This window comes from Sphingomonas trueperi, assembly GCF_011927635.1.
Taxonomy (GTDB): domain Bacteria; phylum Pseudomonadota; class Alphaproteobacteria; order Sphingomonadales; family Sphingomonadaceae; genus Sphingomonas; species Sphingomonas trueperi.
The window spans coordinates 1-169,861 of the sequence record NZ_JAATJB010000009.1; the positions used below are offsets into that span (position 1 = coordinate 1).

Annotated in this window: 135 protein-coding genes, 4 tRNA genes, 4 pseudogenes and 1 riboswitch; of the genes and pseudogenes, 75 read left to right on the plus strand and 68 right to left on the minus strand. The window is 67.9% G+C overall.

Translation table 11 applies throughout. The annotated features are described in order from the left end of the window. From GGR89_RS14060 to GGR89_RS14085, 6 genes and pseudogenes are all read left to right on the plus strand, one after another. A pseudogene (locus GGR89_RS14060) lies at positions 1–189 on the plus strand (chemotaxis protein CheW); the annotation flags it as partial. 157 nt (positions 190–346) lie between these two features. Continuing rightward, positions 347–2,389, plus strand: a complete 2,043-nt coding sequence (locus GGR89_RS14065) for a methyl-accepting chemotaxis protein (protein ID WP_241213440.1) — start codon at positions 347–349, stop codon at positions 2,387–2,389. Beyond that, positions 2,386–2,868: a chemotaxis protein CheW gene (locus GGR89_RS14070; protein WP_125978187.1), complete on the plus strand. Its 483-nt coding sequence runs from the start codon at positions 2,386–2,388 to the stop codon at positions 2,866–2,868. The genes GGR89_RS14065 and GGR89_RS14070 overlap by 4 nt, the downstream gene beginning before the upstream one ends. Positions 2,869–2,887: 19 nt before the next feature. Continuing rightward, a complete protein-coding gene (locus GGR89_RS14075) occupies positions 2,888–3,748 on the plus strand; it encodes a CheR family methyltransferase (RefSeq protein ID WP_125978189.1) in 861 nt (286 codons plus the stop codon). Continuing rightward, positions 3,745–4,830 carry a protein-glutamate methylesterase/protein-glutamine glutaminase gene (locus tag GGR89_RS14080; RefSeq protein ID WP_125978191.1) on the plus strand — a complete coding sequence of 362 codons (1,086 nt, stop codon included), beginning with the start codon at positions 3,745–3,747 and terminating at the stop codon, positions 4,828–4,830. The genes GGR89_RS14075 and GGR89_RS14080 overlap by 4 nt, the downstream gene beginning before the upstream one ends. A 21-nt stretch (positions 4,831–4,851) precedes the next feature. Continuing rightward, on the plus strand, positions 4,852–6,585 hold the full coding sequence (locus tag GGR89_RS14085) for a hypothetical protein (protein WP_241218082.1): 1,734 nt from the start codon (positions 4,852–4,854) through the stop codon (positions 6,583–6,585). Between the two features lie 59 nt (positions 6,586–6,644). Here GGR89_RS14085 and GGR89_RS22330 read toward each other — a convergent pair. The 3 genes and pseudogenes from GGR89_RS22330 to GGR89_RS14095 all read right to left on the minus strand — a co-directional run. Next, positions 6,645–6,878 (minus strand): annotated as a pseudogene (locus GGR89_RS22330) (Hpt domain-containing protein); the annotation flags it as partial. Positions 6,879–7,003: 125 nt separating this feature from the next. Further along, a complete protein-coding gene (locus GGR89_RS14090) occupies positions 7,004–9,892 on the minus strand; it encodes a TonB-dependent receptor (protein WP_164521780.1) in 2,889 nt (962 codons plus the stop codon). A 389-nt stretch (positions 9,893–10,281) separates the two neighbouring features. Further along, positions 10,282–11,874 (minus strand): hypothetical protein, encoded by a 1,593-nt coding sequence (locus GGR89_RS14095; RefSeq protein WP_125978197.1) that lies wholly within the window; start codon positions 11,872–11,874, stop codon positions 10,282–10,284. A gap of 644 nt (positions 11,875–12,518) precedes the next feature. Between GGR89_RS14095 and GGR89_RS14100 the strand changes: the two genes are divergently transcribed. The 10 genes from GGR89_RS14100 (at position 12,519) to GGR89_RS14145 (ending at position 26,772) form a co-directional block, all read left to right on the plus strand. Continuing rightward, a complete protein-coding gene (locus GGR89_RS14100) occupies positions 12,519–14,165 on the plus strand; it encodes an MFS transporter (protein WP_209092266.1) in 1,647 nt (548 codons plus the stop codon). Then, the gene (locus GGR89_RS14105) at positions 14,162–15,262 is read left to right on the plus strand and encodes an HlyD family secretion protein (protein ID WP_125978199.1); all 1,101 of its coding nucleotides are present in this window, start codon (positions 14,162–14,164) and stop codon (positions 15,260–15,262) included. Before GGR89_RS14100 ends, GGR89_RS14105 begins: the two co-directional genes overlap by 4 nt. Further along, positions 15,259–16,722 carry an efflux transporter outer membrane subunit gene (locus GGR89_RS14110; RefSeq protein WP_167712984.1) on the plus strand — a complete coding sequence of 488 codons (1,464 nt, stop codon included), beginning with the start codon at positions 15,259–15,261 and terminating at the stop codon, positions 16,720–16,722. Before GGR89_RS14105 ends, GGR89_RS14110 begins: the two co-directional genes overlap by 4 nt. 12 nt (positions 16,723–16,734) lie before the next feature. Next, on the plus strand, positions 16,735–18,444 hold the full coding sequence (locus tag GGR89_RS14115; protein WP_206434330.1) for a glutamate--tRNA ligase: 1,710 nt from the start codon (positions 16,735–16,737) through the stop codon (positions 18,442–18,444). Positions 18,445–18,521: 77 nt separating this feature from the next. After that, a complete protein-coding gene (locus GGR89_RS14120; RefSeq protein ID WP_241213442.1) occupies positions 18,522–18,926 on the plus strand; it encodes a DUF2946 family protein in 405 nt (134 codons plus the stop codon). A 63-nt stretch (positions 18,927–18,989) separates the two neighbouring features. Continuing rightward, positions 18,990–21,344: a TonB-dependent receptor family protein gene (locus GGR89_RS14125; protein WP_125977575.1), complete on the plus strand. Its 2,355-nt coding sequence runs from the start codon at positions 18,990–18,992 to the stop codon at positions 21,342–21,344. 13 nt (positions 21,345–21,357) lie between these two features. Then, positions 21,358–22,737, plus strand: coding sequence for a PepSY-associated TM helix domain-containing protein (locus GGR89_RS14130; RefSeq protein WP_125977577.1), 1,380 nt, complete (start codon positions 21,358–21,360; stop codon positions 22,735–22,737). A 288-nt stretch (positions 22,738–23,025) separates the two neighbouring features. Further along, entirely contained in the window at positions 23,026–26,175 is a 3,150-nt protein-coding gene (locus GGR89_RS22805) for an intermembrane phospholipid transport protein YdbH family protein (protein ID WP_125977579.1), read from the plus strand. Positions 26,176–26,200: 25 nt separating this feature from the next. After that, positions 26,201–26,395, plus strand: coding sequence for a YnbE family lipoprotein (locus GGR89_RS14140; protein WP_125977581.1), 195 nt, complete (start codon positions 26,201–26,203; stop codon positions 26,393–26,395). Next, entirely contained in the window at positions 26,395–26,772 is a 378-nt protein-coding gene (locus GGR89_RS14145) for a YdbL family probable chaperone protein (RefSeq protein ID WP_125977583.1), read from the plus strand. Before GGR89_RS14140 ends, GGR89_RS14145 begins: the two co-directional genes overlap by 1 nt. Positions 26,773–26,796: 24 nt before the next feature. On the opposite strand, the gene GGR89_RS14150 is transcribed toward GGR89_RS14145, so the two are convergent. The 4 genes from GGR89_RS14150 to GGR89_RS14165 all read right to left on the minus strand — a co-directional run bounded on the left by GGR89_RS14150 (position 26,797) and on the right by GGR89_RS14165 (position 32,661). After that, positions 26,797–28,320, minus strand: coding sequence for an ABC transporter permease/substrate-binding protein (locus GGR89_RS14150; RefSeq protein ID WP_125977585.1), 1,524 nt, complete (start codon positions 28,318–28,320; stop codon positions 26,797–26,799). Continuing rightward, positions 28,317–29,084, minus strand: a complete 768-nt coding sequence (locus GGR89_RS14155) for an ATP-binding cassette domain-containing protein (RefSeq protein ID WP_125977587.1) — start codon at positions 29,082–29,084, stop codon at positions 28,317–28,319. The genes GGR89_RS14150 and GGR89_RS14155 overlap by 4 nt, the downstream gene beginning before the upstream one ends. A 46-nt stretch (positions 29,085–29,130) precedes the next feature. Continuing rightward, the gene (locus tag GGR89_RS14160; RefSeq protein ID WP_245201687.1) at positions 29,131–31,764 is read right to left on the minus strand and encodes a glycoside hydrolase family 2 TIM barrel-domain containing protein; all 2,634 of its coding nucleotides are present in this window, start codon (positions 31,762–31,764) and stop codon (positions 29,131–29,133) included. Between the two features lie 144 nt (positions 31,765–31,908). Beyond that, complete coding sequence (locus tag GGR89_RS14165) at positions 31,909–32,661, minus strand: dienelactone hydrolase family protein (RefSeq protein WP_125977591.1); 753 nt, start codon at positions 32,659–32,661, stop codon at positions 31,909–31,911. Between the two features lie 296 nt (positions 32,662–32,957). Between GGR89_RS14165 and GGR89_RS14170 the strand changes: the two genes are divergently transcribed. Further along, a complete protein-coding gene (locus GGR89_RS14170) occupies positions 32,958–33,155 on the plus strand; it encodes a hypothetical protein (RefSeq protein ID WP_241213443.1) in 198 nt (65 codons plus the stop codon). Between the two features lie 12 nt (positions 33,156–33,167). Here the strand turns inward: GGR89_RS14170 and GGR89_RS14175 are convergent, their stop codons facing one another. From GGR89_RS14175 to GGR89_RS14185, 3 genes are all read right to left on the minus strand, one after another. Further along, a complete protein-coding gene (locus GGR89_RS14175) occupies positions 33,168–34,586 on the minus strand; it encodes a glucoamylase family protein (protein WP_125977595.1) in 1,419 nt (472 codons plus the stop codon). Between the two features lie 63 nt (positions 34,587–34,649). Next, entirely contained in the window at positions 34,650–37,700 is a 3,051-nt protein-coding gene (locus GGR89_RS14180; RefSeq protein WP_241218063.1) for a TonB-dependent receptor, read from the minus strand. Between the two features lie 2 nt (positions 37,701–37,702). After that, a complete protein-coding gene (locus tag GGR89_RS14185) occupies positions 37,703–38,737 on the minus strand; it encodes a LacI family DNA-binding transcriptional regulator (protein WP_126001668.1) in 1,035 nt (344 codons plus the stop codon). 238 nt (positions 38,738–38,975) lie between these two features. Between GGR89_RS14185 and GGR89_RS14190 the strand changes: the two genes are divergently transcribed. Next, entirely contained in the window at positions 38,976–41,180 is a 2,205-nt protein-coding gene (locus GGR89_RS14190) for a glycoside hydrolase family 3 N-terminal domain-containing protein (protein WP_209092269.1), read from the plus strand. Between the two features lie 353 nt (positions 41,181–41,533). Here GGR89_RS14190 and GGR89_RS14195 read toward each other — a convergent pair whose 3' ends face one another. Beyond that, positions 41,534–42,217, minus strand: a complete 684-nt coding sequence (locus GGR89_RS14195; RefSeq protein ID WP_125977601.1) for a Fe2+-dependent dioxygenase — start codon at positions 42,215–42,217, stop codon at positions 41,534–41,536. Positions 42,218–42,360: 143 nt separating this feature from the next. Continuing rightward, positions 42,361–44,757 carry a TonB-dependent siderophore receptor gene (locus GGR89_RS14200; protein ID WP_241218064.1) on the minus strand — a complete coding sequence of 799 codons (2,397 nt, stop codon included), beginning with the start codon at positions 44,755–44,757 and terminating at the stop codon, positions 42,361–42,363. Positions 44,758–45,140: 383 nt separating this feature from the next. Here GGR89_RS14200 and GGR89_RS14205 point away from each other — a divergent pair, with 383 nt between their 5' ends. Then, complete coding sequence (locus tag GGR89_RS14205; RefSeq protein ID WP_125977603.1) at positions 45,141–46,052, plus strand: alpha/beta hydrolase; 912 nt, start codon at positions 45,141–45,143, stop codon at positions 46,050–46,052. A gap of 36 nt (positions 46,053–46,088) precedes the next feature. Here GGR89_RS14205 and GGR89_RS14210 read toward each other — a convergent pair whose 3' ends face one another. The 3 genes from GGR89_RS14210 to GGR89_RS14220 all read right to left on the minus strand — a co-directional run bounded on the left by GGR89_RS14210 (position 46,089) and on the right by GGR89_RS14220 (position 48,283). After that, on the minus strand, positions 46,089–47,363 hold the full coding sequence (locus tag GGR89_RS14210; RefSeq protein WP_125977605.1) for an MFS transporter: 1,275 nt from the start codon (positions 47,361–47,363) through the stop codon (positions 46,089–46,091). A 68-nt stretch (positions 47,364–47,431) separates the two neighbouring features. Next, the gene (locus tag GGR89_RS14215; RefSeq protein ID WP_125977607.1) at positions 47,432–47,740 is read right to left on the minus strand and encodes a UBP-type zinc finger domain-containing protein; all 309 of its coding nucleotides are present in this window, start codon (positions 47,738–47,740) and stop codon (positions 47,432–47,434) included. A 123-nt stretch (positions 47,741–47,863) separates the two neighbouring features. Continuing rightward, positions 47,864–48,283 (minus strand): DoxX family protein, encoded by a 420-nt coding sequence (locus GGR89_RS14220; RefSeq protein WP_125977609.1) that lies wholly within the window; start codon positions 48,281–48,283, stop codon positions 47,864–47,866. A gap of 216 nt (positions 48,284–48,499) precedes the next feature. Between GGR89_RS14220 and GGR89_RS14225 the strand changes: the two genes are divergently transcribed. From GGR89_RS14225 to GGR89_RS14240, 4 genes are all read left to right on the plus strand, one after another. Next, the gene (locus GGR89_RS14225) at positions 48,500–48,814 is read left to right on the plus strand and encodes a hypothetical protein (RefSeq protein WP_125977611.1); all 315 of its coding nucleotides are present in this window, start codon (positions 48,500–48,502) and stop codon (positions 48,812–48,814) included. A gap of 11 nt (positions 48,815–48,825) precedes the next feature. Then, complete coding sequence (locus tag GGR89_RS14230) at positions 48,826–49,221, plus strand: OsmC family protein (protein ID WP_125977613.1); 396 nt, start codon at positions 48,826–48,828, stop codon at positions 49,219–49,221. Next, a complete protein-coding gene (locus GGR89_RS14235; protein WP_125977615.1) occupies positions 49,218–49,700 on the plus strand; it encodes an OsmC family protein in 483 nt (160 codons plus the stop codon). Before GGR89_RS14230 ends, GGR89_RS14235 begins: the two co-directional genes overlap by 4 nt. A gap of 64 nt (positions 49,701–49,764) precedes the next feature. Continuing rightward, positions 49,765–50,568 carry a transporter gene (locus GGR89_RS14240; protein ID WP_164521781.1) on the plus strand — a complete coding sequence of 268 codons (804 nt, stop codon included), beginning with the start codon at positions 49,765–49,767 and terminating at the stop codon, positions 50,566–50,568. A gap of 24 nt (positions 50,569–50,592) precedes the next feature. Here GGR89_RS14240 and GGR89_RS14245 read toward each other — a convergent pair whose 3' ends face one another. Next, positions 50,593–50,892, minus strand: coding sequence for a hypothetical protein (locus tag GGR89_RS14245; RefSeq protein WP_167712986.1), 300 nt, complete (start codon positions 50,890–50,892; stop codon positions 50,593–50,595). Positions 50,893–50,970: 78 nt separating this feature from the next. Beyond that, complete coding sequence (locus GGR89_RS14250; RefSeq protein WP_125976667.1) at positions 50,971–51,900, minus strand: LysR family transcriptional regulator; 930 nt, start codon at positions 51,898–51,900, stop codon at positions 50,971–50,973. Positions 51,901–52,020: 120 nt separating this feature from the next. Between GGR89_RS14250 and GGR89_RS14255 the strand changes: the two genes are divergently transcribed. Further along, positions 52,021–52,719 (plus strand): pirin family protein, encoded by a 699-nt coding sequence (locus GGR89_RS14255; protein ID WP_125976668.1) that lies wholly within the window; start codon positions 52,021–52,023, stop codon positions 52,717–52,719. Positions 52,720–52,982: 263 nt separating this feature from the next. Further along, entirely contained in the window at positions 52,983–55,187 is a 2,205-nt protein-coding gene (glf, locus tag GGR89_RS14260; protein WP_125976714.1) for a UDP-galactopyranose mutase, read from the plus strand. A 17-nt stretch (positions 55,188–55,204) separates the two neighbouring features. On the opposite strand, the gene GGR89_RS14265 is transcribed toward glf, so the two are convergent. After that, positions 55,205–56,344, minus strand: coding sequence for a cellulase family glycosylhydrolase (locus tag GGR89_RS14265; RefSeq protein WP_125976715.1), 1,140 nt, complete (start codon positions 56,342–56,344; stop codon positions 55,205–55,207). Positions 56,345–56,568: 224 nt separating this feature from the next. Here GGR89_RS14265 and GGR89_RS14270 point away from each other — a divergent pair, with 224 nt between their 5' ends. From GGR89_RS14270 to clpX, 3 genes are all read left to right on the plus strand, one after another. Continuing rightward, the gene (locus GGR89_RS14270) at positions 56,569–58,770 is read left to right on the plus strand and encodes an SDR family oxidoreductase (RefSeq protein ID WP_125976669.1); all 2,202 of its coding nucleotides are present in this window, start codon (positions 56,569–56,571) and stop codon (positions 58,768–58,770) included. A 90-nt stretch (positions 58,771–58,860) separates the two neighbouring features. Continuing rightward, a complete protein-coding gene (locus tag GGR89_RS14275; RefSeq protein WP_084579678.1) occupies positions 58,861–59,517 on the plus strand; it encodes an ATP-dependent Clp protease proteolytic subunit in 657 nt (218 codons plus the stop codon). Between the two features lie 145 nt (positions 59,518–59,662). Further along, complete coding sequence (gene clpX, locus GGR89_RS14280) at positions 59,663–60,928, plus strand: ATP-dependent Clp protease ATP-binding subunit ClpX (RefSeq protein WP_064311561.1); 1,266 nt, start codon at positions 59,663–59,665, stop codon at positions 60,926–60,928. A gap of 107 nt (positions 60,929–61,035) precedes the next feature. Here the strand turns inward: clpX and GGR89_RS14285 are convergent, their stop codons facing one another. The 4 genes and pseudogenes from GGR89_RS14285 to GGR89_RS14295 all read right to left on the minus strand — a co-directional run bounded on the left by GGR89_RS14285 (position 61,036) and on the right by GGR89_RS14295 (position 64,030). Then, entirely contained in the window at positions 61,036–61,641 is a 606-nt protein-coding gene (locus tag GGR89_RS14285) for a hypothetical protein (RefSeq protein WP_125976670.1), read from the minus strand. A 104-nt stretch (positions 61,642–61,745) separates the two neighbouring features. Further along, positions 61,746–61,991 (minus strand): annotated as a pseudogene (locus tag GGR89_RS22340) (methyltransferase family protein); the annotation flags it as partial. Between the two features lie 30 nt (positions 61,992–62,021). Next, the gene (locus GGR89_RS22345; RefSeq protein ID WP_241217995.1) at positions 62,022–62,348 is read right to left on the minus strand and encodes a hypothetical protein; all 327 of its coding nucleotides are present in this window, start codon (positions 62,346–62,348) and stop codon (positions 62,022–62,024) included. Continuing rightward, positions 62,345–64,030, minus strand: coding sequence for a M1 family metallopeptidase (locus GGR89_RS14295; protein ID WP_125976716.1), 1,686 nt, complete (start codon positions 64,028–64,030; stop codon positions 62,345–62,347). Before GGR89_RS14295 ends, GGR89_RS22345 begins: the two co-directional genes overlap by 4 nt. A 250-nt stretch (positions 64,031–64,280) precedes the next feature. Between GGR89_RS14295 and lon the strand changes: the two genes are divergently transcribed. The 6 genes from lon (at position 64,281) to GGR89_RS14325 (ending at position 73,055) form a co-directional block, all read left to right on the plus strand. Beyond that, the gene (lon, locus tag GGR89_RS14300; protein WP_125976671.1) at positions 64,281–66,701 is read left to right on the plus strand and encodes an endopeptidase La; all 2,421 of its coding nucleotides are present in this window, start codon (positions 64,281–64,283) and stop codon (positions 66,699–66,701) included. 157 nt (positions 66,702–66,858) lie between these two features. Continuing rightward, on the plus strand, positions 66,859–67,131 hold the full coding sequence (locus tag GGR89_RS14305) for an HU family DNA-binding protein (protein WP_064311555.1): 273 nt from the start codon (positions 66,859–66,861) through the stop codon (positions 67,129–67,131). A 109-nt stretch (positions 67,132–67,240) separates the two neighbouring features. Beyond that, positions 67,241–67,315 (plus strand) — tRNA-Val (locus GGR89_RS14310). A gap of 137 nt (positions 67,316–67,452) precedes the next feature. Continuing rightward, the gene (locus GGR89_RS14315) at positions 67,453–68,343 is read left to right on the plus strand and encodes a DMT family transporter (protein WP_125976672.1); all 891 of its coding nucleotides are present in this window, start codon (positions 67,453–67,455) and stop codon (positions 68,341–68,343) included. A 242-nt stretch (positions 68,344–68,585) separates the two neighbouring features. After that, entirely contained in the window at positions 68,586–70,187 is a 1,602-nt protein-coding gene (locus GGR89_RS14320; RefSeq protein ID WP_125976673.1) for a hypothetical protein, read from the plus strand. 87 nt (positions 70,188–70,274) lie between these two features. Continuing rightward, a complete protein-coding gene (locus tag GGR89_RS14325) occupies positions 70,275–73,055 on the plus strand; it encodes a TonB-dependent receptor domain-containing protein (RefSeq protein WP_125976674.1) in 2,781 nt (926 codons plus the stop codon). Positions 73,056–73,119: 64 nt separating this feature from the next. On the opposite strand, the gene GGR89_RS14330 is transcribed toward GGR89_RS14325, so the two are convergent. Further along, entirely contained in the window at positions 73,120–73,785 is a 666-nt protein-coding gene (locus GGR89_RS14330) for a prolyl hydroxylase family protein (RefSeq protein WP_125976675.1), read from the minus strand. A gap of 113 nt (positions 73,786–73,898) precedes the next feature. Here GGR89_RS14330 and GGR89_RS14335 point away from each other — a divergent pair, with 113 nt between their 5' ends. The 3 genes from GGR89_RS14335 (at position 73,899) to GGR89_RS14345 (ending at position 76,278) form a co-directional block, all read left to right on the plus strand. Next, entirely contained in the window at positions 73,899–75,071 is a 1,173-nt protein-coding gene (locus tag GGR89_RS14335; RefSeq protein WP_125976676.1) for an ATPase, T2SS/T4P/T4SS family, read from the plus strand. Positions 75,072–75,119: 48 nt separating this feature from the next. After that, a tRNA-His gene (locus tag GGR89_RS14340) sits at positions 75,120–75,196 on the plus strand. A 32-nt stretch (positions 75,197–75,228) separates the two neighbouring features. After that, positions 75,229–76,278 carry a Glu/Leu/Phe/Val family dehydrogenase gene (locus tag GGR89_RS14345; protein ID WP_125976677.1) on the plus strand — a complete coding sequence of 350 codons (1,050 nt, stop codon included), beginning with the start codon at positions 75,229–75,231 and terminating at the stop codon, positions 76,276–76,278. A gap of 179 nt (positions 76,279–76,457) precedes the next feature. Here GGR89_RS14345 and GGR89_RS14350 read toward each other — a convergent pair whose 3' ends face one another. Next, the gene (locus GGR89_RS14350; RefSeq protein ID WP_125976678.1) at positions 76,458–77,030 is read right to left on the minus strand and encodes a TMEM165/GDT1 family protein; all 573 of its coding nucleotides are present in this window, start codon (positions 77,028–77,030) and stop codon (positions 76,458–76,460) included. 10 nt (positions 77,031–77,040) lie between these two features. Beyond that, positions 77,041–77,224, minus strand: a riboswitch (yybP-ykoY riboswitch). A gap of 104 nt (positions 77,225–77,328) precedes the next feature. On the opposite strand from GGR89_RS14350, the gene ccmC reads away from it, so the two are divergent. The 9 genes from ccmC (at position 77,329) to GGR89_RS14390 (ending at position 83,169) form a co-directional block, all read left to right on the plus strand. Beyond that, on the plus strand, positions 77,329–78,054 hold the full coding sequence (gene ccmC / locus GGR89_RS14355; protein WP_125976679.1) for a heme ABC transporter permease CcmC: 726 nt from the start codon (positions 77,329–77,331) through the stop codon (positions 78,052–78,054). Next, the gene (locus GGR89_RS22700; protein WP_277600111.1) at positions 78,051–78,182 is read left to right on the plus strand and encodes a hypothetical protein; all 132 of its coding nucleotides are present in this window, start codon (positions 78,051–78,053) and stop codon (positions 78,180–78,182) included. Before ccmC ends, GGR89_RS22700 begins: the two co-directional genes overlap by 4 nt. Then, a complete protein-coding gene (gene ccmE / locus GGR89_RS14360; protein WP_125976680.1) occupies positions 78,179–78,613 on the plus strand; it encodes a cytochrome c maturation protein CcmE in 435 nt (144 codons plus the stop codon). The genes GGR89_RS22700 and ccmE overlap by 4 nt, the downstream gene beginning before the upstream one ends. Further along, the gene (locus tag GGR89_RS14365; protein ID WP_125976681.1) at positions 78,610–80,538 is read left to right on the plus strand and encodes a heme lyase CcmF/NrfE family subunit; all 1,929 of its coding nucleotides are present in this window, start codon (positions 78,610–78,612) and stop codon (positions 80,536–80,538) included. Before ccmE ends, GGR89_RS14365 begins: the two co-directional genes overlap by 4 nt. After that, positions 80,535–81,062 (plus strand): redoxin family protein, encoded by a 528-nt coding sequence (locus GGR89_RS14370; protein WP_125976682.1) that lies wholly within the window; start codon positions 80,535–80,537, stop codon positions 81,060–81,062. Before GGR89_RS14365 ends, GGR89_RS14370 begins: the two co-directional genes overlap by 4 nt. After that, positions 81,059–81,466, plus strand: coding sequence for a cytochrome c-type biogenesis protein (locus tag GGR89_RS14375; protein ID WP_125976683.1), 408 nt, complete (start codon positions 81,059–81,061; stop codon positions 81,464–81,466). Before GGR89_RS14370 ends, GGR89_RS14375 begins: the two co-directional genes overlap by 4 nt. Further along, a complete protein-coding gene (locus tag GGR89_RS14380) occupies positions 81,463–82,125 on the plus strand; it encodes a tetratricopeptide repeat protein (RefSeq protein ID WP_164521784.1) in 663 nt (220 codons plus the stop codon). The genes GGR89_RS14375 and GGR89_RS14380 overlap by 4 nt, the downstream gene beginning before the upstream one ends. Before the next feature lie 81 nt (positions 82,126–82,206). After that, the gene (locus GGR89_RS14385; protein ID WP_164521785.1) at positions 82,207–82,350 is read left to right on the plus strand and encodes a hypothetical protein; all 144 of its coding nucleotides are present in this window, start codon (positions 82,207–82,209) and stop codon (positions 82,348–82,350) included. 33 nt (positions 82,351–82,383) lie between these two features. Beyond that, positions 82,384–83,169: a hypothetical protein gene (locus GGR89_RS14390; RefSeq protein WP_125976684.1), complete on the plus strand. Its 786-nt coding sequence runs from the start codon at positions 82,384–82,386 to the stop codon at positions 83,167–83,169. Between the two features lie 46 nt (positions 83,170–83,215). On the opposite strand, the gene ald is transcribed toward GGR89_RS14390, so the two are convergent. After that, the gene (gene ald, locus GGR89_RS14395) at positions 83,216–84,322 is read right to left on the minus strand and encodes an alanine dehydrogenase (RefSeq protein ID WP_125976685.1); all 1,107 of its coding nucleotides are present in this window, start codon (positions 84,320–84,322) and stop codon (positions 83,216–83,218) included. A 135-nt stretch (positions 84,323–84,457) separates the two neighbouring features. Here ald and GGR89_RS14400 point away from each other — a divergent pair, with 135 nt between their 5' ends. The 4 genes from GGR89_RS14400 to GGR89_RS14415 all read left to right on the plus strand — a co-directional run bounded on the left by GGR89_RS14400 (position 84,458) and on the right by GGR89_RS14415 (position 87,658). Next, complete coding sequence (locus tag GGR89_RS14400; protein WP_125976686.1) at positions 84,458–84,928, plus strand: Lrp/AsnC family transcriptional regulator; 471 nt, start codon at positions 84,458–84,460, stop codon at positions 84,926–84,928. 168 nt (positions 84,929–85,096) lie between these two features. Further along, positions 85,097–87,031: a potassium transporter Kup gene (locus GGR89_RS14405; protein ID WP_125976687.1), complete on the plus strand. Its 1,935-nt coding sequence runs from the start codon at positions 85,097–85,099 to the stop codon at positions 87,029–87,031. Next, positions 87,028–87,540 (plus strand): 2'-5' RNA ligase family protein, encoded by a 513-nt coding sequence (locus tag GGR89_RS14410; RefSeq protein WP_125976688.1) that lies wholly within the window; start codon positions 87,028–87,030, stop codon positions 87,538–87,540. The genes GGR89_RS14405 and GGR89_RS14410 overlap by 4 nt, the downstream gene beginning before the upstream one ends. A gap of 41 nt (positions 87,541–87,581) precedes the next feature. Then, positions 87,582–87,658: transfer RNA gene (locus GGR89_RS14415), tRNA-Met, on the plus strand. A 92-nt stretch (positions 87,659–87,750) separates the two neighbouring features. Here the strand turns inward: GGR89_RS14415 and GGR89_RS22350 are convergent. The 13 genes from GGR89_RS22350 to moaA all read right to left on the minus strand — a co-directional run bounded on the left by GGR89_RS22350 (position 87,751) and on the right by moaA (position 97,453). After that, on the minus strand, positions 87,751–88,155 hold the full coding sequence (locus tag GGR89_RS22350; protein WP_241213448.1) for a tyrosine-type recombinase/integrase: 405 nt from the start codon (positions 88,153–88,155) through the stop codon (positions 87,751–87,753). Positions 88,156–88,182: 27 nt separating this feature from the next. After that, complete coding sequence (locus GGR89_RS22355; protein ID WP_241217996.1) at positions 88,183–88,803, minus strand: hypothetical protein; 621 nt, start codon at positions 88,801–88,803, stop codon at positions 88,183–88,185. Next, complete coding sequence (locus GGR89_RS14425; protein WP_125976689.1) at positions 88,793–88,987, minus strand: hypothetical protein; 195 nt, start codon at positions 88,985–88,987, stop codon at positions 88,793–88,795. The genes GGR89_RS22355 and GGR89_RS14425 overlap by 11 nt, the downstream gene beginning before the upstream one ends. A 444-nt stretch (positions 88,988–89,431) precedes the next feature. Beyond that, positions 89,432–90,001, minus strand: a complete 570-nt coding sequence (locus tag GGR89_RS14430) for a PEPxxWA-CTERM sorting domain-containing protein (RefSeq protein ID WP_241217997.1) — start codon at positions 89,999–90,001, stop codon at positions 89,432–89,434. Positions 90,002–90,278: 277 nt separating this feature from the next. Further along, entirely contained in the window at positions 90,279–90,596 is a 318-nt protein-coding gene (locus GGR89_RS14435; RefSeq protein ID WP_125976690.1) for a phage virion morphogenesis family protein, read from the minus strand. A gap of 46 nt (positions 90,597–90,642) precedes the next feature. Then, positions 90,643–91,803 (minus strand): eCIS core domain-containing protein, encoded by a 1,161-nt coding sequence (locus tag GGR89_RS14440; protein WP_206434310.1) that lies wholly within the window; start codon positions 91,801–91,803, stop codon positions 90,643–90,645. 50 nt (positions 91,804–91,853) lie between these two features. Next, entirely contained in the window at positions 91,854–92,003 is a 150-nt protein-coding gene (locus tag GGR89_RS14445) for a hypothetical protein (RefSeq protein WP_164542674.1), read from the minus strand. Positions 92,004–92,053: 50 nt separating this feature from the next. Continuing rightward, positions 92,054–92,725, minus strand: a complete 672-nt coding sequence (locus GGR89_RS14450) for a DUF2589 domain-containing protein (protein WP_125976691.1) — start codon at positions 92,723–92,725, stop codon at positions 92,054–92,056. Between the two features lie 38 nt (positions 92,726–92,763). Then, entirely contained in the window at positions 92,764–93,357 is a 594-nt protein-coding gene (locus GGR89_RS14455) for a DUF2589 domain-containing protein (RefSeq protein WP_164521786.1), read from the minus strand. Positions 93,358–93,589: 232 nt separating this feature from the next. After that, positions 93,590–94,324 carry a helix-turn-helix transcriptional regulator gene (locus tag GGR89_RS14460; protein ID WP_125976693.1) on the minus strand — a complete coding sequence of 245 codons (735 nt, stop codon included), beginning with the start codon at positions 94,322–94,324 and terminating at the stop codon, positions 93,590–93,592. 1,180 nt (positions 94,325–95,504) lie between these two features. Further along, a tRNA-Asn gene (locus tag GGR89_RS14465) sits at positions 95,505–95,579 on the minus strand. Between the two features lie 84 nt (positions 95,580–95,663). Beyond that, a complete protein-coding gene (locus GGR89_RS14470; protein ID WP_125976694.1) occupies positions 95,664–96,440 on the minus strand; it encodes an NAD kinase in 777 nt (258 codons plus the stop codon). After that, the gene (gene moaA, locus GGR89_RS14475) at positions 96,437–97,453 is read right to left on the minus strand and encodes a GTP 3',8-cyclase MoaA (protein WP_125976695.1); all 1,017 of its coding nucleotides are present in this window, start codon (positions 97,451–97,453) and stop codon (positions 96,437–96,439) included. Before moaA ends, GGR89_RS14470 begins: the two co-directional genes overlap by 4 nt. Before the next feature lie 79 nt (positions 97,454–97,532). Between moaA and GGR89_RS14480 the strand changes: the two genes are divergently transcribed. Next, the gene (locus tag GGR89_RS14480) at positions 97,533–99,518 is read left to right on the plus strand and encodes a putative bifunctional diguanylate cyclase/phosphodiesterase (RefSeq protein ID WP_125976696.1); all 1,986 of its coding nucleotides are present in this window, start codon (positions 97,533–97,535) and stop codon (positions 99,516–99,518) included. Between the two features lie 15 nt (positions 99,519–99,533). Here GGR89_RS14480 and GGR89_RS14485 read toward each other — a convergent pair whose 3' ends face one another. Further along, positions 99,534–101,000: a methyl-accepting chemotaxis protein gene (locus GGR89_RS14485; protein WP_126001700.1), complete on the minus strand. Its 1,467-nt coding sequence runs from the start codon at positions 100,998–101,000 to the stop codon at positions 99,534–99,536. Between the two features lie 253 nt (positions 101,001–101,253). On the opposite strand from GGR89_RS14485, the gene GGR89_RS14490 reads away from it, so the two are divergent. Continuing rightward, positions 101,254–101,658 (plus strand): YybH family protein, encoded by a 405-nt coding sequence (locus GGR89_RS14490; RefSeq protein ID WP_241213451.1) that lies wholly within the window; start codon positions 101,254–101,256, stop codon positions 101,656–101,658. A gap of 6 nt (positions 101,659–101,664) precedes the next feature. Here GGR89_RS14490 and mfd read toward each other — a convergent pair whose 3' ends face one another. Together mfd and GGR89_RS14500 are read right to left on the minus strand one after the other, a co-directional pair. After that, the gene (gene mfd, locus GGR89_RS14495; RefSeq protein ID WP_125976698.1) at positions 101,665–105,138 is read right to left on the minus strand and encodes a transcription-repair coupling factor; all 3,474 of its coding nucleotides are present in this window, start codon (positions 105,136–105,138) and stop codon (positions 101,665–101,667) included. A 166-nt stretch (positions 105,139–105,304) separates the two neighbouring features. After that, positions 105,305–105,571, minus strand: a complete 267-nt coding sequence (locus GGR89_RS14500; protein ID WP_125976699.1) for an FAD assembly factor SdhE — start codon at positions 105,569–105,571, stop codon at positions 105,305–105,307. A gap of 190 nt (positions 105,572–105,761) precedes the next feature. On the opposite strand from GGR89_RS14500, the gene GGR89_RS14505 reads away from it, so the two are divergent. Further along, positions 105,762–106,004 (plus strand): hypothetical protein, encoded by a 243-nt coding sequence (locus GGR89_RS14505; protein ID WP_125976700.1) that lies wholly within the window; start codon positions 105,762–105,764, stop codon positions 106,002–106,004. Positions 106,005–106,075: 71 nt separating this feature from the next. Next, positions 106,076–108,139, plus strand: a complete 2,064-nt coding sequence (gene recG, locus GGR89_RS14510) for an ATP-dependent DNA helicase RecG (RefSeq protein WP_125976701.1) — start codon at positions 106,076–106,078, stop codon at positions 108,137–108,139. Here the strand turns inward: recG and GGR89_RS14515 are convergent, their stop codons facing one another. The 3 genes from GGR89_RS14515 to GGR89_RS14525 all read right to left on the minus strand — a co-directional run bounded on the left by GGR89_RS14515 (position 108,140) and on the right by GGR89_RS14525 (position 110,648). After that, positions 108,140–108,454 carry a PilZ domain-containing protein gene (locus tag GGR89_RS14515; protein WP_241213452.1) on the minus strand — a complete coding sequence of 105 codons (315 nt, stop codon included), beginning with the start codon at positions 108,452–108,454 and terminating at the stop codon, positions 108,140–108,142. Positions 108,455–108,652: 198 nt separating this feature from the next. Further along, positions 108,653–109,882 (minus strand): tyrosine--tRNA ligase, encoded by a 1,230-nt coding sequence (gene tyrS, locus GGR89_RS14520; RefSeq protein WP_125976703.1) that lies wholly within the window; start codon positions 109,880–109,882, stop codon positions 108,653–108,655. Positions 109,883–109,931: 49 nt separating this feature from the next. Beyond that, on the minus strand, positions 109,932–110,648 hold the full coding sequence (locus tag GGR89_RS14525; protein ID WP_125976704.1) for an MgtC/SapB family protein: 717 nt from the start codon (positions 110,646–110,648) through the stop codon (positions 109,932–109,934). A gap of 188 nt (positions 110,649–110,836) precedes the next feature. Here GGR89_RS14525 and GGR89_RS14530 point away from each other — a divergent pair, with 188 nt between their 5' ends. Genes GGR89_RS14530 through GGR89_RS14550 form a run of 5 tightly spaced genes read left to right on the plus strand, consistent with a single transcriptional unit; the run spans position 110,837 to position 116,202 of the window. After that, positions 110,837–111,277, plus strand: a complete 441-nt coding sequence (locus GGR89_RS14530) for a DOMON-like domain-containing protein (RefSeq protein WP_125976705.1) — start codon at positions 110,837–110,839, stop codon at positions 111,275–111,277. 1 nt (position 111,278) lies between these two features. After that, positions 111,279–112,475, plus strand: a complete 1,197-nt coding sequence (locus GGR89_RS14535; protein WP_125976706.1) for an exo-beta-N-acetylmuramidase NamZ family protein — start codon at positions 111,279–111,281, stop codon at positions 112,473–112,475. Positions 112,476–112,486: 11 nt separating this feature from the next. Further along, positions 112,487–113,680 (plus strand): hypothetical protein, encoded by a 1,194-nt coding sequence (locus GGR89_RS14540; protein ID WP_125976707.1) that lies wholly within the window; start codon positions 112,487–112,489, stop codon positions 113,678–113,680. A gap of 36 nt (positions 113,681–113,716) precedes the next feature. Next, positions 113,717–114,781, plus strand: a complete 1,065-nt coding sequence (locus tag GGR89_RS14545) for a DUF2336 domain-containing protein (RefSeq protein ID WP_125976708.1) — start codon at positions 113,717–113,719, stop codon at positions 114,779–114,781. Then, positions 114,778–116,202: a PAS domain-containing sensor histidine kinase gene (locus GGR89_RS14550; RefSeq protein ID WP_125976709.1), complete on the plus strand. Its 1,425-nt coding sequence runs from the start codon at positions 114,778–114,780 to the stop codon at positions 116,200–116,202. The genes GGR89_RS14545 and GGR89_RS14550 overlap by 4 nt, the downstream gene beginning before the upstream one ends. A gap of 4 nt (positions 116,203–116,206) precedes the next feature. On the opposite strand, the gene GGR89_RS14555 is transcribed toward GGR89_RS14550, so the two are convergent. Then, a complete protein-coding gene (locus tag GGR89_RS14555; RefSeq protein ID WP_125976710.1) occupies positions 116,207–116,488 on the minus strand; it encodes a hypothetical protein in 282 nt (93 codons plus the stop codon). Positions 116,489–116,910: 422 nt separating this feature from the next. On the opposite strand from GGR89_RS14555, the gene GGR89_RS14560 reads away from it, so the two are divergent. After that, on the plus strand, positions 116,911–117,285 hold the full coding sequence (locus tag GGR89_RS14560) for a hypothetical protein (protein ID WP_125976711.1): 375 nt from the start codon (positions 116,911–116,913) through the stop codon (positions 117,283–117,285). A 24-nt stretch (positions 117,286–117,309) separates the two neighbouring features. Here GGR89_RS14560 and GGR89_RS14565 read toward each other — a convergent pair whose 3' ends face one another. After that, positions 117,310–117,636 carry a hypothetical protein gene (locus GGR89_RS14565; protein ID WP_125976712.1) on the minus strand — a complete coding sequence of 109 codons (327 nt, stop codon included), beginning with the start codon at positions 117,634–117,636 and terminating at the stop codon, positions 117,310–117,312. A gap of 23 nt (positions 117,637–117,659) precedes the next feature. Further along, positions 117,660–119,228 carry a L,D-transpeptidase family protein gene (locus GGR89_RS14570; RefSeq protein ID WP_209092273.1) on the minus strand — a complete coding sequence of 523 codons (1,569 nt, stop codon included), beginning with the start codon at positions 119,226–119,228 and terminating at the stop codon, positions 117,660–117,662. A gap of 256 nt (positions 119,229–119,484) precedes the next feature. Here GGR89_RS14570 and GGR89_RS14575 point away from each other — a divergent pair, with 256 nt between their 5' ends. The 5 genes from GGR89_RS14575 to GGR89_RS14595 all read left to right on the plus strand — a co-directional run bounded on the left by GGR89_RS14575 (position 119,485) and on the right by GGR89_RS14595 (position 128,100). Further along, positions 119,485–120,813, plus strand: coding sequence for an MFS transporter (locus GGR89_RS14575; RefSeq protein WP_125975289.1), 1,329 nt, complete (start codon positions 119,485–119,487; stop codon positions 120,811–120,813). A gap of 89 nt (positions 120,814–120,902) precedes the next feature. Then, a complete protein-coding gene (locus tag GGR89_RS14580; protein ID WP_125975291.1) occupies positions 120,903–121,622 on the plus strand; it encodes a GDSL-type esterase/lipase family protein in 720 nt (239 codons plus the stop codon). After that, positions 121,619–123,571, plus strand: a complete 1,953-nt coding sequence (locus GGR89_RS14585) for a glycoside hydrolase family 97 protein (RefSeq protein WP_125975293.1) — start codon at positions 121,619–121,621, stop codon at positions 123,569–123,571. Before GGR89_RS14580 ends, GGR89_RS14585 begins: the two co-directional genes overlap by 4 nt. Before the next feature lie 160 nt (positions 123,572–123,731). After that, positions 123,732–125,585 (plus strand): ABC transporter ATP-binding protein, encoded by a 1,854-nt coding sequence (locus GGR89_RS14590; RefSeq protein WP_125975295.1) that lies wholly within the window; start codon positions 123,732–123,734, stop codon positions 125,583–125,585. Positions 125,586–125,703: 118 nt separating this feature from the next. Then, positions 125,704–128,100 carry a TonB-dependent receptor gene (locus tag GGR89_RS14595; protein WP_164542651.1) on the plus strand — a complete coding sequence of 799 codons (2,397 nt, stop codon included), beginning with the start codon at positions 125,704–125,706 and terminating at the stop codon, positions 128,098–128,100. Between the two features lie 39 nt (positions 128,101–128,139). Here the strand turns inward: GGR89_RS14595 and GGR89_RS14600 are convergent, their stop codons facing one another. From GGR89_RS14600 to GGR89_RS22360, 4 genes are all read right to left on the minus strand, one after another. Continuing rightward, positions 128,140–128,607 (minus strand): MarR family winged helix-turn-helix transcriptional regulator, encoded by a 468-nt coding sequence (locus GGR89_RS14600; RefSeq protein ID WP_125975297.1) that lies wholly within the window; start codon positions 128,605–128,607, stop codon positions 128,140–128,142. A gap of 50 nt (positions 128,608–128,657) precedes the next feature. Further along, a complete protein-coding gene (locus tag GGR89_RS14605) occupies positions 128,658–128,843 on the minus strand; it encodes a hypothetical protein (RefSeq protein WP_125975299.1) in 186 nt (61 codons plus the stop codon). A 280-nt stretch (positions 128,844–129,123) separates the two neighbouring features. Next, on the minus strand, positions 129,124–130,407 hold the full coding sequence (locus GGR89_RS14610) for a citrate synthase (protein ID WP_125975301.1): 1,284 nt from the start codon (positions 130,405–130,407) through the stop codon (positions 129,124–129,126). Positions 130,408–130,434: 27 nt separating this feature from the next. Beyond that, a complete protein-coding gene (locus GGR89_RS22360; protein ID WP_241217930.1) occupies positions 130,435–130,734 on the minus strand; it encodes a hypothetical protein in 300 nt (99 codons plus the stop codon). On the opposite strand from GGR89_RS22360, the gene GGR89_RS14615 reads away from it, so the two are divergent. The 3 genes from GGR89_RS14615 to bla all read left to right on the plus strand — a co-directional run bounded on the left by GGR89_RS14615 (position 130,719) and on the right by bla (position 134,085). After that, complete coding sequence (locus GGR89_RS14615) at positions 130,719–130,898, plus strand: hypothetical protein (protein ID WP_125975303.1); 180 nt, start codon at positions 130,719–130,721, stop codon at positions 130,896–130,898. The genes GGR89_RS22360 and GGR89_RS14615 overlap by 16 nt on opposite strands. A 251-nt stretch (positions 130,899–131,149) precedes the next feature. After that, positions 131,150–133,228 (plus strand): ComEC/Rec2 family competence protein, encoded by a 2,079-nt coding sequence (locus GGR89_RS14620; RefSeq protein ID WP_125975305.1) that lies wholly within the window; start codon positions 131,150–131,152, stop codon positions 133,226–133,228. Further along, a complete protein-coding gene (bla, locus tag GGR89_RS14625; RefSeq protein ID WP_125975307.1) occupies positions 133,225–134,085 on the plus strand; it encodes a subclass B3 metallo-beta-lactamase in 861 nt (286 codons plus the stop codon). The genes GGR89_RS14620 and bla overlap by 4 nt, the downstream gene beginning before the upstream one ends. Positions 134,086–134,260: 175 nt before the next feature. On the opposite strand, the gene GGR89_RS14630 is transcribed toward bla, so the two are convergent. From GGR89_RS14630 to GGR89_RS14655, 6 genes are all read right to left on the minus strand, one after another. After that, positions 134,261–135,178, minus strand: coding sequence for a hypothetical protein (locus tag GGR89_RS14630; RefSeq protein WP_167712991.1), 918 nt, complete (start codon positions 135,176–135,178; stop codon positions 134,261–134,263). 226 nt (positions 135,179–135,404) lie between these two features. Beyond that, positions 135,405–136,082, minus strand: coding sequence for a transcriptional repressor LexA (gene lexA, locus GGR89_RS14635; RefSeq protein WP_125975311.1), 678 nt, complete (start codon positions 136,080–136,082; stop codon positions 135,405–135,407). A gap of 58 nt (positions 136,083–136,140) precedes the next feature. Further along, entirely contained in the window at positions 136,141–137,322 is a 1,182-nt protein-coding gene (locus GGR89_RS14640) for a molybdopterin molybdotransferase MoeA (RefSeq protein WP_125975313.1), read from the minus strand. A 41-nt stretch (positions 137,323–137,363) separates the two neighbouring features. After that, positions 137,364–138,305, minus strand: a complete 942-nt coding sequence (locus tag GGR89_RS14645; protein ID WP_241213572.1) for a PilZ domain-containing protein — start codon at positions 138,303–138,305, stop codon at positions 137,364–137,366. A gap of 91 nt (positions 138,306–138,396) precedes the next feature. Next, positions 138,397–139,812: a succinylglutamate-semialdehyde dehydrogenase gene (astD, locus tag GGR89_RS14650; RefSeq protein WP_125975317.1), complete on the minus strand. Its 1,416-nt coding sequence runs from the start codon at positions 139,810–139,812 to the stop codon at positions 138,397–138,399. Between the two features lie 62 nt (positions 139,813–139,874). After that, entirely contained in the window at positions 139,875–141,224 is a 1,350-nt protein-coding gene (locus GGR89_RS14655) for a protein adenylyltransferase SelO family protein (RefSeq protein ID WP_125975319.1), read from the minus strand. A gap of 18 nt (positions 141,225–141,242) precedes the next feature. On the opposite strand from GGR89_RS14655, the gene GGR89_RS14660 reads away from it, so the two are divergent. Then, on the plus strand, positions 141,243–142,112 hold the full coding sequence (locus GGR89_RS14660) for an alpha/beta fold hydrolase (RefSeq protein WP_125975321.1): 870 nt from the start codon (positions 141,243–141,245) through the stop codon (positions 142,110–142,112). Positions 142,113–142,194: 82 nt separating this feature from the next. On the opposite strand, the gene GGR89_RS14665 is transcribed toward GGR89_RS14660, so the two are convergent. The 7 genes from GGR89_RS14665 to GGR89_RS14695 all read right to left on the minus strand — a co-directional run bounded on the left by GGR89_RS14665 (position 142,195) and on the right by GGR89_RS14695 (position 152,582). Next, positions 142,195–144,921, minus strand: a complete 2,727-nt coding sequence (locus tag GGR89_RS14665) for a TonB-dependent receptor (RefSeq protein ID WP_125975323.1) — start codon at positions 144,919–144,921, stop codon at positions 142,195–142,197. Positions 144,922–145,056: 135 nt separating this feature from the next. Next, positions 145,057–146,181 (minus strand): hypothetical protein, encoded by a 1,125-nt coding sequence (locus tag GGR89_RS14670; RefSeq protein ID WP_125975325.1) that lies wholly within the window; start codon positions 146,179–146,181, stop codon positions 145,057–145,059. A 338-nt stretch (positions 146,182–146,519) separates the two neighbouring features. Beyond that, complete coding sequence (locus tag GGR89_RS14675; RefSeq protein WP_126002405.1) at positions 146,520–147,701, minus strand: Gfo/Idh/MocA family protein; 1,182 nt, start codon at positions 147,699–147,701, stop codon at positions 146,520–146,522. Positions 147,702–147,724: 23 nt separating this feature from the next. Next, positions 147,725–148,987 (minus strand): Gfo/Idh/MocA family protein, encoded by a 1,263-nt coding sequence (locus GGR89_RS14680; protein WP_125975329.1) that lies wholly within the window; start codon positions 148,985–148,987, stop codon positions 147,725–147,727. Beyond that, positions 148,984–149,817, minus strand: coding sequence for an FAD:protein FMN transferase (locus GGR89_RS14685; RefSeq protein ID WP_125975331.1), 834 nt, complete (start codon positions 149,815–149,817; stop codon positions 148,984–148,986). The genes GGR89_RS14680 and GGR89_RS14685 overlap by 4 nt, the downstream gene beginning before the upstream one ends. A gap of 1 nt (position 149,818) precedes the next feature. Beyond that, on the minus strand, positions 149,819–151,132 hold the full coding sequence (locus GGR89_RS14690; protein WP_125975333.1) for a Gfo/Idh/MocA family protein: 1,314 nt from the start codon (positions 151,130–151,132) through the stop codon (positions 149,819–149,821). A gap of 58 nt (positions 151,133–151,190) precedes the next feature. Then, a complete protein-coding gene (locus tag GGR89_RS14695) occupies positions 151,191–152,582 on the minus strand; it encodes a 3-keto-disaccharide hydrolase (protein ID WP_241213573.1) in 1,392 nt (463 codons plus the stop codon). Between the two features lie 281 nt (positions 152,583–152,863). On the opposite strand from GGR89_RS14695, the gene GGR89_RS14700 reads away from it, so the two are divergent. The 5 genes from GGR89_RS14700 (at position 152,864) to GGR89_RS14720 (ending at position 161,936) form a co-directional block, all read left to right on the plus strand. Then, complete coding sequence (locus GGR89_RS14700; protein ID WP_125975335.1) at positions 152,864–155,851, plus strand: TonB-dependent receptor; 2,988 nt, start codon at positions 152,864–152,866, stop codon at positions 155,849–155,851. A 109-nt stretch (positions 155,852–155,960) separates the two neighbouring features. Further along, entirely contained in the window at positions 155,961–159,407 is a 3,447-nt protein-coding gene (locus GGR89_RS14705) for a response regulator (RefSeq protein ID WP_125975337.1), read from the plus strand. Continuing rightward, the gene (locus tag GGR89_RS14710; protein WP_125975339.1) at positions 159,404–160,243 is read left to right on the plus strand and encodes a CheR family methyltransferase; all 840 of its coding nucleotides are present in this window, start codon (positions 159,404–159,406) and stop codon (positions 160,241–160,243) included. Before GGR89_RS14705 ends, GGR89_RS14710 begins: the two co-directional genes overlap by 4 nt. After that, positions 160,240–160,797 carry a chemotaxis protein CheB gene (locus tag GGR89_RS14715; RefSeq protein ID WP_125975341.1) on the plus strand — a complete coding sequence of 186 codons (558 nt, stop codon included), beginning with the start codon at positions 160,240–160,242 and terminating at the stop codon, positions 160,795–160,797. Before GGR89_RS14710 ends, GGR89_RS14715 begins: the two co-directional genes overlap by 4 nt. 5 nt (positions 160,798–160,802) lie before the next feature. Then, complete coding sequence (locus GGR89_RS14720; protein ID WP_125975343.1) at positions 160,803–161,936, plus strand: hybrid sensor histidine kinase/response regulator; 1,134 nt, start codon at positions 160,803–160,805, stop codon at positions 161,934–161,936. Between the two features lie 327 nt (positions 161,937–162,263). Here GGR89_RS14720 and GGR89_RS14725 read toward each other — a convergent pair whose 3' ends face one another. From GGR89_RS14725 to GGR89_RS14740, 4 genes are read right to left on the minus strand one after another with little or no spacing between them, the layout of a single operon-like run. Continuing rightward, on the minus strand, positions 162,264–163,445 hold the full coding sequence (locus GGR89_RS14725) for a DUF885 family protein (protein ID WP_125975347.1): 1,182 nt from the start codon (positions 163,443–163,445) through the stop codon (positions 162,264–162,266). After that, the gene (locus GGR89_RS14730) at positions 163,442–167,239 is read right to left on the minus strand and encodes a LamG-like jellyroll fold domain-containing protein (RefSeq protein ID WP_125975349.1); all 3,798 of its coding nucleotides are present in this window, start codon (positions 167,237–167,239) and stop codon (positions 163,442–163,444) included. The genes GGR89_RS14725 and GGR89_RS14730 overlap by 4 nt, the downstream gene beginning before the upstream one ends. 26 nt (positions 167,240–167,265) lie before the next feature. Beyond that, positions 167,266–168,552, minus strand: a complete 1,287-nt coding sequence (locus tag GGR89_RS14735; RefSeq protein ID WP_125975351.1) for an MFS transporter — start codon at positions 168,550–168,552, stop codon at positions 167,266–167,268. Positions 168,553–168,588: 36 nt separating this feature from the next. Further along, entirely contained in the window at positions 168,589–169,368 is a 780-nt protein-coding gene (locus GGR89_RS14740; RefSeq protein WP_125975353.1) for a 2-keto-4-pentenoate hydratase, read from the minus strand. Between the two features lie 386 nt (positions 169,369–169,754). On the opposite strand from GGR89_RS14740, the pseudogene GGR89_RS22365 reads away from it, so the two are divergent. Then, positions 169,755–169,861: pseudogene (locus GGR89_RS22365) on the plus strand (5-dehydro-4-deoxy-D-glucuronate isomerase); the annotation flags it as partial.

Here is a 169,861-nt window from a genome sequence, read left to right on the forward strand (position 1 = left end):
GACAAGGTCCACGAGGTCGCGACGCTTGCCGAGAGCGCGAGCGAGGAGCCCCCCGCCGTCGGCATGCGCTGGCGCCGCCAGTTCGTCCGCACCCTGGTCCGCCGCGACGACGGCGTCGTCGTCCTCCCCGACCTCCACGCCATCTTCGCCGCGTTCATCGGCAAGGCAACCGCTGGAGTCGGCGCATGAGCCGCAGTCGCATTCCGCTGCCGATGCCGTGTTCGGCCCACGGCGCCGATGTCGTGCGTCCGGCTGCAGCTCGCCTGAGAATTCACGCCGAAGCTGGATGATCCGCGTTCGCGATGATCCAAAATTTACGTCGAACAGCAGTGACGAGAGGATGTTTATGTCGATCAATATTCTTGGCGGCGTGGCGGGCAACACCGTTTTGGCGGAGCTCGCGCGCGTGGAAAGCGCGATGGCGCGCGGCGATATCAGCGAGCGGGCCGATCCCTCGCTCACGAAAGGCCAGACGCGCGAGATCCTCGTCGCGATCAACGGCCTGCTCGACAGGGCCGTGCGGCCGGTGAGTGCGTTCAACGAACGTGTCGCGGAGATGCAGGCCGAGCACGACCGCGGCGATATCGACGTGATGCTGCCCATTGACGAGTTTCACGGCAGCTTCGCCACGATCGCAAAGCGCGTAAATGCGCTGGTCGCCAGTCACATCGCCGTGAAGAAGAAGGCTATGGCCTGTGTCGAGGCGTTCGGGCGGGGCGATTTCGAAGCGAAGCTGGAGCAGTTGCCAGGCAAGAAGGCGTTCATCAACGATACCATCGAGACGCTGCGCTCCAATCTCAAGGGCATCCTCAGCGAGATGCAGCAGATGTACTCGGAGCACGAGAAGGGCGACATCGACGTCATCCTTTCCGTGAACAAGTTCCCGGGTGACTTCGCCGCGATGGCGAAGGGCGTGAACGAGATGGTCGCCGCCCACATTGCCGTGAAGAAGAAGGCGATGGCGTGCATCAAGGAATTCGGCGAAGGCAATTTCGACGCGCCGCTCGATCAGTTTCCGGGCAAGAAGGCCTTCATCAACGACACGGTCGAGACGCTCCGGAAGAACCTGCGCGAGATCACCGCGGAAGTACAGCGGCTGATCGCTGCCTCCACCGCCGGCCAGCTCAATGAGCGCGGCAACGAGAAGCGCTTCGTCGGCGACTTCGCGTCGCTGATTTCGGGCATCAACGGCATGCTCGACGCGATCATGATCCCGATCACCGAAGGTAATCGCGTACTCGGCCTGGTCAGTTCGGGCGACTTGCGCGAGCGGGTCGACATGGCCTGCGAGGGCGACCACCGCCGTATGCGCGACGCGATCAACTTGCTGATCGACAATCTCCGGCTCACCGCCGACCTGGCCAACAAGATCGCGGAGGGCAACCTCACGATCACGCACAAGCCGCTGTGCGACAACGACATGCTCGGCACCTCGCTGGTCCGCATGATCGACCGGCTGCGCGTGATTATCGCCGATACCCGCACTTCGGCCGAACAGGTCGCCTCCGGCAGCCAGGAACTCTCGGCCAGCTCCGAACAGCTGTCGCAGGGCGCCACCGAACAGGCCGCGGCGACCGAGGAAGTCTCCGCCTCGATGGAGCAAATGGCGGCGAACATCCGCCAGAACACCGAAAATGCCGCGCAGACCGAGAAGATGGCTCGCCAGTCGGCGCTCTCCGCCGAAAGCAGCGGCGAGGCAGTCGAACGCGCGGTCGGCGCCATGCGCACGATTGCCGAGAAGATCGGCATCGTCCAGGAAATCGCCCGGCAGACGGATCTGCTCGCGCTCAACGCCGCGGTGGAAGCCGCCCGTGCCGGCGAACATGGTCGTGGCTTTGCGGTGGTTGCCTCGGAGGTGCGCAAGCTGGCCGAGCGCAGCCAGGGTGCCGCCGCCGAGATCAGCTCGGTCTCGTCCGAAACGGTCAAGGCCGCGGTCGAAGCCGGCGAGATGCTGCGCAAGCTGGTGCCGGACATCCGCCGCACCGCCGAACTGGTCAGCGAGATCAGCGCCGCCTGCCGCGAGCAGGACATCGGTGCGGTGCAGATCAACAAGGCGATCCAGCAGCTCGACCAAGTGACCCAGCAGAATGCCGGCGCCTCGGAGGAAATCTCGGCGACCTCGGTCGAGCTCGCCGCCCAGGCGGACGAGTTGCAGGCCAGCATTGCCTATTTCCAGCTGCAGGGCGGCAGCCACCGCGACGTGCCCAAGGCAGCGCGCAGCCGCGCCGCCGAAGCGCCGCGCAGCCGGGCCGCCGCCAAGGCGCCCAAGGCCGCGCCACGCGGCCCGTCGGTCGCGGAGCAGCAGGCGCGCGCGCACGGGTTCGCACTCGACCTCCACAGCGGCGGCCCCGATGCGGACGACTCCGATTTCGGAGTGCAGGCAGCATGAGCAGCGGCGGCGAGCTGCAGATCGTCACCTTTGGCCTGGGGGCGGAAGTGTTCGCGGTGCCGGTCTCGCTCGTCCGCGAGATCCTCGACTATCGCGAAACCTTCCGCCTGCCCAACGGCCCCGATTATCTGCTGGGCCTCACCGACATGCGCGGGCAGGGCGTGACCACGGTGGACCTGCGCCTCCGCCTCGGCCTGCCCGCCAGCGCGCCGACGCCCAGCACGCGGATCCTCGTGGTCGACGTGCCGATCGGCGACCGGGTACTGATGCTCGGGCTGGTCGTCGACCGGGTGCTCGAAGTGTGCAGCGTCGCTACCGATCAGCTGGAGGCGGCCCCTGATATCGGAGTCCACTGGCCGTCCGACTATATCGGCGGCGTCTTCCGGCGCGCCGAAGGCTTCGTCGTGCTGGTCGAAATGGGCCGGATCTTCTCGCCCGACGAAGCCGGAGTGCTCGATCGCCCGGCCGCGGCGGCCTGATCCCGCCGGTGCTCGCTGCATGACCGCCGCCCAGGCCCTTGTCGCCGCCCGCGCCGACACGCTGAGCGCGCGCAACTTCGCGCGGCTGGCCCAGTATGTCTATGAGGTCACCGGGATCAAGCTGGCCGACCCCAAGAAGACGATGGTGGAGGGGCGGCTGCGGCGGCGGCTGCACGCAGTGGGGATCGATACGCTCGACGCCTATTGCGACGCGCTGTTCGCGGGCGCGCTCACCGCGACGGAAACTCCGCTGCTGATCAACGCCGTCACCACCAACAAGACCGACTTCTTCCGCGAGCCCGCCCATTTCGATTTTCTGCTGGAGACGGCGCTGCCGGCGCTGTTGGAGCAGGGCGTTCGCTCGCTGCGGGGTTGGAGTGCCGCTTGCTCGGTCGGGGCCGAGCCCTATACGCTGGCAATGGTGCTCGACGATCATGCCGCGCGCTATGGCGGCTTCGACTTCGGCATCCTGGCGACCGACATAGACACCGACGTGCTCGCCACCGCGCGCAAGGGCATCTATCCGGCGGACATGCTGGCGCCGGTGCCGGCGGCGCTGCAACGCGCTTATGTTCGCCTTCCCAAGGATCGCCGTCGCCGCGAGGTGCGGATCGCCCCGGAGCTGCGCAGCGCGGTTGGCTTCGCCCGCTTGAACCTGATGGACCAAAGCTATCCGGTCGGCGAGCCGATGCACCTGATTTTCTGTCGTAACGTATTGATCTATTTTGACAAGCCAACGCAGCGCGCCGTCCTGACCCGGCTGCTCGATTGCCTGGCGCCGAACGGATACCTGTTCCTCGGCCATTCGGAATCCATCCACGGCATGGGCCTGCCGCTCACGCCGGTGGGCAGCACCGTGTTTCAGAGGAAGCAGGCATGACCGGCGGCAAGATCCGCGTGCTGATCGTCGACGATTCGGCGAGTGTACGCCAGACCATGGCTTCGATCCTGAGCGAGGATCCGGCGATCGAGGTGATCGGCACCGCGGCGGATCCGTTCAGCGCGGCGCGGCGCATCCAGGAAGCGGTGCCCGACGTCATCACGCTCGACGTCGAAATGCCGCGGATGGACGGCATCACCTTCCTCAAGAAGCTGATGTCGCAATGCCCCATCCCGGTGGTAATGTGCTCGTCGCTGACCGAGGAGGGCTCGGAAACGCTGCTCCAGGCAATGGAGGCGGGTGCGGTCGACGTGATCCTCAAGCCGCGCTACGGCGTGGCCGATCACCTGGCCGAGCATCATCTCCAGATCCGCGACGTGGTGAAGGCGGCGGCGCGCGCCAGGGTGCGCGGTCGCGCCGCGGTGCCGACGTTGCGCAGCGAGGCGCCGCCCAAGAAGCTCACCGCCGACGCCATGCTGCCGCCGCCCGACAACCGGCCGATGAGCCGCACGACCGAGATGGTGGTGTGCATCGGCGCGTCGACCGGCGGCACCGAGGCGTTGCGCGAGGTGCTGGAGGCGCTGCCCTCCAACTCGCCCGGCATCGTCATCGTCCAGCACATGCCCGAACATTTCACCCGCGCCTTCTCGCAGCGGCTGGACAGCCTCTGTGAGGTCGACGTCAAGGAGGCGGCGAACGGCGATCCGGTGTTGCGCGGCCAGGTGCTGATCGCGCCGGGCGGCAAGCATCTGATGCTCGATCGCCAGGGCTCGCGCTACTATGTCTCTGTCCGCGACGGGCCGCTGGTCTCGCGACACCGCCCCTCGGTCGACGTACTGTTCCGCTCGGCGGCGCGCGCGGCGGGATCGAACGCGGTCGGCATCATCATGACCGGCATGGGCGACGACGGTGCGCGCGGGCTGCTCGAGATGCGCCAGGCCGGCGCCCGCACCTTCGCGCAGGACGAGGCGACCTCAGTCGTGTTCGGCATGCCCAAGGAAGCGATCGCACGCGATGCGGCCGAGCGGGTCATCCCGCTCGGTAACATCGCCAGCGAACTGCTCGCGGTGGCCAATCGATAAGCGTCGGGAAAGGAGCCTAACGTGTACGTCGGCGACACTCCCGAACCCGATCCCGGCGCCGAGCTGTCGCTGCCCGCGATCGAGGCGAGCATCACCCGCATCGCTGCGGGGCTCGATGCCCGGTTCGTCACGGCCGGCGAAGCGCTGGCCCAGGCGCATGTCATCGTCGAGCAGCTGGTGGCGGAGCTGGAGAGCGTCCTCAACGCGCTGGGCCGTGACGCCGCAGAAGCCGCAATCGCCAACATGCAGGCGACGGCCGACCGGCTGGAACGGCTACCGCAAGTCCAGGCAGCGCGGCGCGAGGGGCTGGAGCGGATCGCCAAGGGCGCGCAGCCGCTCCGCCATCAACTCGGCCAGGTGATGCGCACGCTCGACTTCCTGCGCATCTGCGGGCTGAATATCCGCGTTGCCGCCGCCGGTCAGAACGGCTTTTCCGCCTTCGCCGATACAATGTCCGAGAGACTCGATCTGGGCGAACGCGAGATCGCGGGCATCGGCGACGACATCGAGCAACTGACCGCCAGCATCCCGGCGTTGCTCGAGGTCGACAGCCAGCTGGGCGAGGAGTGTGCGCGGGTGATCCCGCAGGTGCCGCGCAAGCTCGCCGCCGATGCCGCCGCGCTCCAGCGCCACCAGGTGGAGGATGCCGGCCGCGCGGCGCGGATCGCCGACGTCGCGCGCGACATCCGCACCAAGGTAGGCGGCGCGATCGGTGCCATGCAGATCGGGGACATCACCCGCCAGCGGCTCGAACATATCGCCCTGGGCCTGCGCGCGGTGATCGACCTGCGCCAGCAGGGGGATCCCGCCGATCCAGCCCCGGTGCTGCTCGCCAGCGGCCATGTCCTTGCCCTTCTCGCGGCGCAGGCGGCCGATGCGATTGCCGATTTCCACCGCGATTCGCTGCGGCTTGCGGAAAATCTGACCGGCATCGCGCCCAGCACCGCCGCGCTGCTCGAGATCAAGGCGGAAGGCGCGAAGGCGCAGGCCGGCGACGACAAGGCTGCCTTTCTCGCCGCGCTCGAGCAGAGTGTGGCAGACGTGCGCGCGGTGACCACCAAGCTGCGCGACGCCGATGCCCGCGCCCAGCGCCTCGGCGCGTCCACTTCGGCGAGTGCGGAGCGGCTGGCGGCGCGCCTGCGGATCGTCCACCGCGTCAACGAAGACGTGCATCTCATGGCATGGAACACCGATCTGCGCTGCTATCGCCTGGGCGACGAGGGTAAGGCGCTGGCGATGGTCGCGTCCGAGATTCGCGGTTTCGCGACCACCCTGGCGACCGTGTCGGGCGGGATCCGCGCGTCGGTCGAGACGCTGGTCGCAGCGGTATCCGCCCTGCGTGACCCGGATGCGGTGCCGGGGGTGGATCCTGCGGAAGCGCTCGCCGCGTCGCTCGCCTGCATCCACGACGGTGCCGTTCGGATGCGCGCGGGCATGGATGGGCTGGAGGCGCACGCGGCTTCGGTCACCGGCATCATCGACACGACGAGCCGCACGATCGACTGCGAAGCCGACTTTGGCGCACTTCTGCGCCAGGCTGCCGAGCAGCTCGCCCTGCTGGGCGTGCCGTGCGACATGCCCGACGAAGCGACGGCGGCGCTGCTTGCTCCGCTGCTCGACCAACTCGCCCGCGCCTACACGATGGCGAGCGAGCGACAGGTGCACCAGCGCTTCGCCATCACGCCGCCGGACGGCGTGCCGCCGTCGCCAGACAAGGATGGCCGGGACGATGACGATGACGATGGACTATTTTGACCAGGCGGGGAGCCGGGGAGGTAGCGCACTGACATCGTCACGTACCCACCCGTCCGCAGCCGGGTTTCCAACGCTTCCGCCGGGGCACCGAGGCGGGTGACGCCCACGATCCGGCCTGCGCTCTTGATCGTGTGCGCCGGCAGGATGGCCGCCTCGAACTCCCCGGCGATCGGCGCGTCGCCCAGCGACTTCAGATGTTTCGTGCGGTCGCTGCGGCAAATCTCCAGCAGCGCCTCGAAGCCGCTGACGGCGTTCCGGGTCTCGTCGAAGATGTTCTGGTCGAACGGCAACACGCGTGGGAGGCATTCGCGTCCGGCCGTCGCGGCGGGGCAGCCAAGGGTTTAAACTTGGGTTCCGGCCGGGCCACGGCCGGTACCGGGGGCGGACATGCGCGGCGGCGGGTGCCGCCGCCGCCGTCTCAAAGCTTGATGCGCACGCCGAAATTGTAGCGCGCGCCGGTCTCCTGCTGGAGCAGATAGCGCTCCTCGATGGCCGACCATTCGTCGATCAACGTGTTCGTCACGTTCACGCCCTGGAGATAGACCTGGAAGTTGGGCGTGAGATCGTAGGACAGGTTGAAATCGAGCTGCCCGTAGGACGAGCGGTTGCGCGGGCGGGACTGGCTGTCGCGGCAATTGCGCAGATAGTCCGAGCGCCAATTGTACGAGACCCGCGCCGAGATGCCGTATTTTTCGTAGAACACGCTGCCGTTCGCCGAATGCGGCGACAGGCCGTTATAGCCGCAGGAGAAATCGCTCAGCGTCTGGTCGCGCTTGGCGCTGCTGGCGACATAGGTGTAGTTGCCGGTCACCCCGAAGCCGCCGACGAAGCCGCCCAGCGCATCCAGCGAATATTGCGCGCCGACCTCGATGCCCTTGATCGTCCCGGTCTGGCCATTGCGCGTGCGGGTGTCCTGATAGGTCCTGCCGAAACGCGAAACCGGCAGCGTTTGCAGTTCGAGGAAGTCGGACAGGTCCTTGTAGAAGCCGCCGACGCTGATGTAGCTGACCCGCGACAGATACCATTCGAGCGACAGATCATAGTTGGTCGAGCGGAACGGCAGCAGATTGGGATTGCCGCCCGACGACAGCGGCACCGCGATGCGGCCGCCATAGTCGTTGTTGACGCCCAGGTCGGTCAGCGTCGGCCGGGTGATCGTCTGCGAGAAGGCGGCGCGTGCGATCAGCTTCTCGGTCAGGCTGTACTTGATGTTGGCGGAGGGGAGGGCGTTGACGTAGCTGCTGCGCACCGCGATCGCGGTCGCGGGGCCATAGGTATATTGCAGCGTGTCGTCGCCGGGCGTGTTGTTGATGCTCGTCACCGGCGTGTCGAAGCCTGAGGACAGCACCTGGGTGCGGATCACGCGCACGCCGGCATTGCCGGTCCAGCGATCGTTGCCGAACTGCATGCTGATATAGCCGGCAGTGAGCCGCTCGCGCACGTTGACGGTGCCGCGCAACTGCTCGCGCACGCCGAAGGGGCCGCCGTCGAGCGCCTGCACCTGCGCTGCGAACGCCGCCTGCTGCGCCGGAGTGCGGCCGTTGGACGGGATGGCGAGCGTGGCGGGATCGTTCAGATAGGCGAGGAAAGCCTGCGGATCGACCTCGAACATCGATGGCGGGATATTCTGTCCGCCGCCGAGCAGGTCGCTCCACTGGTAGGGCTTCAGCAGACCCTGCGCGATCGGCACCTGATAGCCGCAATAGGTGCAGCTCGTATCGCTGTTGTTGAACGAGCGGTTGATCTTGCGCCGCTCGGTATAGGACAGGCCGACCATGACGTTGCGCAGGATCGAGTCGTCGACGTCGAACTTCGTGTCGAAATGATATTCCGATCCGCGATCGCGCGAGCGGTTGGCGTCGATGCCCATATAGTGCAGGCGCATCAAATCGGCATTGTTGATGATGTTGTTGTCGTACGAGATCGACGGGATGCCGTTGCCGCCGTCCAGCTTGAAATCGTAATTGTACGGCAGCAGCGCGCCATAGACGAGATAGGCGTTGGGCGAGCGCCGATTGGCGCCGGTGGTGGAGGCATCGAAGCGCAGTTCGATGTTGTCCGCCGGGTTCCACTTGAGGTTGGCGCCGATCTGATAGCTGTCCGATTTGCGGTTGGTCGTGTTGTAGACGTGGTCGACCTTGGCGTTGACGCCGTTGTTGGTCAGGTCCGGGTTCGCGGCCAGGAACTGCGGATTCTGGGCGATGAAGTCGCGCCCCAGCATGGTCAGGCTGGTGGCGGTGTTGGTGCCGTCGAAGGTCGGCTGGAAATAGGGCGCGGCCATGAAGTTGTCGAGGCGACGCGTTACGCCGGAGATGTTGAAGCGCGAGTAGATGCCGTCGACGGTGATCTCGAGGGTGTCGCTGGGCTTGAACTGGACTGCGCCGGAGACGTTGATCCGCTCGCGTTCCTCCTGCGCGCGCTGATAGTAGAGGCTCTGCGGCAGGTTGGCGTTGCCGGTGACCGGGTAGCGCGGGTCGCTGCCGGTGATCATCGTCGGCACGCCGCCGATCGACTGCACGATGTTCGGGCGACCGTTGATCCAGCCGTCGATGGCGATCGTGTCCGTCTGGCTCTTGCGCTTGGTGTACGAGCCCGCGAGCAGTACGCCGAAGGTCTTGTCCGGGTTGGCGTAGGAGACGGTCGCAGCAAGGTCCGGCGAGACATTCTTGCGCGAGCGATCATAGATGCCGCCGATCTGCGCGGCGGCCTGGAAGCCGCCGGGGCCCTTGAGCGGTCGGGCCGTCACGATATTGACCGTCGCGCCGATGCCGCCTTCCTGCAGCTCGGGCACGCTCGATTTGAAGACATCGGTGCGCTGGATCATGTTCGACGAGAGGACGTCGAACGAGAATTCCCGGCCGGCATTGTCGGTCGCCATGACGCGACCATTGACCAGTACGGTATTGAACTCGGGGCCGAGGCCGCGAACCGTGATGAACTGGCCTTCGCCGCCCGAACGGTCGATCGCCACGCCGGTAATGCGCTGGAGCGATTCGGCAATATTTGCATCCGGGAACTTGCCGACATCCACCGCACTGATGGAGTCGACGATCTGGTTGGCCTCCCGCTTCACCTGCGCGGAGGAACTGAGGCTGGCGCGGATGCCGGTGACGACGATCTCGTCGCGAGTGTCGGTGGTGCCATCCGGGGCGGAGGCGGCGCTATCCTGTCCCACCGCGGCCGACGGCGGCGTCTGGTTCTGCGCCCCCCGTGCGGCGAGAATCGGGGCCGATCCGGTCTGCGCGAACGCGGGGGCCCCCGACAGCACGCTGCCGAGCAGCAGGCATAGTTTTAGCGACGTTGACATGACGCGTTCCTCTCCCATTTGAAACATCACCGCTCGTTGGCGGAAATTATTTTGCTTTTTCAAACTATGAGAAAAACAAGTTGAGATATCAAGGCGAGAATGTAACCGGTTAAATTGTGAGCGCTAACATGAAGCGGTGGCCGATCAGGGGCTTCTGTTCTGGCGGAGAACCTGTGGGCGTGGCGCGTCAACGATGAATTGCCACGGTACGACCGAGATCCCATCCTGCCGCTGCACCGCGCGATGCACCGCGCGATGCACCGCGCGATCCAGCCCGGCCGTCTACTTCCAATAGCGGCGGACGCGACCTGCGAAATCGGAACAGCTTCCGCCACCAAGGTACCGATCCCCCGCTACGCGGCTCCGGCGATCCGCGCGCCTGGCAGGGCTCACCGCCGTGGTCGGGGCGGTAAAGGCCGATCGATAGGCGAGGAGGTCGCGTTGAGCCGCGGCGGATAGGTGTGTGCCGGCGGCTGCAACGACGAAGCCGAATGGGAACTGGTCATCGTCGGAAGCGGGGGCAGGGCCTTGTCCCGTCCGAGAGGCGGCGGCGGCAAGGGCCGTCGTGCACGGCTGGCCTCCGCCAGTGTCGCCGACGGCAGTCGCGGTTCCGGTGGCTGCGCCAGCAATCCGTTGAAGCTCGCCTCGATGGCCTTCGCTTCGGCACTGATGTCCGTCGATGCGGCGTTCACGATCCCAAGCTCCTTGGCGAGCGCATGCGCATCCTTGAACAGGCTCATGAACTGCCGCATGAAACCCAGCGAAAATGCGGCGATGCCGCCACCGGATGGCTGGCCGCTCTGTGTCAGGCGAAGCGCGTCTTCCACCGCTCCGCTGCCGGCCGCGTGGGGAAGCGCCATTGCCGCATTATAGCTCGCCGCGCCTACACCCGCATTGGTCAACAGCGTGAGCGCGCGGTCCGCCAGGAGCACGGCTTTCTCGCGGGAATCCAGCGCCTTCAAGTCGCTGAACGCGCGTTCGACCGCCGCGATCTGCGCCATCTCGCGCTGACATTTCTGCCACGCCTCGGTGATGGTGAACGTGCCGCGCAACCCGTGCCTGCGGCCGGTGACGCCGAACTCGAGCAGCGCAGTGACCTTGTTGCGGAGCGCTACCAGCCGCGCGCCGGACGCCGTCTCTTCGCCATGGGCGTCGATATGGGCGTCGATTTCCTCGATCATGTCGTACAGCTTGCGCGCGAGACGTTCCGAATGCTCGCCGAGATGACCGACTTTGCCCTTATAGGCATTCAGCTCGGTCTTGATTCGGGCAAAGCCCGGTAGAAAGTCGTGCTGCCCCAGCGCCAGCATCTTGCCGATGGTGAGCGCGTGGGCGACCGCGCCCCCCAGCTGCACCGTTCGGCCGAGCGCAGGACTCTTCTGGTACATCTCGCGAAGCTTGCGGATCTCGAGGAGAACCCGCTCGCGACTCTCCTCGGCGGACCGGTAGGTCTCGGTGAACTTCTTGACGGCGTCGGTGAGGCCGCGAACGGTGCTGATCACCGCCAGCACGAGCGACGCGCCCCCGGTGGGCGGTGCGGCAGCAACGCCGGCCGCCAGGAAGATCAGCGTCAGGCCGACGCGCGCGACTTCCTTCTTGCTGTCGACCCGATATGCGTCCCATGCCGCAGATGTTTTGAGGCTTGCGGCGATCACGTCGTTCACGCGCCGTTGCAGGACGGGAAGCTCCGCGAGCATCAGGCGCTCGACCGCATTGCGTATGTTACCGCTCTCGACGGTGTGCGGGCCGACCATCGGCCCGATGCGCGTCAGCACGATCCGCCGAACTTCCTCCGCCAGAAGCAACTGCACCTGGTTGTTGAGTACCGGCCGCTGCAACAGTGCTTCGCGGACCGGGTCTGGCATGTTCGCGGACCATGTAAGCGGGATTGCGTCGAGCGAATCGTGGACAGCGCCGCCCCTCGCGGATCGCAGCATGCGGCCCAATGTGCTCTCGAACAGAATGACGGACTTGGTGGGCATGATCGTTCCTCGCCGAGCGAAAGGGAAGTACTGCGCGAATTGATCCCGCGCTATCAAATGTACGCGTTTCAACTCCGCGAAGCGTAATGCCGCGCTGGGAGGAAATTTGGTTACGGATGACATGGAGGATGCGTGCAAACGGCTCAGTTATACATTGCCGTAACCCGGTGTCGTGCATTGCATGCTATGCGTTACTTCGGACGGGCGGGGTTTCGGTTTCGCTTCCTGTGCGTTTCGGGGGCATTCAGCAAAATCCGCCAGCCTTTGCGGCGTGGGTTGGGGGGGGCTCTGCCGTCAGCGCCCGCCACAATCGCCCGGCGTTGAGGAAGGCCGCCAGGGTGCGCGTCGCCGGTCCGGCGCCCGTCGCGGCCGTGCCGGGACGACACCTCGTCTTCGGCCGAAGCCGGCGCGTCCGCAACGTGGCCCTCCGATGAAACCTTCTCCCGCCGCGCAGCCTTCGGTCGCGATGCAAACCCGGCGCTTTCCAAAGATTTGAGCGGCAACGCTGGCGTCGCCTTTTCCGGTTGGGGGGCGCTTCGGAACCACAGGGCAAACCCAGGGATAGCTTGGATCGCATGAGCGTCTCGCGGAGAGTGGCGGGGACGTGCTGACCGACCGTACCGGCGGCGCCATATGGGAGGGCCGTGCACATCATGGCGGAGCGCCGCTACATCTTCGCGCCGGAGGAGCGGCCGCTCTTTCCCGGCGCGCCCTATTCGCCGCGCCTGTCGAGCGGCGACCGCGTCGTCTATGCGATCTCGGGCGCGGTGCTGGCGCTGGCGAGCGGGCTCGGCAATGCGCTGATCACCACCAATCTCTACGTGATGGCCGGGAACATGGGCCTGTACGTGGCGGAGGCCAATCTGCTCCTCGCGGTGTTCGTCGCGTTCAACGCCACGGCCAATCTGCTGCTGGTCCGGGCGCGGATGCAGTTCGGCATCCCGGCCTGCCTGCACGCGATCCTCGGCACGCTGATCCTCGGCGAACTGATCGCGCTGTGTTTCCCCTCTACCGGCACGACGGTGCTCGCGCGGGCGATCAGCGGCGTCGCCTCGGGCGGGCTGACGACGATGGGGCTCTACAGCGTCTTCCAAGTTTTTCCCATCCGGATGCGGCCGATGGCAGTGGTCGTCGGCTTCAGCCTGCCGCAGCTCGCCATCCCGATCGCGCGGATGGTGCCGCTCGACCGCGTCGCGTCCGATCACTGGGCCGGCGTGCACGGGATCGAACTCGCGCTCGCGCTCGCCGCCTGGGCGCTGACGACGCTGCGGCCGCTGCCGCCCACCGATCGCAGCAAAGTATTCCAGCCGCTCGACGCCCTCACCATCACGCTGGCCATGGCCGGCATGCTGCTCGGCTGCACGGGCCTCGCCTTCGGCCGCTTCTATTGGTGGAGCGACGCGCCCTGGCTCGGCTGGATGTTCGCGGGCGCGCTGCTGCTGCTCGGGCTCGTCCTGCTGATCGAGGATCGCCGCGCACAGCCGCTGCTCCAGGTCCGCTGGTTTGGCACCGCCGACATCCTGCTGATCGCCGGCATTTCGCTCGTCGTGCGGATCGCGCTGACCGAGCAGACCTATGCGGCGGTGGGCCTGCTGGCGCTGGGCGGGCTGACCAACGACCAGATGCACGGGCTCTTCGCCGTGGTGCTGCTGGCGATGATCGGCGGCATCGCGCTGGCGGCGTGGCTGGCCCGGCCGGATCGGGCGCTGCCGATGATGCTGTGCTCGGCCCTGGTCATCGCGCTGGGAGCGTGGCTCGACACCCATTCGACCTCGGATACCCGCGCGACCCAGCTGATGGTGAGCCAGTCTCTGCTCGGCCTCGGCACCGTCCTCTTCCTCGGCCCGGCATTGCTGTTCGGCATCGGCCGCGTGCTCGAGCGCGGGCCGACGCACCTGGTGAGCTTCGTCGTGCTGTTCAGCACCACCCAGAATCTGGGCGGACTGGCCGGCGCGGCCTTGCTCGGCAGCCTCCAGATGATTCGGGCGCGGGTGCATGCCGAGATCCTGGCGGATGCCATGCCGCAGGGCGATCCGCTCGCCGCCCAGCGGATCGCGGCCGGGGCGGGGCAGCTCGCGCCGCTCCTTGCCGATCCCGGTGCCGCCGCCACGCAAGCGCGCGCGCGTCTCGGCACCGCGTTGCAGAACCAGGCGAACATCCTCGCCTTCAACGACACCTTCTGGGTGGTCACGCTGCTCGCGCTCGGGCTGGCGGCGTTCCTCGCCCTCGTCATCCTCCAACAGGAAATGCGGCGGCTGCGCGCCACGCCGCCCGCCGGAGGCGCCGCATGACCCAGCCGACTTCGCCGCCCGCCGCGCCCGCCGCCGCAGCCGAGACGGTGTGGCATCCGCCACGCCCGCGGCCGATCGTCACCGCGCTGTGTGCCCTCGCGCTGCTCGTCGCGATCGCTGCGATCCTGCAGATCTGGGGCATCGGGCCGCTGTCGGGCAGCGCGCAGAAGACCGACAATGCGCTGGTCCGCGGCCGCACCACGGTGATCGCGCCGCAGGTGAGCGGCTATGTCGCGCAGGTGCTGGTCCGCGACTATCAGCCCGTGAAGGCGGGGCAGGTGCTCGTCCTGATCGACGACGCGATCTACCGCGCGCGGGTGGCGCAGGCGCAGGCCAATCTCGACGCGCAGTTCGCCGCGCTCGCGAACAGCCGGCAGGCGCGATCGGCGCGTGCGGCGGACATCGCCGGGCAGGATGCCGCTGCAGCCGAGGCGGTGGCGCAGCTGGTCCGCGCCAAGGCGGACATGGCGCGCGCGCGCGATCTCGCGGTCGACGGCTCGATCTCGCTGCGCGAGCGCGACCAGGCGGCGGCGGCGCTTGCCCAGGCGGAAGCGGCGGTGCGCCGGGCGACCGCGGGCGGCCGGGTGGCGCTGGAGGATCTGCGCACCGTGGAGGTCGGGCGCGACGGCCTCGCCGCGCAGGTCGAAGCGGCGCGCGCCCAGCTCCGCCTCGCCGAGATAGACCTGCTCCACACCGTGATCCGCGCGCCCGAGGACGGGCAGCTCGGCGAGATCCATGTCCGCCGCGGCCAATATGTCACCAACGGCACCGCGCTGATGGAGCTGGTGCCCCCCGATCGCTGGATCATCGCGCTGTACAAGGAGGCGCAGACCAGCCGCATGCGCCCCGGTCAGCCGGTGCGCTTCCGGGTGGACGCGCTCGGGGGCGCGCATCTCACCGGGCATGTCGCCCGGATCGCCCCGGCCACCGGCTGGGAGTTCGCCGTGCTCAAGCCCGACAATGCGACCGGCAATTTCGTCAAGGTGCCGCAGCGGATCGGCATTCTGATCACGATCGATCCCGGCCAGGCGCTGGCGGCGCGGCTGCGGCCCGGCCTGTCGGTGGAAACGCGCGTCGAAACGGGAAGCGGCCGATGAAGCGCGCGGACGGCCTGGCAGCGCTGCTGTTGCTCCACGCCTGCGCGGGCCCGCAGCACCCGGCGCCCAGCGATGCGGCCGTCACGATCCCTGCGGGCTGGCGCGGCGGAGGCGGCGCGGGACCGGTTGCTGCGGATTGGTGGCGCGGCTTTCACGATCCCGCCCTCGACGCGCTGGTGGCGCGGGCGCTGGCCGGAAACCTGGACCTGCGGATCGCGGTCACGCGGATCGAGCGGGCCCGCGCGCAACTGCGCGGCACCGCCGCCGTCGCCCAGCCGAGCGCTGCGCTCGGCGCGACGGGGGGCACTTCGCGCAGCCTCAATCCGTTCGGGATCGGGGTCGATCAGCAGCGCGGGCAGGGCGAACTCGACCTGGCCTATGAGGTGGATCTGTTCGGCAGGCTCCGCCAGTCGACCCAGGCGGCGCGCGACGCGTGGCTCGCCAGCCAGGATGCCCGCGATGCGCTGCGCATCGTGCTGATCGCGACGGTGGTGGAAGCCTATCTCAACCTGCGTGCCGCCGATGCCCGGCTGGCGATCGTGCGGCAGACCGTCGAGGAGCGGCGCCAGGAGCGCGACCTGATCGGCCGTCGCTTCCATGCGGGCTATGCCTCCAGGCTGGAGGATCAGCAGGCGGAAGCGGCGCTGGAGGCGGCGGCGCGGCTGGTGCCCTCGACCTTGCTCGCGCGCACGGTGCAGGAAGATGCGCTGGCGCAACTGCTGGGCATCCCGCCGACCGACATCGTGTCTGCCGGCGAGGCGGTGGCGGGCGTCCCCGACGTACCGGCGGCGCTGCCTTCCGAGGTGGTCCGGCAGCGCCCGGACATCGCCGCGGCGGAGCGCCGGCTGGCGGCGGCGGACCATCGCCTCGCCGCGGCCCGCGCCGCGTTCCTGCCCCGGCTGCAGCTGGCGGGGAGCGCCGGCGGCGTGGCATCGACGGTGCTCGCCGATCCGGTGTCGCTGTTCGCGCTGGGCGGATCGGTGCTCGCCCCGCTTTTCCAGGGCGGTGCCTTGCGTGCGGGCCGCGACGCGGCGGCGGCGCGACGCGACGCGGCGGCCTATGCCTACAAGGCAGCGGTGCTCCAGGCGTTCCGCGAGGTGGAGGACGCGATGGCCTCGGTCCGCTACGTCACGGAGGAGACGGCGGCCGCGCAGCAGCAGGTGGCGGCGCTGGAGCAGGCCTATCGCGCCGCGCGTCGCCGCTATCAGGCGGGCTATGCCTCGTATCTCGAGCAGCTCGATGCCGAGCGTGCGCTGCTGGCGGGGCGGCTGGACGCATCGGATCTCCGGTTCCGGCGGCTGGCGGCGATCGCCGGGCTCAACCGAAGTATCGGCGGCGGATGGACGGAGGCGGGCGCGGGCGGGGAAGGGGGTACTTCCCGTCCGGCGGAGAAGGCGATAGGAGGCGTGTCGACGCCAGCCGCCCAGGCGATCGATCTGGCGACCCCACCGAATTCTTGAAAGTCTCCGCGCGTGTCATCGACCACCGATCCAACTTCCGAAACTGCGCTTCCCCTCGCGGTGCTGACCCCGTCGGCCACGCTGTCGATGGATGAGATCCACCAGCGCTATCCGGCGCGGTCGCTGCCCGAGGGCGCGCGCGTTACGCGATTCGGCCCGAGCCCGACCGGTTTCATTCATATCGGCGGCCTCTATGTGTCGCTGATCTCGGAGCGCACCGCGCACCAGTCGGGCGGGCTGTTTTACCTGCGCATCGAGGATACCGATCGCAAGCGCGAGGTGCCCGGCGCGGTCGAGCTGATCCTCGGTGCATTGAACGACTTCGGCATCGCGTTCGACGAGGGCCCCTCGCTGGCCGGCACCGAGACCGGCGCCTATGGCCCGTACCGCCAGAGCGAGCGCCAGGAACTCTACCAGAGCGTGGTGCGCGAGCTGCTCGTGCGCGGCCATGCCTATGCCTGCTTCGCCACGCCCGAGGAACTGGAGGCGATGCGCACCGAGCAGAATCTGCGCAAGATCCCGCCCGGCTATTATGGCAGCTGGGCGATCTGGCGGAACCGCAGCCTCGCGGACGTGCAGGCGGCGCTGGCCGAGGGCCGCAGCTTCGTCATTCGGCTCAAGGCCCCGGCGGCCGAGGGCAACGGCCGCGTCGAGCTGCCCGACCTGATCCGCGGCAAGCTCAACGTGCCGGCGAACAACCAGGACATCGTGCTGCTCAAGGCGGACGGGCTACCGACCTATCACCTCGCGCATGTGGTCGATGACCACCTGATGGGCACCACCGACGTCATCCGCGGCGACGAGTGGCTGTCGTCTTACCCGGTCCATGCCCAGCTGTTCGATCTGCTCGGCTGGCAGCGGCCGCGCTATGCGCATATCGCGCCGATCGAGAAGAATGTCGGGTCGTCGCGTCGCAAGCTCAGCAAGCGGCATGATCCGGAAGCTGCGGTCGAATGGTATTCGGTCGAAGGCTATCCGCGCCAGGCGGTAATCGAATATCTGCTCAACCTCGCCGACGGCAAGTTCGAGGACTGGCGCAAGGCCAACCCGACCGCGGATTCGGAGAGCTTCCCGCTGCAGGTGGAGCGCTTGAACCGCAGCGGCGCGCTGTTCGATCTGGTCAAGCTGTCGAGCATCAGCCGCGAGGTGATCGGTGCGATGACCGCGGCGCAGGTCTATGACGCGGCGCTGGCCTGGGCGCAGGTCCACGACCAGCCCTTCGCGGAGCGGCTCGCCGCGCATGCCGACTATGTCCGGGCGATCCTGAGCATTGAGCGCGGCGCGGCGCGGGCGCGCAAGGACATCGTCAAATGGTCCGACGTGCCGAGCGACACGGCCTATTTCTTCGATGATCTCTTCGTGCCGCGCGATGAGGCCAACCAGGCGCTTTGGGATGCGCTCGCGCCCGGCTTGGCGGCGATCCTGCGCGAAGTGGCGGAGGGCTTTGACCCGACGATCGATCGCGATGCGTGGCTGGAATGGGTCCGCGGCATCGGCGAGAAGCATGGCTATGCTGCCAACGGCAAGGCGTACAAGGCCGAGCCGGAGCGCTATCAGGGCCAGTTCAGCGCCATCGCGGGCGTGCTGCGCCTGGCGCTGGCCGGCAAGCCCAACACGCCCGATCTGTTCGAGGTGATGACGGTGATGGGGCCGGAGCGCGTGCGGGCACGCCTCTCCGCCGCTGCGGCATGGATCGAGGCCAGGGCGAGCGACCGGGGCTGACGCCCGTTCCCGCACGGACCACCAGGCCCATCTGGAAGCGTTCGACAAATCGTTCGCTACCGGATAGCTCGAGCCTCGTGTCCGTCCTGCGCCGCCTCCTGCTTGAGCATCGCCTGCTGTGCGGCTGCCTGATCGCGGCCGCGCTGCTGATGAAGGCGGTGCTGCCGGCCGGGTTCATGCCGATGCAGTCGGGCGGCACGATCGTGCTCGGTTTCTGCTCGGGATACGGGCCGAAGACGATGGCGGTGGCGATCCCGATGCGGGAAGATCGCTCGAGCCCCGACGAGCACCAGCCCAAGACCGAGATGCCGTGCGCCTTTGCCGGGCTCGCGATGCCGGGCCTCGCCGCGGTCGACCCGGCGCTGCTCGCGCTGGCGATCGCCTTCGTCCTCGAACGCGCGATCCGCACCGCGAGGGTCCTCCCTGCGATCGTCCGCGTCTATCTGCGTCCACCGCTGCGCGGGCCACCGCGCGCCGCCTGATCCCCCGTTGCCCTTTGATGCGTTCGCGCTGTCGCGCGGGCGCACCCGGATCAGGAAGATTTCATGTCCAAGCTCTTGTTTTCGGCGGCCGTCTCGGCCGTCCTGTGCGCGTCTGCAGCGTCCGCGCAGACCTCCGATGACGCACGCCGTGCCGAACTGCTCCGCCAGCGCGCGGCGATCGATGCCGAACTGGCCAGGCTCGATGCTGCCCCCCCGAAGCCGCAAGCCGCACCGCCGGCCATCGCCCCGCCCGGTACCGACGAGATCTTCGTCACCGGCAAGGCGCTGCCGCTCACCACAGGGGTGAGCGGCCAGACGGTGACGACGGTCGCCGCCGCCGCCTTCCGCAACACGCCCGCGACGACCATCGCCGACATCGTCCGGCTCTCGCCCGGCATCGCGGTCACCCAAGGCAACGGCCCGCGCGATGTGGGCGTCTCAGTGCGCGGCTCGAATGCGCGCAACGGTTTCGGCGCGCGCAACCTGCAGGTGTTCGAGGATGATTTCCCCGTCACCCAGCCCGATGGCCTCGCCCGCTTCGACCTCACCGACCCGCATGCCTATGGCGCGGTCGACGTGGTGCGCGGGCCCTCCTCGGCGCGCTACGGCAACTACGCGCTGGGCGGCGCGGTCAACTTCCGCACCCGTTCGGGCCGCGAGATCCAGGGCGTCGAGGCCGGGTTCGACGCGGGCGGCGACGGCTATGCCAATCTCTATGCGACGATCGGGCATGCGACCTCCGGCCACGATATCGCGGTGTTCGGCAGCTATGTCCGCGGCGACGGCGCCACGGGGCATACCGGCTACGAGACCGGGACGCTCAACGCGCTGGCCAGGTTCGAACTCGGCAGCGGCGATCGTGTCGCGGTAAAGCTGATCTACAACGAAGGCGATTTCCGCCTTTCGACCCGGCTTTCGTACAACCAGTATCTGACCAATCCCTATCAGCAGGGCTGCCAGGCGGCGGCGACCGCAGCGCCCGGCTGCGGCACCATCTCGGTGCTGGTCAACGGCATCAACGGCGCGCGTATCTCCCAGACGGCGGACGAGGGCAATCTTGCCCGCAACGATCGCCGGACGATCATCGGCACCCGCTACGAGCATGATCTGGGCCCCAACACCACCTGGCGCACTCAGGCGACCTTCGACAGCCGCGTGGTCAACCAGCCGACCAGCGCGACCCCGTTCAAGGGCACGCTCGACAGCTATAACATCACCTCGGACGTGACCCATCACGGCCGGATCGCCGGGATGGAAACCACCAGTTTTGTGGGCGTCTTCTACAACTATCTCGACAACCAGAGCTACAGCTTCAACAAGACCCCCGCCGGCCGCAACGGCTTCGGCGCGCTGACCCAGACGGTGTTCGGCGACGTGCGGAACGTGGGAGTGCGCGCGCGCGAGGAACTGCAGCTTACCGGCCGGCTGCAGGCGATCGCCGGGATCGGAGCCGAGCGCTCGATCCTCGACGTCCGCCAGACTGCCTATAGCTACCCGGTCGGCGCGAACCCGGTGCTCGCCTTCATTCCCGCCGATCGCCACTTCACCAACGTCGCCCCCGAGGCGGCGCTGTTCTGGCAGGCGGTCGACGCGGTGCGGCTGCATGCGCGGGTAGGGACGGGCTACGGCATCCCCCAGGCCGGCAACCTGTTCGTCACGCCGGCGGGCGTCGCGGGCAACAACGCCAGCCTCAAGGCGCCGCGCAACACTGGCGTCGATCTCGGCGCGAAGGTGGCACTGGGCAGCACCTTCAAGGCCGAGCTGACCGGCTATTACGAATGGTTTACCAACGAGCTGGTCAGCCAATCGGCCGGCGTGAACCTGCTCGCCTACACCTCGAACGTGCCGCGCTCGGTGCATCGCGGCATCGAGCTGGGGGTGAGCTGGAAGCCGCTGCCGGGCCTGCTGCCGGGTGCCAAGCTCGACGCGAGCTACAGCTATAACGACCAATATTATACCGACTTCCAGGAGCGGCTGACCGCCGGCACCGTGTCGAAGCTGCTCGATCGCAACGGCAAGGCGATTCCGGGGGTGATCCCCAATTTCCTCAATGTCCGCGCCGGCTATGACCAGCCGGCAGGGCCGCTGCAGGGCCTGGGCGGCTTTGCCGAGCTCGGCTATCGCGACCGCTTCTTCGTCGACAACAGCAACCTGTTGGCGATGCCGTCGGCGACCTTGGTCAACCTGAACCTGCATTACGCCCCCCCCAATGGAAGCGGACCGCTGTCGCGGCTGAGCTTCTACGCCTCGGTGCAGAACCTGTTCGACGCCACCTATGTGGGCGCCGCCTCGGTCATTTCGAACAGCCTCGCGGCCTCAGGCGCAGAGAACCCGGCATCGGTGCTCGCCAACACCACCGGCTCGGTCTACGCCGGGCAGCCGCGGACGGTCTATGCCGGCGTGAAGGCCCGGTTCTGAGGGGGAGGGACAGATGCAACACTCCCGTCGTCGGCGCTGGCCGAACACCGCAACCGTGTGGCGCTGGCATTTCTATGCCGGCCTGTTCTGCATTCCCTTCGTGCTGTGGCTGGCGGTCACCGGCTCGATCTACCTGTTCCGCCCGCAGGTCGAGGCGCTGATCGACGCGCCCTATGCCAATCTCGCCATCACCGGCCCGCGTGCTTCGGCGGCGGAACAGGCGGCGGCGGCAGTGCGGGCGGTGCCGGGATCGGTGCTCCACCGCTATCAGCTGCCCGAGACCGACCGTCAGGGGGTGCAGATCATCGTCGGCAAGGGGCAGGACGAGACACGCGTCTATGTCCATCCCCAGACGCTGGCGGTGCTCAAGACCGTCGACGAGGACCAGCGGCTGATGCGGGTGGTGTTCCGGCTGCACGGCGAGTTGCTCGCCGGGACGCCGGGCTCGTATCTGGTCGAGCTGGCGGCCTCCTGGACGATCGTGATGCTGCTCTCCGGCCTGTTCCTGTGGTGGCCGCGCCGCGGGGGCCTGGGCGGCATCGTCTATCCGCGGCTGACCGCCGGCGGGCGGCGCTTCTGGCGCGATCTCCATGCGGTGACCGGCTTCTGGGTCTCGGCCTTCGCGCTGTTCCTGCTAATTTCCGGGCTGCCCTGGGCGAAGAGCTGGGGCGGCTATCTCAAGGCGGTGCGCGGGGTGGTGGAGGGCCACCCCGTCAAGCAGGACTGGACCACCGGCCGCGCCGACGAGCTCCGCCAGCGCGCCGCCGCCGATGCCGGCACCCGCGCGATGATGGGCGAGCATGCCGAGCATCACGGCATGGCGATGGCGCACCCGGCGGTCTCCTATGTCCCGCTCGACCGGCTGATCGCGACGCTCGGCCCGCTGCGGCTGGCGACGCCGGTGCTGGTCTCGCCGCCGGCCGGCCCCGGCCAGCCCTGGACCGCCAAGTCCGATGCCGCCAATCGCCCGCTGCGCACCGACCTGACGCTCGACGGCGACACCGGCAAGCTCCTCTCGCGCAAGGATTTCGCGCAGCGGCGGCTGGTCGATCGGCTGGTCGGCTATGGCGTTGCGATCCATGAGGGGCAGGCGTTCGGCTGGCTCAACCAGCTGCTCAACCTGCTGACCGCGCTGGGGCTGATCCTGCTCGCGGTGAGCAGCGTGGTGCTATGGTGGCGCCGGCGACCCGAGGGCGTGCTCGGCGCGCCGCGCGCGGGCGAGCCGCGGCCGGCGGCGCTCGCCTTCTTCGCGCTCTTGATCGCCCTGGGCCTGTTCCTGCCGCTGATGGGGATCAGCCTGCTCGCGGTGCTGGCGGTCGAGCGGCTGGTGCTGGTGCACCTGCCGGGGGCGCGGCACTGGCTGGGGCTGCGCGGGGTGCGTGCAGCAGCCTAGACGGCGTCAGGGTGCAGCGGCTAGCCTCGTTACCGGAGCCTATCGCCGCGCCGTGCCTGCAGCGCAAGTCCGCGATGCGGACCGCAGGGGGAGACGATGCATCCGGTCGATACGTTGGAGCTGTCCTCGTGCTGTTCGCGGCGGCGATCGCGCTGCATTGGGTCGCCGAGCGGCTGTCGTTCCTGCCTTGCACGGACCCGCGATCTCGCCTGATCGGCGTCTAAAGGAACCTTTGCAGGATCGGAGAGCTATGGCTAGGGGCCGCACGGTCAGGCGGCTGGAGCGGGCGTGAACCGAAGCGAAGATGACACCGACGCCGAGGCGCGGCGGAGCAGTGCAGTAGCGCGGGCGAAGCGACGGCGTCGCGTCGCGGTGGCGCTGCTCGTTCTGGTGTCGGCGAGCGTGGCGACGGTATGGCTGCAGCGGCGGACGATCGCGCAGGGCTTTGTCGACCGCGAACTGGCGCAGCGCGGGGTGCCTGCGCGCTATGCGATCGAGCAGCTTTCCCCCTGGCGCCAGCGGCTGACCAACGTCTCGATCGGCGATCCGCGCAACCCCGACCTTACCGCCGACTGGATCGAGTTGCGCACGGCGCTCACTCCGTGGCGCGCCGAGCTGCTGGTCGCGAAGGCGGGGAGGGTGCGCGTGCAGGGACGCATCGTGCATGGCGCGCTGTCGCTCGGGGCGCTCGACCGGCTGATGCCGCCGTCTTCGGGCAAGACCTTTTCCCTGCCGCGGCTCAGCGTGGAGGTGGCGGACGCACAGCTGCGGCTGAACAGCGATGCGGGGCTGATGGTGCTCGGCCTGCGCGGCAAGGGGCTGCTGACCGACGGGTTTGTCGGCACGGTGCGCGCGCAGTCCGGGCAGCTGCATTTCGGAAGCTGCGATCTGGTCGGCCTCGGCGCCGAGATGCAGGTCCGCATCCGCAAGGGGGCTCCCAGCCTCACCGGGCCGCTGGCGGCGCAGCGGCTGGCGTGCGGGGATATCCAGGCCCTGCAGCCGAGCGGGAATGTACGCGTGACGCTCGATGCGGCACTGGCTGGCTGGAACGGCGATGCCCGCCTGGGTCTGGCGTCGCTGCGCGCGGCCTATGGCAGGCTAGGCCGCAGCAATGCCCGGCTTGATTTTGCAGGAGACCTAAGTCGAACGACGGGCGCGGTCGCAGTCCAAGGCACCGATGTGCGGACCGACGCGGTGAGCGCCCGGATCGTCGACGCTTCCGGCCGCTATGCTATCGGCACGGTCATGGCCTTCGATGGCCGCATTCGCGTGCGAGACGCAGCTGTTTCTACGTCAACACGCGCGCAGATTGGTGGCTATCGCAAAGCAGTAGCAGCGACGCCGGTGGCGCCGCTTGCCGCCAAGTTCGCCTCGGCAGTGGATGCCGCGGGGCGGCGTTTCGATGGTTCCGCCACGCTCGGGATCGCCACCCGCGGGCGCGGCGCCACGCTCCGCCTGAACGCCGTCGACCTCGCCGCGCGCTCCGGTGCGCGCATCCGCTTTGCGGGCGAGCAGGGCGCGGTGCTGGATTTCCCCAAGGGCGCGGTCGCGCTTGCCGGGCAGCTGTCGCTCGGCGGCGGCGGGATGCCGGACCTCGCGCTCGATCTCCTGCAGCGCCCCGGCAGCGACCAGCTCCAGGGCACCGGTACGCTGCGGCCCTATGCGGCCGGGCGCGCGCGGCTGGCGCTGTCGAACCTCTTTTTCACCACCCGGGGCGGGGCGGGGTCGGCGCGCACCGTCGCGACTCTTTCCGGCCCGGTCGGCAGTGGGCGGATCGAAGACCTCTCGATGCCGCTGGTCGCGCGCTGGAACGGCTCCAGCGTGCTGGTCAACCCCGGGTGCGAGACGCTCGGCTTCGCGCGGATCGCCGCCTCCGGCATGGTGCTGCGCGGCCATCGCCAACGGCTGTGCCCGCTGGGGTCGGCGATGGTCGCCTGGAACGGCAAGCGGCTGACCGGCGGTGTTCGCACCGGCGCGATCGCGCTGACCGGCAGCATGGGCAGCAACCGGCTGAGCCTCGCCGCCGGCGAAGCGCGACTGGACTTGGCGCGGCAGGCTTTCGACTTCAACGGCGTCGCGGTGCGGATGGGGGCGGACCGGCCGACGCGGCTCGATATCGGCCAACTGGGCGGCACGTTCGGCGCCACGCTCGGCGGCAGCTTCGATACGCTGGGCGGACAGATCGGCGCGGTGCCGCTGGTGCTTTCGCAGGGCAAGGGGACCTGGCAGGTCGCCGATGACGGGCTGGCGCTGCTCGGCAGCTTCCGCCTCGCCGATGCCGAGCCGAGCCCGCGCTTCGAGCCGCTGCTCGCCCCCGCGGGCCGGCTGACGCTGCAGGGCAACCGGATCGAGGCGCAGGCCGATCTGATCGGCACCAAGCGACCGGTGGAAGTCGCCAAGGTGTCGATCACCCATGATCTCGGCCAAAGCGCGGGGCAGGCGGTGCTCGAGGTGCCGGGCATCCGCTTCAAGACCGGCGGACTCCAGCCGATCGACCTCACGCCGCTCACCCTGGGCGTGATCGCCGATGTCGACGGCACGGTCGCCGGCTCGGGCAAGATCGCATGGGACAGCGAGACAGTCACCAGCAGCGGCCGCTTCACCGCCACCAACGTCGCGCTGGCGGCAGCCTTCGGCCCGGTGCAGGGGCTCACCACCGAGCTCAACTTCACCGATCTGCTGGGCGTGCAGACCGCGTCGGGGCAGGTGGCGACGGTCACCGAGATCAATCCCGGCGTGCCGGTGCGCGCAGGCGAGTTCCGCTACCAGCTGCTCGACAGCCGCCGCGTGCGGGTCGAGGGGGCGCGCTGGCCGTTCGCGGGGGGGGAACTCGTCCTCGAGCCGACCACGCTGGACTTCAACGAAGCCGGCAAGCGCCGCATGACCTTCCAGGTGAAGGGCGTCGACGCCGCCCTGTTCCTCAAGGAAATGGCTTTCGACAATCTCGATGCCACCGGCACCTTCGACGGCACGCTGCCGATGATCTTCGACGAGAGCGGCGGGCGTATCGAAGGCGGCGAGCTGCGCGCCCGCAAGGGCGGGCACATCGCCTATGTGGGTGAGGTCTCGCGCGAGAATCTCGGCACCTGGGGCAACATGGCGTTCCAGGCGCTCAAGTCGCTCGACTATCGCAACCTGTCGATCCGGATGAACGGGCCGCTGGCGGGCGAGATGATCACCGACATCAGCTTCTCCGGGCTCAGCCAGGGGCAGGGCACCAGGTCCAACTTCCTCCTCCGCCGGCTGGCGCGGCTGCCGCTCGTCTTCAACGTGCGGATCAACGCGCCCTTCCGCCAGCTGATGGATTCGGTGCAATCCTGGTACGATCCACGCCGCCTGATCGAGCGCAACCTGCCGGCGTTGATCGAGGAGCAGAAACGTGCGCAGGAAGCGGGCCAGCGCTCCGTTCAGCCCGCCGACAGCACAACCCGTCCATGAAAGGCATGTCTATGAGCTTGGAAGCATGAAACATGGTTCGTCTCTTCGGCTGGGGGCATGCGGGATCGCCCCGCTGGCGCTGCTCGGCGGCTGCGTGACGGTGAACGCGCCCGACAAGCCGATCGTGATCAACCTCAATATTTCGATCACCCAGGAAGTGGTCTATCGCCTCGACAACAAGGCGAAGGCCATCATCCAGGACAATCCGGGGATTTTCTGATGCGACAGTTGCTCTCGACCTTCGGCATGGCAGCCGCGATCGCGGCGGGCGGGATCGCCCCGGCCTTCGCCCAGCGCGACCCCGCCTATCAGGCGGCGCGCCAGCAGGGCCTCGTTGGCGAACAGCCCGACGGCTATCTCGGCATTGTCGGCACGGCGACGCCCGAGCTGCAGGCGATCGTCAACAACATCAACATCCAGCGCAAACGTCAGTACACCCAGCAGGCGGCAGCGAGCTCGACCGTCGAGCAGATGGCGTTCGTCACCGGCTGCAACCTGATCCTGCGCACCGCGCCGGGCGAGAAGTATCGCGCGCCCGACGGCCGCTGGCTGACCCGCGGTGCGGACGCGCCGGTGCGCGACGCGCGTTGCCTCTGATCCGCCAGGTCGTGCGGCGTTAGGCTAGCGGTCGAGTTGCGTCGCCAGCCAGCGCGCGGCGGCATCGGGGCTTTGCTTGTCGGTGTCACGGTCGACGCGGTAATTGGCCTGCCGCATCCGCTCGACCGGCACCGCGCCGATCAGCGGGCGGAGTGCGGCCTGGAAGCGGGCATCTTTCGCGTGACGGGGCGCGATCAGCAGCACCGCGTCATAGCCGGGGATCGCGCCCTTGGGGTCCTTGAGCACCGTGAGCCCCTGCGCGGCGATCCGGCCGTCGGAGGAGAAGGCGGGGATCACGTCGGCGGTGCCGCTGGTCAGTGCGCGGTACATGAAGGTCGGCTGATAGGGATTGGCCGCGGCGAAGCGCAGGCCATAGGCGCGCTGCACCGCCTTCCATTCGGAGCGTTCGAGAAACTCGATGTCGGTGGCGAGCTTGAGCGACGGCGCGACCTTGGCGAGATCGGCGATCGTCGCGATGCCGCGCCGCCGGGCATCGTCGCCCCGCATCACGAAGGCATAGGCGTTCTCGAAGCCGAGGCTTCCCAGTAGCGTGACGTTGCTGGTGCGCTTCGCCCAGTTGGCGACGCCGCGGACGATTGCGGCGCGGGGCGGCACGTCGGTGCGGTGCATCTGGTTGGTCCAGATCGTGCCCGAATAATCGACATAGACGTCGATCGCGTCGCTCGCCAGCGCACCATAGGCGACGCCCGAGCCCAGCCCCTCGCGGTAGCGCACGCTATAGCCCGCCGCCTCCAGCCGGGTGCCGATCAGCCGTGCGAGGATGTATTGCTCGGAAAAGCCCTTGGCGCCGATCGTCACCACGCCGCGGCGCGCCGGCCAGGCGGGGGCGAGGGCGGCGAGGGCGCCGACGGCTAGGAGGCCGAGGCTCAGCCAGACAAGCGCGCGGCGGCGATGGGCGATGCCCCATTCGGCCAGCCCGAGCAGTGCGTCGACCGCCAGCGCGAGCCCGGCGGCGGCGATGCAGCCGGCGAGCACCAGCGCCCAGTTCTGCGTCTGCAACCCGGCGAAGATCAGGTCGCCCAGGCTGGGCTGGCCGACGGTGGTGGAGAGCGTCGCCGCGCCGATCGTCCAGACGGCGGCGGTGCGGATGCCGGCCATCACCACCGGCGCGACCAGCGGCGCCTCGACCAGCCGGAGCTTCTGCCAGCGGGTCATGCCGACTCCGTCCGCCGCCTCGCGCACCGCCGGGTCGAGTGTGACCAGCCCGGTCACTGCATTCCGCAGGATCGGCAGCAGCGCATAGAGGGTGAGCGCGAGCAGCGAGGGCAGGAAGCCCAATGCCGGAATGCCGCCGCCGACCAGTGCCGACAGCGACAGCAGCAACGGATAGAAAAGCGCGAGCAGCGCGAGGCTGGGGATGGTCTGGATCAGGCTCGCCAGCCCCAGCGCTGCCCGGGCGACGCCCCGATGCCGGGCGGAGAGCACTGCCAAGGGCAGGCTGATCGCGATGCCGAGCAGCAATGCGGCAAAGGCCAGCAGCAGATGCTGCGCCAGCAATTCGGGCACGCGGGCGAAGGCGCTGGTCATCGGGCGAGCGCCGCCAGTCGCTCGGCCTGCTCGCGCGGCACCGCGACCAGCGCATCGGCCGCGGCGCCACCCTTGCCGGCGAGCAGGTCGCGTGGGGAAGCGTCGCCGACGACGCGGCCGGCTTCCATCACCAGGATCCGATCGGCGAGCAGCAGCGCCTCGGCCATGTCGTGGGTCACCAGGATGGTGGTGAGCCCCATGGTTTCGTGCAGCGCGCGGATCGCCTTGCCGAGCGCGTCGCGGGTAACGGGATCGAGCGCGCCGAACGGCTCGTCCATCAGCAGCAGCTTGGGCGACGTGGCGAGCGCGCGGGCGACGCCGACCCGCTGGCGCTGGCCGCCGGAAAGCGCGTCCGGCAATCGCGCGGCCATCGCCTCGGGGAGATCGACCAGCCGCAGCAGCTCGGCGACGCGTGCCTGTCGATCCGTCGTGCCCGCCAGCTTCAGCCCGATCGCGACATTTTCGCCGACGGTGAGGTGCGGGAACAGGCCGACATTCTGGAAGACATAGCCGATCCGCCGGCGCAGCAGGTGCGGGGGCTCGGCATCGACCGGCTCGCCGTCGATCAGGACGCGACCTTCGCTCGGCGCGATCAGCCGATTGACCATCTTGAGCAGGGTCGACTTGCCCGAGCCCGAGGCGCCGACCAGCGCGACAAAGCTGCCGCCGGCGATCTTCAGCGACACCCCGTCGACCGCCCGCGCGCCCTTCGCATAGGTTTTGCTGACGCCTTCAAGGGCAACGCTGCGCAACGGGTCCGGCATCGCCCATGCTTGTGGGCAATGTCGCGGCAAAGGTCAAAGCTGCCGCTCAGTTCGGCCGGATCGCGATCCCCGCCACCACCGCATCGCCGCCGACAGGCTCGAACGCCAGCACCAGGCGCCCGCCACTGCTCTTCACCTGAAAACTGCGCGTGACGGCCTTGTTGACGCCGCCGGCTGCCTGCAGCGGCGAGAAGGCCTCGATCACCCGCTTGCCATCGGCCAGCACCGCGAAGCTGCGCGCCGCGCCCTTGGCCGCATCGGGCTCGAAGCTGGCGATGTTCACCGTCCAGCTGCCGTCGGGCAGGGGGATGTCGTAGCCGAACTTGCCCTCGCGGTAGCTGCCGAACAGCGCGGGGCTGTCGGTGCCCTCCACCTTGGGCGGCGGGGCGAAAGGCGAGCGGCCGGCGAGCACCTTCGCCGTGCCGCCCCGGAAGAAGTCGTCCGAGCCATAGCGGTCGCCGCCCATCGTGCCGCCGACCAGCGCGCCGCTGTCGATGAACACGCCCTTGCGCGGATTGGGCGCGTTCCAGTCGAGCGCATCGGTGACCTGCTTGCCGCCGATGTTGGCGGTAGCGACGAGATGGTTGGCACCCGGTGCCAGCGCCACGCCCGGCCACACGCAGATTCGATCGGGGCAGGCGACCTCACCCACGGGCTTGCCGTTGACCGACAGCGACACCCGATCGGCATTGGAATAGCCGCGCACGTCGGTCACCGCATAGGCGCGGTCGACATAGCGGCGGCCGTTGAGGTGCAGCACCGGCGCGTCCGACCAGCTGGCCTGGAGGAAATAAAAGGCGTCCTTTCGGGTCTTGCGGTCGTAGGAAACCAGGCCCTTGGTGTTGATGTCGGTGGCGTCGCCTTCGTTGCGCATCGTCGTGGCGAAATCGAACAGGTTCCACAGCCAGCTCGCCGACAGATAGGGCCGCGCGCGGATCTGCTTCCAATTCTCCTCGATCGCGAGGCTCTGATATTCCTCGGGCTGGGGGCGACCATAGGCGGCGACCGGGCCGCCGCGCGGATTGTCGCTATGCTGGGTCATCGCGCCCCCGGCACCCCATTCGCTGAGGCCGATCGGCAGCGCCGGATGCTTGGCATGGAGCGCATCGAGCGCGGGGCCGACGCCGTCCAGATCGCCATAATACCAGCCATAATAGCGGTTGAGCCCCATCACCTGGGTGACGCCGTTGAGGCTGGGTGCCCCCTGCATCGACAGGATCGAGGGCGTGTCCTCGCAGCAATCGGCATAGACGGTCAGCCGGCTCGGGTCTTCGGCGCGCGCCAGCCGATCGAGCCGCTCCAGCATCGAGCGGGACTGGGCAGGCTTGCCGCTGCCCTTCCGCATCGCATCGATCGCCGCGCCGATATCGGCCTCGTTGCCCACCGACCAGAGCAGGATCGAGGGATGGTTGTAGTTCTGGTGGATCAGCTCGCGCAGCTGTTCCTCGGCATTGGCGATCGTCTCCGGCGCGGGCGGCAGGCTGGGCTCGACATTGGCCTCGTGCACGAAGGGGAGTTCGGCCCACACCACCATGCCCGCCTTGTCGGCCTCGTCGGTCCATTCCTGGGCGTGCTGGTAATGCGCGTGCCGGATGGTGTTGGCGCCGAGCTCAAGCGCGAGGGCCATGTCGCGGGCATGGTCCTCGGGGGTGAGCGCCCAGCCCTTGCCGCCGACGTCCTGGTGTCGCGAGACGCCGTGCAGCGGGGTGGGCTTGCCGTTGAGGATCAGGCCCCGATTGGGATCGAAGGCGAAGCTGCGGATGCCGAGCGGCTGGACCTGCCGGTCGATCACCCGAGCGCCGTCGCGCAGCTCGCTGACGACGCGGTAGAGATAGGGATCCGCGCGGCCCTGCCAGAGGTGGGGGCTCGCGAGGGTAAGGCCACGTTCCACCGCCAGCGCCTGGCCGGGCGCGAGCGCAGCCGGCACGCGATCGGTGGCGACGGGCTTGCCGGTTGCGTCCTGAATGGTGGTGGTGAGCGTTAGCGTGCGGGCGCGAGTGCCGAGGTTGCGCAGCAGCGTCTTCGCGGCGACCTCGGCTCGCTCCGCGGAGACCTTCGGCGTGTGCAGATACACGCCCGGCCCGCCATGATCGGCGAGATCGATATGCGCATCCTCCACCGCCACTAGCCGCACGCCGCGATAGATGCCGCCCTGTACGAAGAAATCGCCGCCAAGCGGGATCACATGCTCCGTGCTGCTGCCCGGCGCCGAAGCGCTGTTGTCGGCGCGGACCGCAAGGCTGTTGGCGCCGGGCTTGAGCGCCCCGGTCACGTCGATCCGGAAGCGAGCGAAGGCGCCGGCATGGCGGCCGACATGCGTTCCGTTCACCCATACATCGGCGATCTTCGAGACGCCGTCGAATTCGAGGAACAGCCGCCGTCCGTTCAGCGCGGCGGGGACGGTAAGGCTGCGGCGATACCAGCCCAGGCCCTGCCGCATATCGGCATCCGCCGCGCGGGTGACGGCATAGGTGCCGACCTTGTTCCAGGTGTGCGGCACCGATACCGGCTGCCAGGCCGCATCGTCGAAGCTGGGAGCGGCCGGGCCGGCATCGGCGTCGCCGGAGTGGAAGCGCCAGCCGGTAGAGAGATCGATCGTCGCGCGCGGCTCGGCGGTGGTCTGGCGCGTAGACTGCGGTTGTGCACAAGCCGGTGCCACGATCGCGGCGGAGGACAGCAAGAGGGCGGCCAAAGCCGAATTCGTGCGCATTGCGATGTCTCTCCCATGGCGATCGCTTGCTGCGCCGCCTTATTGGTCATACCACTCGAAGAGAGGTGGTCTGTCAATAAAGAGCATCACAGGGCTGCAAATGCAGCCCCCGGATTATACCGAGCCGCCGAGCGTGCGGCGGTAGAAGTCGACGGTCAGCGCCATTGCCTGGAGGAACAGCGCGGGATCGTAGCGCGGGCCCTCGTCACGCAGGAAAGCGTGCTGGGCGTTGAGCTCGTGCCAGGCATAGGAGGCGCCAACTTCTTCCAGCCGCGCCCGGATCGCCTCGCGGCCTGCGAAGGGAATGTGCGGGTCCTGCCGCCCCCAGACGAGCAGCAGTTCGGCCTTCAGCTCGGCCATCCTCGGCAGGCTGTCGTCGCTGCGGCCTTCGCCGAGCGTGCCCGAGTGGATGTCGGTGGGATAGAAGCAGGCGGCCGCCGAGACGCGCGGGTCGAGCGCCGCGCGATAGGCGAGGTGCCCACCCAGGCACACGCCGAAGGTGCCGAGCTTGCCCGAGCAGGCGGTGTGCGCCGCGAGCGCGGTCAGCGCCGCGGTGGCGTCCGCATCGAAGGCGGCAACCGGCTTGGTGATCTTGAGCGCATTGCCGCGATCGGTGCCCGCCTGATCATAGGCGAGCACCGTGCCCGCCGGCTCGTACTCGTGATACACCTCGGGCACCGCGACGAGCAGGCCATTGCCCGCGAGCATCGCCGCCAGCCGCCGGATCGGCGCGGTGACCTGGTAGATCTCCGAGAACAGCAGCACGCCCGGGAAGCGACCCTCCACCGCCGGGCGGAACAGATGCATCCGCATCGTGCCGCCGCCGGGGACCTCGATGTCCTGGGTCTCGTCGCTGCGGATGATCATGGGCTGCTCCCTTATGCCGGTTCGACGGCGGCTTTACACGAGAGCGGCCGCAGAGGAACCCACACCTCGCCGCCAGCCGTCATCCCGGCGAAAGCCGGGATCCATTGGCGCTCCTTCGCGGCTCTTGCAGGCACCGAGGAGCGACTGGATCCCGGTTTTCACCGGGATGACGATGGCTGGGGAGTGGATCGCGCCCGACGGGCATGAGGGCTATCCACAGATTCGTCGGCGCCCCCGCTGGACAGCCCGGCGCCTGCCCGAATAGCGGCAGGCGCATGCCTGTCATTGCTACCATCATGAATTCGAACACCGGCGAACCCATCCAGAAGATGACGTTCAACCGCATGCCCAAGCCCTGGGCGTCCTTTACTCTTTCGAACGGCGAACTGGTCCAGGCCAGCCGCGTCGACATCGGCAAGCCTGCGCCGGGCAAGGTCGTCGTGCCGGTCCATGTCTGGGTCGCGCCCAAGAAGACCGACCGGCAGGACGATTAAAGCCGGCCGGCCCTAGAGCCACCCGCCCTTGAAGCCAGCGCGCTGCAGCCCGCGACGGATATGCGGGTTGCGGCGCATCACCTCCCAGACGAGGCCGCTGCGCAGGTTCTCGATCATCAGCAGGATCGGCCCCTGGTCGATCCCCAGATGGTCGCCATCGACCCAGCCGATGCCGGGCACGATCTTGCCGTGCTTGAGCGGCGCGGTCGCGCGGGTCAGCGTGGGGTTGAAGCTGTCGAGAAAGCCGTAGCGGCCATAGATGCCGCGGCCATAGCGCGCGTGCATCGTCGCCACCGCGCGGCCGGCCAGTTCCGGCTCGAACGCGATCGAGGCGGCAGCGGCCGTCGGCGCCAGCGTGCCGTCGTCGCGATCGTCGGGCCCGCGTGCGGAGTAGCTGAAGAACTGGCGCTCGCGGCCGCCGATCCGCTGCCTGAAGTCGCCAGGCCCGTCGCAGGCGGTCAGGCCCCAAACATCCGCGCCATAGCCGGTCCAGCCGCCCGGATTGGCGATCGCATAGGCGCGCTGCGCCCGCACCGCGCGGCGGCTGTTCTCGAAATAGTCGATGCCCTTGGCCGCCATATAGGGATCGCGGATGCCGCGGAAATCGATCCAGCAATGGCTGTACTGGTGGATGAAGAGCGGCGCGAAATGGAGGTGCGGCTCGCCCCATTTGTCGCTCCACTGCGCGTCGAAGCGCGCCGTCCACGCAGTCCAGGTCTCGGGCGGCAGCGGATGGCTCGGCGAGCCGAGCGCCAGCACATAGAGCAGCAGTCCCTCGTTATAGATGTTCCAGTCCGAGGGGATGAAGCCGCTCTCGGGATGCCAGCCCATCGACACGAAGGGCGGGCGCGGGGTGATCCAGGTCCAGTCGACCGCGGCATAAAGCTGGTCGGCGAGGGCGCGGATCTCGGCCTCTTGGGACTCGTCGGCATCGAACCAGCTCTGCGCGAACAGCACGCCGCCCAGCAGCAGCGCGGTGTCGATCGTCGACAGCTCGGCGCGGGCGAAGCGGCGGCCCTTGGTGGTGCCGAGGAAATGGTAGAAGAAGCCCTTGTAACCGCTGGCGTCGCTCTGGCCGTCGCCCTGCGGCGCGGTGGCGAAGAAGCGCAGCGTGGCGAGCGTGCGGGTGCGCGCCTGTTCGCGGGTGATCCAGCCATTGGTGACGCCGATCGGATAGGCGGTGAGCGCGAAGCCCACCGCGGCGATCGAGGCGAAGGAGGGGGTGGGCCAGCGATCGGGCGCAAGGCCGGTCTCGGGATCGGTGGTGTCCCAGAAATAGCGGAAGGTGCGTTCCTGCAGGTCGCGGATGAGCGGGTCTGCCGCCGGCGCGGGGCCGGTCCCGCCGAGGCGGGTGCCGGGTTGCGAGCATGCGCCCGCGAGGCCCGCCAGCGCCACCGCGCCGGAGCCGAGCAGTTGCCTGCGATCGATCATGAAACTTGGGTCCTCAAAAAGATGGGGCGCCGCACGGGAGATGCGCCGCCCCAGTAGGAGGGATCAGAAGGAATAGCCGACCGACAGCTTGAAGGTGCGCGGCGGGTTGCCGCCGACGTCATAGCTGCTGCGCGCGCCCCAGTTCGACGAGGCGGGGTCGTTGTTGAAGGTGACGAAGTTATAGTCGTTGAACACGTTCAGCACGTCGACGCGGAAGCGCAGGCGGGTCTGGTCGCTGATGAACTTGATCGGCACGTACTTGGTGAGCGCCATGTCGATCTGGCGCCGACCCCAGCCGCCGCCCGAACCATCGGTCTCACGCCCGACGATCACGCGCTGGAACGGGTTGGACTGGTTCAGGATCGCCTTCTGATAGGCGGCCGATTCGACCTGAAGCTTGGACGAGAAGGAGAAGCCCAGTGGCAGATCGACGCTGCCCGCCATGACGAGGCGATGCCGCGGCACGCCCGACGAGCGCAGCATCGGATAGTCGCTGATCGACGGGAAATCGAGCAGATAGGTCTCGCCGAGCTGGTTCTCGGTGGCTTCGGTGTAGGTGTAGGTGGCATCCAGGCTCCAGGGCGAGGCCTGGGTGTAGGTCTTGGTGACCTTGAAATAGACCGAGTCCGCGTTGGTCTTCAGTCCGTTGGTGCCGAGGATGATGCTGCGATAGCCCGGGGGCGAGAAGCCGAACGGCGGCGCCGGAGTGTCGGTCGGATTGGCGGGATCGTTGAAGAAGAAGCTGCCGTCCGGCCGCCGATTGCCGAGCAGAAAGGCGAAGCCGTTCCTGCTGGCGATATGGCTGTAGCCGAGCTCGAGCCCGAGCTGTTGGAAACGGCCGCGGATGCCCAGGCTGAACTGGTCCGAATAGGGGACCTTCAGGTCGTTCTTGAGGAAGCGGAACTCGCGTCCGCCGCCGACGGCACCGGTGAGCAACTGCTGGCGGCCTTCGGGCGTCAGGTAGATCGGGTTCCAGGTGACGCAGGTGGTTGCATCCGCGCCCTGGCAGGCGTTGTTCGGATTGGAGTCGGCGCCGATGAAGTTGAAGTTGCGAACGGCGTAGGCGCTCTGGTTCACTTCCTGCTGGAGGAAGTCGAACTGGTTGCGGTCATAGGAGCGGCCATAGCCGCCGAACACCGCGAACCGTCCGGCTTCGTCGATGCGATAGGTGAAGCCGAGGCGCGGCTGGAAGGCGCCGGTGAAGGTCTTGCGGTTGCGGCCGTTCGAAATGAAATCGTTGATGTTGTAGTCGGCGTTGACGAGGTTGGGATAATTGGTGGGCGCGATCGCCGCGAGATTTTCCTGCGAGGTCACGAAATTGACGAACGCCGGGGTCCGTTCGTAATCCCAGCGCAGGCCGAGGTTCAGCGTCAGGTGCGAGGTGACGTCCCAGTCGTCCTGCGCATAGACGCCGAACTGGAAGTTGCTGGAGCGCACGTCGACCGGGCCGGTGCCCGTCGGTACGCCGAAGTCGAGCCGATACGGGATCTGGTCGTTGAAGCCGGTCGGGCTGAACGCGTTGATGTCATAGGTGAACTGCGGGTTGGCGCGGTTCTGCTCGATCGAGCGCAGGCGAATGAAGCTCGCCTTGGTGCCGACCTTGATGGTGTGCCCGCTGAACCCGGTCCAGGTGAAGTCGTCCTGGAAGGTCCAGCCCTTCTGGCCCTTGTTCTGCTGGCTGCCGCCGCCGCCATAGCGCAGCAGATCGGTGCGGGTGAAGTTGCCGTTGTTCAGCGTCGAGGCCTGGAAGAAGAAGGCGTTCCCGCTCGTCTCGGGCGTCGGCGCCCATTTCGTGTCCTGGTAGGAGACGCGGGCGTCGTTGATCCAATTGTCCTCGCTGTGCTGCCAGCGGAGCATGAAGCGCTTCTCGTCGACCTTGTTGAGCGTCGCGGTGCTCGGCGCGTTGATGCCGGTCTGGATCTGCGAGCCCGATTCCTTGCGATACTTGCCGGTCAGTTCGACCAGGTCCCTGTCGGTCGGCTCGATATCGATCTTGCCGAAATACAGGTCCTCGTTGAATCGCTGCGAGAAGGTGCCGAAATACTGCTGGTACTGTGACGGGAAGATGCTGGTCGAGACGCCGTTCTCCGGCCGCACGTCATACGGGCTGTCGATCCGCTTGCCTTCGTACGTCACGAAGAAATGTGCGCGGTCCTGGATGATCGGACCACCCAGCGCGACGCCGAACTGCTTGTTGTTGGAGTTCACCTTGTCGCGCTTGACCGGGAAAAGCTCGGTCGGCCGGCGCGTGCGCAGGTCTTGGTTGGTGTAGTCGATGAAGCCTTCGCCGTGGAACTCGTTGGTGCCCGACTTGGTCGCGGCGGTGATCGCCACCGAGCTGACCTGGTCGAACTCGGCCTTGTAGTTGGACGACAGCACCTGATACTCGCCGATCGCGAGCTGGGGGAACGGGTTGCCTGCCGAGCTGTCCTGGCCGGTGATGCCGTTCTTGAGGACATAGTCCTTCTGGCTGACGCCATCGATGAACACGTTGACGGTGTTGCTGGCCTGGGCGCCGCCCTGGATGCGCGACTCCCCATTGGCGCCCTCGATGAAGCGCACGCCCGGCGCGAGGTCTGCGAAGGCGAGGAAGTTGCGGTTGTTCTGCGGCAGCTGCTCGATCAGCCGCTGGGTGATGTTGATGCCCACCTGGCCGCCGTCCAGCGAGCGGATGCGGTTGCCGGTGACGACGATCTCGTCGCCCGTCGCGGGCGCCGCGGTGTCGTCGCCTGCGGGCGCCGCGCCGGCGTCGGCGGTCGGCGCGCTGGTGATGGTCGTCAGGTCGAGGTCGAGGCCGGCATTCTGGCCGACGCGCAGCGTGAACGCGTCCGAATTGCGCACGCCGTTCTGCAGCTTGATCTCGAGGCGATAGGTGCCCGGACGCAGCGAAGCGAAGTTGTAGCTGCCGTCGGCGCCGACGGTCGCGCTACGGCGGATGCCGGTCGACACTTCGATCGCGGTCACTTCGGTGACCGGGTTGTCGGCGGGCGTGGTGATCGTGCCGCGCAGCGAGGCTTGGCCGACCTGGGCCATGGCAGGGGCGGGGGCGAGCAGGGCACCGGTGCCCAGCGCGGTCATCGTCAGCAATGCAGAACGCAAAACGAGCTTGTTCATGGTTACTCTCTATCTCCCCGGCGGATCGGGTTTCCTGTTGTGTTTTTGGGGTGTTGGCGGGTCGATTCCCGCGCGATGACGATCGGCGCACGCCATTCGAGCGTGTCGTCCGAGGCGCCATCGATCAGTCCGGCGAGGCGCACCACGGCGCGCGCGCCGAATTCGGCAATGTCGATGCTGGCGGTGGTGAGCGCCGGCGAAATCAGGCGGGTCAGCGGGATGTTGTCGAACCCGGCCACCGCCACCTGCTCGGGCACGGAGACGCCCGCGCGCTTGAGCGCCATCAGCGCGCCCACCGCCATCATGTCGTTGGCGGCGAACACCGCGTCATAGTCGGCGCACTCTGCCTGGAGCGTGGCGATGGCGGCGGTGCCGCTGTCCTCGTTGAAGTCGCCCTGCACCACGCGCAGTTCTGCGCCCAGCCGGGCGCAGGCCTCGCGGGTGCCGCGCAGGCGCTCCTGCGCGTCGATATTGGCTGCGGGGCCGGCGATATGGACGATCCGGCGGCAGCCCCCGGCGACGAGATGCTCGACCACCGCGACGGCTCCGGCAACGTTGTCGACGCGCAGTTCGGCGCGAACGCCGTCGTGCGGCGCGCAGTTGACGAGCACCGAGGGCATGGTGCGGGGCAGGTGCTGGAACAGCTCGTCCGAAGTGATCTGCGGCGCCATCACCACCAGCCCGTCCACCCGGCCGCGCATCGCGTGGAGCGCGGTGATGCCGCGATCGGCCTCGCCGTGCATCACCATCAGCAGCAGGTGGAGGCCGAGTTCGGACGCCTGGCGGTCCATGCCGCGCAGCAATTCGGAGAAGAACTCGCCGTGGAGATCGGGAACGACGACACCGATCGTCGAGGAGCGGGCGAGGCTCAGGTTGCGCGCACCGGCATGCGGCACATAACCGAGTCGATTGGCGACATCGCGGATGTGATCGCGCAGTTCGGGACGAATGTTGGTCGCGCCATTGAGCGCGCGCGACACCGACGCGACCGACACCGACGCTTCACGCGCGACATCGCGGATCGTGGCGTTCGGCATGGCGGTCTTCGTCCCCTCCTGGGTCTGGGTTGTGACGGCTTGTTTGCCGGTCTTGGCGTCAAGCTCTTGATGTAACCGGTTACATGAAGCAATAGCGGGTTGCAAGATTGTTGATGCAGCGGCCGATGTAGGGTCGCGCTGTGGGAGGAAACGCGTGAAGGACGGCCAGATTTCGAGGCGTGCGGTGTTGATCGGGGCGAGCGCGGCGGCGGCCTGGGCGGCGAGCCCGGCACGCGCGATGCTGCTCCAGGCGGGGGGGAAGAAACTGCCCGCCGCGGTCGAGTCGCTGCTCGCCCAGATGACCGTCGAGGAGAAGGCCGGGCAGCTCACGCTGATGGCGGCCGCCTGGTCGGGTGGGGCGGCGGTGACGCTCAATCCTGCGGGTGCCTCGTCGAACTTCGACGGGCAGCTGGCCGAGGTGCGCGCGGGACGCCTGACCGGCGTGTTCAACGGCAATGGTGCTGCAATGGCCAAGCGGATGCAGACGGTCGCCACGCGCGACTCGCGGCTCAGGATCCCGCTGCTCTTCGCCGCCGACGTGATTCACGGATTTCGTACCGTCTTCCCCGTGCCGATGGGCGAGGCGGCGAGCTTCGATCCCGATCTCGCCGAGCGCACCGCGCGTGTCGCGGCGGTGGAGGCGGCGGCCGCCGGAATCGACTGGACCTTCGCGCCGATGGTCGACATCGCCCGCGACGCGCGGTGGGGCCGCGGCGTCGAGGGCGCCGGCGAAGACGTGCTGCTCGGCAAGCTGATCGCTGCGGCGCGGGTGCGCGGCTTCCAGGGCGCCAAGGGACTCGAAGCGGCGGATGCCGTCGCCGCCTGCGCCAAGCATTTCGCCGCCTATGGCGCGGTGGAGGCGGGGCTCGACTATAATACCGTCGACATTTCCGAGCGGACGCTGCGCGAAACCTATTTCCCGCCCTTCCAGGCGGCGCTGGCGGCAGGTGCGCCGACGGTGATGGCGTCGTTCAACGAGCTGTCGGGCATCCCGGCCACCGCCAACGAATGGCTGCTCACCGAAGTGCTGCGCCGCGAATGGGGCTTCGACGGGCTGGTCGTCTCCGACTATACCGCCGACGAGGAACTGATCGCCCACGGCTTCGCGGCGGACGCGCGCGAGGCGACCAAGCTCGCCTTCATGGCCGGCGTCGACATGAGCATGCAGAGCGGCTTCTACATCAAGCACCTGCCGGACCTGGTCGCGAGGGGGGAGGTCCCGATGGCGCGGCTCGACGAGGCGGTGCGGCGGGTGCTGGCGCTGAAGGTGCAACTCGGCCTGTTCGATGATCCGTTCCGCCGCATCGATCCGGCACGCGAGAAGGCGCGGGTGCGCACGCGTGCCAACCTCGCGCTCGCCCGCGAGGCGGGGTCGCGCTCGATCGTGATGCTCAAGAACGAAGGCGGGCTGCTGCCGCTGCCGCGCGCGGGCAAGAAGATCGCGCTGATCGGGCCGTTCGCGAGCGGGCTGCACGATCTGATCGGCCCGTGGAACGTCTATGGCACCGATGCCGAGGCGGTGGATCTGGCCACCGGCGTCAAGGCGCTGGTCCAGGATCCGGCGCTGGTGAGCGTCACCGCGGGCGCCGGGCTCGACGGCCCGATCCCCGGTGGGATCGAGGCGGCGGTGGTTGCGGCGCGCGCCGCCGATGTGGTCGTGCTGGCGGTGGGCGAGCATGCCCGCATGTCGGGCGAGGCGCAGTCGCGCTCGGCGATCGTCGTGCCCCCGGCGCAGATGGCGCTGGCCGAGGCGGTGGCGGCGACCGGCAAGCCGGTGGTGGTGCTGCTCCGCAACGGCCGCGCGCTGGCGCTGGAGGGCGCGGTCCTAAAGGCACCGGCGATCCTCGTCACCTGGTTCCTTGGCTCCGAGGACGGGCCGGCCATCGCCGACGTGCTGTTCGGGGTGGTGAGCCCCTCCGGGCGGCTGCCGGTCTCCTTCCCGCAGGCGACGGGGCAGGAGCCCTATCACTATGACCACAAGCCGACCGGCCGCCCCAATCCGGCCGGCCCGCTGCAGGAATACAAGACGCATTTTCGCGAGTTCCCGAACCAGGCGCTGTTCCCGTTCGGCCACGGCCTGACCTATGGCGAGATCGCGTATAGCGACCTCGATCTCGGCGGCGGCCAGCTGTCGGCAGACGGCAAGCTCGTGGTGTCGGCGACCATTGCCAACAGCGGGTCGCGCGCCGCGGAGGAAGTGGTGCAGCTCTATATCCGCGACGTGGCGGCGAGCGTCACCCGTCCGGTGCGCGAATTGAAGGCGTTCCGCCGCGTCGCGCTCAAGCCCGGAGAGCGCAAGCAGGTGCAGTTCACGCTGAGCCGTGCCGACCTGCTGTTCATCGGCCAGACGCTCAAGCCCACGGTGGAACCGGGCAAGTTCCAGCTCTGGATCGCGCCTTCGGCCGAAGCGGAAGGCGTGTCGGGCAGCTTCGAACTGGTGTGACCCTCTAATCCTCCCCCTGGCGGGGGAGGACACGCTTGCGGCCAGGGTGGCGCTCCGCCCGCCCGTGCAGTGCGCGCGGGATTGGTTCGGAACCGCTTACCCAACGCTCCGATAGTGGTTGCTTTGTGCTTGGCCGTTTTTTGCGAACAGGGGCAATTAGCTGCCCTCCGGTTGGCACATTAACTTCGCCACATCTCCAGAACGGCCGCAATCGGAAGAGGCAAGTGCGTGGCCGAATGACCGCAACTGATGTCGTGGACGGCTCTCAACCACAGCGCCGCCCGTCGATCGATCCCGATAAGCGAGGGGCCTAGCCAGGAATCAACGCCGCCCCCACAGCGGCAACAACCGCCTTACGCGTCTGCCCAGCGGCGCAGCAGATTGTGGTACACCCCCGTCAGCGCCACCACCTCGGCATGGCCCTGCCCGACTTCGCCGACCAGCCCCTGGATCGAGCGATCGAGGTCGAACAGGATCCGCCGCGCGCCGTCGTCGCGGACCATCGATTGGAGCCAGAAGAAGCTGGCGACCCGCGCGCCGCTGGTCACCGGCGTCACCCGGTGCAGACTCGACGAAGGATAGAGGATCGCGTGCCCCGCGGGCAATTTCACCGACTGCGCGCCGAACAGCCCCTCGATCAGCAGTTCGCCGCCGGCATAGGCCTGCGGATCTTCGAGGAACACGGTCATCGACAGGTCCGAACGCACGCGGAACTCGCTGCCGCGCTGGATGCGCACGGCATTGTCGACGTGCAGCCCGAAATTCTGGCCGCCGGCATAGCGGTTGAACAAGGGCGGGAAGATCTTGAGCGGCAGCGCCGCGGCGATGAACAAGGGCGAGCGCGCCAGTGCGTCGAGGATGATCGCCCCCGCCTCGCGCGCCGCCGGGTGCGTCTCGGGCAGCTGCTCGTTGCGCTTGGCGAGCGCCGCCTGCGGGCCGGAGGTGACGTTGCCGTCCACCCATTCCGCCGCATCCACCAGCGCACGCACCCGCGCCAGCTCGGCGGGCGACAGCAGGTCGGGGATCGGGATCAGCATGCACACACTCCTGCGCGGGAAAACATCCTGCCCTGTGATCATCCCGCGCCCTGCGGGACATGCGCCAGATCAAGGGCGGAGAAAAGAAGCGGCCCCTCCCGGCATGGGAGCCGGAAGGGGCCTAGGCGTCGCGGCCTTCGCGATCAGAAGCGATAGTTGAGCGTCAGCACCGCCGCGCGGCCATCACCCGGGGTCGCCCAGCCATTGTTGCGGATGCGCGTGTAGTAGAGCGAGTCGGTCACGTTCTTCACGTTGACCTGCGCCGACAGGGCACGGGTGATCTCGTAGGAGAGGAACGCGTTGTGGACCCAGTAATCGGGGCTGTAGAGCACCTGCGGCGCGGTCGCCGTCGGCAGGTTGAACGCGGCCTTGCCCTGATAGGTCACGCCGTAGCCGAGCGTGAGCCCGAACGGCAGGCGGTAGGTGCTGAACAGGCTGCCCGAATGATTGGGCGTGTTCTGTAGTTCGGCATCCTTGCCATAGTCGATCGTGCCCGCCGGGCTGTTCTGCGCGATGCTGCGCAGTACCTTGCCGTCGAGATAGGTGTAGTTGGCGGTGATCGACCAGGCCTTGGTGATCTGGCCGACCGCGCCCAGCGCGACGCCGTTGACCCGCGACTTGCCGTCCAGCTGCTGCTCGGGGACCAGCGGGTCGCCGGTCGCCACCTTGTAGTTGGTGCGCTCGTTGCGGAAGAGCGCCGCGGTGAGCAGCAGGCGCCCGCCGAACACTTCGGCCTTGCCGCCCACTTCATAGTTGCGCGCGGTTTCCGGATCGACGTTGCAGGTCGCCGCGGTGCACGAACCGTTGACCGAGGTCTTGGACGGCGTCTTGGAGTTGCCATAGGCGACGTAGAGGCTGATCGCCTTGATCGGCTTGTAGACCAGGCCCGCGCGGTAGGAGAACAGCTTGTCCTTGTTGTAGAACACGGTGCCCGGCGTCACCTGGCCCAGCGTCGCCGTGGTGGTGGAGACGGTATCGGCGCGGTAGCTGCCGTCGTTCGACTCCCAGCGTAGGCCGCCGTTGATCTCGAAATGCTCGCCGAGCTTCATCGTGTCGAACAGATAGACGGCATAGTTGGTCAGCTCGCCGGTCTGCCGCGCGCTTTCGATATAGTTGATCGGGCCGGTATAGACGTTGCTGCCATAGACGCGCGCGATCCCGCTGGCCGCCGCCGGGCCTGTCACCACCGCGTTGGGATTGGCGATGCTGATCAGCGGGTAATAGAGCAGCGGGTTGGTGCCGTTGGCATTGCGCAGCACGTTGCCGGTGGAAAGATAGAATTTCTCCCAGCTCGCCGCGGCACCCAGCGTCACCGAATGCTCGATGAAACCGGTGTTGAACCGCGCCATCAGGTCGACCTGGTCATAGGCGAGCTGGTTGCGCGTGTTGCGGGTGTTCCCGCGCGGGCCCGAGGCATAGTAATAGCCGGCCGGCACCGTGAGCGTGCCCGTGGTCGCGCCGGTGAAGGCGACTGTGCACGGCGTGCCTGTGGGGGTGAGGCCGTTCGCCAGGCACCAGGTGCCCTGGGGCGGATCGACGATGCTGTGCTGGGTCACGTCCTGCCAGCGCGTGACGTTACGGATCGTCACCCGGTCGTTGAAGTGATGCTCGAAGGTTGCGGTCGCCTGGTCGACATTGCTCTGCTGCGTGTCGACGTTGCGGAAGCCGAAATAGCTGGCGCGGCTGACACCCGGCAGCGCGCCGCCGGCGACCTGATAATAGGGCACGCCATATTGCGGCGTGTTGTCGTCCTCCTGGTGGAGATATTGCAGCGTCAGCTTGGTCGGGCTGTCGATGCCGATCGTCACCGCCGGCGCCACGCCCCAGCGCTTCATCGTCTCGACATCGCGGCCGGGCACGTCGTTGTCGTGCTTCATCGCGTTGAGGCGGAAGGCGATCAGCTCGTTGACGCGCACATTGGCATCGACCGTGCCGCGATAGTAATTGTCGGTGCCGATGCCGCCCGAGGCGAGGATGCGGGTGTTCGCCTGCGGCTTCTTGGTCACCATGTTGATCGAGCCGCCGACCGAGCCCGCGCCGTTCTGCACCGAGTTGGGGCCGTTGACGACTTCGAGCTGTTCGAGATTGAACGGATCGGTGCGGGTATACTGGGCGCTGTCGCGGATGCCGTCGACGGTTATGTCAGTATTGGCCGAATAGCCGCGCAGGTTGATCGAATCGCCATAGCCGCCGCCGCCTTCGCCGGCACCGAAGGTGATGCCCGGAACGGTCGACAGCATGTCGCGCAGGGTGAGCAGATTCTGCTGCTCGATCACCTCGTTGGTGAGAATGGTGATGGTCTGCGGCGTGTCCCGCACGGGCCGCGTCGCCTTGGGCGACTGCTGGTGCGGCGAATAGGGTTGGCCGTTGACGATGATCGTATCGCGATCCTGCAAGTCCCCATCGGATGCCGCGCTGGTCGTAGTGCCGTCGTTCGCGTGCTTGTCCTCGGCCTGGGCGGGTGCCGAGACGAGAAAGCCTACACAGGCGAGTGCAACGAAAGCCGGCGCGCTGGCCAGCGTCGCGGAAGTGCGATTCACGTAATTCCCCTTTGAACGTCGTTACGGGAGCGCCTATTGCGAGCAATTCGCATTGTCAATGCGATTGCGAGCGATTTGCATAAACTCCGGCATGGGGTGGCGGTACGCTGGGATTCTGGGGAAGTGCCCGGCGTCGGCCCCTCTAGACCGAGTAATCCACCGAAGTGCCGCCCGCGACGCCAAAACCCACGATACTAACTTTCGAGAACTAATCAGTATTTATATGATTTATTCCCTTTGATCCGAACGCTTCGATCGATCAACAGGCCGATTTAATTGTTGGACAAACGTGATGCGGGTGCTGATACTCGGCCAAAGCAATTAACGGGGAGGATTGGATGCGTTCACATTCGTTGAAACGTCGGCCCGCACTTGCGCTGTGCATGGGCTTCACCCTGGCGACGCTATTCGCCGCGCCGCTGCCCGCGCTGGCACAGAACGACAAGATGACGGCGATCGCCACGCCCGCGCAGCCGAGCGCGATCGAACTCGGCACCGGCTCGCTGCCCGGTGCTACCGCGACCGAGAGCTGGCACAGTCAATATGGCAGCGTATTCGCCCGCAACGTGACGGTGGCGACGCTCACCCCGTTCCTGCCCGATCCCGCCAAGGCGAACGGCACCGCGGTGATCGTCGCACCGGGCGGTGGCTTCACCTCGCTGTCGATGCAGAACGAAGGCTGGGACGTCGCCAAGGCGCTCGCCGCGCACGGCGTCGCCGCCTTCGTGCTCAAGTACCGGCTCAACCAGACGCCGCAGGACCTCGCTGCCTATGAAGCCGCGATGAAGGCGCGCTTCGCCGGCGGCGGGGGCGGGCCCCCGCGCGGTGCCGATCCCAAGGCGATGATGGCGGGCATCGCCACCCAGGTGACCGACGCGCGCGCCGCCTTCGCGCTGGTGCGCAAGCGCGCGGCCGAATGGCACGTCCAGCCGGACAAGATCGGCATGGTCGGCTTTTCGGCGGGCGCGATGCTCACCCTGGCGACGGCGCTCGACGGGCAGGACGCCAAGCCCGCCTTTATCGGCACGATCTACGGCCCGCTGACCACCTTCCAGGTCCCCGCCGACGCGCCGCCGCTGTTCGTGGCGCTCGCGGCCGACGATCCGCTGTTCGGCAATACCGGCTTTGGGCTGATCGATAGCTGGCGCGGCGCCAAGCGGCCGGTGGAGTTCCATTTGTTCGAACAGGGCGGCCACGGCTTCGGCATGTATCCCAAGAAGACGACGAGCACCGGATGGTTTGGCGAATTCGTCAGCTGGATGACGATGCACGACTGGATCAGGGCGGGCGCGTGATCTCCCCATATCCTCCCCCGTCAGGGGGAGGATGGGTCAGGCCAGCGTATCCCGCCGCAGCGGCAGCGCCAGCACCGCCGCCAGCGCGCCGAGCAGCAGCGCCGCCGGTCCCGCGAGCATCAGCCAGCGGATCGCCGCCAGGCTGCTCGCCCCCTGCGGCGCCCCGGCGACGAAGCCGCTCGCCTGGTAGATCGCGCCGATCGCGAACCCCGACGCCGCCAGCGCCGCCTTTTGCGCGAGCGCGAAGGTGCCGAACGCGATCGCCTCCACCCGCACGCCGCTGCGCGCCGCGCCCCAGTCGACGCTGTCGGGCAGCAAGGTCCAGGCGGCGAGCCCGAAGCCTGCGAACGCGACCTGCATGCCCAGCAGGAACAGCGTCGCCGCGCCGACGCCGGGCGCCGGCAGCAGCACGAAGCCGGCGGGCAGGGCCAGTGCGAGCCCGCACGCCGCCAGCCACGCGGCCCGCGCCCCGGCCCGTCGCGCCGCGATCGTCCAGAGCGGCGTCGCGACGAGGCTGGCGAAGGCCATCGCCGCCAGCGCCTGCGGCCCGGCGGGATCGTCGGCGAGCACATAGCGGAAGAAATAGAGCACCGACTGCGTCGTCAGCGCCGCCGCGGCCGCGCCCGCCGCCGCCGCGAGGTTGAGCGCGACGAACGCACGATTGCGCGCGAGCAGCATCAGCGCCGGGCCGATCGCCGGGCGGGTCGCCGCGTCCCCCGATGGCCGCCGCTCGGGCACCATCCACGCGATCGCCAGGAGCAACGGCACGCCGAGCGCAGCGAGGAGCGCGCTCGCCGCGCCGTAGCTCCCCAGCGCCCGCACCAGCCCCGGCAGCGTCCCCGCGACCAGCGTCGCGGCGACGGCGCCGAAGATCATCCGCAACCCCGCGAGCAGCGACCGCTCGGCGCTGGTACCCGCCAGTCGGGTCGTCCAGGCCGAATAGGGGATGTTGGTGAAGGCGTAGAGCGTGCGGAAGCCGAGCTGTGCCGCCAGCGCCGCGCCCCAGCCGCCCACCGGCACCGCGAACATCGCGACAAAGGCGAGCCCCAGCGGCACGGCGCCCCAGCCGATCAGCCAGCGATAGGGCCGCCGCATCCGTTCGGCGATCACGCCCGCGACGAAGTCCGCCGCGCCGTCCCAGGCCGCGCCCACCAGGAACAGCGTGCCGGCCAGCGCGGGGGCCAGCCGCAGCGTGTCGATATAGAAGAACAGCAGGTAGAGATTGACCGCCTGCCAGTAGAGATTGAACGCGAAATCGCCCGCGCCGAACAAGAGGAGTGCGGCGCGGGACGCCGGGGCGGGCGGGGTCATCGAAGCGGCGGATGCGCGATCATCGGCACCGTCTTAGCGCCCGGCCCGCGCCTGTCCACGGCGCGGGTTCAGAAGAAGCGCGGGATCGGGCCCTGCTGCGGCGTCTGGTCGGGCAGGTCTACCTCGATCCCGTCGGCATAGCACCAGCCCCAGCCTTCGGGCGGGTCATAGCCTTCCATGATCGGATGACCGGTTTCCTGGAAATGGGCGGTGGCGTGGCGGTTGGGGGACTGGTCGCAGCAGCCGACATGGCCGCATTCGCGGCACAGCCGCAGATGGACCCACCAGCTGCCGGTCTTAAGGCACTCCTCGCAGCCCTTGGCGCTGGGGGTAACCTCGCGGACCGTGTCCGAATTCATGTGCGTGCAGCGGGTCATGGCGATCTCCTTGCAGGCGGGTCTAGCGGAGACCGGATGCCGGATCGCCTGTACGCATGGATGGGGACGCGAAAAGGGGCCGCACCCCTGGTGCGACCCCTTTCAACGCGGTTTCAGATCGTCTTAGCGGCGGGCGTCGAGGCTCCAGCCGCCGGCGCCGAACGCGACGACCTGCAGCAGGCCGCCCGCCATCGCGATGTTCTTGAAGAAGTCGATGAACTGGTTCTGGTCGCCCAGCGCCGAATGGAAGGCGAGCGCGGTCGCGACCGAGAAGGCGGCGAGGATCCCCGCCACGATGCGGGTGCGATAGCCGAGGATCAGCGCGATGCTGCCGCCCAGTTCGACGAGCAGCGCAATCGCGAAGCCCAGCTGCGGCAGGGGCAGGCCTGAAGACGCGATATAGCCGATCGTCGCGCCCGGTGCGGCGAGCTTCGACAGGCCGCTGAGCAGGAAGATCGCGGCGATGCCGATGCGGCCGACCAGCGGCAGGGCCGACTGAACGTTGGTAGGGGTGGCGGTGTGAGAATAAGGTGCGGTAGCCATGATGTGTCTCCGAAAGAGGGCGGGGACCGATCTGCCTCGCCTGGTGACCGGAAGATGGCCCCGCCGAGATGGCCTGAGAACTGGAATAAAGTCGTCCCATATGTTCGACTATATCGAACAGTAGCTGTTCAACTCCCTCGAACGATAGCGTCGAAACTATCCGGCTGATCGGAAGTGCGTCGCCGGGCTAGAAACGGCCCAACACAGGAGGTTTCGATGGACCGATACACAGCACCCGAACTCAGCCAGACCGAATGGGCCGCCGTCTCGGTGGCCTTCCAGGACGCGGCGGCCTGCGGCTGCAGCGCCGTTGCGGCAACCGAAAAGCCCTCGCTCCTCGGCCGCGTGGCGGACACGCTGTTCGGCGCCCGCCGCCCGACGCCGCTGGCCAACCCGCGGCTGGAGGCGATCCGCCAGTTCGTCTGCACGACGCGCCGCCAGCGCCGGCCCGCCGCGCATCTGGTGCCGGTGCTCGCCGACCATGGCTTAAACCCCGCGCAGATCGAAGCGATCGCGCTGCTGGCGATCTGAGGGCCACGACCATGCTGCACACCACCGCCCATATCGGCCCCGAGGCGATGGAGACCCGGATCCAGGCCGGCAGCCACGCGCTCCTCGCCGACGAGCCGCCGAGCAATGGCGGCCGCGACGCTGGCCCGGCGCCCTACGAACTGCTGCTCGCCGCGCTCGGCGCATGCACCGCGATGACGCTGCGCATGTACGCCGACCGCAAGGGCTGGCGGATCGATTCGCTCGATGTCGACCTGCGGATCCTCGGCAGGCCCGAGGAACGGCACATCCGGCGCGTGCTGACGATCACGGGCCCCGATGCGGCCGCCAAGGCACGGCTCGCCGAGATCGCCGAACGCACGCCGGTGACGCTGACGCTCAAGCAGGGTATCGCGATCGAGACCAACTTGGCGGAGCAGACGGCATGAGCAGCGAAGTGGCCCTGGACGCGATCGCGCGCGATACCGGCGCGGGCAAGTTCCAGGTGGCGGTGCAGGTCGCGGGCGTGGCGCTGATGCTCGACGAGCCGGTGTCGGTCGGCGGCATGGGATCGGGGCCGACGCCCTATCAGATGCTCGCCTCGGCGCTCGCCGCCTGCACGACGATGACGCTGCGCGTCTATGCGCTGCAGAAGGGCTGGCCGGTCACCGGCATCCGCACGCTCGCCGGGCACCAGCGCCAGGCAGGCGTGCAGCCGGCGGACCTTTTTACCCGGCGGATCGAGATCGAGGGCGCCCTCGACGACACCCAGCGCGCCCGGCTCCTCGAGATCGCCGATCGCTGCCCGGTACACCGCACGCTCACCGGCGGTGCACGCGTCGAGACCGAACTCGCCGATGCCGCCGCGCCGACCGAACCCGCCGCCGCCCATGCCGCCGATCTGGAGCATGCGATCCGCGACGCCTGAGGCTTCTGTTTCGAAACATTTCCGACATGGCATCGTTGGGCCCTCCACACGCTCGGGGGATGACATGGTACGCGCTGCACGGATATTGGGTCTTACGACGGCGCTGCTGGCGGAGGGCAATGCCTTTGCCGACGATGATCCCCGCTTCTGCCCGACCCGCCCGAGCATCGGCGCATCGAGCTGCACCACCGAGCCGGGCCGCGTCCATGTCGAGGCCTCGTTCGTCGACTGGGAGCGCGACGACGCCGCCGACCAGCGCGGGGACCGGATCGTCACCGCCGACCTGCTGGTGCGTGCGGGCGTAGGCCCCAAGACCGAGGTGCAGCTGGGCTGGACCGGCTATGGCCAGGACCGCACCCGCGACAAGGCCGGCGCGATCCACCGGGTGACCGGCACCGGCGACCTGCGCTTCGCGATGCGTCAGCATCTCGCGGGCGAGAAGGGCAAGCCTTTTTCCGCCGGCGTCGAGGGCTTCTTCACTGCGCCCACCGGCAAGTCACCGATCGGCGACGGCACCTGGTCCGCGGGCGCCATCGTGCCGGTACAATATGACCTGACCGAGAAGCTCGCTGTGGCCTTCACCGGCGAGGCCGATGCCGCCGCCAACGAGAGCGGGCAGGGGCGGCACTTCGCGGTCAGCGGGATCACCAGCCTGCGCTACAAGCTCAGCGAAAAGGTGACGACGACTGCGGAATTCTCGCTGGAGCGGGACAATGATCCAGAGGGGCACGAGACCCATGCCCTCGCCGCGCTGTCGACGGCATGGAGGCCGACCAAGGTGCTGCAGCTCGATCTGCTGGCGGTGGCGGGGCTGAACCACAACGCGCCGGACGTGCGGCTGGTCGCGGGCGGGGCGGTGCTGTTCTAGCGAGGAGGTCAAACACCAGCGAGATCAATCGCGTGTGTTCATCTTGAAATGGACGATGTATAAGCGAAGAAGCTCAGCGAGTATAAGCTGCGCCTCCGCCGTGTTCAGTGCACGATATCCGCTTTTCTCGATCGCTATGCATACGCCAGCGTCCCCGCTTCGCGCGAACTCGATGCTTCTGCGCAACGCTCCGCGAAAACCTTCGTCTAGATCTGGATATGCCTGGCCGAGACCTGCCATTTCAGCTGCGGCCGTATCCAGAGTGTCTTGGCGAACATAGGCGCCAAAGATTTGCTGAAGCTGTTCGCTCAGATGTGCATCCATGCGCCTCAGATAGGAAATGCGCGCTACTCAGACTATCGTCTCATAGCAAAGACGGCGGCTGCGCAATGCGATTGCGTTCTACGCCTCGCCAAGCCCCTCCAGATCCACATCCTCGCGCCCCACCTCAACGAACCGCGCGCGCAGCCACGACGCCGCCGGTCCGGGCGGCACATCCCGTCGCCAGATCGCGCCGAAGCGATACATGCCGCCGGGGCTCTCCGGCATCGCCAGCCGCACCAGCGTGCCGGCGACCAGGTCCGGCTCGATCAACGGCAGCGGCATGTTGCCCCAGCCGATGCCTTCGCGGAGCAGCGCGTGCTTCGCGCCCAGGTCCGCCAATCGCCAGGTGCGCGGGCTCATCACCGCGAAGTCGCGGCCGGCGGTGAGCGGCGAGCGGTCGGAGAGCACGAGCTGGACATGGTCGCGCCCCGCGCCGGGCGGGATCGGGTCCATCCGGCCGAGCGGATGGTCGGGCGCCGCCACCGGCACCATCGCCACCGATCCCGCCGCCTCGCACTCGATCCCGTTCATGCCCTGTGCCAGCGGCCCCGAGATGCCGAGCACCGCCTTGCCGTCCAGCACCAGACTGGTGATCGCGCCCAGCGCCTCGACATGCAGCCGCAGCGTCACCGTGGGGAATTCGGCGCGGAAGGCACGCAGCACTTCGCCCAGCCGGCGGGTGGGAAGCATCACGTCGACGGCGAGGTTCACCTCTGCCTCCAGCCCGTCGAGCAGGCCCTTCACCTTGGCGCGCAACCCGTCGATGCCCTGCGCCACCGTCCGCGCCTCGGCCAGCACCGCTTCGCCGGCGGTGGTGAGGCGCGGCTTCTTGGTGCCCTCGCGGTCGAACAGCAGCACGCCCAGCTGCGCCTCGAGATTGGCGATGCCGTAGCTGATCACCGACACGGCGCGGTTGAGCTGGCGTCCCGCGCCCGCAAAGCTGCCGCTGTCCACCACGGCGAGGAAGATGCGGAGCTGGTCGAAGGTGGGCGTGCCCGGGTTTGACATTTCTATTTCCTGGAACGTTTGCGTCAAACTTATCCGACTGACTGGAGAAGTCGAGCCCGCCTATATCCCGGTCATCGAAACGGCGCCGCGGCCCGGCGCACCCCCAAAGGGAGACCCACAATGATCGAACTTCGCCCCTTTTCCAGCCTCGGCGGTGCCAACCATGGCTGGCTCGACGCCAAGCACCATTTCTCCTTCGCCAACTATTATGATCCGGCCCGCACCAGCTGGGGCAATCTGCGCGTGTGGAACGACGACACGATCGCGCCGCAGACCGGCTTCCCGCCGCACCCGCACCGCGACATGGAGATCATCACCTATGTCCGCGACGGCGCGATCACCCACCAGGACAATCTGGGCAATCACGGCCGCACCGTCGCCGGCGACGTGCAGGTGATGTCGGCAGGCACGGGCATCGCGCACTCGGAATATAATCGCGAGGACGAGACCACCCGCATCTTCCAGATCTGGATCCAGCCGACCCGCGGCGGCGAGAAGCCGAGCTGGGGCACGCGCCCCTTTCCGAAGACCGACCGCGCCGGCCAGTTCGTGGTGTTGGCGAGCGGTTTCGAGGGCGATGGCGACGCGCTGCCGATCCGCACCGATGCCCGGGTCGTGGGTGCGACCCTGCGCGCCGGCGAGACAGCCGAATATACGCTCGGCAGCGATCGCCGCGCCTATCTGGTGCCCGCCACCGGCGCGGTGGAAATCGACGGCACGCGGGTCAACGCCCGTGACGGTGCCGCGATCAAGGATGTCGAGGTGGTCAAGATCACCGCGATCGAAGACAGCGAGATCGTGATGGTCGACGCGGCCTGAGCAACAGGCGGGCGGTACTTCGGTGCGGCCCGCACTGCCTGCGTGAGACTAAATTGCATTAACTTGTATCATGCTGATTTAAAAAGAATTGTTGCTATCGTCTTGGAACGGCAACAAGCTTGGGTGGGTTCTCTCTGTTGACCGCAACAGGGAAACCGTCCTTGACCAACCATGCCGCAAGCACCCGACCGAGCAGCAACTTCGCGCTGATCTGCTTTTCGCATCTTCGCTGGAACTTCGTCTTCCAGCGCCCCCAGCACCTCATGACCCGCTTCGCGCGCAACATGGATGTGCTGTTCTGGGAAGAGCCGATCGACAACGACAGCCCCACGCCCTGGCTGGAGCTTCGCGACGAAGGGAATGGGGTCACCGTGGCAGTGCCGCATCTGCCCGGCAGCATGGGCGGCGATGCGCGCACGGCGGCGCTCCGCGCGCTGCTCGACGATCACGTCGCAGGCATCGGCGCACAGCTGATCCGCTGGTACTACACGCCGATGATGCTGCCCTTCTCGCGGCATCTGGCGGCCGCCTGCACCGTCTATGACTGCATGGACGAACTGAAGAACTTCCGCTTCGCCCCGCCCGAGCTGATGCCGCTGGAGCAAGAGCTGTTCGGACTTGCGGACTTGGTCTTCACCGGCGGCTACAGCCTCTACGAAGCCAAGCGCGAAAGCCATGCTTCGGTCCACCCGTTTCCCTCAAGCGTGGATGCCGCGCATTTCGCGCAGGGCCGCGCGCTGGTGCAGGACGTTGCCGATCAGGCCGGGCTGCCGCGCCCGCGCCTCGGCTTCTACGGCGTCATCGACGAGCGGATGGACCTCGGGCTGATCGCCGCGCTTGCCGATGCGCGTCCCGACTGGACGATCGTGATGGTCGGTCCGGTGGTGAAGATCGATCCTGCCGAGCTGCCGCAGCGTGCGAACATCGCCTGGCTCGGCTCCAAGAGCTATGCCGAGCTGCCGCTCTATGCCGGCGGCTGGGACGTGGCGCTGATGCCGTTCGCGATCAACGAGGCGACGCGCTTCATCAGCCCGACCAAAACGCCCGAATATCTCGCCGCCGGCCTGCCGGTGGTGTCCACGCCGATCGTCGACGTCATCCGCCATTATGGTGACGTCGCGGGCGTGTTCGTGGCGGATGGCGCGACTGCGTTTGTCGACGCGTGCGACCAGGCGCTGGCCCTGCGCCGCACCGGTGATGCCTGGCGGATCGAGGCGGACACGCTGCTCGCCGAGCAGAGCTGGGACCAGGTTGCGGCGCGCATGCTCGGGCTGATCCTGCAGGTGGCGGAACCCGATCAGCCGCTGCTCAAGCCGGTGCGCAGCGACCACTATGACTATCTGATCGTCGGCGCGGGCTTCGCCGGATCGGTGATGGCCGAGCGGCTGGCAGCCGATGCCGGCAAGCGCGTGCTGGTGATCGACAAGCGGCCGCACATCGCGGGCAACGCCTTCGACCACAAGGACGAGGCGGGCATCCTGATCCACCAATACGGCCCGCACATCTTCCACACGAACAGCGCGGATATCTTCGAGTATCTCTCGCGCTTCACCGCGTGGCGGCCGTACGAGCATCGCGTGCTCGCCGAGGTGCGCGGGCAGCTGGTGCCGATCCCGATCAACCGGACGACGCTGAACGCGCTGTTCGGCCTGTCGCTGGAGACCGAGGAGCAAGCGGCCGAGTTCCTCGCCGCGCGCGCCGAGCCGGTAACCGTGATCCGCAGTTCCGAGGACGTGGTGATCTCGGCAGTGGGCCGCGAACTCTACGAGACCTTCTTCCAGGGCTATACCCGCAAGCAATGGGGGATCGACCCCTCCGAGCTCGACAAGAGCGTCACCGCGCGGGTGCCGACGCGGACCAACACCGACGACCGCTACTTCACCGACCGCTTCCAGGCGATGCCGCGCGACGGCTTCACCGCGATGTTCGCGAAGATGCTCGATCATCCGAACATCGACCTGGAGCTCGGCGTCACCTTCGAGGAGGCGAAGCGGCGGTTCAGCTTCGACCAGATCGTCTATACCGGGCCGATCGACGAGTATTTCGACTTCCGCTTCGGCAAGCTGCCCTATCGGTCGCTGCGCTTCGAGCATGTCCATGAGGATCGCGAATGGGCGCAGCCGGTGGCGGTGGTGAACTATCCGGACGAGAAGGTGCCATACACGCGCGTGACCGAGTACAAGCACCTCACCGGGCAGCAGGCGCCGAACACCAGCCTGACCTATGAGTTTCCGAGTGCGGAGGGGGACCCCTATTACCCGATCCCGCGGCCGGAAAACCAGGCGCTGTTCAAGCAGTACGAGGCGTTGGCCGAGGCGACCAAGGGCGTGCTGTTCGTCGGCCGGCTGGCGACCTACCGCTACTACAATATGGACCAGGTGGTCGGGCAGGCGCTCGCCACGTACCGCCGCCACATCGCCGAGGAACGCGAGACCCCGCCGCTCAAGGCTGCGGCGCTGGCGGAGTGAGGCAGGGAAGGCGGCGATCAGGCCGCCTTCGCCTCGTCGTTCGGCCGGTTCGGATTTGCCTTGCCGTCGTCTACTTCGATCAGCGGCCAGTGCGGCGCCTTGTCGTCGAGCGTGCGCAACAGACGGAGGAACTCGACCTCGGTGGCGTCATAGGGGACGCCGCCGACGTCGAAGATGTCATGGAACCACTTGTCCTTGAGCCCGGCCAGATTCGGGTTTTCCCAGGCCGCCCAGGGCAGGTGGGTCTGCGTCTTGCCGCGCACCAGGCCCCAGCAGAAGGCGCCGACATGGCGCGCCTTGGCGACCGGCAGGATCGCCTCGAAGGTGCTGCCGGCCGGGCGCGCCATGAACTCGGTGCACCAGATCGGCCGCTCGAACACGCTCAGCCAGTCGATCCGCTGGGCGAAATCCTCGGCGGTGCCGTAATTGTGAAACGAGATCACGTCGGACAGGCCGGTCTGCGCCTGCTGGAGAGGCGTGAGCAGCGCGGGCGAGGACCAGTCGCCCAGCCAGATGCCGCTGGTAAGCGGCTGGACCGGGCGCATGCTGCGCGCCCAGCCGAACGCGTCGACCAGCAACGGCAGGACGAGGTCGGCCTTGGCGCCGAGCTCGACCGCGTCGCACAGCGACACCTCCGGGCCGTTGTCCGGCTCGTTCCAGATATCCCAGGCGAGCACCCGGCGATCGGTGCGGAAGCGGCCAACCACGCCCGTGATATAGGCTTCCAGCCGCGGCCGCTGGGCGGGATCGCGCAGCGCCGGGATGCCGGGCGACTGCACCCAGCCCGAATTGTGCACGCCGGGCTTGGGCGCCGGCTGCGGCCCGAGCGCGGGATCGGGGTGCCAGCAGGAATCGAACAGCACCAGCATCACCCGGATGCCATAGCCGTCGGCCACCGCGAGCAGCGTGTCGATGCGCGCGAGAAAGCCCTCCGGATCCTCTGCCCAGAGCAGGTCGTGCAGGTAGACGCGCACCGCGTTCATGCCGACGTCCGCGGCCAGCGCCAGCTCGGCGCGGATCGCCGCGATGTCGAAGGTGGCCGCCTGCCACATTTCCAGCTGGTTGATCGCGTTCGAGGGCGTGAAGTTGCAGCCCATCACCCAGGGCTGTTGCGCGTACCACGCCTTGGCTTCTGCTTCCGTCCAACGCCCAACCATCGTCTCACACTCCGCCGCCGGCATCGCCGGGATCTGCCCATAACCGTTGCTAACCATGTTGTTTTTATAGGCGGAGAAGTGAATTGGGGATGTACCCGCTACGCGCTTCTGCGGAGGGTTTCCGGGTGCTTTTGCGACGAACCGAGCGCGCGGCCTAACCCAGGTTCGCGGCGAACCGCGGCGGGAAATGCATCTTCTCCGCCGTGCAGTCTTTGAGAGGGCCGATGTCACCACTCGAACTCTGGGGCGGTGCCGAATGCACGGTGAATCGCGTCGGCGACCGGTATCGCGATCAGACCATCGAGACCGGGCATCACGACCGGCTGGAGGATCTGGATCGTATCGCCGCGCTGGGCGTGACTGCATTGCGCTTCCCGGTGCTGTGGGAGCGGGTCTGCCCCGACGATCGTGAAGACTGCGACTGGGGCTGGAGCGACACCCGGCTGGCGCGGATGCGCGCGCTCGGCATGCGGCCGATCGCCGGGCTGGTCCATCACGGCAGCGGCCCGCGGCGCACCGATCTGCTCGATCCCGAGTTCGGCGGGAAGCTCGGCGACTATGCGGCGCGGGTTGCCGAGCGCTATCCCTGGATCGCGGACTGGACGCCGGTCAACGAGCCGCTGACGACCGCCAGGTTCGCGGCGCTTTACGGGCATTGGTATCCGCACGCCCGCGACGAGGGCAGCTTCTGGCGCGCGCTGGTGCATCAGGTCGAGGGCGTGGTCTGCGCGATGGCAGCGGTGCGGGCGGTGCGGCCGGATGCACGGCTGATCCAGACCGATGATCTCGGCAAGACTTATGGCACGCCTGGCACGCAGGCGCAGGTCGCCTATGATAATGACCGGCGCTGGATGTGCTGGGACCTGCTGTGCGGCCGCGTCGTCCCCGGCCATGCCCTGTGGGAGCGCCTGGCCGGCTTCGGGCTGGCCGGGAAGCTGGAGGTGCTTGCCGACGCGCCCTGTCCGCCGGACGTGATCGGCATCAACCACTATCTGACAAGCGATCGGTTCCTCGACGAGAATGTCGCAGCCTATCCGCCGGCGATGCGCGGCGGCAACGGCAGCATCGCCTATGTCGATACCGAGGCGGTGCGCGTTCTAGATCCCGCGCCGGACGGGCTGGCCAACGCACTGGCCGAGGCTTGGGCGCGCTACCGTATCCCGATCGCGATCACCGAGGTCCATAACGGCTGCACGCGCGAGGAGCAGATGCGCTGGATGCGGGATGCCTGGGAGGATGCCGAGGCGGCCCGGGCCGCGGGTGTCGCGGTGCAGGCGGTCACGGCCTGGTCGCTGTTCGGCGCCTCGGGCTGGAACACGCTGCTGACGGAACCGGGCATCTACGAGCCCGGCGTGTTCGACGTCCGCGGCGGCGAACCCCGGCCCACGGCGATGGTGCCGCTGCTACGGGCATTGGCTCGAGGCGAACGGCTCGCCCATCCCGCGCTCCACGGGGAGGGCTGGTGGCGGCGCGACCTGCGCGTTACGCATCATCCCAGGCCGCATCCCAATCCTGGCACGCGCTTCGAGAAGACGGGCGAGGTTCGGCGCACGGTGCTGATCGCAGGCGCCACCGGCACGCTGGGGCAGGCGCTGGCCCGCAGCTGCGAGGTGCGCGGGCTCGCTTATGTTCTTGCCAGCCGGGCAATGCTCGACCTCAAGGACGGCGCCTCGATCGCCGCCGCGCTCGGTACGCATCAGCCCTGGGCGGTGATCAACGCGGCTGGCTGGGTCCGCGTCGACGATGCAGAGGACGAGGAAGCGGCATGCTTCGCCGGCAACTGCCTCGGGGCGACCGAGCTCGCGATGGCCGCCGCCGAGCGCCACATCGCGACCGTAAGCTTCTCTAGCGACCTGGTGTTCGATGGCGCACTCGACCGGCCCTACACCGAGGCCGATCCCTGCGCGCCGCTCGGCGCCTATGGCCGCAGCAAGGCCGCGTTGGAGGCGGCGATCGGTGGTCTGCCTGGACGCCATCTGGTCGTTCGGACGGCGGCGTTCTTCTCGCCTTGGGACCAGCACAATTTCGCGGTGCATGTCGTCGAGGCGCTGGCGGCCGGGCGGCGGTTTGCTGCTGCGGACGACCAGGTCGTGTCGCCCGCCTATGTGCCCGACCTGTGCAACGCGGTGCTCGACGAACTGATCGACGGAACGAGCGGCATCCTGCACCTCGCCAACCGGGGGGCGGTACACTGGGCGGACTTCGCTACGTCAGTAGCCGAAGCCTGCGGGCTGCCGGCCCGATTGGTCGATGCGGTTCCCGGCAGAACGCTCGGCTGGAAGGCGCCGCGCCCGCGCCATGTCCCGCTCGCCAGTCAGCGGATGCCGTCCCTCGAGACCGCGCTGCAGGCCTTCGCCACCGCGCCGGAGGTGCTGGAGCGCATCGAGCGAGCCGGGCAGGGGGCTGGCGCGCTGCAATCGGCCTGAGCCCGGCCCCTCCGGCAATGCCCCTCTTGCGCTGGGCAGCCGGAGCGCCGATGTAGTCGCGGGCAATAAACAACCACGAGATCATCCCACATGCATCCGCTTTCCGGTCAGATGACCATCGATCCCGTCACCGGCGCACTCGTTCCTATCGTCATCGAGCAGTCGAGCCGCGGCGAGCGCAGCTTCGACATCTATTCCCGCCTGCTGCGGGAGCGGATCGTGTTCGTCACCGGCCAGGTCGAGGACCATATGGCCTCGCTGATCACCGCCCAGCTGCTGTTCCTCGAATCGGAAAACCCGAAGAAGGACATCTGGATGTACATCAATTCGCCGGGCGGCGTCGTCACGGCGGGCATGGCGATCCACGACACGATGCAGTATATCCGTCCGCGCGTCGGCACGGTGTGCATCGGCCAGGCGGCGTCGATGGGCTCGTTCCTGCTGGCCTCGGGCGAGCCGGGCCTGCGCGTGGCGCTGACCAACGCCCGCATCATGCTCCACCAGCCCTCGGGCGGTGCGCAGGGCATGGCGTCGGACATCGAGATCCAGGCCAAGGAAATCCTGCGGATCCGCGCGCGCATGAACGCGCTGTATTCGAAGTATACCGGCCAGCCGATCGAGAAGATCGAGACGACGATGGACCGCGATTCGTTTTTCGAAGCCGAAGAAGCCAAGGCCTTCGGCATCGTCGACGAGGTCTACGAGAAGCGCCCGGTGCCGAGCGAGGATGCGGCAGCGGCAAATTAACACTATATCCCTATCCTCGGCCGCCTGGCGATTCCCGGTGCATGGAACGTCGGGCGGGCGGGGCGATTTATGGATTGCCGGAATTTCGCCTGCGTGTAGGATGGCAGGCGAGCGTTACGCGCCCGAGGCGCGAAGGATGGATTGAATGACCAAGCTCAGCGGCGGTGACTCGAAGAGCACGCTCTATTGCTCCTTCTGCGGCAAGAGCCAGCACGAGGTGCGCAAGCTCATCGCCGGCCCGACCGTGTTCATCTGCGATGAGTGCGTCGAGCTGTGCAACGACATTATCCGCGAGGAAACCAAGTCCTCGCTGGTGTCCAAGAAGGACGGGGGCGTCCCCTCGCCGCAGGAAATCTGCGACGTGCTGGACGATTACGTCATCGGCCAGAAGAAGGCGAAGCGCGTCCTCTCGGTCGCGGTGCACAACCACTACAAGCGGCTGAACCACGGCGCCAAGGGTGCCGATGTCGAACTCGCCAAGTCGAACATCCTGCTGGTCGGCCCCACCGGCTGCGGCAAGACGCTGCTGGCGCAGACGCTGGCGCGCATCCTCGACGTGCCGTTCACCATGGCCGATGCCACCACGCTCACCGAAGCCGGCTATGTCGGCGAGGACGTGGAGAACATCATCCTCAAGCTGCTCCAGGCCTCGGATTATAATGTCGAACGCGCGCAGCGCGGCATCGTCTACATCGACGAGATCGACAAGATCAGCCGCAAGGCCGAGAACCCGTCGATCACCCGCGACGTGTCGGGCGAGGGCGTGCAGCAGGCCCTGCTCAAGCTGATGGAAGGCACCACCGCGAGCGTTCCGCCGCAGGGCGGCCGCAAGCACCCGCAGCAGGAATTCCTGCAGGTGGACACGACCAACATCCTGTTCATCTGCGGCGGTGCCTTCTCGGGCCTCGAGAAGATCATCGGTGATCGTCTGCAGGGCAAGTCGATCGGCTTCGGCGCGCATGTCGCCGCGCCCGACGAGCGCCGCACCGGCGAGCTGCTCCGCCAGACCGAGCCGGAGGATCTGCTCAAGTTCGGCCTGATCCCCGAATTCGTCGGCCGTCTGCCGGTGATCGCGACGCTGGAAGACCTCGACGTCGAGGCGCTGATCAAGATCCTGACCGAGCCGAAGAACGCCTTGGTCAAGCAGTATCAGAAGCTGTTCGACATGGAGGCGGTCAAGCTCGGCTTCACCGACGACGCGCTTACCGCCGTCTCGAAGAAGGCGATCGAGCGCAAGACCGGCGCCCGCGGCCTCCGCTCGATCCTCGAAGGCATCCTGCTCGACACGATGTTCGACCTTCCCAGCATGGACGGCGTCGATGAAGTGGTGGTCGACAAGGACGTGGTCGAGGGCCGCAAGGAGCCGGTCCGCATCTATGCGAAGAAGGAAAAGGCCGGCAGCGCCGCCTGATCCCGAACGGCAGCATCGAATAAAGGGCGCGTGGGTCCCTCGGCCTGCGCGCCTTCTTGTTTTATGTGGCGCCGCCAGCGCTCCGCCTTTGGCGACCGATGGATGGCTCAGTTTTTGCCGGTGCTTTCCTCTGCCTCGTCCAGTTCGAGCGGCCAGTCGAGGCCGTGCAGCAGCTCGGCGAATGCGGATTCGAGCTTTGCCGCGCGCGACCAGCTTCCGCGCGCCGCCACCAGCCAGGTCCCCCCCGCCGGGCAGAACAGATAGCTTTCGGAGGTGAGCGGCTGCTCCCTGCCGTCAAGCACGCCCTTCATGGTGAAACGTGCGTGATAGCCGACGTCGGGCGTGCGGCCGGACGGGGAGGGCCAGCGGTCTTCCGCCACCAGTTTCACATCGGCATTGCCCTGCGTGACGTTGCGTTCGATCTCGGCGAACGACGCCGCACAGTCCTGGTCCGGCGTCGCCGGGTAGACGTAGAGCGTGACGAAGCCGAGCTCGCCGCCGCGCCGCAGCGAATAGCCGGCGCTGACGTCGAGTTGCTCGGCGTCATAGGCGTGGATCCGGGTGCGCAGCGCGTTGCCCAGCCGCTCGGGGAAGGTCATGCCGCTGGCGCTGTGCGTCCAGTCGCCCTCGACCCGGAGGTCTTCCTGCGCGCCGGCGGGCACCGCCGCGAGCATCAGGGCGGGCCCCAGGATCAGGCCGCGAAACAGTGTCATTCGTCACCCCAGCAGATCGTGCGCGTCTCGTGGCGCGCGCCCAAAGGTCGCAGAGCGTTGCCGACGATGCAAGCCGGGCCCTGCCGGTACGCCCTGCGTGCGGGTCAGAAGAGGCGGGGCACGAAGCGCTTCACGCGCGCGGCATAGGCCGCATATTGCCGGCCGAACCGCGCCTGCAGAAGTGCTTCTTCTTTGATGACGCGGATCCAGGTGCCCCAGGCGAACAGCGGCAGCCCGAGGATCAGCCCGCGCCAATGGCCGAACGCCGTGGCCATCGCCAGCAGCAGGGCGAACAGCCCGGTATAGATCGGATGCCGGATCGTTGCGAACGGGTCCCAGGTGACGAGATCATGGTCGCGGCGGGTGCGCGCGGCGAAGCTCTAGTTGCTGCTCATCGCCGTTGCCGCCGAAAGGAACAGACCGATACAGGTGCCGACGAGGACCGCCACCATGACCGCCTGGCCGAGCGATGCCGCCGATGCCGCCTGCAGTGTCGGCCGCAGCGGGCCGAAGGCAACGCAGAAGAAGCCTGCGCCCTGCAGCCAGATCCCGCGGCCCGATCGGCTGCTGACCTCCGCCCCGGCCTCGCCGCGCCGTAAGCGGCGGAAGCGCACGAACAGCAGCGCCGCGACGAAACCCGCCAGCCCGATCAGCAGCGCGACGAGTGCCGGCACGCCGATCGGCGCGGGTGCGATGATCGCGATCATCGTTCTTTCGCCCAATGCTGGAAGGCATCCACCGCATCCGAACGGCGCAGGATATGCGCGTTCGGATCGAGTACGACATGCGCGGTGGCCGGAATGGTCAGCGTCGCGGTGCCGCCGGGCATCGCCACCTTCTGCAGCTTGCCGTCGATCAGGACGTCCACGGGAAGCGGGAACGGCCTGTCTTCGCGTGTCTTCCAGCGCAGCGTCAGCCGGTCACCGGCGCGCTCGCTGACCAGCTCGGGCAGGTCGGCCTGATAAAGGTAGACGTCGAAGAACCATTGCAGGTCCTGTCCGGTCACCTGGCGGACGATGCCGATATATTCTGGCGTGGTGCCGAAGCGCGGCGTGAAGTTGCCCGGCTTGGGGTCCGGCCGGCCATAGACGATCCGCCGGGTTACTTCGAAGAACTGGTCGTCGCCGATCAGGTAGCGCAGCGTGTGGAGGACCCAGGCACCCTTGTAATAGATGTCTTGGCCTGGGCCGCCCTTGCCTTCCTCATACACCTCTTCCTCGGTGCGGATCTTGCCTGCGACGATCGGCGCCTTGTTGCGGATGGCGAGGCGATACTGGTCCATCATCGCGGCGTAGCGGGCGTCGCCCTCCCGCCACTGACCGTAGAGCGGCTGCATATACTGGGTATAGCCCTCGTGCAGCCAGTAATCGTCCCAGTTTGCCGCGGTCAGCTGGTTGCCGAACCATTCATGGCCGAGCTCGTGTTGGAAGATCTCGTCGAATCCCGATGGCGTCCTGCGGTAGTTGTTGCCGTACGCGTTGATCGTCTGGTGCTCCATGCCCATGTGCGGCGTCTCGACCACGCCGAGCTTCTCGTCGCCCCAGGGGAAGGGGCCGATCATGCTTTCGTAGAAATCGACCGTCGGCGCGAACTCGGCGAACAGCGCCTCGGCCTTGGCCTCGCGGCCGGGCAGGTACCAATAGTGCAGCGGGAAGCTGTTGCCGAAGCGGCTCTTATAGCCGGCGGTCAGCTCCCGATAGGGGCCGATGTTGAGCGCCACGTCATACGGGTTGGGGCTCTTCGCGCGCCAGTGCCAGGTGGTGCGGCCGTCGGCGAGCGTTTCCACCCGCAGCAGCTTGCCGTTGGAGGGCGCCTTGAGCCCGGCGGGCACGGTGATGTGCAGGTCGACCAGCGCGGGCTCGCCCTGCGGGAAATCGAGGCACGGCCAGAACAGGTCGCAGCCATAGCCTTCCGCGGTGGTGGCGATCCAGGGCTTCTTGTCGCCGGGCGTGGTCGCCCAGACGAGGCCGTCGTCCCAGGGCGCGCGCACCGCGACATGCGGGGTTCCGCCATAGGCGATCTTGGCGACCACCGTGTCGCCGGCCTTGAGCGGGCGGGGCAGGGTGATGAACAGCCGGCCTTCGGGGTTGCGCCACTGCGCGGGCGTCAGCGGCTTGCCGTCGATCTTGATCGCGCTGACCGGCAGATTGCGGTCGAGGTCGATCTGCAGTTCGCGCTGCGGGGCGCTGGTGCGCAGGGTGAGCGTGGCGGTGCCATGCAGCGCGTAGCTGGCCGGCAGCACCTCGATCGCGAGATCGGCATGTTCGAGCCGCAGCGCGGTGCGCTCCGGCGCGATCGGGCCGCCCGAGGCCTGGGTCGTCGGCGTGATCGGCGGTTCCCCACGCTTCTGTGCCTGTGCCTGCCCCATGGTTGCCGCGAGTGCGGCCATGGTCATCGCGATCCTCGAAATCTTCAATGCGTCCCCCAAATGACCCTGCGGCCCCGTTCCGTCGGCGAATCGACAGGGTGCGGGCATGATAGCGCTGCCGTTCGGCGAGGCGAGAGGCGTAAGAATGCGGGGTAGGGCTGGAGTTTTCCACCGCAATCTGGGTTAATGCGGCGACGCGATTGATGCGCTCGTTCCAGGCCCCATATATAAGGTCTATGGTGCCCCTCCTCGGGGCAGACCCGGAGTTTTCATGAAGCAGTCCTATCCCGTCCTGCCGCTTCGCGACATCGTCGTCTTCCCGCACATGATCGTGCCGCTGTTCGTCGGCCGTGATAAGTCGGTCGCGGCGCTGGAAGCGGCGATGGCTGCCGACAAGGAGATCTTCCTCGTCGCGCAGCTCGATCCGGCCGAGGACGATCCCGGCCGCGAGGATCTCTACGATACCGGCGTTTCCGCCGAAGTGCTGCAGTTGCTCAAGCTGCCCGACGGCACCGTGCGCGTGCTCGTCGCCGGCAAGGAGCGCGGCAGCCTGACCGGGATCGAGGAGACCGGCGCCTATCTCACCGCGCATGTCGAGCCCGTCACCGAGGCGGACGAGTCGCTCGAGGATGCCGCTGTCGAGCTGAGCGCCGAGCTCAAGGCGCTGATGCGCTCGGTCGTCGAGCAGTTCGAGAACTATGCCAAGCTCAACCGCAAGCTGCCGGCCGAGACCGCCGTGCAGCTGGGCGAGCTGGAGGATCCGTCGCGCCTGGCCGATGCGGTCGCCGCCAACATTTCGGTGAAGGTCGCCGACAAGCAGTCGCTGCTGGTCGAGAATGATCCCCAGAAGCGTCTTGAGATGGTGTTCGCCTTCATGGAAGGCGAGCTGGGCGTGCTGCAGGTCGAGAAGAAGATCCGCAGCCGCGTCAAGCGCCAGATGGAGAAGACGCAGCGCGAATATTACCTCAATGAGCAGCTCAAGGCGATCCAGCGCGAGCTGGGCAATGAGGGCGAAGAGGGCGAGGGCGACGAGGTCGCCGAACTCACCCAGAAGATCGCCACGCTCAAGCTCTCCAAGGAAGCGCGCGCCAAGGCGCAGGGCGAGCTGAAGAAGCTCAAGACGATGGCGCCGATGTCGGCCGAGGCCACCGTCGTGCGCAATTATCTCGACGTGCTGCTGGGCCTGCCCTGGGGCAAGAAGTCCAAGCTGAAGAAGGACATCGCCGAGGCGCAGGGCGTGCTCGACCAGGACCACTATGCCCTGGAGAAGGTGAAGGACCGGATCGTCGAATATCTCGCGGTCCAGGCGCGCACCAACAAGCTGAAGGGGCCGATCCTGTGCCTCGTCGGGCCGCCGGGCGTGGGCAAGACCTCGCTGGGCAAGAGCATCGCCAAGGCCACGGGCCGCGAGTTCATCCGCCAGTCGCTGGGCGGCGTGCGCGACGAGGCCGAGATCCGCGGCCATCGCCGGACTTATATCGGCTCGCTGCCGGGCAAGATCGTGTCGAACCTGAAGAAGGCCGGCACCTCGAACCCGTTGTTCCTGCTCGACGAGATCGACAAGCTCGGCCAGGACTTCCGCGGCGATCCGGCCTCGGCGCTGCTCGAGGTGCTGGATCCGGAGCAGAACAGCAAGTTCAACGACCATTATCTGGAGATCGACATCGATCTTTCGGATGTGATGTTCGTGTGCACGGCCAACTCGCTCAACCTGCCGCAGCCGCTGCTCGACCGCATGGAGATCATCCGGCTGGAGGGCTATACCGAGGACGAGAAGGTCGAGATCGCCGAGCGCCACCTGGTCGCCAAGCAGATCGACGCGCATGGCCTGAAGGACGGCGAGTTCGTCCTCACCAACGAGGGCCTGCGCGACCTGATCCGCTACTACACCCGCGAGGCGGGCGTGCGGACGCTGGAGCGCGAGATCGCCAAGCTCGCGCGCAAGAGCCTGCGCAAGATCCTCGAGGGCAAGGAGACCCAGGTCACCATCACGCCCGAGAACCTTGCCGACTATGCCGGTGTCAGGAAGTACCGCTTCGGGGTGGGCGAGGAGGAGCACCAGATCGGTGCGGTCACCGGCCTCGCCTGGACCGAGGTGGGCGGCGAGCTGCTGACCATCGAGAGCGTCACCGTGCCCGGCAAGGGCGCGATCAAGACGACCGGAAAGCTGGGCGACGTGATGAAGGAATCGGTGGAAGCCGCGTTCAGCTTCGTCCGCGCGCGCAGCCCGAGCTACGGCATCAAGCCGAGCCTGTTCGCGCGCAAGGACATCCACGTCCACCTGCCGGAAGGCGCGGTGCCGAAGGACGGTCCGTCGGCGGGTATCGGTCTGGTCACTTCGATCGTCTCGACCCTCACCGGCGTGGCGGTGCGCAAGGATGTGGCGATGACCGGCGAAGTGACGCTGCGTGGCCGCGTGCTGCCGATCGGCGGGCTCAAGGAGAAGCTGCTCGCGGCGCTCCGCGGCGGCATCAAGATGGTGCTGATCCCCGAGGAGAATGAGAAGGACCTCGCCGAAATCCCTGCGAATATTCGTGAAGGCCTGGAGATTGTCCCAGTTTCGCACGTCGACGAGGTTTTGCGCCTCGCGCTGACCGAGCCGCTCACCGCAATCGACTGGTCCGATGCGGACGAACTCGCTACGCAGCCGCCCGCCGGCGTGCCGGCGATCGGAGATGCTTTGCATCATTGACATGACGTAACTTTTCTGACGCAATTCGCGCCGAAAGACTTTGACTCCGGCGGCTCGCCCGTGCTGACTCGCACGCCAGCGCAGCCGCCGCGACTCATTCGGCTATCCAATCCAATCAACGCGGTATCCCGCACAATATCAGGGGGTTTGCACCAGCATGAACAAGCAAGAGCTGATCGGTCAGGTCGCGGACGTATCGGGCCTGGCCAAGGGCGACGCGGTGAAGGCCGTCGAAGCGGTGTTCGACGTGATCACCGGCGCGCTCAAGAAGGGCGACGAAGTCCGCCTCGTCGGCTTCGGCACCTTCTCGGTCAGCAAGCGCAAGGCCTCCACCGGCCGCAACCCGCGCACCGGCGAGGAGATGACCATCAAGGCGTCGAACCAGCCAAAGTTCAAGCCGGGCAAGGTGCTGAAGGATTCGGTCAACTAAGCACCGAAAAATTTGCGGGCAGGGTGCGAAACGGGGCTGGACAGACCGCCAACCGCACCGTAAAGGCCCGCTTCCCGTTTCGGCCGCAGGGTTCCACCCACAGGCCAATGGGCGCGTAGCTCAGTGGTAGAGCACTGTGTTCACACCGCAGGGGTCGCTGGTTCAATCCCAGCCGCGCCCACCAGGTAGAGAAGCCCGCCGGACCCCAGGTCCGGCGGGCTTTTTCGTTGCTCGCCCCATCAGCCCGCGATAGGCGCGGCAGCATAGCCCATTGGCCGGTTCGTCGATTGCCGCGCGCGGGCGCGGAAGGAGGCGAGATCAATGTTGTGGGCAGGGGCGACGGTCGCGGCGGCGGCCTTCCAGGTGGCGCGCAACGCCTTCCAGCGCGGGATGATGGCCTCCAGCGGCCCTTGGGGCGCGACGCTGGTGCGCTTCCTGTTCGGGCTGCCCTTCTCGACCGCGCTGATGCTGGGTGCCATCGCCGTGGCGGGTCCGGGCAATCTCCACCCGCATCTCGGCTGGGCCTTCTGGTGGCCGGCGCTGCTCGGCGCGCTGGCGCAGGTGCTGGCCACCGCGGCGCTGCTCCAGGCGATGCACCATGCCGGCTTCGCGGTCGGTACCGCGCTCCAGCAGAGTTCGGTCCCGCTGGCGGCGCTGGCGGGGCTGCTTGTCTTCGGGGACACGCTGAGCCCGCTCGGCTGGCTGGGCGTGGCAGTGACGACCGCGGGGCTGGCAGTGCTGGTCTGGCCGCGCAAGGTGGGCGGGGAGGGGCGGCTGCTGCCGGGCGTGGTGTTCGGCACGCTTTCCGGCCTTTTGTTCGGGCTCGCGCTCAACGGCTTCCGCCATGCGGGGCTGGCGCTGGAGCCGGCGCATCCCTTCTTCGCGGCGATGACCAGCGTCACGCTGGTGCAGGCGGTGCAGACCGTCGGCCTGGTCGCCTTCCTGCTGTGGCGCGATTCGGCTGCGCTGCGGGCGGTGATCGCCGGTTGGCGGGGATCGCTCGGCGCGGGGCTGTTCGGCGCGCTCGCCTCGTCGGGCTGGTTCTTCGCGCTCAACCTAGCGCCGGCGGCGGCGGTGCGCTCGCTCGGCGTCGTCGAGATGCCGATCGCCGCGGTAGCCGGGCACCGGTTGTTCCGGGAGGCGCTGAGCGTTCGCCAGGCGCTCGCGGGGCTGGCGGTGTGCGTCGGCGTAGTGCTCACCGCCGGGCTTTGATAGCGTGATGGGGGAGCGCGTCCGCCAAAGTCGTTGCGATTGAACGATTGTGTCGTGCCCCTACCCGTTTGCATCAGCGTGCCGAGGCGTGTCTTCAAACTGTAATTTTATCGTCTTTAATTTGTCTTTGTAACCGCATCATCGAGTCATTTGCCCCGTCTAGTGCCCCGCTTGGGCGCAAGAGGGGCATCGCACGCATCGCCGCGCGCCCGGTTCACAACGAAGACGGGAGAAATTGCGCGATGGCGAGCTTCAAGCGCTACGGCCTAATGTTCATGACGACAGCCGCCACTGCGGCGCTCTCTGCCTGCAACGGCGCGGACAATGTGGCATCGCCGGGGGCAGGCAGCGTCGTGATCGTCGCGCCGACCCCGACGCCGACGCCCACGCCGACTCCGGCGCCGGTTGCGGATATCACCGCCGCGCAGTTCGCGGCAGTGACCACCGTCAACAGCATTTCCATCACCGCCGACGAGCAGCTCGCGCTGGTGAAGGCTGGCACCAATAATAACGTCAATGGCCTGAGCACGGCCATTTCCGGACTGTTCCCGGCGACTGCCACGTCGCTGACGGCCGCGCTCGATCCGTCGTCGCTTGGCAGCTTCTTCACCAGCACCAACTATGTTGGCGCGCTGAATGGTCCGAGCGACACGGCGTTCCAGCAGTGGACCTGCAACTCGACGAGCGCCAACTTCGGCGGCACCGGCGCGAACTGCACGGCGGTTCCTGCGGTAGGCACCGGCGGTTCGGCTGCTGCCTGCCCGGCGGGCACCACCGATGACGGCCTGGTCCAGACCTTCCGTGCCTGCCGCCTGCCCGCGGCGATCACCACCAGCCTGACGCTGCCGAAGATCGCGGGCGTGTTCTACCGCCTGCGCGGCCAGACCGAAGTCGGCACCGATCTGGGCGCAAGCGGCGCCGCCGGTGTCACGCTGACGATCGAGCCAGGCGTCGTCATTGCCGCGGATTCGAGCGAGTCCACCAACGACCTTCTGCTCGTCAACCGCGGCTCGAAGATCCAGGCGGTCGGCACCCGTGAGGCGCCGATCATCTTCACCTCGCAGCAGAACCTCACCAGCAACGGCGTCAGCGACGCGACCCAGGGCCAGTGGGGCGGCATCATTCTGCTCGGCCGCGCGCGTACCGCGGTCTGCGCCTCTGGCACCGGCGGCAGCAACCCGACTCCCTGTCAGCTCGCGATCGAAGGCGTGACCGGCCGCTTCTACGGCGGCACCGACGATGCCGACAACAGCGGCCAGATGTCCTATGTTCAGATCCGCTATTCGGGCATCGCCATCTCGGACGGCAACGAACTGCAGGGCCTCACCCTGGGCGGCGTCGGCTCGGGTACCGTGCTCGACCACATTCAGAGCCACAACTCGGCCGATGACGGCATCGAGATCTTCGGCGGCGCCGCGAACATCAAGTACATCGCGGTCACCGGCGCGGACGACGACGGCTTCGACGTCGACAATGGCTGGCGCGGTTTCATGCAGTTCATGATCGCGGCGCAGAAAATTTCTGGCGCCACCGCCGACTCCTTCTCGACCGAGATCGACTCGAACAACGCCGAGGACCTGCTGCCCCGGACCTGGGGTCGCTACGCCAACTTCACCTTCATCCAGACGGCGCTTGCGCCGGCGGCGATCCGTCTGCGCGGCGGTGCCGACATGACCTTCGTCAACGGCATCGTGAAGACGCCGTCGAACGTCGCCTGCGTCAACCTCGTCGCCGGCGAGACCAGCGCGACCGATCGCTCGACGATCCGCGCCAAGAACGACGCGCTGCAGGACCAGGGCCCGCCGGTGTTCAACTCGGTGTTCTTCGCCTGCAACGGCCGCTGAGGCCGCACGCCCACGCGAACCCGAGCCGGGGTGGTGCTCGCCGCCACCCCGGCATCGCACGTACTTCTAAGACTGGATGACACGGCCATGCAGCGACGCCACGCCTATGCCACGCTTCTTCTTCTGACGTCCCAGCTCGTGCCGGCGGCGGCGCTCGCCCAGAGCGCTGCTGCGCCCGCACCGACGCCGGCAGCCCCTGCGGCCAACCCGCAGGACACGGCCGAGCCGCAGGATGCGCAGCCCCCCGTCGAGGTCTCCGCGCCGGGCTTCGACGGATCGGTGCCGCAGGAGATCGTCGTCACCGGTCGCTACATTCCCAACGTCGTCCGCGCGACGCCGCAGGTCGTGTCGGTCCTCTCGTCCGAGGACATCGCCCGCACCGGCGAGGGCGACATCGCCGGCGCACTCAGCCGCGTCACCGGCCTCAGCGTGGTCGGCGGCGGCTTCGTCTATGTCCGCGGCCTCGGCGACCGCTATTCCTCGTCGCTGCTCAACGGCTCGCCCCTGCCGAGCCCCGAGCCGCTGCGCCGTTCGGTGCCGCTCGACATTTTCCCGACCACGATCGTCGGCTCGGCGCTCGTGCAGAAGACCTATTCGGTCAACTATCCGGGCGAATTCGGCGGCGGCGTGATCAACCTCACCACCAAGGCGATCCCGAAGAAGGACTTCCTGACCTTCGGCGGTTCGCTCGCCGCCGACGACGCGACCACCAGCGAGCTCGGCTACACCTATTATGGCGGCAAGCACGACTGGCTGGGCTTTGACGACGGCACCCGTTCGGTGCCCGATTTCATCCGCAATGCGCCCAAGGGCACGGGCATCATCCCGGCCGAGCAGGTGCTGCAGCTCTCCAACGCGTCGACCACGCTGCTCCAGCGCAACGCGCAGCTGCCGGCGAACTGGTCGGCGGAGATCAGCGGCGGCGGCGCGCTCGACCTGGGGTCGGACCAGCTCGGCATCGTCGCCTCGCTCGGCTACAGCAACACCTGGCGCACGCGGCTGATCACCCAGCAGGACAGCGTCAACACCAATGGCGACCTGCGCAACGATTTCCGCACGCTGCTGACCGATAACCGCGTGATCGCCAACGGGCTGCTCGGCCTGGGCTATGCCTTTGGCGAGAACACCATCCGACTGACCAACGTCTATATCCGCGACGTGCTCAAGCAGGGCCGCGGCTCGGCGGCGGAAGTGTACAATAACGCCAGCGGCCTGCGTTTCCAGCAGAACACCAACTGGTTCCAGCGCGAGCTGTTCGAGACGCAGGGCGTGGCGGAGCTCCGCCCGTTCACCGGCGTGAAGCTCGATCTGCGCGGCGCCTATGCCAATTCGAAGCGCAATGCGCCGTATGAGCGCCAGTTCGACTATCTCTGCTCGGCGACGACCACCACCGGCCAGACTATTTCCTATGACGGCGGCAATGGTGCGACCGGTTTCCAGTGCAACGGCGCCTATCAGGTGACCCAGCGCTTCTCGCCCTTCGCCTCGATCATCTTCTCGGACCTCAACGAGAATCTGTGGACGGGCCAAGGCGACCTTTCCTACAGGCCCGATGCGGTTCCGCTGACGCTGTCGACCGGCTATTACTATTCGGACACCCAGCGCTTCTCGCGCCGCCTGCAGTTCAATTACCAGACCAGCGTCGGCGGCGGCACTGCGCCCGGCTATCCGTACAATCTGCTGCGCCCCGACTATCTGCTGAGCCCGGACGTGGTGAACAACGCCTGCCCGCAGCAGGGCACCGGCGCGTGCACGATCCAGCTGCAGTTCAACACGCCGCTGGGCGCCTATGCCTATGACGCAGGCTTGCGCATCCATGCCGGCTATCTCCAGGCCGAAACCGATGCGATCGACGGCCTCCGGGTGGTCGGCGGCGTCCGCTACGAGAAGGGCAAGCAGTTCGTCACGCCGGTCGACAGCCCGTCGACGCGGCTGGACAACGACTATTGGCTGCCGGCGGTGACGCTCACCTGGAACTTCGCGCCCGACATGCAGCTGCGCGGCAGCTATGCGAAGACGATCTCGCGCCCGCAGTTCCGCGAGCTGGCGCCGCAGCAGTTCCGCGACCCGGACTCGGATCGCCTGTTCTTCGGCAACCCGCTGCTACGTGACTCGACGCTCCAGAATTTTGAGGCGCGCTACGAGTGGTTCTTCGCACGCGAGCAGCGCTTCACGCTGGCCGGCTTCTACAAGCGGATCCGCAACCCGATCGAGCAGGTCGGCTTCTACACCGGCTCGGACGACCGGCTGCAGACCGGCTTCACCAACCTGCCCAAGGCGACGCTGTACGGCGGCGAAGTCGAGGTGCAGAAGTACATCCCGCTCGACGGCCTGAACGGCGCCTTCTTCGCGACGCGCCGGCTCACCGCGATCGCCAACTACACCTATACGCATTCAGAGATCACCGCGGACGACAGCTGCGCGCCCAACGTTCTCAATCAAACGATCGGCACCTGCCAGGCCGGGTTCGGTCCCGCGTCGCTGCAGTTCCGCGACGGTGCACCGCTGACCGGCCAGTCCGATCACCTGGTGAACCTGCAGCTGAGCCTGGAGGATACAAGCCGGCTGTCGCAGCTGACCTTCCTGTTCAACTATGCGAGCGACCGCGTGACCAATCGCGGTCCGTCCAACCTGTCCGGCACCGGCTTCCAGCCGGACGTGATCGAGCGGCCGGGCGTGCGCTTCGACATCGTCGGGCGGCAGGGCTTCGAGATTCGCGGGGCACAGTTCGAACTGAAGCTGGAGGCGCGCAACCTCACTCGCACGCGCTTCAACGAGCGCCAGACCTTCGACAGCGGCAAGATCGTTTACGCCAACCGCTATATCCAGGGGCGCATCTTCAGCATCGGCCTCAGCACGACCTTCTGATCGCGGCCATGCTCAGTATCGAAGCGCCCGGAGGATTTTCCTCCGGGCGTTTCGCATCGCGCGTTCACCAGGCCCAGGGCCGCTCGCGGAACCACTGGGTGATCACATACTTGGTGCCCGCGCGGACCTTCATCGCATGGTGGATGGTCGCCGGATTGACGCTGCCGTCCGGGCGCAGATTGTTCCAGGCGAGCAGCTTGCCGGGCTCGGGCTGGACGATCTTGTCGATCGCCTTGAAGCGGGTGGCACCGCCGGCCTCGACATGGTTGAGGTACAGCATCACCGTCCAGGTCCGCTGGCCGGAGACGGCGCAGAATTTGTGGAAATCGGCGGTACCCGGATCGAAGTAATCGGTGTGCGCCTTGAATTCCTGGCCGATCGCATAGCGCTGGCCCTGCATCGGCTCGGCATGCGCGCCATCGAGCCCGATGAAATCGAGGATGCGCGCCTTGAGGTCGATCGCCAGCGGGTCCTCGGCGGCAAGGTCGCAGGTCTCGCTGGTGCGGAAGGCATAATCGTCGCCGGCATTGGCGAGGGTGGAGGGGCGGCGCTTCTCGTCGATCCGGGCCACCAGCGCGGCACAATCTGCGGGGTCGAGGAAGTTGCGCACCATGAACAGCGTCACCTTCGGGCTCGGCACCTTCTGGACGCCCGGATAGGAAAGGATGCGCGCGACGACCGGTTCGGACGGATGGCCGCTGCCGAGCGTGGGAAGAGAGGACATCTGCATGATCGCGCTTTTGCCAAAGCGGGTGCTTTCATGCCAGCCGGACGCGTGATTGTCATAAAAGTGCAGGTCGATTGTCACAAAGCCTGCGTAGCCGGGCCTCGTCCAGCAGGGGGATGACAGTGCATATCGACGTCGAACGGCATCCCGCGGCGGGCGGAGCAGCGCCCGCCGCACCGCAACTGGAGGCGCTGCTTGCCGAGGCGGCGCGGCTCGAGGCTTCCCATCTCCATGTCGAGCCCGGTGCCAGGGGTGTCGAAATCGCGTTTCGCGTCTCTGGGCTGCTGCACCCCTTTCGCGAACTGGCGCGTGCCGACGGCGATGCGCTGATCGGGCAGATCGCCGCCGCAGCCCGACTCTCGCCGGAACAAGGGCGGCCGCAGCGCGGCGAGATGCGGTGGGAAGGGGAGGTGCTCGACATCTTCGTGCTGCCGGTGGTGCACGGGCAACGGGTGGTGGTGCAGCGTGCACCCCGCCAGGCCGGGCACCGCGAGCTCGAGGCGTTGGGGATGAGCGCGGCGCTGGCCAACCATGCACGCACGGTCCTGGCGCGGGCGGGCCTGGTGCTGGTGGCGGCGCCGACGGGGCATGGCCGCAGCACGACGTTGCAGGCGCTGCTGGGGCTCGCTGCCTCGCGCACCCGTCCTGCGCTGGCGGTGGCGAGCGGCGCGATGCCCGACATGCTGGGCGTGACCCGAGCGGACGCGTCGACCGTCGTCCCGGCGGAGACGCTGCGTGCGGGCATCGAGCAGGATCTCGACATCCTCATGGTCGACTCGCTGGAGGATCGCGCTGCAGCGGCGGCGGCGATGCAGGCCACCCAGGCGGGGCGCCTGGTGCTGGCGGGCATCGACGCGCAGGATTCGGTGGCGGCGATCCAGCAGATGCGCAGCTGGCGCGTGGAGGCCTTCCATCTCGCCTCGGCGCTCAGCCTGGTGATGGCGCAGCGGCTGGTGCGGCGGCTGTGTCCCGAATGCCGCGAGCCGGTGCAGGCGACCGGTTCGGTCTCTGCGCTGCTCGGCTTCGATCCCGGCTCGATCGTCTATACCGCGGGCGGGTGCGTGGTGTGCGGGGGCACCGGCTTCGCCGGGCAGACCGGCGTCTTCGAATCGATTCGTGGCGACGCGACGATCCGGCGCTTGGTCAATGACGGTGGCGATGCGGCAATTCTCGCGCGCCATGCGTTTATCAGCACGCCCAATTTGGGCTCTGCCGCACGCCATCTCGCCCGCACCGGGGTAACGACGCCGGAGGAGGCAGTGAAAATTTCCCGGGGGCAGGGTGCGTAATCATCTTGCGCTCCGCTTCGGAGCCCGCTAAGCGCGCACTCCTTCACGGCGACCATAGCTCAATCGGTTAGAGCGCTGGTTTGTGGTACCAGAGGTTGCGGGTTCGATCCCCGTTGGTCGCCCCATTTTCCCCCTTCATCACAGCGCGGATCCATCCATGATCACCGACTGGGGCTTTCCCGATTTCGACGACCACGAGGGCGTTCACCTCTTCTCGGATCGGGCTTCCGGCCTCAGTGCGATCATCGCGGTCCACTCGACCGCGCTGGGCGCCGCCGCGGGCGGCGTGCGCTTCTGGCATTATGCCGATCACCGCGCCGCGATCACCGATGCGCTCCGCCTCTCGCGGGGGATGAGCTACAAGAACGCGATGGCCGACCTCCCCATGGGCGGCGGCAAGGGCGTGATCCTGGCGGACAAGCCGGGTGCGGAAGTGACCCAGGCGCAGCTGGAAGCGTTCGGCCGCGCGGTCGAGTCGCTCCATGGCCGCTATGTGACCGCCGAGGACGTCGGCATGTCCGAGGCCCGCATGAAGGTCGTCGCGACCCAGACCAAGCATGTCTCCGGCCTGCCGGTGGCGGCGGGCAGCGCGGGCGGCGATCCGGGGCCGGTCACGGCGCGCGGCGTCTATCTCGGTGTCAAGGCGGCGGCGAAGCGTGGCCTGGGCGTCGACTCGATGGCCGGCGTGCGCGTCGCGATCCAGGGCGTCGGCTCGGTCGGCGGCGGGCTGGCCCGGCTGCTGGCGGCGGACGGCGCCAAGCTGACCCTGGCCGACGTGCACGGCGACCGCGCCAAGGCGCTGGCCGCGGAGCTGGGCGCAGAGGCGATCGATGCCGATGCGATCCTGACGCACGAAGCCGACATTCTCAGCCCCTGTGCGCTGGGGGCGATCCTCACCGAACCGTCGATCGAAGCGCTGAAGGTGCGCGTCGTCGCGGGCGGCGCAAACAATCAGCTCGCCACGCGCGAGGACGGGCATCGCCTGCACGCGCGCGGTATCGTCTACGCGCCGGATTATGTGATCAACGCGGGCGGCATCATCAACGTTGCGCTCGAGTATCTGGGGCAGGGCGACCGTTCGGAGGTCGATGCCCGGGTCGAGAAGATCCCGGTGCGCCTGAACCAGGTGTGGGACGAAAGCGAATCGACCGGCGATCCGTCGAGTGAGGTCGCCGACCGAATCGCCCAGCGCCTGATCGGGCGGTAATCCCTTTGAGATCCTCCCTGGCCGGGGAGGCGGACCATGCGCAGCATGGTGGAGGGCCGCGCCGCGAGGCGCGGTCTTTTGCGTTCCGGGCAACCGCCGCGTGCCGCGGCGGCCCCTCCACCACGCGGCTTGCGCCGCGCGGTCCCCCTCCCCTGCATGCGCAGAGGAGGATTACGCTCTCACAACCACCCCGCCGTCTGCGCCGCGAGCCACAGGCCGATCGCGACGAACAGCAGCGCGGCGATGCGATGCACGGTGGTCAGCGGCACGCGGTCGATCACTGCCTTGCCGAGGAACACTGCCGGCACATTGGCGAGCATCATCCCCAGCGTCGTCCCCGCCGTCACCGGCAGCACCGCATGGAAGCGCGCGCCGAGCGCCACCGTGGCGACCTGGGTCTTGTCGCCCATTTCGACCAGGAAGAACGCGATCGCGGTGGTGACGAACGCGCCGAACCGCGCGGGCTTGGGCGCCTCGTCTTCGTCGAGCTTGTCCGGGATCAGCGTCCACAGGCCCATCGCGACGAACGAGGCGGCGATCGCATAGCGGAACCAGATGCTGTCCAGCAGTCCTGCGACCTCGGCACCCACCAGCGCGGCAAGAAAGTGGTTGGCGATGGTCGCGCCGAAGATGCCGCAGATGATCGGCACCGGCTTCTTGAAGCGGGTCGCGAGCAGGATCGCCAGCAGTTGGGTCTTGTCACCGATTTCGGCGAGCGCGACCACCGCGGTGGAGGTGAGCAGGGCTTCCAAGAAAGTCTCCGGGGCCGGGCGGATGCGAATCCAACGACATCGCATCTCCCCGCCCGGCACGAGCGGAGATGCGACGCCATTGGTCTCGCCCGAGCCTTGCGGCTCCGCCTGCGCCATGGCCTCTCGACCAAGTATGTTGACGCAAGCGCCCGGTGCGCGCGGCACCGGCTGGCTACTCCCCAGATGACGCGGCTCGGGTAGCGGAACCTGCACGGCGTTGCAACCCTATGCGCAAGGAGGGGCGGGGACGTGCAATCGCTGCTTGGAATCGGGGGAGAAACCCGGCTACTCCAGCGCCGTGCCGACGCTACACGCCCTCGCCAACCCGGCGCGCTTCCTCAAGATCGCCCGCCCGCTCACGCCCGCCCTGTTCGGGGTCGGGCTGGCGCTGACGCTGTTCGGCGCCTGGGCCGGCCTTACCCAGACGCCCGCCGACTATCTGCAGAAGGACAGCGTCCGCATCCTCTACATCCATGTGCCGACCGCCTGGCTCGGCATGGGCGGGTGGAGCAGCCTGGCGCTGGCGTGCCTGAGCTATCTGATCTGGCGGCACCCGCTGGCGATCGTCGCCGCGCGCGCGATCGCGCCGGTCGGGGCGGTGTTCGCCGCGCTCTGCCTGATCACCGGCTCGATCTGGGGACGCCCGACCTGGGGCACCTGGTGGGAATGGGACGGCCGCCTGACCAGCATGCTCTTGCTTTTCTTCGTCTATATCGCCTGGATCGCGCTCGCCCGCGCCGATGCCGAGCGGAGCGGCGACGGGCGCATTGCGGCGCTGTTCGGCGTCGCGGGGACGGTGCTATTGCCTATTATTCGCTATTCGGTGGTGTGGTGGAACACGCTGCACCAGGGGGAGAGCATCGGGCTCACCCGCAGCAGCATCGATGCGTCGATGCTCTGGCCGCTGTGGTTCACGCTGTCCGGCTTCAGCCTGTTGTTCGGCGCCATCGTGCTGATGCGGATGCGCGCGCTGCTCGCCCGGCAAAAGGTCGAGGCCCGGCTGCGGCGGAGGGCGGCGCAATGAACCATTGGTGGTTCGTGACCGTCGCCTATCTGGTGGTGGCGCTCGGCACCGGCGGTCTCGCTGCCGTGAGCTGGTGGGCGATGCGGCGTGCGGAAGCGACCGCGGACGCGCTCGGGAAACGCGCGTGAAGGCAAAGCATCAACGACTGACGCTGGCACTGCTGGCGGTCGCCGCCATCATCGGCGCGGCGCTGCTGGCGCTCTCCGCGCTCAAGGACCAGGCGGCGTTCTTCTATGCCCCCGGCGACGTGGCGGACAAGCCGCTGCCGCTTGGCAAGGCGGTGCGGCTGGGCGGCATGGTCGAGAAGGGCTCGCTGGTTCGCGCGAAGGACGGCGTGTCGATCGCCTTCAAGGTCACCGACGGCAAGAATGTGGTGCCGGTGCGCTTCCGCGGCGTGACCCCGGACCTGTTCCGCGAAGGATCGGGGGTGGTCGCCGAGGGCCGGTTCCAGCCCGACGGCAGCTTCACGGCCGACAATCTGCTCGCCAAGCATGACGAGCGCTACATGCCGCCGCAGATGGCGGGGAAGATGCACAAGAGCGAGTCGCTGGAGCCATGATCGCCGAAGCGGGACTTGCGGCGCTGTGGCTCGCCACCGCCTTTGCCATTGCGCAGCTGCTGCTCGGCGCCGCCGCTGCGCGCGCGACCGATCCGGCGGCAATGCTGCCGGGCGTCCGCAAGATCGCGCTGGTCCAGGCGCTGTTCGCGCTCTTGGCCTTCCTGATCCTGATCTGGCTGTTCGTCACCTCGGACATGTCGGTGCTGCTGGTGGCGGAGAACAGCCACTCGCTGAAGCCGATGCTGTACAAGATCGCCGGTGCCTGGGGGAACCATGAAGGCTCGATGCTGCTCTGGGTGACCGTGCTCGCGGTCGCCGGGGCGGGCGTCGCGCTGTTCGAGCGGCGGCTGGTGGCCGAGACCCTTTCCGCGACGCTTGCCGCACAGGCGGCGATCGCGATCGGCTTCTACGCCTTCCTCGCCTTCGCCTCGAACCCCTTTGCGCGGTTGAACCCCGCGCCGGCGGACGGGCAGGGGCTCAACCCGCTGCTGCAGGACCCCGGTCTCGCTTTCCACCCGCCGACGCTCTATCTCGGCTATGTCGGGCTCTCGGTCGCGTTCAGCTTCGCGGTCGCCGCGCTGCTGATGCGCGATGTCGGCCCGGCCTTTGCCAAGGCGATGCGGCCCTGGGTGCTCGCCGCGTGGATCTTCCTGACGATTGGCATCACCGCGGGCAGCTACTGGGCCTATTATGAACTCGGCTGGGGCGGCTGGTGGTTCTGGGATCCGGTGGAGAATGCCTCGCTGATGCCGTGGCTAGCGGCGACGGCGCTGCTCCACTCGGTCAACGTGCTGGCGACTCGCGATGGCCTGCGCGCCTGGACGCTGATGCTCGCCGTCGTCGCTTTCTCGATGTCGATGGTCGGGACCTTCCTGGTCCGCTCGGGCATCCTGGTGAGCGTCCATTCCTTTGCCGTCGATCCGACGCGGGGCACTTTCCTGCTCGCCCTGCTCGGCCTGTATATCGGCGGCGCGCTGGCGCTGTTCGGTGCGCGGGTGGGCACCGTTACGCAGGGCGCGACCTTCCAGCTGGTCAGCCGCGAGGCGGCGCTGGTGCTGAACAATCTTCTGCTCAGCGTGATCCTAGGCGTGGTGCTGATCGGCACGCTCTACCCGCTGGTCGCGCAGGCGATGGGCGTCCAGCTGTCGATCGGTGCGCCCTTTTTCGAGAAGACCGCGGTGCCGATCGCGCTGTTCCTGGTCGCGGGCACGGCGGCGGGGCCGTTGCTGCGCTGGCGGAAGGACTCGGCGCAGGCACTACTCTCCCGCGTCACCATTCCGCTGGCGATCACCGGCGTTGCCTTTGCGCTGTTCTTCGCGATGACGGGCTTCGCCTCGCCGATCGCGGTGCTGGTGCTGGCGCTCGCCTTCGGGCTGGCCGCCGCGAGTATCGCGCCGCTGTGGAAGCGCAACCTGCGCCGCACGCCGCTGCCGATCTACGGCATGGTCGTCGCGCATCTCGGCATCGCGGTGAGCCTGGCCGGCATGGCGGCGGATACCCTCTTCAAGCAGGAGCGGCTGGCCGCCGTGGCGGTCGGCGATAACCTCACCGTCGGCCCGTTCAAGGTGACCCTGACGGAGGTACGGCCCACCGTCGGCCCCAACTGGTCGGCGCTGGAGGCGCGGCTGCAGGTGCAGCGGGGCGCCGCCGAGCCGTTCGAGCTCGTGCCCCAGCAGCGCTTCTTTCCCAATCCGCCGACCAACACCAGCGAAGCCGCGATCGCCACGCTGTGGGACGGGCAGGTCTACACCGTGCTCGGCGCGGCCGACGGGGCGGGGCGGTGGCAGCTCCGCCTCTGGTGGAAGCCCTTCGTCACGCTGATCTGGGCAGGCGGGGGGCTGATCGCACTGGGCGGCATCCTGTCGCTGCTCGGCCGGGTGCTCCGCGCCCGGCGAGAAGCACGCGAGCGGGAGGAATGGGCATGAAGAAACTGCTGATCTGGCTGCCGCTCGCCTTGTTCGCTTTGGTCTTCGCGCTGGTGGTGAACGGGCTGATCGAGCCGAGCGACCGCATCGTCCGCTCCGCGATGGTCGGAAAGCCGTTGCCGACGCTCCAGCTACCCGCGATCGTGCAGGGCAAGCCCGGCATCGACACCGCCGCCTGGCCCAAGGGCACGCCGCGGCTGCTCAACGTCTTCGCCAGCTGGTGCATTCCATGTGTTGCCGAGGCGCCGCAACTGCTCAAGCTCAAGCAGGCGGGCGTACAGATCGATGCGATCGCGGTGCGCGACAGCCCCGCCGAGGTGCAGGCCTTCCTCGCACGCAATGGTGACCCCTATGCGCGGATCGGGGACGATGCCGCGATGCGCGCGCAATTGTCGCTCGGCTCCTCGGGCGTGCCGGAGACCTTCGTGATCGACTCGCGCGGCGTGATCGTCGACCAGCATATCGGGGACGTCCGGGCGGAAGACGTGCCCAAGCTGCTCGCCGCACTGGAGAAGGCCAAGTGAAGCGGTGGCTGCTGCCCGTCGCGCTGTTGCTCGCCGGCGCGGCGCAGGCGGACTCGACGCTGCCCGTCTCGCCGCTCGCCTATACGCAGCTGCCCGATCCCGACCAGGAAGCCCAGGCCAAGGCGCTGATGGAAACGCTGCGCTGCCTCGTCTGCCAAGGGCAGAGCATCGCCGATAGCGACGCCGATATGGCGGGCGAGATGCGCGCGCTGGTCCGCCAGCGGATCGCGGCGGGCGAGCGGCCGGCGCAGGTCCGCACATGGCTGATGGAACGCTATGGCGACTATGTCACCTACGACCCGCCGCTCAGCTGGATCACCGCGCCGCTGTGGATCGCCCCGCTGGCGTTGCTCGCCCTCGGGCTGCTGATCGCACGCCGGCTGTTCAAGGGGAAGGCGGCATGATCGGCTGGCTGGTCTTCGGCGGCTTCGCGCTGCTTGCAATCGCGCTATTGCTACTCATTCGCTTTCCGAAGCGCTTCTGGACGGTGCCCGCGATGGCGGTGATGCTGGCGGGCGCCGGCTATGCCTGGCAGGGGCAGCCGAGCCTGCCCGATCATCCGGTGGAGGGCGTCGCCAGCGTGCGCCCGCTCGACCCCGACCTGATTGCGGCGCGCGAGGGGCTCTTCGGCCGGTTCAACTTCGATTACAGCTATTTCATGGCCGCCGATGCGATGACGCGTGCCGGCGCGCCGCAGCTCGCCGCGACGGTGATGCTCGGGGCGGTGCGCAAGGCGCCCAACGACCTCGGGCTATGGGCCGGGCTCGGCCTGGCCCTTTCCGAGCATGATGGCGACCAGCTCTCCCCGGCGGCGCGCTACGCTTTCGACAAGGCCGAGACGCTTGCGCCGAACCATCCTGGTCCGCCCTTCTATCGCGGCGTCGCGCTCGCGCGTGCCGGGGATCTGGAAGCCGCCCGCCAGGCCTGGGGCAAGGCGCTTCGCCTCCTCCCGCCAACCGCAAGCTATCGCGACGATATGGTCGGAGTGATGCTGAAGCTTGACCCCGGTCTTGCGGCGGCAGCGCGATCTGCGCTGCCGGCAAATCCGCCGCCCGCCCGCTAGCCAGTCGTTACCTCTCTCTATTGGAACTGGCATCGCTCGTCGGCGGTGCTTCGAGTTCCAGCGGATACAGGGGCCTGACTAATGCACCTCCAGCGCGGCAAGCCCGCCGACTTCATGCAAGACGGCCTAAACGAAGCGGATCATGCCGCATACGTACAGGCCGAAGACATGCTGTGGGTCATGCTGGAGGACCTCCTCAAGCCGGACGACCGCCCGGAAACCTGAGCTGCCTTTCCGCAGTTTCTGTCAGCCCTGCCGATGTTCTCGCGCGTGGTCCGCAACAGCCATGCCAAGGCGGCCGGCGGCGGCGTGCAGCTCGACATGCGCGTGGCGATTGCCTTGGAAGTGCCGCTGGCGATGCGCGAAGCGCATGAAGGCCAATTGAAACTCGCGATCTCCCGCCTGACGCGCATCGCGACGCTGCAGAACAATTCGATCCTCGCGCAGGGCGCGCTGTTCCTCGTCCACGGCATGGCCGACCCGGAGAATCCCAGGTACAAGCTGGAAGGGCGTTTCTGCGCCAAGTCGTTCCTTGAGCTGCATGTGCTGGGACGCTCCACGCACCAGTGCTGCGCCAGCATACGCGACGGCAGCTGTCGGCACTGCAACAAGATGGCGTGCCCGGCGCTCCACAAGCGCGTGTTCTCGCTGCAGATCAGCATCGACGGCGCCTCCGCCGCCGCGCACGAGCTGCTTCGCCGCGGCGCGCGCTGGGAGGTGATGCAGCAGAATCTCCGCTTCGCGGCGGGCCTGCTCGAGCAGGGCCTGATCGAGCGGCTGTCGCTGAGCTTCACCGTCCAGGCCGAGAATTTCCACGAGATGGGTGAGGGGTCGCTGAACGCGACCAGCATCTATTTCGGCAAGGTGGCCAATTGGGGCACCTTCTCGCCGGCGGAATACGCGGCCAAGGCCGTGTTCCTGCCGGACCATCCGCAGCACCAGGCCTTCCTCGCGGCCATGGCCGATCCGCGCCTGCGCTCGCCGCGCGTGCAGCGGGGCAATCTGCTCGAGTTCCTGCCCGAGAACAGCGCCGTCGCCGCCTGAAGGCCGGTCCCCGCTCGAACGCAGGTCCGAGCGGGGATCTCATCGATCAGCCCGCCCAGGCCTCGAACGGCAGGTCGAGCGCGTCGGCCACCGCCTGGTGGCGGATCTTGCCGCCCGAGACGTTGAGGCCGTTGGCAAGGTGGCGGTCGGCCTTCATGGCGGCTTCGGCACCCTGGTTGGCCAGCTTCAGCACGAAGGGCAAAGTCGCGTTGTTGAGCGCGAAGGCCGAGGTGCGGGCTACCGCGCCCGGCATGTTCGCCACGCAATAATGGATCACGCCGTCGATCTCGAACACGGGATCGTCGTGCGTGGTCGCTCGGCTGGTCTCGAAGCAGCCGCCCTGGTCGATAGCGATGTCGACCAGCACCGAGCCGCGCATCATCGTCTTGAGCATATCGCGGGTGACGAGCTTCGGCGCTGCCGCACCCGGCACCAGCACCGCGCCGATCACCACTTGCGAGGTGCGGACTGCCTCGGCGATCGCGGCCTTGCTGGCATAGGCGGTCTTGATCTGGCTGCCGAAGTGCATGTCGAGCTCGGCGAGGCGCTCGTTGTTGATGTCGTAGATCGTCACGTCGGCGCGCTGGCCGGTCGCCATCTGCGCGGCGTTGATGCCGGAGACGCCGCCGCCGAGGATTGCGACCTTGCACGGTGCCACGCCAGGCACGCCGCCGAGCAGCTCGCCGCGGCCGCCCTGTTCCTTCTCGAGATAGTGCGAGGCGACCTGGACCGACATGCGGCCTGCGACTTCGCTCATCGGCTTGAGCAGGGGGAGGGCCCCCGAGTTCGAGGTCACCGTCTCATAGGCGATGCAGGTGGCACCCGACGCCATCAGGCCTTCGGCCTGCGGCTTGTCGGCGGCGAGGTGGAGATAGGTGAACAGCAGGTGGCGCGGCTCGAGCAGCGCGATTTCCTGCGGTTGCGGCTCCTTCACCTTCACGATCATGTCCGACTGGGCGAACACGGTCTTCGCGTCGGGCGCGATCTGGGCGCCGACCGAAGTGTAGGCGGCATCGTCGAAATCGATGCCCATGCCGGCCTTGGTCTCGACCAGCACGCTGTGGCCGGCATGGACCAGCTCTGCCACCGAGGCGGGGGTCAGGCCGACGCGATATTCGTGATTCTTGATTTCCTTGGGAACGCCGATGCGCATGGAAACTCTCCTAAGTTCAGGTGGCGCTTTATATCGCGACGCCCGACCGCAAGTCCCTGCAAAACGCGTCTGCCAAATCCCCTGATTGCGCATGAAAGTTGCGTATTTTCGATTTTTTCGCGTAATCCATGCGCAATGGATCGAATCGATACGGCAATCCTCAAGCTGCTGGCCGCAGATGCACGCGCGCCCGTCAGCCAGGTCGCGGCGGCGGTGGGGCTGTCGCAATCCGCCTGCACGCGGCGCATCCAGGGGCTGGAGGCGGACGGCCTGATTCGCGGCTACGGTGCCCGGCTCGGCCACCGCCGGCTCGGCTTTCGCGTGACTGCGCTGGTCGACATCACCCTCGGCACGCAGGTCAAGGAAGACCTTGCCCAGTTCGAGCTGGCGGTGGGGCGGATCGACGGCGTGGTGGAATGCGCGCTGGTCTCCGGCAACCAGGACTATCGTCTCAAGATCCTGTGCCGCGACCTCGACGATTACGAGCGGCTGCACCGCGAGCATCTCGGCCGATTGCCGGGGGTGGTGACGATCAACAGCAGCTTCGTGCTGCGCGACGTGCCGACTCGCGGCGAGGGCGACGCCTTGTTCGGCGCGGCGCGTTGACTATCTTGGGGCGTCTTGGAACGGGCAGGGCGCTGATGCGTCTAGCCGCCCTGGACACGCTTGTTGATAGGGCATGTTGCACATGCTAACTGCCCGCATCCTGATGATGATGAGAACACAGGTCTCTATGGCCAGGTCGGTTCGCTACTCTCAGCGTCTGTCGCACCGGTGAATACCGAAGCGACCGGAGACGCTGCCGCGCTCCTCCCCGATTCGGAACCGCATGGCGGGCATGGTCACCACGGCCAGGACCGGACATGGAAACTCGCGCTCGGTGCCATCGGCATCGTGTTCGGCGACATCGGTACCAGCCCGCTCTACGCGTTTCGCGAGACCTTCGCGAACGAGCATCACGAGCTGCCGCTCGACACCCCGCATGTGCTGGGTGCGATCAGCCTGATGTTCTGGTCGATGATGGTGGTGGTGACGCTGAAATACGTCACGATCATCATGCGGGCGGACAACAAGGGCGAGGGCGGCAGCCTGGCGCTGCTCGCGCTGATCTCGGGCCGCGGCGGCCAGCGCCGCTGGACCCAGGGCATCGTGCTGCTCGGCGTGTTCGCCACCGCGCTGTTCTACGGCGATTCGATGATCACCCCGGCAGTCTCCGTGCTGTCGGCGGTGGAGGGCCTTGCCGTCGCCGCGCCGGGCTTCCACCGACTGGTGGTGCCGATCGCGGTTGTCATCCTCGTCATGCTGTTCTCGATCCAGCGGACCGGCACCGCGCGCGTCGGCGCGTTCTTCGGGCCGGTGATGATCTTCTACTTCCTCGTCATCGCGACGCTGGGCGTGGTCAGCACGGTCCAGACCCCGCATGTGCTGCAGGCGCTGTCGCCGCATCACGCGGTGCATTTCTTCATGCTCGACCCGCTACGTGCCTTCCTGGCGCTCGGCTCAGTCGTGCTGGCGGTGACCGGCGCCGAGGCGCTCTATGCCGATATGGGTCATTTCGGCCGCAACCCGATCCGCATCTCCTGGCTGTGGTTCGTGCTGCCGGCGTTGATGATGAATTACATGGGGCAGGGCGCGCTGCTGATCCGCGATGCGGAGGCGCTGCGCAGCCCCTTCTACCTGCTCGCACCGGAGGCGCTGCGGCTGCCCCTGGTGTTCGTCGCCACCGCCGCCGCGATCATCGCCTCGCAGGCGGTGATCTCGGGCGCCTTCTCGGTGACCCAGCAGGCGATTCAACTCGGCTTCGTACCGCGACTGCGTATCGACCATACCAGCGCCGCGACGGCCGGGCAGATCTACATCCCGGTGATCAACTGGGCGCTGATGGTCATGGTGATCCTGCTGGTGCTGAGCTTCCAGACCTCGTCGAACCTGACCGCCGCCTATGGCATCGCCGTCACCGGCGCCATGCTGATCGATAACTGCCTGCTCGCGGTGGTGCTGTTCAACCTGTGGCATTGGAAGAAGCGCTACGCGATCCCGCTGCTGGCGGTCTTCTTCACCGTCGACCTCGCCTATTTCGCGGCCAACCTCACCAAGGTGCCCGATGGCGGCTGGTTCCCGCTGATGGTGGGCTTCATCATCTTCACGCTGCTCACCACCTGGGCCAAGGGCCGCAAGCTGATGATCGCCCGGCTGCGCGAGAGCGCGATGCCGATCCAGATCTTCATCGAATCGGCCGCCAATGCCGCGACGCGCGTGCGCGGTACCGCGGTGTTCATGACCTCGACCCCGGACGGCGTGCCCCACGCGCTTCTCCATAACCTCAAGCACAACAAGGTGCTGCACGACCGGGTAATCCTGCTGACCGTCAAGATCAGCGACGTGCCCTATGTGGCGGAGGACAAGCGCTTGGTGGTGGAGGATCTGGGCAAGGGCTTCCACCGCATGATCCTGTACTATGGCTTCATGCAGGAGGCCGACGTGCCAGCGGCGCTCAAGTCGGTCGACGCCTGCGGGGCCGAGTTCAAGATGATGGAGACCAGCTTCTTCCTGGCCCGCCAGACCCTGCTGCCCTCGTCGCGGCCGGGCATGATGATCTGGCGGGAGAAGCTGTTCGCCTGGATGCTGCGCAACGCCGAAAGCGCGATGGAGTTCTTCCGTCTGCCCACCAACCGCGTCGTCGAGTTGGGCAGCCAGGTGGAGATTTGAGCGGGGCGCCCGCCCCGCTGATCGTCACGGCGCTGTTCGGCAGGCAGGACCAGGCCTGGTTCGATTCGCTCCGCCGCGCGCACTTCCCGCCCGAGCGGAACCAGCTCGACGCGCACCTTACGCTGTTCCACCATCTGCCGCCCTCGGTGGCCGAGGAGCTCAAGCATCGCCTCGCCCGGGAGACCCGCGGGGTGCGGGCCCCGCGCGCGCGGGTGAGCGGGCTGATGTCGCTGGGGCAGGGGGTTGCCTATCGAATCGAGGCGCCCGAACTCGAGGCGATTCGGGCCGGGTTGCTGGAAGCCTTTGCAGGGCTGCTCACCCCGCAGGATGCGGGCCGCTGGCGGCCGCACGTAACGGTGCAGAACAAGGTCCGCCCGGTGCTGGCCAAGGCGCTGCTGCGTGCGCTGGCGGCGGATTTCGCGCCGAAAGTCGTGGAAATATCAGGGCTTGCGAGCTGGTGGTACCGCGGCGGCCCTTGGGAATTGCATTCTCGTCACATGTTCGCTTGACGGATCGCGTCCACCGACATAGATGGCCGCTCTCGCTTCGGGGCGGAGTAGCTCAGTTGGTTAGAGCAGCGGAATCATAATCCGCGTGTCGGGGGTTCAAGTCCCTCCTCCGCTACCATCCCCAAGTGTCTGATATACCGAATAATCTGCGCAGTAGGTTGTTTGGATCGGGCGGACGCTCAGAGCGTTTTTGGGAAGATTTTTGGCAAATCAGCCGGAATCCAGCTTCCGGATCGCGGACTCTGCAAGGCGCTGATCGCGGTTCAGATAGTGCGCATCGAGGATGTCGTTGACGTCGCGCAGCGAGTGGCCTGTGATCGTCGCGATCTCCGGAGGCGTTGCGCCGGCAAGGGGGAGGCGCGTGACAGCCGTGCCGCGCAGATCATGGAAGGTCACACCCTCCACCCCCGCAGCGATACATGCTTTGCGCCACGATGCGCGGAAGCCGCCTTCTTTCCACGGCGTCCCGCGCTCGGTCAGCAGGATCGTCTCGCGCGCGGAAGGGCGGCTCTCCGCAAGCGCGTCCAGGCGCGCCTTTAGCGGCTTCCCAACCGGGATCACGATTCGCTTGCCCGCCTGGCCTTGCTTCTTCCGGATCGTCTTGTGCTGAACCAAGCGCAGATTGGCGCCGCCATAGGCGCCTCAGGTCAGTGCCAGCAGGTCGCCCTGTCGCTGCCCCGTCCAGAGTGCCAGCATCAGCGCCAGGTGCAGATGCTCCGGCGCGCGTGCGTAAAAGGCTGCTTCGTTCTCGGGCGACCACACTCGCTCCGATCGTGCCGCGCGATACACGCGGCCGCCCGCCCGGCATGGATTGACCGGCGCCAAGCCGCGATCCACCGACCAGGACAGCACCCGCGCCAGCACCGAATAGGCATAATGGGCCTGCCTGCGCGATCGAACGGCGAGGCGATCCCGCCACGCCATGAATTCGCCCCGAGTGCGCCGATCGGCGTGCGCGGCGATGGGGAAGTCGCCGTATTCGCCATCGATGATGCGCAGCTGCTTGTTGTAATCGACCCGTGTTCGGTCCGCGAGATCGGCGAAGGCGCTCGAGTCCTGAAACGCATCGAGTAGAGTGCGCAGGGTGTCGGTTGCACGCTTGCGATCTTCGGAATGAGCCCGTTCGTAGCTGGCCAGAAACTCAGGCGTGCCCGGCTTGCCCTCAAGGCGGGGACCGCCCTTCCAGGCATAGAAGCACTCCACGATCTCGCCGTTCGCGGCGCGAACGCGCGTGCGGTTCAGCCCCTTCAGCTTAACCCGCATTGCGGCTGGCCTTCCACGCATCAAAGGGGCTGGCGTGCGGTGCATCGGCCGCCGCAGCGGCGTGGAACAGAATAATGCGGCCGTCGGGGTCGATCTCGGTGCGCGCGATCTCCAGCCCACCCTTACGGGAAGCTCGAATCGCGCGGACCAGATCGGCTTGGCGGAAGGTGGGGCGAGCAGCCATGCGCTTTCCTTGCTTGCTCGCCGATCAGCGCCGCGCCGCCTGGGCGCGGGTGCCGTTCGCTCACAAGCGAGCGGTCAGTCGGCAGCGTGCCCAAAGCACGAACCCGTTTCCCAGAAGGCTTTCGTGCGCCGAAGAGCCCGAAACGCTTTACTCCATCGCCGACGGCACAGGCTGACGCCGATATTGCCGGCAGCGGTATGGGGCACGGGAGTGGTCGGCGCTTGCAGTCTTAGGCTGCGCGCTTGTTTCCAGCCTCGCCGATGCGCTTCCTACGGGCTTTTGGGGCCGATGCGGCGCTATGCTGGGCTTGCGGTGCGGAAGCGGGAGGTCGGGATGCGATAGGATGCAGGGTTGCGTGGTGCAGCGACTGGGTTGCTGCAAGGCCCCAGCTGAAAGCCGCCAGCCTTTGGGCCAGCGGCTTCCTCGCTTGTTGTGGTCGGGAGGTCAGGCGAAGCGGACGGTCGTCTTCACCGCCCGACGGCGGCGGAGCGCGCCCCCTGCCATGCCGACGGCGGCAATCATCATCGCCCAAGCAGTGGGTTCCGGGACCGCGGCTGCGGTGGCAATCTGCTGTACGCCAGCCTGGGAGATGCCACCCCCGAAGTTCTGAACCGTGATGCTGATGCGGTTGTAGCTGCCGCCGCAGAGAGCGCTACCGGTATAGCAGAGAAAGTTGATGGTCGAGCCAACCTGCGGGTTCTGGAACAGAACGGCTCCGGAGCCGGAGAAGTCGAAGAACAGGCCCGTTGCCGTTGCTGTCAGCGCGGGGGCGTTGAAAAACAGAAGTTGTGAATTGGAGGGGCCGTTGATCAGGAACGATCCGCCGACATCGGTGAGGTTGAACTGCCAGTCGAGGACATTGGCACGGGCGAGAAGACCCAACGTCCCGTCGGTCTCGATCGAACCTGTTGCGCTGACGCCGTTGCCCGACACGTTTACGATGTAGGTGGCCGCAGAAGCAGGCGTAGCCATCGCCGTCGCTGCCGCAAATGCAAGCATCTTGATCTTCATCATGCGTATTTCCCCCTCCAAAACGGATGATGTTTCCGTTGCGCGATGTATCTAACGAAGTCCGCACCCATACAATAGCTTGTGATTGTACTAAAATTACAGAGTCTCGAATCGGGATTTTTATGCAGATTTCGGATGGGGTGTTGTTCGCTGGTGGCACGCGGAAAGATAGCGTCTGTAATTTGAAATGTCCGGACGCTGCAGAGACTAAGGGGTTAAAGGTCAGACCCGTTTCGTCAAATGCAGCAGCAGCAGGTCGAGCATTGTACCCGTTTCGGCATTAGTGACGCCGAGCGTAGCGCACCGGCTTCGCCGTGGCAGATGGCCGATCCATCAACCCCTCTTGCGACACGCTGGCGATCTCCGAGGCCCGTCCAGCGAAGTCGATCCACGCCTCACGATCGGTGGCGCCAGCACGCAGGTTGCGCCCCTTGCGGAGCTTGCGGAACATTGCAGTGCGGCGGTACCTGCCCGCGCCCTTGTTCTGCTCCTCCGGCTCCAGGGGTATCCGCGCCGCGACGTCACGCGGCATGCCGCTGGCCTCGACGTCGAAGCCGGTGCAGAGTTTGCCCTGACGTGCCCAGCTTTTCATAAGCATCAGGCGCGCTTCGGCGGCGTCCTTGGCTCCGGCGGCTGGCAGGCCCTCAGACCTTCACGCCTTGCCCGTTCATCAGCGCGCGATAGGCCTCGAGGCGCTGGACGAGATTGACGACGGTGACCTGCGCGTTTGGACCCAGCGTGAGCGGCCTGTCGATCGCCGTGCCTTTGAAATCTCCCGTCGATGTTGCTGCGTAGAACATGTTTCGGGGATCGTTGGCGAGATTGTAGATCAGGTCGTCCACTTCGCGGTTGATGTCGTTCTGATCGTAGCAGCCGCTCGCCATGTACAGAACGACTCGCGGCAGCTCGCCGACCATGAAGTTCCAGGCGTTTTTCGGCTGGCCCCAGAGCGTGCCGTAATAGATCTGGCCCGGAATATGGATCCCGTTGAGCCACTTCGCTGCCGCGGCGACATTTTTCGACTTCTTCAGCGCGCTCAGTACCGCATCGCGGACGTGTTGATACGGAACATAATGGTTGCACACATTCTCGCATCCGTCGTTGATCGCGGCGCTTGGCGAGTTGTATCCGCATAGATAGGCGACGAGTTTCTTCTGGGTGTCGTTGTGGATCTCGCGGCTGTGCCAGCCGCCGACGATCCTGTCCGTCGGCGCGATCTTCACCTTGGTCGCGTAATCGAGCTGGGTTTGGCATTGAATGACCCGTCCGGCCTCGCGGTCCGCCCGGGCGCGCGACGAAGGGATGCCGGCGACAAAGGGTGGGGCAGCCGGTCGCCGGGGCGCCGTTCGACCGGCCAGGTAATCCTCGCGGCCGAGCACATAGGCTGCGGCGCCGATACCCAGCAAGTCCGCTTCGCACTCGAGAGACGCGTCCGCCACGAGCGCCAGAGGCTCGCCTGCGCGGGCAAGGCAGCGGCGCTGCTGCACCACGTGCGCGAGCTCATGGCCGAGCAGATACAGGCCTTCGACCGTGTCCGGCCGGTAGCATCCCGGTGCGAAGACGATGTCGTTCCCGCTGGCGAACGCCAGCGCTCCCATCCTGGTGGCCAAGTCGCTCGAATAGAGGCGGACCTCGCCGAAATCGGTGTCGAAAAAGGACTCCATCGCTTGGCGAAGCGGGCCGGGCAGCCCTTCGCCGCCGCCGGGCGGTGGCGCGACGAAGCGAACCATGAGGTCGAACATGGCAGTCATGGCAAACTCCGGTGGTTCTGGGGAGGACGCGGTGCCGATCTGGCGGCCGCCCAAGCCGGCGATCGATGGCCGGCCGCCGACGGTCCTAGGCAACAGCGGACCGGCTAGTGGGTCACTCCCTTGAGGTTGCGGTGGCCCTGCAACGCCCTGGCGAGCATCGCCGCACTTTCCTGCGCGATGCCGATGCGGGCGTCGCAGTGGATGTTGGTGCAGGCGAGGCTGGCGCCGCTCGTGAGGAGGTCGACATCCAGCACGAGCGGCGCCTGGCAGGCCGGGCAGGGTATCTGCGGAGGCCCGCCCTGCATCAGGCAGCGGCCGCCGTCGGCATCGTGATCGGCGTGATCGCGTTGGTGAAGGCGGTAATGATCGTCTTCACACCATCCGGCAGCGGAAGCTGGCCGGCATGGACGCTCACCGAATATTGTGCCGAGTTGCTCTTTTCGTAATGCGCATCGCGCCCGCTCGAGGAACTCTTGTCATAGCTTGCGCTGCCGGTGACCTCGGCGGAGAAGAAGCCATAGCCGATCTTGGCGGTGAAGCTCGTCGCCCCGGCCATTTTTTCTTCGGTCTTTTCGCTGGTCGTTTCGCCGAAGCTGGACTTCACTTCCATGTCGAACTTGATGGTCACGTCGTCCACCGCGAGCGAGTTGAGCGGAAGGATGGTGAGCAACGGAAGATCGAACTTCGTTTCGACCTGTTCGATCTTTGCCTCGGTCGGAGGTGTGGTCGAAGTGTCTGCGGGGATCAGTACGCCACGAGTCAGGGTCATGCAGATCATGATGGGCGCGTAGCTTTCGGTCTCCTTGCCGGCATCATTCACCGCAAACGCCGTATCGAGCAGGAACCGGGTCTGGCTCACGGACATCATGTTGTTGGCCTCGGCTGCCGCCATCAACGGCGCGCCGATCAGGTCCTTCATGGGCAGCCCGGTGAATTGCTGCGCCATGGACACGAGCGGTGTGTTTACGTCGGGCATGATAGTCTCCTCCTGTTAGATGGTGGACACACATCGGGTCATCCCGGGATCTGCGCACGCAGGGCGCGCTCGTACCCCTCGATGACCTTCCTCAAGCCGTCGGGGGCCTGGTTGCCCTCGACGACTATTTCGAGCGACGCATTGGACGTTGTCGCGCCACCCGCCTCTTTCGCGCTCTCGGAGCCGGCGTGCACGAAGCCCACCTTGAGCGCATCGCCTTTGTCCTGGACGTCGAGATCCGCTCGAAACACCATTCGAGAGAGCTGCACGCCGGAAAAGGGAACCAGTGCGATCAGCGGCACATGGACGGTATGCACGGCCGTCCCGTCCTTCGTGACCGCGGGATAATCGATCGCGACCGTCCTGGGTTGGAGCGCTCCAGTGTTACCCTCCAACGCGGCAGAGGCGGCCGCCAGTGCACTCGCCGTGGCCCGCACGTCCTCGGCGTCCGCATCCTCGGGCAGGTTCGCGGCGCGCTCGGCGGCTTCGCGGAGCAGGCGCTTGGCATCCTCCGTCGACGCCGGCATGACGAAATACTCGGAAAACATCCGGTAATTCGCTTCTTGCAGCGCTTCTTCCGCCTGCGAGGTGCCGACGAGGATCGCCGAAACAAGGGCTGACAGGTCTAGCATGAAACCGCCTTTGCTGAGGCCGGAGGCACTCACGCCCGGGGGCGCGAACGATCCCGGCTGCTGCGACTGCCTCCGGCCAATGCTTGGTACGGATGGGCAGTCCTGTTTCCGCGGCCATTGTGTCTGCTGGCGGGTACGGAGGGAACGCACCTGATTGGGGGTGTTTACGTGCGTTCGAAAACGCGCCGTGTGTCCGACTCGGGTGCGCGCCGGGTGGCGCAGGAGCGACGCATCAGGAGAGAACGTCGTCGAACGACAATTGTCCCTCGAACAGCGCGCGAACCACCAGCTGGACCCGTTTTGCGGAGCCGTAGCGCGATCGAATGGCGCCGATATAGGCATGCACGGTCTGGTCGCTCAGGCCCAATATCTGGCCGATGTCCCAGTCGCTCTTCCCCTGCGCGACCAGCACCAGGCACTCCCGTTGCCGCCGCGTGAGCGGGCGTGTGGCAATCGGCGGCGGCGCGGGTTCCAGGCGGCGCCAGCAATTGCAGGCCTGTGCGGCCACCATCCAGGCAGCAGCGGTAACGGACGGTTCCGTGCGACGCTGCTGACTGCCCGCGAAGCTTACCAGCAACTCGCGCTTCCCCGGCAGGTGCACTGCCATGCTCACGCCCCCGCGCAGTCCGTGGGCTGCCGCCAACGCGAGTGTGTCCGCCTCGGCTGAGGTCAGCGCTGCGGATTCGGCGATCTCGCGCCAGTCGACCGGGCCCACCCGCCGCGTGACCGCAGCGATAACCGGATCTTGCCGGCCGAGCGCGGCACGGTCGTAGCGTCGTCGCCACTCGGCGGGGAAGTTGGTCAGCGACTCGGGGCCGAAGCGCCAGGCGGGCCGTAATGGACCCAGCGCGTACCACGGCAGGCCCGACCAGGCACAGAAACCGCCGAGTGCATCGCTTAGTGCCTGCCTGGTCGATACGTCGTCAAATGCCTCAATCAATGCTGCCGGGTGGGCGCGCTCAGGCATCGGAGGATCGGGCCGGCAGGCTGGCGCGCACCGCGACACCCTCGCGCAGGCTGCGGCAATGCTGCACCGGGCGGCGTGTGCAAAGCGCTGTTACGCCGCTGTGGCCACCAATTGCCACCGCCCGGGTAGTCTATGCGCCGCGGCGACCAATGTCGGCGGTACAACATCGTAGCGACGCTTGACGACAGACGATGCCATCATTGCGAACGGTGAAGGTGCCGGCCCTGCACGCCTTCAGGGTTGGCTCGGGTTCTCGCTCCGGGCTGAAGCGCAAGCTTGGTCGGCGGGGAGGCGCGCGCGGCAGGGTGCGATTGACTTGCACCTTTTGCGGGAGGCGCCGCCCCCGCGCGTCGAGAGATACTGCCGCCCATCGAAATCGACAGAACAAGTTACCCGTAGCATTGCCATTGGAGAACATTGTCGATGCCCCTCTCGAGGACCGTGCAGACATTGCACCAGCCTGTCGCCCCGAATTCCGTCTACTATGCACCAAAATATCTGTGCTTTGGTATTGTTTCCTCACAGAGATGGTTAACCGTGTAGCTTTTCTGAAATTTTCGTCGACTCAACATTGGTCGGATTCTGCAATTTTCGACAAGCGCGGCTTATATCGCGAGGATGTCGGTGCGGATGGATGCGAGACAATTGTCGCGCGACGCAGATATGGCTTGCCCCCGATGGATGTTTTGTTCTGGCCGATGGGGGCATCCGAAAGGAGCATTGTCTCAGGGCAGACTCCACAGATTTGATGGATCTTCGCCACTCTGGTGATGTTGAATGAGCCTTTGCACGCGGTATCAGTCGTCTCGGAGATGATCGTCGACCACTTCCGGGCGTGCTTGCATCGAAGCTAGTCTACAGGGATCCGATCGATATGCCTGCTTGCGCACGTCGTGCTTCCCGGCGTGGCAACGACGACGTGATCTCGACCCTGACCGGCGGTCGCCGTGGCCAGCCCCAAGTCGCTGCTGGCGCCATCGCGTTGGTGGGCCCACCCACGTGCCGGATGATAGGGCAGGCGGCGCTGATCGGCGGGTCGCGAGCATCACACGCTGGCGCGCTTCGGTGCTGCAGATCCCGGGCGGCAACGGTGTGCTGAGCCAGGGTCGGCGCAGATTTTCGCGAATGTCGGGATTTCAAGGTGTGGGGACCGGTCGTAACCGGTCCCGACAACAGCAGATGGCTCCCCGAGTAGGATTCGAACCTACGACCATTCGATTAACAGTCGAATGCTCTACCGCTGAGCTATCGGGGACCACTCTGGTCAACCCCTCTGCGGTGGGTCACCGCGTCGGGAGGCGCGCCTTTAGCACCGGGTTTTCGGAACGCGCAAGGGGTTTTATGCAATAAATTGTTCCATCGTTATCCGGTCGTCCAACGCGTGCTCCGGATCGAAGAGCAGCGTGAGGTCGCGCATGCGGTCGATCTCGACATGGACGCTGCAAACTTCTCGAACCTCGCGCTGATCGGCCACCGCGCTCACCGGGCGCTTGTCGGCCTCCAGCACGCGGATATCGATGCGGGTCTTCTCGGGCAGGATCGCGCCGCGCCAGCGGCGGGGGCGGAAGGGGCTGATCGGGGTGAGCGCGAGCAGCGCCGAGCCGAGCGGGAGAATCGGGCCCTGGGCCGAGAAATTATACGCCGTCGATCCCGCCGGCGTGGCGACGAGGATGCCGTCGCACACCAGTTCGGGAATCACGACTCGGCCGTTGATGGTGACTTCGAGCTTGGCGGTCTGGCGCGTCTCGCGGAGCAGCGAGGCCTCGTTGATCGCGGGGAGCACGCAGGTCTCCCCCTCCACCGTCGTCGCGGTCATCGCCAGCGGAGCGACGCGGAACGGACGGGCGCGCTCGAGCCGCTGGACGAGCCCGTCGAGCCCCCAGTCGTTCATCAGGAAGCCCACCGTGCCCAGGTTCATCCCGAACACCGGCAGCAGCCGCCGGCGCTCCAGCATGGCGTGGAGCGTCTGCAGCATGAAGCCGTCGCCGCCCAGGGCTACGACTTCCTCGGCCTGCTCGATTGGCACCCAGTCATAGGCCTGGCGGAGCTCCTCCGCCGCGGTCTGGGCCGGGGCGGTGGGCGAGGCGAGCAATGCGCGCGGCTTCCCCACGCTCATCCGCCGGTGACGCTCATGTGGCGCGAGACCGCGGGCGCGGCGCCCGCCTCGATGCGGAAATCATGCCGTTCGGGCTTGGCGGCGAGCGCGCGATCGATCGCCGCGTCCACCGCTTCCAGCCCGCCGTCGCGAATCGCTGCCTTCAGGTCCACCGAATCCTCATGCCCCAGGCACATGTGCAACCGTCCGTCGGTCGAGAGCCGAACGCGGTTGCAGCTTGCGCAGAAATTGTTGGTGAGCGGCGAGATCAGCCCCAGCCGGCTGTCCGTACCCCCCACGCGCCAATACCGCGCCGGGCCGCCGCTGTCGTACGAATCGGCGACGAGGTCGAACTGCCCCTTCAGCCGCGCCAGCACCTCGGGCAGCGGCAGGAAGCGATCGGCGCGGTCCTCGTCGATCACGCCCATCGGCATCGTCTCGATCAGCGACAGGTCCATGCCGTGCGCCGCGACCCAGGCGAGCATCGGCGCGATCTCGTCCTCGTTGAGCCCGCGCAGCGCGACCATGTTGATCTTCACCCGCAGCCCCGCGGCCTGCGCGGCGGCGATGCCGTCCAGCACCTGCGCAACGTCGCCGTGGCGAGTGATGTAGCGGAAGGTCTCGGGATCGCGGCTGTCCATGCTCACATTGATGCGGCGGACGCCCGCGGCGGCGAGCGGGGCGGCATAGTGCGCCAGCCGCGTCGCGTTGGTGGTGAGGGTGAGTTCCTTGAGCCCGTCGCCGATCCGCGCGCCGAGCTGCTCGACCAGCGTCATCATGTTGCGGCGGACGAGCGGTTCGCCACCGGTCAGCCGGATCTTGGTGACGCCGCGATCGACGAAGCGGCCGGCGATCGCCGCCAGCTCCTCGAGGCTGAGCACCGCCTCGCGCGGCAGGAAGGTCATGTGCTCCGCCATGCAATAGCGGCAGCGCAGATCGCAGCGATCGGTGACGGAGATACGCAGATAGCGGATCGCGCGATGATGGCGATCGACCAGCGTGGACGGCGTCGCAAGGGCGGGGGCGCTGGCCATAGCCTTCGAGGTAAGGCGTTGAACGGCGCTGCACAAGGCTTGGATGGCGCAGTGCCCGGCGAGCCGCTATCGAAGTTCCATGGAAGAAGGGTTCACGATCGTCCAGGGCACCGCGCCTGCCCCCGAGGTGCCGGTATTCGTACTCTCGTTCCGCCAGCGCGACGAAGTCGCCGCCGCCGCCGCGGGCGGTGGCTGGCGGGTGGTGGCGGCGCGGCGCAGCGAGGGGCTGGAGACCCGCTTCCTGGCGAGCGGTGCCTCGGTGGCGGTGATCGATGCGCGCGGGGCGATGACCGAGGGGCTCGATGCCGCGCGGCTGCTCGGGCCGACGATCAAGGCCTATGGCGCGGCATTGCTGATCCTCGTGTCGCAGAGCGATACCGTGCACATGGGCCGCTTCTACGATGCGGGAGCAACGCATTTTCTCGGCAGCCCGATGTCTTCCGCCGCGATCGCGCACGCCATCCGATTCGCCGAACGCTATGTCGAGCGGCTGTCGGGCTGGGCGGGGCAGGGGACGAGCAATTCCAATCCGCTGGGCTGGCGATTCGACCCTGCTGCGGGCTCGATCGAACTGACCCCGGCACTCGCGCAGTTGCTCGACCTGCCCGAGGCGCCGGGCCCGCGCGCGCTGTTCGGGCGGCTGGCGCTGTCCGACCGGCGGCTCGCCTGGGCTGCGCTCCGGCGCCTGCGCGAGGCGGGATCGACGGCTTTCGCGCACGACCTGCCCGGCAAGGGCCGGGTGGTGCAGCACCTCCAGTACGATGCCGAGACGGGCCAGATCGATGCGCTGGTCGAGCCGCTGGGGATGACCCCCGATGCCGGCGCGGTGGTGCGCGACGTGCTGACCGGCGCCCGCGATGCTCCCAGCGCGCGACGTTGGATCGATCGCGCGATGGAGAAGGGCCAGAGGATCGGGCTGGTGCTGGTGGGCCTCACCCGCTTCGACACTATCAACACCGCCTATGGCCGCCCCGCCGGGGACGAGCTGCTGCGCAGCGTCTCGCGGCGCGTCGCGGAGGCGGCGCGTGAGACGCTGGGGGCCGATGTGGTCGTTGCGCGGATCGGTGGATCGGATTTCCTCGCGGCGGCGGTGGACCCGGGCACCGCTGCGCTGCGCACTTCGGCAAGAAAGATCGAGGAGGCGCTGGCACGGCCCTTCGTCGCGGCGGGCGAACTGGTCCATCTCGGCGCCAAGGTGGTGCTGACCGAAAGCGTCGCGGGCGACGGCGCCGCCAGCCTGTTGCGGCGGGCGAGCGAGACGTTGCTCGGCGAAGGCACCGCGCGCCCGGGCAGCGGCCCTTCGATCGAATCGCTGATCGGCGATCTGCGGCGCGGGATCGAGCGCGGCGAGATCGGCGTGCTGTTCCAGCCCCAGGTCGCGGTCGCCACCGGGCAGATCACCGGGGTGGAGGCGCTCGCGCGCTGGCAGCATCCGCAGCATGGCGAGATCGGTGCCGAGCCGCTGTTCGCCGCCGCCGAACGCGCCGGGCTGTGCGGCGTGCTCAGCGAGCATGTCCAGCGCCGCGCCCTCACCATCGCCGCGCACTGGCCGCGCTCCCTCGGCAGCCTGAGGCTGTCGATCAACGTGACGGCGGGCGATGTCGGCCGGCCCGGCTTTGGCGAGAGCTTGCTCCGCTGGGTGGATGCCACCGGCTTTCCCCGCCACCGGCTGACGCTGGAGATCACCGAGAGCGGCATCATGGCCGACCTGAGCGAGGCGGCGGCGCTGCTCTCGGGCCTGCGCACGGCGGGATGCCGCGTGGCGATCGACGATTTCGGCACGGGTTATTCGAGTCTCGCCTATCTCAAGGCGCTGCCGCTCGATTATCTCAAGATTGACAAGAAGCTGTCCAACGAGATCACCGGATCGCCGCGCGACCGGATCGTGGTACGCGGGGTGATCGACATGGCGCGGTCGCTGGGGCTGGCGGTGGTGGCCGAGGGGGTCGAGACGGAGGCGGCGCTGGATTTGCTCGCCAAGGAAGGCTGTCAGTATTTCCAGGGCTTCCTCTGCTCGCCGCCGATCGACGTGCCGGCGCTCGCCGCGCTGGTGCGCGACTGGTAAGCGCCGGCGTGGCCGTCAGAGATCGGGGCGGGTAAGCGCCGGCACCGCCGCCGCTGGCAGCGGACGATAGCCGCCGAAGCGCGCGCCGGCCTTTTCGGTGCGGAACTGCGAGGCGAGGTTGGCGAGATCGCTCACCTCGTTGGCGAGGTTCTGCGCGGCGGCCGAGGTCTGCTCGACCATCGCGGCGTTCTGCTGGGTTGCGCGGTCCATCGCGCCGACGGCGTTGGAGATTTCGCTGATCGCGGTAGACTGGGCGCCATTGTCGGCTGCCATGCTGCCGAGCAGGTCGTGCACCTGGCTGACATCGCCGGAAATGTTGGCGAGCGCGCCGTCGACCTTCTGCACGGCCTCCACTGCGACGACGATTTCCGCCTGGGTCATGGTGAGCTGTTCGCGCGCGCGGCCCGCTTCTTCCTCGGCGCGCATCGCGAGCGCAGAGACCAGATCGGCGACGACCGCGAAGCCACGACCGGCTTCGCCCGCCCGGCCAGCCTCGACCGCCGCGTTCATCGCAAGCACGCGGGTCTGGAAGGCGATCTTGTCGAGGCCTTCGATAACGCTGTCGGTGCCCTTGGCCGCTTCCGACACGCGGCCCATCGCCTGCGAGGCTTCGTCGGCGATCGAACGGCCCTGGCTGACGGTGGTGAGCGCCTGGTCGGCACGCGCTACGGTGTGCCGCGACGCCTCGGCGGTTGAGCGGAAGCGCGCGTCCATCTGCGAAACCGCGGCGGTGGTTTCTTCCAGGCTGGCGGCATTGCCCTGGGTGCGGCGCGAAAGGTCCTCGGCCGCCTGCGAAATCTCATTGATGCCGGAGCGGATCCGCATCGTGCCGTCGCTGACCGAGGCGATCATCTCGCGGATGCGGTCGAGCGTCTTGTTGTAGCTCTTCTCCAGCGCCGCGAAGCTCGACGGCAGGCCGCTGAGTTCGTTGGTGAGGTCGCCTTCGGCCAGCGCGGTGAGCGCGTTCTCGAAGGCGGTAACTGCGGCTTCGCGTTCGGCCTGGGCTTCCTCGAAATAGATCGACAGCGACACTTCCATGTCGAGCAAGGCGGCCTTCACCAGCGCGATCGTCGCCTTCTCGGTGCTGGGCCCGCGGAACAGGCGGAGCAGGCGCTTGAACGGGTTGTTGAAGCGATGGACGCCGGCGATCAGGCCCTGCAGCACGATCGCATAGCTGCCGACATACCAGCGCGGCTCCAGGCCGATGCGGGCATGGGTGGCGCCGATGCGGCGGGCACTGGCGTGATAGTCTTCGTTGAACTCGCCCGCTGCGATGCGCGCCCAATGCTTTTCCTGCGCCGCCTTTGCCCGGCCCATATGCGCCTGGTCGCGGAAGAAGCGCGAGGTCTCTGGGGTGGCCGAAGCCCGCGCGTAGAAGCGGTCGAGCGCATCGCCCAGCGTCGCCTCGACCCATGGCTGGGTGGCGCGCAGCGTGTTGCGCTGGGCTTCGTCCAGCTCCATGAAGCTGAGCCGCGATTTCATTTGCTCGGGCACGGGACGCATCCTTTTTCTAACCTGCCACCGCGGCTGCCGCGCATGGGGCACGCCGATCCTAAGCATCATAGTATGGCCCGAGGGACAGGTGGTGCGGCTAAGTAGAATTCCGGTGCGGGACGGCTAACTGTCTAGATGAAATATTTTTTCGGCACGTTGATGAAGATTTGCAGGTGTTGGAAGTTGCGCGGTGCGAATATGCCGTACAAGGGGGCAAGTTCATTCAGGAAAGGGGATGGGGATGTTGCTGGCACTTCTACTGATCGGCGCGGATATGGGAGCCGGGGCCGTCGATACGGCAATGGCGCAGAGCGTGTCCGGCTGGAATGCCGGCGATATTGATCGATTCCTGCAGATCTATTCGGACGATCCGAGCACCAGCTTCGTCGCCGGCGAAGGGCTGGTGCGCGGCAAGGCGGCGATGAAGATCCGCTACCAGACCAAGTATGACTTCGCCGATCCGGCCAAGCGCGGCACCCTGATGATCGAGCGGCTCGACTATCGCCCGCTGGGGCGCGACTATGCGCTGTACATCGGCCGCTACACGTTACGCTATCCGGACGGGCACAGCGCTTCCGGCCCCACCAGCGTCGTACTGCATCACGAAGCCGGCGGGTGGAAGATCGTCGCCGATCACAGCAGCTGAGGCGGGTCAGCCCGCGGCGCGTGCGAGCCCGCGGGAAAGCTGGAGCGCGCCGTGCAGCCGCGCCGCCGGGTTCGCCCAGGCGCGGTTGATGACCAGCTTCATGTCCGGCCGCAGCCGCGCGGTCTCGCCCAGCTTCTCGACATAGGCGATCAGCCCGGCGGGGTTGGGGAAATGGTCGTTGTGGAACGACACCAGCGCGCCCTTCGGCCCCAGGTCGAGCTTGGCGATGCACGCCCTCTTGGCGTTGAGCTTGGTCTCGATGAGCCGCAGCAGATTGTCGGTCGCTTCGGGCAGCTTGCCGAAGCGGTCGATCAGCTCGGCGGCGAAGCTCTCGATGCCGTCGGTGTCCTCGATTTCGTTGAGGCGGCGATACAGGCCCATGCGCAGGTCGAGATCGGGGACATAGTCCTCGGGGATGAGGATCGGCGTGTCGACGGTGATCTGGGGCGAGAGGTCCTTGGGCCGGCTCTCGTCGCGCAGGCCCCCGGCCTTGGCGTCGAGGATCGCCTCTTCCAGCATCGACTGGTAGAGTTCGTAGCCGACTTCCTTGATGTGCCCCGACTGCTCGTCGCCGAGCAGGTTGCCCGCGCCGCGGATGTCGAGATCGTGGCTGGCGAGCTGGAAGCCCGCGCCCAGGCTCTCCAGGTCGGACAGCACCTTGAGCCGCTTTTCCGCCGCCTCGGTCATCTGCCGCTGGGGCGGGGTGGTCATATAGGCATAGGCGCGCGTCTTCGCCCGGCCGACGCGGCCGCGCAGCTGGTAGAGCTGGGCGAGGCCGAACTTGTCCGCACGGTTGATGATCAGCGTGTTGGCGCTCGGGATGTCGAGCCCGCTCTCGACGATGGTGGTCGAGACCAGCACCTCGAACTTGCGGTCGTAAAAGGCGGAGATCCGCTCCTCGACCTCCGTCGGCGCCATCTGGCCGTGCGCGACGACATAGCGGACCTCGGGCACCTCGTTGCGGAGGAACGCCTCGATCTCGGGCAAATCGGCGATGCGGGGCGTGACGAAATAGCTCTGCCCGCCGCGATAATGTTCGCGCAGCAGCGCCTCGCGCAGCACCACCGGATCCCAGGGCATCACATAGGTGCGCACCGCGAGGCGATCGACCGGCGGCGTCTGGATCACTGACAGCTCGCGCAGCCCGCTCATCGCCATCTGCAGCGTGCGCGGGATCGGCGTGGCGGTGAGGGTGAGGACGTGGACGTCGGTCTTGAGCGCCTTCAGCCGCTCCTTGTGGGTGACGCCGAAGCGCTGCTCCTCGTCGACGATGACGAGGCCGAGCCGCTTGAAGTCGATATTCTTCGCCAGCACCGCATGGGTGCCGACGACGATGTCGATCGTGCCCGCCGCGAGCCCGTCCTTCACCTTCTTGGTCTCGCCGGCGGTGACGAGGCGCGAGAGGCGGCCGATCTCGAGCGGGAAGCCTTCGAAGCGCGTCTTGAAGTTGTTGTAATGCTGGCGGGCGAGCAGGGTGGTGGGGCACACCACCGCCACCTGCATGCCCGCCATCGCCGCGACGAAGGCGGCGCGGAGTGCGACCTCGGTCTTGCCGAAGCCGACATCGCCGACGACGAGCCGGTCCATCGGCCGCCCGGCGGCGAGATCGCTCAGCACGTCGCCGATCGCGCGATCCTGGTCGTCGGTTTCCTCGAAGGGGAAGCGGTCGACAAAGGCCGGGTAGCCGCCATGATCGGGCTCGGCGATCTCGGCGCCGCGGGTGGCGCGCAGGGCTGCGGTGGCGATCAGCTCGCCCGCGATCTCGCGGATCCGCTCCTTCATCCGCGCCTTGCGACGCTGCCAGGCCTCGCCGCCGAGACGGTCGAGCGTCGCCCCTTCCTCGCCCGAGCCGTAGCGGCTGAGCACTTCGAGATTCTCGACCGGCACGTAGAGCTTGTCGCCGCCGGCATATTCGAGCGCGACGCAGTCGTGCGGTGCCTTCTGCACCGGGATCTGGGTCAGCCCCTCATAGCGGCCGATGCCGTGGTCCAAGTGGACGACGAGGTCGCCGGGGGAGAGCGTCGCCAGTTCCTGGAGGAAGGCGTCGGTATTCTTGCGGCGCTTGGCGCGGCGGACGAGCCGGTCGCCGAGCATGTCCTGCTCGGTGAGCACCGCGACGTCGGGCGTGGTGAAGCCATGGTCGAGCGGCAGCACCAGCAGCGCGACCTGCAGCCCGCTGCCGTTCGGATTGGCGACGCCGAGCGCGGGCTGCCAGCCATCGACCGGCACCGCGCCGGTCAGGCCGTGATCCTCGAGCAGCCCCTTCAGCCGCTCGCGCGCGCCGATCGAATAGCTGGCGAGCACCGGCTTCTTGCCCTGGCTCCGTACCGCCTTGAGGTGCGCGACCACCGCTTCATAGACGTTGCTGCCGGCGGCGCGTTCCGGCGCGAAGTCGCGCGGCCCGTCGACGCCGAACTCGACGACATGGGTAGATTCGGGCTCGTGGAACGGCGTCGCGAGGTGCATCGGCTGCGCGTCGACCTGCGCCTGCCATTCCTTGGCGAGCAGATAGAGGTCGCCGGCCTTGAGCGGGCGGTAGCTGCCCGGATCGGCCGACTGCGCGCGGATGCGGTTGTCCTGATAGTCCTTGATCGCCTCGAAACGCTGCTCGGCGGCGGCGGGCGCACCGCTGTCGCGGACGATGACGGCATGATCGGGCAGGTGATCGAACAACGTCTCCAGCCGCTCCTCGAACAGCGGCAGCCAATGCTCCATGCCGGCGAGGCGACGCCCCTCGCTGATCGCCTGGTAGAGCGGGTCGCCCGTCGCGGTCGCGCCGAAGCGGTCGCGATAGCCGCTGCGGAAGCGCTTGATGCTCTCCTCGTCGAGCAGCGCCTCGCTGGCGGGAAGCAGGGTGAAGCCGTCGACGCGGCCGGTGGTCCGCTGGTCCTGCGGATCGAAGGTGCGGACGCTTTCGATCTCGTCGCCGAAGAAATCGAGCCGCAGCGCCTGCTCGGCGCCGCTGGGGAACAGGTCGACCAGGCCGCCGCGCACCGCGAACTCGCCATGGTCGTTGACCGTTTCGACCCGGACATAGCCGTTCGCCTGGAGCAGGGCGGCGAGCTTGTCGAGCCCGATCCGTTCGCCGGGGGCGAGTCGCGCGACCAGCTGGCGGATGCGGAACGGGGTGAGCGTGCGCTGGGTGGCGGCGTTGACCGTGGTGACGAGCAGGCGCGGCTTCTCGCTCTTGCCCTGCAGCGCGTGGAGGGTGGCCAGCCGCTCGGCCATCACCCGCAGCGTCGGGCTGGCGCGGTCATAGGGCAGGCAGTCCCAGGCGGGGTAGCTGAGCACCTCCAGCTCGGGCGCGAAGAAGGTTGCGGTGCTCGCCACCGCGCGCATGCCCGCCTCGTCGGCGGCGACGAACACCGCCATCCGGCTGGCGCGGGCGACATCGGCCAGCATCCAGGGCAGGAAGCCGCTCGGCACGCCGGCGAGCGTCAGCGGGTGCTTGGCGGAAAGGATCGTCTTCAGGTCGGGCATGGGGTCTCGCGTCGATCAGCGGTGCGGTCACCCTCACCATTCCCACCGCCTCCGGCGGCGGGTCCCCTCCCTCTCCAAAAGGGAGAGGCACTAATTCCCTCTCCCTTTGGGAGAGGGAGGGAGGCGCGAAGCGCCGGGAGGGTGAGGATGAACCGTCAGGTCAAAATCACTCGGAAATAGGCACGTAGTTCAGCGTCTTCAGCGCATCGAGGATCGTGCCCCGGTAGCGCTCCGGGGCGGTGTCGGTTCCCATCGCCCAGGCCATGATGTCGACGTCCTGCTCTTCCAGCAGCGCCTCGAACAGCGCGATCTCTTCGTCGGACCAGCCTTCGCCATGCTGGTCGAAGAAGCCGCCGATCAGCAGATCGGCTTCCTTGGTGCCGCGGTGCCAGCTGCGGAAGCGGAGGCGCTTGAGGCGGGTTTCTCGGTCCATGTGGGCTTTCCCAACGGCAAACGGACGGCAGCGCGCCAGGGCGCGGCCGACACGGGGTTGATCACGAGCCCGGCAGATAGGGATGCCGCTGGCGAAAGGCCAGCGTGGTCTTCCGGGTAGAGATGTGGAAGGCTTGTTAACCGAGGGGGGCTAGGGTCGGAATCTCTTTGGGGTAAAAGGCTAGGGTACGATGAGCGACACTTTGACCAATAAACTGCGCTTCGTGATGCTGAAGTCGATCAACGGCGAGCCGATGCTCGTCAACATCGCGGCAGTGCGCACGGTCAGCACGATCAACATGGCCGGTGAGGATGTCGGCGTGATTTCGTTCGGCAAGGATCATGAAGTCGTGATCGGCTCTTCGGTGCCGGAAGTCGTGATGGCGATCGAAGCCGCGCTCGCCAGCCACAGCCCGATCTTCCTCAACGCCTGAACCACGGCAAGGGCGCTGCGACCAGCGCAGCGCCATTTGTCAGCCGCCCCGCCGCACGATAGGGCGGGGCGATGCGTCCCGAGCTCCTCAACCCATTGTTCGCCGAAGTCACTGCGCTGAAGGGCATCGGCCCGGCGCTGGCCAAACCGATGGAGAAGCTGGGGCTGGCGCGGGTGGTCGACGTCGCCTTCCACCTGCCGACCGGATTCGTCGATCGGATCCCGCGCGACGAACTCGACATGGCCGATTCGGGCAAGGTGATCGCGATCACGCTGACGCCCGTGCAATATCGCTTCGGCGGCGGACCGCGCTCGCCGGCGCGGGTGCAGGCGGTCGACGCCCACGGCAATCACGTCAGCCTCGTCTATTTCGGTGGAAGCTCGGGCTGGGCCAAGAAGCTGCTGCCGCTGAACGAGCCGCGCTGGGTTTCGGGCAAGCTCGAACATTATGGGCAGGACCTGCAGATGGTCCATCCGGACCATGTCCTGCCGCTCGACCAGGTCGAGAGCATCGGCGGGCGCGAGGCGATCTATCCCTGTTCGGAAGGCATCACCTCCAAGCGGATCGCGGCACTCGCGGCGCAGGCGATCGAGCGCGCGCCCGCGCTGCCCGAGTGGATCGAGCCCAGCCTCAAGGCGCAGAAGGGCTGGCCGGACTGGCGCGAGGCGATCGCGCGCATCCATGCCGACCCTGCCGACGCCAAGGCACGCGAGCGGCTCGCCTATGACGAGGTGTTCGCCAACCAGCTGGCGCTGCTGCTGGTCCGCGGCGAGGCGCGGGCCAAGCGCGGGCGTCCGCTCGCCGGCGATGGCCGCCTGCGCGACAAGCTGAAGCTGCCCTATGCCCCGACCGGCGCGCAGAGCCGCACGATCGCCGAGATCGAGGGCGACATGGCGCAGACCCAGCCGATGCTGCGCATGCTGCAGGGCGATGTCGGTTCGGGCAAGACGCTCGTGGCGACCATGGCACTACTGATCGCCGCCGAGGCGGGCGCGCAGGGCGCGCTGTTGGCGCCGACCGAGATCCTCGCACGCCAGCACTACGAGACGCTCAGCCGCACGCTTGGCCCGATCGGGGTGAATGTCGCCATCCTCACCGGCCGCGACAAGGGCAAGGCGCGCGAGGCAACGCTGATGGGGCTGGCGGCCGGCGAGATCGACGTCCTGATCGGCACCCACGCGATTTTCCAGGAGGGCGTGACCTATCGCGACCTGGGGCTGGTGGTGGTCGACGAGCAGCACCGTTTCGGCGTCGCCCAGCGGATGATGCTCCAGGCGAAAGCAGAACGTCCGCCGCACCTGCTGGTGATGACCGCGACGCCGATCCCGCGCACGCTGACGCTGGCCCAATATGGCGAGATGGACGTCAGTCGGCTGGACGAGATGCCGCCCGGCCGCCAGCCGATCGAGACCAGCGTGATCTCCGAGGAGCGGCTCGGCGAAGTCGTCGGCGGGCTGGGTCGACACCTCGCCGGTGGCGGGCAGGCCTATTGGGTGTGTCCGCTCGTCGAGGAAAGCGAGAAGAGCGACCTCGCCGCCGCCGAGGCGCGCGCGGCCGAGCTGCAGGCGCATTTCGGCGGCAAGGTCGGGCTGATCCATGGCCGGATGAAGGGGCCGGAGAAGGATGCGGTGATGGCGCGCTTCTCGGCGGGCGAGCTCGGCGTGCTGGTCGCGACGACGGTGATCGAGGTCGGCGTCGATGTGCCCAACGCGACGCTGATCGTGATCGAGCATGCCGATCGCTTCGGCCTGGCCCAGCTCCACCAGCTGCGCGGCCGCGTCGGGCGGGGCGGGGGGCGCTCGGTCTGCGTCCTGCTGCGCGGCAACCATCTGAGCGAGACCGCCCGCGCACGGCTGGCGCTGATGCGCGAGAGCAATGACGGCTTCCGCATCGCCGAAGAGGATCTGCGGCTGCGCGGCGCGGGCGAGTTGCTCGGCACAAGGCAATCGGGCGACATGCAGTTTCGCTTGGCCGAGCCGGACATGCTGGGGGCGCTGCTGCCCGCGGCCAATGGCGATGCACGGCTGCTGGTCGATCGCGACGGCGGGCTCAAGGGCGAGCGGGGGCAGGCGGCGCGGGTGGCGCTCTACCTGTTCGAGCGCGATGCGGCGGTGGGGCTGCTCCGCGCCGGCTGATCAGCGGGCGCGCATCGCGGTGACGACCGGCACATAGTCGGGGTCGGCGATCGGCTGGAGGAACTGGCAGCCGATCCGGCCACCCAATGCCCAGCGCACCTCCGCGCCCGTCTCGCCGAGGATCGGCAGCTGGATGCGGAGCAGGTCGCCCGCCTCGAACGGCGCTTCGCAGCGGGCCATCAGCCCTTGGGGCGAGACGTTGACGATCAGGAAGGCAGCGGCGCGCGCGTCGGGGCCCACCGCACGGGTGCGATGCTCGACTTCATCGCGATGCACCAGACGATCGTCGGCGCTCGCCAGCTTGGCACCTGTCACGCTCGCACGCCCCTCTCCAAACGCTGGAGGACCGCGAAAACGGTAACCTGGATCAGTGAACAGGTGCGGAACGAGGCTGGTTAACCGCGTCGATACCAGAGTGAAGGCAGCACCGTGCCGCATGCACCTGCCCCGTCAACCCGGCTTTCGCCGGGATGACCTGTGGGGGAAAGGCGTAGGCTCTTGCCTGCCTCCGGGTTAACCCTGCGGCGTCAGCAACCCGTGATGCTTCTTGCCGGCCGAGAGGCGGACCTCGCCCGAGACCGCGATGGTCGCGGCCTCGTCGTCGATCTTCTCGCCTTCGACGCGGGCGCCGCCGCCCTTGATCAGCCGCCGGGCCTCGCCCTTGGAGGCGCAGAAGCCCAAGCCGACCAGCGCATCGACCACGCTGATGCTGCCGCCGCTGACCGCCAGCGTCGGCAGTGCGCCGCCGGCGGCCCCTTCCTCGAAGGTCTTGCGCGCGGTTTCGGCGGCTTCCTCGGCAGCGGCGCGGCCGCGGCACATGGCGGTGGCTTCGTTGGCGAGGATCTTCTTCGCCTCGTTGATCTCGGCGCCCTCCAGCGCTTCGAGGCGGGCGACCTCGTCGAGCGGCAGATCGGTGAACAGGCGGAGGAAGCGGCCGACGTCGCGATCGTCGGTGTTCCGCCAGAACTGCCAATAGTCGTAATGCGGCAGCTGGTCGGGGTTGAGCCACACCGCGCCGGACATGGTCTTGCCCATCTTGCCGCCGTCCGCCGTGGTGATCAGCGGGGTGGTGACGCCGTACACCTCGGTGCCGTCGACGCGGCGCGACAGCTCGATGCCGTTGACGATGTTGCCCCACTGGTCCGATCCGCCCATCTGCAGGCGGCAGCCCGCGCGGCGCGACAGCTCCAGGAAGTCATAGCCTTGGAGGATCATGTAGTTGAACTCGAGGAAGCTCAGCGACTGCTCGCGATCGAGCCGCAGCTTGACCGAATCGAAGCTCAGCATCCGGTTGATCGAGAAGTGCCGGCCGATGTCGCGCAGGAACGGGATATATTCGAGCTTGTCGAGCCAGTCGGCATTGTCGACCATCACCGCGTCGGTGGGGCCGTCGCCGAAGGTCAGGAAATTCTCGAACACCGTCTTGATCGAGGCGATGTTGCTGCTGATCGTGTCGAGCGTCAGCATCTTGCGCGCTTCGTCCTTGAAGCTCGGGTCGCCGATCTTGCCGGTGCCGCCGCCCATCAGCACGATCGGCTTGTGGCCCGCCTGCTGGAGGCGGCGCAGCAGCATGATCTGCACCAGGCTGCCGACATGGAGCGACGGCGCGGTGGGATCGAAGCCGATATAGCCGGGCACGATCTGCTTGGCGGCGAGCGCATCGAGGCCCTCGGCATCGGTCACCTGATGGATGTACCCGCGCGAGGCGAGCAGGCGGAGCAGATCGGAGCTGTATTCGGTCATGATGGGAGGGCGCATAGCCAAAGCCGGGGCCCGCGTCATCCCCGGCCGCTCAGTCCTGCGTCTGCAGCTCCCAGCTGGCGTGCTGGACGTCGTGGCGCTTGTCGAGATGCGCGATGATGCTGTCGAGCTCGGCATCGAGCGCGGCGGTGGAGACGAGGCGGGCGCGCAGCTCGATTCGGTCGTCGGGGCGCTCGATCGTCTCGATCTCGGCGACGGGATAGCGCATCAGCTCGAGATGATCGGTCAGCAGGTCGCGCAGCCGGTCGACCTCGGCGGGGACGGTGGTGAGGGTGACGAAATAGGTCGCCTCCACCTGGCCTCCGGCCAGCGGCACGCGGTTGATCGCGTTGACCACCGGCCGCAGCAGCGTGTTGCCGGCGATGACGAACACCGCCAGGGTCGCGGCCTCCGCCGCCATGTCGCTGCCCGCGCAGGCCCCCACCGCCGCCGAGCACCACAAGGTCGCCGCGGTGTTGAGGCCGCGGACGTTCATCCCCTCCTTCATGATCACGCCCGCACCGAGAAAGCCGATTCCGGAGACGACGTAGGAGATCACCCGCACCGCCTCGAGGTCGCCGGCGATGCGCTGGGCAAGGTCGACGAACGCCGCCGAGCCGAGCGCCACCAGCGCGTTGGTGCGCAGCCCCGCCGTGCGCTGGCGGAACTGCCGCTCCGCGCCGATCGCGGCGCCGAGGATCAGCGCGAGGGTGTAGCTGAGCAGGGTGTCGCAATAGGCGGCGAGGTGGAAGGTGTGGAGAAACTTCATGGCTGCGGCTCTACGAAGGAATTGTTGCGCTGCCATGGCCTTTCGGTGCGGGCAAGTGCCGGGTTGGTGCTGACGACGGCCCCGCTTCCGCGCTAGAGGGGGCCATGCATCATACCCTGCTGTCGCACCCCGCGATGCCGCCCGGATCCGTCTCGTCGGTTCGATGCGCCCTACGGCGGGACAGCGACATGCTCCGCCTGACCTATGGCATCGTGGCAGCGCCGGGCGCGTTGCGCCTTCCGGAACGTGCGCCGCCGGTCCGCGCCGACGGCCTGTGGCGGACGACTTGCCTCGAACTTTTCGTGGCGGACGAGTCCCCGGCCTATCGCGAATTCAACTTCGCGCCCTCGGGGCAATGGGCCGCCTACCGGTTCACCGCGCGGCGCGACGGCATGGCACCCCTCGCAATGCCCGAGCCGCCGGCGATCCGGCTGGCCGGGCAGCAGGGCGAGACGGTCCTTTCCGTCGCTCTTCCCGGCATCGGCACGGGTCCGCTCCGCCTCGGCATCACCGCGGTGATCGAGGAGACGGACGGCACCAAATCCTATTGGGCGTTGCGTCATGGCGGCGATGCGCCGGATTTCCACGATCCCGATTGCTTTGTCGGCGAACTGCCGCCAGCAGACTGACATGCTCTTCGGAATCGATCGCCTCCTCGCCGAACCGGATCTGCGTGCGGCCCTCACGGGCAAGCGCGTGGCGCTGCTCGCCCATCCTGCCTCGGTCACCGCGGACCTGACCCACAGCCTCGACGCGCTGGTAGCGGCGGGCGTAGCCATCTCGGCCGTGTTCGGCCCGCAGCACGGCGTGCGCGGGGACCTGCAGGACAATATGATGGAGTCGCCGGACTTCACCGATCCGCAGTACGGCGTGCCGGTGTTCAGCCTGTACGGCGAGGTGCGCCGGCCCACCGACGCGTCGATGGACATGTTCGACGTGATGCTGGTCGACCTGCAGGATGTCGGCTGCCGCATCTACACCTTCGTCACGACCTTGCTCTACGTGCTCGAAGCCGCGGCAAAACACGGCAAGGCGGTGTGGGTGCTCGATCGCCCCAATCCCGCCGGTCGCCCCGTCGAGGGGCTGACGCTGCTGCCGGGCTGGGAAAGCTTCGTCGGCGCCGGGCCGATGCCGATGCGCCACGGCATGACGCTGGGCGAACTCGGCCACTGGTTCCTCGCGCATTATGGCCTGAACGTGGAGTATCGCGTGATCGCGATGCAGGGCTGGGAGCCCGAGACGGGGCCCGGCTATGGCTGGCCGGCCGAGCGCCCCTGGATCAACCCGAGCCCCAATGCCGCCAACGTCAACATGGCGCGGGCCTATGCCGGAACGGTGATGCTCGAAGGCACGACGCTGTCCGAGGGGCGCGGCACCACGCGCCCGCTCGAGTTGTTCGGCGCGCCGGACATCGATGCACGCGCGGTGATCGCCGAGATGCAGCGCCTCGCCCCCGAATGGCTCGCCGGTTGCACGCTGCGCGACATGTGGTTCCAGCCGACCTTCCACAAGCATGTCGGCCAGCTCTGCGCGGGCGTGTTCCTCCATGCCGAGGGGCCGAGCTACGACCACCAGGCCTTCCGCCCCTGGCGGGTGCAGGCGCTGGCGTTCAAGGCGATCCGCGCGCTGTACCCGGACTACGACCTCTGGCGCGATTTCCCGTACGAATATGTCTTCGACAAGCTCGCGATCGACGTGATCAACGGCGGCCCGGGCCTGCGCGCATGGGTCGACGATGCCGCCGCCACGCCGGCCGATCTCGACGCGCTGACCCAGCCGGACGAAGCGGCCTGGATCGCGGCACGCCAGCCGCATCTGCTCTACTGATGGAGGGCTCGATGGTGGCACCCGAACGCGCGCTCTGCGGCCTGATCTTCGCGGTGGAGGAGGCACAGGACCGACCCGGCACGCTGGTCGCCAGCCTGCCGTTCGGCGGCATGACGCTGCTCGAATACCAGATCCGCCTGCTCGCCGGGATCGGTGCCGAGCAGGTGCTGGTGGCGGTCGGCAAGGTGACCCCGCAATTCCTCGGCGCGATCGAGCGGGCGGGGCGCGGGCGGCTCAAGGTCGACATCGTCCGCTCGGCCGAGGAGGCGGCCGAGAAGGTCCTGCGCGATGCCGATGTGCTGGTGCTGGCCGACGGGCTGGTCACCATCGATCCGGTGATGGAGCGGATGGCCGCCGAGCCGCACGCCGCGCTGCTGGTGACCGACGACTCCGAATCGCCCGCGGCGATCGAACGGCTCGACATGCGGCATTGCTGGGCCGGCATCGCGCGGATCGAGACGCGGCATCTCGCCCATATCGCCGCCATGCCCGAGGATTACGACTTCCAGTCGGCGCTGCTCCGCGTCGCGGCGCAATCGGGCGCGCTGCAGGTGCCGCTGGCGCCCGGCTGGGCCCGCGCCGGCCATGCCGTGGAGCGGAGCGGCGAAGGGCTGGCGGCGCGCAACGACGCGGTGCTGGTGGCGCTGAGCGATCGCCGCACGCTCTGGGCCGATCGCTGGGTGTTCAGCCGCGCCGCCCGGCTCGTGCTGCCGCAGATGATGGCGCGCAACATCCCCGACTGGGCGCCGCTGGCGCTCGGCGGCGTGGTGTCGGTCGCCGCATTGCTCACCGTGCTGGCGGGCTGGGAAGGGATCGGCGCGCTGGTGGCGCTGCTCGCGACCCTGGCCTTTGCGACCGCCGCCTCGCACGCGGCGCTGCGCGGCGAGGAGCCGCGCGCGCGCCAGATCGAAGTCGCGATCCTCGGCCTGTTCGTATTGCTGCTGGCAGCGGGCGGCTGGCGTGAGTTCCGCGCGATCGGCAATGCGACGCCGCTGCTGCTCGCGGCGGGCGGCGTCGGGCTGCAGCTGCTCGCCGAGCGCGTGCCCGTGCCGCGTCGGCGCTGGTGGGCGAATGCAGCGGCGCAGATGCTCGTCTTCACGCCCTTCGCGCTGGTCGGCCACGCGACATTGGGGCTGGCGGCGGTGACGGTCTATGCCTTCGCGACTCTGACCGGGGCGATCGAAAGCCTGCGCGGCAAGTCTTAGCCTCCGATTAAGCTAGCTGCGCTATGTCGTTGAGGCATGGCGCAGGGCGCTCCCGAACCGCGTGGTGGCCCGGCCATCGACGCCCAGGATCTGCTGGCGCGCGCAGCGGCAGCGGCGGGCCACGAGCGCGCGCTGGGCGCAGCAACCGCACGCGACCTGGCGATCCCCGAAAGCCTGCGGCTCGACGAGCGGACCCGTACCGCGATGCTGATCGCGCTCGATCAGATCGTCGGTTCGATCGAAAAAGGCCTCCGCCGCGCGGTGGTACCGGAGGGTTTTCCCGGCATCGGCCCGACGCTGCCGCTGCTCCACGCCGCCGGGCTGGCGGCGGACCGGGCGCTCGTCGACGAACTGCTCGCCCGGATCCGCATCGACCATCTCGCAGCGGGCTTGTCCCATCGCGCGGCCGAGCACCCGGCGCGCCCCAGCCTGCTCGGCCGCCTCGCCGAGCACCCGGCGCCCGAACTGTCGGACGCCGCCCGGGCGCTGCTGCTCGCCGAGAGCCGGGCGCGGAGTCCTGAAGCGGGACGGTGGCGGCTGCCGTTAACCTTGCACCACCGGCTGCTTTGGTGGGTTGCATCGGCCATGCGCGAGCAAGCGGGATCCCTGGCGGGCGTGGCATTGGACGAGGCGCTCTGCGCCGCGGTCGCGGCCGAATGCGCGCTGGCCGAGCGCTGCGCCGAGGAGCAGGTCGAGGCGGTGGCGCTCCGCCTCGCCGCGGCGATCGCCCCCGAGCAGCGCGAACGCGCCCGCGTGCTGCTCGAAGCCCTGCGCGACCGGCACGTAGCGTTATTCCTGGCGGTGCTGGCGCAAGCGGCGAACATCGCCTTCGCCGATGCGCGCGCGCTGCTGCTCGATCCCGGTGCCGAGCGGCTGCTGCTGGTGCTCCACGCGCTCGATCTGCCGCGCGAGGCCATCGCCGAACTCTGCTTCCTGCTCAGCGACGCCGATCCCCGGCGCGATCTTGCCGCGCTGGCGGATTCGATCGACCTGCTTGCCGCGCTCAATGTCGACAAGGCGCGTGACCTGCTCGCCGAGTTGCGGCTGCCCCCCGACTATCGCGAAGCGCGGGCTGCGTTGCGCGGGGTGCGCGCGCGGTGATCGCCATCCCCTCGCTCGATCCGGTGGTGCCGCTGGCGGTGGCGCGGCTGGATGCCAGCGGGCGGCTGATCGATGCCGAACCCCGGCTGCGCGCGCTCAACGACCGTGCCGGCGGCGAGATCGGTGCACCGCTGGCGCTGCCCGGCGTCGCCGCGGTCGCGCAGCTCGCTTATCGGCTGGGCATCGCCATCTCGCGCAGCGTCGTCGCGGCGGACGGGGAGGAAGAGATCGATCTATGGGTGCGCGCCGGGCCCGATCGCGGCGGCGTGCGGCTGGAAGTCAGCGGATGGCGTGTGCGCCCGGCCTGGCGCCCGGCCGGTGATCCTGCGCGCGAAGGCGATTTTCTCAGCGCCGCGGGCGATTGGCTGTGGGAGACCGATGGCGCGCTGCGCTTGACGTTTCTCTCGCCGGAGGCGGGCCAGCGGCACGGCTTCGACATCCGCGAAATGCTCGGCCAGCCGCTTACCCGGCTGTTCGCACTGGCACAGGACGATGCCGGTCAGCTGCCGATCCTTTCGGCCGTCTCCGCCCAGGCGCGGTTCGACGGGCAGCATGCGGAGGTGCGCGGGACCGGGCGGATGGTGCGGCTCGCCGCGACCCCCCGGCACGACCCGCTGGGCCGCTTCGCCGGCTTCATCGGCGCCGCGCGGGTGCTGGACGGCGAGGGCGTCGACTCGCCGCGTCCCGTGTCGCCGGTCGCCGGGAGCGGCTTCCCGCGCGCCTTCGGCAAGCGGCTGGAGCGGGCTTTGCGCGGGCCGCTCGCGCGGATCATCGCCAATGCCGATGCGATCGGCGCGCAGGGCGAGGGGCCGATCCGCGGCGACTATGCGGGGTACGCCGGCGATATCGCCAGCGCCGGGCGGCATCTGCTCGCGCTGGTAGAGGATCTGGTCGACCTTCAGGCGATCGAGCGCGACGATTTCGCGATGACGCGCTCGACGATCGACCTGGCCGATGTCGCGCGGCGCGCGGCGGGGCTGCTGGCGGTGCGGGCGGGCGAGGCGGGGGTCCGCATTGATCGTCCCGGACCCGATGCGGTGCTGCGGGTGCGCGGCGAGTTTCGCCGGGCGCTGCAGGTGCTGGTCAATCTGATCGGCAATGCGCTGCGCTACAGCCCGCGCGGTGCGGCGGTGTGGATCCGGCTCGAAAGCGAGGGCGGCATGGGCTGCGTGATCGTCGCCGATCAGGGCAAGGGCATTGCGCTCGACGACCAGGCACGCATCTTCGAGAAGTTCGCGCGGGTCGATCCGGCCGAGCCGGGCGGCAGCGGGCTGGGGCTCTACATCGCGCGGCGGCTCGCCCGGGCGATGGGCGGCGACCTGATCGTCGACAGCGCGCCCGGCATGGGGGCGCGCTTCGTGCTGATGCTGCCGCTGGTCGAAGACCCGGAGCGCCCGCCTCCTCCTGCGGGCGCTCCGTGAGCCGTCAGCGGCGGCGGCAGACCTCGATGCGGCGGCCATGGCGCCATTCGTTCCAGCAGACGGTGCGGCTGCGATAGCCATAGCCGGCACGGTGCCAACCCGGGCCGCGATCCCAGCCATAGTGGCGGCCGCGATCCCAGCCGCGATGGCGATCCCAGCGATCGTGGCGATCCCAGCGGCGCTCGTGATGGTCGCGATAGCGCCAGTCCTGCGCCTGGGCGGCAGTGGCGCCGACCACACCGGTGGCGACGAAGCTGGCGGCGGCGATCCATTGAACCAGTTTCATGGGGATGTCCTTTCTCCTGTCGATGGAGAAGGATTATGCGAGTCGAGGCATCCGAAGCCTGAACTGGTTTGTAGGCACGGGTTCATCTTCGCATCATGCGCGCGGCGGGCGCTGCGCTGCGGCAAATCGGCAACAGCAAAGCGACGATGTAAATTGTAGTACTGTGTAGTACGATTTTGGCTTGACGGTACGGCGCACGGGCCTAGATGGGGAAGCATACCGAAACGACCCGCGCGCCAAGTGGACAGCGTGGGTTCAGGGAGCCGGGATATACCGGTAGTTCTCGCGGCGGAACGAAGGGGCGATCCCTCGGCAGTTCCGGCGCGGGGTCAAGGTGGAACATATTTCGCGGAACGGCCGGCGATGCCTTTTGGCGTCGTCTCGGGGAGGCCTGCATCCGCTGCATATAGGGAGTGCAGGCGATGGCGTATCTCGATCTAACCGGCTTCGACCGTCAGCCCGCCTCGACGCAGGCGGTTGCCGAACTGACGGCGCTGGAATGGCAGGTCGTGGCGATCGCGCAGCGCGATCGGCTGTCCTCGCTGGAGGCGCCGAGCCGCTGGGCGCGCTTCCTGGCGATCTTCTTCGGCGGCGACAGGGCGAGCCCGCGGCTGGCCGACTCCAAGCTGGAGGCGCTGCGCCGCATCGCCGTGCTCGCCTGGCACAAGGGCTATGCGTTGCCGAAGCAGGAAATCGCCGCCTTCCATGCCTCGGGCTATTCGCTCGAGCATCTCGAGCTGCTGCTCGCCCGGGTGAGCGAAGGCCGTTCGGCGCTCAACGAGGGGCGCGCCCGCTAACCGCGGACGCGCCGTCTTTCCCGCTTACTGCTGCTTCTTTTCCTGGTTCTCGCTGTCGGCGTTGCGATCGATGCGCGAGGTCATGCCGGTGGCGGCGGCGTCCGACTCGGTCTGCTCGCGGTCGCTGAACGGTGCCGGCTTCTCGGTCGGGGTCGCCTCGGGTACGGGCGCGGCGTTGACCGGCTCGACGGCGGCGGGCTCCTGGGTCGACACGTTCACCTCGGCCGGGGTCTCCGGCACGGTGATCTCGGTGACGTTGGCGTCGGGCGCGCTCGGGCCCTCGTCCTTGCTCCCGCAGGCGGCGAGGGTGAGGCCGGCGCCGGCCAGGATCGCGAAAGTGCGCAGCTTCATGGGTGTTTCCTTGGCGTTCGGGTTCAGGAGGCGGTGGCGACGCTGACCGCCGCGCGCGATTCGATCTTCTCGGCGAGCAGCTTGTCCCAGTTATAGGGATCGTCGCGGAAGTTCATCGTGCCGTCGCCGCTCGCGAAGGCGGTCCAGTAGAGCAGATAGACCGCGACCTGGTCGGCATCGGCGAGGCGGACTCGCACCGTCTTGGTGCCTTCCAGCTGCGCGGCGATCGCCTCGGGCTGCCATTCCGGATCGTTCTTGAGCAGCAGCTCGGCGAGCGGGCCCGGCTTTTCCAGGCGGACGCAGCCATGGCTGTCAAGCCGGCTATAGCTGTTGAAGCCCGACTGGACCGGGGTGTCGTGCAGATACACGGCATACGGGTTGTCGAAATCGAACTTGTAGCGGCCGAGCGCGCTGCGCGGGCCCGATTCCTGCTGCAGGCGGCGATCCGGGCCGGTGCCGATCACGCGATAGCCATGCGCCTTCAGATAGGCGGCGCCCTTGGGCCACAGCTCCTTTGCCGCGATGCCGCTCGGCACGTTCCACGGCGGGTTGAGCACGATCGAGTGGATGCGCGACTGGAGCATCGGCGTCTCGTTGCCCGGGCGGCCGGTGACCGCCTTCATCGAGGCGATCGGGCTATCGCCTTCGAACACGGTCATCACCGCGGCGGCGATGTTCACCTGGATGCGCTTGGCCGGCAGCGTCTGCGGCAGCCAGCGCCAGCGCTCCATGTTCGCCATGATCTGGCGGACGCGCGCCTCCACGGGCACGTTGAGCGCGGCGAGCGTGCCGGTGGAGACGACGCCGGTCGGGCGCAGGCCGTAGCGGCGCTGCGCGCGGAGCACCGCGTCCTGGAGGTTCTGGTCGAACACGTCGCCGCTGGTCGCGACCTGCTTGTCCTCGACGGCGAGCCGCTTGCGCAGCGCCTTCACGCGCGCGCCGCTGGCACCTTTGGCGAGATCCGGGCCGGGCGCGAGCTTGGGCCAGCCGCCCGCGGTGAGGATCGCGCGATAGGCGACCAGGCCCTTCTCCAGCCCGTCATAGCCGGCATAGGGCGGCGGGAGCGAACGGATCCAGGCGGCGAGGCGATCGCGCTTCACGGCATCGGCAAAGCCGGGGGCGGGGTCGAACGGGGCGGGGCGCAGACCCCAGTCGTTGATGAAGTCGCTCGAATCGAGCCGGCCGGAATGGACCGCGCGGGCATAATCGAGTGCGGCGCGCGCCATGCCGTCGCTGTCATTGGGCAAAGTGACCGTGCTCGTCATCCGGCGCAGGCCCTGCGACAGGCCGGCATCGGTGAGCAGCTGGCGCAGCTCGGCGATCTGCCTGGCGCTCAGCGTCGGCAGCGGAGTCGCCGCCACGATTGGGGCGGGGGCGAGCGGGGTCGGCTGCACCTGGGGCGGCGCGAGCGTCGGGCGGGGCGTCTGCACCGCCGGCGTCTGGCCCTGCGGTGCCCGCTGCGCGGGCGTCGCCGCGGGACGCGGTGCCTGCGTGCGCGCTGGCGCCTGGGCCTGGCTCACGGGCGTCGCCACCGGCTGCGCGATCGGGGTCGGGCTCGGCTTGGGCTTCGGAATCAGCCGGAACTGGGCCATCGCAGGAGAGGCGATCGCGCTTGCCAGCGCCAGTACGGCTACCCCCTTCGTCAGCACCAACTTCGTTCCCACCGGCTTCTTCGCTTCGTCCACGCGCAATACTCCACTCGCCGCGTCGTTGATCAACGCATCGGCCTATAGGCGATGCCCGCACGAACATGCGAGAAGGAAAACCCATCCCCCGCTCAGCTTGACTTTTGCCAACGTTGTCGGGAAGCGTCGCGCCCACACGCCACCAGGGCAGGAGAGGGATTGCTTGGCCACCGCACGTTCGACGCACACCACGCTGGCATTCGCCGCGGTAACAACGCTGTTCTTCGCCTGGGGGTTCATCACCGCGCTGGTGGACCCGCTCGTCGCGGCGGTGAAGGGCATCTTCACGCTCACCAATCTGCAGGCGCAGGCGAGCGCGTTTGCCTTCTTCTTCGCCTATTTCGTGGTCTCGCTGCCCGCCGCCGCGCTGGTCTCGCGCCTCAAGGCGGTGCCGTCGATCCTGCTGGCACTCTGCACCATGGCAGTCGCCTGCCTGATCATGCTGACCGCGGCGAACCTCGCCAATTACTGGCTGGTGCTGCTCGGCCTGTTCGTGCTGGCGAGCGGCATCACCGTGCTGCAGGTCGCCGCCAACCCGCTCGCGGCGGCGCTGGGTGACCCGAAGGGCAGCCATTTCCGGCTGGTGCTGAGCCAGACCTTCAATTCCTTCGGCACCTTCCTCGCCCCGCTGCTCGGCGCGCATCTGTTCCTCAAGGGCGTCGAGGTGAAGTCGGGCGCGGTGGTCGATCCGGCGGTCCGCGCCGAGGCGCTGGCCGGCATCGACACCGCCTATCTGTGGATCTGCGGGCTGATCCTCGCGCTCGCGCTGTTCTTCTTTCTCAGCCGCCGCGTCGTCGGCGATGCCGCGCCCAAGCCGGCTACCACATCGGGTCTGCTCGATGCCTTCTCCTCGCGCTGGGCAATGTTCGGCGCGCTCGGCATCTTCCTCTATGTCGGCGCCGAAGTGTCGATCGGCACCCAGATGGCGCTGTTCCTCAACGACAACAGCATCTGGGGCCAGTCCGACGCAGCCTTCGGGGTGCCGATCCTCGGTACGCTGATGGGCAGCGACGGCGTGCACGGCGTGTCGCTCCAGGAGGCCGGCAAGGCCGTCGCCTTCTATTGGGGCGGGGCGATGGTCGGCCGCGCGCTCGGTTCGCTGCTGCTCACCCGCGTCCGCGCGGACAAGCTGCTCGCGCTGTTCACCGTGATCGCGGCGGCGATGTGCCTCTATGTCGTCGCGGTCGGCGGCGTCACCGCAGGCTTCGTCGCGCTGTCGATCGGCCTGTTCAACTCGATCATGTTCCCCGTGATCTTCACGCTCACGCTCGAGCGTTCGGGCGCCAGCGAGGAGGCGACCTCGGGCCTGCTCTGCACCGCGATCGTCGGCGGCGCGCTGCTGCCGCTGCTGGTCGGCAAGGTGGCGGATCTGCACGGCTATGCGTTCGCGCTGATCGTGCCCGCGCTCTGCTACGTGGTGCTGTGCGGCTTCGCGATCGCCGCGGGCCGCGCCAAGCCGGTGCGCGCCGGCGGCGGTGCCTCGCTGCATTGATTGGCAGGGGCCGGGCGAGGGTTTGACGCTTCCGAAGCGTTGCGCCACGCTCGGCCCTAACGACCAACGTCTTCTCCAGGAGAATCGGGATGTCCCTCCGCCGCCGTTCGCTGCTCGCCGGCGCGCTTGCGCTGCCCCTCGTCGCCCGCGCGCAGACGCAGGAAACCTATCAGCAGCGCAAGGAACGCCTGTTGCACGAGGATTTCCCCGAACTCAGCCGCTATGCCGCCGACAATGCCCGCATCCTGGCGGCAGGCGAGAAGGTGAACATCGTCTTTCTGGGCGATTCGATCACCGAGGGCTGGAAGAGCAAGCGGCCGGGCTTCTTCACCCCGGGCCGGGTCGGGCGCGGCATCAGCGGCCAGACCACGCCGCAGATGGTGCTGCGGATGATGGCCGACGTGGTCCACCTCAAGCCGCGCTTCGTCCACATCATGGCCGGCACCAACGACATCGCCGGCAATACCGGCCCGATGACCCGCGCGCAGAGCTATGACAATTTCCGCATGATGACCCAGATCGCCAAGGCGAACGGCATCGGCGTGATCCTCGCCTCGGTGCCGCCCGCCGATCATTTCCCCTGGCGCGAGGGGCTCGACGTGGTCGGCCCGATCCGCGAGATCAACGCCTGGCTGCAGGACTATGCCGAGGCCGAGCGGCTGACCTGGGTGGACTATACCCCGGTGCTCGGCGACGCGAAGGGCGCGATGAAGCCGGGCCTCGCCTATGACGGCGTCCATCCCACCGAAGCGGGCTATGACGCGATGGCGACGGTGATCGAGCCGATCCTGAAAGCCCGCCGCGCGTGAAGCGACTGCTCGGCACGGCGGCGCTGCTGGTCGCGGCTCCGGCCGCCGGGCAGACGCTGGAACTGGTCTCCCCGGACGGCGCCAACCGCGTGGTGGTGACGCTCGATCGGCAGGGCGTGCCCAACTATACGGTGCAGCGGCGCGGCGAGCTGGTCCTTGCGCCCGCGCCGATCGCGCTCGATCTCGACCGCGACATGCTCGGCTGGGGCATGGCGGTCACCGGCAGCGAGGCGAGCAGCGCCGATACGCGCTACAAGATCGTCCTCGGCAAGGCCGCCGAGGGGCGCGATCGCTACAACCAGCGCATCGTCCACCTGCAGGAGCGCGGCGGCGCCAAGCGTCGGATGGACATCATCCTGCGCGCCTATGACGACGGCATCGCCTTCCGTATGCTGGTGCCGGTGCAGCCGGCGACCGCCGCGGCGGTGGTGCGCTACGAGCGTACCGGCTTCTATTTCCCGCAGCCCTGGAAATGCTGGGGCTTCAATGTCGGCCGGTTCGGATCGAGCCACGAAGGCGAGTTCGATCCCGTCGACACCACCCGGCTGCGCGACCACAATCTGTTCGACGTGCCTTTCGTCTGCGAAACGGGGAAGGGCGCCTTCGCGATCGCCGAGGCCGACCTGATCGACTTCGCCGCGATGTATCTCACGGGCCGCGGCGACGGCGGGCCTGGGCTGCAGGTGAAGCTGTCGCCCTCGCTCGACGACCCGCGCATCGCCGTGCACACCCGCATCGGCAGCCCGATCGTCACGCCGTGGCGCGTGGTGATGCTCGCCGACCGGCTCGGCACGCTCCAGGAGTCGACGCTGCTCACCAGCCTCTCCAGCCCGAGCCGGATCGAGGACACCAGCTGGATCCAGCCGGGCCTCACCAGCTGGGACTGGTGGAGCGGGCCCGTCATCGCGAAGCTTCCCGGCCAGCGCACCACGACGGCGGTGGCCAAGGCGTTCATCGATTTCGCTGCAGCCAACGGCATGCCCTACACGATGATCGACGAGGGCTGGTATGCTGGCGCGGGCGGCGGCGGGGTGCGGCGGCCCGGCGTCGATATCACCAAATGGGCCGATGCCATCAACCTCCAGGAAGTCGCCGACTATGCCCGCGCGAAGAAGGTGCGGCTGTGGCTCTGGGCGCACTGGCAGGCGCTCGACGAGCAGATGGAGGATGCGCTCGCGCTCTACGAGAAGCTCGGCGTCGCCGGCATCAAGATCGACTTCATGGAACGCGACGACCAGTGGATGGTCAACTGGTACCAGAAGCTGCTGGGGGCGGCTGCTCGCCACCATCTGATGGTCGACCTGCACGGTGCCTTCGCACCGCGCGGGCTCACCCGCACCTGGCCCAACTTCGTCACCCAGGAAGGCGTGATGGGCGCCGAGTACAACAAGTGGAGCACGCGGGCGACCGCGGGCAACGACGTGATGCTCGCCTATACGCGCGGGCTGCTCGGGCCGATGGACTATACGCCGGGCGGCTTCCGCAACGTGGCGCCCGCCGATTTCCGCATGCGCGGCGACCTGCCGATGGTGCAGTCGACGCGGGCGCACGGGCTGGCGATGTATGTCGTCTTTCTCTCGCCGCTGCAGGCGGTGGCGGATAGCCCGGACACTTATGCCGCCAGCCCCGCCGGCTTCGACTTCCTTCGCCAGGTGCCGACCAGCTGGGACGAGACGCGCTTCCTTGCCGGCGAGACGGGTGCGTACATCGTGCTCGCCCGGCGCAAGGGGAAGAGCTGGTATCTCGGCGCGATGAACGACGGGAAGGCGCGGACCGTCTCCGTGCCGCTCGACTTCCTTGGGCCACGCGGCGCCGAGGCGCGGATCTGGAGCGACGGGGCGGTGCCAGATGCGGTGCAGGTGGAGACCAAGCGCGTGTCGCGCGACGCGCCGCTGACGCTCACTCTCGCGGCGACGGGCGGGACGGTGGCAGTGCTTCAGGAGCGCTGATTCGGGCAGTGACTGCCCAGATTCTGCCGCATTTCGTCGCCGCAATTTCTCCGCTCACCTGCAGTTGCCGCAAAGTTCACCCAGGGTTCATGGCCCGATGGGTCTTTTCGGTCGCATGATTGTTGCAATGCAGCGCCCGGAAACCCCGAAGGGGAACGACATGCCGTTTTTGAAGAGCCCGGCTCGGTTCCTGCTCCACTATGTCACGCGGCGGCCGCTGGCCTTTGCGCTGCTTGCGCTGCTCGTCGTGGGCGGCGCCTCCAGCGCGGTGGGCGTGCAGTACGCGATGAAGCTGCTGATCGATTCAATGACGGTCGCGGCGCCGTCGCACGCGGCGGTGTACTTCGCGCTCGCCGCATTTGTCGGCCTGGTGGCGATCGAGAACGGGCTGGTCCGCGGTGCGGCGATGTTGTTGTGCAACATCACCGTGGCGAGCGGGGTGCGCATCCGGCTCGACATGTTCCACTATCTGACCGGCCATCATATCGGCTTCTTCCAGAACCAGCGCGGCGGCTCGCTGGGGCACCGCGTCGGCGCGCTGACCGGTTCGTTCCAGGCGCTCACCCACCGCATCCTGATGGAGATCACGCCCCCGCTGATCGCGTTCGGCGGCGCGCTGCTGATCTTCCTCGCGATCGACTGGCGCATGGCGGTGGCGATTACCGGCATCTTCGTGGCGGCGAGCACCGGCCTGGTCTTCCTCGGCATGCGCGGCGACAAATATCACAAGGCCTTTGCCCGCGCGGCCAGCGAGAGCGGCGGCGAGCTGGTCGACCTGGTCGGCAACATCGCCGCGATTAAGTCGTTCGGCGCGCGTCGCCGCGAGTCCGAGCGGCTCGCCGGCTTCTTCCAGACCGAGGCGGCGGCGCAGAAGCGCGGCTGGATGTTCGTCGAGCGCATCCGCGTCCTGCACGACGTGGCGCTCGTCATCCTCGTCGGCGGCGCGCTGGTCTGGGCGGTCGAGCGCTGGATCGCGGGCGGCATCACCGCGGGCGACGTCGTCGTCGTCAGCGCGATGACCTTCCGCATGCTCAACGGCTCGCGCGACCTCGCCATGGCGCTGATCGATACCAGCCAGCAGTTCAGCTATCTCCGCGAGACGCTGGAGATCGTCGGCGCCCCCCATGCGCTGGAAGACGCGCCCGATGCCGTGCCGCTGCAGGCGACCGAGGGTGAAGTGCGGATCGAGGGCCTCACCTTCGGCCACCATCCCGGCCGCCCGGTGCTGCACGACCTTTCGCTGGAGGTGGCACCTGGCCAGAAGATCGGCATCGTCGGCCCCTCGGGCGCCGGCAAGTCGACGATCCTCCAGCTCGTCCAGCGCCTGCACGATCCGCAGGCGGGTCGAGTGCTGATCGACGGCCAGCCGATCGACCGGGTGACGCAGGACAGCCTGCACCAGGCTGTTGCCGTGGTGCCGCAGGAAGTGCTGCTGTTCCACCGCTCGATCCTCGAGAATATCCGCTTCGCCCGCCCCGACGCGACCGATGCCGAGGTCCGGGCGGCAGCCGAGGCGGCGCATTGCGCCGGCTTCATCGCGCTGCTGCCCAAGGGCTATGACACGATCGTCGGCGAGCGCGGCACCAACCTCTCGGGCGGCCAGCGCCAGCGGATCGGCATCGCTCGGGCCTTCCTCAGCAAGGCACCGATCGTGCTGCTCGACGAGGCCACGTCGGCACTGGACACGGGTTCGGAGATCGAGGTGCAGCAGGCGCTCGACGCGCTGATGGCGCATCGGACCGTGCTCGCGGTCGCGCACCGCCTGTCGACCGTGGTCGGCTTCGACCGCGTCATCGTGGTCGAGCAGGGGCGGATCGTCGAGGATGGCGCGCCGCTGTCGCTGCTGCGCGCGGGCGGGGCCTTCCAGCGGCTGTGGGCGCTGCAGGCCGAGGGGCTCGACGCGCCGATCGAGCGCCGCGAATTCCCGCGCTTCGTCGCCGGTACCGCGCTGCGGATGTTCGGGCTCTCGCCGCGCCCGCCGCTACGGCTGGTCGAGCGGCAGGCGGCCGGATGATCTCCGATGGTTGCAAACTTGGTACGTTGCATAACTGTTATTGACTGAAACAATCTGTCATGCGACCTTTGCCTTGCATCGGGACGTGTAACGATCCCGAGCCAGGGGAGAGGTACGCATGGCAGGTTTTTCGACGCGCATTCGCGTGCGCATCACGTGCGGCTTGGCGGCATTGGCCGCCGCAGGGGCGGGCGGCGTACCTGCCGCCTGGGCACAGACCGAACAGCCCGAGGCTAGCATCAGCGATGCGGTGACGCAGGAGATCGTGGTCACCGCGCGGCGTCGCGCCGAGAGCCTGCAGGACACGCCCGTCGCGATCACCGCGCTCAGCGCCGAGATGCTCGCCGCGCGGCAGATCCAGCAGACCCAGGATCTCGAGCGCGTTACCCCCAGCCTCCAGTTCAAGCCCGCCGGGCAGCTTTCGGGCAACAGCGCCTCGGCGGTAGTGTTCATCCGCGGCGTCGGCCAGGTCGACCCTACCGCGGCGGTCGATCCCGGCGTCGGCATCTATCTCGACGAAGTCTATCTCGGCCGTGCGGTGGGCGGCGCGATCGACTTCGGCGACATCGACGGGGTCGAGGTGCTGCGCGGGCCGCAGGGCACGCTGTTCGGCCGCAACACGATCGGCGGCGCGATCCTCGTGCGCACCAAGCAGCCCGAACTCGGCGTATGGGGCGGCCGCGCCCGCGCCCGGGTGGGCGAGTACAACCTCCGCGAAGGCTTTGCCGCGCTCAACATCCCGCTGGCCAGCACGCTCGCCGCGCGCGTCTCCGGTGGGTATCGCAAGCGCGACGGCTATGTGATCCGCGCGGTCGACGGGCTCGATCTCGGCAACGAGGACGGCTATTCGTTCAACGGCGCGCTCAAATGGCAGCCCTCGTCCGATTTCGACCTGTACCTCCGCGGCGACTATTCGAAGCGGAAGGAGCATGGCGCGCCGTTCGTCTTCGCCGGGATCAACGAGCAGGCGCCGGTCGCGGCGATCGCCAGCGTCGGGGCAGGATGCCCAGGGGCGACCATTCCCTATGCACCGCTCACTGCCGGCGACCCGCGCTTCGGGGCGCCCAACGTGCCGATGATCGCCGACCCGCGCTGCGCCAACGACCTCCAGGCCAAGGGCCCGTTCGTCAACGGCGGCACCGCGCCGGTGCTGAGCAATTCGGAGGTCTGGGGCTTCGGCGCTACCGCCAATATCCGCCTGTCGCAGGTGGCTGCGGTGAAGCTGATCTCGGCCTATCGCAACACCAGCTCGCGCGGCATCCGCGACGGCGACAACACGCCGCTGACCCTGATCACCACCGATGTCGGCGCCGAATCCGGTCAGTTCAGCCAGGAAGTCCAGCTCCAGCTCGACTGGGGCAAGGTCAGCGCGATCCTCGGCGGCTATTATTTCAACGAAGTCACCGACGAGCGGGCGACGGTGTTCCTGGCCTATCCGCCATCCCCCCCGGTGATCCGCTCGATCCTGGCGGGCGGCCCCGGTTCGCGCGATCTCCAGGTCTCGCGGCTCAAGACGGACTCGCTGGCCGGCTTCGGCGAGATCAGCGTGAAGCCGGCGGCGGGCCTCGAGCTCACCGGCGGCCTGCGCTACACCACCGATCGCAAGACCTTCCTCGGCACGGTGTTCAACCTGTTCCCGTCGAGCCAGCCCGACCCCAATCCGCTGCCGACCAAGGCCGTGCCGGAGGGCGGACCGCTGTTCCTCTACCACCGGCCCTTCGCCAAGTCCTTCTCGGCGCTCACCGGATCGGCGAGCGTGCAATATCGCTGGAACAACGCGATCAGCACCTATGCTTCCTATGCGCGCAGCTTCAAGTCGGGCGGGTTCAACACGCGCTACAATGCCGCGCCCGCCGGCAATGTGCCGGTGCCGTTCGACGAGGAGGACGTCACCAGCTATGAGGTCGGCATCAAGACCAATATCGGCCGGCTGCGCTTCAACCTCGCCGCGTTCCAGGCCGATTACGACAATATCCAGCTGATCTTCCGCCAGGGCGTGGTGCCGCTGCTGTTCAACGCCGGCAAGGCGCGGATCCGCGGCGTCGAGGCCGAGGCCAATTTGCGCACCGCCTTCGGGCTCAACATCGACGGCGGAGTCAGCGTGCTCGACGACAAGATCCGCAGCATCACCCCGGTGCCGGGCGCGACCGCGACGGTGACGCCCAACGACGACCTGCCGCTCACCCCCTCGCTCCAGGCCAATCTCGCGCTCGGCTACGACATCGCGCTGGGCAACGGCATGACGCTCACTCCGCGGGTCGACGGCAGCTACACCTCCAAGATCACCTTCATCACCGGCAGCATCCCGCTGATCGAGGAGAACGGCTATTTCGTCGGCAACGGATCGGTGACGCTGAAGTTCAACGATCGCTACGAGGTCAGCGCTGGGGTGAACAACCTCCTCGATTCCCGCTACCTCATCCAGGGCAACGCCTCGCTCGCGACGCTCGGCTATGCCGAGCGGATGTATGCCCGCCCGCGCAACTGGTATCTGCAGCTCTCGGGTCGCTTCTGAGAGGCAGCCGGCGCGCTTCGGCGTGCCGGCTGCACTCCGTTAAGCGTCGCCATTCTCGTCGCCGTCGCCCGCCGGGCTGCGGCGCTCGATCCGGCCGAGCAGGTCGAGCAGCAGCGCGCGCTCGGCCATGCTCAGCTCGTCGAGCATCCGGTTCTCATGCGCCTCGATCCGCGCCATCGCATCCGCCAGCGCGGCGATGCCGGCCTTGGTGACGGTCAGCGAGAAGGCGCGGCGATCGCTCACGTCCACCACGCGATCGATCAGCCCCTTTTCGACGAGATCGTTGATCAGCGCGACCATGTTGGCGCGCTTGATACCCAGCATGCGGCCGGCCGCGCCCTGGTTGATCCCAGGATTGGCCTGCACGATGGCGAGAACCGCCAGCGGCACCTGGCGAAGCCCGGTGCCCTCCATCGCTGCGGTAAAATCCGCAGAAAAGGCGCTTAGCGCCCGCCGTAAATGATAGCCCACCAACGGCGCCAGCGCGCCCAGCATTTCCCCTGACATGGCAAGGGGAAAGCCATGTTTCGCGCGCGGGGTCAATTGGCTGTCGCCGTTCAGAACTCGACAAGGCCGAGGGCGAAGCTGCTTCGATACTGGATCGCGCCGCGCTGATCCGCCGCCAGGGCCATGCCCGGATACACCGGGTCGCCCGGCCCAAGCTTCGCATAGCTGCCCGACCGCAGCGTGTAGAGCGGCGCGCCCGCCAGTCGGTAGCGGCAAATCGGATCCTCGCGTAGCATGGCCGCGCCTTGGGGCAGGCGTCGTATCGAGGGGGACAGCTTGTCCTCCGTCACCTCGACGAAGCGCGGACGGGCGAGCCAGGCGTCGCCGCCGTCCTGCAGCTGGGTGCCGTAGCTGATCTGCGCGGCCAGCAGCGCGGCACGGTGCCGGTGACGACGATATCGTCTTCCGGAGCAGTTGCTGGGCGCGTCGACGCGCCCAAAAGAAAAACGGCGCCCCGCGAAGTGCGGAACGCCGTTTTCTTCAAGCCTGACCCGAGGCGAACCCCGGGAACTGCGCTCAGCGCTGGCTGACGGGCACGTAGTCGCGCTGCGTCGGGCCGGTGTAGAGCTGGCGCGGACGGCCGATCTTCTGCTCGGGGTCCGAGATCATCTCGTTCCACTGTGCCACCCAGCCGACGGTGCGGGCCAGGGCGAACAGCGCGGTGAACATCGTAGTCGGGAAGCCGATCGCCGACAGGATCACGCCCGAATAGAAGTCGACGTTCGGGAACAGCTTCTTCTCGACGAAATAGTCGTCCTTGAGCGCCATTTCCTCGAGCTGCAGCGCGACCTCGAACACGGGGTCCGAAACGTTGAGCGCGGCGAACACTTCGCGGACGGTCTTCTGCATGACCGTAGCGCGCGGATCGTAGTTCTTGTACACGCGGTGGCCGAAGCCCATCAGGCGGAACGGATCGTTCTTGTCCTTCGCGCGGGCGATGAACTCGGGGATGCGCTCCGGACGGCCGATCTCGTGCAGCATATTGAGCGCGGCTTCGTTCGCGCCGCCATGCGCCGGGCCCCACAGGCAGGCGATGCCGGCCGCGATGCAGGCGAACGGATTGGCGCCCGACGAACCGGCGAGGCGCACGGTCGAGGTCGAGGCGTTCTGCTCGTGATCGGCGTGGAGGATGAAGATGCGGTCGAGCGCCTTCTCCACCACCGGGTTCACTTCATACTCCTCGGCCGGAACGCCGAAGGTCATGCGCAGGAAGTTGCCGGTGTAGCTCAGGTCGTTCTTCGGATAGAGGAACGGCTGGCCGACGCTGTACTTGTACGCCATCGCCGCGATCGTCGGCATCTTGGCGATCAGGCGGTGCGACGCGATCATGCGCTGCGTCGGATCGGTGATGTCGGTCGAGTCGTGGTAGAAGGCCGACAGCGCGCCGACGACGCCGCACATCACCGCCATCGGGTGCGCGTCGCGACGGAAGCCGCGATAGAAGGTCGCCAGCTGCTCGTGCAGCATGGTGTGGCGGGTGATTGTGTTTTCGAACTTGGTCAGTTCGTCCTGCGTCGGCAGCTCGCCGTTGAGCAGCAGGTACGAGACTTCCATGAAGCTCGAATTCTCGGCCAGCTGGCCGATCGGATAGCCGCGGTGGAGCAGCACGCCCTGGTCGCCATCGATGAAGGTCAGGCCCGACTCGCAGCTCGCGGTCGAGGTGAAACCCGGATCGTAGGTGAAGGCGCCGGTCTGCGCATAGAGCTTGCGGATATCGACGACGTCCGGGCCGGTGCTGCCCTTGAGGACGGGATATTCGACGTCTTTCCCCGCAACGTGCAGTTTGGCGGTATCGCTCATGTAGTCGTCCTTTCCTTCGACCCGTTTTCACGCGGGCGTACGCATCTGATCTGCGAAGCGGGGAAGGGTCCCCTCGGTTCCCGGCGTCGCCTGGGCGCCGTGGATAGCCGGAGAAGGTCGGCGGCCGGTTAACGCCGCACGTTGCGGCTGCGCCCTGTCGCCGGGCTTCCCGCCCGCTTCGTCCGCGACGGTGCGTACCGCCGCTTCGAGCGCCTCCGTATCCCACGTTACCAATCCGTCAAGCGCGGGATGCAACCGAGGAGCGCGGGGGCGCGGTTCGCCCTCTAGCAGAGCGCCTGCCGCTTCGTCCAATGTACGTGGGCGCATGCGAAAAAGAAGGGCTGGAGGGCGCGCGCCACACGTTGGAAAATCCGAACGAAACCCCGATGTGCGCGTATGCTGCGGTGCAAATTATCGACGCCGAGTCGGTGTTGGCCGGCGCCAATATCCTCGCCTTGTGCGCGACGCGATGCCGGACATTCGTCGGTTAGCGCAAGAAAACCGCAGCGGTTCTCTTCTTATGTCGATTTGTGCCCATCCGGTGGATTGCTGCAGAGGTCCTGCGCGGCGCCGGGATTTGGCTGCGCGGTGCGCTGCTTTCTTCTGTTGCGCGGCTGTGCGCATGCCCGCAGTCTTTCGCGCCATGGTCAGTCCCGCCGCTGCGACCCCCATCCCGGGGGTGTCGAGCCTTCCCTTGGGGGGCTGGTGGCGATTCCCCCAGGGACCTGCCGGCATATGGGGGATGGTCGAACGATGGCTGGAGGCAGAGCGGGGCCAGTTGCCGCTCTGGTTGCCGGTCGCCTTCGGGGCCGGGATCAGCGGTTGGTTCCTGTTGGCCGGGCCACGGCAATGGATCGGCTTCGTCTTAACCGCGCTGGGGGTGGCGGCTCTCGGCGCCGTGCTTCCCGGGCGGAGCGGGCGGGCGTTGCTGGTGGGCGGGCTGCTGGTGGCCGCGGGCTGCGGGGCGATCTGGTGGCGGGCCGAGCATTGCGCCGCGCCGGTGCTGGCGCGGCCGCAGGTGGCGCGCTTCGACGCCGCCGTGCTGCGCGTCGAGTCGCGTCCGGCGCGCGGGCTGGTGCGGCTGGTGCTCGCGCCGGTGCGCCGCGCCGACCTGCCGCCACGACTGCGGGTGAATGTCGACGCGGCGGCGGTGCCACCCGGACTTGTGCCGGGCGCGCTGGTGGCGTTGCGGGCGCGGCTGGTCCCGCCGCCGGGGCCATCGGTGCCCGGCGCCTATGATTTCCGCCGGGTCGCCTGGTTCGACGGGATCGGCGCCACCGGCAAGACGCTCGACCCGGTGACGCTGCTCCACGCGCCGCCCCGGGCCGGACGGGATCTGCGCGCCGCCTTGTCCGCGCATATCGAGTCGCGGCTGCCGGGGAGTGCCGGCGGCATCGCCAGCGCGCTCGCCACCGGCGACGAAGGCGCGATCTCCGACGACGACAGCGAGGCGATGCGACGCGCCGGCCTCGCGCATCTGCTGTCGGTCAGCGGCCTCCACGTTACCGCCGTCACTGGCGCGGCGATGCTCGTGGTTTTGCGGCTGCTCGCGCTGAGCCCGTGGCTGGCGCTGCGCGTGCGGCTGCCGCTGGTGGCAGCGGGGGCGGGGGCGCTGGCGGCGATCGGTTATACCTGGCTGACCGGCGGGCAAGTGCCGACGATCCGGTCCTGCGTCGCCGCGCTGCTGGTGCTGGTGGCGCTGCGCCTTGGGCGCGAGGCGTTGACGCTGCGACTGGTCGCCGCCGGGGCGATGGTGGTGCTCCTGCTGTGGCCGGAGTCGGTGGCGGGCCCGAGCTTCCAGCTGAGCTTCACCGCGGTCGCCGCCATCGTCGCGCTGCACGAGAGCCCGCACATGCGCCGCTGGTTCGAGGCGCGCGAAGAGGGGCTGGCGCGACGGATCGCGCGCGGGGCGGGATCGCTGCTGCTCACCGGCATCCTGGTCGAGCTGGCGCTGATGCCGATCGGGCTGTTCCATTTCCACAAGGGCGGCATCTACGGCGCGGTCGCCAACATCGCCGCGATCCCGCTCACCACCTTCGTGGTGATGCCGCTCGAGGCGCTGGCGTTGCTGGGCGACCTGATCGGGGTGGGCGCGCCCTTCTGGTGGCTGACCGGCCAGGCCATGGCGCTGCTGCTGTGGATCGCGCACAGCGTGGCGAGTGCGCCCGGATCGGTTGCGGTGCTGCCGGTGATGCCGGCGGGGGCCTTCGCGTACATGGTGCTCGGCGGACTGTGGCTCGGCCTGTGGCGGACGCGGGTGCGGATCGCGGGGCTCGTTCCGCTGCTCGTGGGGGCGCTGTGGGCGCTGGCGACGCCCGGCCCGGACCTGCTGGTTACCGGCGACGGGCGCCACGTCGCGCTGCGCATGGCGGACGGCAGTCTCGCGCTGCTGCGCGACCGCGCGGGCGACTTCACCCGCCAGGTGCTCGGCGAGAATGGCGGGGTCGAGGCCGATGCGCTGGCGGCGCTCGCCGAGCGGCCCGATGCGCGGTGCAGCCGCGATCTGTGTGTCGCGGAGGTTGCGCAGGGCGGACGGCGCTGGCGCGTCGCAGCCACGCGCAGCGTCTATCCGGTGGCGTGGCGCGAACTGGTCGCGGTCTGCGCGTCGAGCGACATCGTGGTGAGCGAACGGCGGCTGCCGCGCGCCTGCCATCCGCGCTGGCTGCGGCTCGATCGGCAGGCGCTCGACTCTACCGGCGGGGTCGCGGTGACCTTTGCGGGCGGGACGGTCCGCACCGTCGCCACGACCGCGCGCCAGCCATGGCTTGACCCGCCCACCGTCCAGCCCCCATTCAGCGGCGCGAAGGGAGATCGACGATGATCCGGATTCTGCTTGCCGCCTCGGCACTTGGCCTGGCTTCCCCGGCGCTGGCCCAGCGCACCGACTGGGCCAAGGTGCGCGCCGAGTGGAACCAGCCGATGGCGCCGTTCCGGATCCTCGGCAACGTCCACTATGTCGGCACCGCGGGGATCTCGGCCTATCTGATCACCAGCCCGCAGGGGCACATCCTGATCGACGGCGGCATGCCCGAAAGCGCGCCGCTGATCGCCGCGAACATCGAGAAGCTCGGCTTCAAGCTCAACGACGTGAAGATCCTGCTGGTCAATCACGCGCATTGGGACCACGAGGGCGGCCTCGCCGAGCTCAAGCGCCGCACCGGCGCGCGGCTGCTGGCGAGCGCCGCCGATGCCCCGGCGCTGGAGGCGGGCACGTCCGACTATCGCCCGGACATCAGCATCGCCGCGCCGCCGGTGAAGGTGGACGGGCAGCTCAAGGACGGCGAGGAGATCCGGCTCGGCACCAACACGCTGGTCGCGCATCTGACGCCGGGGCACACCAAGGGCTGCACCAGCTTCACCATGCAGGTCCCCTCGGGCGGGGACAGCCTGACGGTGCTGTTCGCCTGCAGCTTCAGCGTCGCCGACCAGCCGCTGACACCGGGCCATGGCTATGACGCGGCGCCCGCCGATTTCCGCGCCACCTTCGCCAAGCTGCGCGCGACCCAGGCCGACGTGTTCCTGAGCTTCCACGCCGAGCAGTTCGATCTCGCCGCCAAACGCGCCAAGCAGGCGGCGGGCGATCCCGAGGCGTTCGTCGATCCGGGCGAACTGGGGCGTCGGGTGGATGCGGCGCAGAAGGCGTTCGAGGCGGAGCTCAGGGCCCAAGCGCCCAAGTAAGGCGTGCAGCTTGAACGGCGCGCCGGGCCCCGGTCAATCAAGGTGGGCCCTCGGGCGCGCGGGCGCCATCCAAAGCCCGCACGCGCGCAAGGGATGGCCCACGAACGTTCGCTGAACGGCCCCATCCTTCGCACGGCCGACGCGTCCAGACGCGAGGACCGCACCGAGCGTGCAGTCAGTGTTCGGCAAACGGCGGGGGATCTGCCTGTTGCTCCTTGAGGACGCGCTCGACGATCAATCCGCGCGTGCTCCAGGCAAAGGCATTGGCCTGTCCGGCATAGAGGCCGCGCAGATAGCCGCGGTCGAAGGCGGTGAGTTCGCTCGGCACGCGATTGGTATTCCCGTCGAACAGGGACAGGATCGTCTCCGTCGGTCCGGTGGCGCGGGGGCGGGCGCCGCCCAGGGTGCGCATCGCCAGATAATCGGCGATCTGGTTGCTCGTCTTGCCGATCACGGCCGAGCGCTCGACCAGCACGATCGACGCTAGCATGTCCTTGCGCGTGGGCGAGACCAGCCTGGAGGCAATCGGGACGTTCAAAAAGCCGCCCTGGTTGATATGCTCGCCATCGCGGCTGAGGACTTCGCTGTTGCTCCATGCGCGCACGGGACCGCGCTCGCCGACGATGGTGCGGATTTCCGACGGCGTACGATCCCCGAAGAGCCACCATTTGCGCCGCACGAGCGTGTCGATCCCCGTGGCTACGCCGTCGGTGAAGACGACGAGGATGTTGGGCGTGCATCCATCGCCCGCGAGCTTTAGCCCGGCCTGCTCGGCATCTGCCGCCAGGCGGTAGCCGATCATCTCGAGGACGGAGCGCTCGAGCCCGACGCTACCGAAGCAGACGGCGCTTTGGAAGCGGGGCAGCGGTGCATCGTTGGGACTGGGCGGCGTGATCGCATGCACCAGCGCGCTGATGTCCTTCTTGGAAGCAGGCTTGCGTCCTGTGACGATGATGGGATCGGTGGGGCCGGCAGGCGCCTTGCGCCCCTGTGCGCGATCGGTTGTATCCGTGGTAGCCGGCGACTGCGCCGCGTCCTGAGAAGAGGATATGCTCTGCTGCGCCATCCCGAGGCCTGGGAAGAGCAGGCTCATCGCCACCGCCAGAAGAGGTCCACGCATCGGCCCGCGCTCCATCACTTCTTGTGTGCAGACCGTGGCATGAATGTCCGATGCGTAGAAGTAGTAATATCGATGCCTGAAAGTACACCACGCGGATCAGCGCGCCCGAGGTGTGCGGGGGCGGGCGGACAAGGAATGGACGAAGCGTAAGGCGAAGCTGTAGCTGGTGCTTCGCATCGCCTCGTCCCGGCCCCATTCATCAGTAGCGGCGCAACAATCCCGCCAACCGGCCCTGCACCCGCACCTGATCCGGGCGATAGCGCTGGGGCGTATAGTCGCGATTGGCCGGATCGAGCCGGACCATCGCGCCTTCCTTGCGGAAATATTTCAGCGTCGCCTCGGCATCGTCGATCAGCGCGACGACGATCTCGCCGTCCCGTGCGGTCTCGGTGCGGCGGATCAGCGCATAGTCGCCGTCGAGGATGCCGGCTTCCACCATCGAATCGCCAGCGACTTCGAGCGCATAATGCTCGCCCGCGCCGAGCAGCGCGGCGGGCACCGGCAGCATGGTCGAGCCTTCGAGCGCCTCGATCGGCGTACCCGCGGCGATGCGGCCGTGCAGCGGGATCTCCACCACGTCATTGGCCGGCGTCGGGGGCGATGCGGGAGCGGCGGCCGCGCTCGCCGGCTTGGGCGCCTTGGCGACAGGCTTGCGCTCGCCGCGCTCGGGCATGCGCAGCACTTCCAGCGCGCGGGCGCGGTTGGGCAGGCGGCGGATGAACTCGCGTTCCTCCAGCGCGCTGATCAGGCGGTGCACGCCCGATTTCGACTTGAGATCGAGCGCCTCCTTCATTTCCTCGAACGAGGGCGATACGCCCGTCTCGGCAAGACGGTCGGAAATGAAGCAGATCAGCTCGTGCTGCTTGCGCGTGAGCATCCAATCCTCCGTGGTCCAGAACAGACTGGGAACGTTTATGCAATGTTCCGAGGCGCTGTCAAGCGATGTCGAGGATTTCCACCGAGTCGGAGCTATTTGCGGCTGGCGCATGCGGCTCGCGCACGATCAGGCAGGTGCTGCGGGCGAGCGTGCGGAGCATCGAGCTGTCCTGGATCGCCGAGGCATGGACGCGGCCGTCGATCAGCGCGGCGCGGAGATAGTCGGTGCGCGGGCCATTGGCCGGCAGCGGCTCGCCGAGGATCGCCGAGCGCCCGCGCGGGAACGGATCGGCGGCACCGGATCGGTGCGCGATCAAGGGCTTGGCGAAGAGCAGCGCGGTGACGAACACCGAAACCGGATTGCCCGGCAGGCCCAGCACGACCATGTCGCCGCGCGTGCCCGCCATCATCGGCTTGCCCGGTCGGAGCGCGATGCGCCAGAAGTCGATGGTCGCGCCGGCGGCTTCCAGCGCGGGGCGGACGAGGTCGTGATCGCCTACCGACGCGCCGCCGCTGGTGATCAGCAGATCGGCCTCGACAGTGGCGAAGGCATGGGTGAGGGCGCCCAGATCGTCGGGCAGGATGCCGAGGTCGACGATCTCGACCGGCAGATCGGCCAGCTGCGCGGCGAGCATCGTGCGGTTCGATTCGGGCAACTGGGCGGGCCCGATCGGCATACCCGGTGCCACCAGCTCGTCGCCGGTCGCGGCGATGGCGACGCGGACCTTGCGGCCGACGGGCAGTGCCGCATGGCCGCCGATCGCCGCCAGCGCGATCCGGGCTGGCGTGAGCCGCTCGCCCGCTGCGATCAGCGCGTCGCCTTGCGCAAAGTCCAGCCCGCGGCGGCGCGTGTTGCGACCCAGATAGGACGGGCCTTCGCCAGCGAGGCTTAGCTGATCGCCGTCGCGCGCGGCCTCTTCCTGGACGAGCACCGTGTCCGCGCCCGCGGGCATCGGCGCGCCGGTGAAGATCCGTACCGCTTCTCCGGGCGCAACCGTGCCCGCGAAGCCAGACCCCGCCGCGCTCTCGCCGATCACGGCCCAAGGTCCGGGCAGGTCGGCGAAGCGGATCGCATAGCCGTCCATCGCCGAAAGGTCGGTTTCCGGCTGGGTGCGGCGTGCGACCACCGGCTCGGCGGCCCAGCGGCCGACGGCTTGCCCCAGCGGGACCGTCTCGACGGGGGTGGGGCCGGCAAGCGCGAGCAGCCGCGCCTGGGCCTCGGCGATGGGAAGAAGTGCCATGCCGCCCGATTGGCGGTGCGGCGGCGGCGATGCAAGCGGCTTCAGCCGGTGCGGCGGCTCGCGGTGAGCAGGCGCAGGTCACTGTCGCGCAGCGGCATGCGGAATTCGGCGAGCGTCCGGCCATGCCGCGCCCGCACCACCCGCGCCGGGCCGCCGCCGATCTCGGGGAGTGCCACCCAGAGCGAACTGCCCGGCGCGAAGGCCTGGCGCGCCTCGAACTCGACCTGCTGGGCGGTGAGCGCATGGATACGGCAATTCCACCAGCCGACGCCCTCGCGCACCCGCCCAGGCAGGTCGAGGCGCAGCGCCAGCTTGTCCTGCAGCAACCCGTCGGCATCGCTCCCGCCGGCCTGGGGGGCGGGCGCCTGCTGGATGCCGCGGAGCCAGGGGAACAGGGTCTGCCAGCCCAGCTCCTCGGTAAAGACGATGCCGGCGGTCTCGCCCGTGATCCAGCGCACCGTGCCTTCCAGCGGACGCAGCCCGTCGAAGGTCAGCTGCACCGCCTCGTCAACGCCGAGCCCGCGCGCCTCGACGCCGACCCCACCTTGCGAGATGTCGCGGGTGCGCAGCTGCTCGACCTCGCCGCCGCGGTGCACGCCGACGGTATGGCGCAGCTCGATGCGCGGCAGGCGGCGGCGCTCGGCGGCGGCGCGGGCGAGGTTGCGCGCGACCATCCCCAGCACGTCCACCGGTGCGTCGAAAGCGAGCCCCGCCTCGTTGCCGTCGGACCAGAGCGTACGGCCGATCAGCGGCTCGGCGGACCCGAGGTGCAGCCGGATCGGCATCGCCTCGGCCAGTTCACGCTCGACGCGCAGCCGCGCGCCCGCCCGGCCGATCCAGTGGATGCCGCAGTCGAGCAGCTCGCCACCCCAGGCGAGTTGGCCTGCATCGAGCCCGTCCGCCGCCGCGGCGCTGGGCGCGCGCGGTGCGGGCAGGTCGTGTGTCAGGCTGAAGATCGTCGCGGACGTTCGCCCCGAATCCATGCTGTCGTTCCGTCCCAAGGGGGACATCCTGCACGCCCGGCACTGAAACCGCGGTTAAGCGGCAGGGTTGCGAAAAGCCTAACGCGGGGCGTCAGGCGTCGCGCAGGCCCACGCCCATCGCCGCGCGCGCCTGCTCGGATTCCGAGGAGACGACCGGATAGGCGCAATAGTCCGCCGCATAATAGGCGCTGGGCCGATGGTTGCCCGACCAGCCCACGCCGCCGAACGGCGCGGCCGAGGAGGCGCCGTTGGTCGGCTTGTTCCAGTTGACGATGCCGGCGCGGATGTTCGCCCAGAACTGGTCGTAGAGCCGCGGATCCTGGCTCACCAGGCTGGCGGAGAGGCCGTAGCGGGTGTCGTTGGCCTCGGCGATCGCCTCCTCGAAGCTCGTCTTGCGGAACACCTGGAGGATCGGGCCGAACAGCTCGACATCCACCTTTTCCCGCGCCTCGGTCATGTCGACCACGCCGGGGGTGAGGAAGGGGCGGTTCTCGATCAGCCGCTCCATGTGACGCAGCGGGCGGCCGCCCATGGTGGAGAGCGTGAGAAAGCTCTCGGTGAGCATGTCAGCGGTATTGTTGTCGATCACCGGGCCCATGAAGGGCTGGGGATCGGCATGCGGCTCGCCGATGATCAACCGGCCGATCAGCTTGTTGAGCTCGGCCATCAGCGGTTCGAACAATTTCTCGTCGACGATCAGCCGGCGCGCGGCGGTGCAGCGCTGGCCGGCGGTGGTGAAGGCCGACTGTACCACCAGCACCGCGGCCGAATAGAGATCCGGCGTATTCCAGACGACGATCGGGTTGTTGCCGCCCATCTCCAGCGCGAGGATCTTCTCGGGGCGCGCGGCGAACTGGCGGTTGAGCGCGATGCCGGTATTGGCCGAGCCCGTGAACAGCAGCCCGTCGATGTCCGGGTGGCCCGCCAGCGCCTTGCCCTGGTCCGGTCCGCCGATCAGCAGGCGGATACAGCCTTCGGGGATGCCCGCGGCATGGAAGCACTCGACGAGGAAGGCGCCGCTGGCGGGCGTCTTTTCCGACGGCTTGAACACCACCGCGTTGCCCGCGAGCAGCGCAGGCACGATATGGCCGTTCGGCAGATGCGCCGGGAAATTATAGGGCCCCAGCACCGCCAGCACGCCGTGCGGCTTGTGCCGCAGCGCGAGCCGAGTGTTCATCGGCGCTTCGATCCGGCGCTGGCCGGTCCGCTCCGAATAGCTGGTGACCGAGATGTCGACCTTGGCGATCACTGTCTCGACCTCGGTGCGCGCTTCCCACAGCGGCTTGCCGGTCTCGCGCGCGAGCAGGTCGGTAAAGGCGTCGGCGCGCTGCCGCACGACATTGGCGAAGCGGCGCAGCGCCTCGATCCGCACGGCGAGCGGGCGCGCCGCCCAGCCTGCCCAGTTGGCGCGGGCGATGGCAACTTCGGTGTCCGCGTCCCCGATCGGGTGTCGCCACAGCACGGCGCCGGTTGCGGGTTCGGTCGAAAGGAGTTCCTGGTCCGGCATGGGCCTTCTGTATTTTCTGGTTCGTTGCCCCTGTTACGATCGCTTTGCCCGATTTCGCGGCGCTAGGCCAGAGCCTCGCCCATCTCGCGGATCGCCGCGATCTTTGCCTCGATCGGCGCCCAGTCGTCCCGCTCCGCGATCGCGGACCACAGCGATTCGACCTCGTCGATCAGCATCGAACGGGGCGCGCCGCGCCAATAGACGTGGTCGCGCGCCTTGCGCGGGCGATAGTCGGCGAGGCGGCTGCGGACCTCGGCGAACTCCGCGCCATAGCGTTCGGGCAGGGTGCCACCGAATGCGTCGAAATAGAAACGGTGGAGCAGCGTGCCGGTCTGGTTGAGCGCCACCTCCACGGCTTCGGTGAGCGCGCGGTCGCTCGCGTCGTCGCGCGGCTGGACACCGAGGCGCCAGAGAACGGCATTGGCCTCCTCGCGATGATAGGCCGGGGCGAAGCCTTCGAGCGCGGCGATCAGCGGCGCTTCCTCGGCGATCAGGCGCAGCGAAATGGCGAGCTGCATCACGTCCCAATAGATCGCCTCGGGCTGGCGGCCGAAGGCGTAGAGACCGTTCTGGTCGAAATAGGCGGCGGTGAAGTTCGCCGCCCAGCTGGGGGCGAAGCGCCAGGGGCCATAGTCGAAGCTCTCGCCGGTGACGTTGATATTGTCGCTGTTGAGCACCCCGTGGACGAAACCCGCGGCCATGAACTGCCCCGCCATCCGCGCGGTGCGGGCGACGACATGGGCGAGTAGCCGCTGCGGCGCGTCGGGCCCGTCCTGCTCGCCGAAATAGTGGCGCAGCACATAGGCGGTGAGCTTCCGCAGGCCTTCCACGTCCTGGAAATAGGCGAGGCGCTGGAACACGCCGATGCGGATATGGCCATGGTTGAGCCGCACCAGCACCGCGGAACGGGTAGGGGAGGGCTCGTCGCCGCGATGGAGCGATTCGCCAGTCTCGACCAGCGAGAAGGTACGGCTGGTCTCGACGCCCAGCGCCTCGAGCATCTCGGTGGCGAGGATCTCGCGGACGCCGCCCTTCAGGGTCAGGCGGCCGTCGCCGAAGCGGCTGTACGGCGTCTGGCCCGATCCCTTGGTGCCTAGGTCCATCAGCCGGCCGGAATCGTCGATCATCTGCGCGAACAGGAAGCCGCGGCCGTCGCCGATCTCGGGATTGTACACGCGGAACTGGTGGCCGTGATAGCGCAGCGCCAGCGGCTGGGGCAGGCTGCCCTTGAGCGGCTCGAACCGGGCGAAATGGGCGAGCCATTCGGCGTCGCTCAGCCCCTCCAGCCCCACGCTCGCGGCGGCGCGGTCGTTGCGGAAGCGGAGGATCGTCTGGGGGAAGCGCGCGGGCGCCACCGGATCGTAGAAGCCATCCCCGAGTTCGAGGATCGCCTGTTGCGGAGCGAAGGCCATGCGGCGATATGGGGCGCGATGGGTGATCGGCGCAACTACTCCGATGGCGTTTGGTGGTCGAAAGACGGCCTGCGGCTGCATTATCGCGACTATCCGGGGCGCGACGACCGCCCGCCGCTGCTCTGCTTCCCGGGCCTTACCCGCAACGCGCGCGACTTCGCCGACCTGGCGACACGCCTCTCGAGCGACTGGCGGGTGCTCTGCGTCGAATTTCGGGGGCGGGGCGAGAGCGCCTATGCCAAGGATCCGATGAGCTATGTGCCGCTCGTCTATCTGCAGGATGTCGAGGCGCTGCTCGCCGAGCTGAAGATCGAGAAGTTCGTCGCGGTCGGCACCTCGCTCGGCGGCATCGTGACGATGCTGCTCGCCGCGACCGACGGGGGCAAGCTGGCCGGCGCGGTGCTCAACGATGTCGGGCCGGAGCTGAACCCGGCGGGGCTGGCGCGGATCCGCACCTATGTCGGCAAGCAGGTCTGGTACCCGACCTGGATGCACGCGGCGCGCGGCGTTGCCGAGGCGAACGGGGACGTCTATCCGGACTATCGGATCGAGGACTGGCTGGCGATGGCCAAGCGGCTCCACCGGGTGAACAGCCAGGGTCGCATCGTGCTCGATTACGACATGAAGATCGCCGAGCCGTTCCGCGTGCCGGGCAATGAGGCCGGGCCGGACATGTGGCCGACGATCGACGCGCTCGCCGGTCGCCCGTTGCTGGTGGTACGCGGCGAACGCTCGGACATCCTGCGCGCCGAGACGGCGGAGAAGATGGTCGCGCGGGTGCCCGGCACCGAGCTGGTGACGGTGCGGCGGGTGGGCCATGCGCCGACCCTCGACGAGCCGGAAGCCGTGGCGGGGATCGAGCGGCTGCTGGCGAAGGTCGCGGGCTGAACGCACCCACGGCGCGCGGCAGAGGGTAGAAATCGCGTGGGACCAGCCGGGAGGCGGCGATGCGCCGCCCGGCCGTGCGCCCTCAGAACCGCGTGCGCACCGTCAGACCATAGGTGCGTGGCTCGGCCAGAAACGACCCGAACATCGCATTGCCCACGGCAAAGCTGGGCGCGCCGAACGCCTGGACCTGCGAGCGACTGCCCGCGCCCTGGAAGGGAAGGTTGAACGCGACCTGCTGGTAGTCGGTGTCGAGCAGGTTCTGCGCCCACAGCTCCACCGCCCATTTCTCGTCGGGCCCACGCACGCCGATGCGCGCGTTCATCGTCACGAAGCCGTCCTGCAGCTTCTCGACGAACAGGTCCGAGCCGGTGTTGTAATCGCTGGTCATGCGGCCATCGACATAGAACAGCCCGGTCATGCCGTTGCTGCCGATCGGCGGGGTCCAGGTCACCGCGCTGGTCACCGTGTTGCGGGGGGCGTTCGACATCTGGCTTCCGGGGAGCAGGAACAGCGCTGCATTGAGCGGCTCGCCCGCCTTGGAGCCGACCAGATCGCGCTGGTACTTGGCATCGGCCAGCGTGTAGCCGAGGTTCACCGTGAAGTTGGAGGTGGGATAGAAGCCGAGCTCCAGTTCCACGCCCTGGGTCACTACCCCCTTGCCGACGCTGCCGGTGCAGGCGCCGGTGGCCGAGCTGTTGTCGCGATCGGCACCGTTCAGCGCGCTGCTGCACCCGCCGATATTCTGGACGATATAGCTGGTGCCGTTGAAGGTGTTGAGCTGGAAGTTGGTGAACTCGGAGCGATACAGCGCCATGTTCGCGGTTATGTGGCGCGCGCTGTACTTGGCGCCGATCTCGAACGCGTTCACCGTCTCGGGATCGAAGCGCAGGTTGGTGACCGATGCCGGGCGCGGGGTGGCGAAGACCGTCGTGGACAGGTCGGAACGATCGAGATTGTAGCCGCCTGCCTTGTAGCCGCGCGCATAGGAGGCATAGAAGAGCGTGCTCTCCGCCGGCTTCCACGAAAGCACCGCGGTGCCGGTCAGCTGGCCTTCCTTGAACTTGTCCGCGAAGGGCACGCCGGTCAGCGCCGCGGTGGAGTTGCCGGTGCAGGTCAGCGTAACGATGCCGCCCGCCAGCGACTGCAGCGTCGCGTTGGTGCTGACGAGCAGCGGGCCCAGCGCCGCCTGCTGCGCCGGGCAGACCGTGTTGTTGTTGTTGAACGCGGCCTTCAGCGACTTGCTTTCCCGCGTGTAGCGTGCGCCGAGCGTGAAGCTGAGCGTCTTGGTCAGCTTGTAGATATTGTGGGTGAAGAGGGCCCAGTTGTTGCTGGTCTGGTCGTACAGGTCGAGCGTCGAGCCGCGATCGTTGAGCGTGCTGAGGCGATCGATGCCGCCGATGATCTGCGACCCCACCGCCGGGGTGAGCACCGCGCGGCCGGCGGCGCTGAGGCAGCCGGGGCGGGTGGGGTCGCGCAGTGCCGCGGCCGGGTTGATCGTCGCCACCATCCGGCACGCGGCGAAGGCGCCATATTGGGTGCCGAAGCGCAGATTGTCCGCCACGCGCAGCTTCTCGTGGGCGTAATAGCCGCCGACCAGCCAGTCGAGCCTGTCGCCCAGGATCGTGCCCGAGAAGCGGCTCTCATGGCTGAAGGTGTGGAACTGGCGATAGGCGTTGCCGTCATCGGGGCGATAGGCGATGTCGACATTGCCGTAATCGATGTCGCCCGCGCCCGCCGACTTGTACTCGCGGTATGCGGTGAGCGAGGTCAGCTGGGTCGCGCCGAGGTTCCAGCGAACACGCGCCGAGAGGCCATAGTCGGTGGTGAGGTTGGTGTAGGCGCGGCCGGGGGTCTGCGCGATCTGGCGGTTATAAGGAGCGCCTTCGCTCGGCAGCACGCCGCCCATGCTGCGCAGGATCGCGGTGATGCGGTTGCCGGCCGGATTGATCGCGAAGTCGCCGGGCTTGCCGGGGGTGGGGTCCAGCTTCTCGCGCGTGTCCATATAGACCGCGCCGCAGCATTTCTCGTTGCGATGAGTATAGTCGGCGATCAGGCGGATGCCGAGATCGGGGGTGACTGTGAACAGCAGCTGGCCGCGGACGAAATAGCGGTCGCGGTCGTTGTAATCGGTCTTGTTGACCACGTCGTGCAGATAGCCGTCGCGCTTCGAATAGACGCCGTCGAGGCGGAAGGCGACGAGGTCCTTCACCAGCGGACCGGTCAGGGCGCCGGATAGGCGGACGGCGTCGAAATTGCCATAGGTCGCCTCGGCGAACCCGCCGAACTTGAACTCGGGAACCTTGGTGTAGATGCTGATCGCGCCCGCCGAGGAGTTGCGGCCCGAGAGCGTGCCCTGCGGCCCGCGCAGCACCTCGATCCGCTCGATCTCGCCCATGTCGTTGAGGCCCGATCCGGTTCGGCTGCGATAGATGCCGTCGATGAACACCGCGACCGAGCTCTCCAGGCCGGGATTGTCGCCGACCGTGCCGATGCCGCGCACGCGGGCCGAGGCGTTGGCTTCGGAGCCGGTGGAGGAGACGAGCAGCGAGGGAGCGATCTGCGTCATCTGCCGGATGTCCGTCGCGCCCGAATTCTGCAGCGCCGCCTGGCCGAAGGCAGACACCGCGATCGGCACGTTGGACAGGCGCTCTGAACGGCGGGTGGCGGTGACGACGATGTCCGCCGAATTGGGCGACTCATTGTCCGCCTCAGGCGGGGTGTTGGCGGCGGATCCGCGCAGATCCTGCGCCGCCGCCGGTGCGGCCAGGGCAAGCACGCCCGCGGACAGCAACAATGCCCATTTCGACATATCGGCTCCTCTCCTTTTCCAAGCTTTTGCTTTGGTTTGACGGCCTGGTTTGCCGAAAGAGCCATAAATTTCGGTGAACGTCTCCTCGGGGGTTTGCCGGGGTCTGGCTGCACGGCGACGCCGTCATGCGGTCGATCAGCGGGAGCGGCCGGGCTCCAATGCGGTGCTTGCCTTCAAGGCGAACAGCGCCGTCGTCGCGCTGCTGCCATGATCGACCAGAACCGGCAGGCCGGCGGCCGTGCGAGCGAAGCGCAGCAGCGGGCGTGCCTGCCAGCCGGCGGCGCCGGGTGCGAGAATGGCGCGCGCTTCGCCGGCCAGCTCCGGCGGAAGCGCGGTACGGCTCGCCCGCAGCGCGAGCACGGCCAGCGCGGTGGCGAGGGGATCGGCACCGTCGACTCCCCAACCGCGGCCAGGCCGGCGGCTCGTATGCAGAAAGCGAGCGCCGCGCGCGACAGCGGGATGGTTGGGCATCACCGCGCCCAGCAGCCGCAGCGTCAGCCAGGTGCCATGATAGGGGTCGATTCCCGCGGCGGAGCCCCAGCTGCCGTCCGGCTGCTGGCGGTCCGCGATCCAGCGGGCGCCCGCGACGATCATGCCGAGGAACCTGCGCGCGTCCCAGCGCGCGAGCCCGAAGACGAGGCTGGCGACCGTCTCCACCGCGTCGGGTGCGGCATTGTTCGGCAATACCCAGGTGGGGAGCACCCCGTCGGCCTCGGCATAGGCGAGCAACACCGCGAGCGGCGGGGCGCAGTGCGCGGCGATCAGGTCGCGCCTGCTCAGTCGCGCGAACAGCAGCAGGATCTGGGCGAGTTCGCCCACGTCGCCCGACAGGTCATAGTAGCGATCGGCGCTGGTCTGCCGCGCACGGTCGGCTGCCCGGCGATGCCGCACGACCTCCCGCACAACGGTCTCGATTACCGGATGCTGCGCACCGACATCGATGTCGAGCAGCGCATCGGCGATCAGGATCTGGACGAACAGGTCCCGTGCGCCAACGAGGTCCAGGGCTGGTGCCGTCGCGTCGTGTGGAGCCGGTGCTTCGTCGCGGCCTGCACCGGCCCGCTCCAGGACTATTCGTGCGTACGCAACGATCGCCGCGTGCGAGGCCGCCGCTTCCGGGATCGACGGCGCGGCGTCGAGGATGGCCGCATCGTGCGGGGCGGGGCGATGCGACTGGTCCGTCGGCCATCCGGCGTCGGGTGGCGCGGCTGCCAAACCTGGCGCGGCATGTTCCAACGCATCCTGTTCGAATGTCGGCATGTGCACCCACCCCTGACCAGACGTCTCCGGCGCTTCGCACGCTCGATACGCACGCCGGCCAAAACAAGGGCCCGCGGTGCTGGCGCGGAGGGTTTGCATGTTTCTGCTATGTTCACCCCTTCATCGCGGAGCGCGGGCGGTTCGCAAAGGGCAACTTGGTCCGGAATGGAGTGGTAGCGGAGACGCAATGGTGCAGGGAATCGCCCCATGCCCTGACGCGAGCCTCGGGCCACGGCGGCGCTATTTCGAAGCCAATCAGGTGGATGGCGGCGTTGCTGTCGGGCAGCATGGGAAGGTCCGTTGCGGAGCGGACCTTCCCCTGCCGTCATCGCGGCGGGTCAGCCGTCCTGTACCGGCGGCCGCTGCCCGCCCGCGAGCGTCCGCGCCTTGTCCTGCGCGGTCAGCACCAGCTCGGCGGCGAGCAGCGCCTGTGCCTGGTTCTGCGCGATTTCGGTGCGCTGGACCACATCGGTGACGAATTGCGGGCCGAAGGGCAGCGGCACCGTGCTGCAGTCGATATAGCGGGTGCCCTGGCGATCGGCGATAAACAGGTGGTTGCCGCCGGGCCGCCCCTGGATGTCGACGTACTTTCGCAACTCTATGTAACCCTCGGTGCCGAGGATGAAGACGCGACCGTCGCCCCAGGTCGGCAGGCCGTCCGGCGTGTACCAGTCGACGCGGACATAGCCGGTGCCGCCATTGCCGGTCATCATCATGTCGCCGAAATCCTGGAACTTCGGATGGTTCGGCGTGGCGAAATTGCCGACCTGCGATGCCACCACCTGCGCTTCGGTGGAGCCGGTGTAGAAGACGAACTGGTCCGCCTGATGGCTGCCGATATCGGTGAGGATGCCGCCATAGTTGGCGACGTCCCAGAACCATTCGGGGCGGCTGGGCGCGCTCACCCGGTGCGGGGCGATGTTGATCGTCTGCACCACGCGGCCGATCGCCCCGGCATGGACCAGCTCGCCCGCCTTCACCGCGGCGCGCACCTCGAGCCGCTCCGAATACATGATCGCGAACTTGCGCCTTGTCTCGGCGATCGTGCGGCGCACCTCGGCGAGCTGGGCGAGGCTGGTGATGCCCGGCTTGTCCGAGAGGAAATCCTTGCCCGCGCGCATCACCCGCACGCCGAGCGGCGCGCGAAGATTGGGGATCGAGGCACTGGCGACCACTTGGACGCTCTTGTCGTCGAGGATCTCGGCCTCGCTGCGGGCGACCTTCACGTCGCCATAGCGGGCGCGGAAGGGGACCAGCTGCTTGGGGTCGCTCGCATGCACCGCCACCAGCGTGCCGCCGCCGCGGATCAGCGCATCGGTCATCGCATAGATGTGCGAATGGTCGAGCCCGATCACGGCGAAGCGGATGCGGTCCTTGGCAGTCGGGTCCGGCCCGGTCGGCGCGGCATTGGCGGAGACGCCGTTGCCCTGCGCGGTCGATTGCGCACGCGCCGTGCCGGCGAGCCCGGCACCGATAAGGCCGGCGCTGGCGAGGAGCAGGCGGCGGTCGATCATGTCCATGCTAAGGTCCCTTTGGGAGAAGGTCAGAAGGTGACGAGGTCGGCCGGCCAGGCGAGCGCCTGGCCCTGGTCGATGGCCTGCTCGCCGAGCAGCGAGGCGACGCTGGCATAATAGGCCTGGGCGAGCAGGCCGGGCACTTCCTTGCCGCTGCGCACCGCTTCGCCGAAGCCCTCGAACTGGAGCATCGTCTCGTCATATTCGCCCCAGCCGAGCGAGTCGCCGGGGGTGGTGACGGGGAGTTCGGGGAACCAGGTCGCGCCGCCGATCGGCACGGTGTTCTTGCGGCCCGCCTGCACGTCCGCGCGCATGCGGGCGAGCGCGGGGACGGCGCCCGGCTGGACCTCCTGGTAGATTCGGCCGAGCTCTGGCTCGATCGTGCCCTTGCTGCCCTGGATCTGCTCCTCGCAGCCATAGCGGGCATTGTTGAGCATCGAGGTGTAGATCACCTTCCGACCATCGGAGTAATCGTAGATCAGCGCGACCTGGTCGTAGACGTCGCGGCCGTCCTTCCAGAAGCAGATGCTGCCGGAGCCCATCACCCGCGTGGGCAACCCGCCCATGAACCAGTTGGCGACCTGAAGCTGGTGCGTCGCCAGTTCGGTCATCAGCCCGGCCGAGCGATCGCGGTAGAGCCGCCAGTTGATCTCGCGCTCGGTGCCGCCGGGCGGGATCTGGCGGCGCCAGCTGCGGTTGCGGTGCCAGCTGGCGCGGATCTGGGTGATGTTTCCGATCTCGCCTGCCTGGGCGCGCTTGAGCGCGTTGAGATAGGTCGGGTTGAACAGCCGCTGATGGCCGATCTGGAGGATCTTGCCGCGTGCACGGGCGCGGGTGACCATCGCGCTGCAATCGGCGATCGTCCGCGCCATCGCCTTCTCGCAGAACACGGGATAGCCCGCCTCGAGCGCGTCGATCGTGTGGCGGGCATGGAGATCGAGCGGGGTGGCGATCACCACCGCGTCGATGCCCTTGGCCTCGAGCATCTTGCGATGATCGGTGAAAATCGGCGTGTTCGCCGGCACATAGGCGCGCGCCTTGGCCATGTGCGGCTCGAAATTGTCGCAGAGCGCGGCGACGGTGCAGTTGCGCGTCTTGTTGAGGTTCTGGATCAGTGTGCGGCCGCGATCGCCGGTGCCGATCACGCCGATGCGGACGCGCGGGCCCTTGGCGATGTCCTCGGCGGCACGGGCCGCCCAGGGTGCGGCGGCGCTCATCCCTACGCCCGCGGAGGCGAGCAGTACGCGATCGAGGAAGGTGCGGCGGGAAAGCGCGAAATCGTCGTCGGTCATGCGGTAGGTTCCAGTGCTCGCTCGGCGCCGACGGGCGCGGCATGGGGAAAGAGAAAACGTTGTTCGGGGGCGGCGGCGCACAGCCGATCGCGGGCGACGGGGTCGGAGACGAGCAGCGCGGTGCTCAGCGCCTCGGCCTCGGCGCCGGTCGCGGCGGCCGCGATGGCGGTGGCGGCGGTGGTGACGATCGCGCCGTCGGTCGGCCGGATCATTGCGGCGCGGCCCGGTTTGGCGGCACCGGGGCCGATGGTGGACGAGATCGACAGCGCCGCGTCCTGCAGCTCCAGCTCGACCAGCCATGCGCCGTCGTTCGCGGGGTGCGGCACCGCGAGCGGCCAGTCGCCGCCGAGGGGATGCTGGCCGAGCACCGCGATCGAGCTCTCCCCGGCGGAGAGCAGGGCGGAGGGTACGCCCATCGCGCGGAGGGCGGTGACAGCGCGATCAAGCGCATAGCCCTTGCCGAAACCGCCGAAATCGAAGGTCAGCGGACGGGTGCTGGAGACGCGGCGGCTGGCGCGGTCGATCGTGAGTGCAGACCAGTGGCCGAGGCTGGGGTCGAACAGTCCGCCGGTCCCGCGCCACAGCGCATCCACCTGGACCAGTGCGCCGAACAGCAGCCGGTCCTCCACCACCGCGTTTCCGCCGCTGGAGAGCGCGTCGTTGAGCGCCGTGGTGGGCGAGGGGCGGTGGATGGTCAGCGCGTCTTCGACCGAGAGGATCGCGGCCCTGGCGGCGGCAAGCGCGGCGGGGTCGTCGCAGCCGAACACATGCAGCTCGACCCGCGTACCCATGGCGGCGAACCGCGCCACGCTCGCCGCCGCACCCGTCATCTCAGCCGCGCACCTCCCAGCCGGGCTCATAGTCGACCGCCCAGAGCTTCAGCGCGGCGGCTTCCTTCGGCTTGCCGGTGGCGGGGTCGACGGTGATCGCGCCGCCGGTGCGATAGGCCATGTTGCCGAGATGGCAGAGCGTGGTGCTGATATGCCCCTCCTGGATCGGCGAGTGCAGCGCCGTCTCGGTACCGCGGACCACGCCGAGGAAGTTGGCGGCGTGGTAGACGTCGAGCGCGCCTTCGCCGACGGTGCCGGTCGTCTCCGATTCCGCCGGTGCCTTCACCTCGCGGATCCGCTTGCCGGCCAAGTCGTACAGCTCGAAGCCGTTGCGATCGACCACTGCCGAGCCCTTGGTGCCGAGCAGCAGCGTCCCGCGACCCCGGCCATAGCGGAGCATGCCGTTGCAGCTCTCGCCGTCCCAGCGGATCGTCCGCCCGCCGTCGAAGCCGAGGTTCAGCGCGAGCGAATCATACATCTCCCAGTCGTCGCCCTGGTAGAAGCGGCGGGCGCCGCGCGCGGTGACGGTGCTGGGGTAGGTCACGCCCATCAGCCAGCGCGCGATGTCGAGCTCGTGCATCGCGTTGTTGCAGATCTCGCCGGTGCCGTATTGCCAGAACCAGTGCCAGTTATAGTGGACGAGGTTCGAGCGGTACGGTCCGCGCGGCCGCGGCCCCTGCCACATGGCCCAGTCGAGATTGGCGGGGGGCGGCACGATCTGGCCCCTGCCGATCGACTTGCGGTTGTTCGCGTACCAGGTCTGCGCCTCGTAGACGTCGCCCAGCTCGCCGGCGCGGATCAGGTCGAGCAGCTGGCGGGTCTCGACGCTCGAGCGCTGCTGGTTGCCGACCTGGAGCACGCGGCCGGTGCGCTTCTGCGCGGCGATCAGCGCCTCGCCCTCGGCCGGCGCGATGCCGATCGGCTTTTCGATATAGACGTTGCGGCCCGCGTTCATCGCGTCGATCGCGACCTTGGCATGCCAGTGATCGGGCGTCGCGATGGTGATCACGTCGACCGCCTTGGTGTCGAGCAGCCGGCGATAGTCGCCGGTGGTCTCGACCTTGTTGCCGTGCCGCTGGGCGAACTCGCCGGCGCGCTTGGCGAGCACCGCGGAGTCGACGTCCGCGAAATGGGTGACCTGGACATTGGGCTGCTTGGCGAAGGCGCTCATATGCGCCTGGCCGCGGCCGTTGACGCCGACGATGCCGACGCGGATGCGGTCGTTCGCCCCCAGGATGCGCGCATAGCTGCTCGCGCTGATCGCCAGTGCGCCGGTCGCGGCGGCGCCCTTCATCATCGTTCGACGGTCGAACATGGCAGTGCTTCCCCTCGGTTCTTTATAGTCGTGATTGCAACAGTGCGGCGCAGATTCCTCAGAAACGGCGCAGCTTGATCGAACGGAAATCGACCCGGTCGCCATGATCCTGCAGCAGGATCGCGCCCTCGGCCGTGGTGCCGAAGCCGGCGATCTTGGCGAACTTGCTCTGGGCGATTACCGCCTTCAGCGCATCCGATCCGCGCTCATATTCGACGACCTTGAAGCCGTTCAGCCAATGCTCGACATGGTTCCCGCGGACCAGGATCGTCGCGCGGTTCCACTCGCCCGGCGGGTTGTTGCGTTTGCCGGGGCTCGACGGGTCGGAAAGGTTGCGCGCCGGGATCAGGTCGTAGAGCGAGGCCAGCGTGCGGTTGCCGTCGCGGCCCATCCTGGCGTCGGGATGCCGCGCATCGTCGAGCAACTGATATTCGAAGCCGACGCTCGACACGCCGCCATTCTGCAGCGGCGGCAGCAGATACTTGATGCCGCTATTGGCACCCTCGCTCAGCCGGAAATCGACCGAAAGCTCGAAATTGCGGTAGTTGGCTGCGGTGGCGATGTCGCCGCCGCCGCCATTCTTCTCCACCGTCAGGATGCCGTCGGCGATGCTCCAGCCCTTGGCCGGGAAGCCGCCGCCCTTGGCCGAGCGCCAGCCCTTAGACGTGCGGCCATCCCACAACAGCGTCCAGCCCGCGCGGCGCTCGGCGGCGGTCAGCTGGTTCGACTGCCAGCCCTGCTGCTCGACCTTGGTCTCGGGCAGCGCATAGCGGGCGGGCGAGTCGGTGATGATGCGCAGGCCCTTGAAGCGCACCTCGGGGCCCTTGGCCGCAACGTCGTCGGGCAGGGCGTGGACCTGGAAGGCGAGGAAGCCGCGCGCATCGGTATCGTCGACGATGTCGGCGGCGGGGACGCCGTTGAGGAAGGTGCGGATGCGGTTGCCGATCGCCTCGACGCGGTAATGGTTCCAGTCGCCCGATTTGAAGGCCTTGCGCGCGGCCTCGTTGCGGCCGAGCGTGAACAGCCATTGGCGGCGCTGCTCGTCATAGAGGCCGGCGCTCCACGCGCGCGGCGAGGGGTCGATCTCGGCCTGATAGCCGAACACCACGCCGTTGCGGTACTCGGGCCGGCTCTGGCCGCGGATCATCATCCCCGAGTTGAGCGACGGATCGGTCTTGGCGTCGAACTCGACGATGAAGTCGCCATAGAGCTGGTCCGAGACCAGCCAGCTATTGCCCTTGCCGATCACCGCGCGGCCGACCAGTTCGTCGCCCACCACCTCGTAGGTCGCGTTGCCGCCGGTGCGGTGCCACCCGGAGAGGTCCGCCTTGGGCATGAGGTCGCGCCAGGGCGCAGCGGCGGGCGCGGTGCCGACGGGCGGGGCCGCAGCGAGGGGAAGCGTGCTTGCCGGCAGGGCGGCAAAGGCCAATAGTGCGAATGTGCGAACCACAGTCTCTCCCCTCATCCATGAAGTGGCCCCGTCCGCTTCCCAAAGGCTTGCGGCGAAAAGCTCTTGATGGCTAGGCGTAAAACTTGGTCGGGCCACTTGCAAGCGCCTTGTCTGGCAGAAAAACGGCCTGACAACGCTATCTGGCAAATTGGTCAGGCATAGTTGCCAGACACGATGGCGCCTGTTACGCAGTATTGCAGTCGGACACCCGCAGATGGGGGCGACACCACCCGCGCACCGAAACGCTTAGACACAGGTGCGCGCGAAATGGGAGAGGGGATATGGACACCGTTCGTGGCCACAAACGCGCCTTGTTCGCATCGTGCAGCGCACTCGCCGCGCTGATCGCAACTTCCGCCGCCGCCCAAACCGCATCGGAGCAACCCGCCCCGGTGCAGGCGGACGACGCACAGAACAATGAAATCGTCGTCACCGGCTTCCGCGCCTCGCTCAACAGCGCGCTCAACCTGAAGCGCTCTGAGACCGCCGCGATCGACAGCATCGTTGCGGAAGATATCGGCAAGTTTCCCGATTCGAACCTCGCGGAGTCGATGCAGCGCATCCCCGGCGTCGCACTCTCCCGCGGGGACGGCGGCGAAGGGCGCAACATCTCGGTCCGCGGCCTCGGTGCGCAGTTCACCCGCGTGCGGATCAACGGCATGGAGGGCGTGTCGCAGGTCAGCGGCAGCGACATTCGCGGCGGCGTCGCGACCGGCCGTTCGTTCGATTTCGTGACCTTCCCGACCGAGATCTTCTCGGCGCTCACCGTGCGCAAGACCACCTCGGCCGATGTCGAGGAAGGCTCGCTCGGTGCGACCGTGGACCTGCGTGCGCCCAAGCCGTTCGACCAGAAGAAGGACTTCGTCTTCTCCGCCACCGCGCGCGGGATCTACAACGACATCCGCAAGGAAGCCGATCCGCGCCTCTCCGCGCTGGTTTCCAAGAAGTTCGGCGACAGCTTCGGGGTGCTCGGCAGCATCGCCTATTCGAAGCGCCATATCGACGAATATGCCTATTCGGCGGCGGACGTGGTGCCGACGACCGTCTACGGTCTTGCTCAGCCGGCCGGCAGCGCCAATGCGGGCGTGATCTTCCCGTTCTGCACCCCCGCGGGATACCTCTACAAGGGCGCCCCGGTGAACAGTCCGGTGGCCGGCTATACCCAGCCGAGCGGCGCCGCGATCGGCGCGGACGCCAACAATTGCAGCACCAACAACCCGCGTACCGGTACCCAGGCGGCCTATGACTATATCATGAGCCGGACGGGCGTGAACGGAAAGCCCGGCGGCGGCGTCTACCTGCCGCGCCTGCCGCGCCCGGTGAAGGGCAGCCAGAACCAGGAGCGCTTGGCCGGCTCGCTGACGCTGCAGTTCAAGCCCGACGACAATACCGACATCTCGCTCGACGGCCTCTATTCGCGCTTCAAGGTCAAGCGGCTGGACACCATGATCGACGCGCGTTCGTTCGGTCGCGCGATCTCGAACAACGGGCAGCCGCTCACCTCGGTGCGCGAGATCGAGGTCGACGGCAACGGCTCGCTGGTCCACGGCCTGTTCGACGGCGTCGACCTGCGTTCGGAAATGCAGGACGAGCGCTTCACCTCCGAATACAAGCAGGCGAACCTCAACTTCGACCATCGCTTCTCGGACGCTTTCCGGCTGTTCGGCCTCGCCGGCATCAACCAGTCGACGCTCGACGTGGATCGCCTGCAGGTGGCGATCGACGCGAACGACACGCGCAACTGGTCGATCGACTTCCGCGACAATCCGAACATCCCGAAGATCGGCTACGGGATCGACACGACCAACCCCGCGCTGTTCCAGTATGGCCCGCCGCTCGCCAATGGCGACCAGCGCGGCCAGCTCTCCAACTTCATCCGCCGCAACACGATCACCAGCAAGACCTTCGAGCTCAACGCCGACTGGAAGGTGACGCCCGGCTTCTCGATCCAGGCCGGCGGCCAGTATCGCACCAACAAATACACCGCGCGCGAGCGCCAGCTCGCCACCAACACCCCGCTGGCGCTGCCGGCGGGCGCCTCGATCGCCGATTTCAGCTTCGTCACCACCGGTGTCGGCAAGAATCTCGGCGGCAACCTGCAGGACTTCGTCTCGATCGACCCGGACAAGTTCCGCCAGGTCGTCGGGCTCGACAACTATGTGTATTGCAGCATCGAATGCGCCAAGGGCACCTATGGCGGCGTCGACGAGAAATACGCCTCGGGCTATCTGATGGCGAAGTTCGACACGGCGAACATCCTGCCCTTCGCGCTGCGCGGCGATGCCGGGGTGCGCTATGTCCGCACCAGCCTCGATACCTATGGCCCGATCACCACCGCATCGCCGGCGGGATCGCTCTACCCGTCGCGCTTCGTCATCTCCAACGTCAGCCGCTCCTACGAGGACTGGCTGCCGTCGATGAACCTCGCGCTCGACATCACGCCGAGCCTGATCGCGCGCGTCTCGGCGGCGCGGGTAATGTCGCGGCCCTCCTATGGCCAGTTGATCCCGGCGGGCTCGGCGAATCTGGTGATCCAGACCGCGTCGTTCAGCAACCCGTTCCTCGATCCGATCCGCGCCAATACCTTCGACGCCGCGCTCGAATGGTATTTCCGCCCCGGTTCGCTGCTCTCGGTCGCCTATTTCCACAAGGATATCGAGACCTATATCCAGACGACCAGCCAGAGCCTGGCCTTCCAGGACATCGGCCTGCCGCTGTCGCTGCTCAACGGCACCCAGCTCCGCCCGACCGACCAGTTCACCGTCCAGCGCAGCAACAACACGCCGGGCGGCCCGCTGCGGGGCGTCGAGGTGAACGTGCAGCTGCCCTTCACCTTCCTGCCGGGCGTGCTCAAGAATTTCGGCGCGCTGGGCAATTTCACCCGCGTGCGCTCGAACATCAACTACATCATCTCGCCGACGCTCTCGCGTACCGCGCCGCTGGTCGGCCTGTCGCCCGAGACGGCGAGCGGCACGCTCTATTACGAGGACAGCAAGTTCAGCATCCGCTCGACGGTCAACTATCGCTCGTCGTTCCTGACGGCGGTGCCGAGCGGTTCGGTCGATGCGGACTCGACCGCCAATGCCCGGTCGATCTTCGTCGATGCCTCGGCCTCGTACAATCTCAGCGAGCATATCAAGCTGATCGCCGAGGTGCAGAACATCACCAACGAAACCAACCGGCTGACGGTGGATACGGTCCGCAAGGACCCGCTCTACACCGCCTATTTCGGCCGGACCTACGCACTTGCGGTGAACTTCGTGTTCTAACCCGTTGGTGGGGCAGGCGGCCTGCCTGTCCCACCCTGTCCGTCAGCACGCTTGCTCTCCTCTCGCAGCGCGGTATGCGGATCCCGGGGCCTTTTCTGGGATCGAGTGCATGAAGCGTCGGAATTTGTTGCGCGACTCTGGGGGCCGTTCCGTCTGGACGACGGTGGGGCTGGTCCTCGGCCTCGCCTTCTTCCTGATCAGCGGCGCGCTCGCCTATCGCAACGTGCTGGCACTTGGCGAAAGCGACGCGGCGATCCGGCACAGCCATACCGTGCTGATCGCGCTCGACGAACTGCTCTCCACCGTCCAGGACGCCGAGACCGGCCAGCGCGGCTTTCTGCTGACCGGCGGGCAAAGCTATCTCGAGCCCTATACCAAGGCGACCGAGACGCTCGACGGGCGGCTGGACCATCTCCAGCAGCTGGTCAGCGACAATGCGGTTCAGCAAAACAATATCGTCCAGCTGCGCCGAGAGGTCGGTGCCAAGCTGGCCGAGCTGCGCGAGACGATCGAGCTCCGCCGCACCAAGGGGCTCTCCGAGGCACTTGCCATCGTCGAGACCGGTAAAGGCAAGAACAGCATGGACGCGATCCGCGCCCAGCTCGGGGTGATGGCGCAGGAAGAGGGGAGGCTTCGCCAGGAGCGGCTCGCCGACATGGCGGCCGCCTCGCAGGCGGCGATCGCCAGCGGGCTCGTCTCCAGCCTGATCGGCGCGGCGCTGACGCTGATGATCTTCGTGCTGGTCCGCCGCAACCTCCGCGCGCGCGCCCGTGAGGAATGGCTGCAGAACGGCCTGCTCGGCATCTCGGCGGCGGTGCGCGGCGATCGCTCGGTGGAGGAGATCGCCGAGGCGGTGCTCGGCTATCTGGCCGACAAGCTCGGCTTCCAGGCGGGCGCGCTGTTCAAGGGCGAAGCCGGGGTCTTCCGCCGCGTCGCGACCCTGGGCGTCCCCGGCGATGCCGATGTGCCCGAGGCGTTTGGGTTGCGCGAAGGCCTGCTCGGCCGCGTCGCCGCCGAGGGTAAGCCGATCCTGCTCGACGACGTGCCCGACCATTATCTGGAGATCGGCTCGGCCTTCGGCAGCGACAAGCCGCGCCACCTGATGATCGTGCCGGCCAAGGCCGACGACATGGTCAATGCAGTGCTCGAGCTCGGCTTCTTCTACCCGACCGATCCGATGATGCTGGAGCTGCTGGAGCGTGCCTCGCCGGCGATCGGCGTGGCGCTGCGCTCCGCGCGTTTCCGCGCCCAGCTGCAGGATGCGCTGGAGGAAACCCAGCGCCAGGCCGCCGAGCTGCAGACCCAGAGCGAGGAACTCCAGGTCAACAACGAGGAGCTGGAGGAGCAGGGCAGGGCGCTGCGCGAATCGCAGGCGATGCTCGAGCAGCAGCAGGTCGAGCTCGAGCAGACCAACAGCCAGCTCGAGGAGCAGGCCCAGGCGCTGGAGAACCAGCGCGACGAACTCGAACGCGGCAGCGCCGCGCTGCTGGTCAAGACGCGCGAGCTGGAACAGGCGAGCCAGTACAAGAGCGACTTCCTCGCCAACATGAGCCACGAGCTGCGCACGCCGCTCAACTCGCTGCTGATCCTCGCCAAGCTGCTCGGCGACAATGGTCCTGCCACGCTGACCGCCGAGCAGGTGAAGTTCGCCCGCACGATCGAATCCTCGGGCAACGACCTGCTCACGCTGATCAACGACATCCTCGACCTGTCGAAGATCGAAGCGGGGCATGTCGACATCCGCCCCGAGCCGGTGAGTCTGGTGCGGCTCGGCACCGATCTCCGCCAGGTCTTCCAGCCGGTGGCGGAGCAACGCGGGATCGAACTGGAGATCCTCGTCGACGAGACGGCACCGAAGGGTATCGAATCCGATCGGATGCGGCTGGAGCAGATCCTCAAGAACCTGCTGTCCAACGCGCTCAAGTTCACCGAGAAGGGATCGGTGCGGCTGCAGGTCCGGGCGACGGGGGACAAGATCGCCTTCGCGGTGCGCGACACCGGCATCGGCATCTCGCCCGAGCAGCAGAAGATGATCTTCGAGGCCTTCCACCAGGCCGACGGCACGATCAACCGCCGCTATGGCGGCACCGGGCTCGGCCTGTCGATCTCGCGCGAGCTGGCCCGGCTGCTCGGGGGCGGCATCACGCTGGAGAGCCGGGCGGGCGAGGGCAGCACCTTCACGCTGACGCTGCCGGTCAGCTACGACGCGGAGGCAGTCGCCCCGCGCACGCTGCCCACGGCGCCTGCTGCACCAGCCAAGCCGGTCGCCCAACCGGCCCCCGCGGCGCCGCCGGCCGCGCCGCGTCGCGCCGCTGCCGCGGCCGACTGGGTGCTGGAGGATGACCGCGACAGGTTGGTGCCAGGCGGACGCCACCTGCTGGTGATCGAGGATGACCCGGTCTTCGCGTCTATCGTCTGCGACCTGTCGCGCGAGCTCGGCTTCCAGTGCCTGGTCGCGAGCACGGCGGACGAGGCGCTGCAGCTGGCCCGCACCTATCGGCCGAGCGCAGTCGTGCTCGATCTCGGCCTGCCGGACCAGTCCGGGCTGATCGTGCTCGACCAGCTCAAGCAGGAGGACTCCACCCGCCACATCCCGATCCACGTCATCTCGGCAGCGGACCAGAGCCAGACGGCGCTGTCGCTCGGCGCGGTCGGCTATCACATCAAGCCGATCAAGCGCGAGCTGCTCGCCGAGGTGCTGCAGAGTCTGCAGGAACGTACCGCCAGCCGCGTCCGCCGCGTGCTGATCGTCGAGGACGACGACGTCCAGCGCGACGCGGTCTCCCGGCTGCTGCAGAAGGACGATGTCGAGACCGTCGGCGTGCGCACCGCCGCCGAATGCCTGGAGATGCTGCGCAGCCAGACCTTCGACTGCATGGTGCTCGACCTCTCGCTGCCCGATGCCTCGGGCTATTCGCTGCTCGAGACGCTGAGCGAGGAGGACGGATCGCACAGCTTCCCGCCGGTGATCGTCTATACCGGCCACGATCTCAGCGCCGACGACGAGCAGAAGCTGCGCCGCTATTCGAGCTCGATCATCATCAAGGGCGCCAAGTCGCCCGAGCGGCTGCTCGACGAGGTCTCGCTGTTCCTCCACCAGGTCGTGTCCGAGCTGCCCAGCGAGCAGCAGGAGATGATTCAGGCCGCCCGCCGCCGCGACGCGGTGCTGGAGGGTCGGCGCGTGCTGATCGTCGAGGACGATGTCCGCAACGTCTATTCGCTGACCAGCGTGCTGGAGCCGCGCGGGGTGCTCGTCCGCATCGCCCGCAACGGCCAGGAGGCGCTCGACGCGCTGGCCGAGGCCGCGACCGACCCCGAGAAGGGAGTCGACCTCGCGCTGATGGACGTGATGATGCCGGTGATGGACGGCCTCACCGCCACCCGTGCGATCCGCCAGGACCCGCGCTGGGCCAAGCTGCCGATCATCATGCTCACCGCCAAGGCGATGCCCGACGACCAGGAACGCTGTATCGAGGCGGGCGCGAGCGATTATATGGCGAAGCCGATCGACGTCGATAAACTCTTGTCGCTCGTCCGCGTTTGGATGCCGCGATGAACGACGAAACTCCGGAACCCGATGTCGACGATATCGAGATCGACCTGCTGCTCGAGGCGCTATACCGGCGCTATCACTACGACTTCCGCCATTATGCCCGCGCCTCGATCAAGCGGCGGCTGATCCAGGCGCGCGGGCGGCTGGGGATGAGCAGCTTCTCAGCGCTGCAGGACCGGCTGCTGCACGATCCAGACATGCTGGCCAGGCTGCTCAACTACCTCACCGTCCAGGTGAGCGAGATGTTCCGCGACCCCAGCTATTTCCGGGCACTGCGCGAGAAGGTGATCCCGCACCTGCGCACCTATCCCTCGCTCAAGGTGTGGATCGCTGGGTGCAGCAACGGCGAGGAAGTCTATTCGCTCGCCATGCTGTTCCGCGAGGAGGGGCTGGAGCAGCGCACGATCTTCTACGCCACCGACATCAATCCCAAGGCGCTCAAGGCGGCCGAGGCGGGGGTCTATCCGCTCGACCAGATCCGCAAGTTCACCGAGAATCACCAGAAATCGGGCGCACGCACCTCGCTCTCCGACTATTATGTCGCCGATTACGACCGTGCGATCTTCGACAGCAGCCTGCGCGCCAATATCGTCTTCTCCGATCACAGCCTGGCGACCGATTCGGTGTTCGGCGAGATGCACCTGATCTCGTGCCGCAACGTGCTGATCTATTTCGATCGGGCGCTGCAGGAACGCGCGGTCGGGCTGTTCGAGGAATCGCTGGTCCGCCGCGGTTTCCTCGGCCTAGGCCGCAAGGAGAGCCTGCGCTTCTCCGACCACGCCGCCGGCTTTGCCGACTTCGTCCGCGAGGAGAAGATCTACCAGCGGCGCGAGCGATGACCGGCATCGTCGTGATCGGCGCCTCGGCGGGGGGCGTCCAGGCGCTGCTCACGCTGCTGCCGGCGCTGCCCGCGGACTTCCCGCGGCCGGTGCTGATCGTCGTCCATGTCCCCCCCGATCACGACCACGGCCTGGCGGCGCTGTTCGAATCGCGCTGCGCGATGCAGGTGTGCGAGGCCGAGGACAAGCAGATGCCAGCGCCCGGCACCATCTATTTCGCGCCGGCCAATTATCACCTCCTCGTCGAGCCCGACGGCAGCATGGCGCTTTCCGCCGACGATCCGGTCAACCATAGCCGCCCCTCGATCGACCTGCTGCTCGAAAGCGCCGCCGACGCGTTGCGTAGCCGACTGATCGCGGTGCTGCTCACCGGCGCCAACAATGACGGCGCGGAAGGGCTGCGCGCGGTCGCCCGCACTGGCGGCACCGCGATCGTCGAGGATCCGGCCACCGCGCGCGTACCGACCATGCCCGCCGCGGGCCTCGCCGCGAACCCCGGCGCAACCCGTCTGGTGATCGACGCGATCGCCCCACACCTCCTGCGATTGGCCTGAGCCACATGTCCGCCCCAGACCCCGTGAAGTTCCTGCTCGTCGACGATCTCGACGAGAATCTGCTGGCGCTGGAAGCGCTGCTGCGGCGCGACGGCCTGGAGTGCCTCAAGGCGCGCTCGGGCGACGAGGCGCTGGAGCTGCTGCTCGTTCACGACGTCGCGCTGGCGCTGCTCGACGTGCAGATGCCCGGCATGGACGGCTTCGAGCTGGCCGAGTTCCTGCGCGGCAACGAGCGCACCCGGCACGTGCCGATCATCTTCCTCACCGCGGGCAGCGCCGACGCGCAGCGGCGATTCCGCGGCTACGAGGCGGGCGCGGTGGATTTCCTCCAGAAGCCGATCGACGCCGGCATCCTGCGCTCGAAAAGCAATGTCTTCTTCGATCTCTACGAGCAACGCCGCCAGATCATCGCCCAGCGCGACGAACTCGCGCGGCTGACCGAGAGCCTGCGTCTTGCCGATCGGCGCAAGAATGCTTTCCTGGGGATGGTCGGCCATGAGCTGCGCAACCCGATCATGGCGTTCGGCGCCGGGCTGCACCTGCTCAAGCGCCGCGCCGGCGAGGATGCGGGCGAGCAGGTACGTGCGCAGATGGAGCGGCAGGTCACCCACATGGCGCGGCTGATCGAGGACCTGCTCGACGTCGCCCGGATCGACCAGGGCAAGATCGTGCTGCGTGCCGAACGCATCGACCTGGGCGACGCGCTGGCATTGGCGGTGGAGCTCAGCCGACCGCAGATCGAGGCGCGCGGGCATCGCCTGACACTCGACCTGCCCGAGGCGCCGGTCTGGCTGCACGCCGACCAGGCCCGTATCGCGCAAGTGGTGAGCAATCTGCTCTCCAACGCCGCGAAGTATACGCCCGAGGGCGGCGCCATCGATCTGCGGGTTCGGCAGGAAGCAGGGCAGGTGGCGATCGAAGTCGCCGATACCGGGCTCGGTATCCCGCCGGAAATGCAGGGGCAGGTGTTCGACCTGTTCGCGCAGGTGGACCGCAGCGGCGAGCAGGCGGACGGGCTCGGCATCGGCCTGGCGCTGGTCCGGCAGCTGGTGCGCTTGCACGGCGGCAGCATCGTGCTCAAGGAGAGCGTTGTGGGGCAGGGCTCCACCTTCCGCGTGCTGCTGCCGCGCGCCGACTGAGGCGCCCACCTTCGCCTGCCCGCGCCTCGCCCCACAGCCAAGCCGGTGACCGAAGACAAGGGCTTCCACCCCGGGAACTAGCACGATGGCCGAGGCAGGCGGATACCTCGCGTCGGGCAGGTGCCGTGCGACATCCTCGGGCCTGCTGCCCGACCGCCACAATCTCTCGCCCATCACTTCACCGAGGGCGAACTGGAGGGTGCCTTCGCCCGCACGCGGGAGGCGATTGCCCGCGCGGTATCGCTCGCGCAGCCACATCGGGAATATCTGCGAGCGATTGGCGGGCTGGCGAGCGAGAGCCGTTAGGGAGGAAGCACGCGTCGCCGCTCAGCGACATTGCTCGGTTCTGCGGCGCCCGGTTTGGAGGAGCGCCGCATGGTAGCGCGGCCAGTCGCGTCGATCGCGCGGACGTAGGGCGCGGAGGCGGAGCGGCAGCCAAGCCTCGGCGGCGCGGACGGCGGGTTCCTTCGCGATCCGGGCCAGGTCCGCGGCAAAGGGCGCGAAATAGACGGGCTCGCCCATCGCGGCCCGCATCGCGGCCAGCGCCTGGTCGAGGCGCGCGCCGCGTACATGCAGGGCGATGTCCGCGAGGCCGCGGCAGATGCGGAAGAGCATCCAGTGGAGATGGCCCAGCAGCGCGTGCGGATCGGCGAACAGCCCGTCTTCGGCCATCAGCATCTCGGCATAGCTTCCCCAGCCTTCCGTGAAGGCGGCGGCATAGCGCAGCCGCAGCGGATGCGGGTCGGCGTTCGCTTCCTGGGGCAGCTGCGCCATATGGCCCGGCAGCAGTTCGTGCGCGACGACGCTCGGGAGCGAGAAGCTCGGCCGGCGGCGGATCTCCTTCAGGTCCACCACATAGGCGCCGGGCGTCCCCGCGCCGGGAAGGATGCGGTAGCCGCCCTTGCCGGCGGCGATTTCCTCGGCAGTCAGCGCGCGGATCTCGACCTGGCTGCATTCCGGGGGCAGGGCGCCGACCAGTCGCGGCAGGCGGGGCTGGATGGCGGCGAGCGTCGCCCGCATCGCGTCCACGGCGGCGGCGCGCCCGTCGGCGTCGTCCGGGAAGAGATAGCGCGGATCGCGCCAGAGCCGCTCGAAGCGCGCGCCCACCGTGGTTCCGGGGAGGGCGAGGCGATCGAAGGCTGCGGTGGCGCGTGCCAGCAGCGCGCGGTGGGCGGCATGGAGGTCTCGCTCCACCCGCGTCAGCTCGGCATCGTTCCCGGTGATCCGTTGCACTTGAAGGTCGAAGCGTTGCGATTCCGTCGAGGGTGCATGCTCCAGCGCCAGGTCGATGCGCAGCCCTGCGCGTGCTGCCTGAAGGTCGAGGTCGCTGCCGACCGACCCGCTCCTTGCCGGAAGGGGCTGGAGCAGGGCCAGGGCGCGGTCGGGCGGAAGCGCTGCCGCTTCGTCCAGTGCGTGGCGGACGTCGGCATCGTTGGTCGCTTTTGCCCGCAGGGGAGCGAGTGCCAGCACGCCGGCGCCTGCGAGCAGATGGCGCCGCGAGAAGGTCATCGGGCGGGTGTCAGCGTGACGCGGTTGTTGAGGCGGGTGACCTCCGGCGCGTTCTGCGGAAGCGCGACCTCGACGCTTGCCACTTGCTGCTTCGGCGCCGCGATCCGCACTACGGCTGTACGCGGCCGCAGGTCGGTCGGCGCATCGAGGGGCGGGATCGCCGTGGTCGCCAGCACCGCGCCATCGGCGGCGCGCAGCGTGAGCGTGCCGCCTACGACACGCTGCGCCCCGAGGCTGTGCACCGTCACCGCAAAGCCCTTGGGCGTGCGCACCACATCGTCGATGCCGATGCCGAGATCCGGCCGCTGCTCCACCGGCATGGTCGGGACTGCCAGCGCGAAGTCATAGAGGGTGGTGGTATGCGGCGCGAAGACGACCTCGGTGCCGAGGCTGCGCTCGAGTGGCAGCGTGACAGGGGGACCGTCCGCGATCAGCGTTTTCCCGCCGTCGCTGCTCGTCGACCGCTGCACCGTCCAGCTGCCGGCGGTGACGTTCCAGGCGGTCATCTTCGCGCGTTGCGGGCGATCGGTGCGGTTATAGGCGAGCACTCGGAAGCGATCGGGCGTCGCGCCGGGGACGAGGATCGCCACCTGCTCGCCGGCACCGTCCTCGGCGAAGCGCCAGGAGACGCTGTTGCCGGGCCAGGTCTGGTTGCGGCGGAGCGCGATGCCGCCCAGCCGCTCGCGCTGCAGGATCTCGTTGGGCTGCTCGACCCGGTCCGACCACCAATGGCCTTCGGTGTAGAGATATTCGTGCTGCGCCTTGTCCGCGATCGCCTCGGCATGGAGCCGTTCGAGCGGCTTGGTGTCGCCCGTCGCGTCCCAGCGGGCATAGAGCGAGAAGGGATCGGCCTTGGCCGCAGCGACGATGTCGGCGCGCAGCTTGGCGCCGCCGGGAAGCGCCGTGAAGGCGTTCTCGTTGAATTCGGCGAGGCTCGCCGCGCCGCTCTTGGCGATCCGCGCCTCGATCGGGCGGAGATATTTCGCGTCGCCGGTGAAGCGCCACGCGCTCCAGGCGCTCTGCAGCGGTGTGGTGACGCCGCCGCCGTCGCCGGCGCGCTCGGCATCGGTGCCCCAGTTGATCTCGTTGGGGAAGCTCCAGCTGCCGCTCGCATCCTGCCGGCCATGCGCCAGCCACCCGTCCATCACGCCGGTGACCAGCCCGCGCGCCTTCGCGTTGCCGTTGTACAGCCCGATCAGGATCGGCGCGTGCAGCACGGTAAAGCTGTACGGCTTCTGCCAGGCCCAGGCCGGGTCGCGGTACATCGTGCGCCCGCCATACCAGTTGGAAGCGAAGTGCAAATGCCCCGCCGGGTTCTTGAGGATCACGCCCTGCAGCGCCCGCGTCGTCTCCATCAGCCGCTCGACGGCCTTGGGCTCGCCCCAGTTGAGGTAGAGCCGCTCGGCATCGGAATTCAGGCCTTCCTCATAGGCATGCAGCTCGTCGGTGGTGACGGTGCCGAGCCCATCGGTACGCATGCCGTTGGCGAAGACCGCGTCGGACAGCGTGCGCAGCGAGGCGTTGATCTTGTCCGGCTCGATGCCCATCAGCGCGAGCCCCGGCCATTGCTGGGTCAGGTCGGTATCGTCGGAGATGCCGCCGCCGAAATCGCCATAGGGCACCTGCCGCTTGTCGATCCACCAGTCGACGAAGCGGCGGACATAGCGAAGGTCCTCCAGCTGCCGGAACGCCCAGAGCGGCTCGCCCGCCTGGGGGACCGGCTGCGTAAACGCGGGCAGGTTCTCGGGGCGATAGTTGATGTCCGCCCAATAGGTTCGCGCGAGCTTGTTGTCGGGGTCGACGCGCAGCAGGTCGGTCATGTCGGCGAACAGGCGGCGGTAGAGCGCCATCCGCTTCGACGCGGTATGCTCCTCGACCAGGAATGCCCAATTGTCCTTCACCTGGTTGAGCCGGTCCGTGACATGCTCCTGCAGCGCCTCGGCGCGCGGCTTGAACACCAGCCGGATGCGCGCGCCGTCGAGGCTCGTCGCCGAGAAAGCGGGATCGGAGGCGGCGATCGAAAGATAGAGGCTGTCCTGCGACAGGATGCGATCGCGCAGGTCCAGCCAGAGCGTGCGCTTTTCGCCGGGGCGGACGGTGACCGAGAGGTCGATCATGTCGCGCTCGGGCCAGATCGGGTCCTTCACCCGGATGTCCAGCGCGACCGGCCGGGCGCCGGGCAGCGCGGGCAGGTCGATCGCGATGCCGTCCAGCCCGTCATGGATATTCTGCCAGCCATAATCAAAGGCGCGGGCGACGGGCTGGTCGGGCGGGGCGTCGCCCAGGCTGGCAGGCAGGAGGATGTGGACGATCGGCGCCATGCCGGCCGGACGCGCCACCTTGCCGCCGCCGCCCGCCGCGCCAGCACCCACGGCGGCCTTCACGCCCGCGCTCGGCATCGCCACCACGGTCGCGCGTTCGTCGGGTGCGTAGCGGCCGGCGATGAAGGCGTTGAGCGGGGCCAGCGCCGCCAGTGTCGGCGCCATGTCCGCGCGGATGGTGTAGTCGAGCTTGAAGCTGCCTTCGGGCTCCGCGCCCGCGCCGATGTCATAGGCCCAGAGCTCCTGGATCGGCTGTTCCTGCATCACGTTGGTGAAGTGGAGGGTGCCGCCGGTCCGAGGCGCGAACTGGTCGACGCTGCGCACCACGCCCTGCGGCCGCTTGGCCAGCACTTGGTCCTTGCCGTCCCCGCTCCAGCCGAGCGTGCCATAGGCGGCGCCGCGCAGCTCGACCCGGTTGAAGCGCTCGCCTGTCGGCACCGTCAGGTCATAGCGCTTGCCGCCCTCGACATAGGTGTTCCAGTCGGGCAGCTCGAAATAATCGTTGCGGCCGGGCAGGCGCGAGCGGTTGTAGACGCCGGGCCAAGTCGTCTCGGCGATACCGTCCACGCCTTTCCACATCCATTGCTTGAGGTCCTTGGCGTCGGCGAACTCGACCTTGCGCACGCGAGTCACGGGCGCATCGAGCAGCGGCGGCAGCGCCTTGTCCCAGCCATAGCGGTGCAGCCAGGCGGCGCGTTCGGCGGTCCGATCGGGGGCGGGAAGGTGCCCCGGCTCCGCCTTGGCGGCCAGACGTGCGACATTGGCGGCGGACAGCATCCGGTCATAGACGCGGATCTCGTCCACGTCCGATCCGCGCATGAAGCTGTAGCGACTCTGCACCTGGTGCGGGGCGATGACGCGCCCGGCAAGCCCGAACTGGTCGAGCCCGGAGTCGAGATCGGCGCGCTGGTCCTTGCGGGCGACCTCGCGGCCATCGACATAGAGCCGGACGCCCTGCGTCTCCTCCCAGGCGAAGGCGATATGCTGCCACGCGGCGGGATCGGGCAGGCGGTCGATCCGCCACGAGACGCGAATCCGCGAGAGATTGGCGTCGGTGACGAAGGCGTCGAAGCCATGGCCGTTCCAGTCGATCCGCAGGAAGGCCATGTCCCAGCTCGTGTGATCCGCAAATCCCGCGCGGAAGATCACGAACGGCACTTCGCCCAGCGGCTCGCGCGCGCGCCAGAAGAAGGCGAGCGTGCCGCGCGCCGCGCGCATGTTGCCCGGCGCTTTCCACGCGACATAACCGTCGTCCGCCCAGCGCGCCGCGCCGCGGATCGCCCCGTCGGGCACGATGTCGACATGCGCGCGGAAATTGGGGGCGGGGTCGCCCTGCGCCACATCGGCATCGAGCGACGTGTCCGCCGATGCGCGGAACAGCAGACCGGGAGCGGCATCGGTCTGCGCCTGTGCGGGCAGCGACAGGCAACCGACTGCCAAAGCGAGCACGGAAGCGAAGGGGCGGGTGGGCATGGCGGCGATCCTCTCCTGCAACCGGCTCAGATGCTGTAGACTCGGGCGAGGCGCGGGCTCAGCAGATGGACCACCGCCACGGCGAGCAGATAGACGCTGCCGGCGACGGCGAAGATGATGGTGTAGCTGCCCGTCGCCTCGAGGATATAGCCAGTGAACTTGGCCATCATCATCCCCCCGATCGCGCCCACCGTCCCGCCGATGCCGACCACCGACCCGACCGCCGCGCGCGGGAACATGTCCGACGGGAGGGTGTAGAGATTGGCCGAGAAGGCTTGGTGCGCGGCCGTCGCCAGCCCGACGATGGCGACGGCGAGCCAGAGATGGTCGATATATTGGGCGAAGAAGATCGGCGTCACCAGGATCGCGCACGCCAGCATCGTCCATTTACGCGCGGCATTGGCAGTGAACCCGCGCTGCATCAGCCGCGACGACGCCCAGCCCCCGGCGACGCTGCCCAGGTCCGAGATCAGGTAGATCACGATCAGCGGCGGCCCGAAGCTGACCAGATCGAGATGATAGGTCTTGGCGAGGAAATCGGGTGTCCAGAACAGGAACAGCCACCAGATCGGGTCGATCAGGAACTTGCCCAGCGCATAGGCCCAGGTCTCGCGATAGCCTAGCAGCTTGAGCCAGCCGATCTTGCACACCGGATCGGGCATGTCGCTTTCGATATAGGCGAGCTCGGCAGCGGAGAGCTTTTTGCTCTCCTTCGGCCGGCGATACAGCGCCACCCAGGCGACCAGCCAGACCAGGCTGGCGACGCCGGTGACGATGAAGGCCATCCGCCAGCCAAAGGCGATGGTGATCGCCGGCACGATCAGCGGCGTCACCACTGCGCCGACATTGGCGCCTGCGTTGAAGATACCGGTGGCCAGCGCGCGCTCGCGGGCCGGGAACCACTCGGTTACTGCCTTGAGGCCCGCAGGAAAGTTGCCGCTTTCGCCGATGCCGAGGATGAAGCGGGCGACCGAGAACTGGAACGCCGAGCCGACAAAGCCGCACAGCGTATGGCCGAGCGTCCAGATGACGAAGGCGATCGAATAGCCGATCCGCGCGCCGACCCAGTCGACCAGCTTGCCGAAGGTCAGATAGCCGATCGCATAGGCGGCCTGGAACCAGAAGATGACGTCGGCATAGGTGGTTTCCGACCAGCCGAGCTCGCCCGAGATGGTCGACTTCAGCACGCCGATCATCTGGCGATCGACATAGTTGATCGCGGTCGCCGCGAACAACAGCGCGCAGATCACCCAGCGATACCGCCCGACCTTGTCTGCCGCGGCCGCGACCGCCGGCGCCTCCCTGCTAGCCATCGGCTCTCTCTCCTGTGTGCGGCCGCTTGGCGGGCCTTATTGTGCCGTGATCGTGCAGCGTAGCGAAAGCCGGCCGTCGAACCGCGCTTCCACCCGATCGCCAATCGCGACGGGGTGGACGCCGGTGACCGCGCCGGTGGAAATCCATTGGCCCGGCGTGACCGCGATGCCGCGCGCCGCCAGATGCTCGAACAGGAAGCGCGCCGCGCCGAAGGGCCCGTCGAGCATGTCCGCCGCGACGCCGGTGCCGATTTCCACGCCGTTGATGTGGAGCGCGACGGGCCAGCGGTTCAGATCGATTTCGCGCCAGTCGTCGATGGGGGCACCGACGATCAGGCCGTTATTGTTGCCGAAGTCGGAGATGGTGACCATCGGGCCGTGATCGTTGATGCCGGCAAAGGGCGAACTGGCGATCTCGATGCCCACATGCACCGCATCGATCAGCGCGCGCGCCTCGGCCATGCTGAAACGGCGTTGCGCCGGATCGGGCGCCCGGCCGATGCGCAGCAGGAATTCCGCTTCGGCCGCGCCGAAGCCGTCGGCGAAGATCGGCATCGCGACGCCGTCTTCCGTCTCGACCTGATCGGCGAAAATGGGACCCGCCAGCCGGTCGACGCCGTCGACGGGCGGGTTGATTCGCCCGACTTTCCAGCCCGCGACGGCTTTCGGCACCAACGCCAAGGCTGCGTCCTGCACGGCATAGGCTGCAGGCAGGTCCGCTGGAATGGCGCCGGGGAATGCGGCAAGCGGGGAGGCAGTCCGGCGTGCTTTTACGAACGCGCGCGCTATCTGCGAAATATCGCTATTCGGCTCCACTGCCGCCCCTCTCGCTTTGATCGTCCTTTTCCCGATCGGTATGGGAAACCGGTGTCAATGGCAAGCTGCCGCGTGCGGTACGGACGTAAAATCGTTTCGACGGCGACCAAGGAAAGTGGATCGAGCGAGTCGAGCCCCAAGTGTTACATTCATGCAACACACGGAAGTCGAAGCGGATCTCTACGCCAAGACGCAGCAGGTGCACCAGGAGGGTTGCGCACGCTCCTGACACCGGTTACCAATTGGGCCAACCGCTAGACGCGGCGGATGGAGAGGATCGTCATGATCGGCGTTTCCCGATGGGTGCAAGGTGCCTGCCGGTGTCGGCCGGCCTTGTCCTGATCGGCGCATCGACTCCGTCCCGCATGATTTTGAAGGAGTGCCGGATGTTCGACCGTACCTATTACGCCACGCACCCGGACATGATGGCGTGCGTGAGCAATGAGGAACTGCGCGACCGCTATCTGATCTCCGGGCTGTTCCGGGAAGGCGA

Bases quoted from the DNA above. Each gene is read 5' to 3' on its own strand.
- GGR89_RS14065 (WP_241213440.1), top strand. From the start codon at position 347: ATGTCGATCAATATTCTTGGCGGCGTGGCGGGCAACACCGTTTTGGCG.
- GGR89_RS14070 (WP_125978187.1), top strand. From the start codon at position 2,386: ATGAGCAGCGGCGGCGAGCTGCAGATCGTCACCTTTGGCCTGGGGGCG.
- GGR89_RS14075 (WP_125978189.1), top strand. From the start codon at position 2,888: ATGACCGCCGCCCAGGCCCTTGTCGCCGCCCGCGCCGACACGCTGAGC.
- GGR89_RS14080 (WP_125978191.1), top strand. From the start codon at position 3,745: ATGACCGGCGGCAAGATCCGCGTGCTGATCGTCGACGATTCGGCGAGT.
- GGR89_RS14090 (WP_164521780.1), bottom strand. From the start codon at position 9,892: ATGTCAACGTCGCTAAAACTATGCCTGCTGCTCGGCAGCGTGCTGTCG.
- GGR89_RS14095 (WP_125978197.1), bottom strand. From the start codon at position 11,874: ATGCCCACCAAGTCCGTCATTCTGTTCGAGAGCACATTGGGCCGCATG.
- GGR89_RS14105 (WP_125978199.1), top strand. From the start codon at position 14,162: ATGACCCAGCCGACTTCGCCGCCCGCCGCGCCCGCCGCCGCAGCCGAG.
- GGR89_RS14110 (WP_167712984.1), top strand. From the start codon at position 15,259: ATGAAGCGCGCGGACGGCCTGGCAGCGCTGCTGTTGCTCCACGCCTGC.
- GGR89_RS14125 (WP_125977575.1), top strand. From the start codon at position 18,990: ATGTCCAAGCTCTTGTTTTCGGCGGCCGTCTCGGCCGTCCTGTGCGCG.
- GGR89_RS14130 (WP_125977577.1), top strand. From the start codon at position 21,358: ATGCAACACTCCCGTCGTCGGCGCTGGCCGAACACCGCAACCGTGTGG.
- GGR89_RS14140 (WP_125977581.1), top strand. From the start codon at position 26,201: ATGAAACATGGTTCGTCTCTTCGGCTGGGGGCATGCGGGATCGCCCCG.
- GGR89_RS14145 (WP_125977583.1), top strand. From the start codon at position 26,395: ATGCGACAGTTGCTCTCGACCTTCGGCATGGCAGCCGCGATCGCGGCG.
- GGR89_RS14150 (WP_125977585.1), bottom strand. From the start codon at position 28,320: ATGACCAGCGCCTTCGCCCGCGTGCCCGAATTGCTGGCGCAGCATCTG.
- GGR89_RS14155 (WP_125977587.1), bottom strand. From the start codon at position 29,084: ATGCCGGACCCGTTGCGCAGCGTTGCCCTTGAAGGCGTCAGCAAAACC.
- GGR89_RS14165 (WP_125977591.1), bottom strand. From the start codon at position 32,661: ATGATCATCCGCAGCGACGAGACCCAGGACATCGAGGTCCCCGGCGGC.
- GGR89_RS14170 (WP_241213443.1), top strand. From the start codon at position 32,958: ATGAATTCGAACACCGGCGAACCCATCCAGAAGATGACGTTCAACCGC.
- GGR89_RS14175 (WP_125977595.1), bottom strand. From the start codon at position 34,586: ATGATCGATCGCAGGCAACTGCTCGGCTCCGGCGCGGTGGCGCTGGCG.
- GGR89_RS14180 (WP_241218063.1), bottom strand. From the start codon at position 37,700: ATGAACAAGCTCGTTTTGCGTTCTGCATTGCTGACGATGACCGCGCTG.
- GGR89_RS14185 (WP_126001668.1), bottom strand. From the start codon at position 38,737: ATGCCGAACGCCACGATCCGCGATGTCGCGCGTGAAGCGTCGGTGTCG.
- GGR89_RS14190 (WP_209092269.1), top strand. From the start codon at position 38,976: ATGCTGCTCCAGGCGGGGGGGAAGAAACTGCCCGCCGCGGTCGAGTCG.
- GGR89_RS14195 (WP_125977601.1), bottom strand. From the start codon at position 42,217: ATGCTGATCCCGATCCCCGACCTGCTGTCGCCCGCCGAGCTGGCGCGG.
- GGR89_RS14205 (WP_125977603.1), top strand. From the start codon at position 45,141: ATGGGCTTCACCCTGGCGACGCTATTCGCCGCGCCGCTGCCCGCGCTG.
- GGR89_RS14210 (WP_125977605.1), bottom strand. From the start codon at position 47,363: ATGACCCCGCCCGCCCCGGCGTCCCGCGCCGCACTCCTCTTGTTCGGC.
- GGR89_RS14215 (WP_125977607.1), bottom strand. From the start codon at position 47,740: ATGACCCGCTGCACGCACATGAATTCGGACACGGTCCGCGAGGTTACC.
- GGR89_RS14220 (WP_125977609.1), bottom strand. From the start codon at position 48,283: ATGGCTACCGCACCTTATTCTCACACCGCCACCCCTACCAACGTTCAG.
- GGR89_RS14225 (WP_125977611.1), top strand. From the start codon at position 48,500: ATGGACCGATACACAGCACCCGAACTCAGCCAGACCGAATGGGCCGCC.
- GGR89_RS14230 (WP_125977613.1), top strand. From the start codon at position 48,826: ATGCTGCACACCACCGCCCATATCGGCCCCGAGGCGATGGAGACCCGG.
- GGR89_RS14235 (WP_125977615.1), top strand. From the start codon at position 49,218: ATGAGCAGCGAAGTGGCCCTGGACGCGATCGCGCGCGATACCGGCGCG.
- GGR89_RS14240 (WP_164521781.1), top strand. From the start codon at position 49,765: ATGGTACGCGCTGCACGGATATTGGGTCTTACGACGGCGCTGCTGGCG.
- GGR89_RS14245 (WP_167712986.1), bottom strand. From the start codon at position 50,892: ATGGATGCACATCTGAGCGAACAGCTTCAGCAAATCTTTGGCGCCTAT.
- GGR89_RS14250 (WP_125976667.1), bottom strand. From the start codon at position 51,900: ATGTCAAACCCGGGCACGCCCACCTTCGACCAGCTCCGCATCTTCCTC.
- GGR89_RS14255 (WP_125976668.1), top strand. From the start codon at position 52,021: ATGATCGAACTTCGCCCCTTTTCCAGCCTCGGCGGTGCCAACCATGGC.
- glf (WP_125976714.1), top strand. From the start codon at position 52,983: ATGACCCGCTTCGCGCGCAACATGGATGTGCTGTTCTGGGAAGAGCCG.
- GGR89_RS14265 (WP_125976715.1), bottom strand. From the start codon at position 56,344: ATGGTTGGGCGTTGGACGGAAGCAGAAGCCAAGGCGTGGTACGCGCAA.
- GGR89_RS14270 (WP_125976669.1), top strand. From the start codon at position 56,569: ATGTCACCACTCGAACTCTGGGGCGGTGCCGAATGCACGGTGAATCGC.
- GGR89_RS14275 (WP_084579678.1), top strand. From the start codon at position 58,861: ATGCATCCGCTTTCCGGTCAGATGACCATCGATCCCGTCACCGGCGCA.
- clpX (WP_064311561.1), top strand. From the start codon at position 59,663: ATGACCAAGCTCAGCGGCGGTGACTCGAAGAGCACGCTCTATTGCTCC.
- GGR89_RS14285 (WP_125976670.1), bottom strand. From the start codon at position 61,641: ATGACACTGTTTCGCGGCCTGATCCTGGGGCCCGCCCTGATGCTCGCG.
- GGR89_RS22345 (WP_241217995.1), bottom strand. From the start codon at position 62,348: ATGATCGCGATCATCGCACCCGCGCCGATCGGCGTGCCGGCACTCGTC.
- GGR89_RS14295 (WP_125976716.1), bottom strand. From the start codon at position 64,030: ATGGCCGCACTCGCGGCAACCATGGGGCAGGCACAGGCACAGAAGCGT.
- lon (WP_125976671.1), top strand. From the start codon at position 64,281: ATGAAGCAGTCCTATCCCGTCCTGCCGCTTCGCGACATCGTCGTCTTC.
- GGR89_RS14305 (WP_064311555.1), top strand. From the start codon at position 66,859: ATGAACAAGCAAGAGCTGATCGGTCAGGTCGCGGACGTATCGGGCCTG.
- GGR89_RS14315 (WP_125976672.1), top strand. From the start codon at position 67,453: ATGTTGTGGGCAGGGGCGACGGTCGCGGCGGCGGCCTTCCAGGTGGCG.
- GGR89_RS14320 (WP_125976673.1), top strand. From the start codon at position 68,586: ATGGCGAGCTTCAAGCGCTACGGCCTAATGTTCATGACGACAGCCGCC.
- GGR89_RS14325 (WP_125976674.1), top strand. From the start codon at position 70,275: ATGCAGCGACGCCACGCCTATGCCACGCTTCTTCTTCTGACGTCCCAG.
- GGR89_RS14330 (WP_125976675.1), bottom strand. From the start codon at position 73,785: ATGCAGATGTCCTCTCTTCCCACGCTCGGCAGCGGCCATCCGTCCGAA.
- GGR89_RS14335 (WP_125976676.1), top strand. From the start codon at position 73,899: ATGACAGTGCATATCGACGTCGAACGGCATCCCGCGGCGGGCGGAGCA.
- GGR89_RS14345 (WP_125976677.1), top strand. From the start codon at position 75,229: ATGATCACCGACTGGGGCTTTCCCGATTTCGACGACCACGAGGGCGTT.
- GGR89_RS22700 (WP_277600111.1), top strand. From the start codon at position 78,051: ATGAACCATTGGTGGTTCGTGACCGTCGCCTATCTGGTGGTGGCGCTC.
- GGR89_RS14365 (WP_125976681.1), top strand. From the start codon at position 78,610: ATGATCGCCGAAGCGGGACTTGCGGCGCTGTGGCTCGCCACCGCCTTT.
- GGR89_RS14370 (WP_125976682.1), top strand. From the start codon at position 80,535: ATGAAGAAACTGCTGATCTGGCTGCCGCTCGCCTTGTTCGCTTTGGTC.
- GGR89_RS14380 (WP_164521784.1), top strand. From the start codon at position 81,463: ATGATCGGCTGGCTGGTCTTCGGCGGCTTCGCGCTGCTTGCAATCGCG.
- GGR89_RS14385 (WP_164521785.1), top strand. From the start codon at position 82,207: ATGCACCTCCAGCGCGGCAAGCCCGCCGACTTCATGCAAGACGGCCTA.
- GGR89_RS14390 (WP_125976684.1), top strand. From the start codon at position 82,384: ATGTTCTCGCGCGTGGTCCGCAACAGCCATGCCAAGGCGGCCGGCGGC.
- ald (WP_125976685.1), bottom strand. From the start codon at position 84,322: ATGCGCATCGGCGTTCCCAAGGAAATCAAGAATCACGAATATCGCGTC.
- GGR89_RS14400 (WP_125976686.1), top strand. From the start codon at position 84,458: ATGGATCGAATCGATACGGCAATCCTCAAGCTGCTGGCCGCAGATGCA.
- GGR89_RS22355 (WP_241217996.1), bottom strand. From the start codon at position 88,803: ATGCGGGTTAAGCTGAAGGGGCTGAACCGCACGCGCGTTCGCGCCGCG.
- GGR89_RS14425 (WP_125976689.1), bottom strand. From the start codon at position 88,987: ATGGCTGCTCGCCCCACCTTCCGCCAAGCCGATCTGGTCCGCGCGATT.
- GGR89_RS14430 (WP_241217997.1), bottom strand. From the start codon at position 90,001: ATGATGAAGATCAAGATGCTTGCATTTGCGGCAGCGACGGCGATGGCT.
- GGR89_RS14435 (WP_125976690.1), bottom strand. From the start codon at position 90,596: ATGCTTATGAAAAGCTGGGCACGTCAGGGCAAACTCTGCACCGGCTTC.
- GGR89_RS14450 (WP_125976691.1), bottom strand. From the start codon at position 92,725: ATGCCCGACGTAAACACACCGCTCGTGTCCATGGCGCAGCAATTCACC.
- GGR89_RS14455 (WP_164521786.1), bottom strand. From the start codon at position 93,357: ATGCTAGACCTGTCAGCCCTTGTTTCGGCGATCCTCGTCGGCACCTCG.
- GGR89_RS14460 (WP_125976693.1), bottom strand. From the start codon at position 94,324: ATGCCTGAGCGCGCCCACCCGGCAGCATTGATTGAGGCATTTGACGAC.
- GGR89_RS14470 (WP_125976694.1), bottom strand. From the start codon at position 96,440: ATGAGCGTGGGGAAGCCGCGCGCATTGCTCGCCTCGCCCACCGCCCCG.
- moaA (WP_125976695.1), bottom strand. From the start codon at position 97,453: ATGGCCAGCGCCCCCGCCCTTGCGACGCCGTCCACGCTGGTCGATCGC.
- GGR89_RS14480 (WP_125976696.1), top strand. From the start codon at position 97,533: ATGGAAGAAGGGTTCACGATCGTCCAGGGCACCGCGCCTGCCCCCGAG.
- GGR89_RS14485 (WP_126001700.1), bottom strand. From the start codon at position 101,000: ATGAAATCGCGGCTCAGCTTCATGGAGCTGGACGAAGCCCAGCGCAAC.
- GGR89_RS14490 (WP_241213451.1), top strand. From the start codon at position 101,254: ATGTTGCTGGCACTTCTACTGATCGGCGCGGATATGGGAGCCGGGGCC.
- mfd (WP_125976698.1), bottom strand. From the start codon at position 105,138: ATGCCCGACCTGAAGACGATCCTTTCCGCCAAGCACCCGCTGACGCTC.
- GGR89_RS14500 (WP_125976699.1), bottom strand. From the start codon at position 105,571: ATGGACCGAGAAACCCGCCTCAAGCGCCTCCGCTTCCGCAGCTGGCAC.
- GGR89_RS14505 (WP_125976700.1), top strand. From the start codon at position 105,762: ATGAGCGACACTTTGACCAATAAACTGCGCTTCGTGATGCTGAAGTCG.
- recG (WP_125976701.1), top strand. From the start codon at position 106,076: ATGCGTCCCGAGCTCCTCAACCCATTGTTCGCCGAAGTCACTGCGCTG.
- tyrS (WP_125976703.1), bottom strand. From the start codon at position 109,882: ATGACCGAATACAGCTCCGATCTGCTCCGCCTGCTCGCCTCGCGCGGG.
- GGR89_RS14525 (WP_125976704.1), bottom strand. From the start codon at position 110,648: ATGAAGTTTCTCCACACCTTCCACCTCGCCGCCTATTGCGACACCCTG.
- GGR89_RS14530 (WP_125976705.1), top strand. From the start codon at position 110,837: ATGCTCCGCCTGACCTATGGCATCGTGGCAGCGCCGGGCGCGTTGCGC.
- GGR89_RS14535 (WP_125976706.1), top strand. From the start codon at position 111,279: ATGCTCTTCGGAATCGATCGCCTCCTCGCCGAACCGGATCTGCGTGCG.
- GGR89_RS14540 (WP_125976707.1), top strand. From the start codon at position 112,487: ATGGTGGCACCCGAACGCGCGCTCTGCGGCCTGATCTTCGCGGTGGAG.
- GGR89_RS14545 (WP_125976708.1), top strand. From the start codon at position 113,717: ATGGCGCAGGGCGCTCCCGAACCGCGTGGTGGCCCGGCCATCGACGCC.
- GGR89_RS14555 (WP_125976710.1), bottom strand. From the start codon at position 116,488: ATGAAACTGGTTCAATGGATCGCCGCCGCCAGCTTCGTCGCCACCGGT.
- GGR89_RS14560 (WP_125976711.1), top strand. From the start codon at position 116,911: ATGGCGTATCTCGATCTAACCGGCTTCGACCGTCAGCCCGCCTCGACG.
- GGR89_RS14565 (WP_125976712.1), bottom strand. From the start codon at position 117,636: ATGAAGCTGCGCACTTTCGCGATCCTGGCCGGCGCCGGCCTCACCCTC.
- GGR89_RS14570 (WP_209092273.1), bottom strand. From the start codon at position 119,228: ATGGCCCAGTTCCGGCTGATTCCGAAGCCCAAGCCGAGCCCGACCCCG.
- GGR89_RS14580 (WP_125975291.1), top strand. From the start codon at position 120,903: ATGTCCCTCCGCCGCCGTTCGCTGCTCGCCGGCGCGCTTGCGCTGCCC.
- GGR89_RS14590 (WP_125975295.1), top strand. From the start codon at position 123,732: ATGCCGTTTTTGAAGAGCCCGGCTCGGTTCCTGCTCCACTATGTCACG.
- GGR89_RS14595 (WP_164542651.1), top strand. From the start codon at position 125,704: ATGGCAGGTTTTTCGACGCGCATTCGCGTGCGCATCACGTGCGGCTTG.
- GGR89_RS14600 (WP_125975297.1), bottom strand. From the start codon at position 128,607: ATGTCAGGGGAAATGCTGGGCGCGCTGGCGCCGTTGGTGGGCTATCAT.
- GGR89_RS14605 (WP_125975299.1), bottom strand. From the start codon at position 128,843: ATGCTACGCGAGGATCCGATTTGCCGCTACCGACTGGCGGGCGCGCCG.
- GGR89_RS14610 (WP_125975301.1), bottom strand. From the start codon at position 130,407: ATGAGCGATACCGCCAAACTGCACGTTGCGGGGAAAGACGTCGAATAT.
- GGR89_RS14615 (WP_125975303.1), top strand. From the start codon at position 130,719: ATGTACGTGGGCGCATGCGAAAAAGAAGGGCTGGAGGGCGCGCGCCAC.
- GGR89_RS22360 (WP_241217930.1), bottom strand. From the start codon at position 130,734: ATGCGCCCACGTACATTGGACGAAGCGGCAGGCGCTCTGCTAGAGGGC.
- GGR89_RS14620 (WP_125975305.1), top strand. From the start codon at position 131,150: ATGGTCGAACGATGGCTGGAGGCAGAGCGGGGCCAGTTGCCGCTCTGG.
- bla (WP_125975307.1), top strand. From the start codon at position 133,225: ATGATCCGGATTCTGCTTGCCGCCTCGGCACTTGGCCTGGCTTCCCCG.
- GGR89_RS14630 (WP_167712991.1), bottom strand. From the start codon at position 135,178: ATGAGCCTGCTCTTCCCAGGCCTCGGGATGGCGCAGCAGAGCATATCC.
- lexA (WP_125975311.1), bottom strand. From the start codon at position 136,082: ATGCTCACGCGCAAGCAGCACGAGCTGATCTGCTTCATTTCCGACCGT.
- GGR89_RS14640 (WP_125975313.1), bottom strand. From the start codon at position 137,322: ATGGCACTTCTTCCCATCGCCGAGGCCCAGGCGCGGCTGCTCGCGCTT.
- GGR89_RS14645 (WP_241213572.1), bottom strand. From the start codon at position 138,305: ATGGATTCGGGGCGAACGTCCGCGACGATCTTCAGCCTGACACACGAC.
- astD (WP_125975317.1), bottom strand. From the start codon at position 139,812: ATGCCGGACCAGGAACTCCTTTCGACCGAACCCGCAACCGGCGCCGTG.
- GGR89_RS14655 (WP_125975319.1), bottom strand. From the start codon at position 141,224: ATGGCCTTCGCTCCGCAACAGGCGATCCTCGAACTCGGGGATGGCTTC.
- GGR89_RS14660 (WP_125975321.1), top strand. From the start codon at position 141,243: ATGGGTGATCGGCGCAACTACTCCGATGGCGTTTGGTGGTCGAAAGAC.
- GGR89_RS14665 (WP_125975323.1), bottom strand. From the start codon at position 144,921: ATGTCGAAATGGGCATTGTTGCTGTCCGCGGGCGTGCTTGCCCTGGCC.
- GGR89_RS14670 (WP_125975325.1), bottom strand. From the start codon at position 146,181: ATGCCGACATTCGAACAGGATGCGTTGGAACATGCCGCGCCAGGTTTG.
- GGR89_RS14675 (WP_126002405.1), bottom strand. From the start codon at position 147,701: ATGGACATGATCGACCGCCGCCTGCTCCTCGCCAGCGCCGGCCTTATC.
- GGR89_RS14680 (WP_125975329.1), bottom strand. From the start codon at position 148,987: ATGACCGACGACGATTTCGCGCTTTCCCGCCGCACCTTCCTCGATCGC.
- GGR89_RS14685 (WP_125975331.1), bottom strand. From the start codon at position 149,817: ATGACGGGTGCGGCGGCGAGCGTGGCGCGGTTCGCCGCCATGGGTACG.
- GGR89_RS14690 (WP_125975333.1), bottom strand. From the start codon at position 151,132: ATGTTCGACCGTCGAACGATGATGAAGGGCGCCGCCGCGACCGGCGCA.
- GGR89_RS14700 (WP_125975335.1), top strand. From the start codon at position 152,864: ATGGACACCGTTCGTGGCCACAAACGCGCCTTGTTCGCATCGTGCAGC.
- GGR89_RS14705 (WP_125975337.1), top strand. From the start codon at position 155,961: ATGAAGCGTCGGAATTTGTTGCGCGACTCTGGGGGCCGTTCCGTCTGG.
- GGR89_RS14710 (WP_125975339.1), top strand. From the start codon at position 159,404: ATGAACGACGAAACTCCGGAACCCGATGTCGACGATATCGAGATCGAC.
- GGR89_RS14715 (WP_125975341.1), top strand. From the start codon at position 160,240: ATGACCGGCATCGTCGTGATCGGCGCCTCGGCGGGGGGCGTCCAGGCG.
- GGR89_RS14720 (WP_125975343.1), top strand. From the start codon at position 160,803: ATGTCCGCCCCAGACCCCGTGAAGTTCCTGCTCGTCGACGATCTCGAC.
- GGR89_RS14725 (WP_125975347.1), bottom strand. From the start codon at position 163,445: ATGACCTTCTCGCGGCGCCATCTGCTCGCAGGCGCCGGCGTGCTGGCA.
- GGR89_RS14730 (WP_125975349.1), bottom strand. From the start codon at position 167,239: ATGCCCACCCGCCCCTTCGCTTCCGTGCTCGCTTTGGCAGTCGGTTGC.
- GGR89_RS14735 (WP_125975351.1), bottom strand. From the start codon at position 168,552: ATGGCTAGCAGGGAGGCGCCGGCGGTCGCGGCCGCGGCAGACAAGGTC.